At 40.9% G+C, this 230,686-nt stretch carries 213 protein-coding genes, 1 tRNA gene, 1 riboswitch and 2 other annotated features (1 of these 217 only partly in view); of the genes, 23 read left to right on the forward strand and 191 right to left on the reverse strand.

The genetic code is table 11. From position 1 onward, the window contains the following. Positions 1-125 precede the first annotated feature (125 nt). Positions 126-1,340 carry a S8 family peptidase gene (locus ACXAFV_RS16940; protein ID WP_475128207.1) on the forward strand — a complete coding sequence of 405 codons (1,215 nt, stop codon included), beginning with the start codon at positions 126-128 and terminating at the stop codon, positions 1,338-1,340. A 44-nt stretch (positions 1,341-1,384) separates the two neighbouring features. On the opposite strand, the gene ACXAFV_RS16945 is transcribed toward ACXAFV_RS16940, so the two are convergent. Beyond that, complete coding sequence (locus tag ACXAFV_RS16945) at positions 1,385-1,714, reverse strand: HIT domain-containing protein (RefSeq protein ID WP_475128208.1); 330 nt, start codon at positions 1,712-1,714, stop codon at positions 1,385-1,387. Between the two features lie 244 nt (positions 1,715-1,958). Here ACXAFV_RS16945 and ACXAFV_RS16950 point away from each other — a divergent pair, with 244 nt between their 5' ends. Continuing rightward, positions 1,959-3,587, forward strand: coding sequence for a M4 family metallopeptidase (locus tag ACXAFV_RS16950; protein WP_475128209.1), 1,629 nt, complete (start codon positions 1,959-1,961; stop codon positions 3,585-3,587). Positions 3,588-3,654: 67 nt separating this feature from the next. Here the strand turns inward: ACXAFV_RS16950 and ACXAFV_RS16955 are convergent, their stop codons facing one another. Further along, positions 3,655-5,136, reverse strand: coding sequence for a SulP family inorganic anion transporter (locus ACXAFV_RS16955; protein ID WP_475128210.1), 1,482 nt, complete (start codon positions 5,134-5,136; stop codon positions 3,655-3,657). Between the two features lie 264 nt (positions 5,137-5,400). Here ACXAFV_RS16955 and ACXAFV_RS16960 point away from each other — a divergent pair, with 264 nt between their 5' ends. Continuing rightward, positions 5,401-5,817, forward strand: a complete 417-nt coding sequence (locus tag ACXAFV_RS16960; protein ID WP_475128211.1) for a universal stress protein — start codon at positions 5,401-5,403, stop codon at positions 5,815-5,817. 64 nt (positions 5,818-5,881) lie between these two features. Here ACXAFV_RS16960 and ACXAFV_RS16965 read toward each other — a convergent pair whose 3' ends face one another. After that, positions 5,882-6,649, reverse strand: a complete 768-nt coding sequence (locus ACXAFV_RS16965) for an alpha/beta hydrolase (RefSeq protein WP_475128213.1) — start codon at positions 6,647-6,649, stop codon at positions 5,882-5,884. A gap of 209 nt (positions 6,650-6,858) precedes the next feature. Here ACXAFV_RS16965 and ACXAFV_RS16970 point away from each other — a divergent pair, with 209 nt between their 5' ends. Then, entirely contained in the window at positions 6,859-7,179 is a 321-nt protein-coding gene (locus tag ACXAFV_RS16970) for an SGNH/GDSL hydrolase family protein (RefSeq protein WP_475128214.1), read from the forward strand. Then, entirely contained in the window at positions 7,176-7,535 is a 360-nt protein-coding gene (locus tag ACXAFV_RS16975) for a hypothetical protein (RefSeq protein WP_475128215.1), read from the forward strand. The genes ACXAFV_RS16970 and ACXAFV_RS16975 overlap by 4 nt, the downstream gene beginning before the upstream one ends. Positions 7,536-7,578: 43 nt before the next feature. Here ACXAFV_RS16975 and ACXAFV_RS16980 read toward each other — a convergent pair whose 3' ends face one another. Next, positions 7,579-8,628 (reverse strand): M14 family metallopeptidase, encoded by a 1,050-nt coding sequence (locus ACXAFV_RS16980; RefSeq protein WP_475128217.1) that lies wholly within the window; start codon positions 8,626-8,628, stop codon positions 7,579-7,581. Positions 8,629-8,950: 322 nt separating this feature from the next. Further along, positions 8,951-10,429, reverse strand: coding sequence for an esterase/lipase family protein (locus tag ACXAFV_RS16985; RefSeq protein ID WP_475128218.1), 1,479 nt, complete (start codon positions 10,427-10,429; stop codon positions 8,951-8,953). A 233-nt stretch (positions 10,430-10,662) separates the two neighbouring features. Here ACXAFV_RS16985 and ACXAFV_RS16990 point away from each other — a divergent pair, with 233 nt between their 5' ends. After that, on the forward strand, positions 10,663-11,130 hold the full coding sequence (locus ACXAFV_RS16990) for a hypothetical protein (protein ID WP_475128219.1): 468 nt from the start codon (positions 10,663-10,665) through the stop codon (positions 11,128-11,130). Between the two features lie 35 nt (positions 11,131-11,165). Here ACXAFV_RS16990 and pssA read toward each other — a convergent pair whose 3' ends face one another. Next, on the reverse strand, positions 11,166-11,852 hold the full coding sequence (gene pssA / locus ACXAFV_RS16995) for a CDP-diacylglycerol--serine O-phosphatidyltransferase (protein ID WP_475128220.1): 687 nt from the start codon (positions 11,850-11,852) through the stop codon (positions 11,166-11,168). Positions 11,853-12,186: 334 nt separating this feature from the next. Here pssA and ACXAFV_RS17000 point away from each other — a divergent pair, with 334 nt between their 5' ends. Continuing rightward, positions 12,187-12,411 (forward strand): hypothetical protein, encoded by a 225-nt coding sequence (locus tag ACXAFV_RS17000; RefSeq protein WP_475128222.1) that lies wholly within the window; start codon positions 12,187-12,189, stop codon positions 12,409-12,411. Positions 12,412-12,458: 47 nt separating this feature from the next. Here the strand turns inward: ACXAFV_RS17000 and thrS are convergent, their stop codons facing one another. Further along, on the reverse strand, positions 12,459-13,661 hold the full coding sequence (gene thrS, locus ACXAFV_RS17005) for a threonine--tRNA ligase (RefSeq protein WP_475128223.1): 1,203 nt from the start codon (positions 13,659-13,661) through the stop codon (positions 12,459-12,461). Positions 13,662-13,713: 52 nt separating this feature from the next. Further along, positions 13,714-13,928: a binding site (T-box leader), on the reverse strand. 521 nt (positions 13,929-14,449) lie between these two features. On the opposite strand from thrS, the gene ACXAFV_RS17010 reads away from it, so the two are divergent. Then, positions 14,450-14,779 carry an NIPSNAP family protein gene (locus tag ACXAFV_RS17010; RefSeq protein WP_475128224.1) on the forward strand — a complete coding sequence of 110 codons (330 nt, stop codon included), beginning with the start codon at positions 14,450-14,452 and terminating at the stop codon, positions 14,777-14,779. Beyond that, positions 14,776-15,429, forward strand: coding sequence for a YdcF family protein (locus tag ACXAFV_RS17015; protein WP_475128226.1), 654 nt, complete (start codon positions 14,776-14,778; stop codon positions 15,427-15,429). Before ACXAFV_RS17010 ends, ACXAFV_RS17015 begins: the two co-directional genes overlap by 4 nt. Positions 15,430-15,542: 113 nt before the next feature. Here ACXAFV_RS17015 and ACXAFV_RS17020 read toward each other — a convergent pair whose 3' ends face one another. Beyond that, positions 15,543-16,400, reverse strand: a complete 858-nt coding sequence (locus tag ACXAFV_RS17020) for a YitT family protein (protein WP_475128516.1) — start codon at positions 16,398-16,400, stop codon at positions 15,543-15,545. 230 nt (positions 16,401-16,630) lie between these two features. Between ACXAFV_RS17020 and ACXAFV_RS17025 the strand changes: the two genes are divergently transcribed. Continuing rightward, complete coding sequence (locus ACXAFV_RS17025; RefSeq protein WP_475128227.1) at positions 16,631-17,641, forward strand: DMT family transporter; 1,011 nt, start codon at positions 16,631-16,633, stop codon at positions 17,639-17,641. Between the two features lie 137 nt (positions 17,642-17,778). Further along, complete coding sequence (locus tag ACXAFV_RS17030; RefSeq protein WP_475128229.1) at positions 17,779-19,035, forward strand: ATP-binding protein; 1,257 nt, start codon at positions 17,779-17,781, stop codon at positions 19,033-19,035. A 91-nt stretch (positions 19,036-19,126) separates the two neighbouring features. On the opposite strand, the gene ACXAFV_RS17035 is transcribed toward ACXAFV_RS17030, so the two are convergent. The 8 genes from ACXAFV_RS17035 to ACXAFV_RS17070 form a co-directional block, all read right to left on the reverse strand. Beyond that, positions 19,127-20,980, reverse strand: coding sequence for an LTA synthase family protein (locus tag ACXAFV_RS17035; RefSeq protein WP_475128231.1), 1,854 nt, complete (start codon positions 20,978-20,980; stop codon positions 19,127-19,129). Beyond that, entirely contained in the window at positions 20,981-22,594 is a 1,614-nt protein-coding gene (locus ACXAFV_RS17040) for an aminotransferase class V-fold PLP-dependent enzyme (protein ID WP_475128233.1), read from the reverse strand. It abuts the gene before it with no gap. Positions 22,595-22,653: 59 nt separating this feature from the next. After that, on the reverse strand, positions 22,654-23,211 hold the full coding sequence (locus ACXAFV_RS17045; RefSeq protein ID WP_475128235.1) for a glycerol-3-phosphate acyltransferase: 558 nt from the start codon (positions 23,209-23,211) through the stop codon (positions 22,654-22,656). Positions 23,212-23,321: 110 nt separating this feature from the next. Further along, entirely contained in the window at positions 23,322-24,035 is a 714-nt protein-coding gene (locus ACXAFV_RS17050; protein ID WP_475128237.1) for a YwaF family protein, read from the reverse strand. A 132-nt stretch (positions 24,036-24,167) separates the two neighbouring features. Beyond that, positions 24,168-24,965 carry an alpha/beta fold hydrolase gene (locus ACXAFV_RS17055; protein WP_475128239.1) on the reverse strand — a complete coding sequence of 266 codons (798 nt, stop codon included), beginning with the start codon at positions 24,963-24,965 and terminating at the stop codon, positions 24,168-24,170. 440 nt (positions 24,966-25,405) lie between these two features. Further along, positions 25,406-26,407, reverse strand: a complete 1,002-nt coding sequence (locus ACXAFV_RS17060; RefSeq protein ID WP_475128241.1) for a DUF3231 family protein — start codon at positions 26,405-26,407, stop codon at positions 25,406-25,408. Positions 26,408-26,513: 106 nt separating this feature from the next. Beyond that, positions 26,514-26,816, reverse strand: coding sequence for a TIGR04104 family putative zinc finger protein (locus ACXAFV_RS17065; protein WP_475128242.1), 303 nt, complete (start codon positions 26,814-26,816; stop codon positions 26,514-26,516). A gap of 154 nt (positions 26,817-26,970) precedes the next feature. Then, positions 26,971-27,795 (reverse strand): STAS domain-containing protein, encoded by an 825-nt coding sequence (locus tag ACXAFV_RS17070; protein WP_475128243.1) that lies wholly within the window; start codon positions 27,793-27,795, stop codon positions 26,971-26,973. Between the two features lie 226 nt (positions 27,796-28,021). Here ACXAFV_RS17070 and ACXAFV_RS17075 point away from each other — a divergent pair, with 226 nt between their 5' ends. Further along, the gene (locus tag ACXAFV_RS17075) at positions 28,022-28,816 is read left to right on the forward strand and encodes an MBL fold metallo-hydrolase (RefSeq protein ID WP_475128245.1); all 795 of its coding nucleotides are present in this window, start codon (positions 28,022-28,024) and stop codon (positions 28,814-28,816) included. Between the two features lie 18 nt (positions 28,817-28,834). On the opposite strand, the gene ACXAFV_RS17080 is transcribed toward ACXAFV_RS17075, so the two are convergent. Then, positions 28,835-29,446 carry a YitT family protein gene (locus ACXAFV_RS17080; protein WP_475128247.1) on the reverse strand — a complete coding sequence of 204 codons (612 nt, stop codon included), beginning with the start codon at positions 29,444-29,446 and terminating at the stop codon, positions 28,835-28,837. A 156-nt stretch (positions 29,447-29,602) separates the two neighbouring features. After that, positions 29,603-30,145, reverse strand: a complete 543-nt coding sequence (locus ACXAFV_RS17085; protein WP_475128248.1) for a hypothetical protein — start codon at positions 30,143-30,145, stop codon at positions 29,603-29,605. 368 nt (positions 30,146-30,513) lie between these two features. Between ACXAFV_RS17085 and ACXAFV_RS17090 the strand changes: the two genes are divergently transcribed. Together ACXAFV_RS17090 and ACXAFV_RS17095 are read left to right on the forward strand one after the other, a co-directional pair. Next, positions 30,514-31,434 (forward strand): hypothetical protein, encoded by a 921-nt coding sequence (locus tag ACXAFV_RS17090; protein WP_475128250.1) that lies wholly within the window; start codon positions 30,514-30,516, stop codon positions 31,432-31,434. A 42-nt stretch (positions 31,435-31,476) separates the two neighbouring features. Then, positions 31,477-31,929: a GNAT family N-acetyltransferase gene (locus tag ACXAFV_RS17095; protein WP_475128252.1), complete on the forward strand. Its 453-nt coding sequence runs from the start codon at positions 31,477-31,479 to the stop codon at positions 31,927-31,929. A 46-nt stretch (positions 31,930-31,975) separates the two neighbouring features. On the opposite strand, the gene ACXAFV_RS17100 is transcribed toward ACXAFV_RS17095, so the two are convergent. The 4 genes from ACXAFV_RS17100 to ACXAFV_RS17115 form a co-directional block, all read right to left on the reverse strand. After that, positions 31,976-32,590, reverse strand: a complete 615-nt coding sequence (locus tag ACXAFV_RS17100) for an alpha/beta hydrolase (protein WP_475128253.1) — start codon at positions 32,588-32,590, stop codon at positions 31,976-31,978. 17 nt (positions 32,591-32,607) lie between these two features. Next, positions 32,608-33,588 (reverse strand): ring-cleaving dioxygenase, encoded by a 981-nt coding sequence (locus ACXAFV_RS17105; RefSeq protein ID WP_475128254.1) that lies wholly within the window; start codon positions 33,586-33,588, stop codon positions 32,608-32,610. 149 nt (positions 33,589-33,737) lie between these two features. Next, a complete protein-coding gene (locus tag ACXAFV_RS17110) occupies positions 33,738-34,580 on the reverse strand; it encodes an STAS domain-containing protein (protein WP_475128256.1) in 843 nt (280 codons plus the stop codon). Between the two features lie 486 nt (positions 34,581-35,066). After that, on the reverse strand, positions 35,067-36,116 hold the full coding sequence (locus tag ACXAFV_RS17115) for an alpha/beta hydrolase (protein ID WP_475128257.1): 1,050 nt from the start codon (positions 36,114-36,116) through the stop codon (positions 35,067-35,069). 538 nt (positions 36,117-36,654) lie between these two features. On the opposite strand from ACXAFV_RS17115, the gene ACXAFV_RS17120 reads away from it, so the two are divergent. Beyond that, positions 36,655-36,855, forward strand: a complete 201-nt coding sequence (locus ACXAFV_RS17120; RefSeq protein ID WP_475128258.1) for a hypothetical protein — start codon at positions 36,655-36,657, stop codon at positions 36,853-36,855. Positions 36,856-37,101: 246 nt separating this feature from the next. Here the strand turns inward: ACXAFV_RS17120 and metH are convergent, their stop codons facing one another. The 20 genes from metH to ACXAFV_RS17220 all read right to left on the reverse strand — a co-directional run bounded on the left by metH (position 37,102) and on the right by ACXAFV_RS17220 (position 62,973). Then, on the reverse strand, positions 37,102-40,551 hold the full coding sequence (metH, locus tag ACXAFV_RS17125; RefSeq protein WP_475128259.1) for a methionine synthase: 3,450 nt from the start codon (positions 40,549-40,551) through the stop codon (positions 37,102-37,104). Then, positions 40,532-42,382: a bifunctional homocysteine S-methyltransferase/methylenetetrahydrofolate reductase gene (locus ACXAFV_RS17130; RefSeq protein WP_475128260.1), complete on the reverse strand. Its 1,851-nt coding sequence runs from the start codon at positions 42,380-42,382 to the stop codon at positions 40,532-40,534. Before ACXAFV_RS17130 ends, metH begins: the two co-directional genes overlap by 20 nt. 29 nt (positions 42,383-42,411) lie before the next feature. Then, positions 42,412-43,596 carry a cystathionine beta-lyase gene (gene metC / locus ACXAFV_RS17135; protein WP_475128261.1) on the reverse strand — a complete coding sequence of 395 codons (1,185 nt, stop codon included), beginning with the start codon at positions 43,594-43,596 and terminating at the stop codon, positions 42,412-42,414. Continuing rightward, positions 43,589-44,710: a methionine biosynthesis PLP-dependent protein gene (locus ACXAFV_RS17140; RefSeq protein WP_475128263.1), complete on the reverse strand. Its 1,122-nt coding sequence runs from the start codon at positions 44,708-44,710 to the stop codon at positions 43,589-43,591. Before ACXAFV_RS17140 ends, metC begins: the two co-directional genes overlap by 8 nt. Before the next feature lie 91 nt (positions 44,711-44,801). Then, positions 44,802-44,904: riboswitch (SAM riboswitch) on the reverse strand. Between the two features lie 128 nt (positions 44,905-45,032). Continuing rightward, complete coding sequence (locus ACXAFV_RS17145; RefSeq protein ID WP_475128265.1) at positions 45,033-46,028, reverse strand: tryptophan--tRNA ligase; 996 nt, start codon at positions 46,026-46,028, stop codon at positions 45,033-45,035. Between the two features lie 50 nt (positions 46,029-46,078). Continuing rightward, positions 46,079-46,323 (reverse strand) — a binding site (T-box leader). A gap of 54 nt (positions 46,324-46,377) precedes the next feature. After that, complete coding sequence (locus tag ACXAFV_RS17150) at positions 46,378-47,004, reverse strand: metal-dependent hydrolase (RefSeq protein ID WP_475128267.1); 627 nt, start codon at positions 47,002-47,004, stop codon at positions 46,378-46,380. Between the two features lie 81 nt (positions 47,005-47,085). After that, on the reverse strand, positions 47,086-47,721 hold the full coding sequence (locus tag ACXAFV_RS17155; RefSeq protein ID WP_475128268.1) for an NUDIX hydrolase: 636 nt from the start codon (positions 47,719-47,721) through the stop codon (positions 47,086-47,088). 50 nt (positions 47,722-47,771) lie between these two features. After that, entirely contained in the window at positions 47,772-48,698 is a 927-nt protein-coding gene (locus tag ACXAFV_RS17160) for a GNAT family N-acetyltransferase (RefSeq protein ID WP_475128517.1), read from the reverse strand. Positions 48,699-48,921: 223 nt separating this feature from the next. Further along, the gene (locus ACXAFV_RS17165; protein ID WP_475128269.1) at positions 48,922-49,494 is read right to left on the reverse strand and encodes a VanZ family protein; all 573 of its coding nucleotides are present in this window, start codon (positions 49,492-49,494) and stop codon (positions 48,922-48,924) included. 102 nt (positions 49,495-49,596) lie between these two features. Continuing rightward, complete coding sequence (gene selB, locus ACXAFV_RS17170) at positions 49,597-51,477, reverse strand: selenocysteine-specific translation elongation factor (protein ID WP_475128271.1); 1,881 nt, start codon at positions 51,475-51,477, stop codon at positions 49,597-49,599. 333 nt (positions 51,478-51,810) lie between these two features. Next, positions 51,811-52,407, reverse strand: a complete 597-nt coding sequence (locus tag ACXAFV_RS17175) for an SCO family protein (RefSeq protein WP_475128272.1) — start codon at positions 52,405-52,407, stop codon at positions 51,811-51,813. 89 nt (positions 52,408-52,496) lie between these two features. Continuing rightward, a complete protein-coding gene (gene coaW / locus ACXAFV_RS17180; protein WP_475128274.1) occupies positions 52,497-53,318 on the reverse strand; it encodes a type II pantothenate kinase in 822 nt (273 codons plus the stop codon). Next, positions 53,315-53,611, reverse strand: coding sequence for a hypothetical protein (locus tag ACXAFV_RS17185; protein ID WP_475128276.1), 297 nt, complete (start codon positions 53,609-53,611; stop codon positions 53,315-53,317). Before ACXAFV_RS17185 ends, coaW begins: the two co-directional genes overlap by 4 nt. 211 nt (positions 53,612-53,822) lie before the next feature. Continuing rightward, the gene (locus ACXAFV_RS17190; protein WP_475128278.1) at positions 53,823-54,974 is read right to left on the reverse strand and encodes a Ger(x)C family spore germination protein; all 1,152 of its coding nucleotides are present in this window, start codon (positions 54,972-54,974) and stop codon (positions 53,823-53,825) included. Continuing rightward, on the reverse strand, positions 54,971-56,431 hold the full coding sequence (locus ACXAFV_RS17195) for a spore germination protein (protein WP_475128279.1): 1,461 nt from the start codon (positions 56,429-56,431) through the stop codon (positions 54,971-54,973). The genes ACXAFV_RS17190 and ACXAFV_RS17195 overlap by 4 nt, the downstream gene beginning before the upstream one ends. Positions 56,432-56,512: 81 nt before the next feature. After that, complete coding sequence (locus ACXAFV_RS17200; protein ID WP_475128281.1) at positions 56,513-57,607, reverse strand: endospore germination permease; 1,095 nt, start codon at positions 57,605-57,607, stop codon at positions 56,513-56,515. A 132-nt stretch (positions 57,608-57,739) separates the two neighbouring features. Continuing rightward, positions 57,740-60,874, reverse strand: a complete 3,135-nt coding sequence (locus ACXAFV_RS17205; RefSeq protein WP_475128282.1) for an AAA family ATPase — start codon at positions 60,872-60,874, stop codon at positions 57,740-57,742. After that, positions 60,871-62,016 (reverse strand): exonuclease SbcCD subunit D, encoded by a 1,146-nt coding sequence (locus tag ACXAFV_RS17210; RefSeq protein WP_475128284.1) that lies wholly within the window; start codon positions 62,014-62,016, stop codon positions 60,871-60,873. The genes ACXAFV_RS17205 and ACXAFV_RS17210 overlap by 4 nt, the downstream gene beginning before the upstream one ends. 165 nt (positions 62,017-62,181) lie before the next feature. After that, the gene (locus ACXAFV_RS17215; RefSeq protein WP_334217614.1) at positions 62,182-62,319 is read right to left on the reverse strand and encodes a YvrJ family protein; all 138 of its coding nucleotides are present in this window, start codon (positions 62,317-62,319) and stop codon (positions 62,182-62,184) included. Positions 62,320-62,445: 126 nt separating this feature from the next. Then, positions 62,446-62,973 carry a hypothetical protein gene (locus tag ACXAFV_RS17220; protein WP_475128285.1) on the reverse strand — a complete coding sequence of 176 codons (528 nt, stop codon included), beginning with the start codon at positions 62,971-62,973 and terminating at the stop codon, positions 62,446-62,448. A 311-nt stretch (positions 62,974-63,284) separates the two neighbouring features. Here ACXAFV_RS17220 and ACXAFV_RS17225 point away from each other — a divergent pair. Next, a tRNA-Sec gene (locus tag ACXAFV_RS17225) sits at positions 63,285-63,381 on the forward strand. Between the two features lie 87 nt (positions 63,382-63,468). Here the strand turns inward: ACXAFV_RS17225 and ACXAFV_RS17230 are convergent. Continuing rightward, positions 63,469-64,797: an ATP-binding protein gene (locus ACXAFV_RS17230; protein ID WP_475128286.1), complete on the reverse strand. Its 1,329-nt coding sequence runs from the start codon at positions 64,795-64,797 to the stop codon at positions 63,469-63,471. Positions 64,798-65,124: 327 nt separating this feature from the next. On the opposite strand from ACXAFV_RS17230, the gene ACXAFV_RS17235 reads away from it, so the two are divergent. Further along, positions 65,125-65,553, forward strand: a complete 429-nt coding sequence (locus ACXAFV_RS17235) for a DUF2621 domain-containing protein (RefSeq protein WP_475128287.1) — start codon at positions 65,125-65,127, stop codon at positions 65,551-65,553. A gap of 350 nt (positions 65,554-65,903) precedes the next feature. On the opposite strand, the gene ACXAFV_RS17240 is transcribed toward ACXAFV_RS17235, so the two are convergent. From ACXAFV_RS17240 to ACXAFV_RS17255, 4 genes are all read right to left on the reverse strand, one after another. After that, the gene (locus tag ACXAFV_RS17240) at positions 65,904-66,383 is read right to left on the reverse strand and encodes a site-2 protease family protein (protein WP_475128288.1); all 480 of its coding nucleotides are present in this window, start codon (positions 66,381-66,383) and stop codon (positions 65,904-65,906) included. 191 nt (positions 66,384-66,574) lie between these two features. Beyond that, on the reverse strand, positions 66,575-67,054 hold the full coding sequence (locus ACXAFV_RS17245; protein ID WP_475128289.1) for a CcdC family protein: 480 nt from the start codon (positions 67,052-67,054) through the stop codon (positions 66,575-66,577). Between the two features lie 212 nt (positions 67,055-67,266). Then, positions 67,267-67,629, reverse strand: a complete 363-nt coding sequence (locus ACXAFV_RS17250) for a response regulator (protein ID WP_475128291.1) — start codon at positions 67,627-67,629, stop codon at positions 67,267-67,269. 122 nt (positions 67,630-67,751) lie between these two features. Continuing rightward, positions 67,752-68,459, reverse strand: coding sequence for a cytochrome c biogenesis CcdA family protein (locus tag ACXAFV_RS17255; protein ID WP_475128292.1), 708 nt, complete (start codon positions 68,457-68,459; stop codon positions 67,752-67,754). A gap of 256 nt (positions 68,460-68,715) precedes the next feature. Between ACXAFV_RS17255 and ACXAFV_RS17260 the strand changes: the two genes are divergently transcribed. Further along, a complete protein-coding gene (locus ACXAFV_RS17260; protein WP_475128293.1) occupies positions 68,716-68,892 on the forward strand; it encodes a Spo0E family sporulation regulatory protein-aspartic acid phosphatase in 177 nt (58 codons plus the stop codon). Positions 68,893-68,946: 54 nt separating this feature from the next. Here ACXAFV_RS17260 and ACXAFV_RS17265 read toward each other — a convergent pair whose 3' ends face one another. The 9 genes from ACXAFV_RS17265 to yneA all read right to left on the reverse strand — a co-directional run bounded on the left by ACXAFV_RS17265 (position 68,947) and on the right by yneA (position 78,871). Next, positions 68,947-70,758: an ABC transporter ATP-binding protein gene (locus tag ACXAFV_RS17265; protein ID WP_475128295.1), complete on the reverse strand. Its 1,812-nt coding sequence runs from the start codon at positions 70,756-70,758 to the stop codon at positions 68,947-68,949. A gap of 4 nt (positions 70,759-70,762) precedes the next feature. Further along, positions 70,763-72,511, reverse strand: coding sequence for an ABC transporter transmembrane domain-containing protein (locus ACXAFV_RS17270; protein WP_475128296.1), 1,749 nt, complete (start codon positions 72,509-72,511; stop codon positions 70,763-70,765). A 150-nt stretch (positions 72,512-72,661) separates the two neighbouring features. Continuing rightward, the gene (locus ACXAFV_RS17275; protein WP_475128297.1) at positions 72,662-73,789 is read right to left on the reverse strand and encodes a CamS family sex pheromone protein; all 1,128 of its coding nucleotides are present in this window, start codon (positions 73,787-73,789) and stop codon (positions 72,662-72,664) included. A 202-nt stretch (positions 73,790-73,991) separates the two neighbouring features. After that, positions 73,992-74,213 carry a YneF family protein gene (locus tag ACXAFV_RS17280; protein WP_064093594.1) on the reverse strand — a complete coding sequence of 74 codons (222 nt, stop codon included), beginning with the start codon at positions 74,211-74,213 and terminating at the stop codon, positions 73,992-73,994. 84 nt (positions 74,214-74,297) lie between these two features. Beyond that, positions 74,298-74,735: a sporulation inhibitor of replication protein SirA gene (gene sirA / locus ACXAFV_RS17285; protein ID WP_475128298.1), complete on the reverse strand. Its 438-nt coding sequence runs from the start codon at positions 74,733-74,735 to the stop codon at positions 74,298-74,300. A 276-nt stretch (positions 74,736-75,011) separates the two neighbouring features. Continuing rightward, positions 75,012-77,015: a transketolase gene (gene tkt / locus ACXAFV_RS17290; protein ID WP_475128300.1), complete on the reverse strand. Its 2,004-nt coding sequence runs from the start codon at positions 77,013-77,015 to the stop codon at positions 75,012-75,014. Positions 77,016-77,554: 539 nt separating this feature from the next. Next, positions 77,555-77,788 carry a DUF896 domain-containing protein gene (locus ACXAFV_RS17295; protein ID WP_475128301.1) on the reverse strand — a complete coding sequence of 78 codons (234 nt, stop codon included), beginning with the start codon at positions 77,786-77,788 and terminating at the stop codon, positions 77,555-77,557. Positions 77,789-77,868: 80 nt separating this feature from the next. Beyond that, positions 77,869-78,531, reverse strand: a complete 663-nt coding sequence (locus ACXAFV_RS17300; protein ID WP_475128302.1) for a YneB family resolvase-like protein — start codon at positions 78,529-78,531, stop codon at positions 77,869-77,871. A gap of 13 nt (positions 78,532-78,544) precedes the next feature. Next, positions 78,545-78,871, reverse strand: a complete 327-nt coding sequence (yneA, locus tag ACXAFV_RS17305) for a cell division suppressor protein YneA (protein WP_475128303.1) — start codon at positions 78,869-78,871, stop codon at positions 78,545-78,547. A gap of 159 nt (positions 78,872-79,030) precedes the next feature. Between yneA and lexA the strand changes: the two genes are divergently transcribed. Further along, a complete protein-coding gene (gene lexA, locus ACXAFV_RS17310; protein ID WP_175989117.1) occupies positions 79,031-79,651 on the forward strand; it encodes a transcriptional repressor LexA in 621 nt (206 codons plus the stop codon). 105 nt (positions 79,652-79,756) lie between these two features. Here lexA and glnA read toward each other — a convergent pair whose 3' ends face one another. The 4 genes from glnA to hflX all read right to left on the reverse strand — a co-directional run bounded on the left by glnA (position 79,757) and on the right by hflX (position 84,232). After that, positions 79,757-81,091, reverse strand: coding sequence for a type I glutamate--ammonia ligase (glnA, locus tag ACXAFV_RS17315; protein WP_475128305.1), 1,335 nt, complete (start codon positions 81,089-81,091; stop codon positions 79,757-79,759). A 39-nt stretch (positions 81,092-81,130) separates the two neighbouring features. Continuing rightward, on the reverse strand, positions 81,131-81,547 hold the full coding sequence (locus ACXAFV_RS17320) for a MerR family transcriptional regulator (protein ID WP_475128306.1): 417 nt from the start codon (positions 81,545-81,547) through the stop codon (positions 81,131-81,133). A gap of 136 nt (positions 81,548-81,683) precedes the next feature. Then, complete coding sequence (locus tag ACXAFV_RS17325; RefSeq protein WP_475128307.1) at positions 81,684-82,964, reverse strand: methionine gamma-lyase family protein; 1,281 nt, start codon at positions 82,962-82,964, stop codon at positions 81,684-81,686. Then, positions 82,964-84,232, reverse strand: a complete 1,269-nt coding sequence (gene hflX / locus ACXAFV_RS17330; protein WP_475128309.1) for a GTPase HflX — start codon at positions 84,230-84,232, stop codon at positions 82,964-82,966. Before hflX ends, ACXAFV_RS17325 begins: the two co-directional genes overlap by 1 nt. A gap of 189 nt (positions 84,233-84,421) precedes the next feature. On the opposite strand from hflX, the gene ACXAFV_RS17335 reads away from it, so the two are divergent. Beyond that, positions 84,422-85,030 (forward strand): trimeric intracellular cation channel family protein, encoded by a 609-nt coding sequence (locus ACXAFV_RS17335; RefSeq protein WP_475128310.1) that lies wholly within the window; start codon positions 84,422-84,424, stop codon positions 85,028-85,030. A gap of 65 nt (positions 85,031-85,095) precedes the next feature. Here ACXAFV_RS17335 and spoVK read toward each other — a convergent pair whose 3' ends face one another. From spoVK to ACXAFV_RS17385, 10 genes are all read right to left on the reverse strand, one after another. Next, a complete protein-coding gene (gene spoVK / locus ACXAFV_RS17340) occupies positions 85,096-86,037 on the reverse strand; it encodes a stage V sporulation protein K (RefSeq protein WP_475128518.1) in 942 nt (313 codons plus the stop codon). Between the two features lie 411 nt (positions 86,038-86,448). Next, positions 86,449-86,682, reverse strand: coding sequence for an RNA chaperone Hfq (gene hfq, locus ACXAFV_RS17345; protein ID WP_446246414.1), 234 nt, complete (start codon positions 86,680-86,682; stop codon positions 86,449-86,451). A 29-nt stretch (positions 86,683-86,711) separates the two neighbouring features. Next, positions 86,712-87,668 carry a tRNA (adenosine(37)-N6)-dimethylallyltransferase MiaA gene (gene miaA, locus ACXAFV_RS17350; protein ID WP_475128312.1) on the reverse strand — a complete coding sequence of 319 codons (957 nt, stop codon included), beginning with the start codon at positions 87,666-87,668 and terminating at the stop codon, positions 86,712-86,714. A gap of 175 nt (positions 87,669-87,843) precedes the next feature. Then, complete coding sequence (locus ACXAFV_RS17355; RefSeq protein WP_475128313.1) at positions 87,844-90,231, reverse strand: penicillin acylase family protein; 2,388 nt, start codon at positions 90,229-90,231, stop codon at positions 87,844-87,846. 121 nt (positions 90,232-90,352) lie between these two features. Continuing rightward, entirely contained in the window at positions 90,353-90,928 is a 576-nt protein-coding gene (locus tag ACXAFV_RS17360; protein ID WP_475128314.1) for an MFS transporter, read from the reverse strand. Then, entirely contained in the window at positions 90,925-92,376 is a 1,452-nt protein-coding gene (locus tag ACXAFV_RS17365) for an FAD-binding oxidoreductase (protein ID WP_475128315.1), read from the reverse strand. The genes ACXAFV_RS17360 and ACXAFV_RS17365 overlap by 4 nt, the downstream gene beginning before the upstream one ends. 165 nt (positions 92,377-92,541) lie before the next feature. Then, complete coding sequence (mutL, locus tag ACXAFV_RS17370; RefSeq protein WP_475128317.1) at positions 92,542-94,428, reverse strand: DNA mismatch repair endonuclease MutL; 1,887 nt, start codon at positions 94,426-94,428, stop codon at positions 92,542-92,544. A 13-nt stretch (positions 94,429-94,441) separates the two neighbouring features. Then, positions 94,442-97,063, reverse strand: coding sequence for a DNA mismatch repair protein MutS (gene mutS / locus ACXAFV_RS17375; RefSeq protein WP_475128520.1), 2,622 nt, complete (start codon positions 97,061-97,063; stop codon positions 94,442-94,444). Between the two features lie 402 nt (positions 97,064-97,465). Continuing rightward, entirely contained in the window at positions 97,466-98,107 is a 642-nt protein-coding gene (locus ACXAFV_RS17380; RefSeq protein WP_475128318.1) for a DedA family protein, read from the reverse strand. Between the two features lie 117 nt (positions 98,108-98,224). Continuing rightward, positions 98,225-99,082 carry a hypothetical protein gene (locus ACXAFV_RS17385; RefSeq protein WP_475128319.1) on the reverse strand — a complete coding sequence of 286 codons (858 nt, stop codon included), beginning with the start codon at positions 99,080-99,082 and terminating at the stop codon, positions 98,225-98,227. Between the two features lie 141 nt (positions 99,083-99,223). Between ACXAFV_RS17385 and ACXAFV_RS17390 the strand changes: the two genes are divergently transcribed. Beyond that, complete coding sequence (locus ACXAFV_RS17390; RefSeq protein ID WP_475128321.1) at positions 99,224-100,153, forward strand: VanW family protein; 930 nt, start codon at positions 99,224-99,226, stop codon at positions 100,151-100,153. Positions 100,154-100,199: 46 nt separating this feature from the next. On the opposite strand, the gene ACXAFV_RS17395 is transcribed toward ACXAFV_RS17390, so the two are convergent. The 14 genes from ACXAFV_RS17395 to ACXAFV_RS17460 form a co-directional block, all read right to left on the reverse strand. Next, on the reverse strand, positions 100,200-100,568 hold the full coding sequence (locus ACXAFV_RS17395) for a VOC family protein (RefSeq protein WP_475128322.1): 369 nt from the start codon (positions 100,566-100,568) through the stop codon (positions 100,200-100,202). 111 nt (positions 100,569-100,679) lie between these two features. Beyond that, positions 100,680-102,029: an aminotransferase gene (locus ACXAFV_RS17400; RefSeq protein ID WP_475128323.1), complete on the reverse strand. Its 1,350-nt coding sequence runs from the start codon at positions 102,027-102,029 to the stop codon at positions 100,680-100,682. A 23-nt stretch (positions 102,030-102,052) separates the two neighbouring features. Further along, positions 102,053-103,519, reverse strand: coding sequence for a CoA-acylating methylmalonate-semialdehyde dehydrogenase (locus ACXAFV_RS17405; RefSeq protein WP_475128325.1), 1,467 nt, complete (start codon positions 103,517-103,519; stop codon positions 102,053-102,055). 203 nt (positions 103,520-103,722) lie between these two features. Further along, a complete protein-coding gene (locus ACXAFV_RS17410; protein ID WP_475128326.1) occupies positions 103,723-105,318 on the reverse strand; it encodes a PucR family transcriptional regulator in 1,596 nt (531 codons plus the stop codon). 77 nt (positions 105,319-105,395) lie between these two features. Further along, positions 105,396-105,590, reverse strand: a complete 195-nt coding sequence (locus ACXAFV_RS17415) for a hypothetical protein (RefSeq protein WP_475128327.1) — start codon at positions 105,588-105,590, stop codon at positions 105,396-105,398. Positions 105,591-105,608: 18 nt separating this feature from the next. Further along, positions 105,609-105,812, reverse strand: coding sequence for a hypothetical protein (locus ACXAFV_RS17420; protein WP_475128329.1), 204 nt, complete (start codon positions 105,810-105,812; stop codon positions 105,609-105,611). A 211-nt stretch (positions 105,813-106,023) separates the two neighbouring features. Further along, the gene (locus tag ACXAFV_RS17425) at positions 106,024-107,496 is read right to left on the reverse strand and encodes an NCS1 family transporter (protein ID WP_475128330.1); all 1,473 of its coding nucleotides are present in this window, start codon (positions 107,494-107,496) and stop codon (positions 106,024-106,026) included. A 141-nt stretch (positions 107,497-107,637) separates the two neighbouring features. Then, positions 107,638-109,065, reverse strand: coding sequence for a dihydropyrimidinase (gene hydA / locus ACXAFV_RS17430; RefSeq protein ID WP_475128332.1), 1,428 nt, complete (start codon positions 109,063-109,065; stop codon positions 107,638-107,640). Between the two features lie 15 nt (positions 109,066-109,080). After that, a complete protein-coding gene (gene preA, locus ACXAFV_RS17435) occupies positions 109,081-110,367 on the reverse strand; it encodes an NAD-dependent dihydropyrimidine dehydrogenase subunit PreA (protein WP_475128333.1) in 1,287 nt (428 codons plus the stop codon). Between the two features lie 23 nt (positions 110,368-110,390). Beyond that, a complete protein-coding gene (locus tag ACXAFV_RS17440; RefSeq protein ID WP_475128334.1) occupies positions 110,391-111,746 on the reverse strand; it encodes an NAD(P)-dependent oxidoreductase in 1,356 nt (451 codons plus the stop codon). A gap of 118 nt (positions 111,747-111,864) precedes the next feature. Next, positions 111,865-112,755: a nitrilase-related carbon-nitrogen hydrolase gene (locus ACXAFV_RS17445; RefSeq protein ID WP_475128335.1), complete on the reverse strand. Its 891-nt coding sequence runs from the start codon at positions 112,753-112,755 to the stop codon at positions 111,865-111,867. Between the two features lie 397 nt (positions 112,756-113,152). Beyond that, positions 113,153-114,601, reverse strand: coding sequence for a carbon starvation CstA family protein (locus ACXAFV_RS17450; protein ID WP_475128336.1), 1,449 nt, complete (start codon positions 114,599-114,601; stop codon positions 113,153-113,155). A gap of 273 nt (positions 114,602-114,874) precedes the next feature. Continuing rightward, on the reverse strand, positions 114,875-115,390 hold the full coding sequence (locus ACXAFV_RS17455) for an ankyrin repeat domain-containing protein (protein WP_475128337.1): 516 nt from the start codon (positions 115,388-115,390) through the stop codon (positions 114,875-114,877). A 90-nt stretch (positions 115,391-115,480) separates the two neighbouring features. Further along, positions 115,481-117,646 carry a DNA topoisomerase III gene (locus ACXAFV_RS17460; protein WP_475128338.1) on the reverse strand — a complete coding sequence of 722 codons (2,166 nt, stop codon included), beginning with the start codon at positions 117,644-117,646 and terminating at the stop codon, positions 115,481-115,483. A gap of 134 nt (positions 117,647-117,780) precedes the next feature. Between ACXAFV_RS17460 and ACXAFV_RS17465 the strand changes: the two genes are divergently transcribed. Then, positions 117,781-118,764 carry a YeiH family protein gene (locus ACXAFV_RS17465; protein WP_475128339.1) on the forward strand — a complete coding sequence of 328 codons (984 nt, stop codon included), beginning with the start codon at positions 117,781-117,783 and terminating at the stop codon, positions 118,762-118,764. Between the two features lie 210 nt (positions 118,765-118,974). On the opposite strand, the gene ACXAFV_RS17470 is transcribed toward ACXAFV_RS17465, so the two are convergent. The 3 genes from ACXAFV_RS17470 to miaB form a co-directional block, all read right to left on the reverse strand. Then, entirely contained in the window at positions 118,975-119,511 is a 537-nt protein-coding gene (locus ACXAFV_RS17470; RefSeq protein ID WP_475128340.1) for an outer spore coat protein CotE, read from the reverse strand. Between the two features lie 425 nt (positions 119,512-119,936). Next, positions 119,937-120,368: a YlbF/YmcA family competence regulator gene (locus tag ACXAFV_RS17475; protein WP_446246389.1), complete on the reverse strand. Its 432-nt coding sequence runs from the start codon at positions 120,366-120,368 to the stop codon at positions 119,937-119,939. Position 120,369: 1 nt separating this feature from the next. Continuing rightward, complete coding sequence (miaB, locus tag ACXAFV_RS17480) at positions 120,370-121,938, reverse strand: tRNA (N6-isopentenyl adenosine(37)-C2)-methylthiotransferase MiaB (protein ID WP_475128341.1); 1,569 nt, start codon at positions 121,936-121,938, stop codon at positions 120,370-120,372. A 291-nt stretch (positions 121,939-122,229) separates the two neighbouring features. Between miaB and ACXAFV_RS17485 the strand changes: the two genes are divergently transcribed. Then, complete coding sequence (locus tag ACXAFV_RS17485; RefSeq protein ID WP_475128343.1) at positions 122,230-123,279, forward strand: hypothetical protein; 1,050 nt, start codon at positions 122,230-122,232, stop codon at positions 123,277-123,279. Between the two features lie 54 nt (positions 123,280-123,333). On the opposite strand, the gene ACXAFV_RS17490 is transcribed toward ACXAFV_RS17485, so the two are convergent. From ACXAFV_RS17490 to rimM, 104 genes are all read right to left on the reverse strand, one after another. Further along, positions 123,334-124,200: a 2-oxoacid:ferredoxin oxidoreductase subunit beta gene (locus ACXAFV_RS17490; RefSeq protein WP_475128344.1), complete on the reverse strand. Its 867-nt coding sequence runs from the start codon at positions 124,198-124,200 to the stop codon at positions 123,334-123,336. Positions 124,201-124,203: 3 nt separating this feature from the next. After that, on the reverse strand, positions 124,204-125,946 hold the full coding sequence (locus ACXAFV_RS17495) for a 2-oxoacid:acceptor oxidoreductase subunit alpha (protein WP_475128346.1): 1,743 nt from the start codon (positions 125,944-125,946) through the stop codon (positions 124,204-124,206). Positions 125,947-126,147: 201 nt separating this feature from the next. Beyond that, positions 126,148-127,071, reverse strand: coding sequence for a dipeptidase (locus tag ACXAFV_RS17500; protein ID WP_475128347.1), 924 nt, complete (start codon positions 127,069-127,071; stop codon positions 126,148-126,150). A 195-nt stretch (positions 127,072-127,266) separates the two neighbouring features. Further along, positions 127,267-127,527, reverse strand: a complete 261-nt coding sequence (spoVS, locus tag ACXAFV_RS17505) for a stage V sporulation protein SpoVS (protein ID WP_032088761.1) — start codon at positions 127,525-127,527, stop codon at positions 127,267-127,269. 136 nt (positions 127,528-127,663) lie between these two features. Continuing rightward, positions 127,664-128,467: a TIGR00282 family metallophosphoesterase gene (locus ACXAFV_RS17510; RefSeq protein WP_475128349.1), complete on the reverse strand. Its 804-nt coding sequence runs from the start codon at positions 128,465-128,467 to the stop codon at positions 127,664-127,666. Between the two features lie 160 nt (positions 128,468-128,627). Next, positions 128,628-130,163 carry a ribonuclease Y gene (rny, locus tag ACXAFV_RS17515; RefSeq protein ID WP_475128350.1) on the reverse strand — a complete coding sequence of 512 codons (1,536 nt, stop codon included), beginning with the start codon at positions 130,161-130,163 and terminating at the stop codon, positions 128,628-128,630. Positions 130,164-130,527: 364 nt separating this feature from the next. After that, positions 130,528-131,565 carry a recombinase RecA gene (gene recA, locus ACXAFV_RS17520; RefSeq protein ID WP_475128352.1) on the reverse strand — a complete coding sequence of 346 codons (1,038 nt, stop codon included), beginning with the start codon at positions 131,563-131,565 and terminating at the stop codon, positions 130,528-130,530. Between the two features lie 274 nt (positions 131,566-131,839). Next, positions 131,840-133,075 (reverse strand): competence/damage-inducible protein A, encoded by a 1,236-nt coding sequence (locus ACXAFV_RS17525; protein ID WP_475128353.1) that lies wholly within the window; start codon positions 133,073-133,075, stop codon positions 131,840-131,842. A gap of 121 nt (positions 133,076-133,196) precedes the next feature. Continuing rightward, on the reverse strand, positions 133,197-133,775 hold the full coding sequence (pgsA, locus tag ACXAFV_RS17530; RefSeq protein ID WP_475128355.1) for a CDP-diacylglycerol--glycerol-3-phosphate 3-phosphatidyltransferase: 579 nt from the start codon (positions 133,773-133,775) through the stop codon (positions 133,197-133,199). Between the two features lie 80 nt (positions 133,776-133,855). Then, entirely contained in the window at positions 133,856-134,752 is an 897-nt protein-coding gene (locus tag ACXAFV_RS17535) for a helix-turn-helix domain-containing protein (RefSeq protein ID WP_475128356.1), read from the reverse strand. Between the two features lie 19 nt (positions 134,753-134,771). After that, a complete protein-coding gene (locus tag ACXAFV_RS17540) occupies positions 134,772-135,563 on the reverse strand; it encodes a DUF3388 domain-containing protein (RefSeq protein WP_475128357.1) in 792 nt (263 codons plus the stop codon). 275 nt (positions 135,564-135,838) lie between these two features. Then, positions 135,839-136,096, reverse strand: a complete 258-nt coding sequence (locus ACXAFV_RS17545) for a DUF3243 family protein (protein WP_475128358.1) — start codon at positions 136,094-136,096, stop codon at positions 135,839-135,841. Positions 136,097-136,176: 80 nt separating this feature from the next. Continuing rightward, the gene (ymfI, locus tag ACXAFV_RS17550; protein WP_475128360.1) at positions 136,177-136,893 is read right to left on the reverse strand and encodes an elongation factor P 5-aminopentanone reductase; all 717 of its coding nucleotides are present in this window, start codon (positions 136,891-136,893) and stop codon (positions 136,177-136,179) included. A 60-nt stretch (positions 136,894-136,953) separates the two neighbouring features. Beyond that, positions 136,954-138,243, reverse strand: a complete 1,290-nt coding sequence (gene yfmH / locus ACXAFV_RS17555) for an EF-P 5-aminopentanol modification-associated protein YfmH (RefSeq protein ID WP_475128362.1) — start codon at positions 138,241-138,243, stop codon at positions 136,954-136,956. A 2-nt stretch (positions 138,244-138,245) separates the two neighbouring features. Next, positions 138,246-139,520, reverse strand: a complete 1,275-nt coding sequence (gene yfmF, locus ACXAFV_RS17560) for an EF-P 5-aminopentanol modification-associated protein YfmF (RefSeq protein WP_475128363.1) — start codon at positions 139,518-139,520, stop codon at positions 138,246-138,248. Between the two features lie 577 nt (positions 139,521-140,097). Then, positions 140,098-141,057: an ABC transporter permease gene (locus ACXAFV_RS17565; RefSeq protein ID WP_475128365.1), complete on the reverse strand. Its 960-nt coding sequence runs from the start codon at positions 141,055-141,057 to the stop codon at positions 140,098-140,100. Beyond that, positions 141,058-142,107 (reverse strand): ABC transporter permease, encoded by a 1,050-nt coding sequence (locus ACXAFV_RS17570; RefSeq protein ID WP_475128367.1) that lies wholly within the window; start codon positions 142,105-142,107, stop codon positions 141,058-141,060. After that, positions 142,100-143,635 (reverse strand): ABC transporter ATP-binding protein, encoded by a 1,536-nt coding sequence (locus ACXAFV_RS17575; protein WP_475128368.1) that lies wholly within the window; start codon positions 143,633-143,635, stop codon positions 142,100-142,102. The genes ACXAFV_RS17570 and ACXAFV_RS17575 overlap by 8 nt, the downstream gene beginning before the upstream one ends. Before the next feature lie 275 nt (positions 143,636-143,910). Next, positions 143,911-145,008: a BMP family lipoprotein gene (locus ACXAFV_RS17580; protein ID WP_475128369.1), complete on the reverse strand. Its 1,098-nt coding sequence runs from the start codon at positions 145,006-145,008 to the stop codon at positions 143,911-143,913. A 51-nt stretch (positions 145,009-145,059) separates the two neighbouring features. After that, positions 145,060-145,785 (reverse strand): GntR family transcriptional regulator, encoded by a 726-nt coding sequence (locus ACXAFV_RS17585; protein ID WP_475128371.1) that lies wholly within the window; start codon positions 145,783-145,785, stop codon positions 145,060-145,062. A 560-nt stretch (positions 145,786-146,345) separates the two neighbouring features. Next, a complete protein-coding gene (locus ACXAFV_RS17590; protein WP_475128372.1) occupies positions 146,346-148,712 on the reverse strand; it encodes an FtsK/SpoIIIE family DNA translocase in 2,367 nt (788 codons plus the stop codon). Positions 148,713-148,902: 190 nt separating this feature from the next. Continuing rightward, complete coding sequence (locus ACXAFV_RS17595; protein WP_475128373.1) at positions 148,903-149,109, reverse strand: YlzJ-like family protein; 207 nt, start codon at positions 149,107-149,109, stop codon at positions 148,903-148,905. Next, positions 149,106-149,867, reverse strand: a complete 762-nt coding sequence (locus ACXAFV_RS17600; protein ID WP_475128374.1) for a ClpP family protease — start codon at positions 149,865-149,867, stop codon at positions 149,106-149,108. Before ACXAFV_RS17600 ends, ACXAFV_RS17595 begins: the two co-directional genes overlap by 4 nt. Before the next feature lie 170 nt (positions 149,868-150,037). Continuing rightward, the gene (locus tag ACXAFV_RS17605) at positions 150,038-151,705 is read right to left on the reverse strand and encodes a ribonuclease J (RefSeq protein WP_475128375.1); all 1,668 of its coding nucleotides are present in this window, start codon (positions 151,703-151,705) and stop codon (positions 150,038-150,040) included. Between the two features lie 673 nt (positions 151,706-152,378). Then, positions 152,379-153,248, reverse strand: a complete 870-nt coding sequence (gene dapA / locus ACXAFV_RS17610) for a 4-hydroxy-tetrahydrodipicolinate synthase (RefSeq protein ID WP_475128376.1) — start codon at positions 153,246-153,248, stop codon at positions 152,379-152,381. Between the two features lie 24 nt (positions 153,249-153,272). Then, complete coding sequence (gene dapG / locus ACXAFV_RS17615) at positions 153,273-154,511, reverse strand: aspartate kinase (protein ID WP_475128377.1); 1,239 nt, start codon at positions 154,509-154,511, stop codon at positions 153,273-153,275. An 87-nt stretch (positions 154,512-154,598) separates the two neighbouring features. Then, positions 154,599-155,645, reverse strand: a complete 1,047-nt coding sequence (gene asd / locus ACXAFV_RS17620; protein WP_475128378.1) for an aspartate-semialdehyde dehydrogenase — start codon at positions 155,643-155,645, stop codon at positions 154,599-154,601. 180 nt (positions 155,646-155,825) lie between these two features. Further along, a complete protein-coding gene (locus ACXAFV_RS17625) occupies positions 155,826-156,419 on the reverse strand; it encodes a dipicolinate synthase subunit B (RefSeq protein ID WP_475128379.1) in 594 nt (197 codons plus the stop codon). Continuing rightward, positions 156,416-157,318, reverse strand: coding sequence for a dipicolinic acid synthetase subunit A (dpaA, locus tag ACXAFV_RS17630; protein WP_475128521.1), 903 nt, complete (start codon positions 157,316-157,318; stop codon positions 156,416-156,418). Before dpaA ends, ACXAFV_RS17625 begins: the two co-directional genes overlap by 4 nt. Before the next feature lie 562 nt (positions 157,319-157,880). Then, positions 157,881-158,114 (reverse strand): YlmC/YmxH family sporulation protein, encoded by a 234-nt coding sequence (locus ACXAFV_RS17635; RefSeq protein ID WP_475128381.1) that lies wholly within the window; start codon positions 158,112-158,114, stop codon positions 157,881-157,883. Between the two features lie 121 nt (positions 158,115-158,235). After that, the gene (locus ACXAFV_RS17640; protein ID WP_475128383.1) at positions 158,236-159,477 is read right to left on the reverse strand and encodes a M16 family metallopeptidase; all 1,242 of its coding nucleotides are present in this window, start codon (positions 159,475-159,477) and stop codon (positions 158,236-158,238) included. A 31-nt stretch (positions 159,478-159,508) separates the two neighbouring features. After that, positions 159,509-160,546, reverse strand: a complete 1,038-nt coding sequence (locus tag ACXAFV_RS17645) for a polysaccharide deacetylase family protein (protein ID WP_475128385.1) — start codon at positions 160,544-160,546, stop codon at positions 159,509-159,511. Positions 160,547-160,666: 120 nt separating this feature from the next. Next, positions 160,667-162,787 (reverse strand): polyribonucleotide nucleotidyltransferase, encoded by a 2,121-nt coding sequence (gene pnp / locus ACXAFV_RS17650; RefSeq protein WP_475128387.1) that lies wholly within the window; start codon positions 162,785-162,787, stop codon positions 160,667-160,669. Between the two features lie 385 nt (positions 162,788-163,172). Next, positions 163,173-163,442, reverse strand: coding sequence for a 30S ribosomal protein S15 (gene rpsO / locus ACXAFV_RS17655; RefSeq protein ID WP_032088789.1), 270 nt, complete (start codon positions 163,440-163,442; stop codon positions 163,173-163,175). 135 nt (positions 163,443-163,577) lie between these two features. Beyond that, positions 163,578-164,522 carry a bifunctional riboflavin kinase/FAD synthetase gene (ribF, locus tag ACXAFV_RS17660; RefSeq protein ID WP_475128389.1) on the reverse strand — a complete coding sequence of 315 codons (945 nt, stop codon included), beginning with the start codon at positions 164,520-164,522 and terminating at the stop codon, positions 163,578-163,580. A gap of 18 nt (positions 164,523-164,540) precedes the next feature. Then, on the reverse strand, positions 164,541-165,449 hold the full coding sequence (gene truB, locus ACXAFV_RS17665) for a tRNA pseudouridine(55) synthase TruB (RefSeq protein ID WP_475128391.1): 909 nt from the start codon (positions 165,447-165,449) through the stop codon (positions 164,541-164,543). An 87-nt stretch (positions 165,450-165,536) separates the two neighbouring features. Then, positions 165,537-165,908: a 30S ribosome-binding factor RbfA gene (gene rbfA / locus ACXAFV_RS17670; RefSeq protein ID WP_475128392.1), complete on the reverse strand. Its 372-nt coding sequence runs from the start codon at positions 165,906-165,908 to the stop codon at positions 165,537-165,539. A 57-nt stretch (positions 165,909-165,965) separates the two neighbouring features. Beyond that, on the reverse strand, positions 165,966-166,244 hold the full coding sequence (locus ACXAFV_RS17675; protein ID WP_475128394.1) for a DUF503 domain-containing protein: 279 nt from the start codon (positions 166,242-166,244) through the stop codon (positions 165,966-165,968). Further along, positions 166,241-168,433, reverse strand: a complete 2,193-nt coding sequence (infB, locus tag ACXAFV_RS17680; protein ID WP_475128396.1) for a translation initiation factor IF-2 — start codon at positions 168,431-168,433, stop codon at positions 166,241-166,243. The genes ACXAFV_RS17675 and infB overlap by 4 nt, the downstream gene beginning before the upstream one ends. 20 nt (positions 168,434-168,453) lie before the next feature. Beyond that, positions 168,454-168,756 carry a YlxQ family RNA-binding protein gene (locus tag ACXAFV_RS17685; RefSeq protein ID WP_475128398.1) on the reverse strand — a complete coding sequence of 101 codons (303 nt, stop codon included), beginning with the start codon at positions 168,754-168,756 and terminating at the stop codon, positions 168,454-168,456. Between the two features lie 10 nt (positions 168,757-168,766). After that, positions 168,767-169,033, reverse strand: coding sequence for an RNase P modulator RnpM (rnpM, locus tag ACXAFV_RS17690; RefSeq protein ID WP_475128400.1), 267 nt, complete (start codon positions 169,031-169,033; stop codon positions 168,767-168,769). 12 nt (positions 169,034-169,045) lie between these two features. Beyond that, on the reverse strand, positions 169,046-170,179 hold the full coding sequence (gene nusA, locus ACXAFV_RS17695; protein WP_475128401.1) for a transcription termination factor NusA: 1,134 nt from the start codon (positions 170,177-170,179) through the stop codon (positions 169,046-169,048). Positions 170,180-170,218: 39 nt separating this feature from the next. Beyond that, positions 170,219-170,686: a ribosome maturation factor RimP gene (gene rimP / locus ACXAFV_RS17700; protein WP_475128402.1), complete on the reverse strand. Its 468-nt coding sequence runs from the start codon at positions 170,684-170,686 to the stop codon at positions 170,219-170,221. A gap of 183 nt (positions 170,687-170,869) precedes the next feature. Further along, entirely contained in the window at positions 170,870-175,189 is a 4,320-nt protein-coding gene (locus ACXAFV_RS17705; RefSeq protein WP_475128404.1) for a PolC-type DNA polymerase III, read from the reverse strand. Positions 175,190-175,292: 103 nt separating this feature from the next. Further along, positions 175,293-177,002, reverse strand: coding sequence for a proline--tRNA ligase (locus tag ACXAFV_RS17710; RefSeq protein WP_475128406.1), 1,710 nt, complete (start codon positions 177,000-177,002; stop codon positions 175,293-175,295). A 201-nt stretch (positions 177,003-177,203) separates the two neighbouring features. Next, a complete protein-coding gene (rseP, locus tag ACXAFV_RS17715) occupies positions 177,204-178,463 on the reverse strand; it encodes an RIP metalloprotease RseP (RefSeq protein WP_475128407.1) in 1,260 nt (419 codons plus the stop codon). Positions 178,464-178,583: 120 nt separating this feature from the next. After that, on the reverse strand, positions 178,584-179,729 hold the full coding sequence (dxr, locus tag ACXAFV_RS17720; protein ID WP_475128409.1) for a 1-deoxy-D-xylulose-5-phosphate reductoisomerase: 1,146 nt from the start codon (positions 179,727-179,729) through the stop codon (positions 178,584-178,586). Positions 179,730-179,765: 36 nt separating this feature from the next. Continuing rightward, positions 179,766-180,551 (reverse strand): phosphatidate cytidylyltransferase, encoded by a 786-nt coding sequence (locus tag ACXAFV_RS17725; RefSeq protein ID WP_475128411.1) that lies wholly within the window; start codon positions 180,549-180,551, stop codon positions 179,766-179,768. Then, complete coding sequence (locus ACXAFV_RS17730) at positions 180,551-181,342, reverse strand: isoprenyl transferase (protein WP_475128412.1); 792 nt, start codon at positions 181,340-181,342, stop codon at positions 180,551-180,553. Before ACXAFV_RS17730 ends, ACXAFV_RS17725 begins: the two co-directional genes overlap by 1 nt. 236 nt (positions 181,343-181,578) lie before the next feature. After that, positions 181,579-182,136, reverse strand: coding sequence for a ribosome recycling factor (gene frr / locus ACXAFV_RS17735; RefSeq protein WP_475128414.1), 558 nt, complete (start codon positions 182,134-182,136; stop codon positions 181,579-181,581). Beyond that, a complete protein-coding gene (gene pyrH / locus ACXAFV_RS17740; protein ID WP_475128416.1) occupies positions 182,136-182,861 on the reverse strand; it encodes a UMP kinase in 726 nt (241 codons plus the stop codon). The genes frr and pyrH overlap by 1 nt, the downstream gene beginning before the upstream one ends. A 91-nt stretch (positions 182,862-182,952) precedes the next feature. After that, positions 182,953-183,834: a translation elongation factor Ts gene (gene tsf, locus ACXAFV_RS17745; RefSeq protein ID WP_446246345.1), complete on the reverse strand. Its 882-nt coding sequence runs from the start codon at positions 183,832-183,834 to the stop codon at positions 182,953-182,955. Positions 183,835-184,035: 201 nt separating this feature from the next. Further along, positions 184,036-184,743 carry a 30S ribosomal protein S2 gene (gene rpsB, locus ACXAFV_RS17750; RefSeq protein ID WP_224873962.1) on the reverse strand — a complete coding sequence of 236 codons (708 nt, stop codon included), beginning with the start codon at positions 184,741-184,743 and terminating at the stop codon, positions 184,036-184,038. A gap of 157 nt (positions 184,744-184,900) precedes the next feature. Further along, positions 184,901-185,437: a DUF6115 domain-containing protein gene (locus ACXAFV_RS17755; RefSeq protein WP_475128417.1), complete on the reverse strand. Its 537-nt coding sequence runs from the start codon at positions 185,435-185,437 to the stop codon at positions 184,901-184,903. A gap of 40 nt (positions 185,438-185,477) precedes the next feature. Continuing rightward, on the reverse strand, positions 185,478-185,786 hold the full coding sequence (locus tag ACXAFV_RS17760; protein ID WP_475128419.1) for a hypothetical protein: 309 nt from the start codon (positions 185,784-185,786) through the stop codon (positions 185,478-185,480). A 25-nt stretch (positions 185,787-185,811) separates the two neighbouring features. Then, positions 185,812-186,570, reverse strand: coding sequence for a FliA/WhiG family RNA polymerase sigma factor (locus ACXAFV_RS17765; protein ID WP_475128420.1), 759 nt, complete (start codon positions 186,568-186,570; stop codon positions 185,812-185,814). Between the two features lie 38 nt (positions 186,571-186,608). After that, positions 186,609-187,106, reverse strand: a complete 498-nt coding sequence (locus ACXAFV_RS17770; RefSeq protein ID WP_475128421.1) for a chemotaxis protein CheD — start codon at positions 187,104-187,106, stop codon at positions 186,609-186,611. After that, entirely contained in the window at positions 187,103-187,735 is a 633-nt protein-coding gene (locus tag ACXAFV_RS17775; RefSeq protein ID WP_475128423.1) for a chemotaxis protein CheC, read from the reverse strand. Before ACXAFV_RS17775 ends, ACXAFV_RS17770 begins: the two co-directional genes overlap by 4 nt. Before the next feature lie 10 nt (positions 187,736-187,745). Beyond that, positions 187,746-188,192: a chemotaxis protein CheW gene (locus ACXAFV_RS17780; RefSeq protein WP_475128424.1), complete on the reverse strand. Its 447-nt coding sequence runs from the start codon at positions 188,190-188,192 to the stop codon at positions 187,746-187,748. Positions 188,193-188,204: 12 nt separating this feature from the next. Beyond that, positions 188,205-190,247, reverse strand: a complete 2,043-nt coding sequence (locus ACXAFV_RS17785; protein WP_475128425.1) for a chemotaxis protein CheW — start codon at positions 190,245-190,247, stop codon at positions 188,205-188,207. Positions 190,248-190,262: 15 nt separating this feature from the next. After that, positions 190,263-191,375, reverse strand: a complete 1,113-nt coding sequence (locus ACXAFV_RS17790; protein ID WP_475128427.1) for a protein-glutamate methylesterase/protein-glutamine glutaminase — start codon at positions 191,373-191,375, stop codon at positions 190,263-190,265. Between the two features lie 4 nt (positions 191,376-191,379). Next, positions 191,380-192,246, reverse strand: a complete 867-nt coding sequence (locus ACXAFV_RS17795; RefSeq protein ID WP_475128428.1) for a MinD/ParA family protein — start codon at positions 192,244-192,246, stop codon at positions 191,380-191,382. Further along, a complete protein-coding gene (gene flhF / locus ACXAFV_RS17800) occupies positions 192,227-193,396 on the reverse strand; it encodes a flagellar biosynthesis protein FlhF (protein WP_475128430.1) in 1,170 nt (389 codons plus the stop codon). Before flhF ends, ACXAFV_RS17795 begins: the two co-directional genes overlap by 20 nt. Further along, the gene (flhA, locus tag ACXAFV_RS17805) at positions 193,393-195,429 is read right to left on the reverse strand and encodes a flagellar biosynthesis protein FlhA (RefSeq protein ID WP_475128431.1); all 2,037 of its coding nucleotides are present in this window, start codon (positions 195,427-195,429) and stop codon (positions 193,393-193,395) included. The genes flhF and flhA overlap by 4 nt, the downstream gene beginning before the upstream one ends. A gap of 21 nt (positions 195,430-195,450) precedes the next feature. Next, positions 195,451-196,533 (reverse strand): flagellar biosynthesis protein FlhB, encoded by a 1,083-nt coding sequence (flhB, locus tag ACXAFV_RS17810; RefSeq protein ID WP_475128432.1) that lies wholly within the window; start codon positions 196,531-196,533, stop codon positions 195,451-195,453. Position 196,534: 1 nt separating this feature from the next. Then, the gene (gene fliR, locus ACXAFV_RS17815) at positions 196,535-197,311 is read right to left on the reverse strand and encodes a flagellar biosynthetic protein FliR (RefSeq protein ID WP_475128433.1); all 777 of its coding nucleotides are present in this window, start codon (positions 197,309-197,311) and stop codon (positions 196,535-196,537) included. 4 nt (positions 197,312-197,315) lie between these two features. Beyond that, positions 197,316-197,585 carry a flagellar biosynthesis protein FliQ gene (gene fliQ / locus ACXAFV_RS17820; protein WP_475128435.1) on the reverse strand — a complete coding sequence of 90 codons (270 nt, stop codon included), beginning with the start codon at positions 197,583-197,585 and terminating at the stop codon, positions 197,316-197,318. A 13-nt stretch (positions 197,586-197,598) separates the two neighbouring features. Then, positions 197,599-198,264, reverse strand: coding sequence for a flagellar type III secretion system pore protein FliP (gene fliP / locus ACXAFV_RS17825; protein WP_475128436.1), 666 nt, complete (start codon positions 198,262-198,264; stop codon positions 197,599-197,601). Then, positions 198,257-198,913 (reverse strand): flagellar biosynthetic protein FliO, encoded by a 657-nt coding sequence (locus ACXAFV_RS17830; RefSeq protein ID WP_475128439.1) that lies wholly within the window; start codon positions 198,911-198,913, stop codon positions 198,257-198,259. The genes fliP and ACXAFV_RS17830 overlap by 8 nt, the downstream gene beginning before the upstream one ends. Before the next feature lie 23 nt (positions 198,914-198,936). Continuing rightward, positions 198,937-199,299: a response regulator gene (locus tag ACXAFV_RS17835; protein WP_032088822.1), complete on the reverse strand. Its 363-nt coding sequence runs from the start codon at positions 199,297-199,299 to the stop codon at positions 198,937-198,939. Positions 199,300-199,367: 68 nt separating this feature from the next. After that, positions 199,368-200,576: a flagellar motor switch phosphatase FliY gene (gene fliY, locus ACXAFV_RS17840; RefSeq protein ID WP_475128440.1), complete on the reverse strand. Its 1,209-nt coding sequence runs from the start codon at positions 200,574-200,576 to the stop codon at positions 199,368-199,370. Beyond that, positions 200,566-201,561, reverse strand: coding sequence for a flagellar motor switch protein FliM (fliM, locus tag ACXAFV_RS17845; RefSeq protein ID WP_475128441.1), 996 nt, complete (start codon positions 201,559-201,561; stop codon positions 200,566-200,568). The genes fliY and fliM overlap by 11 nt, the downstream gene beginning before the upstream one ends. A gap of 33 nt (positions 201,562-201,594) precedes the next feature. Continuing rightward, positions 201,595-202,020, reverse strand: a complete 426-nt coding sequence (fliL, locus tag ACXAFV_RS17850; protein ID WP_475128442.1) for a flagellar basal body-associated protein FliL — start codon at positions 202,018-202,020, stop codon at positions 201,595-201,597. Beyond that, on the reverse strand, positions 202,017-202,232 hold the full coding sequence (locus ACXAFV_RS17855; protein WP_475128443.1) for a flagellar FlbD family protein: 216 nt from the start codon (positions 202,230-202,232) through the stop codon (positions 202,017-202,019). The genes fliL and ACXAFV_RS17855 overlap by 4 nt, the downstream gene beginning before the upstream one ends. A 79-nt stretch (positions 202,233-202,311) precedes the next feature. Beyond that, positions 202,312-203,535, reverse strand: coding sequence for a flagellar hook protein FlgE (locus tag ACXAFV_RS17860; RefSeq protein ID WP_475128444.1), 1,224 nt, complete (start codon positions 203,533-203,535; stop codon positions 202,312-202,314). 70 nt (positions 203,536-203,605) lie between these two features. Beyond that, positions 203,606-203,998, reverse strand: a complete 393-nt coding sequence (locus tag ACXAFV_RS17865) for a TIGR02530 family flagellar biosynthesis protein (protein ID WP_475128445.1) — start codon at positions 203,996-203,998, stop codon at positions 203,606-203,608. Between the two features lie 14 nt (positions 203,999-204,012). Then, positions 204,013-204,645 (reverse strand): flagellar hook assembly protein FlgD, encoded by a 633-nt coding sequence (gene flgD, locus ACXAFV_RS17870; protein ID WP_475128447.1) that lies wholly within the window; start codon positions 204,643-204,645, stop codon positions 204,013-204,015. 8 nt (positions 204,646-204,653) lie between these two features. Then, a complete protein-coding gene (locus tag ACXAFV_RS17875) occupies positions 204,654-205,874 on the reverse strand; it encodes a flagellar hook-length control protein FliK (protein WP_475128449.1) in 1,221 nt (406 codons plus the stop codon). Positions 205,875-205,904: 30 nt separating this feature from the next. Next, entirely contained in the window at positions 205,905-206,489 is a 585-nt protein-coding gene (locus tag ACXAFV_RS17880; RefSeq protein ID WP_475128450.1) for a MotE family protein, read from the reverse strand. A gap of 4 nt (positions 206,490-206,493) precedes the next feature. Continuing rightward, the gene (gene fliJ, locus ACXAFV_RS17885; RefSeq protein ID WP_475128451.1) at positions 206,494-206,940 is read right to left on the reverse strand and encodes a flagellar export protein FliJ; all 447 of its coding nucleotides are present in this window, start codon (positions 206,938-206,940) and stop codon (positions 206,494-206,496) included. After that, positions 206,937-208,265, reverse strand: coding sequence for a flagellar protein export ATPase FliI (fliI, locus tag ACXAFV_RS17890; protein WP_475128453.1), 1,329 nt, complete (start codon positions 208,263-208,265; stop codon positions 206,937-206,939). Before fliI ends, fliJ begins: the two co-directional genes overlap by 4 nt. Beyond that, positions 208,262-209,041 carry a flagellar assembly protein FliH gene (gene fliH, locus ACXAFV_RS17895; RefSeq protein ID WP_475128454.1) on the reverse strand — a complete coding sequence of 260 codons (780 nt, stop codon included), beginning with the start codon at positions 209,039-209,041 and terminating at the stop codon, positions 208,262-208,264. The genes fliI and fliH overlap by 4 nt, the downstream gene beginning before the upstream one ends. Then, a complete protein-coding gene (gene fliG, locus ACXAFV_RS17900) occupies positions 209,034-210,047 on the reverse strand; it encodes a flagellar motor switch protein FliG (RefSeq protein ID WP_175988982.1) in 1,014 nt (337 codons plus the stop codon). Before fliG ends, fliH begins: the two co-directional genes overlap by 8 nt. A gap of 12 nt (positions 210,048-210,059) precedes the next feature. Beyond that, on the reverse strand, positions 210,060-211,649 hold the full coding sequence (gene fliF / locus ACXAFV_RS17905) for a flagellar basal-body MS-ring/collar protein FliF (protein WP_475128455.1): 1,590 nt from the start codon (positions 211,647-211,649) through the stop codon (positions 210,060-210,062). Between the two features lie 33 nt (positions 211,650-211,682). Next, positions 211,683-211,988: a flagellar hook-basal body complex protein FliE gene (gene fliE, locus ACXAFV_RS17910; RefSeq protein ID WP_475128457.1), complete on the reverse strand. Its 306-nt coding sequence runs from the start codon at positions 211,986-211,988 to the stop codon at positions 211,683-211,685. Positions 211,989-212,002: 14 nt separating this feature from the next. Then, positions 212,003-212,467, reverse strand: coding sequence for a flagellar basal body rod protein FlgC (gene flgC, locus ACXAFV_RS17915; protein WP_475128458.1), 465 nt, complete (start codon positions 212,465-212,467; stop codon positions 212,003-212,005). A gap of 2 nt (positions 212,468-212,469) precedes the next feature. Continuing rightward, positions 212,470-212,859, reverse strand: a complete 390-nt coding sequence (flgB, locus tag ACXAFV_RS17920; RefSeq protein ID WP_475128460.1) for a flagellar basal body rod protein FlgB — start codon at positions 212,857-212,859, stop codon at positions 212,470-212,472. A gap of 603 nt (positions 212,860-213,462) precedes the next feature. Continuing rightward, positions 213,463-214,242: a GTP-sensing pleiotropic transcriptional regulator CodY gene (codY, locus tag ACXAFV_RS17925; protein ID WP_175988973.1), complete on the reverse strand. Its 780-nt coding sequence runs from the start codon at positions 214,240-214,242 to the stop codon at positions 213,463-213,465. A 105-nt stretch (positions 214,243-214,347) separates the two neighbouring features. Next, positions 214,348-215,763, reverse strand: coding sequence for an HslU--HslV peptidase ATPase subunit (gene hslU, locus ACXAFV_RS17930; RefSeq protein WP_475128461.1), 1,416 nt, complete (start codon positions 215,761-215,763; stop codon positions 214,348-214,350). 51 nt (positions 215,764-215,814) lie between these two features. Continuing rightward, positions 215,815-216,357: an ATP-dependent protease subunit HslV gene (hslV, locus tag ACXAFV_RS17935; protein WP_475128462.1), complete on the reverse strand. Its 543-nt coding sequence runs from the start codon at positions 216,355-216,357 to the stop codon at positions 215,815-215,817. A 16-nt stretch (positions 216,358-216,373) separates the two neighbouring features. Further along, positions 216,374-217,273 carry a tyrosine recombinase XerC gene (gene xerC / locus ACXAFV_RS17940; protein WP_475128463.1) on the reverse strand — a complete coding sequence of 300 codons (900 nt, stop codon included), beginning with the start codon at positions 217,271-217,273 and terminating at the stop codon, positions 216,374-216,376. A 63-nt stretch (positions 217,274-217,336) separates the two neighbouring features. After that, positions 217,337-218,638, reverse strand: a complete 1,302-nt coding sequence (gene trmFO, locus ACXAFV_RS17945; RefSeq protein ID WP_475128465.1) for an FADH(2)-oxidizing methylenetetrahydrofolate--tRNA-(uracil(54)-C(5))-methyltransferase TrmFO — start codon at positions 218,636-218,638, stop codon at positions 217,337-217,339. 309 nt (positions 218,639-218,947) lie between these two features. Then, on the reverse strand, positions 218,948-221,023 hold the full coding sequence (gene topA / locus ACXAFV_RS17950) for a type I DNA topoisomerase (protein ID WP_475128466.1): 2,076 nt from the start codon (positions 221,021-221,023) through the stop codon (positions 218,948-218,950). Between the two features lie 297 nt (positions 221,024-221,320). Further along, positions 221,321-222,196: a DNA-processing protein DprA gene (gene dprA, locus ACXAFV_RS17955; protein ID WP_475128468.1), complete on the reverse strand. Its 876-nt coding sequence runs from the start codon at positions 222,194-222,196 to the stop codon at positions 221,321-221,323. Positions 222,197-222,278: 82 nt separating this feature from the next. Beyond that, a complete protein-coding gene (gene sucD, locus ACXAFV_RS17960; RefSeq protein ID WP_475128469.1) occupies positions 222,279-223,181 on the reverse strand; it encodes a succinate--CoA ligase subunit alpha in 903 nt (300 codons plus the stop codon). Positions 223,182-223,197: 16 nt separating this feature from the next. Continuing rightward, positions 223,198-224,358, reverse strand: a complete 1,161-nt coding sequence (sucC, locus tag ACXAFV_RS17965) for an ADP-forming succinate--CoA ligase subunit beta (protein ID WP_475128471.1) — start codon at positions 224,356-224,358, stop codon at positions 223,198-223,200. 221 nt (positions 224,359-224,579) lie between these two features. Continuing rightward, positions 224,580-224,864: an EscU/YscU/HrcU family type III secretion system export apparatus switch protein gene (locus ACXAFV_RS17970; protein ID WP_475128472.1), complete on the reverse strand. Its 285-nt coding sequence runs from the start codon at positions 224,862-224,864 to the stop codon at positions 224,580-224,582. Then, on the reverse strand, positions 224,861-226,666 hold the full coding sequence (locus tag ACXAFV_RS17975; RefSeq protein WP_475128473.1) for a hypothetical protein: 1,806 nt from the start codon (positions 226,664-226,666) through the stop codon (positions 224,861-224,863). Before ACXAFV_RS17975 ends, ACXAFV_RS17970 begins: the two co-directional genes overlap by 4 nt. A gap of 17 nt (positions 226,667-226,683) precedes the next feature. Beyond that, a complete protein-coding gene (locus ACXAFV_RS17980; RefSeq protein ID WP_475128523.1) occupies positions 226,684-227,454 on the reverse strand; it encodes a ribonuclease HII in 771 nt (256 codons plus the stop codon). Between the two features lie 104 nt (positions 227,455-227,558). Further along, complete coding sequence (gene ylqF, locus ACXAFV_RS17985) at positions 227,559-228,425, reverse strand: ribosome biogenesis GTPase YlqF (RefSeq protein ID WP_475128475.1); 867 nt, start codon at positions 228,423-228,425, stop codon at positions 227,559-227,561. Between the two features lie 191 nt (positions 228,426-228,616). Further along, positions 228,617-229,156: a signal peptidase I gene (gene lepB, locus ACXAFV_RS17990; RefSeq protein WP_475128477.1), complete on the reverse strand. Its 540-nt coding sequence runs from the start codon at positions 229,154-229,156 to the stop codon at positions 228,617-228,619. Positions 229,157-229,458: 302 nt separating this feature from the next. Next, the gene (gene rplS, locus ACXAFV_RS17995) at positions 229,459-229,803 is read right to left on the reverse strand and encodes a 50S ribosomal protein L19 (protein ID WP_175988950.1); all 345 of its coding nucleotides are present in this window, start codon (positions 229,801-229,803) and stop codon (positions 229,459-229,461) included. Between the two features lie 135 nt (positions 229,804-229,938). Further along, positions 229,939-230,673 carry a tRNA (guanosine(37)-N1)-methyltransferase TrmD gene (gene trmD / locus ACXAFV_RS18000; RefSeq protein ID WP_475128525.1) on the reverse strand — a complete coding sequence of 245 codons (735 nt, stop codon included), beginning with the start codon at positions 230,671-230,673 and terminating at the stop codon, positions 229,939-229,941. Then, positions 230,673-230,686, reverse strand: the 3' portion of a protein-coding gene (gene rimM / locus ACXAFV_RS18005; protein ID WP_475128478.1) for a ribosome maturation factor RimM. Its footprint extends 505 nt past the window's final position; 14 of the gene's 519 nt are visible here — the last part of the coding sequence; its start codon lies off the right edge, out of view — the gene reads right to left on this strand; its stop codon occupies positions 230,673-230,675. The genes trmD and rimM overlap by 1 nt, the downstream gene beginning before the upstream one ends.

Raw genomic sequence — 230,686 nt, forward strand, 5'->3', positions numbered from 1 at the left:
ATACCAGGACACTTCTTCAACAGCATCTCCAAACTTAATGGAAAGGAGAAAAAATAAGGCAAGCAAATTCATTTGTCGTTGTGAAATCGGAACACTCTAAAAAAAGAAAATGGAGGAATACATTTATGAAGTTTAAGAAAATAGCCGCTTTATCATTAGCTGCATCACTCACGATCTTCCCAAGCTTTGGCGGGAGTGCTTTTGCGAAGGATTCCACTTCTTTGGACACCGCAACAAAAAATACATCCGTAAATAAAAGTCTTGATCAAAATGAATATGTTAACGGTGAAGTGATTGTAAAGTTTAAGGATTCTGCTTCGACTTCAGCAAAAGGAAATGTGCTTAAAAGTTTGAAGGTCTCTGAGGTCGAAGACACAGATGCAGTTAAATCTCCTTTCAAAGTTCTTAAGGTTGGTAATGTTGAAGCAGTTGTTAAAGCATTGAACAACAATCCGAATGTTGAATACGCAGAGCCTAATTACAAATTCTCCGGAACATGGACACCTAATGATACGTACTATCAAGGCTATCAATACGGTCCTCAAAATACCTACACTAATTACGCATGGGATTATACCCGCGGCAGCAGCGGACAGGAAATCGCGGTTCTTGATACAGGCGTAGATTATAACCACCCTGACCTGGACGGTAAAACGATCCGCGGCTATGACTTCGTAGATAATGATTATTACCCTATGGATCTGAATGGACATGGTACTCACGTTGCCGGTACAGCTGCAGCTGAAACGAATAACAGCACAGGTATCGCAGGCATGGCCCCTAATACTAAAATCCTTGCCGTTCGTGTGCTGGATGCAAACGGAAACGGATCATTAGCAGATATCGCTGATGGTATCCGTTATGCCGCAGACCAAGGTGCTGAAGTCATCAACCTTTCTTTAGGCTGTGATTGTTCCACTCCTACCCTTGAAAACGCAGTTAACTATGCATGGAATAAAGGCAGTGTGGTGATCGCCGCTGCAGGAAACGACGGAGTATCCACTACATTTGAACCTGCTTCTTATACAAATGTCATCGCAGTTGGCGCTGTAGACAGTTCTGACCGTAAAGCTTCATTCTCAAATTATGGCACATGGGTAGATGTAACAGCACCGGGTGTCAACATTGCTGCAACAATCCCTAATAACGGGTACGCATACATGTCAGGTACATCAATGGCTTCCCCGCATGTGGCTGGTCTTGCCGGACTTCTTGCATCACAGGGACGTAACAACGTTCAAATCCGCCAGGCGATCGAACAAACTGCGGATCCGATCAGCGGCACTGGTTCCTACTTCAAGCATGGCCGCATCAACTCTTATGATGCTGTAAGATACTAATCTATCAAAAAACCCTCTGTTCCTAACCGGAACAGAGGGTTTTTTTAGTTAATGACTTCTCCCGAAACAATATGAAAATGAAGGTGTTTGGAATCCTGATATTTTCCCAGGTTTGTTATCACTCTGCATGCCTCATATTCCTTTTCTACATCATCTGCCACCATTCTGACAGTATCCATTAATTCCAAGAATAAATGATGATCTTCTTCCTTTATCTCAGTTAAGGAAGGAATGTGTTTCTTAGGGATTGCTACAATATGCAGCTTGTAATAAGGCTTAGTATGATAATATGCCAGTGTGTTTTCCGTTTCATACACTTTTTTCACAACAGTCTTTCCACTCAAAACCTCTTCACAATAAAAATCATCCGTCAATTCAAACACCTCTTTTTATTGGTATTGTTCTTATATCACAATAACATAATTATCCAATTTTGACATATAAACAATTCTTCATCCATTTAACCGTCAATTACATGAAAATTTTCCTGAATCATCAGAAAAACACTCTATTTTTTCTACTAAAATAGTCCCTGTTTTTCTCAATACCAAAAGATATGATAGAATGTTAACCTTTTATTGACAGAATTTTTAGAAATGAAAAACAGGAGGAGATTATGTGAAAAAGAGAAAGTTAGCAGGTGTTGGTTTGTCGGTAGGTTTGATAACGGGAATGCTTGCAACAGGAAGTGCCGGTGCACAGTCCCAAGCAAATGTTCAATGGAATGAAAAAGCTGGTACGCCTGAATTTGTTTCAGGAGTCCTGTCCGCCCCTTCAAATGCAAATGCAGAATCCATCGTTCTTTCTTATTTAGAAAAGAACAAACAAACATTCAAGTTAACGGATAAAGGTGCAAAAGAACAGTTCAAGGTTTTATCTGTGGAAAAAGATGAGCTCGGCTACACCGTCGTCCGCTTTCAGCAAATGTTCAAAGGTGTCCCGGTCTGGGGCTCCACTCAATCAGCTGTTGTGAATGAAGATGGTATCATCAAAGCCTTCTCAGGCGCAGTGGCTGCCGATCTGAATAAGAAAAGCTTGAAGGCAAGTAAAAAGGTGAATGCGAATAAAGCACTAAAAATCGCCAAAAAAGATTTAGGAATCGATCCAAAGCTCGAAAAGAAAGCAAATCCAGAGCTTGTTATTTATACAGATGGTGATTCTCCCAGATACGCATACTTCATCAACTTGAATTTCCTATACCCCGAGCCGGGGAACTGGAACTATTTCATCGATACAAAAACCGGGGAAATCCTCAACAAATACAATGATATGCACGAAGTCAGCGGGACGAATCAAGTCGGTACAGGCACAGGTGTACTTGGCGGAACGAAACAGCTGAATACTACACTTTCCGGAAGCACTTATTATCTGCAGGACAATACCCGTGGAGGAGGAGTTTATACATACGACATGGATAACATGACCTTCTTCCCTCAGTTCTTCCTGCCGGGATCGCTGTGGGCAGATAGTGATAATGTGTTCAACGACTCTTATGATGCAGCTGCGGTTGATGCTCACTACTTCGCGGGACAAACATATGATTTCTACAAAGAAAACTATAATCGGAATTCCTATGACAACAATGGAGCGGAACTTGTTTCTTCTGTCCATTACAGCAGCGGTTATAACAATGCATTCTGGAACGGTTCACAGATGGTTTATGGTGATGGGGACGGAACCACATTCGCACCGCTTTCCGGCGGAATCGATGTTGTCGCGCATGAGCTCACACATGCCGTTACTAACTTCACCTCCGACCTCGTTTATCAGAACGAATCTGGTGCATTGAACGAAGCGATTTCCGATATATTTGGAACACTTGTAGAATTTGAAAAAGGTTCAAATCCTGATTTTGAAATCGGTGAAGACATTTACACTCCTGGTACAAGCGGGGATGCCCTCAGATCCATGAGCGACCCGAGCAAATACGGTGACCCTGACCATTACTCCGTCCGTTACACTGGAACTCAGGATAACGGCGGCGTTCACATCAACTCTGGAATCATCAACAAGCAAGCTTATCTATTAAGCGAAGGCGGTACGTTCTACGGTGTAACCGTACCGGGCATCGGACGTGAGAAGCTTGGTGACATCTATTATCGCATGAATACTGTATACCTCACTTCATCCTCTACATTCAGTCAGGCAAGAGCGGCAGCAGTACAGGCGGCAACGGACCTATATGGCAGCGGTTCAGCAGAAGTCAATGCGGTAAACCTTTCATTTGATGCAGTTGGAATCTATTAATCTATAGAAAGAAGAATAAAAAAACCAGCAGATTACCTCTGCTGGTTTTTTCTATGCGGTCTAACCACTAATGGTTTACAACCTTATCAAGACCACCAGGCTTATTATGAACAGCCAGTTTATCCATTAAATTATTACTTTCGGCATTAAGGCCTGCCAAGTTGACCTTAACCCCGTTCTGGTGGTATTTCAACACGATTTTATCAATCGCTCCAACGGCTGAATCATCCCATAAATGAGCATTCGTCAGGTCCAATGTAACTTCCTTCACATCTTCAGTGAAATCAAAGCTTTCAACGAAATCTGTAACGGAAGCAAAGAATAGTTGTCCTGACACCCGGTATACTTTCTTATGAGTTTGTTCCGATGCCATTGTCGTAATCTTCACTTTTGAAATCTTGGAAGCAAAGAAAACTGCACTTAAAATGATTCCTACCAGGACTCCTTTTGATAAGTCATGCGTGAATAACACTGTAATTACTGTAGCCAGCATGACAATTGTATCCGTGATTGGCGTTTTGTGGAGGTTCATTACGGATCCCCAATCAAATGTTCCAATCGATACCATGATCATGACTCCTACGAGAGCTGCCATTGGTATTTGAACTAAGAAATCATTTAAGAGCAGAATCAGGATCATTAAGAATGTTCCTGCTACAAAAGCAGATAGTCTTCCTCGGCCGCCGGATTTAACATTGATGACAGATTGTCCGATCATTGCACATCCTGCCATACCTCCGAAAAATCCTGATACGATGTTGGCCATACCCTGTCCTTTTGCTTCTTTATTCTTATCACTTGTCGTATCCGTCATATCATCCACAATAGAAGCAGTCAGCAATGATTCAACCAAGCCGACAATGGCAATCGATAATGAATAAGGGAAGATGATTTGAAGCGTCTCGAAGGTAAATGGAATGTCCGGAATCAAGAAAACAGGCAGTGTTTGGGTTAGCTGACCCATATCTCCTACTGTCCTTACCCCTGTACCTGCCATAACAGAAAAAATCGATACAGCAATGATTGCCACAAGCGGTGAAGGAACTGCCTTCGTAAAACGCGGGAGAATATAGATAATGGCCAAAGCCGCAGCCACCATCACATACATGATCCATTCTTCTCCAACAAAATGCGGCAATTGGGCTGCAAAAATCAAGATTGCCAATGCGTTAACGAATCCAATCATGACAGAACGTGGAACAAATTTCATTAAGCGGCCTAATTTAAGGACACCCATGAGAATTTGAATCACACCTGTCAGGATAGTAGCAGCAAGTAAATATTTTAGTCCGTGTTCAGCCACCAATGTTGTCATCAATAAAGCTGTTGCACCCGTAGCTGCAGAAATCATTCCTGGTCGTCCACCGACAAACGCAATGACAACTGCAATACAGAATGAAGCATACAAACCGACCATTGGATCGACACCGGCAATAATCGAAAATGCAATCGCTTCAGGAATCAATGCCATCGCTACGACCATCCCTGCAAGGATGTCCCCGCGGATATTTCCAAACCATTCATATTTAATTTTTGAAGATAAATTCATAATGCACCTCTTTTAATTTTTTGTCTTGACTTTCAACTCTCATGAAAGTCGGGGCCGTTTTACACAAGGCACATTATATAATGGATATATCTTTTTGTGAACCTCTTATGAAAGCGTCGTCACCTATGATTATCACTTGTTTATTCCGTTTTCCTTATGTTTTCTGCTAAATTGAATAAATGTAAAAAAAGATGCATTTTATTATGTGAAAAAAGGTGTAAAATAGAATATATTTAGAAAGTTCAATCATTGAGGGGGATTTCTATGTTTAAAAAAATATTGCTTGCCACTGACGGATCTGAGCATTCAATCAGAGCTGCTGATAAAGCAATTGCACTTGCTTCCTTACAGACCGGAGCGGAAATTAACATTGTTTATGTGATTGACGCCAAACAATCTAAAGATGATGTGCTTCAGCATTGGGGCACCGATACCTCAGATAAAAGAAGATATAAACTTCAATTGATTGAACAAAAAGCGAAACATGCTGAAGTGAAATACCAAACAATCATTTTGCACGGAGAACCCGGACCCACGATAGTTGAATTCGCAAACAAGTATACATATGATGCGCTAGTGATCGGAAGCCGCGGCCTCAATACGTTTCAGGAAATGGTGCTCGGAAGCGTTAGCCATAAAGTTGCAAAACGGGCGAAATGCCCTGTCATGATCGTGAAATAGAAAGAGCTTGAGGATTATCCCTCAAGCTCTTTTCATCCTTTTTTTCTTAAGTAAAATTGTGAATTCATTTATATAAATAACTGAATATCAGTGGCACGCGCTCTCTCCATGCCAACTCATTATGCACAGCACCTTCCACAACTTCAAATCGGCAATCCTGAACCTTTTCCCGAAGCAAATGATATATGTCCCTGCTTGAGTTTATGTATGTAAGATCGTCAATGCTTTCTGAATTTTCTTTCGTTCCTATATCCAAATAGAACCGTTTGATATTTGATAAGTCACTTTCTTTTATCAGGTCCTCGATCTCCTTCTGATTGAACCAATAAGCTGATGAAAGAGAAGCTATCTTTTTAAAAATATGAGGATAGACACATGCTGCATAAGTTGAAATAAGTCCACCCATTGAACTGCCAGCCATGCTTGTTTCATCTGTCAGTGTCCTATATTTCTCATCGATCATCGGCTTTAATTCATGAACAATATAATCGATATACTCCTTTCCTTCCCCTCCGATTGACTGGCAATCAGAAGAAAATACATCGGTCATTTCATTACTTGGCCACGGCCCGTACTCATCCAATCTTTTTGAACCCTCATTACAGTCAATCCCCACTACAATCAGATCCAGATCACTTTTATCAAGATAATCCCCGATTCTCCAAGCCATTCCGTACCCTGCATCTTCATCCCTATAAAGGTTCTGTCCGTCATGCATATATAAGACAGGGTAGTGTTCCGCCCCATTTCCATAATATGTATTAGGTAGGTAGACACGAACCTGTCTCTTCCTATTAAAAGGTGTAATGTTCACTTCAAAATTCTCGTACATCCTTAGACCTCCCCTTCCACATATACTAATAGTTTACCATGGTTTGTTAACCCATATCTCATATAAATACAACCTCTCAAAGGCCCGTCCCGCATTTATTTAAAGTGTTAAAGTGATTGTCCGACATATGTCAGTTTTTCAACAGATGTCAACATTAACAACCTACCATTAGGTAAATATTGTATACTGCAATAAAAGGGGGCATTTTTATGAAAATAGGTCTGTTTGGAGATAGCTTGACTGAAGGAATACCGGGTGTGTCATTTGTTAAGTTATTGAAAGAAAGATTTCCCCATCATGATTTTGATAATCAGGGTAAACCTGGTGAAACGATCAAAAGTTTGTATGAAAGATTGGCGAAAGATCCAATTACCACAAGCTATGACCTGTCTTTTTTATGGATAGGTGTTAATGACGTTTACTCCAAACTAATGAAAGTTCAAGCCCAGCCTCCTGTCAGTGATCACGAGGAATTCAGGGAATTGTTTGAAAAACATTTGTCTGTTTATCCCTCCACTCCAAACACGTGATTGTTGTAACCCCGGCATTGATCGGTGAACAAACCGATAGTGAACCCAACAGGGAATTACATGAGCTGTCCATTGTCATTCAATTTATTACAAGCAAACATAATACCGTTGAATTACTCAATATGTATGAAGTATTTAAAGAACATCTTTCTGACGGTTCAAGCAGTGACTTTATCAATACCAATGTATTCAGTATCATGAAAGACGCCCTTTTCTATAAAAACCCCTATAAAATTGATCAACTCTCTGCCAAAAGGGGATTGAGATATACGCTCGATGGTGTCCATTTGAATAGTAAGGGTGCACTAATTGCCGCGGATGAATATGCTAAATTCATTGATCAATACTCTTCTTAAAAAAGTGCGATCCCCTCAAGGGATCGCACTTTCATTTTACAAGTTATTCATGCTCACTGTGATTATAGGAACTCTCAGGTAAAGTATCCCAGAAAGAAGTATCTGCTTCATTGATCGAGCCATCTGCAATGGCTTTCGCAGTCGCTTCCATTCCGATAACGGCTTGCTTGATCAAATATCCGTTGCTCTTTTGACCAAGAATATAGTCTTCACGGTAGTGATCCGCCATACCTCTCATTTCAAAAAGCAGTGTAGCGATTCCATATTCCGCAGCCAAGCCGTTACGGGAAATGGTTTGAGCAGAACCCCCGATATATTTCGACAGTGTCCCGAAACCTCTGCTTTCTACAGTATTGTATAGGACTGCCCCAAGCTGCTTGGACTTTTCTACGACTTGAGGATCTACTTCTTCGTTAGTTGGATATAAAATCGAACCCGATACTAGCTCATCTGTATCCCCAAGGGTTGTCTCCGCTCCCTGGTGGTGAAGGTCGATCATGTAATCAGGAGAATACTTCTGCAGGACATTTTCATGGAGTGCCTGAGTCTCTGGCTGCTCACGGTCAATATGATCGCGGTTTAGGTCCACTTCATTTGCATTGTAGCGGGTATGCGTGCCTGACACATAATCTTCCAAAGAAAAGTTCACGTCTCCTTCCGCTCCATCAACATTTAAGCGTGGTGCCACTAAAATATTCACCTTGTCCAGCATTTCTTTTACTTCTTTTGAATTAGAAGTAAGATGTTGAATGAATTTTAATGCTCCTTCAGTCGTAAGTGCCTCGTTCCCATGCTGCTGAGTTAAATATAAAATCGTAGGATTGTTTTCGTCTGTTCCAAATTTTGCGAGATATAAATCGCGTTCTTTTACGGATTGCCCATATACTTCAAGTGAAAGTGCTTCTGACTTAGCATCAAGTCGTTCTAGCAGTTTAACCATTTCTTCGTAACTGTGTAAACGTTCATTCTTAATCGTTTCATTACCATTATACTCTGGTCCGTCAGCTGAGACAGGTGAGGTTGGAACAGTCATTGCGATTCCTGATGCCATCAATACCCCGGATACTGTGCCTTTAATCCATTTGTTCTTCATATGTATTCCTCCTTTTTGTTTCAGTACACTAAACTTATTTGATTCGTTCGACAATAAACCCTTTTCTATTCGAAAAAACGAAACGAAAGGACCAAGTTACGGAAGGGCGGATGGTGAAAAATGACTATTATTGATGTCGAAAAGTCAAGTAAAATGATTCCTTGTGCCAAGGACTAAATATACGGTTGGTTAGCAATAGATAAAAAAGGTGTCCAATGATTGTCAAAGAAAACAACTCCCTTTTCATATGAGATATTCTCTTGTCTCACAAAAAAAGGAAGCCCCATTACATGAGCTTCCAACTGATTTTGAAGTTTACGATTTACTGGTAATGCATTTTCCCTTCATCATTCACATAAATGGACTTTATCATCGTCCTCTTAAACGTATCGTTACCCTTCTTCCCCGCCACATCCAGGGTTATACTGTAGACCCCTTCACCAAGTTTAGGCAGTTTAAATGCGGTATCTTTCATTATTATCTTTCCTGTTTTAAGTTTCCCGTTTTTGTAATAGTCGTTGGTTATTTCCGTTTTCAATTTAACCTCGCTGCTTTTCTCCTTCACTTTTATAGTGTCTGAGCTGATGTGCATATTCACTGAGTCGTTCAATTCACTGGCGTATGTGACATTCATCAAATAGTGTTCTTCTTCGGGGGTGTTTGCATGTAAAATCCATTCCCCTGCTTTTGGATCAGGAATGGTCACACTGTGGTGATATGCACCTTCGAATAATCCACTTTCATCTGCGGTTGTATTAACTATATTCGTATTCTTTCCAACAGAATCTTCAAGGGTCAACGACGTATCTTTACGGTTGCTGATCCAGTCAATCGTAATTTCTTCAGTTCCCTCCTCAACAAGAATTTTTTCATGTCTATTTCCTTTATACACCCCTCCCCGGATATAAGACGAAGCAGATTCAACTAAAGAATCAATACTTTGAACACCAGAACCAGAACTCGATGGAGAGCTTTCGTTCAAATAGTTTTTAAACTGATTGAATGTGGAAGACCCTTCTTTGATCGTTGAGTGATTCCAGGTACTTGTGCCAAGATGTGCTGCATAGGGCAGGCGAGAACTGTTCACTGTAACCGCACCATCATTACTGCCATATGTGCTAAGATATAAACCGCCCCAATAAAGTGAACTACCAAAGCTCCCCCACTTCGTCCCGGCAAAAGTATAGAAAGGGACTCTTCCTACGTTACTGTGTGTATCCGTTTGGTCACGAAAATAATTCATATAACCTGTCTGAAGAGAGTAAGTTGCGTCACTTTTACTTCCAAGTATCCCTGCAAGCCAGCCAGCCCAGCTGCTATATGCAAGGTCGGCAAGCTCTGACCCCTTGTGAGGTGAAGAAAGTGTAATCACCCGTGCTACATAAGGATAAGCCCCATAATGAACAAGTGCAGATTGTGCATCTATGCCGCCTTTACTATGAGCTACAATGACCACTTTTTCTCCGAAATAATTATATATATCACGGATTCTACCTGCTAATAGAGCACCATTATCCCACATTGTTTTCGTCGGGTAGAGATCGATAAATGCTGTCTCATAGCCATTTTGATAAGCTGTATCATACATGTTATTTTCGTTCCACCATGTATTGGAAGACGAATTCAAACCATGTACAAATAAAACCGGGTGTTTAGAAGGTGCCACATATGATGGAGTCGTACCAACATACCATTGTCCCGGTACCCCAGAAGGATCGTCTTTTCCGAAATCCCCGGCCATACTCCAGGATGGAAACATCAAAAAAAACGCAGCAGCCAGCAGCCAAACTTTCTTTAACATAGCATCGCTCCTTATCAATCAAAGTAAAACCTATAAAGTATATCAATAAATAGCCAATGTTATTACGCGATATACTTTATTTGATTAAAAAGAACTAAATGGTGTAATGGATATCGAAGGGAGAGATTGTTGCTGGATTTCGTTTATCAAACATAAAGCCACATCAATTTATATGTATATCCTTCTCCTTTAACGTAAGAATAGATAGTAACTACGTAAATGGGAGTTTTTATATGACAGCAAAAATTCTACTCTTTATAGGATTTCTTCTCCCCTGGTTCTCCCTCTTCTTTGCCAAACCTGATACTATCAGAAGGTTCATTCCGGTCACAATCTTTACTTGTTTATTGATGACCATTGTCTTTCAAATCGCATATACGTATGACTGGTGGGAGATACATGAATATATTGTGCCTTGGGGATATATGATTGATGTGAGCTTTGCATATGGGTTATTTGCCGTAGGCACGTTTTGGATATTCCGTTTCACTCATCATCGATTCGGTCTTTATTTGCTTATCAATATCATCATGGATGTTTTTATGTGCTATGCAGCTCTGCCTTTATTAGATACACTGGGAATTGCAAATTACAAAAATATCACACCATGGCAGTATCTGCTGGTGATTGTCAGTATCTCAATTATCATTTATTTCTATCATAAGTGGCAGGAAAAAGTGTTCGTACCTTCTGTGAATTAAAAAAAGCATTGGAGTCTCCAATGCTTTTTTGTATGTTATTCATGTTTTCCTCTTTTAATAAAACGATAGGTAACATACGCGAAGTATAACGGGGCAGCAATATAAATCAAATAAGGGAACTGCTCATACGTTCCTTTATAAATGACGTATAATAGTGCACCGATAAATATGGTCACAATCGTTCCATACTTTGGGAGCGGTATTTCCTTGAAACTTGGAATACGGATCCTGCTTACCATTAAAAAACACATGGCGGTAAAAATGACAGATGTCACGATATTCGGGATACGGTCTCCGAATAAAGTCAAAATGGCCAGTATTCCTCCTGCTGCTGTGATCGGGACACCTATAAAATACTGAAGTGAGGTTTTAGGCGGACTCGTATTGAAGCGTGCCAGGCGGTATGCGCCGAACAATGGCAGCAGTCCTGCAACAAAAAAACCAAGTAATCCAAATTGATAAAAGGAAGTATAGTAAACCAGGAACGATGGGGCTACCCCGAATGTAACGATATCTGCCAGCGAGTCGAGCTCTTTCCCGAGGGTACTGTCAGCATCAAGCATCCTCGCTAACCGACCATCCATACTGTCAAGCATCATTCCAATAATAATCAATATAGCAGCATTCTTGAACTGACCATTAGCTGCAAACCCAATCGATAAAAAACCGCAATATAAATTGCCCAATGTCAGCGTATTAGGTATTTTCTTTGTGAATCGCATATGTAATCTCCAGTCTAAATCTAATCATACTTATAGAATACCATTTTTTCATAGAACATAAAGGTATTAGTCCAAATTTCTTCCTTTTCCCCTATTTCCACAAGGTATATGTAAAATGTATTGCAGGTCCGTTATAGCTTCAATATTCATCTGTTTCGTGCCCACTCTTTTAAAAAGCTAGCTTTATGAAAACTTAACATTGTAATTACCAGCGGGTTTTAATTGTTCCAAAGATTAAGTAAAGGATCTTATATACGAGCCCTTCTATATTTGTTATAATTTTACTATCAAGTATGAAAAATGAAGGGTTTTCAATGAGACAAGGAGGTAAAAAATGACTGGGACCATTGCAGTTATCATGATTTTTTCCATTCCTATCATTGCTATTTTCACAGATCATATGCAAAAGCAGTCAAAGATCAAGCAAAAAATGCTTGAAGATCAACTCAAGCTTGAACAATTAAAACATGAAAACTTTGTCATTGAAACAGAAAAAATGAAACTTGAACTTGAGCAAATGACACTTGATGAGCCGAAAAAGAACAGCAATGTATTTTAATGAAAACCCGCCTATATAGGCGGGTTTTCATTTATCTATTCAATTTTCTACTTTTCCAATTCATTCATCACAAATTGAATCGCTTTTTCCAGATTTACAACCTCGGATTTACCTTCACGATTCCTCAACGACACATTCCCATCTTCAATTTCTTTGTTTCCGACCACCATTACATGAGGGACTTTGGCCATTTGAGCCTCCCTGATTTTATAACCGATTTTCTCACTTCGATCATCTATTTCCACTCTGATTCCTTCATCCTCGAGGTGCCGTTTCAACTTGAGAGCGTATTCGAATTGTTCCTGAGATATCGGCAGCACTTTTACCTGCACCGGAGCAAGCCACATCGGGAAATTCCCTTCATAATGTTCTATGAGTATGGCCATAAAGCGCTCGATTGATCCATAAATGGCTCGGTGAATCAGGATTGGCCTGTGTACTTTATTATCTTCCCCTATATATTCGCAATTGAATTTTTCGGGCATCTGGAAATCGAGTTGCACAGTACCGCACTGCCAGCTTCGTCCGATGGAGTCCACAAGATGAAAATCGATCTTCGGTCCGTAAAATGAGCCGTCTCCTTCATTGATTTGATAATCTGCATTCCTCTCCAGCAAAACTCTTTCCAAATCATCTTCCGCTTTATTCCACATCTCGATCGACCCCATGTACTCCTCAGGGCGAGTGGAAAGCTCAATCTTATATTGAAAACCAAACTTGGAATAAAAAAGATCTATCAAATCGAGAACGTTATTCAGCTCCGACTGGACCTGATCCTCAAGAACGAATAAATGTGCGTCATCTTGTGTGAAAGACCTGACCCTGAGCAACCCGCTTAATGAACCAGAAAGCTCGTGACGATGAACTAACCCTAACTCTCCATACCGAATTGGCAGCTCACGGTAGCTCCTTCTCTTGCTTTTATAAATCAATACCGCACCCGGACAATTCATCGGCTTGATCGCATACGATTGGTCATCAACATTCGAGAAATACATATTTTCATGATAATGCTGCCAGTGGCCAGACTGTTCCCACAACTCCTGTTTCATCATGACAGGAGTCTTTATTTCCTCATAACCTGCTTTTCGATGCTCTTCCTTCCAAAACTTCTCAAGTTCATTTCTGATAGTCATACCCTTCGGCAGGAAGAAGGGCATTCCCGGTGCTTCTTCCATCGCCATAAATAATTCAAGTTGTGCACCAAGCTTACGATGATTCCTTTTTTCTGCTTCAAATTGAACTGACATGATCATTCCTCCCAATAATTAATTAAATAAAAATAACCACACTCATCCCCATGCAAGGGACGTGTGCGGTCGTGGTTCCACCCTAATTCCGAAGCGGTATCGCTTCGCTCAAAAAAGATAACGGTCTTACCCGATTATGGTTACTGTACTTTCACCATAATTGCTCAAAGGCGGTAAATCATTCTCTATTCTTCAGGGCTCTCAGCCGGTGACCCTGTTCTCTGGAAAGAAATTGAGAACCATTCATGTCCTCTTCATTGCTTTTTATTCTTTTTATAATGGTTTGTGTTTTATATAGTCTGTTGTGAAATCAACCACTCCTCTCAATTGTCTGATCTCAGCTTACGAAAACGATCTATAAAAAAAGACCACACTCATCCCTGTACAAGTGACGCGTGCGGTCGTGGTTCCACCCTAATTCCGAAGCGGTCTCGCTTCGCTCAAAAAAGATAACGGTCTTACCCGATTATGGTTACTGTACTTTCCCCATAATTGCTCCGAGGTGGTAAATCATTCTCTATTCTTCAGGGCTCTCAGCCAGTGACCCTGTTCTCTGAAAAGAAAATCAAAAATGATTCATGTCCCCATCATTGCTTATAAATAGTATATTCCAAACTCTTTCAAATGGTTAAAAAGATTATATGGCAGTATTTTCTAATTGTCAATATGACATCGGAATAAATTTTCACTCCCTAAAACTAATAAACACTAACAAAACAGAAGTATTTAATAATAAATATTGAACAAAACAGAATAAACATGTAACATTATTAAAAAGGAGGAATATCATGGTATACAGAATAAGAACATATCTTATTGACCCAGGCAAATTTGAACTTTTCACAGAGTTTTTTCATCACTACTTACTGCCTAACCAGCTTGAATTTGGTTCCAAGTTGGTGGGGAGGTGGGTAAATTCTGATAAAACCTCGATCATGGCCATTTGGGAATATCAAGATCATGAGCAATACAAGAATATTGAGGAAAACATCAAATTAACAGCACTGCATAAACGCGCACAAACCCGTAAAGGTGAGCTGGGGAATCTTTTTCTTTCGACGAACCAAGAATTCTGGACGATGACCGGTGATTACAAATATATAGGAGGATTAAAATGAAACCGATTATACCTAAAGAAACTGAAATGCCCCCGTTGAGTAAAATACAATTGGAACAAGTTACTGAGCTTACCTTTTTCCAGAGCATTAAGCGTAAAAAGTGTGATGCAATTTTTGTCTTTAGCGGCACCCATCCAGGTCATTGGGAAAAAGCAATCGAGGCTTATAAACTGAACCTTGCTCCTGAAATCATAGTGACAGGAGGAAGAAGTTTGACTGGCATATCCCATCCAGAATGGGAAGGAAAGGGGTTCCGATCTATCACAGAAGCATCCGTGATAATTTCCAATCTCCTTCAAGCAGGTATACCAGAAGACAAAATCATCTATGAAGAGCACTCGACTAATTCTCTTGAAAATGTACTATATGCAAAGGAAATCATTGATTTTACCAGGTTAAATTCAATGCTGGTCATCTGTAAGAGCCATGCAGCAGGCCGCCAGATCAGGACTCTAATGAAACATTTCCCTTCTGGTTTAGACTATATTCCATTTACTTTCAATGCGACTTACCGGAATGAAGAAATCACCCGTGAAAATTGGTTAAACACAGAAATCGGGAGAAAAAGAGTCTGGGGAGAATATAGGAGAATTATTCATTATGGTCAATTAGGTCATATCGTCCCGCCTGGTGAAGAAATGATTCTATAACAATATTAAAAAAAGATAAAAACGCCAGCGACTGCAGTCTTTGCGTTTTTATCCTTTTTTAAAATCGGGGAAACCTTGGAGCAATTATACTTTTAAGAAAAATCTGCTAAGGTTTAGTGAATATCAACTTTCTTAAACCTGCCCCCTCTAACTTCGGCTATATCCGCTATCGCCAGGAAGGCAGATGGATCGTGTTCAGCTACAATATCTTTCAGCTTCGCTTCTTCCAGTCTGGTGATCACACAAAAGATGACTTTTTTATCATCTCCTGAAAAAGCTCCTTCTCCCTTAAGATATGTAACTCCCCTGCCTAATCGATGCAAGAGGGCATCACCGATCTTTTCGTAATTATCGCTGATGATCCAGACAGATTTAGATTCATCCAGACCCTTGATTGTAATATCGATCATTTTGAAGGCAACATAATAAGCAAGCAATGAGTACATGGCTCGATCCCAGCTAAATACAAAACCGGCGCTTGATAATATGAACAGGTTTACAATCATGATGATTTCCCCGACAGAAAAAGGGAGTTTTTTACTTGAAAGAATGGCGAGTATTTCTGTACCGTCAAGTGATCCCCCGTAGCGAATGACCATCCCGACCCCTATCCCAAGAACGATTCCCCCAAATAAGGATGCGAGCAGAATATCTTGAGTAAAAGCAGGGACCGGATGTAGAAAGATGGTAGTAACCGAGAGGATGATGATACCGTACAGAGTGGAAAATGCAAACGTCTTTCCTATCTGCTTATAACCTATGAAAAAGAATGGAATGTTTAAAATAAATATATATAGTCCGAGTTTAAGGCCTGTTAAATGGGAGAGAATGATCGAAATACCTACTATACCTCCGTCTATTACATTGTTGGGGACAAGAAATATTTCAAGCCCCACCCCCATAATGATGGCGCCCATTGTAATCAGGATCACCCTTTTCGCCAATTCCTTTCGTGGGATCTTTCTATGCATGACTTGAGGACGCTCAAGGATTTCCGCTTCACTCAACCTTATCCCCCCCTAAATAAACTGTCCATGAATGGCTTCATAATCAGACTTGTTTCACTTATATAGTATATATTCTAGATAGCATGGAAAATACCTGCTGTAGTAAATAGGGGACACCATCCATGAAAGAGTATACTATTTTAGTGTAAAAGTTTAATATATTATACAATATATGTCTGAAAAGGATGATTAATATGAAAGAAATGATGCTGGGTACTTTGGCTTCTATGTTTTTTGCAGTGACGTTCATATTGAACAGATCGATGGAGCTTTCTGGGGGAAGCTGGCTTTGGAGCTCATCATTACGTTTTTTATTCATGGTTCCATTTCTTGTTTTGATTGTACTTTCAAGGAAAAACATGAAGCAGGTGCTTTTGGAGATGGTAAAAAACCCACTCCCATGGCTTGGATGGAGTTTTGTCGGTTTTGTCTTGTTTTATGCACCGATTACCTATGCGGCAGCATATGGTCCAGGTTGGCTTACAGCGGGAACCTGGCAGCTTACCATTGTGGCTGGGACGCTCCTCGGGCCGTTATTCACTCAAAAAGTAAATACACTGTCAGGAACGGAGACAGTACGTCAAAAAATACCCCTTGGTTCCCTAATTATTTCAATCTTCATTTTATGCGGGGTTATTCTTATCCAGATCCCAAACGCTCAAGGACTTTCTTTGAAAATGATGATGAGCGGTTTCATACCAGTGGTTTTGGCTGCATTCTCTTATCCCCTGGGCAACAGAAAGATGATGGAAGTCTGCGACGGAAGATTGGATACTTTCCAACGTGTATTCGGCATGACAATAGCCACAGTCCCATTTTGGGTTTTGATTGCCTCAGCAGGTTATATGCACGTTGGTCTCCCTACAGCCAGCCAGGTCCTTCAATCCTTGATTGTTTCAGTGTGTTCGGGAATCGTTGCCACTATTCTCTTTTTCATTGCAACCGACATGGTTAGAAATCATCATGGAAAACTCGCTTCCGTAGAAGCGACACAATCAACGCAGGTTTTATTCGTCATGGCTGGTGAAGTATTGTTATTCTCTGCCCCTCTTCCAGATGGAATTGCATTAACAGGGATCGGAATCATTGTCATCGGAATGGTCCTTCACAGCTTGAAACAGGCAAGGATGGTTAAAAAAACGCATACGACTATTGCTCCCATATCCAAACAAAAACAACCGCAAGAAGTTCCTTTAGAAAAGTAGTGAGAGGCTCTTCTTACCTTTGATTATTTTCATCACCAAGAAAAAAGGTACTTTTTTACTTGTAATATTGTCCGTAATTTGGTATCTTATGTTGGTTTAAACCTACAATGTGGTTAAAATTTTCTGGAGGCTTTCATTTGATAACACTTATCAAGACATTATTGATTAATATCACGATTCTTTTTTCGTTAACGTACAATGCTAATATTTTTTTTCCATTCAAAGTTAAACAAATGCTGTTTTTAAAGCATAAAATCACCTATGGTCTCATTGGTGCATTCGGAGCTTTTTTATGTATGCTTTATCCTATCGAAAAGCTTGGGCACACACATTTTGACTTAAGAATGATTGCGATTTTGGTTGTCACACTTTATGCAGGATGGATTTCCGGTTCTCTTGTACTCCTGCTTGTTTTGATTTACAGAACCATAATCGGAGGCCCTTTTGTGACCATAGGTTTAATTGTCTCCATTCTGGCATTCCTGGTAGCTGTCGCATTTCGTACTATTTTTCTTGCTTCAACTTCCAAACTTATGTGGAGCTCGATTATTTTCACAATCTATTCTTCTATTTATTTTGTATATATTTTCCTTTACATTCCTATTTTGTATACTGAATTTTATTTTATCTACTTTACTGTATTCTATCTTACATTCATTTCAATGGTGTTCATCATAGAGCACCTGATCAGGACGAATAAACAGATAGAAGAAATGATGTATCTTGATAAGTTGAATATGGCAGGGCAGATGGCTGCCTCCATCGCTCACGAGATCCGCAATCCCCTTGCTACTGTCAGGGGGTTCATTCAGCATCTTGCTGAGCATACTCAAGATAATCAATTTAAAAAATATTCACCTCTTATACTCGATGAATTGGATCGCACGAATAAAATCATTACTGACTACCTAAACGTTGCCAGACCAGGTAAGTTTCAGTTGACCACACTGAATGTAGACAAAGTCCTGCATGATTGTGTAGAGCTTTTAAGACCATTCGCCTCGTATTCAAACGTATCGATCTCTTATCATAGATCTGGGCAGTTTTGGATCAAAGGGGACGAACAATACTTGAAACAGGCGATCATGAATGTAATAAAGAATGGAATTGAAGCAGTTGAGGGGCAAGGAGAAGTGCATATAGAAACGAAAGAAATCCCATCCTCCGATCGAATCGTGGTTACGATTTCGGATGATGGGAAAGGTATGACCCATGATGAACTAAAAAAAATCGGGCTCCCCTTCTATACAACTAAATCAAAGGGAACCGGACTCGGCAGCATGGTCACGAATAAAATCATACGGGAAATGGACGGGATGATTGAATACGAAAGTGAACTGGACAGAGGAACAAAAGTCAACATTTGCTTTCCTTTGGCACAACAGCAGCAATAAAAATAAGCTCAGGTATAAGCTGTAAATGCCTGAGCTTTCTATTTTAAAGTGATTATTTACATAATATTGTTATAGTTAAATTTACTTCAACCTATTCGAGAAACCTCAACAAATCTCCATAAATGATATCGTCTGACATCCCCAATTCTTTTCTGGCGATTTCTTTATATGGTTTGCACTGATTATCAAGTACAGGCTGGCCATTCTTCCGGCTGTAACAGACATTATCTTTATAAACGTATTTTTCTGTCACAAATCCTCCATCCCTAAAAATGACTGGATGATTCTTGACTCTCGTAAACAAGTTGTGACCGAAAGAAAGATTTTCTTTCGATTCTATACCAAGTAAATGCAGAATGGTCGGACGGATATCAATTTCCCCGCCAATTGATGATATGGTCTTCCCTTCTGTTCCAGGCACATGAATGATAAGAGGAACCTGCTGAAGCTTCATGTGATTCAGTGGAGTGTCTTCCATATTCATTAGTTCCAACACTCCCGTCTCATATTTCTCAGAAATACCATAATGATCTCCATACAACACGAAAATCGATTTTTCATATATTCCCTTTTCCTTCAATTGATCGAAAAATCGTTTGATAGCCTCATCTTCATACCTAACTGTAGTTACATACCGGTTGACGACATCTACTTCAGTTGATGCCTGAGGAATAAACTGATCTTCTTCTTCCAATAGAAACGGAAAGTGATTGGTTAACGTAATAAAGCGAGTATAGAATGGCCTGGGAAGATCTTGAATGTAAGAAATTGACTGATTAAAAAATGGTATGTCCTTTATCCCATAATTAACCGAATTTTCTTCTGTCACCTCATAATCTTTCTTAGAGTAAAAACGATCGTATCCAAGAGACTCATACATGATATGCCTGTTCCAAAAGGTAGCATCGTTTCCATGAAACACTGCTGAGTAGTAGCCAGCATGATCATTTAGGATATGAGGCATACTCTTAAATTTATTCTCAGGATTTCTCACAAATACTGAACCGCTCGCAAGCGGATAAAGTCCTGTATCGATCATAAACTCCGAATCCGACGTTTTTCCTTGTGCAGTCTGATCATAGATTTGGTTAAAGTAATAGCTGTCTTTCACCAGGTAATTCAAAAATGGAGTAATCTCTTTTCCCTCTAATTCCTTGTTGATGACAAAGTTTTGTGTCGACTCCATACTGATCAAGATGACATTTTTCCCTTCTGCTATACCGAACAGATCAGACTGGTCATTTTTCTTTGACTTTGTATAGTTTAGCGGGGAATTTGTGTCAGTTTGAGACGCGACTAATGGATTGAGATTAACGCCAAGAGCATAGCATGTATCGTAGACATGATAATTATAAGGACCAATGGCTGTAACCATCTGTTCCCGATCATACGCTTCCTGAAATAAAAAAGGGCTTTTGATTAGACCAAGAGCTACTGTCAATATGACAATTACAAAGCTTACCGATAAATAGTTCAGTTTCTCTTTTGAAGTAATCGAAGGCATACGCCTGCTTTTTTTGTTCAAGTACCATCCGGCAGCGATGATATCTACGAAAAGCAGTAAATCCCAAGCACTCATCAATTCAAATGTACTTGGACCGATTCCTCCGACATTCTTAAATTGAAACAGAATCGGGAGAGTTACATAATCCGTATAAAAACGAAAATACAGTAAATCGGCATATAGAATCCCGGTGGTTATTACAATCGTCAGGAATAACGTAAATGCATGAACCTTCTTACTGAAATAAAAGCTGAAACCTATTGCAATCATTAAAGAGCCAATTGAATTTATAAGAAGAAGACATAATTCAAGAAAAGAATGCACAGCGATATTAAAGCCTGAAAACATGACAATTATCGTCTTGACCCAAAGCAAAAGTAATATGATTGCTATCAGTTTGAATTTTTTCATTTTAATAAGTAATTTTTTTAATTTTTCCATTTACACATACCTGATTTCCTTCATGGGCGCCAGTGCATCTTTAAGAATGGTAAGTGCCTTCATAACTTCTTCTTCCTGCTGATATCCCATCAGTGCAAGCTGAACCCAGTTCCTTTTCAGAAGATAATCACTTTCATAGCTGAGTAATACTCCTTTTTGCTTACATTCATCCCCGATTATTCTGCTTGATAACCCTGGGGGGATATCAACTGTGATGACTCCCGGTGAATAGTTTTCATCTCCGACCATTCGAACATTCCATTCTCTTAATGTCTCCCTCACTGTATGGGACAACCGGGTATTCTCAAACAAATTGATGTTCTTTAAGGCTTCTTTCAATGCTTCAGTCAGGTTTGAAGAATGAGTGAAGGGTATGCTCCCTTTTTCTGCATACAAGCCTACATCCAAGTATCTTGGTATCGATGGATTTGAAGAAATCTCATCCCTGTGAAAAACAATTCCTAGTCCGGGATAAGATCCGATCCCCTTCCCGCTAACTGAAGTTGCGATATAGACATCTTGAAAATCCACCGGAACGACACCAACAGAACTGCATGCATCCACACATAATTCAGCATGATATTCCTTTGACAATGAAAGAATGCCTTCCAGGTCGTATAAATAGCCAGTTGAAGTCTCACAGTGAACGGTCCAGATCCATTTAGGCGAATAAGCACTTAAAATCGACTCAATATCTGAAAGTGAGATAACTTCTCCCCATTGTTTTTCAATTGTCCTAAAAGATAACCCGCTTCTGTAAGCATGATCGATCAGTCTATATCCAAACTCCCCGTTTGCCAGAATCAGGCCCTCTCCGTTTAACAGCTTTAGCTGCTGAGCAACCATGTCATTGGTCAAGGTGCCTGTTCCCACCACTACTTCAGCATGATTCGCTTTAGTTGACTGGCATAAAGCTGATTGAATTCCTTTTAATTCCTGGATAAATGGGGTGCTTCGATGTGAAACGGATGCTTTCCTGAAAGCCTTTTCCACCCCGGGGTGAAGAGGGACTGGTCCTGGAAGGAAGGAATGTGTCAACGTACTTCTGCCATCATTGGAAACTGCCTGCATCAATTTTTGGAAAGCCTTTGTCGAATGCTCAAAGCTCTCCTTTGTTAAGTACATAGGTTGAAACCGTGCATCCTCCTCTCCCACCAGTGATGCAAAAGGCTTGAAGCCGATTCTCCTATACAGTTTAAGCTGACGGACAGTCCCTGAAATAAGAGCTAGATTATACCCTTTCTCTAAACAGAATTGAACAAGTTTCTCACACAACCCATAAAAAACACGTGTACTTCTATACTCTTCTTTAACGGATAAAAGGCGTACTTCACAAGGTAAACTGCCAGAAGGGATATATTCGTCCAGATTATGAAGCTTATGGTCAAGGGAAAAAGGACGATTGGCACGAACGGCAATCATCCCGATGATTTGTTCATGGTTTTTCGCAATGATATATGTATTCTCATCATGAAATTTATCTATGAGCTGTTCTTTGTCATTCTCCTCATGCTGCGGGATTTCTTTCACAAAGGTTTGATAATTCAATTGATTGATCTGTTGGAATTCGTATGGATCGGTTGCAATCTTATATATAAAGGAATGCTGCCTCATACATGTACCTCCTCTTGATGAAGTGAATTTCATGATTTTAATTAACTGTGAAACGAAAATTATTTAAAATGAGACATTACCACTATGACGAACAAAAAAAGAAGACCGCTTGGTAAGATGAATGAATCTTCAATCAAAAATACTGTAAAAGGAATGGAAGCCATTGAGAGAAAACCTGCAGTTTTATAACGCCGCAACAGCCCATAGGATATTCCCATGACACCTGCGGCGGCACCTATGGAAATGGGTGATAAAAACAAGGCAGAAGCCAGATATACAACTACACCTTTGCCTCCATGAAAACCCAGCTGCATAGGAAATAAATGACCGATGCACAGGAAAAGTGAACTTATGACCAAGGTAATGTCACTGTCAACAAGCCATTCCTGTACAATAAACAAAGTAAAGAACACTTTGCCGGCATCGATCAACAAGGTGAGTAGAAATCCCTTTTTGCCGACTATACGCCCTGCATTTGTGGCTCCGACATTCCCGCTCTCCAATTCCCTGATATCCTCACCAGTGAACAGCTTCACAACATAGTAAGCACCCGTCAAACTTCCAGCTATATAAGAAATTGCCATGGTAATAACAAACATACTAACTACATTATCCAAAGCTCTGCACCTTACTTTTCTATAAGAATCCTTTTCTTCATTGTGAAGATGTTCATTTTTTAACAGAAAAGTGCTTAATTAATAGACGAACGCAATTTGAAAAAGTTTCATTATTTTACAATTTTTCTAATATAAAAGGGAATATACAACAAATAAAAAATCAAAAAGGAAATAGCTTCCAACGACAATAAATACCAGGGGTACTCACCTAAATAATCAATCGGACTAGGATTGAAAGGTTTATGAGTGAGAAACATATAATTAGCGTCTAGAAGTGTATTCAGGCCATACACTCCCGAAGCGATTATATTCAATGCCAGAAACGACTTTAATGGTGAATAAATGGTTACTGTGAATCTCTCAACCCAAACCATATAAAAGCAGGAAAGCACAATTGCAGCATGGACGGTAAAAAACTGAAAATATCTTATATGAGGATAACCAAAAAACAATTCAGGAGTGATCATGGCAATAAAGGCCCCCGTCATGCTTGCAAAAAAAGCAATCTCGAATAGCAATCTGTTTCTAGTCAAAAGCATGATGATACATAAATAAAGAGAAATCGAACATAATTGAAATGGAAGGTTAATTGCAAGAGACCATACATCATTCACTGCATACCATATATGAAACAATATCTCGCCTGCCACCATCAGTGATATGAGCAGCCACCTTATTACCTTCTCCCCAACAGCATTTAATCTGTGTCTATACATATATAAAAGAAAAATAAGGACAAACATAAGAATAATCGCGTTTATATGTGAAAACGAAAATAATTCAAATGGATATTCCTCGTAACGAAAATTCAACAAATCCTTCATTCATATCCTCCTCACTTCTAATATTCTTGTTTCGTGCCCCTTTTTCCTTTTTTTAGTCATTAGCCTGTATTTGAAGAAGTTTTCAAATGAATAGAAAAAACCCATTTTACGGTTCGTAAAATGGGTTGGGTTTCATTGTACTTTTCGAAGTGGAATTCTTTGTTGACGGGAAAGAAACTCCAAAGCATAATAATTAAACTCTTTGGGTTTCTCCACATTGCATACATGACCACAGTCGTCTAAGAAAATTTTCTCTGCTGAGGGATCTCCCTGTACATCCCTATCAAGAGCTTTAACGAATAAATGATCCTCTTTCCCGGAAATATACAGTTTGGGAATATGTGATGCTATTTTTTGAACGCGCTGATAGGTAGACTTTACATATGGAGTCAGTCTGTACCAGCTCAGAAAGTCATGTCGATTCATTTTCTTGGCTTCTCTGATGAACAACTTTCGTGAAATGGCATGATTTTTCTTCGGCATCATAATATACGCAAATATCTTATACAACCATATAAAGGGAATGAACGATTTGATTGCATCCCCCAGCTTTAAAAGTATAGAAGCAAACAGTGTAAAGCGTGTAATGCAGCCGGCTAATACAGCACTCTTCACACGATGAGGGTACCGCTGTAACAATGCATGAATGAAGATGGAGCCAAGTGATACCCCTACGAAGTGAGCTTGTTCAATTTTCAGATGATCCAGAACCTTTAACACTTCACGAAGGTTCAATTCAATTGAAAATTTTTCGCCATAGCTTTTCACACTTGGCGACTGTCCATGACCAGGCAAGTGAATGGTAATCACATTATAGTGTTTTTTAAATGCATGGAGCTGTTTGCCGAAAATATTTGAATTACCTCCAATACCATGAAGGAATACAACATATTCCTCGAAATCTCCTTGATGAACTCTATATTCCAGCATGTGTTCTCTCCTTCAAATGCACGAAACTTAAAACAATTTTCCCTTTAGTGTAATTGGTTCCAAAACACCAAATGATAGCTTTCAATATATATATAATCTTTATTGTATCTTAATACTTCATGCATTGACATAGTGGAAGTGCAGAAAATTCGACTATTTTGTGAGGATATAGCTGGCATCACCTTGCATCTGGAAGACTCTTACATATTTTGGTGGAAAGCCCATTAAAAAAGGTTACCCAGCAGGCAACCTTAATGATATATCTTATCTAATTGTATACAGAAACGAACGGAAGTTTAGATATATGGAATTCATCCAATATTTAAGCCTCTTCCTTAAAACTGCTGCTTTAAATAAGCTGAAAATCAATAGCAATAAGACACCAAATATGTTAGAAAGAATGATTTCACCTTTATTCATTTTAACCCCCTATATTTGATTTACTTATATAAATTCTTTTGATCAATTGCTTGAGGCGGCTGCTCCATCCATCCCCTTTTGATCAGTAAAGTTAATCCATCTGTTGAATATTTCATGATTTCTGTGATAAATAATCCGTAATGCACTGCAAGATCCTTTCTCATTGACATCGTTGCTGCATGAGTTAATGTTGTCAGACCTACAGTGTTTGAAGCAGAAATAAAGAATAGCATGAGTTTCTCAGAAAAAGGGGGGGCAACGGTATTTTTCACTTCCATTGAGACAGGATAAGTCGGAAAGAACTCGTCTTTCATCAATACTTTATTAAAAGTGAAAATCTGCTTCTCGCTTAATTTCTTACCATGACGTAAATATTCTTTTACATCTTTGTCTTTTGATACTTGTAGAAAACCCTTCAGCATGACAAGACCGATACAGTTTCTCTCGATTGCAAAAAAAAGTTCACTCAGTTCGAACGCGTTTAACGGTCTGGATTCGCCTAACCAGGTTTCCATCAAGGATGGCTGATGCTTAATGAAATTGACGGAATCTGGATATTCCATTTTTGGTGGACGGTCATATATCCCTTTCGATATCATTAAATTCAATGATTCTTTGTATAAATCGCTGGTATCCTTCAGCTTTTCATGAAAGAATGCTGAAATATCTTCCCTGGCCACTTTTCCTAGATAAGTTGCATAATGGGATATGATGATTTGCCCGGCCCGATAGATAAAACTTAGAGAGAATAAATTCGTGAATAACGGGGGGACCGTGAGATCAATATCCTTGTCTGAAAAACCTTGAGGCACCGGAAAGTCCTCTTCCTCAAATATGTTTTTAATCTTTTCGATTGTATCATTGCATGAAGTCAATACATCCTCTAATAATCCCTTTATATCTTGGTCATCGAGATGATGAAGGAAATACTTATAAAAACAAATAGTTGCTGAGCAATTCATGTAACTTACCCATAATGCTGTTATCTCGGCTGTCGTTAAAGGAATTTTTTGTTTCGCCATTCGTCCGCTCCTTTAGATAATTATTACTGATTAGTGTTTTCATAATTGGTAGGCTTATTCCAAAAAAATTTTAGGGACTGCCAGTACTGGCAGTCCCTAACAATTACTATTTAGACTTTGATTTCACTTCATACTTAACAAAGAATGGCAGCAGCAGTGAAATGGCAAATGCAATCATAACAATGATCCCGAATGTCACAGCTTTGGTCAAACCCATATCAGGAGCGATCAACAATCCAAAAATAACGGCAGGAACAATGATCAGAAATGACACAAAAAACTTTGAAGCAAAACTGATTGTATGCTTCTTTCCACAGCTTTTGCATTCAACAGGCTTATACGAACTCCATATCGAAAATAATAGTTCTTTCCATTTGAATTTACTCTTACAAACTTCACATCTCTGCAAAACATTTCCTCCTAGGCATCACATCTGAATCTCCCTCTATCTTACCATAAAGTTTCTTGAAGAACGCTTAATTTGAGAGATGTTCCTAATTCATGCACAAAGGAAAAAGCCATGGACAGTTTGATTCCATGACATTCAGGATTAAGGTATAAAATCAAATACGTTGTGCCAGAGCTTGTTTTAAAGAACCAAGAATTTTAATTTCTTTAAAGTCTATCCCAAGACTTACGACAGCATGAGCTATTTCAGGCCGCAGCCCAGTAAAGATTGGCTGTACCCCTATTAGTTTCAATGATTTAGCAAGGACAAAAAATTCATTGGCCACCATCGTATCCACAATCGGTACACCGGATACATCGACAATTAATTCTGAGTTCCCCAATTCCCCGCATCGTTCCAATGCAGTTTGCATTAATATCTTCGCCCGATGAGTGTCCAGGTCCCCAACAAGTGGAAGAATCGCGATATCATCAGATAAAGAAACGACCGGTGTTGATACCTCCAGCATTGTATCTTTTGCCAGGCGGATCGTCTTCTTATGGTAATCTACAAATGTGACACTATACACATAGGCCGTTTGATCGAGCAATGAATCAATAATCTCATTGATTCTCAATAATGTTTCTATCTTCATCATGGGTTTATCCATATTATCCTGGATGAAAAGCCATATTTCTTTACGGTATATTTTATTCATACTGAGCAGTTCGTCGATGGCTATACCATGATCTACCGCTGTCTGGCCAGTCTTTTGAGACCAGGCGTTCAAATCATCCCACACGGCTTCTGCCTCGAATGCGATTAACGCCCTGCCAGTCATTTCAATCAATTGTGAACGCCAATCCATCATTTCTTGAAGATGAAACTTATTCCTTTTTAAAAACTGCTTGTAGTTGTCATTTAAGGATTCGCTAATTTTCTCAGAGATTTGCATTTTATTCGTAACGATTAATTCACCTAAAACTCTTGCCTTTTCCAACGAAATGCCCCCTCAAGCCTTTTGTTAAGTCATTTCTGCTTAACTCTTTAGTTTGATATATAAAACATCCTTATTTTATACCCTTTCTTTTTTACTTTAAAACCTTTTAAAAAATATTTTAAGGTGAATTTTAAAAAACACAAAACATGAATAAAAAATTAAAGGACTTTTACCATTAAATTTAGAATATAATCACTAATCTATTTATAAGAAAGGGAATCCTGTCTTGATAAAAACATTCAAGTTAGTCAGAAAAATCGCTGGTCTTAGAATGCCCGTCTATATCACACTTGTCGATGACACACTAGTTGATTCGGGTCCATATAGTTTACATAGGCAAGTGCGAGGAATCATTAAGGAACATCATATACAGAGTGTCATCCACACTCACCATCATGAGGACCATACTGGAAACAGTCCCTGGATCGAAAAGCACATGAAGATTCCTCAATGGATCCATTCAAATGGTGCGGCAAAATGTCTGGAGGATACAAAGCTTCCCTTTTATCGTTCAGTGTTTTGGAATAACCGAAAGGCGTTTAAGCCAATGGAATTCGAAGGTGATGTGTTCAAAACAAGAAGACATGTATTTAAGATTATTCATACTCCCGGTCATGCTGATGATCACATTATTTTCATTGACGAGGAAAATGAAATCTGTCTTTCAGGTGATTTATACCTGTATCACTCACCAACCTCCCATTTTTCATTTGAATCTGTGCCAGAATTAATCCGCTCACTAGATAAAGCGCTGCACTACTCTTTCAAGGAAGTTTACTGTTCACACAGCGGGTATCTCCCTAATGGCAGGAGATTAATGGAACGAAAACGTGATTTTCTACTGAACCTTCAGGAGAGTGTTTTGAACCACTACCGGGACGGACGGACCCCTGCTGAAATAAGGAAGTTGTTATTACCCAAAGATAAACCTTTTCAATACCTTTCATTTTTCGAAAACTCACCCATTCACACAGTGAATTCAATCATCAAAATAAGTGAAGGCCCTCCCTCAGTGCTTTAAATCACTGGTGGAGAGCCTTCACTTTGCCGTTTTTCCAACCCAGGAAGATTCCTGCCTGATTTCAATCTTATAAATGAAATCAAGGATTTTTGTTCCGATGAATTGACAGATGAGTGCATAAAGGATGACTTTTAGATCAATGACAATCCCAGTTAATAATAACAAGCCGCCGTTGATGACAAAAAGGGTTTTTCCGGGAGAATACCCCTGTAATTTGGATATGATAAGTGCAAGGATATCCATTCCGCCTGAAGACGCACCCATTCTGAAAAGAATCCCGATCCCGATTCCGAACAAAACTGCCCCGATTATCATATCTACCACAACATTTGATAATGGTGCTTCCATATGTGGACTAATGTAGTTGACGGTGACAGATGTAACTGTCACACAGAACATTGTCCAAACGGCATTCGCCTTTCCGAGCCATTTAACAGCGGCAATCAACAATCCTGCGTTCAATACCCAAAGAGTAATCGAGAAGGGTATATGGAAGAAGAAATTCAGCAGTACACTGGCACTTGCAGCCCCGCCTGATGGAATGAAGTGCGGAAACAGAAAGACTGCCATTGCCGAACCCTGAATTCCTGATGCTATTGTGAGGATGACTGATTTAAGCATGTTATTCATTTCTTGTATTACCCCAGCTTCCCGGTGTATTTTATATACTAGTTTAGTAGTCTTTTACGTAGTCTGCAATGTGAAATTGTGCTTAATCCTCATACAATCAGGAACTTGCTTATATTAAAATCCTTGGGGTTATTTGGAAAGCAAATGAATTCTGTTTCACTCTACTCTAATAACAATATTGCCTGCATCATCACCGTTGCTTTCTACTTCTATTTTCCACAGGCCATTTTCTTCAAAATATAAGGATATTGGTGCACTATATGCCCAGGTATTAAAAGGAGTGAAGTTGGCGCTAACTGCCTTTTGAAACCCTTGTTTTTCTTCTCCTTTTTTACTGAGTTTCAGATTTATATTTTCATGATTTCCCCATACCAGTATAGAAGTCCGATATTCCCTGCCCGCTTTCGGAGTCTCCTCAAAAGCAATTGCTGCTTCTCCCTCATTTCCTTGGAACAAATGAATGTCACCATGTGAATTTTCCACTTGAATGATGGCGGCTTCCCTCCATTCTTCTGCTTTGATAACAAATGAATCCACTACAAAAGCGGCAGCTGCCGCCGCGGCTAAACCAATCATTGTATTTCTGAATGAATGGCGCCTCTTGAAGGCATTCAATAACTCGGATTGTGGTGCGAATCGTCTCGCAAAAAGAAATACTGCTAAAATTGAAACCAATATACACCCGATCACAAAAAACATAAAAATCCCTCCTAATCTTCAAATTTCATTCCCTTGTATACGCTTTGCAAGCAAGAAAAGTTTCACGCAAACCACAGCCCTCCATCATATTGCAGTTGATTACAGCCCTTCAATATATTGAGAAGTTGCCTGAAAAGCAGGAATATTAAAAGCGAACAGCTAATTTAGTATAGTGCACATTTTTAAAAGAACACTTTTCAAAGTCTATTTTTTTTGATATATGAAAATCTTGAAACCCGGCTTTCTACGGCTTTCCATTTTAAGTAGATTTGCAAAGAACACGCGACACACTTTTCATTCAACTGCTAACACCACTTAAGAAAAGCAACAATCATAACTAAACACTATCAGTAAAGGGGTTATGTACTATGATGCTTACCAAGGTAAATTGGGATTCAGCAAGGTCTTTTTTATTTTCGCATGCCCGTCCCCTGGAACAAAAACTATTCACCTATCATTTTGAAAATGGAAGCAAAGAAGATGCAGTAGAAGAACTGGCCTTCTTTCAAAATAGCGATGGCGGCTTTGGGAACTGCCTCGAACCGGATTTCAGGTTAGGGGTTTCGTCTCCTCTGGCTACGACAGTAGGTTTACAGATTGCCAAGGATCTTAAACTGGAGATGGACCACCCTGTGGTTGTGAAAGCAATGAGTTACCTGGAATCAACATACGATGTACAGAAGGAAACATGGCATGCTGTACCTCCCGAAGTAAATGACGTTCCACATGCTCCCTGGTGGCATTTCGATAAGGAACAAGGGTTCTGTGGAGTACAGACAACATGGGCTAATCCAAATGCTGAGATTGTCGGATATTTTCACTTATACCAAAAAGAAAACCCGTCATTAAAAAAATGGACAAGAAAAGCTATTGAGGAACTAACCAAGCTCCCCAACCCTATTGGACAACATGATTTTCTTTGTTATTCAAGGCTGCTTCAAAACCTCACTGATCATGAAGAAGCTAAACAAGATATATATTTATCATTATCTCAATCAGTTCATGAAACAGTCTGCAAAGATCCTGCCAAGTGGAATGAATATGTAGCGAAACCTTTAGATATCACACCGTTTCCTTCCTCTCCATTTCAAGAACAACTTAAAAAGGAAGTGGGGATGCAATTAGATGCCGAAATCAATTCTCAGAATGAAAATGGCAATTGGCAGCCATCTTGGTCTTGGTTCGGTCAATACGAAGAAACGTGGAAAAAGGCAGAAATCGAATGGCAGGGTATCTTGACGCTGTCCACACTCCGGTCCCTTGATGCCTTCGGGAAAATTGAACGGTAAGTCACTCATTGAAACTCATGAACTGCTTAAGGAGGAAAATACATGAAAGTCACTCCAATGACTTCCGAAGAATTTGAGATATTTCTAGAAAAATCGATCATAAGCTATGCAAAAGAAAAAACACGCTCCGGCAACTGGACCGAAGAGGAATCCATTGACAGGGCGAAATCAGATTATAAGAGATTTCTCCCGAAAGGTGAAAAAACGGAAGACAATTATCTTTATTCGCTGCAAAAAGACAATTCGCATATCGGCTCCTTTTGGCTTGCCGTTATGCCCAACAACACAGGATATATTTATAATATCGAAATTGAAGAAGACTATCGTGGACAAGGTTTAGGTAAATTAGCAATGAAAGAAATCGAAATTAAGGCTAAGGAATTAAAGTTGAATAAAATAGAACTGCATGTGTTTGCCCATAATACGACAGCCAGACGCCTTTATGAAAATATCGGCTATGAAGTCACAAATGTAATCATGGCAAAATCAATCTAAATTAAATAACCCGGGAGACTCTCAGCACTTCCCGGGTTTCTTTCATCTATCCATTATTAAAATTCATTTCAAACCATTCTTTCGCTGCATCAACTTCTTCTCTTCTTAATTCATGACCGCCTTCAGTCCAATACTCGGTAACAGGTGATTTCGCATCGATCAGGTTCTTGATCAGTTCCTTCGTTTCAGCCATTGGGATCAATGGATCTCTCTTGCCCGCTCCAATGAATACAGGGGAATCACTTAATTCCGGAAGTGTGACCCCTCTGCGGGGAACCATTGCATGAAAAAGCATCCCGCCTTTAAGTGCATGTTCATGATGATATAAGAGATTCGCCGCAATATTGGCTCCGTTTGAATAGCCTATGGCCACCACATTTTCACGGTCAAATTCATATTTCTTGGCACTTTCATCAATGAAATCATTTAATTCTTTTGTACGGAATAATAAATCTTTCTCATCAAAGACCCCTTCACGCAAACGTGCAAAGAAACGAGCCATCCCATTCTCGTCCACGTTTCCTTTTACGCTCAATACAGACGCGTCCGGAGCAATCATTTCAGCAAGCGGCAATAAATCCCTTTCGTCTCCACCGGTGCCATGCAAAAGTAATAAGGTAGGCAGTTTATCATTTTTACCTTTATTAAAAATATGCTTCAACTTCATCCCTCCATTGTTTATTCTTTCGTATCCAGCGGTTTTAATTTTGCCTCAATGGATTCACGCTGGTTTTCAAAGTATGGCGGCAAGGAAAGATTCTCACCCAAGCTTTCAAAGTTCTCATCTGTTTCAAAGCCGGGTCCGTCCGTAGCTAGTTCAAATAGGATGCCGTTTGGTTCGCGGAAATAAAGTGAACGGAAATAATAACGTTCTACAAATCCCGAGTTGGGCAGTCGTGTCTGGGTAATCCAGTCCACCCATTTACGTAATTCCTTTTCGTCTTCAACACGGAACGCAACGTGATGGACACTTCCTCTTCCTGGTCTTTCCTGGGGCAGATCATTTCTCTCTTCGAGGTGAACCTCTGCCCCTGTTCCGCCTTCTCCAGTTTCAAATACACGAATGTCAGGCTGCCCTTTTTCATAAGCAGAGAAGCTTCTCGTTTCACGATAGCCCAATACTTCCTTCAATATTCTAGCGGTAAGTTCCCCTCTTTCTACAGTAAGAGTAACCGGACCCAGACCCACTATTCCATATTCGAATGGTATCGGGCTCTTCTCCCAAGGCTTCCCTCCTCGAACTCCATCATTGTTCTCATCGGAAACGAGCATCAATCGTTGTCCTTCAAAATCCCGAAACCCTAATGCAGCTCTTCCTGTATGATGAGAAACCTCATCATGTTCAACCCCTGATTCTTCAAAGCGGGTCTTCCAGAATTTCAACGCTTCATCGTTTTTGACTCTCAGCGAGGTCAAAGTGATGCTGTTATTTCCCTTGTACGTATGACCGGCATGAGGGATTTCAAAAAAAGTAAGATCTGTCCCCGGATTCCCTCGTTCATCCGCATAAAAGAGGTGATAGACAGAGGTATCATCCTGGTTGATGGATTTTTTCACTAACCTAAGACCTAGTGTCTTTGTATAGAATTCATAGTTTTTCTTAGCGTTAGCCGTTATGGCAGAAACATGATGCTGCCCTTTCAATGGTTTTAAATCCATTCAAACTCACTCCCAATCAAAAATGGTTCTATTCAGTATTTACAAATAGCTTACACTATATTTATCTTTAATTCAAGATTTTTAATTTCAAAACATTTTTCTGATGAACAAAAAAAGCACCCGTCATACAGACGAATGCTTTCTACTTATCAGTGAGCCTTACTGTTAATCGTTATCGCCTGAGCCAATGTAGACGTGATTGTCAATCTGTCAAAATTCAGACCAAGCTGAACCGCCGTCTGGGCGATTTCAGGACGCAACCCGGAAAGAATCGGCTTCACTCCGATTAACTCCAGGGCATCTATTTGCTGAAATAGCTGATGTGCAACCATTGTATCAATCATGACCACACCTGAAAGATCGATAAATAAATAGGAAACCTCTTTTTGAACACATTGCTCTAACGTGTTTTCAAGTATTAATTTGGCGCGTGTCGGGTCGATATTTCCGATTAGAGGCACTAATGCTGTATCATCATTTAAGGAGATGAGTGGAGTGCTCAATTCATGAATGATTTGCTGTTGTGAATGAAGCTGTTTTTCTACAACTTGATTTTGAAGTTCCATGAACCTCAACATTGCTCTGTCAAATGATTCAATCACAACATCCTCCCACATTCTCATCTGGTCAAATATATTATCATCCTCATAATTTTGGGCAAATTCATTCACAAAATCAAGATATTGATTACGGACGCGCATGAATTCTTGAATGATATTGTGGGTAGGGGTTTCAAGATGCTGTTTATCTTCAGCAATGGTCAGTACCCAATCATCCAGCCGTTTATTAAATGTTTCTTTATCAATGATGAATACTTCACAAAATAATTGATGGAATTCAAAATTTTGATTTTTTAGATTTTCAATTACCTTTGGATCACTAGAGGAATACACTCCGGATGTTTTACTCTTATCGATTGTATTATACCAAGCCTCCGTTAATTGGCGGGCTCTGCTTAATAAATAGGTATGTAAATCTTTGTTTCTATGCATATATAGCACGTTCCTCCCCAGATAATTATAAAGCAATTTTGGATTATTATTCATTTGAAAGTTATCTTCATTCCATTATAGTATAGGCATTTATCATTAGCCAATTATTATGGGCTGTGGTAAACGTAAATGTACAAAAAGAGGCTGAGACAAAACTAAAAGCCACCATTTGTACATAAAAAATAATTTAAAAACCCGAACTAATTTGCTGTTTAGAATGCAAATTAGTTCGGGTTTTACTTAGACAAAAACACTTATGTCCCAGCCTCTTCGCGTTTTTCAATTATCTGAATCATACTTCCGGCTTTCTTTTATTTTTCATGAGAGAGATTTCAACAGAAGCCTCTATGTAACCTTAAGTTTGAGCTGCACCGGGAGCAATTCGAAATGGTGGACAGTAAATCTACCTCATTGGAAGAATGTCTGTTATGAAACTGTGCATAATCTTGGACCCATTCGTTCTTTTTCCTCTATATTTAGTCCAGCCTAGGCACTTGGTTCTATCGTTTCAAAATGCTCCTTTTCCTCAATCAGCAATTGTTTTATCTTCAAGGTATCAATCGGGTGGAATAGATGAGATGAATTCTCAAGTTGGATCAGCTTTTTCCCTTTTTCAGCAATGAGGGATTCAACGTATTCTTCGACTAATGAACCGAATACATGAACATCCTTCATACCATGTATAAAGGTTACCGGTACTTGCAGAGTTGATACTGATTTTCTGCAATCAATGTTGGGCAGATCTTTAATGAAAGTATCAGTGTATGTAAGTTTAAAACCTTTATACAGGGTATTATAGACATCAAATAATGAATAATCTTGTGATGAAAGCATATTCCACATGATTTTTGCCAAACCAGGATGTTTTATATGTTCATCCGTATATATTAGAGAATTGAATTTTGCCTGCCATTTTCTCAGAACCGACCATTGTTTATAACTTTCTGTGAATGGAGGCTCCCCTATGTCATTTAATTCGTTGATTGCTTGTATATTTTCCCTTTTTTCTGCTTCACGTTTAGCCCACTGCAAAGCAAGTCGATCATTATCTGTCCAGCTGACTATTTGTGAAATCCCGACGTAAGAATGGAATTCCTCAGGAAACCTTCGCACCAGATGAATGCCGATAAGACTTCCAAACGAATGAGCGGCCAGGAAAACTTTTTTTCTATTAAACTTTTTCTTTAAATACTGGGTTAAATCATATGCATCCCGGATGAATTGCTCGAGATGGATAGATTCTGAAGAAACATCTGATGAATAAGACTTTCCGGTTCCCCGCTGGTCCCAAAATACTAAAATGTAGTGTTTCACCAATTCTTTTGTATTTGTTGCAATTGTGTAGTCCTGCCCTCTGCTTGACACACCTGGGAGGGGCATCGAAGGTCCTCCATGGATGAATAATAATATTGGATTGTTAATGTTTTCACCTTGAATCAGAATTGTCTGGGATACCCCACCAATGATCATCGTTTCAATACGGTCTATCCCCTGCTCTTCAATTGAAAAATCCCTCTTCTTTAACCACACAGCCATGTATGTTTCCCCATTTCTCCCCAAAATGATCAGTCAGAAAAAATTCAGTCAAAAGAGATTTCCTTGTTGTTTTTGACCACTTTAATTGTATTAAATATAGTGTTCAGTTTACTGCCATTAATTGAATAAAGTACTTGATATTCAATATTCTTTACAAAATCTGATTCAGATTTTCCCGAATACTCAATCCATAATATCTGGTCTTTCAACATTCATATTGTACCATTTTCATCCAAAAATGTTACGATAATTTAAATAAAATACAGTGAATATACATTATTGTTAAATTATACATACTATTGCATATTAATTTAAAATTATTCTCATTATTCAACTGATTTCTCTCGCCTACACACCTGTAAGGGTATATAATGTAAGAAAGACTAGTTGAATTTTATGTCGATTCAACCATAACGTTGCAGAATGATAAACTCTTCCAAGCGATTTCACAATTATGAGCCAAAAAGGGTAACAATTCAAAATAGGTTTCATTGTAACTTTTTCAGCCGATGGCCAATTAATTGGGGAGTTGATGAAGGTGAAAAGAAAACTGTCAAGAGTATCTATCGAAATCCTTTCCATAAAAAGTGCTTGTGAATTCTGCAAAAACATGGGAATGGTACCGAACATAACAAATATTTCCATGATCACCGGGTTTTCAGAAGAAAAAATCCTGGAAAGAATCGATCTTGATTTTCCCGCTTATACCCGGCCTGGAAGCGAAAAAAGCATGATATAAGGATACCCACAATGAAATGCTGTAGTATGGATAGTCTAACTGCCCACCATGTTGGAGCTTACGCTAATAGCATAGAGCTTAATTCGATGGGATGTTACTAATATACTCAAATAAAAGATCAGTTGATCGTCCACACCTCCAACCTCATGAAAATCATATAGAATCAAACAAATAAAGCACCCGGTCAGTTCACAAGTTGACAGGGTGCTTTATTTGTTAATCATCGTTTTCTTTATGCCTAATTTACTAAAATACATTAAAGTACCGGGCTTCAGGATGGGCAAATACCATTGCTGTTACAGATGCTTCCGGCTCCATCATACATCCATCCGTCAATTCGATGCCGATACGTTCAGGATTGAGGAGCCTGAAGAGTTTTTGCTGATCTTCAAGGTCTGGACAAGCAGGGTAACCAAATGAAAAGCGCTGCCCTTGATACTTAGTACGGAAACGGTCCTGCATCGTAACATCAACAGGATCGGGAAAACCCCAGCGGCTTCTCATCATTTCATGCACTCTTTCTGCAAGACCTTCAGCAGTCTCAAGTGCCAATGCCTGAATAGCATGGCTTTCCAGGAATCTCCCTTCCTCCTTCAATGCCGCAGCCCATTCTCTGATCCTGCGGCCGGCTGTAACAGCAAAGAAACCGACATAATCCATCTCTCCGCTATCTACCGAGCGAAGATAATCCGCTAAACAAAGATGCTGGTTTCGAATTTGCCGTGGAAAATGAAATCGTTCAATTTCTTTCGTTACGTTATCAGGATCATAAATGATGACATCGTCCCCTTCTGCCTGAGCAGGGAAAAATTGATAAAGAGCTGAAGCATGAATAAGACCCTCATTTTTTGCTTTATTAAATAAATCATCCGTAATTTCCTTGATCCTGAGTGTCCGTTCATCTTCTTCTTCCAGAAGCCTTGTAATCTTCCCTTTGATTCCAAGATGATGACCAAGAAGCATCTGCTGATTAATATAAGGATGAATTTGATTCAACGAAAAATCTTTAATGGTATGGGGCCTTAGATCAGGTGGAACATGTACCTGTACATCTTTTGATACCGTTGAACGGACCTTGACTGCAACCGACGATTGATTTACAGGTTCTTTTTCAACACTGTTACTGCCTTCCGAAATCTTCTGTCTGCTTTCTTCTTCCCACTTCTTTCTCGTCCCTTCATCTTGGACCCCATTGATGATGCTTAATCCATCCATGGCGTCTTTTGCATAGAGAACAAGCCCTTCATATTCTTTCGCTATTTTGGTTGTGGTGAATTTCCTTGTCAGTGCCGCGCCTCCTACGATGATTGGCACAGAGATGTTTGATTGCCTCAAATCTTGTGCTGTTACGACCATCTGCTGTGCGGATTTCACCAACAGCCCTGATAGTCCGACAATATCAGGCTTTTCTTTTCTAATCACTTCAATTAATTCCTGGGGCGTGACTTTAATGCCCAAGTCTTTCACTTCATAACCGTTATTGCTAAGGATGATGTCCACCAGATTCTTACCAATATCATGAACATCGCCCTTTACTGTCGCAAGTATCACTTTCCCTTTCGAAGAAGATGAAGCTTCATTCTGTTCCATATGCGGCTCCAAAAAAGCGACAGATGCTTTCATGACTTCGGCACTTTGCAGTACTTCTGCCACGATAAGCTGATTGTCATTGAATAAGCGTCCCACTTCACTCATTCCATCCATTAAAGGACCATTGATGATATCCAGCGGTGCACTATAATGTTTTAGAGACAGTTCAAGGTCAGGAATCAATCCTTCTTTCGTCCCTTCGACAATATAGTGAGCAAGTCGTTCTTCAAGTGTCATCGTATTGACGGGTATTTTTACTTCTTTTTTCTTTCCGCGATAAAATTCAGTGAAAGATGCAAGTGTCGCATCCGTTGTTTCAAACAAGAGCTTTTCTGCCTGTTCCACCTCTTCCGCCGGAATGGAAGCGAACCGTTCGAGTTTCTCTGTGTTCACAATCGCGTAATCCAGTCCTGCTTTCGTACAATGATATAAATAAACGGCATTAAGCACTTCCCTGCCGACCGGGGGCAGACCGAAAGAGACGTTGCTTATCCCGAGTATGTGCGGACACTCAGGGAGCAGCTCTTTAATTTTCTTGATTCCTTCAACGGTGGCATTCGCAGATCCTATATATTGTGCATCCCCTGTCCCTACAGGAAATACAAGCGAATCGAAGATGATGTCCTGTGAAGCGAGTCCGTATTTCCCGGTCAACAGTTTATGGGATCTTAGTGCGATTTCGACCTTTCGCTCTGCCGTCACTCCCATTCCCTTTTCATCAATGGTGCCTACTACAACTGCAGCTCCGTACTTCTTAATGAGCGGAGAAATTTTTTCAAATCGTTCTTCCCCGTCCTCCAGGTTGATGGAATTGATGATCACTTTACCTTGTGAGTATCTCAAAGCCGTTTCCAGGACTTGTTCATCTGTAGAATCTATCACTAGGGGAACCTTCACCTTTTTCACGACTTCCTGGATAAAGGTATTCATATCTTCCACTTCATCCCGGTCCGGATCGGCCACACAAATGTCGATGACCTGGGCTCCGTTTTTCACCTGTGCCCTTGCGATTTCTGAAGCTTCTTCAATTTTATTCTCGGCTATCAATCGCTTGAATTTCCTTGATCCAATTACATTCGTCCGTTCACCCACCAGAATGGGGCGGTTGTCCTTGTCCTCATATAAAAATGGTTCGATGCCTGATACGGCATGGGCATGTGATTCGTTCGGTATCCTTGGCTGAAATTCTTTTGCCAAGTGAGATAAAGCACGAATGTGCTCAGGAGTGGTCCCGCAGCATCCCCCCACAAGGTTCAGCCAGCCTTTCTCAAGAAACCCCCTCATCTTTATGCTAAGCGATTCTGGAGTTTCATTATAATTCCCTTCCTCATCAGGCAGGCCTGCGTTTGGATAACAGCTCACATAAGTCGTCGCTAAATTTGATAGAGACCTAAGATGGTCCCTCATAAATTCAGGACCTGTCGCACAGTTCAATCCGACCACCAGAGGATTCAGATGTTCCAGCGACAAATAAAAAGCTTCTATATTTTGACCTGCCAATGTCGTACCCATCGGTTCAATGGTTCCAGATAAAAGAATAGGGACTTCCCTTCCGCTTTCTTCGTATGCTGCCTGTATACCCAGGTTAGCTGCTTTCACATTCATCGCATCCTGGCTTGTCTCGAGTAAAAGAACATCGACTCCGCCATCCAGAAGTCCCTTAGCCTGTATGCGGTAATTCTCAATTAATTCATCGAAACTGATTCCCCCGGTTACCGATAACGTTTTTGTTGTCGGCCCCATTGATCCTGCTACAAACCTAGGCCACTCGTCAGTCGAGAGGGAATTTGCCGCTTTTCTTGCTATTTCAGCTGCTGTTTTATTTATTTCATATGCTTTGGAACCTATTTCATATTCATCCAGTACAACGGGAGTACCCCCGAATGTATTCGTTTCAATCACATCCGCTCCTGCCCGCAGATATTCCCTGTGAATATTGTAAATGACTTCCGGAGAAGTGAGGACAAGGTGTTCGTTACACCCGTCCAATTCCTCACCACCGAAATCTTCCGGAGTTAAACCGGCTTCCTGAAGCATCGTTCCCATAGCCCCGTCGAGGACGAGTATCTTCTTTCTAAGCTGCTCTTCAAATAATGTGCTGGCCATAAGGAACCTCCTTTTCTATGGCGGCTTTTTCTTTCATATGACGAAGCAATTCAATACTCATATCATAACGTACAAATGGAGTAATCAGATAAATTCCATTAAACAACGTAAGTGCAGTGTCCAACAGTTCCTTTGCAATTTCCATTCCCACTGCCCTTGTATGGACGGGGTCTGTGCCTGCATCCTTCATTCTCTTTCTTGTTTCCTCAGGCACCTTGATGCCGGGAACTTCATGGTGAAGGAACTCTGCATTCCTCGAACTCAATAAAGGCATGATCCCAATGAAAATCGGCGTATCTAAATGCTTGGTAGCTTCATAGATTTGGAACATTTCTTCGACTCCAAATACCGGCTGAGAAATGAAGTAATCGGCTCCCGCATTTATTTTTCTCTCGAGACGTTTCACAGACGCTTCCAAGTGTCTGAAATTAGGATTGAAAGCAGCACCGACAGAAAATTGTGTCTTTTGCCTGAGTGACTTGCCGGAAAATGATATTCCTTCATTATTTTGTTTGATTAATTCAATCAGTTCCAAACTTGATAGATCGTAAACGGATGCTGCTCCCGGGAAATCCCCTATCTTTGCAGGATCACCTGTAATGGCTAATATATTATGGATCCCCAAGGTGTGAAGACCCATTAAATGGGATTGAAGACCAATCAAATTTCGGTCACGGCAAGTGATATGAACCAATGGTGTAAGATCATATCGTTCCTTTACCATGGTCCCGATTGCATCATTACTGACTCGCGGAGATGCCAATGGGTTATCTGCAAGGGTCAATGCATCAATCTCCTCATCCTTTAAAGCTTGAGCACCCTTAAAGAACAAATCTGTATCAAGGTGCTTCGGCGGGTCCAGTTCGACAATTACCGTCTTCTTTTCTTTTACTCTATGATGCAGGAGCTTTTCTTTTAAAGGCTGAGATGACAGTTGTACTGATTTTTTTGTCTTCACTTTCTTTTCAGTCACAGGCACCCTGCTTTTTAATTTCTTTGAGACAGACCGGATATGCTCAGGTGTCGTCCCGCAGCACCCCCCTATGATCCTGGCACCTTGTTCCCGGAGTTCATTGCTGATATTCCCAAAATACTCCGGCTCAGCAGAATAATAGAATCTTCCCTCTTCATAATTCGGCAGACTTGCATTTGGATAAACGGATAGAAAAGATCTCTTAGGAATCGGCACTTCTTCTAGGGAAGAAACCATATGATAGGGACCCATCCTGCAATTTATCCCTACAACATCTGCACCGAGCAATTCCAGCTGATGAAGAGCATCTTTTATCTTCATTCCATTTTGAAGAACTCCCGCTTCATGCAGCGATACCTGAGCAATGATGGGAAGATCTGTTTCACGCTTTGCAATTTTAAGGACTGTCGTCAATTCCTCAAAGTCATAGTACGTTTCAAGGAGGATGCCATCAACCCCTTCAAGAAGCAAACAGTACAGCTGTTCCCGGAAGCTTCTTTTGATTTCCTCAATGGAAATATTTTGCTTGATCGCTCTGATTCCACCAATGGTCCCTACAACATAGGTGTGGTCCCCTGCCGCCTTTTTAGAAAGTCTGGCGGCTGCTGTATTGATGTCTTTAACAGAATCCTCCAAACCGTAACGTGAAAGTTTTTCGTAATTGGCTCCATAGGTGTTGGTCTGAATGATATCTGCTCCTGCTTCAATATAATCTCTGTGGACCTTCATGACTTCATCAGGGTGTGAAAGATTCAACTCTTCAAAGCATCGATCCACCCCGTATGAATACAAGAGAGTCCCCATGGCTCCGTCTGCTATCAATATCCTATCTTTCAAAGATTGTATGAGCGGTTTCACACGATCCCTCCTTTTCAATAATAACCCTGTTATAAATTGATGACTTTTATTATTGGATCATCTTTAAGTGCATTCAAACCGTGTTCAAGGTCCTGAATAAGTTCATCAGCGTTCTCCAACCCTACTGATAACCTCAGCAGACCGTCTGTGATTCCGCGTCTTTCTCTTTCCTTTTCCGGCATGGAGGCATGAGACATTTTTGCCGGGTATGAAAGAATGGATTCAACTGCACCTAAGCTCACTGCAAACACCGGAATATCTACCTGCTTAGTCAATTTCCTGACTTCTTCTTCACCTTTTAAGCGAAAGGATAAGACAGCACCAGGTCCTTTTGCCTGCCGAACATGGATTTCATGCCCTTTATGATAGCTCAGTCCTGGGTAGAACACTTCTTCCACTTCATCTCTCGTTTCAAGAAAGCGGGCAATCTTAGAGGCGCTTTCCGATGACTGCTTAAGTCGGACATGCAATGTTTTGAGGCCTCTTATCAAGAGCCAGCTGTCTTGCGGTCCCAAAACAGCACCAAATGAATTTTGCAAGAAGGAAAGCCTCTGGGCAATTCTCTCGTTACCGGTCACTGCGAGTCCGGCAAGTACATCACTGTGACCTGCAAGAAACTTGGTTGCACTATGCAAAACTACATCTATGCCAAGTGATAAAGGCTTTTGCAGAAGAGGGGTCATGAATGTATTATCGAGAAAAGTCAGGCACTCATTGGCTTTTGCCAATTTTACGATCCCTTCAATATCTGTAATGTTCAGTAATGGATTTGAAGGGGTTTCAATGTAAATCACTTTTGTATTTGGTCTGATCGAACGGGCCACCTCATGAAGATCCCTCATGTCCACAAAAGAATACTGAATACCAAATCGGTTCAATACCTCTGTGATTAATCGATAGGTGCCCCCATACACTTCTTCCGAAATGAGAACATGTTCCCCCTGGGAAAGCAACAGGAAACTCGTAGAAATGGCTGCCATGCCTGAAGAAAACGCAAATCCTTTTACACCGCCTTCAAGTTCTGCAATCGTGTCTTCCAATGCTTCCCTGGTTGGGTTTCCAGACCGGCTGTAATCATATGATCCAAACCGGTCAAAATCACTCTGATGAAAAGTGGTGGCGTGATAGAGGGGGGTAGAAACCGCTCCAGTTTGTGCATCGTATCCGTGAGAATGAAGCAGGGAAGTTTGCTGTGAGTATGTTTTTTTACTCATCTATAAGCACCTCTCCTTTTAATTGATTGAAAACATTCTCCAAATCTGAAATGATATCTTCCACATTTTCAATACCGACCGAAAATCGCAAAAGACGATTACATATGCCGAGTTTATTCCTTTCACATTCAGGAATATCTGCATGAGTCTGGGTTGCAGGATACGTAATAAAACTCTCAACACCGCCAAGACTTTCAGCAAACGTAATGACCTCTAAATTCTCAAGAAAAGTTCCGACCCATTCCTCCTTTGAAATCCGAAAAGACAGCATCCCGCCTCTGCCGGTATAAAGGACATCAGTAACGCAATCATGATTCGTCAGATACTCTGCAATTTCAATTGCATTTTTTTCGTGCTGGGCCATACGTATGCTAAGTGTTTTCATGCCGCGGAGTAACAGCCAGCAATCAAAAGGTGAAAGTACGGCACCGATCGAATTCTGAATGGTATAGAGCCTCTCTCCCAATACTTCGTTACTGACGATGACCACTCCGGCGAGCACGTCATTGTGACCGCCTAAATATTTTGTAGCACTGTGAACGACTATATCAGCACCTTCTGCAATTGGCTTTTGCAGGATTGGTGTGTAAAAAGTGTTATCAACGATCATCCATAACTCGTTATCCTTAGCGATGGAGGAGACTGTTGAAATACTGGTTTCATTCATTAATGGATTGGTTGGCGTTTCAAGGAATATCGCTCTGGTATTTTCATTTATCTTTTCTACAATGCGACTTTCTTCATGAGTATTCACGAAATGAAACCTGATACCGTATTGATTTTCATACTGCGAGAATAATCGATAGCTGCCTCCATATAAATCCTGTGAAACTATCAATTCGTCTCCCGAAGAGAATAAACTAAGAACTGCTTGAATAGCTGCCATTCCTGAACTGAAGGCAAAAGCTCTTTTTCCCTCTTCTAACAGAGCGAGTGTCTCTTCTAAAATGGACCTTGTTGGATTTCCAGTCCGCGAATAATCAAATCCCGTCGATTGACCGATGCCCTTGTGCTGATAAGCTGTTGACAAGTGAATGGCAGGGCTTATGGCTCCTGTCCCCACATCCGTACGATTTCCTGATTGAACGAGAATTGTATCGATATGTTTTTTCAATTTTGTCTCTCCTCTTCTTTTTATTACACGAAAAGGGTATAAAAGAAAAAACCTTCTTATTGAAATAAGAAGGTTTCATCGATCATTCTCCCTCTTATCGTCCAAGTTGAATTCAACTTGCTGGAATTAGCACCATGCCAAGGCTGGTTGCTGAGGTGTCATAGGGCCAGTCCCTCTACCTCTCTTGATAAGAATCTATTTGGTTATATAGAAATCATTGATCACTTTACTAAAATAACTTTCCCATAACTTACATCATACTTTATTAAATGTCAATGAAAATTATGAATACTTTTAAAAATACATTAACTTTTCTATTGGGTTATCGTATGCCGATTTTTATTTTCACTTCTTCCAAAAACGGTCTGGTTTTCTTTCTTGCTTTTTCCGCCCCTGCCATTAAAATTTCATTCAGTTTGGCAGGGGATGCCATTAGTTCATTATACAGTTCACGCGGCTCTTCCAACCGGGAATTCATGGCTTCAAAAAGCTCTTTCTTCGCTTCGCCCCATCCGATCCCGGCTAGGAAACGATTTCTCATTTCTTCTGTTTGAACTTCTGTTGCAAACTCTTTATATAACGAAAAAATGATGGATTCATTCGGATCTTTCGGTGCCTCAGGCGGGGTGGAGTCCGTCTTGATCTTATTGATCAACTTTTGCAGCTTTTTCGGCTCCTCGAATAACGGAATGGTATTGTTATAGCTTTTACTCATCTTGCGTCCATCCAACCCAGGAAGCACGGAGGTTTTTTTTTCAATGGCATATTGAGGCATCGTGAATGTTTCGCCATAAGTATGATTGAAACTTTCAGCGATATCCCTTGCGATTTCAACATGCTGTATTTGATCCTTTCCGACAGGGACAATCTCGGTTTTGAAAAGAAGAATATCCGCAGCCATCAAAATCGGATACGTATATAACCCCATATTTACGCCTGTGTCCGCTTCTCTTCCTGTGTGGCCATTTTCCTCGACAATGGATTTATAGGCATGAGCCCGGTTCATCAATCCTTTGGGAGAAAAACATGCTAAAATCCAGCTTAATTCAAAAATCTCTGGAACATCTGATTGCCTGTAGAAGATTGCTTTTTCCGAATCGAGCCCCAACGCTAACCATGTTGCTGCAATTCCCCGGCTGAGCTGGTTCATTTCTTCATTGTCGTGTATTTTCGTAAGTCCATGATAATCCGCTACAAAATAAGCAGGCTGATAGGTTTCGTTTCCAGCCAGTTCAAGTGCTGGTTTTATCGCACCGATATAATTCCCCAGGTGCACCCTGCCTGTGGGTTTGATCCCTGTTAATACTTGCTTTTTCATCACTTTCATTCCTCCCATTTTCTTTAAACACAAAAAGGGCTTCCAGTCCAAAAAAGGACGGGAAACCCGTGGTGCCACCTTCATTCGTTCACAGCCGTGAACGCACTTAGCTGTACAGAGGATCCTTCCTCGATACATTGTCCCTTGTATCGGTGAGACTTTCCGCCAAAACCTACTTTCACTTTCAGTCTGGATGCTCAGAAGCCCATTCAACTATTTTCACACACTGATTCTCACCGGCCATCAGCTCTCTGAGGTGTTTCAACAGCTTACTTTTCTTCATCATTGCACATGTTATTTGTTTGTTTCCAATATTTTATAGCAGAAGAAAAATTTGGTCAATGTATTTTTAGATTTCTTTTGAAGTTATAGGGAGAAATAATTTAACTCCTCTTTTGTTAAAAGGAAGGAATTTCATATCTCCGACTAAGTGACTGACATATCCTAGCATACATGCTTCAAAAATACCTTCAATCATCAGCGAAGATTCGAAGTATTTTGCTATGAATCCGAAAAAAATCAATCCAAGCAGGGAATGGGTATAACTCCGATGTGAAACGATTGAAGCGATTACTATGTAAATTCCGAGCAGCCATAACCATATTTCATTAAGATGCCAGCCAGCTGCAATCACCCCGATTCCTGTAAAGGTCAGCATCCTTCTCTGGGTAATCACCGTTGAAAGCAGTAAGATACCGATGCCGTACCCCATACCTATCCATTGTTTCCTTCCTTGCTCTTCCAGAAAACTGTACACCATCATCATAAAACCAATTACTTGAGCCACGGCCCGAATCATCTTCGGTGAAAAGGTAACCTTATTACTGAGCTTGCCATCGATATCCATGTCCGGCATCAACCCGGAAATTCCACCGACTGTCACAAGTACGGCTGTCGTGCTCAGGTCCGATCCCATTGAGTTGGCTGTGATAAATCCTGCAGCTGCCCCCGCTGCCATATGTGCTGTTCCGTTCACAACTCTCCTCCTAATTCTATATACAATACTGAATTTACTATGATAGAGGATTTAATGTGAAATGAACATGGGAAACTTGAATTATTTTTCCAGAAGCTCCATTTTTACTCTATATATAATTTCATGAAAATATGAAATTGGATGGGCTACAAAATCCTTTAATGAAATGTTTCTCTTGATGTATTCCTTTTCTGAATGTTCATTAATAGTAAATCCTTCTGAACTGACTTCAGCTGTTTCATTGAATATTAGCTGTTCAAAGTTTCGCAGAGTCGTACGAAAGATTCCTGATAATTCATCCACTTGAAGAGTAAAACTTTCAAAAGTGACTGGCTTTGTAAATAAATATACATTCGCTAGCTCACGATCTAAAATACCTCCGCCTTTCAACTCTTCTTTAATGACGCCAACAAAAGTGAGGTCATTGAATCCAATGTCCAGCCCCAATTCTTCTTGAATCTCCCTTACACCATCTTCAATCCATTCATGTGACAAAATATGGCCAGCAGCTGTGATATCCAAAAGGCCGGGGTAATCTTTCTTTCGATCACTCCTCATTTGAAAATAAATATAGTCTTCCCCTCTGTTTTCATCATGATGAGCCAGCCAGCAGTGGAACGTTTCATGCCAGTACCCTTTTTCATGGACTTTAGATCTCGTACTCTCTCCTAATCTATTGTAATCTCTATCAAAGATAGATAATTTTTCTTCGTTCATTTACCCGTCTCCTTCTACATGGTAATCGATAACTTTGAAACTCTGACACACTATGTATTACGAAGCCTCCAATATGCATCTATGAGTTCTTCCACAGGAATATTATCAATCTTCATCCCAGATACGTCACTGCCCTGAATAGAAACACCCTTCAAATTGCAGTTAGAGAACCTGGTCCCTTGAAGTTCACACCTTTCAAAGCTCAAGGAATTTCCTCCTTTACCCAAATCAGTATCACAAAAGTGAACGGCACCAAGTGTCACATGGGCAAATTGGCTATTTGAAAGATTTAAATCTGCGAATAAAGAATGAGTAAAATTGATATTTTGAAATTTCCCTTCACTCACATTACAATTATTCACGTGACTACCCATCAGATTACTATTACTGATCGAACTTTCTTCAAAGCTCACCCCATAGCACTCAGAGTGACTCAAATCACATTGTTCGTAAAGCCTTCCGGAAAGGTCCTTTTCCATTAAGAGGCTCTTGTCTTCTACGTTCATTTCTATCCTCTTCTCGTAGCAATATTCGTCTTCAGATTTAAATGTTGTCTGATAGCCGGCTTTTTCGTAAAAGCGGTGATTGTTTTTTTGCCTCACAGATGTTTCAAGATTCCATATTCTCACGTCCGGAAATTCTGTCTCAATCAATTCAATCACCCTGGTTCCAATGCCTTTCCCCTGAAAGTCAGGGTGTATGAAAATGCGATCTATTCTTCCGTAAGATGTACCTGAAAGGGTGACGATGATTCCCCCAGCTATCTGTTCCTCAACTAAAATCTTGTAAACTTCCAATTCACGTATCATATACTTGTTCTTTTCGACAGAAGCGTATCCAGGCGGCTGTATGTTGTAATCCACTGCGTACTTTTCATTATCCAGCCATCTAACAGCCTCTTCATCAAACGATATTCTCTTTATTTCAGTTAATAATGAAGCATCTCCAAGGGATGCCTTCTCTATTGTTATTTCCATGTATGTTCTCCTTTGAACTGATATCCTTTCAATATTAACATAATTTTCTAACAACACATACAAGGCTCTTTTCTAAATCGACCATGTAAGTCCCACCGATTACAGGAATGAAACACCTTTGTACTTGAATTTCATGAATAAAGAACAAGAAAACATAGGAAAAGTGAATAAAAAAGAGAGCATAAACCCAACCCTCCGTTAGGTATATGCTCTCTGACTTCTATCATCTATTTAATTTACCATTTAACTTCAACACTCTGTACATGAAGCCCCCTATGATGAATAAAATGCCGCCTAGAAGCGATCCCAATGTATTCATCAGCCAATCATCAATATCTGTTGACCTTCCTAAAGGAAGAAAATATTGAGTCAATTCGATAAAGAATGAAAAGAGTGCCCCAAGAAACGTCACCTTCAAAAGGATCGCTCTTTGGTGGCGCATCCACCAGCTTGAAAAGAAAGCGAATGGCACAAATAGAAAAACATTGGCTAATAAGTTACGGATCGGCACTTCTAAATGATTCCGATAGAGAAGGTTCAGTTTCAGATTGGAGAAAGGCTCCATGTTGGTATGGCCTTTAACCCCGCCGTTCATTCCTCCGTCACCAATAAATGGTGTGAGGGTGATCAAGCATATACCGCCAATGGAAATCGAAAGCAATAAAACAGGAAGGAGGTTCATCCACCTTCCCTTACCTCTTTTCTTTTTCCATATGGAGACGGCTAGGATAGAAGTAATGGTAACCAGTGCAAGTATGGGGATCACCCATCCAAATGCGCTCCATAATTCCTGCATCGTACGTCTCCTACTTTCTTACCTCGTATACTAAGATATACAATTGTATGAGTACATTTATACCACAATTCCCGGAAAGAAAACATATCCCTGTTATTCTTCTTAAAAAATCCATTTCCTCTCTTCTTTAATTCTGACTGTATATCCTTCTTTATCCAGTCTTTCTAAAAAAGGAATCATGTATTTTCGCGATAAGCCCAGGGCCTTTTTCGCTTGTGCTATGTTAAAAGTGTGGTCCGTATGGTTCATCAACAGTTCGATTGCTTGCACGTAGTTTTCATGAGTATAAGCGTATTTACCATCCAACGCTACGATCCACTTCTCCTGTACAAAGAAATGATAGAAGTTTTGCCTTAATGATTCATGTATACCAGCCTCTTGAAAATAGTCTTCCATCGTTTTTACATTCAGCCCATCTCGCCCCATCGAATGAAGAAGCTGCAAACATCTTTTTTCCCATTGAGGAGGAAGGCTCGGTGCAAACTCCTCCATACGAAGGACTCCGTTCTCCTTTGATATTTCTTTCTGTTGTAGTAACCTGTCGATACTATACTGAATGACAATATCAGTAAAAGGATGAAGCAAGGGCTCCATTTCCCCCTTGTTGATTCCTTTTTCGAGGGAATGACTTTCATGATAAGAACGAAGAACATTCATAATCATCTTTTTACAGCCCTCAACAATACTGCTGTGGGTTATACTGTTTGAGCGTAACTCTATCCACTCTTGCTGCTTCAACATTTCGTTAAGTTCGTTCAGGCTGACGGATGCTTCTTTAAGAATGCATTCTTTGGACAGGCTCTTATTCTTTTGAAGAAGCTTTAGGATTCTATCTTCCGGTGTCCCTTCCTTTAACGATTGCAGCTTTGAAATCGTCTCGCTGCCGAACCTGTATCTTCCTCCGTTTGGATTAATGATCCACCCTCCGCCTAAAGTTTCTACAGGTGTTGGTCTCCTTATAATTAATCGATCACCGCGTTTTACAACGATCTTATCGTTTAATCGAATCTGACAAAGGATGGATTCTTCTTTTTGTTCTACGCTATTGCGGTCGAAGAATATAAGTTTACCCATTACCTCTGAAGTTCCTGTATGCACCTTGACTTCCATTCGCTGTTTAAGAGCGTGCTCGATTCCACCAAGGATGTCCAGTGAAACATCGACCGTGTCCGTTACAGAAAAGTTGGAAGTGGAAACCAATGCGTTCCCGCGCTCCACATGTTGATAATTAACCCCTGCTAAATTGATGGCTGTCCGTTGTCCTGCAAATCCTTGCCTGGTATTCAATCCATGGACTTGGATTTGTCTTGCTTTCGCTTGAATCCCTTGTGGAAGAATGGTAACGTCTGTTCCTGTCGAGATCGTCCCCTCGTATATTGTACCCCTTACAATCGTGCCTTGCCCTTTCAAGGTAAAAACTTGATCGATCGGCAAACGGAATTCGCCTTCTGCACTCCTGACCGGTATATCTTCTATATAACGTATGATTAATTCCTTTAATTCTTGGGTACCTTCCCCTGATACACTATCAACCATCATTAATGGTGCGTTTTCAAAAGGTGAACCTTTAAGTTCTTCAACTACTTCCTCTTTTGCAAGCTCTCTCAAGTCAGCATCCACATTTGAAAGTTTTGTAAGTGCCACAATACCATGTGAGATACCAAGGAGAGAAAGGATATCCACATGCTCACGGGTTTGCGGCATTATCCCTTCGTCTGCCGCTACAACCAGTACAACAAGATCTATCCCCCCTACTCCAGCAATCATTTTTCTGATAAAACGCTCATGCCCAGGTACATCAATGATGGAAATCTGAATGTCCTCTTCTTGGTATAGAGGGGCAAATCCGAGTTCTATTGAAATCTGCCTTTCCTTTTCCTCTTTTAGCCGATCAGTGTCGATATTGGTGAGCGCTTTAGTAAGCGTAGTCTTACCATGATCAATATGGCCGGCCATACCGACCGTATAAAACCGTTTATGCATCCTTCTCACCTGCTTCCGCTACGAGTTCCTTCGTTTATAGTGTGTAAACAATACTCCCGTCATCAAGGCAAAACATGCTATGAACAGCATGGCTTTCACGTTTTCCCCTTCTGAGAAAGACTTTATTGTCCAAATCAGTATGACAACGGTGATTACACAATCAAAGATAAAGATTCCTTTTGTTTTTCGAATTTTTTTCACCTACTTAAATAATTGAATTACTATTCTAACTTTACCATATTCCTAATTTAGAATAAAAAATAGCCAAGAGAATCAAGCTGTTTTGGATTTTCCTGAAGCTTGATTCATCTCGACCATTCTCGATTTCCAATATTAATTTGAACCTTCTTTAATTAGTGTCTTCATGTCTGCCGTGATTTCATCGTAAGGAACATCGCTGTTACCGCTGTAATTCTTAACTACCACACCTTCTTGATTGACCAGGAAAAAGCTCGTTTGATGGATGACTTGATCGGAATTGGGATCTTTCGCAACGATCGTTTTGAACGAATGTTCCGCAAATTCTTTGATTTCATCAAATTGATAACCGGTCAATAATTCCCACTTGCTTGTATCTGCTTCATAATTTGAAAGATAGTCTTTTAAGACCTGTGGCTTATCATTTTCAGGGTCTACACTGAAGGACACAATCTTGTAATCCTCTACCCCTTCTTTCTTAAGCTCTTCTTGAAGCTTGGTCAGGTTGAACGTCATCGGGGGACAGACAGTTTCACAGTTCGTAAAGATAAAATCTGCAATCCACACTTTTCCCTCTAAATCCTTCAAACTCACTTTTTCATTGTTTTGGTTGGTATAAGTGAAGTCTGATATTTCATAATTCGTTTCTGCTTGGAAGTCACTATTGCTGCAACCCGCAAGGAGAATACCGACAAGAGTCATCACTACTGTCAGTGTTTTCAATTTAGACACTTCAATCTCCTCCGCTTTCACTACTATTCTCATTCTATGTTAGTAGAAAGATAAGGAAAAGACAATGAGCTTCTCTTGGATTTCCATGACTATTCTGTGACTTCACCCTGATCGTTCAACCCAAGGCTCAATGCCCCTAGACTGCCTGAAAAAGCTCCATTTTCAATAAAGATGGGATGAAAATCAAGCAGCATCTTGAATTGTGACAAATCTTCTTTTAGAGGTGTGTTTCCACTGAGGGTACTGCCGATAAACACAATTGATTTTGTATTATGTGTCAGTGAAAGCTGATGCGCCAGTAAAACGATCGTTTCAGCCATCATATTGGTCAATGATCGCAATACATCCTCTTTACCGGTCTTACCATCTGGGTATTTGGCAAAATTAGCAGCTGTCAAATATTCAGGAACAGGTGTCTCCTGACCTTCATAAATCTCGTTCACCATCAAGTCTACAGATTCCCGCCGGCCGTTTGCAGATAACTCCACCAATTCAGTAAACTCCTTCACACCTGTCAAGTTGGCACCAAGTCCCATGAACATCCCTCCGCCTATGCCGCTTCCAAGTACACGAGTGAAATCACTATGGTCGACTTTAAAAAAAGAGGTCCCTGTTCCGATGTTCACTAGAATAAATCGGTCTAACTTTTGTTTTTTGTCTTTTAGAAGCCGTCTTGTCCCTTCTTCAACTGCTTTAAACTCAGGGTACACAGTACAATCTGGACGCAGTGATTTGATTTTCCCGGCCTTGCCTCCAGTTACAAACAATACCGCATGAGGTGCAGTGAATTCCAGCCATTTTATCACAGAAAGTAAATCATTACTGTTATACGATTTATAATGAAATCTTCCATTCTCTTCATACACAACCTTAGTGAGTGTTCCTCCTGCATCGATACCGATAGACTTCATTCTGCTTCTTCTTTCAACTTCTTTTTCGAGAATAGATAGTGAAGTATATACCCATGGATCACCATGATGATCAGGAATGCTATAAGATAATAAAATACACCCATGATTCCCTTTGAAAAATCCTCAGTTAACAGCCACCATATGGAGGCTAAAAGCAGGAAGAAAAATTGAAGCGCAACCCCTTCTAAGAAAGGCTTTTTGTAACTATTGAAATCCAATAGCCTCTTCCAGCTCCATCCGATTGCGACTGCAGCTGAAATTAATAATAGTAAAATGTAGATACTTATTTTCATGGATATCACCCGCTTTGCTTAAGTCTTGGTGTCTTTATCATAATAAATCCGATTGGAATTTTAAAGTGAAAATAGAAAAGTCAGGTAATTTCAATATTACTATATGGATGACAAGAAAAACATTCATGATCTAATACGGTTTTTCGTATTGAAGTAAGAGTGAAGAAAAATTTGCCTATCAACTGCGAAAAAATAATTACATGACATGGGATTATCTAATGTCTTTTTCAAACCGGTAAGCGTTATAATGGGAAATACTCACGTTAACATTGATCTTTTCTAAAGAATCTTTACTAAGATAAAATGAATCCCCTTCCTTGAGTTCCTTGTATTGACCAGACTTGAACCTGTAGTATTTCTCCCCGACATTCAGTAAATCCACCTTCTTTTCAATCCCGATATTATATACAGATTGAATTTCCTTTTTGATTGAATCCTCCAATGAGCTTTTCACCTTCTCATAAGGAGCATCCTTTACCTTTTCCAAGAGCTCCGCTTCTACATTCACATCAAGAGTGAAGGCGGGTTTAGAGGAGCCCTTGCTGTATTTCACTTTCGGTTTTTGTGAGGTTAATTTAAACGTAGCGTTTAATTCATCTTCCATATAAAGACCATAGTCTATTTGGTTCCTTTTATGGAGGAGCCAGTCAACCAATATTGACTCCTTGGATGGAAGAGTTCCTTTGTATGAAGAATTCTGAAACAAGCTGAAACCATTTAGCAGAAGTGAAGGGTTTGGGGCATCCGTTTCCCATGCATCATGATTGATTGTCAGTATAGGAATGGTTGCAGATCCCATCGGCTCATAATAACTTCTTAAGAAAGACATCAAGCTGACTGGACCTATATCATCCAGACTGGCTTCAATATGTTCTTCAGTCAACAAAACCGTATAAACAGGTGGATAACCAAATAAGCCTTTGGTTTGCATGATTTCCTTTATATTTTGATCGGTCGTGAATAGTAAAAGGTTGGGTCTCAACGAGCGGTTTCTCCCTACTTCCTCCAGTACTTCCTTGAATTTATATTCCATCACATTTTTTGATAACACGAGCGCTTTTGTATGCCCAAAGAATAAAGGCGGCCTGGAAAGCCTGTACAACTTTTTTACAGCCAGATTCATCGTTTTACCAGTTGCCGTACCAACCAATGTCGGTACTGTTTCCGTAGGTCTGGTTTCTTGTTTAGCCACATTAATAAAGTTCAAGCCTTGCAGATAAACTGTGTACTCATCATCATCAGGATCATAGTCCATACCGATCGTCACAATATATGTCAAGTCCTGAATATTTTTGATTCCCGAACAGCCTGACAAAAAAAGTAATGAAAAAATGATACAGATCTTGATTGTGCTATAGGTCACGATTTTTCATTCCCCTTTCTTGTAGAGTCTGACGGACTGGTCGATTTCGTACGCTCCTTATAAAATTTAAGTGGTAACTTGATAAATGCACGAAGTGATTCCGTTATACTTATTGGGGCGATACTACCGAGGTATGGTACACCGAATGAAGATTTTGTTGCTAAATAAAGAATGGTGATTACAAATGATAACACCACACCAAATAATCCTAAAAATGTGCTTAACAGTAAGACGATGAATCTTAAAATTGTAATCCCATTCTTTAAAGATTGATTTACGAGTGTAAAAGATGAGATATACGTTATGGCACCTACAACGAGCATGGTAGGGGAAGTTAATCCCGCCCGAATGGCAGCATCCCCGACAATGAGGCCGCCAAGCACCGAAACAGTCTGTCCGATGGCTCGTGGCAGGCGTATGCCTGCTTCATTAAAAAATTCAAATAAAAACAGCACAATGAACATTTCAACAGGGGCAGAAAGCGGCAAGCCGAATCTCGACATTGAAATCGTAGCGACAAGCAAATATGGGATCTGTTCAATGTTATAAGCAGAAAGAGCGACCCAAATACCCGGTAGAAACCCAGATATAATTACCCCGCTCATCCTAATTATTCTTTCAATCGAGACGTAAAAATAATTAATGCTTGCATCTTCAGGTGATTTTGTTTGTAAAAGCAAATTGACAGGTGCAAACGACACAGTCGGACATCCATCTACCATAATGGCAAATCTGCCCTGGTTTAAACTCTCCACGATAAAATCAGGTCTTCCGGTATAATCAAAATCTGGAAATATCGAATAAGGAGAATCAGAAATAAGGGACTCCAGTTCTTCATTAGAGATTAAGACATCAATTTCAATGTTTTCCAGCCTTTTATGAAGTTCAATCAGCACCCTCTTATCAAGTACATCATCCAAATATAAGACCGCAACTTTTGTATTACTTCTGCTGCCCAGGGTATATTTCTCTACACATAATGATGGTGAATAGAGTCTTCTCCTCACTAAAGAGATATTCGTATTTAAATCCTCTACAAACCCGTCTTTCGGTCCTCTGATTGATGTTTCCAGTGCAGATTCTTCCGGATCCCTCTTTGGAAGATTCCCGGCCTGAATACCAAATATTACATCCTCTACTAAAAAGAGCACATTGCCTGAAAATAACGATGTTGACAATTGTTCTCGATTCCGATCCGACAGATTATCTATTTGAAAATATGCCTGCAGCTTTTGAAGAACTGATTTTTCTGTAAATAGATCCAGCCTGGGCAAAATGAATTTATCAAGGTATTGGGTGTCGATGAGGCTCTCAAAAAACACCATTGTTACCTTTCCCTGTTCAAATTGATGTTCTTTAAAAAGCAAATCCTGACTATTACAAAAAAAGGATTTTAAGTCATCTATCTTTTCTATTGCTGTAATCGTTTTACCTGTATGCTTATATTCATATTTCATATAAAACAACATCCTTTTTGTGTCTGAAGCATATTTTATAAGGCTCATTTCATAAGGATTGTTGCCCCATACCCCATCTCCTTATTTTGAGCCGGTGAAGGAGAAGATTTTCACAATCAAAGCACTTACTATGATCTGAAACAGAAAAAATACAACGGTGAATGGAAAGAAAAATTCATATAAAAAATGATAAAAAAAGAACGCATCAATATCGACCAGCAGTAATATCATGAATACAACATACAGTGGCACTATAACTCTCAGTTTCATTCTGTAATTGTTCTTGGAATTTGTAATCAAAAAGCTCACCAAAAATATAAACAACCCGATTCTGATGAGGGCACCGCATAACCATTGATAAAGTGCAAAAAAGTCAAGATGAGTGATAAACTCCCCAATACCTAATATCCTCCACTGTTCATAAGCTGGATACCTCATTTTCGAAGCTTCCACATGTCCGAACTCCATGATAGAGGCAGTTAAAGGTCCCATGATCAATCCAAGAAAAATAAGTCCTAAAATAATGAGATGATGCAATTTTATTTTCCCTTTACTGAAAGGCTGAAGTAAAATGATTATATATATTTCCAATAATCCACTCAGTACATAAATCACGCCTTTATAAACAGGATAAAAGCCATCGCTGAGAATAGGAAAAAGCAGACTGGGATCTTTCATATTTGTGTTGGTGAAGGCAATGAAAAACCCAAAAATCATGACCAGCGGTAATAAAAAACCGCTCGCGATGGCCATATATTTCACTCCCGACCATGTAATCAAAAAACAAGAAAATATCATAATGGTGACAATCAATAGTTTGGGAACATCAGCTAAAAAATATGCCTTTAACCATATTATTAAATCAACGAACGTGATATATGCGCTTGCTAGCAAAAATAAACAGATTGGCAGCCCAAATAGCCAAACGAATGCTTTGTTCCATTTGGTTCTCAAGAGGTGAAAGAAACCTTCCGGCGGAGAATTTTTTATTATGTAGTAGATCAAAAATGTAGCTATTATTAAGACTGGATAGGAGATGATCGCACTTATCCAGCCTTCCCTGCCGGAAGCATGTAAAATACTCGGGATGATCATCACGTGGTTTAAGAGTCCTGTAGAAAGGATTAGTAGTAATGTCAGTTGCCTGGGAATCAGGACTGGCTGTAAATTCTTCATTTCATAACTCCTCAAGTATAATGTATCTCTATTTATTTCCTCTGACCACCGAATCTAACCTGCTAAAAAACAAAAAAGTCAGGGCATCCCCCTGACTTTTTTTAATAAGACATAACGCTCATCTATAATATGCTAAACCATGAACTGGAATTGTGTTCTGCTTCCATTTTGAGAAGATATGACCTCCAGTCGTGCATCGATCCTCTCTTTCAATTCAGGTACATGAGAAATTAACCCAACCAGTCTCCCGCTGCTTTGAATGTCCATCAAGGCTTCGATTGCATGATCAAGAGATTCAGGATCCAGGGTACCAAACCCTTCATCGATGAACATTGTTTCAAGGGATACTCCTCCTGCATATTGCTGGACAACATCCGCAAGCCCAAGCGCCAATGCCAGGGACGCTTTAAAACTTTCGCCGCCTGATAAGGTCTTGACATGTCTCTCCTGCCCGGTGTATTGATCAAAAACAAGGAGCTCCAGCCCGCTTTGTATATTCCCTTTACTTCGGTCTGCCTTCCGAATCAGATTATACCTGCCCGCTGTCATCTTGATTAATCGTTCATTTGCGACGCCTAGAATATCTTCAAGGAATGATGCTAATACATACCTCTCGAATGTTAGACGGTTTGCATTTTGTCCCCGCGCAATGTCTGCAAGATGTCCGACCGTTTGATAAGCCTCCTCCATCTCTTTAATGTCATCATTGATCTCAACAACCCTCGAATGGATATTTTTATTTTCCTGCGTATGTGAAATCATTTGGTTAAGTTCTTCGTTGATACACTTCATTTCTTCAGAAACAGATTTCAACAAATCTTCAATTACGTGAATTTCGGGCTTTTCCTTATTTTCAAGATGCTTGCTGACATCAGATAGACGATCAGTGACAGAACGTAAATCTTCACCATATTTCCTTACCTTACCTTCAAGTGCAGCAATCTCTTCGTCCGACCTTTTTGCTTCTTGAAAGGCCCTATAGTGTGGAAAACCTTCCTCTGCCAATAGAGAAAGAAAAGCTTCCCTCTCCTGTTTCATGTCAGCATCGGCCTTCTCAACCTGAGCCTTTTTATCATTTATTTGAGAGTCTTTGACACTATACTCGTTTTCACATGCAAAAAAATGTGATTGAGCTTTTTCAAAATCAACCCTCATTTTTCCAAGCGTATCTTTCGTCTTTTTTAACACAGAATCATAGTCTTTTCTTGAATTCAGTTCTGAAGGAATCGACTCTTTGACCTTCTCTAAAGCCGTATTCTTTGTTAAGAAAGTCATCTGCAGCTCTCGCTGCTTTCCCTCTTGAACCTTACTGGCTTCTTCAAGTTCGGCAAGTTTCTCTCTCCCCTTCTTAACTTGTTCCCTCATCTCCTTCAGATGCTCCACTTCTTTTTTCTTTTCTTGAATTTTCATTTTAAGGCTTCGCACTTCAGAGTGGATTTCTTCGGTGACTTCCATGTAATTCTCAAATGTAAGGTTGTCTTCATTTTTCCCTGCCCTTTTGATGAGTAAATGAATTTGCTCTTCGGTGCCCTGAATTTTCGTTTCTTCCTGGGCTAGGGCAAGACTTATTTGTTTTTCTTCTGATTGAAGAGATTGAAGTGTTACCTTCGCACTATTCATGTCTTCTTCTGAAGGCAAATGATGTTCGCCCCTGGCGAGAGTTGGGTGATGAAGCGACCCGCATACAGGGCAAGGTGATTCTTCCTTGAGATCACGGGCCAGGATGGCAGATTGTGCCGAACGCCATGCACTTTCGAGATAAGCGACAGAATCAGACGCATCTTTTACCCGATCACCAATGTTGCTGTTCTCCTCATTCAATCTTCTATATTTTGTTTTAAATTCAGCAAGACGTGAAGATAACGTTTCGATTTCCTTAAGTGATTCTACTAAAGACTCTTTTTCCTGAAGCGATTTTTCATATTGATACAATATGCTTTGGCTGTCTTCAAGTTTCTCAAGACGACCTTCTCTTTCCTTTATTCCATTTCTTAATTGAGTGATCAGTTCAGATTTTTTATTGATCTGTTGCTGCTGTTTTGTACTTTTCTCCTGCAGCTCATTCAATTCCGATTGTAAGGAATCGAGCGAATAAACATCTTTTTGGATACTTTCCAGGTGATTGATCTTTTTAACCAGATCATCTCTGACTGATTCCTTACCGGCTTCTTCTTTATATTGTTTCTTTGCCGACTCAAGTTTCCCGGATACTATTTCTTTCTCTTTTGCCAACTGCTCAAGTTCATGCTTCAGACCTTTAAGAATTTGATTCAGTTTATGGCAGTATTCATCCTGTTTCATTAACCTGGATGCTTTGTGAGCAAGAGTGATTTCTTGAGTAATATTTTCCATCTCAGTCTTTTTCTGCTCCAGACTGCTCAATTCATCTGCTAATTTTCCCTGCAGTTCAAATTGCTGTAAAAGGGTATTTGCTTCTACAAGCTGCTTATTGATGTTATCTCTTTTATTTTGGATCGTTTGATACGTATTTTGCACTTCGGCAAGCTGCTGCTCCATTTTTTCAATATGATCAGGCAGGATCCCTAGTATCTTGCTGTCATTTATAGGTTCTTCCAGCAATAAGTCATTTAATTCTTCATTGTCATCAGCATATATCTTCAGTAATTCCCTTGTGCGTGTTTCAACAGAAGCTCCAACCGTCTTTCTTAAGTCATCGGCTTCTGCCTTCAATCCTTCCTGAATTACTTTATAAAGTTGAGTATGGAACAATCTCTGAAGGATGACTTCTTTATCTTTACTATCAGAGGTTAATAGTTTACGAAACTCCCCTTGTGGAATCATGAGAATCTGACGGAACTGATTGGCGTCCAACTGAATAAGTGATTTTACCTTTTCATCAACATCCCTGACATTCGCAGCAAGCAGCTGTTCTGTGCCGTCTATATCATATGAGAATAATTCCGCTCTGGCATTGATTGTCGTAAATCCGTTTCCTCTAGCTTTCTTTTTATCCTGCTGGGGGGACCTCCAGATCCGATACGTCTTCCCCCTTAAACTGAATAGAAGCTCCACTTCAGTCACATCTTGATCTTTGGCAAATTGACTTCTCATTTCAGTCGGCGTGCGATCCTCACCACTTGCCTTGCCATAAATCGCATAGGAGATCCCGTCAAAAATAGTCGTCTTACCCGATCCTGTTTTACCTGAAATGACAAACATCGTACGGTTGTCCAACTGACGGAAATCAATTTCTTCCCTCTCGGCATATGGTCCGAATGCCTGCAATGTCAATTTAAGAGGTTTCATCCTTCAAACACCTCCTGCCTGGCTTTTTGGATGACCTTTTCTAAAACATCTTCCTTTGATTGAGAAAAGTCCCCCGTCGTCATGTCCGAATAAAATTCTTTAAACAATTCCAGTTCTGACTTCTTTTTATCCTCTATCACTTTGAAACTGTTTTTCTTTTTTGCATCCGTCAATTCCAGTTTACGTTCAAGATGCAATACATTCGGGTAAACCTGGCGCAGCTTGTTAATCGGGTCAATCAGGGTTCCTTCATCATGCAGGGTGACTTTTAAATAATCATCCACTTTTTGAGATTGATAGAAATCGGGATCAATCAGTTCTTCCAAGTGTCCTTGCAGCTCTCTCATGTCCTGCTTGGGACGGAGAATACGTTCTCTGAGTTCAAACGAACCGTTCTCTTTCATCTCGACAATCGTCACTGATTTCCGTTGACTTGATTCCGAGAATGAATATTTTAGGAGCGAGCCTGAATAGCGAATCTTATCATGTTTAATTGCATCAGGGCTGTGCAGATGCCCCAATGCCGTATAATGAAACGGCTCGAACAAGTCGCTGCCAACACATCCTGATCCGCCTACAGACAGGGTTCTTTCTGAATCCGTCGTTTTACCGCCGAGGACAAAAGCATGTCCCACGAAAACATGGGTCTCCTCAGGATTCATTTCCTCTTCAATCCTGTTTACAATAGCTTTCATGGCATCGTGATGGGAATGAATCGAATCATCTTGAAGCAGTAGACGCACCGTTAAAGGTTCTGCATAAGGAACGCAGTGAAAATTCACCCCGCCTACTTTAACCGGTGTAAAATCGGCTGTAAGTTTCCCCTTTAAGTAAAAGTGGCTATGCTTGTACCATGATGAGCCAAACGATAGCCGTTCTGCACTGTCATGATTACCTGAAACAGCGACAATTGGGGTATTTAATTCGACATTGATTCTGTAAAGAACCTCATCCAATAATTCCACCGCTTCAGTCGGAGGTACGGAACGGTCGTATAAGTCACCTGCAATCACGACTGCATCAGGCTTTTCTTCCTCTACCAACTTAATGAACTGCTCTAATATGTATCTCTGCTCTTCGGTCATGTAAATACCATGAACCAATTTCCCTAAATGCCAATCAGCCGTATGGATAAATTTCAACTTTCTTACTCCTCTCTTTACCTGTATTTCTATCTTGAATTATATCAAACTCTGAAAACTCCCGGAAAAGGAATTGTTGCCAAATAAGAACATCTGTTCTAATTATATTACAATGTACTATATTTTTCCACTAGCAGGAAAAGAGAGGCCATGGGCCTCCCTTACCTATTCTTTCATTCTTTGTGGAAGAGTCTGAATGGATGTCACAACTGCATCAAGCTTCGTTTCTATACGATAAAGCAGATACATCGTAACCACAATCGGAAATCCAACCTCAGAAATAAAAGGAATAATCGACTCCATGAACTTTACCTCCTTTCATTTCTTATATAGGAGTATCAATCGTTTTAGGACACCCTGATAAACAAGAAAAAACGAACCCTTGAATTGAAGGATTCGTTTTTTTAATTTCTATATGCTGCATGCATATTAGCCGTTTAAGTCGTTCACTAAGCTGGAGCTTACTAATCCAGCTTTTTCAAGGATCCCTTTAATCTGATTTTCAGCTTCGATCATCTTTTCGTCAGCTGCTGTAAGATCTGCTTCTCCCTCTTTTTTCAGAGCCTCGGCTTTCATCGTATAAGACTCTGCCAATGTTGCTTTAAACTCTTCTATGTCTTTTTTATAGTCATCAAGTCCTGATGGGATTTCTGTATTTTCAACAGCTTTAGCAGATTCTTCAGCAGAAACTGCAGCTGCCTCTTCTAACTTTGCAAGTTCATCGCCAGTCGGAGGTGTTTCCCCGCCAACTGCTGCCTCGTAGCCATTCAAGTCAATATCTGTACCATTTACTGTAGTAGTTAAATTGAGATAAAAATCCATTAATTCTCCAGCTGCGTCTGTACTTTCCTCACTTGTTTCTGCAGATTCCTCTTTTTGTCCTTCTTCGGAACCAGCATCAGAACAACCAACCAAGAATAAAGATAAACCTAAACCTAAGAACCATAATTTTTTCATAGTTCATTACCCCTTTCTGTCTCTCTAGCATGAATTGTGCGGGAGGTAAAGCGAACAAAAGTAATCGCTTTCTTCTTCCAATTATTAGCCGGCAACATGTATCTTATCACGGGCATGAAGAGTTGGTAAAGAAATAGTTTCTACTTTCACCAAAGTTCTAATTTTACAAATAGTTGAAATAAACAGCTAATTAATAATGTGTGTTCATCTTAATAGAAAACCCATTTACATAGAGCTGTGCTGCTGTAATATGGGTATATTCGTTGAACAGAAACCCGGAAAGTGATATAACTGATTTAGAGTAAAAACCCGGGGCTGATTGTAGAGCTGGTGCTTGCCTAGGTCTTCAAAACCTCTTGGGAGGCGCGTGCCGTCTCCGCTGGGTTCGATTCCCAGGCAGTCCCGCCATACTTCCCATCCTTCTATACCTCCTGCAAATTTTATCTCCTACAAAAAAAGAAGCTTCAGGATCATCCCCTAAAACTTCTTGACCATTCAAACATTCTGTACTTGTTCCCTCTTTTTCCTTTCTTGCTGCTGGACAGCTTCGAATCGTATTGAAAATGTCGTTCCTTCACCCTGTTCACTTTGAACGTTTATATCCGCTGAATGATCCCTTAAGATACGCAAACAGATCGTCAGCCCAAGACCAGTGCCCTTGGTTTTAGTCGTAAAGAACGGTTCTCCCAGTTTATCGAGGACTTGTTTTTTCATGCCAATCCCTTCGTCTTTAAAGATAAGTTCCACTTTATTGTATTCAGATAACCCAGCTTGGATCATAATTTCGCCTCCATGGGGCATTGCCTCAATGGCGTTTTTTACGAGGTTGATAAAAACCTGTTTCAGCTGATTTTCGTCTCCTTTTATGTATAATTCCTGCTGCTGAAAAGCGGTTTGTATTTCAATATTGTAAAGGATTGCGTTGGTATTGAGCAGCTTTGCGACATGATCGAGTGTTTCAACTATATTAATGCGTTTATATGTAACGGATTGAGGTTTAGCCAGGATCAATAACTCACTTAGTACCAGCTCGATTCTCTTAATTTCAGAAAATACGATTTCGAGATATTCCTTCGTCTTTTCATCTGCATCATCCCTTAAAAGCTGCAGAAAACCATTTATGGACGTAAGAGGATTTCTCACTTCATGTGCAATGCCCGCTGCTAGTTGTCCTGCAACTGAAAGTTTCTGGGATTCAATGGCGAGGGTTTCATTCATTTCCAGTAACTCTTCTTCATTATGTATTCTCTCGGTTATATCAGATATCGTTCCGACTGTACCGGCAAGTTCACCCTTTTCATTATAATTCAGCTTGATATTTACTTCTCCCCATCGAAACTGTCCATTCCTCATCTGAAATGAAAAATCCAGTTTCGCTTTTTCTTTTTTCTCACTGATGCTTCTTCTCAGAACACGCAGGAATTCATGCCGTTCATGAAGTGAAATAAAGTGGAGTGCATTTTTATGTAAACTTTCTTTCAGGCTGTACCCCGTGAAGTCTTCCCAGGATTGATTCAGAAATTGAAATTCTCCTTTTGAATTTGTGTGAAACACCACTTCTGAAATATTTTGCAGGACGAGCTGCAGTTCTTCGTTTAACCTTTTAATTTTCTCTTCACTTTTACTAAGTGCTGAGACGGTTTCATGGCTATCATCGTAATTTTTACCAGCGTAATATCCGATAAACAAAATGAGCGTCCCAAAAAGCAAATCAACTTGCAAATTGATGGAATAGCGAAGTACAAAATAGTAAATGAAATCCCAAATAATAATTAATAGAGCTCCTGCTAAAACAAACAAGATTCTGCCTTTATACTTTGACATTTGACTTCCCCTTCCTTCCAAAACCAGCTAAAAATAGATGACTATCGAAAAAGAAAGAATTTTCACGATATTTGTTATTTATTAGTATATCATTTCTTATTAAGAACAGTATAGGTATCTTTTAGATTTATGATGATATTCTTGTCACATCCATTTACGTTGTCTATAATGAAAGACGATACATACGCTTTTATTGAGATACTGTACTTATTCATTATGAACTGATTCAATAGAAAAGTTCTGGATTTTTTTCTACCACTGCCAGAAATAGAATAGGTGAATTCTATCAGTTTTCGACGAAAGCGCTTAGAAAAATGAGGTGAAAGCATGCAGCTTGACGGATGGTTTTTATACTTTATCCTTTTTTGGGTGGTTTTCCTAATGGCTTCCTTTGCCATCGGCGGCTTCTTTATGTTTCGAAAATTTTTAAAAAGATTCCCTAAAGAAGATGGAAAATCCGACATGGACTGGGAAGAATATTATGTAAATAAAACGATTCACTTGTGGGATGATCAAGAAAAGAAAATGTTGAATGAATTAGTTACTCCCGTTCCTGAGTTATTCAGAGATGTAGCGAAACATAAAATCGCAGGGAAAATCGGGGAATTGGCTATCAGGGAGAAAGCTCCTGCCATTTCACAGGAACTGGTGATCAGAGGTTACATCATGGCCACTCCGAAACGTGATCATAAATTCCTCCGAAAAAAACTCGATGATATGAAGATTGACGTATCTCCTTATGAACACTTATTTTAAACTATTGAAAAGGAATGAAAAATATGGGGTCTATTCTCGTGATTCCAATTGTTCTATATATTATTTTTACAGTGGCGGCTATTTTCCTTTATAGAAAATGGAAGAAAGCTAACAAAAAAAGGTAAGCGATTCCTATCGTTTACCTTTTTTTGTTAGCTTTTTATCACAATAATTGTTATCTATAGGTTTATTTTTGAATCTGAACGAGCCGCCTCCGCTTTTGTCTCATCCAGCTCCAGCGGCTAGAGGCTCGAGGTCATAAGGCAATCCTGCCAAGAAGGCAAAGAACGCCTTCCAGGCAGGCTCGTCTTATGCTTGTCGCCTCTGAACGAGCCGCCTCCGCTTTTGTTTTAATCTATAGGGTCTGCAGCTTTTCCGTATTTGATGACGTCGTAGATGGCTTGTCCATCGCTTGGTTTTCCGTTTCCGTTGCGATAAGGGAAGAGGGAAAAAAAGATGAAATACACTGAGAAGTAAACAAATTGATAGAAAAAGATGTGAACTGGAAAAACACCTTGATAGATGAGAAAATTAATCATTAAAATGACAACAAGGTTAAATAGGCTGCCGGATAAATAGATCAGCACATGCGACCACACTTTATTGTATTTTAATTCAGTGTATTGACACCATCCTTCCATGAAATACATCCTATTGACTTCAAGAGGTCCTATATTAAATAATTTTTTTCCTGTCCCGATTGCAAATTTTATCTTTGCTCCAAATATTCTCGCCACTAATACATGACCTGCTTCATGTACAATTGTCACAAGCGGTAGTGTTAAGAAAAACGCCAAAAAAAACGTCCATATATCATGCAAAGTGAACAACGTGAAAACCCCTTTTATATGTATGTTTCTCTCCCTCTTCCCCTGAAGTAAATACATTACTCATACTTTTTGGGATTGTAAGAAAAACGTAACAAGCTTTTTACTATCAAAAAAGTTTATAAGGCATTCAATTTCAACCGAAAGAAAACGGGACAAAATGAAATCATTTTGTCCCGTTTTTTTAGACTCATTCATATGGAATTTGTAGTAAGGTCGCGATTCTCCTGATAAATTTTTCGATACTGAATATACATGGCTATCCGCCAAGGTACGATCATTCCAAATGCGAGAATCCAGAACATCCCGCTAAGTGCACCATAATCGATTGTGGTGCTCAAGATCGATTTGGCGACAATCCGGATAATAAGAAGACCAATTAGTATAAACGCAAATGCTTTGGATCGCTTTAAATAAATATCATTATCCCGTATTTCAAATTTAGATGTTTTTATCAATAGAATGGAAAACAACATTCCCACAGTGAGTGCTTCTAAAAGTTCCGGAAGCGTCACGCGAAAAAAAGGAAAAACAAACATTAAAGCGCCTGTACTCATAAAAAGCGGGGGTAAAATAATCTTTTTACCGCTTACCGGCTTTTTCTGTGCCTTCATTCGAATAAACAAAACAAGAAATCCCATACATATTGCCGCAATGGATGAAGCAATCATCATAAACGATCATCCTTTAACTCTCTACTTATTTACTTTTATATTATAGCTTATTTCGGATGAAAACGAAAACAACAAAGAAAAGCGCAATCGACTTGTTCAGCCCCGATAAGTGTTTGAGGGTAGTCCCGTGAAGTCGGGCATACAGAAACGCCTCGATGGGCTATGAGCTGGACAACAAAAAAGAGAGGTTAAAACACAACCTCCCTCCCCATTTAAGTACCTAAAACTCTTTTTATTGCGTCTACTACCCTTACCTCATCAAAGGGTTTTACGATAAAATCCTTAGCGCCGCTTTCAATCGCTTCTACTACGATTCTTTGCTGCCCCATGGCAGAGCACATGATGATTTTGGCTTTCGGGTACTTAGTCAGGATTTTCTTCACTGCTTCTATCCCGTCCATCTCCGGCATCGTAATATCCATCGTTACCAGGTCTGGCTTTAGTGCCTCATACATTTCCACAGCTTCTACTCCATTTTCCGCTTCCCCTACTACAGTGTGTCCGCTGGATGTCAGCATATTACCAAGTGTCATTCTCATAAACTTTGCATCATCCACTACAAGTATTGTTGCCACAGGTGTTCCTCCTCGTAAAAGCTTTCGCTGCATCCATTTTATCATACTATAGTCCTATTTATGTCCTTACTATATCATTAATCATAAGAATGTTCCAATTAAAATACTCAACAGAATAATTCTTAAAATCCTTTGAAGCCCCCGAAAATAGAAGTGAAATAGGATAGAATGACAGTCATCCAATCAAAGAAAAGCATGATCCCGACTGCGATCATGATATAGCCGCCGATCTTGACGATTTTTGCACTGTTTCTTCTGATCCACTGCATTCTCCCGATGAAGAAAGAAAGAAGGAGAAACGGAATTGCAAATCCAAGCACATATGCCGTCATATACAATACCCCTGACCCCGGGTTTGTTGCTGCAAGTGCAAGGACCGAGGCAAGGATGGGACCGGTACAAGGTGTCCACCCTGCTGCAAATGCCATCCCGATCAATGTGGAACCAATAAATCCCGAAGGTTTGTTCTTAAATTCGATCTTGCGTTCTTTCATCAACATTTCAGGTGTAAATACACCTATGACAACCAATCCGAACACAACAATAAAAATTGCACCGAGCTGGCGGATCAAATCTTTATAGTCAAGAAAGAATTCCCCGATTAACGATGTACCGAAACCTATCGCGATGAAGATGACAGAAAAGCCTACAAGAAAGAAAATAGTATGTAAAAGGCTCCTTCTTTGCAGCATGGCATTGTCCGCTTTCAGTTCACTGACACTCATCCCTGTAATATAAGATAGGAAAGCCGGATATAAAGGCAGGCAGCATGGAGAAATAAAACTTAAAAACCCCGCACCGAAAGCCAGAAATAAATTGATGTCAGCCATAATTACAACTCCTGTATTTAATAATATATCTCTATTCTATCAAACAATCGCTCGTACTATGAGAATCTATTCTGTGAACGATTTGTGACCATTTAATTACAAAAAGATTCACCTCTTTCCAATCATATTTCAACGTCTTTAAATATATATTTTAGCTTTGAAAATTTATCCCTTTTTCGTTATACTAATAAAAAGTTACAGTTATTACTAGTTTTGTATTCCTTATGTAAGGAAATACAAAAGAAAGGAAACAGCCGTGTCTAAACAAGAGCTTCTGGAACGTATTGAAAAAAAGCGTGCTCAATTAATTGATATAGTTGCCAAAAATGGACTATCGTCACCTCAAGCCATTCAATACAGTCAAGAATTGGATTTACTATTGAACAGTTACAATACAACCTACATAAAAAAATATTCAACTCAAGTAAGCTGAATAGTCAACATGCAACCATATAGTAAAAAGCAGACCTGTATCAGGTCTGCTTTTTCATGAAATCCCTTTTGAAACCGCATCTTCCATTCCTTCAACAAGTCCATTTTGTAATAAAAACATTTTATGATAGATTCCTTTTTTCAAGAGCAATTCCTGATGTGTGCCTCTTTCCGCTACCTCACCTTGGTGCAGTACCAGAATGAGATCTGCATCCTGTATCGTTGACAAGCGATGAGCAATTGCGATGGTGGTCCTGCCCTTCCTCATCTTGGATAGCGCTGTCTGTATTGCTTCCTCTGTCTCCGTATCAATATTCGCCGTCGCTTCATCAAGGATCAAAATCTTTGGTTTGGTCGCAATCGTCCTCGCAAAAGCAATCAGCTGCCGCTGCCCGCTCGATAAAGTAGCACCTCTTTCTACTACTTTGCTGGTATATCCGTCTTCGAGATCCTCTATAAATGCGTTTGCCTGAACAAATCTGGCTGCTTCCAAAATATCTTCATCGTTCATGGCTTCGTTATGAAGCTTGATGTTATCCTTGATTGTTCCGTAGAAGAGAAATGGATCTTGAAGCACCAGCCCCATCTTTTCCCTCAACTCCTGCATTGGATAGGATTTAATGGACTTTCCGTCGATCAAAATCTCACCTGTAGAGTATTCATAAAATCTCATCAGGAGATTAATAATCGAACTCTTTCCGCTTCCTGTATGACCCACGAGTGCAACCGTCTCACCAGGCTTGGCAGTAAAAGTGATGTTTTTCAACACCTCTTTCTGTCCATCATATGAGAATGATACATCTTTAAATGTTATTTGCCCCTTTTCAATTTCATTGTGAACATCTTTTCCCGATGATTGAGAAGGGGAAACTTCTTCCTCATCCAATAAGGTAAAAACCCTTGACGAAGCCACAATTGCCTGCTGAAACATGGAAAGTCGCATCATGATTTGATTGACCGGTTCAAAAAAGCGGTCGAGGTAATTAACAAATGCGTATAGGACCCCTATTTCAATCGGCTGATTAAATGATGTAATTCCAAAAAAACTTAGAACCACAATCAACGCGGCGACGTAAACAAGATCAATCGCGGGCCTTAATAGCAGTCCGTCCACTTTAATATTTTTCATTCCGGCTAAATAATGTTTCTCGTTGATGTCTCCAAACTCCTCCCGCAGCCTATGTTCCTGCCTAAAGACTTGAATAATCGACATCCCTTGCAACGACTCACTCAATTTTGCGTTTAATTGGCTTAACCTCTCTCTCAAATCGAGATAAAATCTTGAGCTATATTTACGGTAAAGGAGCATGATATAGAAAATGAGAGGTAAGATAAATAAACAAAAAAGTGCGAGCTTCGGATTAAGAGCGAACATCGCGATAAAGATTCCTGTCAGTAAAAATGCTCCTTGAATGAAGGAAACCAATACACTTACAAACATATCTTTGATTGCCTCGGTATCGTTTGTCACACGAGATACGATACTCCCCGCTGGAGTTTTATCAAAATATTTCATCCCAAGGCTTTGAACCTTTGTAAAAACATCTAACCGAAGCTGCTGAATGATCTTTAATGCAATTTCCTGAAACTTTAATAATTGAAAGTAAGAAATCAGGACATTCCCTATTTGAATGATTACATATGCCGACCCGAGAGCGACAAGCGGTCCATAAGGAAACTCTCTCGGTGTCAAGTAATCGTCAATGAAGACTTTTATAATGATCGGACCGAGCACATCACCGATGGTCGTTAACAATAATAGTAAAAAAGCCGTGAAGATTTTCTTTTTGTGAGGTATTGTATATCTCATCAGACGAAAGAAAATGTCACGCTGCCTGGCTGTTTTCATTGTCGGAAATTTTTCCATTCTCCTACCCCCCATGCTCCACGAGTTCTTCTAACTGCTGCCTAATATACATTTCCCTATATTTCCCTTTATGACCCATCAATTCAGCATGAGTGCCCCGCTCATCGATTCTTCCTCCATCGAACACAATAATGAGGTCTGCATGTTGAATTGCACTGAGTCTATGAGCAGTGATGATGGTCGTCTTACCAGATCTATTTTTCCTTAAAGAAGATAAAATGGCTTCTTCCGTCTTGGCATCCACCGCTGACAGAGAATCATCAAGTAGCAAAACTTCAGGGTCCATAAGGAGTGCTCTTGCGATTGAAATTCGCTGTTTCTGCCCGCCTGATAATGAAACTCCCCTTTCCCCTACTACGGTATCGTAGCCATGAGTGAAATCCAAGATATCTTCATGAATTTGGGCTAGCTTCGCAGCCTCTTCCACATGGCGGCGATCAACGAGTGGATCCGTGAAGGCGATGTTTTCAAAAATGGTTGAAGAAAACAAGAAATGATCCTGTGGCACGTAACCGATCGCTTCCCGCAATGTTGAAAGTTTATAGTCCTTTATCGAGTGGTCACCAAAGAGTATTTCTCCTTGATAGCCTTCAAATTCCCTTAAGAGCATGCGTAATACAGTGGTTTTACCTGCACCCGTTTTTCCGACGATGCCGATCGTGCTGCCCTTCTCGACTTTAAAATGAATTTCCTCTAATGCATTCTTTTCTTCATTCGGATAAGAAAATGAATCCACCCGATATTCAATATCACCAGAAGGACATACCTCAAGTGCATCTTCTTTATCTTTAATTTCTATTTCCTCGCTTAGCAGATCCGATACCCTGTCGTAGGAAGCCCTCCCTCTTTCCACAATATTAAAGAGCCAGCCGAAAGCAAGCATCGGCCATATTAACAATCCCAAATAGGTGGTGAAAGAAATCAATTCACCTATCGTCAACTCTCCACTCACAACCAAACGGGACCCAAATACAATGGATAAGAAGAAGGAGATTCCTACAATAATGGAAATGGTCGGATCGAATAAGGAATCCACTTTCGCAACGGCAACATTTTTCTCTACCACATCGCGTGATTGTTCATTGAATGCATCAATATCTTCTTTTTCCTGTCCAAATGTTTTGATCACCTTTATTCCAGATACACTTTCCTGGGTCTTGTCATTTAAAGCGGAAAACGCTTCTTGGGCTTTATGAAAACGTTTATGCAAAAGTGTACCGTAGTAATTGGTCAAGAGGGCCATAAACGGCATCGGGATGAGCGCAATCAGAGTCAGCTTCCAACTGATTGTAAATGCCATCGCAATTATCACAAATCCTCCTGTAGCCAGTGAATCAACCAAGGTCAGGACACCGGAACCGGCCGTCTGCTGAATCGCCTGTAAATCATTCGTAGCATGAGCCATAAGATCCCCGACCCTTCTTTTTTGATAAAAAGAAGGAGACATTTTCGTGAAATGTTGATATAAGCGATTTCTCAGTAAACGGGATAGCTTTGTGGCTGAACCGAATATCATGATCCGCCATACGAAACGAAGACCATACATAGAAATCGCTGTCCCTGAAAGAATGAGCATCCATTTCGTCAACTGAGAGGGAGTCAGTTGATTGTTTTTGACACTATCAACGACAATCCCTACAATTTTCGGAGGAATCAACTGTAGTAAAGCTACACATAAGAGGATGATAACCCCCGTTACATACGATTTTTTTTCCTGAATAAAAAACCACTTTAAATCTAAAAAGACCTTCATATAAAAATCCTCCGCAGGTATAATAAATGACTCTTTATTTTACCAAATTTTCTAAAATTGAGAAATCTTTATTTTTATCGGGATCAGCGTAAAACCTCAAATAAAAAAAGCAGCCTTATCAAAAAGGCTGCTCTTTTCGTATTGTTCCTGTTATTCATGAATTTCAACAAATGGTTCTTGATCGACTTCTTTTACGATCGTGGCTTTTAGTCCCTTTGGGGTTTTCACATAGAGATATACGGGCATATGTGGGAAATAGTCGACAATTTCCGGTCCGATTGCCTGGGCAAATCCTACAAGCTCGGTTTCTTTGACCATCCCCGTATGTACATCGATGACCAATTGGTTTAAGTTATCTTTTTTGTAAAGTGCTTTACCCACAAATTCAATATCCTGATGAGAGAAAAATTTGGAGACATAATCTTCTAAATCCCTGATGCGGTTTTGAAGATCACGGTCCTTTTCTTCTCCTTCCTTACTTGGAAAATAATAATATTTTTCTTTGATGTCTTCCCATTTTTTAATCTTTTTGTCTTTATCATCGACAAAACTGCTCGTGAAATAAGTACCAGGAACCACACTATTGATTGGCTGCAATTTATAGATAGAAATAAAAATTGGTACATTTTTTAATTCTTTCATTGAGCGAATTCTGCTGACTACTTTCTGGGCAGCTTCTTTTCCGTATTCTTCCAATACCTTATCATCGATTACTTTTTCATCGAAATGCATTAATCCTTTGGAATCTTTTACACGTATGTAATCAATCTTATTCATTGCAAACCCCAATGAAATCCCTTGTATTTCCCCTTTCGAATCAACGTAATTCTGCTCGTGTATATAGGCAAGATACATAGGGTCCTTCTTTTCACGTTCGATTCTTTCTTCCCAGCCCATTCCTTCTGTAATCTTAATGGACGGATTGAGACCTTCCTCATTCTCCTTCGATTCTCTGCCTAACCAGGAGTTGATTTTATTCAAATACTGACCCTCTTGAAAAACATAATCTTCAGGAGAAAAATGATCAGTTGATAGAGACATAAGACCCGTCTCAATTTCATCCATATCACTGCGGTTATTGATCATCATAGTGATTAAACCCCTGTTTACGGATTTCTTTTCCTTGCTGATTTTATAGGTTAAATATTCACGGGCATCGCCGGCCGCACTATCTTGTATTTCAAGTGTTTCTTCATCCATCACTTCTTGAGTTTTATTATTATTACAGCCTGACAATATAACTATAAGTGAAAGTGAAGCAATCATCCATTTTTTCATATGTCTCCCTCCGCACCTTATTCTATCATAAATTCTTTTTTATGCTGAACAATTAAGACGAAGTTTTATCTTTCGATTACTTCCAGTTTTTCATATCAAATTAGTGCCACTCGTATCATTCATTTCCTCATGATCATAGCCGTGCAACGAGAGAGGCTAATAAAAAGAAAAAGCACTCAAAAAATGTGAGTGCTCTTCCCTATTACTTCATATTTTTGTTCATTGCATTCATCATTTGATTGATTTTCTTCTGTGACGGTTTCTGTCCCATCTGCATCATCATCATGCGAAGCATTTGTTCGTTAATAGGTGGATTTTTCTTTAAGTAGCTCATCATGTATTTACGAGCAATGAAAAATCCTAGTGCAATTCCGGCAAGTAATGCTAGAACTCCAACTAGAATAAGTAGCCAAGTCGTTGACATGTTCTTACTTCCTCCTTCTTGTTGTCCTTATAAAAGTGTACTAAACCAAGGAACATTATACAATATTTCTGTCATAATTTCTTATTAATATATAAATTTTCTTTGTTTTATAGGCTTCAACCAGCCATACCGCTCGTTTTCCAGGTCGATGGCGAGTAATTGACCCATATTCTTTCTTAAGATTTCAAAAAATATATACTCGCAGTCATGGGGACCCCATGCTTCTATCGACATGCATTTTTCATTTAATAAAAGGGTTGCTCCCGAATCTTTTCTTTCAATCTTTGCAGTCGTATCTATCCACTTTGATCCTTCAACCTTTACCAATTCATGCTGCAGGATTCTTTGGGTAGGAAGGTAAGGAATGGGCTTAGTTATGAATTCTACTTGTTTAGCAATGATTCGATTCAGTTCTCCATTGCTTGCTTCCCAATCTGAAAAAAGTCCAAAGAACATTCTTTCTCGTCCATAGTAGTGGTTGGCAAATGTTTCTTCAATCCAATAGATTTGATAACTTCTCACCTTTTTATCCCCCCTACATTTCCTTCTATCTAGTATAAAGGAAGATAGAATACGACCATGTCAGAAATTGTAGAGAAATTACACTAGTTTTGTCGAAGCTCAGCTAATCCACTTCATCATTTAAATACAATCACTACTATTTGCATGGGATATTGAAGGAGGAAGTCCGTTTATAATCTATATAACATCGCCATCGCCGCATTTTTAAGATCAATCAAAAAGGCTAACTCCCTTTAGAAGTATTCCTAAGGAGTTAGCCCAAACGTTGATCAAAACTTATTGAAGTAATGCTTTGATTCTTGATACAACATTATCTGCTGTAAAACCGTATTCTTCAAGTACTCTTTCTCCTGGTGCAGAAGCGCCATAACCATTGATGGCAAGAATGTCACCTTCTATGCCAACATAACGGTCCCATCCAAGTGGTGATCCCATTTCAATGGCAAGTCGTTTTGTTACACTCTTAGGCAGGATGGAATCTTTATATTCCTTGGACTGCTTTTCAAATCGGTCCCAAGAAGGCATACTTACAACAGAAACACTGATGCCATCTTTCTCCAACGCATTTTGTGCCTCTACTGCCAGGCTTACTTCTGAACCTGTAGCAAGCAATAATGCATCCGGCTGTTCCTTACCTGCTGGTGAAACCACATATGCACCTTTTTCTACTCCATTATATGCTTTATCTGCAGTTCCCTTTAATGTAGGAAGATTTTGACGGGATAACACAAGCAATGTCGGCTGATCTGTACATTCCATAGAAAGCTTCCATGCCGCAGCTACTTCATTTCCGTCAGCTGGTCTGATTACACACAGGTTAGGCATCGCGCGAAGGGAAGCAAGTTGTTCAACCGGTTCATGTGTTGGACCATCTTCCCCTACAGCAATACTGTCATGCGTGAACACATATGTTACAGGAAGACCCATAAGGGCAGCCAGGCGAATTGCCGGTCTTAGATAGTCACTGAATACAAAGAATGTTCCGCCAAAGACTTTCAGGCCGCCATGTAAAGCCATTCCATTCATGGCTGCACCCATTCCGAATTCGCGGACACCAAACCAAATGTTTTTCCCTTCATATGATTCAGGAGTGAAGTCTGCCTCTCCCTTGATCATTGTTTTGTTAGAACCTGCTAAATCGGCAGATCCCCCGATGAACGACGGAAGTTTTTTGGCAATGGCATTTAACACCTCTCCAGAAGAAGCACGGCTTGCCAATGATGAACCTTCTTCATACACAGGAATCTCGCTGTCCCATCCTTCAGGAAGCTCCCCTTTAATTGCAGCTTCTAACTGGACAGCCAACTCAGGATATTCTTCTTTGTATTTGACGAACAGATTCGCCCACTCCTCTTCTTTTTGAGAACCGGTGTGTTGAATCTTTTCTTCAAAACGGCTGTATACCTCAACCGGCACATGGAAATCTTGTTCGAATGTCCATTTGTAAGCTTCTTTAGTAAGCTTCATTTCTTCTTCGCCAAGCGGGGCACCATGAACATCGGACTTACCTGACTTATTTGGTGCACCGTATCCGATAACAGTCTTAACTTCAATCATCGTCGGGCGGGAAGTGTCAGATTGAGCCTCTTCAATCGCTTTTGAAATTTCCTCAAGATCATTACCGTCTTCCACCCTGATATATTGCCAGCCATATGACTCAAATCGGCCTTTAACACTTTCAGAGAAAGATTTATCCAAATCTCCATCCAAAGAAATATCATTTGAATCATAAAGAACAACCAAGCGTCCAAGTTTTAGATGAGCGGCTAAAGATGCTGCCTCAGAAGAGACACCTTCCATTAAATCTCCATCACCGCAAATCGAGTATGTATAATGGTCAACGAGATTGTAATTATCTTTATTGTAGGTTGCAGCCAAATGCCTTTCTGCAAGCGCCATTCCCACAGCCATCGCAATCCCTTGGCCAAGAGGTCCAGTAGTGGCTTCTACACCTGGTGTGTGACCATACTCAGGGTGTCCAGGCGTTCTGCTTCCCCATTGGCGGAACTCTTTAAGGTCATCCATTGATACATCATAACCAGATAAATGGAGAAGGCTGTACAGGAGCATGGAACCATGTCCGGCAGATAAAACAAAACGGTCTCTGTTAAACCACTCAGGATTTTTAGGGTTGTGGTTCATGAAGCGTGTCCATAAGGCATACGCCATAGGTGCTGCACCCATAGGCATACCCGGGTGCCCTGAACCTGCTTTTTCAATTGCATCGATAGATAATGTTCGCATTGTATTAATTGCTAATTGATCTGTATTATCAAACATAAGTCAGACATCCTTCCTTTTCATACTTCCTTATTAATATTAATCTTCTTTGGTAGTTTATACAACTAACTTGAATGATAACATGACTTTGTTATGTTGAGAAATAAAAACCCCTTCTAAAGTTCATTTAATAGAGCAAACCTTTCCTATGTTGATTTACTTTGGCAAATACCCCCATTAAATAAAGCTTATTGACTTAAAATACACCACTTTACGCCGCTTTTGATTTCCGTGTAAGACTTCGCTTTCCGCGGGCGGCCGGTGAGCCTGGCTGAAGAGACTTTATGGGCTTTCAACTGTCCAGCTACAGGGCTTAGAGGCACATGTCATAAGGCAATCGACCAAGAAGGCAAAGAGCGCCTTCATGACTGACTTGGCTTATGCCACCCGCCTCTGATCAAAGCTCTTCCGCTTTTCTGATAGGAGTCTTCGTCTTGCACTCCAATCAACCGCTGGAATGTTTCCTAATCAAAAAATACTTTTAAAAAAATCCAATCAAAAAAGTCATCATGGAATGACCACCCATGATGACTTGCAATTTAATGCATTTTTCGTTTGTTTTGTATTTCTTTGACTTTCTTAGGGGTCACTTCGTTGCCCTCTGAGTCGAATATGCGTGTGTTTTCAATCGTACCTTTCATTGATTGACGAAATGTCTCCAGGTATTCTTTTCTTAACTTAGTTTGTTCCTTTGCTTCATTTTCGGTTAAACCACTTGCTTTTGACTTCTTGGCCAGTTCATTTATTCTATTCATCTTTTTCTTTGAAAGCATTTATGAAAACTCCTTTACAGCTATTATCCATTTACCTGCAGCTCTTTGAAATATAACGATATGTTACTAGATAATAGCCTTTATGACAAGGGTCTTGTTTCTTGCTGGGCTTCAGTATACTCTTTAAATCTTCTATGCACTGTCGCTTTTGATATGTTATACCCAAACCCTCTCAACGTAGCAGCGATTTCGGCAAACGTCAGCTCATTCCTTCTCAGTCGTACAATTTCTTCAACCGGCACTTCAATCCGCTCTCTGCCTTCCAAATTCCCTTTGTTTTTTAAGTTTTTGTGAGGACGGAAACCATTTTCAACCGCTCTTTTCATTCCTCGTTTAATCTTTAAATTATGGAGCTTTCTTTGGTACTCTTCTACCATACTGACAATATTGATGACCATTGAATCTGATTCAGATAAATGCAGTTCCCCACTATGGGTCTGACTAATAATTTTTACATTTTCCTTCAAAATGCAATGGATTAAGGCAATCTTTGCATTCCCTCTTCCTATTCTCGTTTCATCTTGAATCAGCACTGTATCAATGGACCCATCCTTTATTAAATCCAATAAGGTCAGAACACCTGGACGGTCTAGTTCAAAACCGCTTGCCTGATCCTTAATAATCGCTCGAACGTCAAATTGGTGTTCCTCTGCAAGCTTCACCAATTCTGCTTCCTGTCTTTCCAGGGAAGTTTCCTGTGTGTCTTTCTTTGTACTTACCCTGCAGTATATCGCAGCATTCATAGAATCTCACCCTCTATTCGTTATTCATGGCAAGCTGTATATCGGAGTGGGTAGAATAAGTGGAAGTTTCTACAGGCAAAACCAGGGACATTCCCGGTTCAATTGAGAAAGAAATAAGATTATTTTCTTTTCCCACCCATTTTATAAACTCTTCTCTAGTCATGGAATATTCTCCTTCAAACTTTTCTGCAATCGTCCAGAGAGTATCACCCTTACTTACAGTAACAGTTTCATAGGAAGGCTCGCTCCCTGCGGTTAAAAATAAATAGCCTGCTGATAAAAAAGATAATACAAAAAGAATGATTATGTAAGAGAAACGGTTCCAGATTTGTGTTAACATACAAAATTACCCCCATGCGAATATTTGTTCTGTTTTTTGTAATTTGATTGTAATACGAACATTCGTTTGGTGTCAACCAAAAATTCGAACTTATGTTTGTATCAATTGGAAAGACATGCTATAATGGGAACATAAGATCGATAATAGAGGTGCGTGAACATGACTAAATTGTCTAAACGACAGCAAGACATACTTCAATACATTAAAGTATCTGTGAAAGAAAAGGGTTATCCGCCTTCAGTCCGGGAAATTGGTGAAGCTGTGGGATTGGCTTCCAGTTCCACGGTCCACGGCCATCTGGCAAGACTCGAAAGCAAAGGACTTATCCGCCGGGATCCAACCAAGCCAAGGGCAATTGAGATCCTCGATTTAGAAGAAGACACGATCCCTCGTCAAAAAGTTGTAAATGTACCGTTAATTGGTAAAGTAACGGCAGGTCAGCCTATTACGGCTGTTGAAAATGTCGAGGAATTCTTTCCGCTGCCTGAGCGTCTCGCTCCTTCAGATGAACAGGTCTTCATGCTTGAAATCATGGGGGACAGTATGATCGAAGCCGGTATTCTAGATGGGGACTTCGTCATCGTAAGACAACAGCAGACTGCTAACAACGGGGATATCGTAGTCGCAATGACAGAAGAGGACGAAGCAACAGTCAAACGTTTTTTCAAAGAGAAAGATTTCGTAAGACTACAGCCTGAGAACTCAACGATGAGTCCGATTATTTTACGAAATGTATCTATTTTAGGAAAAGTCATTGGTGTCTATCGACAAGTCCATTAATTCAAAAAAACGCTATTAAATAGCGTTTTTTTGTTTGGCCAACACGCATAAAAAGCCAGCGCTCTAATCAGCGCTGGCTTTTTTGTCGATTCTAAATCATGATTTTTAGTACATTTGGATATACTGCTCTCTCTCCCAAGGATGCACTTGTGTACGGAACATATCCCATTCGATTTCCTTCGCTTCCACGAAGTGTTCAAAGATATGGCCTCCAAGAGATTTAACAATAACCTCATCTTTTTTCAGTTCTTCTAAGGCAGCGTATAAAGTTGCTGGTAAATCAACGATACCTGCTTCTTCACGTTCCTTTTTATCCATTACATAGATGTTTCGGTCGATTGGTTTAGGCGCATCAAGATTGTTTTTGATGCCGTCGAGACCTGCTGCAAGAAGGACAGACATAGCCAGGTAAGGGTTAGCTGCTGGGTCCACACTTCTTACTTCTACACGTGTACTGATACCACGGGAAGCAGGAATACGGATTAATGGGCTTCGGTTTTGAGCTGACCACGCAACATAACATGGAGCCTCATAACCAGGAACCAGACGTTTATACGAGTTGACTGTAGGGTTGGTGATTGCAGTGAATGCAGTTGCATGCTTAATTGTTCCTGCAAGGAACTGGCGTGCAGTGTCACTTAATTGCAAGTCTCCTTTTTCATCGAAGAAAGCATTTTTACCATCTTTGAATAGTGACATGTTACAATGCATCCCTGAACCATTCACTCCGAATAATGGTTTCGGCATGAATGTTGCATGAAGCCCGTGCTTACGTGCAATTGTTTTTACAACAAGTTTAAACGTTTGAATATCGTCACAAGCTTTTAGTGCACTTGCATATTTAAAGTCGATTTCATGCTGACCAGGAGCAACCTCATGGTGTGATGCTTCGATTTCAAAGCCCATTTCTTCTAATTCAAGGGCGATATCACGACGGCAATTTTCGCCTAAGTCTGTAGGTGCAAGGTCAAAATAACCGCCATTATCATTCAATTCAAGAGTAGGTTCACCATTTACATCTAATTTGAAGAGGAAGAATTCCGGTTCAGGCCCTAGATTGAAATCAGAAAATCCAAGCTCTTCCATTTCTTTTAGCACTCGTTTAAGGTTGTTACGCGGATCACCTTCAAAAGGAGTCCCATCCGGATTATAGATATCACAGATTAAGCGTGCAACTTTTCCTTTTTCCGCTGTCCACGGGAATACAAGCCATGTGTCAAGATCCGGGAAAAGATACATATCCGACTCTTCAATACGCACGAATCCTTCGATTGAAGATCCATCAAACATCATTTTATTATCTAATGCTTTTTCTAACTGACTGAATGGGATCTCTACATTCTTAATCGTCCCTAGAATGTCAGTGAATTGCAGACGAATGAACTTAACACCCTCTTCATTCGCTAATCTAATCACATCTTCACGAGTATACTTTGCCATTTACGTAATTCCTCCTCAGATTTAATTAAAGGTTATTTATTAATGAAAAAAGCGTGACATATCTCCCTGGCGTAAGGAAGCCCGATTAAACTTTCCGGAATGCATCAATTCATTTCGGAGTAATTTTCTCAGCTGTTTGTCGGAAAGATCCTGTCGTGCTTTTTCTTCCTCCTCATTACTTGTTTCAGATACTACTTTCTTTTCGTCCATGGCAGACACCGAGAATATCTTCTTTATACCCGCCATATTCACCCCTTGATCTAACAAATCCTTAACTTCTAATAGTTTATCAATGTCATTCAAGGAAAAGAGTCTACGATTTCCCTCTGTTCTTGCAGGAGTAATCAACTCATGTTCTTCATAGTATCGAATCTGACGAGCTGTTAAGTCCGTGAGCTGCATGACAATACTTATAGGGAATAGTGCCATCGTTCGACGAATTTCACTTCCACTCATCTCGATTCCTCCTTTTCTTTTCCTTCATGTTTTCATTATATGTAATGTCAGAAGTTCTGTCAATGAAATGTTAGAAATTCTTACACGAAAACTCAAATGAAAAGGATAGTCGATTTTAGACTATCCAATTACTGTTTTAATATCCGGTATAAATGGTTATTAAACCTTTTTCGATTAAATTATCTATGGCCGTACACACAGCTATTTTCACATGTGCATACGTCAATCCCCCTTGTACATATGCGGTATATGGAGGTCTGATCGGTCCGTCTGCTGATAATTCTATACTTGATCCCTGGATGAAAGTACCCGCAGCCATGATGACATCATCTTCATATCCGGGCATATAATTCGGATAAGGCGTAAAATGCGAATTGATTGGAGATGCAAATTGAATCGCCTGGCAGAAAGCGACCATCTTATCCTTGTCGTCAAATTGAACAGATTGTATGAGGTCTGTACGTTTGTCCACGGGAGCGGGATTTGTATTCATCCCTAACTCTGTCAGCATGGCAGAAGTAAAGACAGCTCCTTTCAAGGACTGTGCGACAACATGCGGTGCAAGGAAAAATCCTTGGTACATCTCCTGCAGGCTATAGAGGGAAGCCCCTGCTTCTGCTCCGATGCCCGGAGACGTCATTCTGTATGAGCAGGCTTCCACCAAATCCTCTTTCCCTACAATATAACCGCCTGTCTTTGCAAGGCCTCCACCCGGATTTTTAATTAACGATCCGGCCATGAGATCCGCCCCGACATGACACGGCTCAAGTTCCTCCACAAATTCACCGTAACAATTATCTACAAAGACAACAATCTTGGGATCGATCTCTTTGACAAAGCGAATCATTTCTTTAATTTCTTCGATTGTAAAAGAAGGACGGTTGGCATATCCTTTCGAACGTTGAATCCCTATCATTTTAGTCTTTGTGGAGATCGTTTCCTGAACTCTTGCAAAGTCCACTTTTCCGGACCCATCAAGATCCACACATGCATACGAAATGCCGAAATCTTTCAGCGATCCGGTTCCTTCCCCTCTTATTCCTACTATTTCTTCAAGGGTATCATAAGGTTTACCAGTTATATACACTAATTCATCACCGGGTCTTAACACACCAAATAATGCAATGGAAATGGCATGCGTCCCTGAAATGATCTGCGGTCTAACCAATCCGGCTTCACCGCCGAATACATCTGCGTAAATACTTTCAAGCGTGTCCCGGCCTATATCGTCGTACCCATAACCGGTAGACGGGATGAAGTGAGAGTCACTTACTTTATGCTTCTGAAACGAACTGAGCACTTTAAACTGATTCTTCTCAGCACGTTCATCAATTTCTTTATGGATTGAGTGAATTGAATTTTCCACTTTATTTACTAGAGGTTTTAAAACCTGTCCATGCACTAATTGTTCAAACATCACTTGCTTCCCTTCTGCTTTTGAAATTTCTTGATGCTTCCTCTTATTTGATGATCTTCAAGATGATACCCGATTATTTCGTAAGATTGAGATTCCTCCAGGAATTCGAGTTTTTTTAAGATGGTTTCATTCTTAAGCTGAGAGAGGATCTTCCCTTCACTTGCAGGAATCAATACATGATATGGAGCCATTTGATTCTTAACCATCTCTTCGATCTTTAACAAAAGCTTTTTGCGATCTTCACTGTCTATGGCACTGACTATTATCTGATCTGCACCACTCATCGGCACAAACTCAGGATGACTAATATCCCGCTTATTGTAAACCGTCAGCATAGGCAACCCTTCCATTCCCAGGTCTTTTAGCAGTGTTTGAACGGTTTCTTCATGCTGGTGATAATCCGGATTCGAACTATCCACTACATGTAAAAGGAGATCCGCTTCTTTCACTTCTTCAAGTGTGGAGCGAAAGGCTGCTATCAAAGAGGTTGGCAGATCTTGAATGAATCCTACGGTATCCGTCAGTAAGGTATAATAACCGCTGGGTAAAACCATTTTCCTTGTCATCGGATCCAATGTGGCAAAGAGCTGGTTTTCTTCATAGGAATCAGCTATTGAAAGCCGATTGAATAAGGTGGACTTACCTGCGTTCGTATAACCGACGAGGGCTGTCTGAAAGGCTTTATTTTTCTTTCTTCGTTCACGATATCTCTCCCTATGTTCAACAATTGTTTGAAGCTGTTTTTTGATATCATCGATTCTGCGATGAATATGTCTTCTATCGCTTTCGAGCTTTGTTTCACCGGGGCCTCTAGTACCGATGCCCCCACCCAGCCTCGATAAGGATGTACCTTGTCCGATTAAGCGGGGAAGCAAATACTGAAGCTGTGCTAATTCTACCTGCAGCTTCCCTTCACGGGACCTGGCCCGCTGAGCGAAAATATCCAAAATAAGCTGAGTCCGGTCGATGACCCTTGCATCCAGCTCTTTGGATAGATTACGTATCTGGCTGGGGGAAAGCTCATCGTTGAAAATGATGATATCAGGTTCAAATTGTTCTTCCAGCGCAGCAAGTTCTTCTACCTTTCCTTTTCCTATATATGTACTCGGATGAATCCTGTCCCTCTTTTGAGATAATACCGCCAGCACTTCACCCTGAGCCGTCTCAGTCAATTCTTCAAGCTCTTTCATGCTATATTGAAAGCGGAGGTCATCTTCTTCCAACTGACAACCCACTAACAGGGTTTTTTCCTTCACATCTTTTTTCAATAAGCACCCTTCTCTCAATTGGTATCGTTGTATAAATCCCATCTTATCAAAAGTAATTCACAAACTCTATGTTTAAAGTCATGAAAAATGGTTGCAAATGAATTTTTTCGTGATAAAATCAGTATGTTTGAATAGAAGAGATTAGTAATTTATCTACATAGATTACGGATAAGGTTAGGAGGCATGGGTATGACCTGGGAAGTATTGAGTATCATCGGAACCATTGCATTTGCTGTATCTGGTGCCATCATCGCTATGGAAGAAGAATATGACATTCTTGGCGTTTATATATTGGGGATTGTCACCGCCTTTGGAGGAGGGGCCATCAGGAATTTACTCATCGGTGTTCCGGTCTCTGCTCTATGGGAACAGGGAATGTTGTTTCAAATTGCCCTTCTGGCCATTACTGCTGTTTTTATATTTCCTAATAACCTGTTAAAACATTGGAGGCGTTGGGGGAATTTCTTTGATGCTGTAGGTCTTTCAGCCTTTGCGATACAGGGAGCTTTATATGCGTCTGAAATGAGCCACCCCCTTTCAGCAGTCATCGTGGCTGCCGTTCTGACCGGAAGCGGCGGAGGGATCATCCGTGATCTTCTAGCAGGAAGAAAGCCCCTTGTTCTACGCTCTGAAATATATGCTGTCTGGGCAGTCATGTGCGGAGCTGCTGTTGGACTCGGGATAACAAGTTCATCATTTGAATTATATACTTTATTCATTCTGACGACATCGTTACGTGTCCTATCTTACTTGTATAAATGGCGCTTACCCAATAGAAGTCTACGGGCACATGGTTGATCAAATATAAAAAAGCATTCTGCGAAAGAATGCTTTTTTTATATTTCAAAAAAAATTTGTCATTATCAATCAGCAGTACCCTTTGTAAATATTAAATCATTGCTCCTGATCGTGATTAAGTCATTTCTACTGTAACAATTCTCCAAGAGAAGTCTCATCGCTTGGGCCCGTATCGATTTTTCCAGTATGTTTCTAACGTACCTCCCATTTGAAAATGCCATGGGTGACAGAGAATTTTTTGCCGAGTGCAAATGGTCCCGTATTTTTCTTTCGGCATCAGAACTTAATAAGTATTGCTTTTCATCCAGCATCCTCTTTCCGATTTCCATCAATTGATCGACAGTATAATCCGGAAAATGAAACACGAGCGGAAACCTGGACTGAAGCCCTGGATTCAACGTAAGGAAATGATCCATCTCCTTTGAATAACCCGCAAGTATAAGGATGAACTCATGTTGTTTATCTTCCATGTGTTTAACAAGTGTATCAATCGCTTCCTTCCCGAAATCCTTCTCTCCCCCTCTCCCCAATGAATAGGCTTCATCGATGAATAATATCCCGCCTAAAGATTTTTTGATCAAGTCCCTTGTTTTTTGCGCAGTATGACCGATATACTCCCCGACCAAGTCAGCTCTTTCAGCTTCGATCAGATGGCCTTTGGATAACACATTCATCTTCAAAAATAATTTACCTATAATTCTTGCTACAGTCGTTTTCCCTGTACCCGGGTTACCTTTAAACATCATATGAAGAGCTTGCTTTCCTGCTTTCAACCCCATCGCTTCACGTTTTTTATTTACATATATCCATGCATAAATTTCTTTTACCATCTTTTTCATTTCTTCCATTCCGACAAGAGACCCTAGCTCTTCTTCGATCTCCTTTAAAGCCACATGCTCTTGAGGGAATGATTGGGGCAGAGTATCGGGCTTAAGTGTATCCCGTACTGAATTACGTTTCTGTGAATTTAGTACAATACTGATTTGCCCATTATTTTTCATTCTCATTGGTTGCTGTTCCAAAAATTTCACCTCACCATTCTACAGACAATATACGCTTAGAGGCCTTTTGGGTGACAAACGCCTATTTTTTCTTCTCTATTTCGACACACATACTAAATTTAAGAATACGAAATGAAAAAAACGCAGAATCCTGTCATATCTTGCGCTTTCCCGAGAAATATACAGAAACCTGAACGTATTTAGAACGATTCCCAACTTAGATCCCGGTCACCTCTTCAACAGCAAAGTAAAAAAAGGAGATGAACTGAGATTCTCATATCATTCTATTCAAACGTTCCCCTTTTCATTATTTAAAAGTATAAATTTACGAGGAATATCGGTTAAAAAATAAAAAAGCTGCCCGATATTATCAGGCAGCCTTGTCAGTTACAATTGATTAGAACCAGAACTAAACGTTTAATTACTTTCTTCAAAATTTATTTGAACATTTCGCTGAGGTGCGAATGTTGAAATGGCATGCTTATAAACAAGCTGCTGTTTCCCTTCACATTCAAAAAGAACGGTAAAATTATCAAATCCCTTTACATGACCTCGGATTTGAAAGCCATTTAAAAGGAATACCGTACACATTGAATTATCTTTACGCAGTTGGTTGAGAAATTGATCTTGAATATTAATGGATTGTTTCATGTTTAGTCCTCCTCCTCTATCTCTACTTACTAATTCGACTTTAGTTCAAGCTTTCCTGCAATGAATTCAGAAATCTGCTTGATAATTTCAGGGTGGTGCTGCTCATCGGTCATGTCAAACCAGGATACATCCATCTTATTGCGGAACCAGGTTAACTGCCTCTTTGCGTATCTCCGGGAATTCTGCTTGAGGTTTTCGGTTGCACGCTCCAGACTTACATTCCCTTCCAGGTAATCATATATCTCTTTATAACCGATGGCTTGAACGGATTGAACATCACGCACTCCACGATCAAAAAGGGTTTTCACCTCTTCTATGAGCCCTTCATCGATCATGAGATCAACTCTCATATTGATCCGGTTATAAAGCTTTTCCCTGTCCATGGTCAAGCCGACCAAAGCGATGTCATAAAGCAAATCATCCGATTGATCTTCCTGATAATCCGTCATCGTCTTCCCGGTACAATGATAGATTTCCAAAGCGCGAATGACCCTTCGTGTATTGTTTGGGTGGATATTTACTGCAGCTTCGGGATCAATGCTCTGGAGATGATCATAAAGGGGTGCAATTCCGTTTTCCTTCACACTTTCTTCAAGTTTCGTTCGATACTCAGCATCACCGGGTACATCCGTAAACTGGTAATCAAAAATGACAGATTGTATATATAAACCTGTCCCGCCTACAATCATAGGCGTTTTTCCCCGTGAATGGATTTCCGTGATCTTTTCTCTGACAAGCTGTTGAAACTCTGCAGCAGAAAAGGGCTCCAGTGGATCTTTAATATCAATCAGGTGATGCGGAACCCCTTCCATCTCTTTTTCGGTTATTTTCGCTGTACCGATGTCCATACCTTTATAAATTTGCATGGAATCCCCGCTTATTATTTCTGCATCAAACGATTTGGCAAGATGAATGCTTGTTTTGGTTTTCCCTACAGCAGTCGGGCCGATGAGTACGATCAGTTTTTGTTTGGTGGTGTGATCCATGCTTTCACTGCTTTCTATGTATATCTTCCTTTACATATTATCGTACCATAATAGTTTATAAAATCACATCTTGATAGTATAACCTTTTTCTATTTTTTTAATCATATTTTGTACCTAAATGAAAAAATCCGTCTTATACCCTTAAAAAACTCATTCAAAGGTATAAGACGGCAATTCATTCAGCCTTCAACACTAATTTATGTTCACCCGTTACATCACCCAATGACGTTTTATGATACTCCCCCTGCACCCATGCGTCTATTTGATTATCGTACCAATCACTCTTGAAGTGGCCTGCCTGACCTGGCCCTAGAATATGATATCCTTCTGAAAGATTTGCGGTGTCTATAACAAATCTCCATGAGGCACCGTGGTTGACAATCCCTTCTTGATTATAACTCGCTGCCTGGACAGTCACCCTGCTTCCTCCGACAGGAACGGCGTCTTTACTATTGAAGAAGCGTTCTAAAAGTGGCGAAGCACTTGAAATGGGATGCTCAAAGTAAACCCTATGATAATCCCCCCATTTCCATTCACCCATGGAAGAACCATACCGATCCTCCAGTTCCTGTATGGTATGATCTAAAGACTCCTGAAGGTATGCTTGATATCCTCCGAAAGGTTCAAACCACGGGGATACTTCCCCTTTATGTGCTTTTCTCAGCATTTCATCTACAATACTCTGCCGCCCTTCAAATAAATCCATCATTTCCTCAGGTATCTCTTTTTTAAACATATCCATTGATAAAGCGTTCATCCAACTGTGAAACAACAGTGGTGCTGCATCGGATTTATCATCTTTAAAGTCCCACTCTTCAAGTATTTTTAAAGCTTGTTTTTGTTCAGATGTTAATTCTTTATCTTTCAAATCGCTTACTAATACCGGCACAAACTCGGCAGCATGTAAATTGATTTGATCCATTTGGAGATCTTTCATATCCTGTATCGTTAAGTCATTCTTTTGTCCCAAATACTGAGCGATTCTCATGTACCTGTATGGCTGAGCCCAGTGATGACTGATATGATATGGATAGCTGTCGTCTATGACTTTATTATTTGCAGTAGCTATAAACCCATTCTCAGGATTTACAGCAGAAGGCAGTTCATCAAATGGAATAAATCCTTTCCATTCATAATCTGGATCCCATCCCGGAGCCGGCATCAGTCCGTCTCCTTTTTTACGAATTGGTATTTTACCATTCGCTTTATATGCGATTGTTCCATCCTTTGCGGCAAACACAAAGTTTTGGGTAGGGGTATGAAAATCCTCCAATGCCTTCTCGAATTCTTCCCAATTACTTGCTTTATTAATATTAATGATCGCCTGAAGTTCGAGACCGGGATCTAAAGCGGTCCACCTGAGTGAAAGCGCATGCTCCTTATCCTTTTGATGGGCAAAATCTGAAATAATGGGACCGTGTCTTGTGATGACCACTTCATAGGGAATCACTTCCTGCCCCTTTACGTAGATCGGTTCCTGAATAACAGTCGCTTCTTCCCATCGATTATCATATAGAAAAAGTGATGAGTCCTGTTTATGTTTTTTTTCTATATATAAATCTTGCACGTCCGGGCCTGTATTTGTTACTCCCCAAGCGATTTTTTCATTATGACCCAATATGATTCCCGGAATTCCAGCGAAGATCACTCCACTTACATTCATTTCGGGGGCCTTTAAATGCATCTGATACCAAATGGAAGGCGTCCCGAGCGATAAATGCGGATCATCTGCCAATAAAGGCTTTCCACTTGCCGTTTTTTTCCCGCTCACTACCCAGTTATTGCTGCCGTTAAATTCTGGTGGGATGACCGCTCCCGCAAAAGAGTCTTCAATATCGATTGAAAGATCTCCGATGGAGGAAAGGATCTCAGGTGCATCTTCCGGATAAGAAGGAAACAAATCGTATGCCTTTTCTTCAGAAAGGTTCTTCAATGCCCAATATCTGAATGCCTGGCCGTGCCAATGCCCCCCCAAATCAAATGCCATGTATTTTCCGATGGTCAATGAATCTATCGGTGTCCATTTTTCCGGCTTGTACCCCAAGAGAGTAAATTCAACAGGCAGCCTGCCCTCATCTTCTGCTTCCTTTATGTATGCATTGACGCCTTCTGCATACCATTCCAGGATCTGCTTTGCTTCATCGGGATAGGCTGTATAGGATACTTCAGCAGCCCTCTTGAGTCCCAAAGTGCGGAAAAACTTGTCCCGGTCCACTGTTTTTTCCCCTATGATTTCACTTAATCTTCCTGATGCCTGTCTTCTGCTTAAATCCATTTGAAACAAACGGTCTTGAGCCTGAACATACCCCTGTGCAATGAACAAATCCTTTTCGTTGTTTGCAGATATATGAGGAATGCCCTGTTTGTCCCTGATAACTTCCACATTTTGAGACAATCCGCTTAGCGATACCGTTCCGGTAGTCAAAGGTAATGATCTCTCCACATAAAAGTTTATCCCAATGATTCCTCCTCCCAAGACAAACACCAATATCCCGAGCGTCCATAGTAAAATAGCAGACCGCTTTTTCTTTTTTAACGGTTGAAGCTCTACTCCTCCATTCATTTTACTCCCCCTGTGTATTTATATTGAAAATTCAGAAATATATCCTCTATTTATTATTTGCTTTTTATTTTCTATATCCTTCTTATTTCAAAAAATGGAAGAGTAAAAGAACGAAAGGGATTCAGCCCCCTTTCGTTCTTTTTATTAGCAGTTTATGGGTTTGTATATAATCTGCGTGACCAATGATGAGACTTATCCCGCTTATCAGGAAAAACATAGAGCACCCAAAAAAAATATAGTGGATTGTAAAGTAATTCAATAATAGTCCGGTACCCATGACGGCAAAACTTGAGCTTAATGAAGTCCAAAAATGATAGTTGCCAATCATTTTCCCCCTGCTTCCATCATGTGGAATGTCACTGAGGACAAGTTTTTCACTCGTCTTTTGTACAGCTCCCAGAATTCCGAGAATAATTTGTATGATATAGACCATCTCTATTGAAGTGACCGAAGGGATGATGAGGAAGACAAAACTCATTCCAACAGCATAAAAGATTAAAAGTCTCAAACCACCTGATCGATCTGCCAACTTCCCGATGAGGCGGTGACTGAGTGCTGCACTCAGCGTGAATAATCCATATGCAAATCCAAACGAAGAAAACGACCGGCCAATATTCTGAATAAACAACAAGTAGAAAGGAAACGAAACACTGGCTGCGGTCATGGCAAAACTTTGGGAAAATATGAACCACTTCATAAGCCATATTCCTCATAAAATTCATTCATGAAACGTTCCTCCGGGTCCAACAATCTTTTCTTTTGAAAGAATTCCTCACTATTCGGGTAGGCTTCTTGCATCTGATCTTTTGTCGGATATTCATAATAAGGTAAATAATAACTGCCCCCGTGATTTAAAGTAATGTCGATCATCCCCCTGACTGTTTCCTTTGTCTCTGCCATATCATCTTGATTCATCCCTTGATTGATGAGCAGCACCAGCGCAAACATATCCTCTTTAGCAAAAGACATGATAGCTTCATTGTTCCGGTCAACATAGCGAATAGTAATGTTGATCAGGTTTAAATCTTTTTTATGCAGGTACTTCCTTAAGTCGTCGATATATTTTTCATATTCATCTACAGGCACGAAATACTCCTGTAAAATATCAGTATCATTCTTTGCCTCATATTCAAGAAATTCAGATTCGGAACGCATAACGTTGTTTCTCGTCACCAATTTATCTTTTCGGTTATGAAAAAATGCTTTCTGCATGTCCCAGAAGGCATCTTTACCCCAATCAAAATCACGGGATAATCCAAGGAGGAACTTTGTTAAAAAAGTGAACCTTTCCTCTTTAAGTTCATTGTACATACTATATTCACTTTGGTTTTCACTAGAATAATAGTCTGTTACATACATCTCTTGCAAAAAAGAGTCAGGTGCTGTCGAGATCCTGGCCAGATGCATTTTCACTTTATCATCAGCCAGTACATGCTTCTTAAAATATTGCGTGTACTCTTCATAAGACATTTCTTTGGTTCTCATCGTATATAATTCATCTTCCGTTAGCTGAAGTTCCACATCAAGGATGACCCCGAATAGGCCATATCCACCTATCACCAATGGGAAATATTCACTGTTTTCAGTTCTTGATACCTTTATAATCTTCCCATCCGGTTTCAATAATCTGAACCAGTTGACTGTCTCGATTAAGGAGCCGTTACGAATATCCCTTCCATGAACATTTACAGAGAGAGACCCTCCGATTGTAAATATGTTTTGTGATTGCATCACTTTTACAGCTAAACCATAAGGATTTACTGCCTGTTGAATATCATCCCATGTTGCCCCGCTTTGTACGTGTACGGTCTTATTTTCAGGATCAACATGAAGAATTTCTTTATATTCCGTCATATCCAAGACGACCCCACCAGGATAATACGTATGCCCCCCTTGGCTGTGCCGTTTGCCCGCTATCGATATCTTTAAATCATTTTCATTCGCATCATGGATTGTTTCAATTATACTGTTCTCTTCCTTGCCTTTTACCACTTTTTTGATTTTAGTCGGCATCAATCGTCCCACGTCTGTTATGACATTTTCCTCTTTTTTATCTAAAGCAGTAATAGTAAAAGCTGAAGAGTAAGCGAGTAAAAGAATAAGAATGATAAATAACCTCTTTTTCTTTACAGGATTTAAAAACATTTCCAACTCCCCCAATACGTTCCTTTTAGTGTAATTTTACACTTAAATTGAAATTATTCAACATATTGTTCAAAATAATATTTTTAAGTTAACATAATTATATTATTGTTTTATTAATATGCATAAAAAAACGAAGCCCGGTTCTCCCGGACTTCGTTTTTTTATTTACATTATTCGCTTGAACATTTTTTCCATTTCATAGGTCGAGTAATGAATGATGATAGGGCGTCCGTGTGGGCATGTGAAAGGATCGGCCGTTCTTCTCAATTCATCCAATAATGCAAGGATTTCATCATTTCGAAGATGATGATTGGCCTTGATCGAACCTTTGCAGCTCATCATGATTGCTGCTTCCTCCCGCAGTTTCCTGATATCCACCCGGTTCATCTTAAGCACTTGCTGAATCATGTCTTCGATCGTTTCTTTTTCTTCCCCTGGCGGAAACCATTGTGGATGAGCACGTACAATATAGCTGTTATAGCCGAAATCTTCAAGGAATACCCCGACCTCTTCAAGGGCAGACCTGTTTTCATTGATTTTTATATACTCATCAGTGGCATACTCCAAAGTCATCGGTACTAGCAGCTCTTGAAGTTCCTTCGCCACCTGTCCTACCTTTTCTTTGAAGAATTCATACTTGATACGTTCTTGGGCAGCATGTTGATCGATGATATAAAGACCTTGGTCATTTTGAGCAAAAATATATGTGCCGTGCATCTGTCCTACTGGATAGAGAGGGGGAACCCTCGGTGATTCAATGATTTCTTCATCCAGTCTGGTCTCTTCTGCATGATGAATTACCGTTTCATCGATCATGCTTTCTTTTGTGTCATTATCTGCTGTCGTCATGTCACTGTCCAAAGGTAATTTCTCTTCTTTCACCAATTGGTGTGCATCATAGACCTCTTTCTCTTTAACATCCGCCTTCGGAAGGTGTTTTTCGTTAACAGACCATGAAGAACGTGTTTCTTTGTTTACGGATACATCGCTGTGGTCCAGGTCCATAAATGTTTGTTCAGACTTAGCTTTTACGGTTCTCGGAACAGGGGCTCCAGAAGGAATAAGTTCTTTCCGTTTAAAGATAGCCTTGATCCCATCTGTCACAAGCGCATTCAATTCACTTTCCTTGCTTAAGCGCACTTCCATTTTGGAAGGATGGACATTCACATCCACGAGAACAGGATCCATTTCAATATTCAGTAAGACAATCGGATGCCTACCGATTGGAAGCAGTGTGTGATATCCCTCGCCTATGGCTTTAGCCAAAGCATAATTCTTAATGAACCTCCCGTTGATCATCGTGGAAATATAATTTCTTGATGCACGGGTCACCTCAGGGAGAGAGACATAGCCATTTATGCGGAAATCAAGCGTATTCACATTGATAGGGACCATTTTCTTTGCAATTCCTACTCCGTAAATGGCCGCCAATACTTGAAGAACATCACCGTTTCCATTCGTGTGAAGAAGAGATTTGCCATTGTGCAGCAGTTTAATAGATACTTCCGGATGAGCCAGTGCAATACGATTCACCACATCACTTATGTTTCCCAGCTCTGTATGAATGGTCTTTAGGTACTTTAACCTGGCGGGAGTATTATAGAAGATCTGTGACACCGTAATATCTGTGCCTTTTCTTGAAGAAGTATTCTCCAACTTTTGGATTTCTCCTCCATGAAGCTCTATGAATGTACCAGGGCCATCCCCTGTACTGGTCCTCATCGTAAAGTGAGAAACTGAAGCGATACTTGGCAGGGCTTCCCCTCTAAATCCCAGGGTACGGATCCGGAAAAGATCATTTTCATCTTTAATCTTAGAGGTTGCATGGCGGCTAAAAGCTGTCTCAACATCTTCTTCTTCGATTCCATCTCCATTATCGATGATCCGGATTGAATTTAGACCCGCTTCTTCAATGTGGATTTCTATTACGCTTCCATTTGCATCAATACTATTCTCCAAGAGCTCTTTTACGACCGAAGCGGGCCTTTCAACAACCTCGCCTGCGGCAATTTTGTTTGAAAGCGAGTCGTTCAGTTGAAAGATTTTTGCCACGTTTACACCGCCTTTAGTTTTTTAGCTTCTTTTGAATTCCATATAAAGTGTTCATCGCATCCAATGGGGTCATTTCAAGGATGTCGAGTTTTTTTAGTTCATCCAGTAATTTCTTTTCTTTCGATGTAATGGCTGAATCCTTTGATTCCTTCTTCTCTGTCTGGAAGAAGGATAGCTGAGCGTCATTGATCACAGAGCCTTCAGACTCTCTCTCTTTCGTGACCGCTGCTTCCTGATTTGATAAAGTCAGCCCATCTTCCTTTTGCTCAAGCTGCAATAAGATCTGGTTCGCTCGCTGGATCAGTTCCTTCGGCAGATCGGCAAGTTCCGCCACATGAATACCGTAACTTTTATCGGCAGCCCCATCTTTGATCTTGTGAAGGAATACAAGTTTTCCGTTTTGTTCCATTGCACTTACATGTACATTTTTCACTTTGCTTAATTCTTCTTCAAGGATGGTCAATTCATGATAATGAGTAGAAAACAGCGTTTTTGCACCGATGTTTTCATGAATATATTCAATGATTGCCTGTGCAAGTGCCATCCCGTCATATGTGGATGTTCCTCGGCCTATTTCATCGAATAGGATCAGACTCTGCTGCGTCGCATTGACGATTGCATTTTTTGCCTCAAGCATTTCAACCATGAATGTACTCTGGCCGGAGATCAAGTCATCCGCTGCACCGATACGCGTGAATACCTGATCAAAAATCGGAAGATCAGCTTTCTCTGCAGGTACATAACAACCGATTTGGGCAAGGATGGATGTCAGCGCGATTTGACGCATGTACGTACTTTTACCAGACATATTGGGTCCTGTGATTAACAGCATTTCCCGCTCTGAATCCATAGAGCAGTCGTTTGGCACATATTCCTGTGCACCCATGACTTTTTCAACAACAGGATGACGGCCATCCTTAAGAATGATTTTTCGTTCATTATTAAATACTGGCTTATTGTAGTGCCTTTTCTCACTTACCGTTGCAAAACATTGAAGAACATCCAGTTCACTTACAAGTCTCGCCAGTTTCTGAAGACGTGGAATATATTCTTTCACCGTTTCGCGGATCCCGAGAAACAGTTCATACTCCAGCTCAACGGACTTTTCATCTGCCTGAAGAATGAGAGACTCTTTTTCCTTTAATTCAGGAGTGATGAAACGTTCAGCATTTGTTAATGTTTGTTTTCTTTCGTACCGTCCCTCTTCTAAATGCTGCAGGTTGGCTTTTGTCACTTCAATGTAATAACCGAATACACGATTGAAACCGACTTTCAGTGAACGGATTCCCGTACGCTCTCTCTCTTTACGCTCGAGCTCTGCAATCCAGCTTTTCCCGTTTTTGCTTGCATCACGGTACTGATCCAGATCGTCATGGTAACCATCCCTTATGATGCTGCCTTCTTTTATTGAAAGAGGAGGATTGTCCACAAGTGCCAGTTCCAATATATCAGTCAGGTCTTCACACGGATCCAACTCTGAAACGAGTTGATCTGTTGCTTCATTACCCATAGTCTCAACAAGATGCCTTAAAACAGGGACTTGCTGAAGTGATTTTTTCAATTGGATCAAATCACGTGCATTTACGTTTCCGAAGGCTACCCTTCCTGCCAACCGCTCCAAATCATATACTTCTTTAAGACGTTCCCTCAGATCCTGTCTTTCAAAGAATCTTTCAAGGAGGACTTCCACTACTGTCTGACGTTTTTGGATGTCCTTTAATTGGATAAGTGGACGATCTATCCATTGCTTAAGGAGACGTGCCCCCATTGCGGTCATCGTTTCATCCAGCAGCCAGAGGAGTGAACCTTTCTTTCCTTTGGAACGGATTGTTTCGGTCAATTCAAGGTTCCTTTTTGAATAATAATCCATCTTCATATATTGATAGATATTGTACGTCTCTACCTCCTGCAAATGATCCAGGCTTCTCTTCTGGGTACGGAACAAATACTGGAAAAGTCTGGAGGCAGCCTCTTTCAGTTTATCCTGTTCAAGGGATGAAAGAAGATGAGAGAATGAAGGATCCAGTCCCGTTTCCCCTTCAAAGGAAAGTGTAAGCTCATTTCTTTCATTGATCTTTCTTTGCGTCTCCTCATCCATATCAGGTGGAAGAACAACTTCTTTTGCCCCGATCGTCGATAGTTCATTTAATAATGTTTGGATCCCTTCTGTTACAAGGGTCACTTTCGATTCACCTGTAGTGAGATCACTATACGAAAGCCCAAAAGTAAGGTCGTCAAAAGGTGTCACGGAAGCAATATAATTGTTTTCCTTGTCATTCAATCCCTTGCCGTCCATTACCGTACCAGGAGTGATAAGCTGTACCACTTCCCTCTTTACGACTCCCTTTGCCTGCTTCGGATCCTCTGTCTGTTCGCATATGGCAACTTTGTACCCTTTATCAATCAACTGTTCTATGTAATTAGGTGCAGAATGATAAGGGACCCCGCACATGGGGATTCTTTCCTCGCCGCCGCCATCACGGCTTGTCAGCGTTATCTCAAGTTCTTGGGATGCAGATATCGCATCATCAAAGAACATTTCATAAAAATCTCCAAGACGAAAAAATAAAAAGGCATCCTGATAATCTGCCTTCACCTGTAAATATTGCCTAATCATCGGCGTATATTGAGTCATGGTTCGAATCAAACCTTTCATGCTAATTCTACTAATCTCGACTATTCATTATATCATACTGACCAAAAAAGGAGCACGTAGCAGATTGAGGAAATGCGAAAAGCGGAAGGGCTTTGAAGAGAGGCGGGTGGCATAAGACGAATCGGACATGAAGGCGTTCTTTGCCTTCTTGGTCGATTTGGCTTATGACATGTGCTTCTAAGCCCTGCAGCTGGACAATAGAAAAGCGGAGGCGGCTTGCTCAGAGGCGACAAGCATAAGGCGAAAACACCGGAAAGAAAGCGGAGGCGGCGTGCTCATTCATAAGCTGATGCGCCAACCTAAAAACCCACATACAAAAAAAATCCCTCTTTATAAGGAGGGACGCTTCATTAAAGATTTTTTCTACATAAACTGCTTGATCTATGAATCACCTTGCTTTGCCATTTTGGGAGAAAGCTTATTCTGAGAGGAGTCTTCGTTTTTCTTCTTTTTGGCTGAATACATGAATTTGTATGCAATATAAAGGATGAGCAATACGGCTCCGCCAATGAAGATATAGTTCTGAACACTGCTCATCAATGCCTGAACCGACTCCAAATGACCGTTTTTCCCTACAATGAGCATGATGAAGGTAACAGGAAAAATCCCCACAAACGTAAGAGTGCCAAACTTTATCTTGTTCACTTTACTTATCCCGGAGGCGTAGGAAATATAATTCCCTATCCCGAGTGGACGGGAAAGAGCGATGCTCCATACCCCGTACTTCCTGAACCACTTCTGTGCTTTTTCAACTTTTCTTGTATTTTTTTCATTTGTTTTATCTTTGATTGTATGTTTTATTTTAAATCCAATCACATACGGGATGTAGCTGAATACGGTATAAATCAGACTGCTGAAAACTGCAAGACTGATCAGCTTTCCCCATGACGGGTCAAGCAGATAACCATATGTCAGTGTGACTAATACGCCTGGAAAAGGGAGAGAAGAAGCTTCGATTGCATTTCCTGCAAACAAACCCCACATCCCCAGTTCTTTAATGACATTTATTATAAACTCCAGCATGAGTTCCTACCCTCCACAATTTGTTTAATTCCCTTTTCCCTTATTGGAGAGAGAAAAAACTCAACTGCATAAATTTTTACATACATTATTAGAAATAAATGTAAAACATTCTATACCTTAATGCACCAATTGAGTGAGTGCTTCACCATCTATGGTCCATTGATCTTCAGGACTATTTTTACGTATGATCACTTCACCTCTTTTCATCATTAGTGTTTGATCACTCGATATCCATTTCAGGTTCGCTTTCACGATCAGACCGAAAAGAGGATGTAAATCCTCGGCTGGGAGCAATGAAAGTTCTGCAATGTCGATGTGTTCAATCTCATTTATTAGTTTTTTTGCAGTTCCCTTCTTCCCTTCCGTCAGGACAAGTGAAAGCAGATTGTCATCATGCTGATTGATTGCTATTTCCATGATATGAAGGCTCTCATATGGGTCCATATTGTATAAATACCTATGGAGTTCTCCCCCAGCTTTTAGAATCATCAATTTATGGGCTAGATCGGGTATCGGGGTCTTGTGTGTGGTACTGCCATAAAAATGAACACAAAAATGTCCCGGAAATCCGTTCTGGAGTGCTCCAGCTCCATGGGGCATTCCGTTCATTGAAGCAGGGATTAAACGGTCGTTGGATTGAACCAGAATAGCTCTCCTGTCCCAGCTCCATTTACCGCCATATATGCTTTTCATGATTTTAGTATCTTCTCTTGTAAGGGGCTGAACATCAGCATGTTTACTACCTGCCCTCCGCTGCACATTGAAACTACGGCCTGTTTCCACATCAATGATCGTGAAGAATGATTTATTCGGAATCATTTCATTTACAGTATCCCATGGCAGAAGCTCAATTGAAAAAGAAGGACGCGGGTCAACCATGGTACCTTCCTTATCTTCAATCATCCCGGCTTCCGCTTTTCCAGTCACAATAAAAAGGATAAGAAGATAAACGACGATTGTCCTTGCAAAATACATATTGAACCATACCTTTTTTTATATAGTTTCTGAATGAACCAAAAATGAATAAGCTGTAATTATTGGAAATCATTATCTCTCTCATTTTCTACATGAAAGTAAATAACTCACCAATACTACTTGAGAAGGGAATGATGTCCGATGATGCAGCTATTGACAAAACTAACTTTAATCAGTCTTCTTTCATTTCCTGTTATGAAAGAAACCACAACCGGTCAAATTGATATTATCTTTCAAGAAAGCCACCTTTCGTCTTATCAAAAAAACGATTTATCATATAAAGAAATTGATGAACCACTTCTCAATCCCGACGTAATTGAAAAAATCATGGAAGACATCAATAAGAAAGTATCAGTCCCTCCTCGTGATGCATACATGGATGAGAACAATCACATTATCCAGCATGAAAACGGATATAGATTACATCAAGGAAAGTTCAAAAACTTACTGTTGGAAGCTCTATTCTCGAAAGGCACAGCTTCAATTGAAGTACCATTACAAGTTATATATCCCAGAGTGGATAGTGAACTGCTTTCTACGATTCGGACTCAGCAAATCGGACATTATGTCACTTATTTCAATCGACGTAATATGGAGCGCTCTCACAATATTGAACTTGCAGCACACGCTATCAACAATACGGTTGTATTTCCCGGTGAAGTATTCTCATTTAATAAAGTAGTGGGGAAACGTACAAAGGAGAAAGGGTATAAGAAGGCTCCCGTCATTGTAAGAGGGGAACTTTCAGAAGATATCGGGGGAGGTATTTGCCAGGTCTCGTCCACTTTATACAATGCAGTCGACCTTGCGGGAGTTAACATAGTCGAACTTTATCATCATAGTAAAAGGGTTCCTTATGTCCCTCATGGCAGAGATGCTACTGTAAGTTGGTATGGTCCTGATTTTATTTTTCGGAACATTTATAATCAGCCCCTCCTGATCCGATCAAAAGTATACGGGGGACAGCTGATTGTAACAATCCATTCTTCCGATACAATCAATGTTAAAAGAAGAAATGTGCCGCCTTCATCCAAGGATTTATCACACGAATTTCGAAAGTCGACTTTTTAAAACATGCATCTCAAATATTGGAGATGCATGAAATTGAACAGTGATATCAATGATATTCCAAAAACTCTATCCGATTTCCAAATGGGTCTGAAACAAAGAAGCGGCTTCTTCCATTGATCGGCGCATCTTTTTTTACTTCAATACCTTTCTCGGCCAAGGCGTTGCGAAAGCTATCCAGCCCTTCTACCAGCAACCCAGGGTGAGCTTTTGTTGCTGGTACAAAATCTTTCTGAATGCCTACATGAATTTCCTGTGAGCCAAACTGGAACCAGCAGCCGCCTCTTCCCCGAAAGTTTTCAGGTTTTGGAATTTCCTTCAACCCAATTATTTCTCCATAAAACCTTCTTGCTTGTGTTTCACAATTTTCAGGTGCAGCCAATTGAATATGATCAATCCCTTTAAATGATACGGACATTGACAATCTCCTCTTTCTATATTTTGGATGATTTAATTTTATCACTATTTTCTGAAAAGTAGTATGAAATGGAAAAAATAGCAGCTGCAAAAGTTTGCAGCTGCTATTTTTTCATTGTACATTATTTATGCCTTCGATGACTGTAGTGACTAATAATTCAAGATCTTCCACTTCAATATTGAGCGGTGGAGAAAGAGTCAGGACATTATTATATCCGGCGACTGTCGCTCCATTCTTTCCGATGATGACACCGTTTTGCTTGCAGTAGGAGATGACTCCATTCACTTTTTCTACTTCCAAAGGTTCTTTCGTTTGTTTATCTTTGACCATCTCGATACCAATCAGCAGTCCTTTACCTCTGATATCACCAACAAATTTATGCTGCTGCAGCTGATTTTTGAGCGTATTGAGCGCCGTTTCACCCAGCTCGGCTGATCTGGTGAAGAGGTCTTCACTTTCCATGATTTCGAGATTTTTCAACGCAAGCGCACAAGCTGCAGGATTCCCTCCGAATGTGTTGATATGGCGGAAATAATCATACTCTTCAGTACCTTTAAAGGCCTCATATATCTCACGTTTGACTGCCGTAGCGGATAATGGCAGATACGCGGATGTGATCCCTTTAGCCATCGTGATGATATCAGGCTTCACGTCATAATTCATGAAGCCAAACGGCTTGCCTGTTCGGCCGAAACCGCATATCACTTCATCTACAATCATCAATGCCCCGTGTTTCTCACACACTTCTTTGGCTGCTTTCATGTATTCTTCCTGAGGAATTAATATACCTCCACCCGTTATAATCGGCTCCATGATGAGGGCAGCTACGGTTTCACTGAGCTCCCAAGTCATTGCCTGGTCAATCGCTTTTACACCAGGTAATTCATGTGGGGATTTCCCTGATGCTTCATCACGGTATGAGTCCGGTGGGGCAACATGGATGAACCCTGGAGCCAATGGTTCGTATTTATACTTTCTTTGTGCCTGCCCTGTAGCAGCCAATGCTCCCATTGAGTTTCCGTGATAGGCTCTATACCTTGAAACAATCTTATAGCGCTCTCCTTCACCTTTCTGCTGATGATATTGACGGGCTATTTTGAACGCAGTCTCATTTGCTTCCGAGCCGCTGTTAGAGAAAAATATTACATATTCATCCCCCAGTAAATCGTTCAGTTTCTCCGCCAGCTGGATTGCCGGCTGATGACTTTGTGTCAGAGGGAAGTAGGCCATTTTTTTCAGCTGCTCATATGCAGCTTCTGCCAGTTCCTGCCTCCCATAACCAACGTTTACACACCATAACCCGGCCATTCCATCCAAGTATTTTTTTCCTTCATGATCGGTTACCCATGAACCCTTTGACTCCGTCACAACCATCGTCCCTGAAGGATTATACGGCTTCATGGAATGCCATATGAATTGTTCATCTTGTTTCAGCCACATATCCTGACCAGTTTTCACCATTGGGAACCCCTCCTTATTTCTTTCTAGAAATCGAATCTTGAGGTGATCATTTTCTTCCTTGTAAAGAAATTTACTCCATCTTTCCCGTTTACATGCATGTCTCCATAGAAAGAATCCTTCCACCCGGAAAATGGGAAGAATGCCATGGTCGCAGGAACTCCAACATTGATACCCAACATGCCCGCATCAGCCTCTTCCCGGAACTGTCTTACCGCTTTAGCATCTTTTGTATAGAGGGTTGCTCCATTTCCGAAGCGGGATTTACGAATATATTCAAGCGCGTCATCTAAATCATCGGCACGCAGAAGGCTCAATACCGGGGCAAACATTTCTTCTTTTGCGATGGTCATCTCTGGGGTCACATGATCGAATATCGTTGCCCCCAAAAAGTTTCCTTCTTTTAACTCATCCATTTCCTTTCTTCCGTCACGAATAAGGGAAGCGCCTTCCTGCAGGCCTTTTTCAATATAATTCAGTGTCCGATCGCGATGTTCACTTCTGATTACCGGGGTCAGCAGCACTTCATCGTCCATTCCATTACCGATACAAAGTTCATCTGCTTTCTTCTTAAGTGCATTGACGAACGGTTCATTCTCCCCTACTACAACGACAGCACTGCATGCCATGCACCTCTGTCCTGCACTCCCAAATGCAGAGCTGATGATATGGTCTGCCGCTTTATCAAAATCTGCATCAGGCATTACCACATGGTGATTTTTCGCTCCAGAAAGTGCCTGGACACGTTTCCCTTTAGAAGCGGATTTTTCATAAACATATTTGGCTACAGGCTGTGAACCCACAAAAGATATCGCTGCAATATCTTGATGTTCAATCAGCCCATTAACCACATCATGCGCCCCGTGCACCACATTCAGCACTCCTTGAGGAATTCCGGCTTCGGTAAATAATTCTGCAAGTCTGTTTGCAAGGATAGGGGTTCTTTCCGAAGGTTTCAGTACAAATGTATTCCCGCATGCAACAGCAAGGGGGAACATCCAGAGCGGCACCATCATCGGAAAGTTAAAAGGTGTAATACCAGCGACTACTCCCAGCGGATAACGGAACATCTCTGAATCGATTTCCTCTGCAATGCCGCTTAGGGTTTCACCCATCATCAACGTAGGCGCTCCGCATGCAAACTCCACACATTCCAGCCCCCGCTGCACTTCACCATATGCTTCTTTATATGACTTTCCGTTTTCCTGCACGACGAGCTTTGCTAATTCTTCATGATTATCAGATAAAAGTGTATGGTACTTATAAAGGATCCTCGCCCTTTTCGGAACAGGGGTTTTCTTCCATGTTTTCGAAGCTGCTTTAGCTGCCTGAACCGCACGGTCAACATCTTCTTTAGTCGAAATAGGAACGCTTGCCAGTTCTTCATTTGTGGCAGGATTTAAAACATTCATAGTCTGTGAACTTAGTGACTCGACCCATTTCCCATCAATGTAGTTTTTTAGAACAGCTACTTCTTTTTTAATAACCGACATATAAACTCCTCCTTGATTACGTTTCTGATAGCACTGATATTCACGTGATTTATGCTTTACGAAGTGTATAAATACATTATGAAAGATAAAGTAAAGGCTTTCATTAGACAAAATGTAAAGTAACCGGTTCTCAACATTTGTCAATTCGTTTTTAACATCAGGCTCTAATTAGGAAAGAGCACCTAAATAAATCACTGACCCTCTCATCTTGATGCTGAACGTCTCATTACGGTCTTTAATGGGGCTAGATAATCATGAGATGCCAATAAAAACTCAATCGCTAATCTTTTATCGGAACTCATATAATCTTCACCAAGCAGTTCTTCTATTTTTTTCAAGCGATGATACAGTGTTTGCCTGACGATAAATAATTTCTTTGCCGTCTCTTGTTTTGAACCTTGACAGCTTAAGAAAACTTTTAGCGTCAACAATAAACTTCCGTCATTTTCTTCATCATAAGAAATGAGTGGATTCAGATATTCTTCAATCATCTCCCATAGATTCACATTGTTGTTGACGATGGAGATCAGTCTGTAAAGGTGCAAGTCATCAAAGAAAAAGAATCGTTGATGCCCTTTGACTTTCGAACGGAACAATAAGCTTTCTCTTGCTGTTCTGAAACTCAAATGAATATTCATCATTTCTTCTTGATATTTACCTATGGAGATGACCGTGTCTTTGCCTTTTGAAAGGAAATGTGATTTCTCTATCTTTTCCAGTGCTGTCTTCATCCGGTTCTTCCAATCATGCTGCTTACGAGTATCAAGAAGGATGAATAATAAATCATTCCCATTTTTCTCAGGTAAAGCATGAAATCCTTGCTGCTCAAATATACTTCTTGCGACCAGATTGAAATACGTGCAATCCTGTATTTCCTGTTCTTTCATGTCACTAAAGATACAAACGACACCGCCATGAAAATTCGTCTTTAATCCTCTTAAATAGGATTCAAGTCTTTCACTGGACTGCTCCCCTTTTAACCAGGACATGATCCATTTTGATTCTTCGATTCTCTTTTTCTCATTAAAATAGAGTTCCCTCATTAAAAATTGAGCCAATGCAGTGGAAGTCCTGTCCAAGAGAAGCGTCTCATATTCACTAAATGGGTGATCGTTCCTGAAAATAAAGAGCTCTGCGTATTCCCGATCGAACAGGATGACTTTTGCAGATGTAAAATCTTTTCTGGCAGTTTTCAGATGTTCTTCGTAATTCATACGCACTTTCATTTCCTCCGAACGCCGCATTGAGGGATGAAAAAGCGGTTCTTGTTCCTTTAGTTGAAAAATGATTGGGACGTCCAATTCTTTATGTAAAACATTTAGTATTTCATGGGACTGATTGACAGTAAGCAATCTTTTATTAAGTACTTGAGCAAAATCATCTAATTTTTTCATCATTTCATATTGCTGATTGATAAGGACGGAATGAATATCCTGTGTAATACTGACGAACGGCACCTCTTTGTCGAATACGATAATGGGAAAATCGTGCTGTTCAGCCAATTCTATGACTGAGTGGGGAATGGCTGAAATATTCGTGTCAAGTTCGATGCATAGGGCGGCTGCTTCACTTTGTATGAGCTGATTCAGCAAGCAAATGAAAGAAGACTCTTCCTTTAATGCAAGCCCTGTAGTAAGGATCAATTCATTCCCGTTGAGTAAGTTCTTTATAGAGGTAACTTCAACTACATGGACCCATTTCACTTGGCGCTGAAGCCCTTTTTGACCGGCTATGACCCTTGAATGTTCAAAGTATCTTCTGGAAAGAATCGATTCCACTGAATGATAATAAAGACTCATCAACATATTCTCCTTCTTATAGGGTGATACGTTCTATAGACATAAATAGATAAAAAGGGTTGGAATAACCCAACCCTTTACTCAACTGCAGGGATCAAAATGTGAACCTCTGAATGGTAAAACTTCATCCACTCTTCTTCCGACATTTCATTTGAAGACAGGAAGGATAACATCCATTCCACTAGTTCCTCTGATGTGTCCATGACTGTGAACAATTGAAGTTTTTTCATTTCATTAAACTTATCTATGTTCATTTCAGGCAGGTTCTCCATTTATATCCCCCTCACGTCTTAAGAATGGATCAAAAGATTTGAAAAGTACTTTCTTGCATTTGCCGTTTGTATATGAAGTGTTGCACTTCTCTTATTCTCTAAATGCTTAAAGACGACGAATGCCCCGCTTAAATTTTCTGTTACTTTCTCGATTTTAAATCCCTTTTGAATGAGGAAATCAATTTTATCCCGCTCATTTAAGAACTCTTGATATTCAGACATGTTCAAACCCCCAAATAAACTGTATTTAGTCAACAAGTCGCTGCAGATCAAAGACTTACGATAAAAAAAGGGAGGCTGACCTCAGACGGCGAGGGGGATACAGAGTCTTATCCAATTGCCGATGCTCTTCTCCACATGGGACGGATTCAATCCGCTCCAAACAACTCTCCCAATGTTCTACATCGAGCTTTGATATTACATGGCGCGCAAATTAAATGGTGGCACTTGTACCAGTCGGCGCTTTTTCCAATGACTTGTCAGCTTCAACATCTATTTCCCAATCCCGTCCTGCTGAAATCCCTAAATACTTATTGTCATCCGGGTCGAGTAATTCCGCCTGTTCGTATTTTTGGAACCACCAATACTTGGCAAGGACATAGTAACAAATCGCACCTGCACTAAAGCCTACCAGGAATGAAAAGCTTGGAACAAAATAAGATGCAACCGCGCCGATCACCCAAGAGATAAAACCTGCAAGGTTGACACCATTCATATATTTGTATTGGCCATGGTCTTCATATAGTGCAGGAACATTCACTCTTCGCTTTCTGATTAAATAATAATCTGCTACGAGTATGCCGACAATGGCGGATAAAATCCCCCCTACAAACAGTAGAACCGGAATGATGACTCCAAATAAGTTCCAAGGCTGTACAAGTGTACCGACGATACCCGCGGTAAATACACCGGCCCAGAAAGGAAACTTCGGTCCTCCGACATTAGAGAAAATAGTCGCTGCGGGGACAACATTGGCTGCAATGTTTGTCGACCATTGTGCAAGGACAATCATGAGCAGCAGTATCCCAAGTACCAGACCGCCGGCTGCTTCCTGCAGTGCAATGACAGGATCATAATTTAAGACGGCTATATAGGATACAGCACCGATTAATACCATAAATGTCTGAGTAATCGGCAAAGTGATCAAATTTCCGATTAAAGAGCTCCTATTGCGTTTGAACCAATTCTTCTCATTTCGAGGTGCTTTCATATAACGTGAAATCGAAGGGATATCGGCTGCCAGGGTCGCCCAGAATCCCATATTACTGAAAATGACAACAAGAAATGCCGTAACAGCGGCTCCTCCTGTGACAGGGCTTTCCACCCAGTTCCAGATATCTCTTCCTTGTGCTGCTGCAGTATCGGATAAAGAAGAATACATCCATACAGATATAAGAATAATGACGGGAGCTGCGAGGTCGGCAAATCTTTCTACCGCTTTGATCCCCAGGGCTGTATTGACTAATTGCAATAGCGCAAAAATCATAAAACATACAAACCAGTTATCAAAACCATAAAGGAGATTCAAGATCCCATTCATTGCAGTGGCTCCGAAATAGGTATTGATACCAAACCACATAGAGGCTGCCACACCTCTTACAATTGAAGGAATATGAGTCCCTAACGTTCCGAATGGGGCCCGCATGTATACAGGAAAAGATAAGCCGTGTTCGACTCCGATATCACCTGTCAAGGTGATAAAAAGTCCAATTCCTATAGATCCTATCAGAGTGGCCAGGAGCACAAGGGGAAGCGGTAAAGACATCACTCCTGCTCCTCCGATAGCGAAGGTGGCAAGTACGACGACCATCCCTACCCACATGAATGAATATCCTAATTTCGTAATTTTTCTATCTTTCTCTTTTACCGGCAGTAAATCAGGTGACTTCAAATAGCTTGTTTTCAACATGAACACTCCTTTTTGTTTGCTTCAAATGGCAAAACCAAACGAATGAAAAGAGAGGCATGGGAGCAGAAAGAATCTTCTTTCCACTCTCTCATGCAGGAGCTGTTCTACTATTAAGCAAGAATCATAAGTCGTGTGATACTAGGATTTAGAAGGTTGTAAGGCTTCGCTCTCTTCTTGTGAAAGATGTTTACCGTATCTCGCTCTCTTAACATACTTTCCTTTCCCCAATTTGCCGACGAATTCTTTATCTTTAATGACATATTCGCCTCTTGATAAGACTGAAACAGGCTCACCTTTTATCTTCATGCCCTCAAACGGGTTATAGTCAGCTGCCATATGATGGTTTTCTGCGGATATGACACGTTCCGCGTTCGGATCGAAAATCACCACATCAGCATCGGAGCCTGCCGCAATGGTTCCTTTTTGCGGGTAAAGACCAAAAAGCTTCGCACTCCGTGTGGACATGATATCAACGAACTGATTCAGGGAAATCCTTCCTTTCTCAACTCCTTCTGAGAATAATATTGATACACGGTCCTCAATGATCGGTCCGCCATTTGGAATTTTTGTGAAGTCTCCCAGACCAAGATCTTTCTGTCCCTTAAAGTCGAAAGAACATTGATCTGAACCCAGCGTTTGGAGCTCTCCGCTTTTCAATGCATTCCATAATACTTCCTGATTCCACTTTTCACGCAGAGGCGGGGACCATACATACTTGGCACCCTCGAAATTCGGACGTTCCAAGTAAGATTGATCAAGGACTAAATATTGAGGGCAGGTTTCCCCCCATACATTAAGTCCCTTGCTTCTGGCTTCAGCGATTTGCTTTACAGCTTCAGAACAGGATACATGAACGACATACAATTGAGAATCAGCCAGCCCTGTTAACTTCGCAGCTCTTCCCGTTGCTTCTCCTTCAAGCTCAGGAGGTCTGGTCAACGCATGGTAAATAGGGTCTGTTTTTCCTTCAGCCAGAGCTTTCTCAGTTAAATACTCGATGACATCTCCATTTTCCGCATGCACCATCACCAGGGCACCAAGCTCCTTTGCTGCCACTAAGGTACGGAACAAGGTTTCATCATCGGCCTGAAAGACATTTTTATAAGCCATGAATACCTTGAAAGAAGTAATACCTTCTTTTTCAATCACCTCGGGAAGCTGACTTAATACTTCCTGGTTGATTTCACCGATCATTAAATGAAAACTGTAATCAATCACAGCCTTATCCTTTGACTTCGCATGCCATGTATCGATTGCATTTTGCAAAGGTTCACCTTTATTGGTCAAACAGAAATCGATAAGTGTCGTCGTTCCCCCAAATGCTGCTGCAATGGTCCCTGTTTCGAAATCATCTTTGGAGACTGTACCCCCGAACGGCATCTCCAAGTGGGTATGCGGATCGATTCCGCCTGGGAAAATATACTTCCCTTCCGCGTCAATGACTTCTACATCACTGACGTCAAAGCCTTTTCCTATACTGATGATTTTTTCATTTTCAATGAGAATATCGGCTTTATAAGTGTCCGCTGCTGTAACAATTGTTCCGTTTTGGATTATCTTTTTCATTGCTCACCCTCCTGATTATTTCACCGCATTCGTTTCACATTGTGCCAATTTACCGACTGCAGCCTGACGTTCATTCCACGTCATCGGCATATGTCCGCTCGGTACTTCCACCATATCGATCGCTCCGTCCACCGGACAGACGATCGAACATAGATTACATCCGACGCAGTCTTCTTCACGGACCTTTAAATAACTGTTTCCTTTCTGGTCTTTAAGCATGTCGATACATTGGTGGGAAGTGTCCTCGCAGGCAATATGGCATTTATTGCAATTGATGCACACATCGGTGTTTATTTTTGCTACCACACTATAGTTGAGGTCCAAATTACCCCAATCGGAATATTTCGGTACTGATTTACCAACCAGTTCCTGAACGGATGCAATGCCTTTTTCATCAAGATAATTATTTAAGCCGTCCAGCATGTCTTCGACAATTCTGAACCCATGATGCATGGCCGCTGTACAAACCTGTACTCCCGATGCACCCATCAGCATATATTCAACGGCATCCTGCCAGTTTGAAACTCCCCCCATTCCCGAAATAGGGACATTGATACGCGGGTTGCGTGCACATTCAGCCACCATGTTCAGTGCAATTGGTTTAACCGCAGGTCCGCAATACCCTCCGTGAGCACCTTTACCTGCTACATGGGGAATGGTGTTCCAGTTGTCAAGATCGACACCTGCGAGGCTATTGATTGTATTGATCATACTTACTGCATCAGCCCCGCCTTTTACGGCTGATTCTGCTGTGACAGTGATATCTGTAATATTAGGAGTCAGTTTGACGATGACAGGCGTTTTGGCCACTTCCTTTGCCCAGTACGTCTGTTTTTCCACCAATTCCGGCACCTGGCCGGATGCGGCTCCCATTCCCCTTTCGGCCATACCATGAGGACAGCCGAAATTCAGCTCTAATCCATCGACCCCCACATCTTCCACTTTTTTGACGATCTCATGCCATTTCTCCTGCTTAGGCTCCACCATTAATGATGCAATGATCGCATGATTCGGAAATCGTTTTTTCGTTTCATAAATTTCCTTAAGATTCACTTCCAATGGCCGATCCGTTATGAGTTCGATGTTATTAAAGCCTGCTACCCGCTGTCCGTTAAAGCTAACTGCAGCAAACCTTGACGATACGTTGATGATCGGTTCCCCCAGCGTTTTCCAGACAGCGCCTCCCCAACCTGCTTCAAACGCTCTCTGTACTTGATAACCCGAATTGGTCGGTGGAGCTGATGCCAGCCAAAATGGATTTGGTGATTTAATTCCTGCTAAGTCGATATTTAAATTTGCCATGTGTTTCCCCCCTAGAACAAATCTTAATTCACCTGAAGCGACGTCAATTTTCTGTGAAGGTGATAGGCTGCCTGCTTACCTTGTTCAGCAGCTGTCACTACCATCGCTTCCCCGATTCCTTTACCGAAAATCACATCCCCGCAAGCCAGCACTTTCGGGTTGGACGTTTGAAGTGTATCCTTATCAACTTGAACGACTCCGTTTTTATGTTCTAATTGGAATTGATCGATCAATGACCGGTGCCTTGTTTGGCCGATCGCTTTAATGACAGCATCAACGGGTAAGGTGAATTCGGACCCTTCTACCGGGACCGGACGGCGTCTTCCATCTTCGCCTTGTTCACCGAGCTCCATTTTCAAGCATTCAATTCCGATTACCTTACCATCTTCATTCCCCAGGATTCTCTTGGGAGCTGTAAGCCAGCGGAATTCAACTCCGTCCTGTTTAGCAAATTCATATTCAAAATCATAGGCCGTCATTTCTTCCAAAGTGCGGCGGTACAAGATCTTCACATTTTCAGCTCCTAACCGAACTGAACATGTCGCACCATCAATGGCTGTATTACCCGCTCCGATGACAACCACTTTCTTACCAACGTACTCTTTTGATATTTCACCGCTTTTCGTGGACTTTACAAACTCAATGGCATCATGAACACCTTCAAGGTGTTCACCTTCAATATTCAATGGAGGTACATGTGACATGCCTGCAGCCAGGATGACAAAGTCATGGCTATCGAGGATTTCTTCTGCAGAGATATCTTCGCCGACCTTCGTATTTGTCCGGATCTCTACGTTCAGCTTCTTGACTTGTTCTACTTCCCAATAGGAAATGCTTTGTGGAAGCCGGAAGGAAACAATTCCATATGTGTTCAATCCTCCAGCTTCCTTCGCCGCTTCGAAAATGGTTACTTCATAACCAAAACGTGCTAATTCCCTTGCTGCTGACAAGCCTGCAGGCCCTCCGCCGACAATCCCCACTTTTTTGCCGTTAGATTCACCTGCTTCAAATAATACCGCGTCATTATGACGTGCCCAATCGGTAGCATACCGCTGGAGATCACCAATCATGATCGGTTTCGTCGAATGATTAAGCACACAGGCACCTTCACACAATTCCTCTGTCGGACATACCCTTGAACAACTGGCACCGACCGGATTTGAACTCATGATCGTCTTTGCTGAACCTTTTAGGTTTCCTGATGCTATCTTCTTTATGAAGGAAGGAATGTCTATACCAGTGGGACATGCCTGAATGCAAGGTGCATCATAACAATACAAACATCGATTCGCTTCTTCCAAAGCATCTCTGTTGGATAATCCTTTATGGGCTTCCTGAAAATTCTCCTCAAGATGGAGTAGTGATAGTGTCTTGGACAAAATGGTTTCCCCCTTTTTCCCCAGTTAATAAATTCATAGAATCAAAGGCCGACAAAGAATGCATCCAAAGATCATTTCGATGTCAGCCCCTTTTATTCACACACCAGCGCTAAATGACTCAAGGCAGAAGCGCTGTCATCTCGTTGTATGTTTCGGGTCTCCTGTCACGATAGAACTGCCATGTATCCCTTACTTCACGGATCAATTTCTTGTCCATTTCCCCAAGGATCACTTCATCATTGTCTCTGCTGCCGATAGAGACAAAACCTCCGCGTGGATCTACCAGATAGGACTGCCCGTAAAATTCCCCCATGTTCCAAGGGCCCTCATAACCGACCCGGTTAATCGCTCCCAGATAATAACCGTTTGCCACCGCATGGGCCGGCTGTTCCAGCTTCCATAAATATTCAGAGAGCCCCGCCACGGTAGCAGAAGGATTAAATACGACTTCCGCTCCCTTCAATCCTAATAATCTTGCCCCTTCAGGGAAGTGTCGGTCATAACAGATGTACACCCCGACTTTTGCATAGGCCGTATCGAATACCGGATAACCAAGGTTACCTGGTTTAAAGTAATATTTCTCCCAGAAACCATACCCTTCACTTCCAACTGCGACATGAGGAATATGCTGCTTCCGGTATTTACCGAGATACGATCCATCTGCATCGATCACAGCCGCAGTATTGTAATAAGTGGCTATGCCTTCTCTTTCATAGATCGGGAGAACGATTACGACATTCAGCTCTTTAGCTAATTCCTGAAACCGCTTCGTTGTCGGGCCATTAGGTATTTCTTCTGCAGAATCATACCACTTAGGATTTTGTTCCGAGCAAAAATAGGGGCCGTAGAAAATCTCCTGTAAACAAATGATTTGAGCACCCTTCTTTGCCGCATCCCGTACCAATTCAATGTGTTTTTTAATGGATTGTTCTTTATGCACCTCTACCGGTTCGCTTCCATCCACATCGTGAGAAGCTTGAATAAGACCAATTTTCACCTTGTCTGACATCCCTATTCCTCCTAGACTAATAGATTCATTCAAATAGTAAGCGCTTTCATGTTTTTTTGCACTTATTGAACACTTACTAAGTTTCACGGATTCAATGATGTCTGAATATTTTGTCTTTTCAACTCATTTTAACTTGTACAATATTAAATTGCACTATACACTATGTAAAATCAGCTCCTTTGACTTTTGGTCATTATGTATATTCTAAAATAGAATAGACTATTTATAGGAGTTGAGTTAACGTTAGCATATGTATTCTGCGAAATTTGTAAAATAATTAGAGTAATTCTTTAGAATAGCTCGTTTTTTATCGACAAAATATTCAGAACTTTCACGATTGAAACTCAGCCTGATTCAAAACTTAAAAGACCCTCCAAACGAAGGGCCTTTTAAGTTCTTATGAATTAACTGATTTTACATTTAGTGATTTTTGCCTTACAGGCTTATATTTCAGGATTTGTCGTATGAACCAGATCAGCACGGCTGTCCAGATGACAGCTCCAATGATCATGGATTCTGTGTATGGAAGGTGAAATCCTTCGGGAGCATAAAAGATATAAGAACTGACTACCGCTGTCATGAATAAAGCCGGAACACTGCAGATCCAATGGAATTTCCGGTTTTGCAGCAGATAAACAGCAGCAGTCCAAAGCATGACAGTAGCTACTACCTGATTGGACCAGCCTACATATCTCCAAAGGAAAGTATAATCTATCTGAGTCAGCAGGAATGTCGGAAGTGCTACAGGGATAACTAAAAGCGCAGGCAGCCATTTCCCTTTCGGCTCTTCTTTTCTCCAATCAGCCAATAAGTCAACGAGCATCATTCTCGAAGAGCGTAAAGCAGTGTCTCCGGTTGTGACTGGCAGGATGATGACACCGAGTACGGCAAGGATGCCTCCAAGAGTTCCGAGTGTCGTTTTGCTGATTTCATTTACCACTCCTGCAGGACCTCCAGCAGCCAATGCTTCCTGAAGCCCTCCGGTACCATTGAAAAATGCCATACCTGCAGCAGCCCAGATTAATGCGATGATACCTTCAGCCACCATCGCTCCATAGAACACTTTCCTGCCCTCACTTTCCTTTTTTAACGTTCTGGCAAGAATCGGGCTTTGTGTAGAATGGAAGCCTGATATCGCTCCGCATGAAACAGTAACCATCAGTAACGGCCATAAAGGAAGCTCTTGAGGATGTAAATTGGCAAATGTAAGGTTAGGTACAGGATGTTCGAAGAAGAACAATCCTATTCCAATCGCGACTGCCATAAATACCAGTACTGCACCGAAAATCGGATAAACCTTACCTATGATTTTGTTGATGGGTAAGATAGTGGCAAGAATAAAATATGTAAAAATAATCAACAATGATGCCATGAAGGATAATGGCGTCACTTCGGCCATCAATTGAGCAGGTCCTGAAGTAAACGCTGCCGCCACCAATATCATCAGGATGATAGAAAGAACATTCATTACAGATCTGACATGTCTTCCCAAGTATCTTCCTACTAATGAGGGAAATTGTGCGCCATTATGCCGGAGTGACAACATTCCAGAAAAATAATCATGTACAGCTCCTGCGAAAAGTGTTCCGACAACGATCCATATGAATGCAACCGGTCCGTATAATGCGCCTAAAATGGCTCCAAAGATTGGACCGAGTCCAGCAATATTCAATAATTGAACTAAGCTCGCTTTCCACCAGCTCATTGGCATGAAATCAAAATCGTCTTTGCTTGCATATGCAGGTGTTACATTTGAGTCATCAATGCCAAAAATCTTCTCGACCACCTTAGAATAAATCATGTAACCCGCTACTAAAATACAGACTGATGCAAGAAATGTCAGCATCAAGATGTCCTCCCTTCAGATGAAATTAAGATTCATTTTAATACGTTATACGACAAATAACAACAGAATTTTCTAAAAAGATTATTTTTTCTGATAATAAAAACAGAATTTTCATAACTATATTCCAATAATACCAATGATGTAAGGGTTTACATTCAACTTGAAAACTTTCCTTTACTCTTGCACAATCAGGAATACTTCATTTATGTGCAATATAAAAAAAAGAAGCTATCCCTTGATAATTGAGATAAACTTCCTTCCCCTAAACGGTTATCATTTGGTTGAATATCGTTCACATGCGCCTATAAAGTCCATATTCCCTCTATCTTCCGCAATATCGTAAGGTGTTTTTTGATTGGAAGCATTTCTGAACTGAGGGTCAGCGCTGAATTCCAGCAGCAGGGTGACAAGGTCTTCATCCCCTTCAAAAGCAGCGATATGAAGTGGTGTATAACCTGCTGAATCAATAGAGTGAATGTCTGCTCCTTCTGTTAATAAGAATTCAACCAATTCTTTTGGAGCTTTACCTGCTATGGCGGCATGCAATGCGCTATTGGATGGTATATAAGATATTTTTGAGCTGGATACCGAATTGATATCCGCTCCATAATTCAATAGAAGCTGGACAATCCCCATTTGTCCATAATGTGCTGCTACCCCGAGTGCAATCAATCCGTTTTCATCCTCGGCATTACATAAATTTGTATCCGCCTGTAATGACTGTTCCACCACTTCTATATTTCCGTTTTGTATGGCCCCGAAAAACCCTTTTACAGTGACCGGCGTCATTCCTCTCACCTCATTTACATGATTATTAAGAATATTCTATCAATATATATTCAAAAAAGATAGGGAAGCAATCCCTATCTTTTGGTTATATTACTGATCAAGTTTAAATTTTGCCAGCGCATCAGCCAAAGCTGTGTTCACTGGTTCATCTTTTTCCTGGGTCTTTAAGTATTTATTCACATCACGCTTACTCGCCTTATTGTGTTTCTCTTTTTTCCTTCGATCATTGAAGGTGGATAGTTTCTCTTTATGTCCACAAACGCAGACGAACAGCTGTCCCTCGCCTTCTCCCCGCAAATCTAAGCGCTTATGGCAGTTCGGGCATCGTGCATTTGTTTTCTTGCTGACATTTTTACGATGTCCGCATTCGCGGTCCTGACAAACTAATTTCTTCCCATTTTTATTCTTGATCTCTAACATCAGGTTCCCGCAATCTGGACATTTTGTTCCAGTGAGGTTATCGTGGGAAAACTTTTTATCTGAATTCTTTATTTCGTGAACCGATTTTGTAGTATAATCTTTAATTTCCTCGATAAAATCACGCTTCTCCAGTAAGCCTTTCGCAATTTTATCAAGCTTCAGCTCCCACTCGGCCGTAAGGGAAGGGGAACGTAATTCATCCGGGGCGAGATCCAATAATTGTTTTCCTTTGGAAGTAAGATGTATTTCTTTGCCTTTCTGCTCCATGGCCCCTGAGTTGAATAGCTTCTCAATGATGTCAGCCCTTGTCGCAACGGTTCCGAGCCCGCCTGTCTCACCAATGGTTTCAAGAAGCTTCTTGCTGCTTTCTTTCATATATTTTACAGGATTTTCCATAGCGGCCAATAGAGTCCCTTCATTAAAACGGCTTGGCGGGGCGGTCACACCTTCCGTCTCTGCTATAGAAAGGACGTTTAGTTCAGTACCAGCATCCATTTTATCCAATAACTGATCTTCATCATGATCAAATCCGTATACTTCTTTCCAACCGTTGTCTTTAACCCGTTTGCCTTTTGTATGGAAATGTTCCTTACCTACCGTCATTTCAACTTTCGTCTGCTCATATTGGTAAGGAGGCAAAAATATGGCCAGAAAACGTTTCACAATCAGGTCATATATCTTTGCTTCCCTGTCCTGTAAACGTTGAAGAAAAGGCGTCTCCTCTGTCGGGATTATCGCATGGTGATCACTGACTTTGCGATCGTCGACATATGCATTAGACAGTGAAATTGAACTTTTCAAAGCTTTATTTACAGAAGGGCGGTAAGGCTGCACATTAATTGCCTTTAGACGGTCTTTTAACGTATCGGTGATATCAGAGGACAGATGCTTACTGTCAGTACGCGGATACGTTACAAGCTTATGCTGTTCATATAGCTTTTGCATGATTGAAAGTGTCTCTTTGGCACTAAAGCCATAAATTTTATGTGCATCTCTCTGTAATTCAGTAAGATCATAGAGGGACGGGGCATGTTGTTTTTTCAAAGTGGTTTTCACAGACTTGACGGTACCGGCTATTTCTTTCTTTATTAAGGTCAAGATTCCGTTGACCTCTTCTTTGGAAAATGTTTTCGTATCACCATTAGAATTAGTCCAGATAAAGGTTCCATTATCGGTTACTGCTTTAATACCATAATAAGCTTTGGGTTTGAATTGCTTTATGTCCTCTTCCCTCTTCGCGATTATACTCAACGTTGGAGTTTGGACCCTTCCACACGACAACTGGGCATTATGCTTGGTCGTTAATGCTCTTGTGGCATTCATTCCTACATACCAGTCTGCTTCAGACCTTGCTTGGGCCGCTTCGTATAAATTCTCATATTTCTTCGCATCTTTCAGATTATTGAAGCCTTCTTTAATGGCTTTATCCGTCACAGAAGAAATCCAAAGCCGTTTAAGCGGCTTATTGACTCTTGATTTTTTGATGATCCAGCGTGCAACGAGTTCACCTTCACGCCCCGCATCAGTAGCGATTACAATGGTACCGACATCGGGACGGTTCATCAGGGACTTCACTGCATTAAACTGCTTTCCGGTCTTCTTGATAACGACCAGCTTTAAAGTTGGAGGCATCATCGGGAGATCTTCCAGCTTCCATGATTTATACTTCTCATCATAGGATTCAGGATCTGCAAGTGTGACAAGATGACCGAGTGCCCAGGTCACAATATATTCTTTCCCTTCCAAAAATCCATTTCCCTTTTTTGTGCATTGAAGCACTCTTGCAATATCTCTGCCGACAGAAGGTTTTTCTGCCAGCACTAATGTCTTTTTCATAAAAAAATCCTTTCACAAAAGTCTTAGAGTATCTTTCTATTTTAACATAGAATTGAATTTGGTAAGGGGTCCCCATTACTCTTATAATATATTATACTTGGAAATAGATTGTTTAAAGAAGGAGCTACATCACTGTGCATCAATATACAAAGAATATCCTCCCCAAAGAAACCATCGGATTGGTTTTCATCTTATTGATCAGCGTAGTCGCAAAAGGGTTGGGCTCTTGGTTCCCATTAGCCGGCAGCCTTTTGTTTGCCATTTTGATAGGTATCATTCTCCGGAATGCAACTGATTTGCCAAACTCTTGGCAGCCTGGCATTCAATTCACTATAAAAAAGCTGCTAAAAGTGGCGATTGTCTTTTTAGGAGTGGGTTTAAGCCTTCTAGAGATAATGAAAATCGGCCAATCTGCACTTTGGATCATTTTTATATCGGTGACGGTTGGCATCAGCGTTACTTATGTGGTTGGAAGACTACTTGGTATTCAAACAAGGCTGAGTTTATTGATTGGTATAGGAACAAGCATTTGCGGGGCTACAGCCATTTCTGCAGTGAAAGGGATTATCGGGGCAAAAGAGAACGAAACGGCATATGCATTGAGTACTATTGTTTTCTTCAATCTGATAGCATTTATTTCTTATCCCTTTATCGGACATTTGCTTGGATTATCACAGGTTTCGTTTGGTATTTGGGCAGGGACCGCTGTCCACGATACATCTTCGGCTGTTGCAGTCGGTTACAGTTATGGTGATCATTCGGGTGATGTGGCCACGACAGTAAAACTTGCCCGTACTCTCTTTCTGATCCCTGTCATGGTATTATTACCTTTCGTGTTAAAAAACGAGACGAAAAGCGCATCATCACTTAAGCAGGCATTTCCATGGTTTGTACTGATGTTCCTTGGGGTATCCGTCCTTCATACTTTCGGAGTGATACCCGGTATCATTGAAGGAATGCTAAAATCCCTTTCTAAATTTATGATCATCATGGTCATGGCAGCGGTTGGACTTGAGGTCCATCTGAAAGATCTTTCAAAGCTCGGTTTCAAACCCTTATTGACAGGTTTGATTGCTTCCATTACATGTGCGGTCATCAGTTTATTGTTCATAATGTAAACAAAAACATTAACAAAGGCAGCTTAAATCTTAAGCTGCCTTTCCCTTATTAGATAATACGATAAAAAAGAGCATCAAGGAGACGCTCTTGTAAGATATACATAAACTTGTTAACTCATGTATGGTTGCCGTTTTCTAAAATGAGCCATCTCTTTAATCCTTGATAGGCAGAAGAAAAAAACTAGGAAGAGGCCTTCTTCCTAGCACAGGCTATTCTTCTACTCCCTCTAAGAAGTCTGGGTCGAGCTCTTCGAATTCTTCATCATCTAAGTCGCAATCCCAGTCGTCATCATCGCAGCCTTCCGGATTTACAAGTACACATACTTTGGTTTCTCCGATAACTTCTACCAGGATTTCACGTTCAACATGAACAATGATTCTGTTACCGTTTGGTGAAATCACCGCTTCGCAGCAATTTGGCTGTTGGAGTACGCGTGCACATACTTCGATGTCATCCAAGACGTCCGGATCACGGTATTTGAGTTTAATTTCATCACAGTAATCGACTCTTTCAGTTACAACGGATGTTTTCGTATTGTCACTGTGAGAGTACCATACGTTTACCTCAAATGAACCGTGTATTTCCACCTTCTTGCCTACTTTGTGTGCTTCATACTTATGGTTGATGATCCAGCAGCCTAAAATGCTCGATGGATTATGCGGCGGGCTAATCGTATGATGAGACTGTGTGAATTTACGTCCCTTCGCTACGACCGCTTTCGTAATAATCTCTCTATATTCTGCCATTCGAGCGAACCTCCTCATTCATTTTCAATTCATCTTATGCGACTGTCTAGGTGTTTGTGCGAGAAAATTTTATTACATAATGGGATTGTTGCGAGATAATGTATTGTATGCGAATACCCATTGAATGTTCCCTAAAAGGTATTTTGGGGGATGAATTTATGGGGCGTATATGTGTAGTTTTTACACCGCTATTGATTTCCGTGCAAGACTTCGCTTTCCGCGGACGGTTGGTGAGCCTCCTCGGCTTTGCCTGTGGGCTCTCACCTAACACGCTTTTCCCGCAGGAGTCTTCGTCTTGCACTCCAATCAAACGCTGGATAGTACTAAAATTTCATCGCTAAATCAGCTAATAACAAAACAATGCCATGAAGATGATCATCTTCATGGCATTGGCATTATTATTAATAAAATTAGTTTTTTGTTTTTTATGAACAGCTACCCGGTGTGGAGTTTTTAACCTGGGAACCTGTTTCTCCGCGAAGGAGGTCTCCGCCTGTAGATTCGATAATGTGATCTGTTACGTTATTAGAAATAACAGATGCCACGATTTGGAGAAGATCATTTACGTCTGTTTGAGACTCTTTGAATTGCTGGACGACTGGAATTTCATCTATTTCCTTTTCAAGGTTTTCAATTTTCGCTTCCACCATTTTCAACGCCTCTGTTTTTCCATAATGCTGGAAGTTGACAGCTTGCTTTTGTAAACTCTTAATGCTTGCAATCATCTCACGAACTTTTTGATTTTCATGGATTTGTGCTTCAGCGCGCTTGAAGAAATCAACTTCTTCTGTTTCTGCGATCATTTCCGCCAATTCTTCTGCTCTTTTCATAATATCATCTTTTGTATATTTTGCCATTTCACTTCACCTCTGCCGCTTCTAAAAATTCTGAACCTAACTGGCCCTCTTCAACCAATTCACCGTCTAATGACCAGGACTTCGCATCCGTGATCTTCACTTTTACAATTTTACCAATCACTGTTTTTGGTGCTCTAAAATTCACCAATTTATTTCTGCGTGTATACCCTGCCAAAACATCAGGGTTTTTCTTACTTTCCCCATCAACAAGGACCTCTACTGTAGTACCTGCATACTTCTTAAGAGCTCTTGCAGAGTGTTCTTGAACGACTTCATTCAGACGTCTTAAACGCTCTTTCTTCACTTCCATCGGTACGTTATCTTTCATCTTCGCTGCAGGAGTGCCCTCTCGTGGAGAGTAAATGTAAGTGTAAGCAGATTCAAATCCTACTTCACGATAAAGTGAAAGTGTCTCTTCAAATTGCTCTTCTGTTTCATTCGGATATCCTACAATGATGTCAGTAGTCAAAGCGACATCAGGCATAGCTGTTTTAATTTTTCGAACCAATTCAAGGAACTGTTCCCGCGAATATTTACGAGCCATTATTTTCAATACTGGTGTGGAACCTGATTGTACCGGCAAGTGGATATGTTCTACAAGATTCCCCTTTTTAGCGAGGACTTCAATTAAATGATCGTCAAAGTCTCTTGGATGACTTGTTGTAAAACGAATGCGCGGAATATCAATTTTTCTCAGCTCATCCATCAGATCACCGAGACCATAATTCTCGAGATCTTCAATATCTTTTCCATATGCGTTTACATTCTGTCCGAGAAGCGTAATTTCTTGATACCCTTGTGCCGCCAAATGACGCACTTCAGCAATGATTTCTTCAGGGCGTCTGCTGCGTTCCTTACCACGGGTATAAGGCACGATACAATACGTACAGAACTTATCACAGCCGTACATAATATTTACCCAAGCTTTAATATTGCCTTTGCGCACTTTAGGGAGGTTCTCGATAACGTCTCCCTCTTTCGACCAAACTTCCACCACCATCGCTTTAGACATATAGGCATCGGATAGAATTTGAGGAAGACGGTGAATATTATGAGTTCCGAAAATCATATCAACCTGCTGATATGTTTTTAGAATCTTATTTACTACGGCTTCTTCCTGAGACATACAGCCGCAGACCCCGATTAAGAGGTCAGGCTTCTCGCGCTTCAAGTGTTTTAAATGACCTAACTCGCCGAATACCTTATTCTCGGCATTTTCACGGATGGCACATGTATTCAAGAGAATAACATCTGCATCTTCGGTTGAATGGGTCGCTTCGTAACCAAGGGCCATAAATATCCCTGCCATGACTTCAGTGTCATGCTCATTCATCTGACAGCCATAGGTGCGAATATAGAATTTTTTCCCGTTCCCCAATCCTCTATATTGATCATCAATTGTAAAGTCATTATGATATTTAACTTCTTCTTTTCCCCGTTTTTTTGCATCTTTCAATGATGGAGGAATATAGACGCTTTGGAAGTACTTACTGTAATCCTTTTCGGATTTTTTGTCCGCTGGAGTATCTGACTTCGCTTGCTGCCCATGTTTGCGTTGTTCTTCGTTCATGTAAATTCCCCTTTCTAACTCTATAACAAACGAATAATAAACCGATTTCTTCTATTATAAAATCCGTAATAGTAAAACTGACAATTACACTTGCACATTATAACAGTATAAAGGTTTTTAAAGGCTTATACAATAGAGAGGCATAACTGTCGAAATTTGTTCCAAACTTCATGTATCCATCTAAGAAATGGGCTTCCCCCCAGGAACTGGACGCTAATTTAATGCATAAGGTAAAGTAAGACATATACCCAAGAGGAGGGGGTTCTGATCGATAAACCAATGAAATCTCCCATGTATCATATTGAAAATCAGGAAAAGCATTATCTTCAATCTGAGATCAATCGATTGAAAAAAACAATCCAGAAAATAAAAGAAAGTCATTTATATGCCGAGGCCGATTATTATAAAGGAGTCATTCAGGAAAAGGAAGAGATAATCGAGGATCTTTACACTCAAATTAGGATGAATGAAACAACCGAACATGAACTGATTATGGAAAGAAACAAATTCAAGGAAGGAAAAGAAAAGCTGGAAGAAGAGGTGTTGTTCCTCCATCATGCTTTACATGACAAAGAATCGCATATTGAATCACAGGGTCAACATATTAAAACATTAGAAAAAGAGCTTCTTCAATTAGAAATAGAAAATAAAAATCAAATACGGGCTTTGTCTCAATTTGAAGTCCTCAATGGAAAGTTATCGTCTCAAAATGATCAGCTCTTGAGTGATAACAAAAACCTGCTAACCAAATCAGAAAGGTTGAGATCACAGACCAAAAGCCAGAAGCTTCATATTAACGATTTAAATAATGCCTTGATAAACTCTGAAGAAACCAAGAAAGAAGTATTCCTTGATCTATTATCTAAAACAGAAGAACTGGAAAAACTTATAGCCGAACGAAAACACACAATCCAATCTATAGAAGAGGCAAAAGAGCGACTGATTGAGGCAGAGAAGCAGAAGATGCAATTTATTAAAGACATGCTGCATCAATATCAGAAAACGATCGAAGAAAACGAATGGTGGTTCTCAGCACAATTTGCCGATATTGATACACGGACCAAAAAGCAAGACGAACGAATCGACTTGATCGAATATGAGCAAGAACTTCAATTCACAGAGCAAAATAAGAAAATCTTAGGACGTTTTCAGGATGTAGAAGATAATTTTATCAACTTTATTGGAGAAATTGATTCAATCAGGGACTCAAATAATAAAATGTCACAAAATTTATTTGACTTAAAGCGGCTTGTAGAGAATCAAAAGAGAATACAAACTCATATAATTCAAAACCGCCCTAAACAAACTCTTATTGAAAATAAAAATAATAACAACTCCTGATTTACAAAAATAGAAAAGCCGGCTCCCCATTTCTGTGGCGGCCGGCTATATTAATTACATAAATTCTTTTAACAATCCTTCAAACGTTTCATCATCCAGTTTTAAATCATGTGTATTCAGTGGTTCCTCGGAGTATCCCGCCACTAACTGTTGGTAAGATGGCTGCTCAGTGTTCTGATAAATCAATCCTGTAACAAGTCCGTCCTTTTCCATGAGCGTATTCATTGCCTGCTCACGGTTAGAAGGATCATACCCCTCCACATCTGCAAGCTTCGTCAGATTTTCTTTAAACCAGTCATACGTATTAATCTTATTATAGGTAACGCAAGGACTGAATACGTTTATCAAAGAAAATCCTTTATGATTCAATCCTGCTTCTATCAGTGCAGTCAGTTCCTTTAAATCAGAAGAGAAGCTCTGCGCCACAAAGGTTGCACCGGCTGTTAATGCCATTTCCATCGGTGCAAGTGCAGGTTCGATTGAACCTTGTGGTGTTGACTTCGTCTTGAATCCAGACGAAGAACGCGGAGATGTCTGTCCTTTGGTCAATCCATAAATTTGGTTATCCATGACAATATATGTGATATCAACATTTCGTCGAATCGCATGTATGGTATGCCCAAGGCCAATTGCAAATCCATCGCCGTCACCACCAGAAGCAATCACCGTCAAATCTTTGTTTGCCATTTTTAATCCTTGAGCGATCGGAAGAGAACGTCCATGAATTCCATGGAAACCGTATGAATTAATATATCCTGAAATACGTCCTGAACATCCTATTCCCGAAACAACAGCTAAATTTTCTGGATCGAGTCCCACGTTCGCTGCCGCACGCTGTATGGATGCTTGTACCGAGAAGTCACCGCACCCAGGACACCAGTTAGGCTTCACATTATTACGAAAATCTTTAAAGGTAGCCATGGATTAGCTCAACTCCTTACACTTAGAGTAAATTTCATGAGGCAGGAAAGGAGTACCATCATACTTCGTCATATTCTTGATTTTGTGTCCATATCCCGCGTTCATCTTGATAATATTTGATAACTGCCCAGTGGCGTTATGTTCGATCACCACTACTTTCTTCGCTTGCTCCATAAGCGGCTGGAGATGTTCCGAAGGGAAAGGATGAATCAATCGGATATGCGCATGATTTACTTTGACTCCGTCCTTTTCCAAACGGGTCATTGCTTCTTCGATTACTCCACGGGTAGAATTGAAGCCTACCAGAAGTAAATCAGCATCTTCATGAGGGGCTTCAACATGAATTGGGTTATTAAAATTGATATTTTCTATTTTTCGCATACGCTTGTCCATTTGAGCTTGGCGATTCACAGGCGATTCTGACGGTTTACCTGTTTCATCATGTTCCACACCAGTGACATGATGTATCCCATTCTTCATTCCTGGAGTTACACGAGGTGATACCCCGTCTTCTGTTACCTCAAATCGTTTGAAGTATTTTTTGGGTTCCAATTCTTCAAGCTGAGCTTCATCATTCACAAGTTTCCCTCTGCGAATCTCTACTTTGCTGTAATCAAGCGGTTCTACTGTTTGTTTACCTAAAGAAAGCTGCAGGTCAGAAAGAATAATGACCGGACATTGATATTCTTCTGCAAGATTGAATGCTTCAACAGTGTCATAAAAAGCTTCCTGAACTGTACTTGGAGCCATGACAATCTTAGGTATTTCACCATGTGTACCATAAATCATAGCCATTAAATCAGATTGTTCCTGTTTTGTAGGCAATCCTGTAGATGGACCTCCACGCTGGGTGTCGACTACGACAAGAGGCTGTTCAGTCATTCCCGATAGGCCGATCGCTTCCATCATAAGAGACAGACCAGGCCCTGCTGATGCAGTAAATGAACGGATACCCCCGTAATTCGCACCAATCGCCATTGTTGCTGCAGCAATCTCATCCTCTGTCTGGATAACCGTACCGCCTACCATTGGCAGCTTTTTAATTAAGTATTCCATGATTTCTGATGCTGGAGTGATGGGATAAGCAGCCATCAACCTTACCCCGCCTGCCAATGCACCAAGGGCAATCGCATCGTTACCGATCATGAACATACGTTTACGTCCGTCTGCTTCTTTCAACTGTAGGGAACCAGCTTTATCCCCAAGTTCAGCTTTCATAATGTCGTATCCTTGTCTGATCGCTTCCATATTCTTCTCTACAACCGTTTCACCTTTACGTCCAAAGATTTCATCTACTACCTCTTTAAAAACTTCAGGGTCCAGATTTAAAACAGCACAAGTTGCACCGACAGCGACCATATTTTTCATCAGTGATGTTCCAAGCTCGGCTGCTAATTCAGTAAACGGCACAATGTACAATGAAGCCTCAGTATCTTCGGGTTTCTCAGGCTTGAATTTGGCATCCGCGATGATGACACCTTCGTCATGAAGCTCTTTATAGTTCACATCGATCGTTTCCTGATCAAATGCTACTAAAATATCTAAGTCATCCGCAATTGCACGAACCTGAGTAGTGCTGACACGGATCTTATTGTTTGTATGCCCTCCCTTGATTCGAGAGGAGAAGTGGCGGTAACCGTATAAGTAATAGCCAAGGCGGTTCAATGCCATGGAGAAAATTTCCCCCGTACTTTCGATCCCTTCTCCTTGCTGACCGCCAACCTTCCATGAAAGCTGTTCTTTCATATATTAACACCCTTTCTTACAGGTCTCTGATTTCCATCATTTCACCATAAAATACCGGTGAAATCCATAGATAAAATATCTCATTTATCTTATCTCTATTAAACACGTACTATACAAGTTTATCACTTTTCAATACAAATCACTACTGTCTGAACCATTCGGCATAAAAAAACTGATCTCCTAAGAAGATCAGCCTGCATTCTAGAATTGAATTCGTTTATGGAAATTTTCAAACAAGAATTTCTTTATTTGTTTATCACTATAGTAGCGTTGCAGAGTCCCGATCAGATTGTCATATTGCTTATAAGAAGACAGCCCTTTAACCGTAAGATCAATTCCATCGAAATCAGATCCGAAACCAACATGATCTTCTCCGCCCAAGCTGCATATATGTTCAATATGCCTTACAATGTCCGTCAGTTCCGCACTTCCTTTTTTGTTTAAGAACGGAGGTACGAAGGTCACACCCATCACACTATCTTTTTTTATGAGTGCTTCTATTTGGTCATTATTTAAATTACGAGGATTAGGACAGATTGAATAGGCATTAGAATGTGATGCAATCGGATATTGAGCCGATTCGACTGCGTCCCAGAATGCTTTCTCACATAAATGGGAGACATCGGTCCACATATTCTTATTATTCAGGAAACCAACCATTTCAAACCCAAAGTTAGTTAATCCCCCTCCCCGCGGTTCCAGGGCCCCATCCGCTGCAGCATTAGCCCAATTCCATGTTAATCCTACAGAACGTACACCAAGGCGGTACAGCGTTTCGAGCTTTTCAAGATCTTCTTCGATTGCTTCTGCACCTTCAAGCGTCAGCATAGCACCTATGTCATTCTGTGAAAGATTATCGATATCCTCTTTAGAAGTAACGAATTTCACATCAGGATGCGGATCAATGATCTTCCTGTGAAATAGGTTTACCATTTTTAAAGCGGCTTGAAAGCGCTGCCCGGGCTTTAAGTATGAGGGGATATAAATAGCGAACAATTGCACTTTAGATCCGCATTCATTCAATTGAGGGTATGTAATATGCATATCTTCTTTTGATTGGAACGAAAGGTTATCGGGGTCGAGATAAAGTTTCATCAATACATCGCAATGTGCGTCAAAGATCATTTTTTCAAATCCTTCCCTTACATCATATATGTACTATAAATGAAAAATAAAAAGGCTGTCCACTAAAGAAAAATCTTTAACGAACAGCCCTTTTTCATAAACTGCCGGGTATGAGGCACAGATCATTCCTAACCAAATTCCGTGTAGAAATACGATCGTGAACATCCTCATACTACTTAAGTGTAGGCATTACGTTTATCTTGGTTCCACTATTAACTTTATAGCTGTACGTTCTTCTCCATCAATCTGTATATCTGTAAATGCCGGGATGCAAATTAAATCTAAACCACTAGGAGCAACAAATCCTCTGGCAATCGCAACTGCTTTCACAGCCTGGTTCAAAGCTCCTGCTCCAATTGCCTGAATCTCAGCTCCTCCTCTCTCACGAAGAACACCGGCGAGTGCACCAGCTACAGAATTAGGATTAGATTTTGCTGAAACTTTTAATATTTCCATTCCTTTTCCTCCTTGTCATTTCCCCCATACCGTATGTCCGTGGTAAAGAACAAACTTGGTATAAATGATTCCACTGCTACTATATTCAAGAAATGGACAATTCATTCCGGTATGACTGAAAAAGGAATGAAAAACATTAATATTCAGCTATGAAAGGATGGTCCTCATTGATCAGGATCCTCTCAATCTTTTTTGCTTTTCCGGTTTTATGATCAATATCTATCAGACACGCACTCAATATTTTCCGCCCCTCTTTCGGCACTTCAAATCGTACTGGCAGACTCGTTTGAAACCTCTTAAGCACTGACTCTTTGTTCATCCCTAACACTTCATCATAAGGACCTGTCATTCCTACATCACACATGAAGGCTGTCCCATTTGGAAGGACTCGATTATCCGCAGTCTGAACATGAGTATGCGTGCCGATCACCGCTGAAACCCGGCCATCCAGAAACCATCCCATTGCCTGCTTTTCACTCGTCGCTTCTGCATGAAAGTCAACGAAAATGATGGAGGTTTTCTTTTTGGCTTCATCCACTAGTGCATCAACTATTTTAAATGGATCATCAAGCGGGGGCATAAATGTTCTTCCTTGAACATTTATCACTGCCACTGTCTTTCCATAGACCTCTCCAAAAACTAAACCAGTACCCGGAGTTCCTTCAGGAAAATTAGCAGGGCGCACCATTTTTTTGGATGAATCAATAAAATCGAAGATATCTTTATTGTCCCAAGTATGGTTTCCCAAGGTCACCATATCAGCGCCATCCTGCAGAAACTTTTTATAGATTTTCTCGGTAATCCCTCTTCCAGATGCAGCATTCTCCCCATTTACGATGGTAAAATCGGGCGGATGTTTCTTTTTAAGCTTCGATAAATATTCTGTAATCATTTCACGGCCCATAGAGCCGACTACGTCTCCTACAAATAAAATTCTCATGAAATTTCCCTTCTCTATTATGTATTTATTACAATGAACAATCTGTTATGTAGTTTATTGTATCACATATAACCTTCACACTATGCATGAAGTAAGGTGTACAGATCCAAATAAAAAAGCTGACTCCGAAAGAAATCATTCCTTTCGAGAGTCAACCTTATTATTTCGCATATTCTACGGCCCTCGTTTCACGGATGACCGTTACTTTGATGTGGCCCGGGTAATCGAGTTCATCTTCGATCCTCTTACGGATATCCCTTGCCAATCGGTGGGATTCCAAATCGTCGATGGCTTCAGGTCTTACCATGATGCGCACTTCACGTCCCGCTTGAATCGCGAAGGATTTCTCTACTCCTTCATAGGATTCAGAGATCTCCTCGAGCTTCTCAAGACGGCGGATATAATTTTCGAGCGTCTCACTTCTTGCACCTGGACGTGCTGCAGATAAGGCATCGGCAGCTGCTACCAGAACCGCAATGATTGATGTCGGCTCTGTATCACCGTGGTGGGAAGCAATACTGTTGATGACAACAGGATGCTCTTTATACTTCGTTGCGAGTTCCACACCAATTTCAACATGGCTTCCTTCCACTTCATGGTCGATTGCTTTCCCGATGTCATGAAGTAAGCCGGCACGCTTGGCAAGTCTTTCGTCTTCTCCAAGCTCAGCAGCAAGTAAGCCGGAAAGATAGGCCACTTCCATTGAGTGTTTCAATACGTTCTGTCCGTAACTTGTTCGATACTTCAAACGGCCCAGAATCTTGATTAAATCCGGGTGAAGCCCGTGAACACCAACTTCAAAGGTTGTCTGCTCCCCGATTTCACGGATATATTCATCCACTTCACGACGGGATTTATCTACCATTTCTTCAATTCGTGCAGGGTGGATACGCCCATCCTGTACTAATTTCTCTAATGCAATTCGAGCCGTTTCTCTACGAATCGGATCGAAACCAGAAAGAATAACCGCTTCAGGAGTATCATCAATTATGAGATCAATTCCTGTTAATGTTTCCAGCGTACGAATGTTACGTCCTTCTCGTCCAATAATTCGACCTTTCATCTCATCATTTGGCAAGTTCACAACGCTAACTGTTGTCTCTGCCACGTGTTCAGCAGCACAACGTTGAATAGCAAGTGAAAGGACTTCTTTCGCACGTGTTTCATGTTCTCTGACCATGATCGCAATATCATGGGAGAGCTCATTTTCCACGCGGTCGAGAATGATTCCTTTCGCTTCATCACGAGTTAAGCTCGAGATACGTTCAAGTTCAGTTTGTTGTGATCGTACCATCTCGTCCACTTTGCTTTCCATCTCTTCAATATGTTGTTGTCTTTCGTTAAGAGCTGCCTCTTTTCTTTCCAATAAAGCCTCACGCTTATCAAGCGTATCATCTTTACGGTCGAGGTTTTCCTCTTTTTGCATTAAACGATTTTCTTGTTTTTGCAATTCATTTCTTCGTTCACGAAGTTCATTTTCCATTTCAGTGCGAAGTCTATGATTTTCGTCCTTTGCTTCAAGTAGTGCTTCTTTCTTCAGAGCATCTGCCTCGCGCTTAGCATCTTCTAAAATCTGCTCTGCTGAACCTCTGGCACCGGCAATTTTCGCTTCAGCAATGGACTTACGAATAAAGTATCCAACAACTACACCGACGATAAGGCCAAGCAAAATGGAGATGATTGTTATAGGTTGCATTATTTCACCTCCTCTTGCTATGAACTGTCATCATGTCTTTTACATGTCGGCTTGTACATTGCTCATTTGAACTCAATATACAGCGCTAGGCTTTCAAATATTCATTCGAAAAATTTGTAAAATATACATGTTAATTTTAAATCTCAGAAAATTTATTGTCAAGGGGTTGTCCCGTCTCTCACTAGATTTCTCAAGGATTTCTTGCTATTCGACAAAAATCGATAGTGATCCCCTCTCTAGTATACATAATATCATTATGGTAGTTCGATGGAGGGTCAATTAACTATCAACCATTGAGTCTATAGAAAGAAGTGAAAAATAAAGAGAAGCAAACATGAACATGCCTGCTTCTCCTCTGTCAATGTTAATCTTCTAATAGATTTAGTTCACCTTGATCTTCCGTATCCGCAGCTCCTGTATCCAATCCGTAATGTTCACGGATTTTCAACATGATTTCATTTCGGATTTCAGGATTCTCCTTCAAGAAGATTTTCGCGTTTTCACGGCCTTGTCCAAGACGCTCTTCGTTATATGAGTACCATGCACCACTCTTCTGCACGATATCAAGCTCGGATCCAAGATCGACGATTTCCCCTTCTTTGGAGATTCCTTGTCCGTACATAATATCTACTTCCGCTACACGGAAAGGAGGAGCGACTTTGTTTTTAACGACTTTGATTTTCGTTTTGTTACCAACCATTTCATTGCCTTGCTTAAGGGTTTCCGCACGACGTACTTCCAAACGTACAGAAGAATAGAATTTCAACGCGCGTCCACCAGGAGTCGTCTCTGGATTTCCAAACATGACTCCAACCTTTTCACGAATCTGGTTGATGAAGATCGCGATGGTCTTCGATTTGTTGATTGCACCTGATAATTTACGAAGGGCCTGGGACATCAAGCGGGCTTGAAGCCCTACGTGTGAATCTCCCATTTCCCCTTCAATTTCGGCTTTAGGTACAAGTGCTGCTACAGAGTCGATAACGATGGCGTCAACTGCACCGCTTCGTACCAATGCTTCAGCGATTTCCAGTGCCTGCTCACCTGTATCAGGCTGAGAAAGCAATAGTTCATCTATGTTTACTCCAAGCTTTTGCGCATATACAGGATCCAGTGCGTGCTCGGCATCGATGAATGCTGCCTGTCCGCCCTGTGCCTGCACTTCTGCAATTGCGTGAAGTGCTACTGTTGTCTTACCAGAGGATTCCGGACCATACACCTCAATAATTCTTCCGCGAGGATAACCGCCGACTCCAAGAGCCGCGTCAAGCGCAAGTGATCCACTCGGACAAGTCACTACTTTTCTGTCAGTTTGTTCCCCAAGCTTCATGATAGAGCCTTTTCCAAACTGTTTCTCTATTTGTTTCAACGCCATATCTAAGGCTGCTTTACGATCGCTCACTATTTTTCCTCCTTTGAATATAGAACTTAAAGACAACTTATAAGCTTGTCTCAAATCCAACCTATCTATACTATAAACCATGTATTAATAGAAAACAAGAAAAAAATCGAACATCCATTCGGTTTTTTGCATTTGTTGATTTCTAGGAAAAACCCAATCAAAAATGAGGCTGGGACAAAACTAAAAACCCAAACTATTTTGCCTCAAAGAATGCAAATTAGTTCGGGTTTTACTTAGACTAAAACACTTTTGTCCCAGCCTCTTTTTACTGAGTTCATGTTAATTCTTTTAATAGATAATGCCAGGCGTATTTTGCAGTCCTCTTTCGATTTGCATTTCTTCCACCGGCTAGATTCAAAAGGAATACTTTAGTACTCTGGCCTTTTATGGCCAGTCCGATCCATACTGTGCCAGCCTTTTTTCCATCAAGGTCGTCCGGTCCCGCTACCCCAGTGAAACTGATACCTATATCGGTAGAAAAGAGAGTTCGCACATTTTCAGCCAATTCTTTTGCACATTGTTCACTTACGGATGAATATTGTTCGAGTGTACTTTCCTGAACGGAAAGCACTTTTTTCTTTATTTCATCCTGGTAGCAGACCACGCCTCCCTTCAATACTGTGGAAGCACCAGGTATAGAGGTTATTTCCGATTGAAACAAACCTCCTGTCAGGCTTTCAGCGCATGATAGGGTAAACCCTTTTTCCTTCAATAACTTCATCCCTACTTCGACCAGGGAATCACGATCGTACCCGTAGAAATAATCTCCAGCCACGTTTATGATCTTTCCTTCCAAAGCATCAAGCAGATCAGCTGCCACTTCCCTTGACTCGTGCTTGGCAGTCAACCTCAGAGTGACCTCCCCATCCCCTGCGAGTGGTGCGATGGTGGGGTTCGTCTGTGTATCGATCAGTTCTTCCAAGTCTGTCTCCAGCTGAGCTTCACCGATTCCAAAGAAACGCAAAACCCGTGAATGAATGATTTCTTTCCTTTTTAAACTGGCTAAAATGGCAGGGATACCGTACTTGCTGAACATCGGCCGCATTTCAGATGGCGGGCCCGGGAGCAGCATATATGATATGCCTCCCTTTTTAAAGAACATACCTGGAGCCATTCCATTCTCATTTTTTAATGCCTTAGAGCCTTGAAGTATGAGAGCCTGCTTTTCATTATTTGGTGTCATTTGGCGTTTTGTTTTCTTAAAGTATGATTTAATTGAGTCCAAAGCTTCTTCATCCATTGATAGGCCTGTTCCCAAAGCTTGTGCTATCGTTTCTTTCGTCAGATCATCTTTAGTAGGTCCGAGCCCGCCGGTAAAGATGAGCAAATCGGCTCTTCCCTGTGCAACTTCAATAGCTTGAGTCAGGCGTAGGGGGTTATCCCCTACACTAGTGTGATAATAAACATTCACACCCGCTTCAGCAAGCTGTTCTGATATGTATTGAGCATTTGTGTTGGCTATCTGCCCTAATAGTAATTCCGATCCCACTGCAATGATTTCAGCATTCACTTGGTTTTCCCCCTTTAATAGACTCTTTCATATATAAAGAAAGAGATGATTCATTCAAGAATCATCCCTTATAGATTATAATGAGAGCGAACATACGTCCAGCTTCCCGCCTTAAGAAAGATCATTTAGAGTTAACAAACGCCTGCTTGTTATGTTTGAAATAATCCCATCCTGACCAAATCGTAAAGAACATGGCAACCCATAATGCGATTGTCGCAAATGGGAAATTGAATAGTTCAAAGATGGCATTATGAAGCAATAGAGCAGAAATAGCGATGATTTGTGCCCATGTCTTTATCTTCCCAAGCTGGCCCGCCGCTACTACTTCACCTTCCCCGGCAAGTACCAGACGAAGACCTGTTACGGCAAATTCACGGCTGATAATGATGATGACGATCCATGAAGGAGCAAGACCAAGCTCCACCAGGACAATCAAAGCGGCAGACACGAGAAGCTTATCTGCAAGCGGATCTAAAAATTTCCCTAAATTAGTTACCATATTATACTTTCTTGCATAATATCCGTCTATCCAATCAGTAGTCGAAGCGATGATAAAAATCAACGCGCCCACAAAATGCTTCACCGGCATCTCAGCACCCATGAAGATCATGTCTCCCCAGTTTAATGGTGCCAGCATAATGATTAAAAATAATGGAATCATAAAGATCCGCGAAATTGTAATCTTATTAGGTAAGTTCACCTTTCTACCTCCAATACTTAGAAAACAAAATGATTACAGCATTTCAAATGTGGAGTCCGTTTGCTCCAATCGTCTTATTGTTAAGATTCTGCAGGCTGGTATTGGATAATAACATCCTGTCTGACTGTATCCGTAGGAATCTTATACTGGAGCAGTTTACCATTCACATTGATATCAGTGTTAGCGGTGTTACCGATTATGAGGTATGCCTGCTGATCTGCAGTAAGATCAAACTCCTTCTTATCCCCATCGTACAACATCCCCTGGAACAATACTTCATCTTTGGAATTGTACACAGCAACCCAGGTGTCTCCTTTAGCAGCTAACCCCAGCTTGAACTGATCTGTGTTCTTGAGCTGATAGGTCGTTTTAGTACCTTCTGTCTTAACCGCCTCCAATGATTGATCAGCATTCTCTTCTTGTTCTTTGGTTTCTTCCTCTTCCTCAGACTGAGTTTCATCATTGGATTCTTTTTGATCCTTACCTTCCTCTTCAACAGGTTCTTCTTCATTAGGCAGATCCTGCTGATCGACAGCTACTGGTTCTTTGTTAGCTGTGTCTTCATTGCTGGCATTATCAGCCACTTTGGTTTGCACGAATACCCACAAGGCAATTAACACCGCTATAACGAATACAGCGATCAAAAGTTTAGGGATTATATCAAGTGCCTTGGACGAGCTGCCTGAAACTCCTTTTCTCGACTGTACACGGGAAAGGGAGACTGGAATCTCATCTTCATACGTTGTCGGGATTTCATCTTTATATTCCTCAAAAATCACTTCCGGCTGCAAGCCCACTGCTTCACAGTATTGCTTGATGAAAGCCCGGACGTAGAATTTCCCTGGCATTATATCATAAGACCCTTCTTCAATGCCGACTAGATAACGTTTTTGTATCTTCGTCACTCTTTGTAAGTCATCAAGACTGTAACCTTTGGCTTCACGAGCTTCTTTCAGACGTTTTCCTAATTCCGTCACTATTTAACACCTTCCAATATTAAAAATCAAAACCTCCAAAATCGGAATTTTGGAATAGGTTATTTTGTTCAACTAATTCATATGTAATTTCTTCATCAGGGTTGTTTCTCAGCTCGATAATATAATCAAAGTCATCTAATGAGTACTCTGAATTTTGAACAAACACATCCGGATGTTCGATGACTTTCACGGCTGACAGCCTCATGATTTCCCTTACCAGCTGCCAGTGCTTCTCGCTTGCCCGCCTGGTTGACACGATTCCATCAATGATGAATAGGTTGTCAGAAGAGTATTCATCTTCAATCAGCTTGCTTCTGATTGTCTGCTTTAATAAAGTAGATGAAACAAATAGCCATTTCTTATTAGCACACACACTTGAAGCGACAACTGATTCAGTTTTCCCCACTCGCGGCATACCCCTTATTCCTACAAGCTTATGACCTTCCTGCTTAAAAAGCTCGGCCATGAAATCCACCAGCAATCCGAGTTCATCACGAACAAATCTGAATGTCTTTTTATCATCTGCATCCCGCTGAATATACCGGCCATGCCTGACAGCGAGTCTGTCTCTTAGTTTAGGTTCCCTTAATTTCGTCACATTAATCGTATCCATTGTCTGCAGGATCGATTCCAGACGGGTTATTTGTTCTTCATTATTGGCAAGAAGAAGCATCCCTCTTCTTCCTTCGTCGACACCATTGATCGTCACAATATTTATAGAAAGCATCCCTAATAATGAGGAAATATCACCTAAGAGGCCAGGACGGTTTTTTTGAATTTCATATTCTAAATACCATTCTTTTCGTTCCATAGTTACCTCCTGAAATTCTATGCGACAACATAATCCGACAACATAGGGTTTTTTTCGATAAAACCTCTTGAAACATCTAGCTTTTATAATAAATGATTTTTATCTAATAGAAAAGGAAAACCTATAGAATTAATACAATTTCTGCATAATTAACACATAAACAGTTCTTTAGAATGATTAAAAGGATAAACTCGTTTATATTGCCGAGAGAAGAAGGCATCATAACGACTTTCCAGAAGCGTGAAATAAGAAAAGGAGAGGAAAATTCCCTCTCCTTAACGAGTTCCGTTATTGTTCACTAACTTTACCATCATGTTTGCAATAGCGTGCTGTTCTTCAGGAGAAGCTACAGACCATAAATCTGCTAACACTTTTTCCTGGTCGTTCTTAGGCTCGACTTGCTTAGCCAAATAATCACCAATTTGATAAGCTAAATCTGAAACCGTTTCGTTTTCCATCCCAGTATGCTGAGCTTGATTAAGGCGATCCCCTAAAAAGTTTTTCCAATCTGACCAGTTATCTAATACAGACATTGTAATGAACCTCCTCTTAATTGAAATACAATGTTAGTTTGTATCACGGAGGGAAAAATATGCGCATTCAGATAAAATTATTAAGTGTGCCAGCCTCCATTGACAGCTAGTGTCTGGCCGGTTATGTAGGATGAATCTTCGGATAACAGGAAATGAATGGATGAAGCGACTTCTTCACTTAACGCCAGTCTGCCCATTGGTATTTCTTCACTGACTTGCTGAATTTCTTCGCGGGAAAACGAATTCATCATATTCGTGGCCACCGCACCAGGAGCAACCGCATTGACCCTGACTCCATTTAACGCTGTTTCCTTTGCCAGAGCCTTTACAAAGGAAAGCTGAGCCCCTTTCACTGTCGAATAAACAACTTCGCAAGCACCGCCGATTTGTCCCCAAATTGAACTGACTATCACAATACTGCCTTTTTTATTCATCAGCTTAGGAAGCAGACCCTGTATCAGCATCATAGGGCTTTTTACATGAATATTGATCATTCGATCCATTTCCTGTTCAGTTTGATCCTGAAAAAGCCCCCAGCCCGCTACTCCGCTTGAATATACAATTGCATCAATACGAAAAATGGAGTCAATGATCTTCTGTGCCTGGTGAGGCTCGGTCAAATCAGCTTGTATGGGAAAGGCCTCTACTCCAGTCTTCCTTATTTCAATCATCAGGTCTTCGATACTATCCCGATCAGAGTGATAATGAAGATAAAGATTCCATCCCTTCTTCGCTAGAGTCAGGGCCGTGCATCTTCCAATACCTCCTGAAGCCCCTGTAATCAAAGCAAATTTCATACATTTTCCCCCAAACATAGACAAGAACTACCCTCGCTTCGAGGGCAGTTCCTTTATGAATTATGATTTTGGAACAACTTGACATACAGTGAACCGATCTTCACTGATAATGGAGTCCGCTACCTTCTGAATATCATCGTATGTCAAGGATTCCAAGGTAGGGACCACATCAAATAAATCCATTTCATTAAATGCGTAACGCGTGAATTGGTTGGCAATAAATTCAGGTGAATTCACCGCTCGAAGGAAAGCACCGATTTTTTTCTTTTTCGTTCTTTCAAGTCCTTCATCAGTAAACAGGGATTCTGCTTTTGCTTTCAACAAAAGGTTCTTCAGCTTCTCGGCAAGTAAGTCAGGCTTCTCGGTATCCCCTCCAACAGTTACAAACCCGAATCCGTTTTCCTGTGTATAATCATAATGGAAGGTCTCATCAATGAGCCCTTCATTATAAAGGTCGAAATAATGGGTGGAGCTCTTACCGAACAATAAATCCAGGAAAACGTTCATCGAGAGTTCCTGCCTCAGCATTTGTTTTCCTTGCTGAGTCGGTTCTGGCGCCTTTAACCCCACCAGACATTTCGGGGACTGCACGTTCATTTTGAGCACCTGTTTTGTTTCGGCAACCGTATCCGGCTCCTCATCGAATTGACGTTTGATCTCTGGCATTTTTTCATATGGCTTTTTTTCCTGGTTGGAACGGACTTGATTCATGATCTGTTCGGGATCGACCGGACCTACTACAAACAGAAGCATATTACTTGGGTGGTAGAAAGTATTGTAGCATTGATACAGCATGTCTTTCGTAATAGGAGTAATCGAGTCGACGGTCCCGGCAATATCAATTTTCACAGGATGATTTTTGTACATGTTCTGAATTACACCGAAGTACAAACGCCAATCCGGATTATCGTCGTACATCGTAATCTCCTGTCCGATGATGCCTTTTTCTTTTTCAACCGTTTTCTCGGTAAAATAAGGATCTTGAACAAAATCGATCAGTGTTTCAAGATTTCTTTCTACATTATTTGTACTTGAAAACAGATACGCCGTACGTGTGAACGAAGTAAAGGCATTAGCAGAAGCACCTTGACGGCTGAACTGCTGAAAAACGTCTCCATCCTCTTTTTCAAACAGCTTATGTTCGAGGAAGTGAGCAATGCCATCCGGCACTTTCACAAATTCCTCTTCGTTTAATGGAACAAAGTGATTATCGATGCTCCCGTATTTCGTTGTAAAGGTTGCATACGTCTTATTGAATCCTTTTTTCGGAAGAATGTAAACGTCCAGGCCGTTAGACATCTTCTCATAATATAAATTTTCTTGGATTTGATCGAAGGAAATTTTCTTCATCTTTATTCCTCCATTCCTGTTAAGAAATATATTGTATCAAGCTCAACTTTGTTCGCTGCTGCAATGATTTCTTCTTTGGTCGTTCTTTCCACTTCTTCGAGCCAAGTTCTGAGGTCGATTTGCTTATTGGATACAGCATTGTGATACAGGACTTCGATCAGTCCCCTTGAAGTGTCTACAGTTTCAAGCAGCTGATTTTTTATGACTGCTTTTGTCTGTTCAATTTCCCCATCCGTAAAATCACCATTTTTCATTGCTTCCAACTGCTCGTTTATGATACCGACAGCCTGATCATAATTCTTGAATTCAATACCCGACATCACCATCATGAGTCCTTTATGACTTTCCAGGCGGCTGGCTGCATAATAAGCAAGACTGGCCTTTTCCCTTACATTTATAAACAGTTTCGAATGAGAGAAGCCCCCGAATATCCCATTAAAGACCTGAAGTGCATAATAATCCTTATCACCGTATTGAGTGTTTGTCCGGTATCCCACATTCAGCTTTCCTTGCTTAACATCCTGCTTTTCTTTTACTACATTTTCCTTCTCTTTACGGTTTACTTCTGAAGATTGGATTTCTAGAGGTGATCGTTCCGGCAGCGAAAACAGCTTGTCACAGAAATTCTCGACTTGCTCTTCGTCGACATCCCCAATAACATAGAGGTCCATTTGATCTTCATTGATTACTTTTTGATAATAATCGTATAATTCACTTGCAGATATCGAATCGACGTTCTCTTTCATCCCATTTACATGGAGTGCAAACCTCTCATCTTTACACATTTCTTCCACCAATCTTGAGTTCGCATAACGCATTTTGTCGTCATACACTGCCTGAATTCTCACCTTTTGGTTCCGTTTCTCCTTCTCGACTGTACGCTCTTCAAATTGATTGTTCTCAATATTAGGGTTCAATAACACGTCTGAAAGAAATTCAAGCCCTTTCTCAAGGAGCGGTTCTGAATCCTTCAAGAATTTCTCGTTTGCTATTTCTACGGAGAAACTAACGATATGATACTCCCCTTTTTTAGCTAAGTCGGTAAAAAAGCTTGCACCATATAATTCATCTAAATAAGTACGGAGTTTTGTTGTATTCGGATACGTCTTTGTACTGCTTTGCATGACGTGCGGAAGTAGCCCGCGCAGCGTGACAGTTTCCTGATCTAAGGGGGCTTTCATTTTCATCACAAGGTTGTTTGTTTTATACTTATCCGTTTTCACGATATGTAATGTGTAGCCTTGCTTTTTCTTAACGACTTCATTAATGTCCGTCATTGTACCGTCCTCCTTGTCCATACTTGCATTTTTCTTATACATAAAACTGAAAAAGATATAAACACCTTTATTGTGCGGTATTTTATTTTAACTATACATGTTGTAATAGAAAGAATTCAAGCATCTTCCTCTGTTGGAAAAATCGACACATGATAATCATTATATGTTTAGAGATATTTGTTCAGACTATGGTTATTTGCTTTTGAACACCGCTTTTGATTTCCGTGCAAGACTTCGCTTTCCGCGGGCGGCCGGTGAGCCTCCTCGTCGCACTATCTTTAGAGGTGTCAAGTGTCCAGCTGCAGGGCATAGAGGCACATGTCATAAGCCAAACCGGCCAAGAAGGCAAAGAACTCCTTCATGGCCAATTCGTCTTATGCCACGCGCCTCTCTTCAAAGCCCTTCCGCTTTTCTATTAGGAGTCATCGTCTTGCAATCCAATCAAAAGCTGGAACCACTAAGACCAAGACCATCAAAGATTAAACATGAATTATTCTCTACTACGTATTCATATTAACTTTGTTTCAATATATAAAAAAGAGTGCCCATGTTATAACATAGACACTCTTTTCTGTAATTAACGGCTTCCTTTTACGTATGGTGTACCTAATGCTTTAGGTGCGTCGGCACGGCCGATGAAACCAGTCAGTGCCAGGATCGTCAGTACGTAAGGAGCGATTAATAAATAAACGCTAGGAATATTTTCGAATAATGGAATACTGCTTCCGATGATACTTAAGCTCTGTGCAAAGCCGAAGAATAACGCTGCGCCCATTGCACCAAGAGGATGCCATTTACCAAAAATCAATGCGGCTAGCGCCATAAACCCTTGTCCAGAGATTGTAGCATGGCTGAAATCAGAAGAAATGGACTGTGCATAAACTCCACCGCCGACACCGGCGAATGCACCGGATATAATAACCCCGATATAACGCATCTTCGTCACATTGATACCCATAGTATCAGCAGCCATCGGATGTTCACCTACAGAACGCAGTCTCAGCCCAAATGGCGTTTTAAACATGACATACCATACGATTACCGATACAAGGATGGCTACGAATGGCGGCCAATACGTATTTGAAAAGAAGATGTCACCGATCACGGGGATCCTGTGTAAAAGCGGAACATCCACTTTACCGAAGCCTTCAGAAATAATATCTGTTTGACCTTTACCATAGATTCGCTTAACAAGAAACAATGTTAAACCAATTGCAAGCAGGTTGATCGCTACACCAGATACTACCTGGTCGGCTCTGAATGTGATGGAAGCCACGGCATGCAGAACAGCCAGCAGTCCACCCATAACCATCGCGACAAGAAGCGCTACCCAAGGAGTTGCCGAGCCGAACGTCTCAGCAAACGTTATATTAAAGACGATACTCGAGAAAGCACCAATGACCATCAGACCTTCAAGTCCAATATTGACAATACCGGATCGTTCTGAAAACGCTCCGCCTAAAGCAGTGAAAATAAGTGGCGAAGCCCAAAGTAACGTAGACGGGATAAGTATTAATAAAATATCCATAAAGCCCACTTATTTCACCCCCTTTTTACTGAATCGTTGAATTAAATAACGGATCATGTAGCCTGAAGCCACAAAGAAAATGATCAAAGCGATGATGATATCTACAAGTTCATTCGGTATGCCTGCTTCAAGCGGCATATTTAAGGCCCCTACCTTTAGACCTCCGAACAAGAGTGCAGCAAATACTACACCGATAGCGACGTTACCGCCCAATAACGCAACAGCGATACCATCAAAACCTACACCTGTGAACCCGCCTTTGATCGATGCATATCCAAATGTCCCAAGTCCTTCCATTGCCCCCGCAAGACCGGCGAAAGCACCGGAAATGACCATTGAAAGAATGATGTTTCCATTGACGTTCATACCTGCATATTGAGATGCATGCTGGTTAAATCCTACAGAGCGAAGCTCGTATCCGCGAGACGTTTTCTCCAGTAAGAACCACATGATGAATACGCAGGCAAGTGCAACGAAGATTCCCCAGTGTAAGCGGGAATAGTCAGTAATACTTTCAAAGAATGGTGATGTTAATGATGCTGATTCAGCAATATAATCAGTTCGGTCCTTACGTTCCGTCAAAACATCACGAATGATGGAGTTTGTTACGTGTAAAGCGATATAGTTCATCATGATCGTAACGATAACCTCGTGCACCCGATACTTGGCTTTCAGTAAGCCAGGAATGAATCCCCAGATTGCACCTGCTAACGCAGCCGCGATGATGGCCATTGGCAAGTGAATGATTTTCGGCAGGTCATCAAACGCAATCCCCACCCAAACAGCTGCCATCCAGCCTACAATCAGTTGTCCCTCTACACCAATGTTGAACAGTCCCGTTCTGAATGCAAAGGCCACAGCCAGCCCGGCTAAAATATATGGTGTAACCTGTCTAACAGTTTCACCTACATAATAGATTTCACCAAATATCCCCTGCCACAATGCTGTATATCCCGCAACAGGGTCATAACCGCTCACAAGCATGATAATTGTTCCGACAATGATACCTAAAAGGACAGAAATAACCGGGATTAAAATATTTGTTAATCGATTAGACATTTGTGTTTTCCCCCGTTCCCTTTCCTTTTGAACCTGCCATCAACAGGCCAAGTTCTTGTTCGGTCGTTTCTTTTGGATCGACAATTGCGACGATCTGGCCTTCGTAAATGACCGCAATGCGATCGCTTACATTCATAATTTCATCTAATTCAAATGAAAGCAGCAATACAGCTTTCCCGTTGTCCCTTTGTTCAATCAGGCGTTTGTGGATAAATTCAATCGCACCCACATCCAGTCCGCGTGTTGGCTGAGCTGCAATCAATAAATCCGGATCACGGTCTATTTCCCTCCCGATAATCGCTTTTTGCTGATTACCGCCGGATAGTGCCCGTGCCAGAGTGTATTCAGATGGTGTTCTTACATCAAACTCAGATATTAGTTTTCTGGCTTGATCATAAATTTTTTTATAGTTTAAAATACCGTTGTTGGAATACGGCTTTTGGTAGTAGGTCTGAAGGACCATGTTTTCACCTATCGGAAAATCCAATACCAATCCGTGTTTATGACGGTCCTGAGGTATATGCCCCACTCCGTTTTCATAAATCTTACGAGGTTTCAAGTTTACTATTTCTTTGCCATTCAACTTGATAGAGCCGCTTTCAGCTTTATGAAGACCGGTGATTGCTTCGATCAGCTCAGTTTGTCCATTCCCATCGACACCGGCAATACCCAGGATTTCTCCTGCTCTTACCTCAAGGTTCAGACCCTTCACAACCGGTACGTTGCGGTTATCCTTTACATTCAAATCGCTGATTTCCAATACTTTCCCATCAGGTACAGCTTCTGTTTTATCAGTTTTGAATGTTACTTCACGACCGACCATCAGGCTGGCAAGGTGGTTTGGGTTTGTTTCCGAAACTTTTACGGTACCTATACCTTTCCCTTTCCTGATAACGGTTACATTATCACACACCTCCATAATCTCTTTGAGTTTATGAGTGATAAGAATGATCGATTTTCCTTCTTTGATAAGGGTTTTCATTATTTGTATGAGTTCTTTAATTTCTTGTGGGGTCAATACTGCGGTAGGTTCATCAAAAATCAGGATGTCCGCTCCGCGGTAAAGGGTTTTGAGAATCTCTACACGCTGCTGCATGCCCACTGAAATGTCTGATATCTTTGCGGATGGATCCACCTTCAACCCATATCTCTCGGAGATGTCCAAAATATCTTTTTCAGCTTTTTTAATATCTACAGATGCCCCGGATTTAGGTTCTCTGCCGAGAATGATATTCTCGGTGACGGTAAATGTATCAACAAGCATAAAATGCTGATGTACCATCCCGATTCCCAGATCATTTGCAATATTAGGGTTTGTAATGTTGACTTTCTTGCCCTTTACTCGAATTTCACCTTGCTCCGGCTGATAAAGTCCAAATAAGACGTTCATTAACGTTGACTTACCTGCACCGTTTTCACCAAGAAGCGCATGAATCTCACCTTGTTTTAGCTGGAGGGTGATATTGTCATTTGCCACGATGCCCGGGAATTCCTTTCGGATATTCAGCATCTCGATTACATAATCCATTGCTTTCACTCCTTGCTTAGGCTAGGGATAAATAGTTTAGTAGTTAGAGGTCAGACCTTCGTCTGCCAGAAAAAAGGGTTCCCCCTATTAAAACTCTAAATGAAAGATAGAAGGTATTATTTCTATACTTCAATTAAAGTTTTAAAACATAAAACCAGTTATTTTATACCAGACCAAAAACTTTGGTTAGTACTATATATCCAGTTATTTTTAAAGAAAAAGGGATAAGAGACCGGCATTCCATGGCCCGCTTATCCCTGTCATCATTGTGACTATTACTCTGCTGAGAATGACTCTGCATCTTTAAGAGACTCAGGTACTTTGATATCTCCGTTTGCGATTTTTTCTTTCCATTCGTTAACTTTCGTCATTACTTCATCTTTGTTTGATAGTTCATCGTTGAGTTCTGCAAGACCAACACCATCTTCATTAAGACCGTATGAAATCATTTCCCCACCAGGGAAGTTTCCTTCTTTCGCCTTGTTTGCAAGGTCAAGAACAGCATTATCAACACGCTTTAGAGAAGAAGTCAGAACGATGTTATGATCTCCTACTTTACCTTCGGCAGACTGATCAGAGTCAACACCGATTGCCCAGATTTCACGGGAAGGATCTTTTTCTTTCAAGTCACGTGCTTCTTTGAATAAACCATTACCTGTTCCACCAGCTGCATGGAAAACGACATCTGCGTTTTGAGAGTACATTTTAGAAGCGATCGTTTGCCCAAGTTCTGCCTTATCAAAAGCACCAGCATAATCGGCAACTACTTCAGCTTCAGGGTTAACCGCTTTTACACCAGCTAAGAAACCAGAGTGGAAACGCTCGATAACAGGGATTTCCATTCCACCGATGAAACCGATTTTATTTGTTTTTGTTGTTAAACCTGCTACAACGCCTGCAAGGAAAGAACCTTCTTGCTCTTTAAACGTGATACTTGCAACGTTTGGTTGATCAACTACTGCATCAACGATAGCAAAGTGAGAATCTTTCTGCTGTTGTGCAATATCATTGATTGCACCTTCCATAAGGAAGCCAATTCCGTATACTAAGTCAAAATCTTGACGAGCTAATGTGTTTAAGTTTGTAGCATAGTCCGCATCAGATTGAGATTGCAGGTAATCGTAACCGCTTTTACCTTTTTCCAATCCGTGTTCTTCACCGAACGCCTTTAGGCCTTCCCATGCAGATTGGTTGAATGATTTATCATCTACTCCACCAACATCCGTTACCATTGCTACTGTAAATTGATCTTCTTTACTCTTACCATCACCACTAGATGCACCTTCTTCTTTCTCGCTTGAACCACATGCACCTAAAATTGTACCTGCTGCAAGAACAAAAGACAGCGCTAAACCGAATTTACGCTTTTTCACCTAGAGTACCCCCCAAAATTTGTTGTAATCAATTAGTAGAAAGATTGTTTGCTAGACACGTTTTCTTAAAACATGGAAGCTGAATTTGTCTGATCTGAAATAGTTTACTGAGTACAGAATCGGCTCATCGTTCTCATCAAAGTGCATTTGTTTGAGTACGAGTAATGCCGTCTCAGGCTCGCAATTAAGAATAGGGGAAATTTTATCATGATATCCCATCGGTTCAATCTGGGCGACGGCATGAGTTATTCTTCTATTCTCCCTGTTTTCCAATACAGAGAATATTGAATTGTCTTCATGCGTAAAATTCCTTGTTAAGATCCTTTCAGGAATTTTGTCCACACAGTATACTACCGGTTCACCGTTAGCTGTCCGAACACGTTCGACCAGAATGATGTTCTCCTCTTCCTCACTTTGAAACCTTTTAACATCATCCTCAGTTGCTTCTTGAGTCGTTGAGCTTAAGAAAATGGTTCCTGGCTCCATTCCTGCCTGTTTAATCATGTTGGAAACACTGTTCAATTGCTCAATCCCTGAAGTGAATAAGGGTTTAGCGTTTACAAAGGTTCCTACACCATGCCGGCGTATAATGACACTTTCTTCCTCAAGGATCCTTAACGCTTCCCTGAGAGTCGCTCTAGAAACACCCAGTTGTTTGGAAAGATCAAATTCAGACGGAAGTTTTTCTTTTTCTTTATAAACTCCTGCATCAATATCCTTTTTCAAACGGTCAATAACTTGTAAGTATAAATGTCGATTGTCTGTTTTAATTGTCACTGGAACCACCACCAAATTTTCTCAAGACATCAGACCTCTGATGTATATCTTTCCTACTAATCGAAAATACTATAACACTTTTCTTTTAATAAATAAATAGCATTATGTGATTTTGTCGAAAAAAAAGACCAATAAGGCAATTCTGAAAATAATTATGGTAATTAATAGGAAAAATGACGGTATTTTTTCTTATTTACATGACAAATTTTACCCTTTTTTTACATATAACAACTAAACGCTACTTGTTATTACATTATTGAAATAATTATCTTCTTAATGTAAACGCTTTTAATAGTATATCACATTAGTGGATAAACTAGAATACAAGAAAATAAAGCGGTTTCATTTTGTCCATACGGTTAGTCATTCGTCTGTTATCTTCACATGCTTCATTAAATGTTACTGTTTATATATGGTTCTTATTTCACCTGTGATTTTCAATTTTCCAGTAGCAACCGGCCTTGCCTGCCCCCTTCAGAAGATCTGTTTTGAAAACCGCATTAAAAAAGTGAAGCTACCTCCTTGAAGGAAGCTTCACTCGATGATATTTAATCATTCCTTTATGCATTTTGTTCTTCAGAAGGTTTACCTACCAGCACAGTCCTTGGCTTGCTTCCTTCATATGGACCGACCACTCCTCTTACTTCCATTTCGTCTATTAAACGTGCAGCCCTTGTGTACCCTATTCTGAATCTGCGCTGAAGCATGGAAACTGAGGCAGTTTGCATTTCGGCAATCAATTGGACAGCATCGCTATACAATTCATCTTCAGCTTCACCGCTGCCTGCTTCCTCAGGTACATCATCAGGAATCATTTCTTCCTGATATTGCGCTTTTTGTTGGGATATCACGAAATCCACCACTTCCTCCACTTCTTCATCCGATAAGAAAGCGCCCTGGACCCTAGTCGGCTTGGAAGCGCCGACGGGCATGAACAACATATCTCCACGGCCTAATAACTTTTCAGCTCCACCTGAGTCCAATATGGTTCTGGAATCCGTTTGCGAAGATACAGCAAAGGCGATACGGGAAGGTATATTCGCTTTAATCACACCGGTAATGACATCCACAGATGGCCTCTGAGTGGCGATTATTAAGTGGATACCCGCTGCACGAGCCATTTGAGCAAGTCTGGTGATGGCATCCTCGACATCGTTCGAGGCTACCATCATCAAGTCAGCCAACTCATCTACAATAACCACAATATACGGAAGCAATGGCTGCTTTTCTTCATTTTCTATATTCTGCCTTTTTATATAGTCATTGTATCCTTCAATATTCCTTGTTCCTGTGTGAGAGAATAATTCATAACGACGTTCCATTTCACTGACAACCTTCTTTAATGCTTGTGAAGCTTTTTTCGCATCAGTGACGACCGGGGCAAGCAGATGTGGTACTCCATTGTACACATTTAATTCAACCATCTTCGGATCGATCATCATCAATTTTACTTCATGGGGTTTCGCGCGCATCAATATACTTGTAATGATCCCGTTGATGCATACACTCTTCCCGCTCCCTGTGGCACCTGCTACAAGCAAGTGAGGCATTTTATTAAGCTCCGCCAATACTGCTTCACCCGTTATGTCCCTTCCAAGCCCGATCTGCAGTTTTGAGTCAGGCTTATTATGCTGCTTAGACTCGAGTACCTCACGTAATGAAACCATGGCGACTTCAGAATTCGGTACTTCAATCCCGATAGCAGACTTCCCTGGGATCGGTGCCTCGATCCGAATGTCTTTAGCAGCCAATGCTAAAGCTAAGTCATCACTCAAGTTAACAATTCTGCTCACCTTGACCCCGACATCCGGATGAACTTCGTATTTGGTTACAGCTGGCCCGAGATGGACCTGGGTCACTTTGGCTTTAACACCGAAGCTTTGAAATGTTCTTTCCAGTTTGGCTGCATTTGCATGTATCAACTGATACTCATTGCTTTGATCGGTCTGTTTAGGGCTTTTTAATAAAGCGAGCGAAGGTAATTTGTAATCTTTATTTTCCACTTCTGTGAACGTGATAGGCGGAGAAGTATCAGATTCACCTTCTTCCACTTTTTTGTTCTGGGTTTGAGCTGTCTGTTTTTCAGTTTCTCCGATAGAGGCGTTGGCTTCCTCTTGATCTTTTACTGCAGGTGAGCCCCCATAAGCTCTTTCCGCGAAATTTGAAATGATAGGCTCAATTTTCTCTTCTTCCTGCTCATTTTCGTGATAAGAAGGAGCTTCTTTCTTTTTCTCTGCAGTTTTTGCTTTTTGTTGTTTTTCCGCTTTTTTCTTTCCTTTGGATTCCTTCCAATCATTCATGTCACTCTTGAAAGCCACCCATTGGCCGCTCAAAAATACACGAAAACGAGCTCCGATTTTTCCCAATACCTCGCCAAGTGATTTTCCTGTTACCAGAATGATCCCTATTAAAATGAAGGTTGCACTCACAATCCGGGCACCCTGTGAATCAAACAGGAAATACGACACGGCAAATAAGACACTGCCAATCATCCCTCCCCCGAGATCTGAGGTACTGGTCTCTCCATTTACATCCATCCAGAACAAGTCCCATGTATTCATGATCACACTCGGGTTTTCAAACATACCGTTATTAGATAACAAATCAAATAGTTTCACATGACTTAAAAGTAAAAAACTTGCGATAATAATATAAAGTCCGAGTAAACGTCTACTGAATAATAAGGGGACTTCCCGTTTGATCATCAGGTAACCTGCAAGATATATAACCCATAATAATGCAGCCATATACCATTCCCCAAGAAAAAACCGAAAGAAATACACGAATGCCTTTCCCACTGCTCCAAGCTCTATGATGGAGATTAAACTTAATGCCATCAGAGCCAGTCCGGTAATCTCATATTTGATCGTTTGTTTCAGAGAAGCACTTGTTGAAGAACGTTTCTTTCGTTTTTTTCGTTTTGCCAATATGTTTCACCTAAATTCTATAAATTCTTTGTTGTTATGTAATTGAAGAAAGGGCTGATCACTTGGGGCATATCATGTGCCTAGGTGTCAGACCCTTCCCGTTAAAATGGAGTATTATTTACGTTATGGATATTTCTCTTCCACATTTATTATAGCATATCCAATATTTTCAGAAAATCCTCTTTCGTTCTTAATTCGTGATATATTCACCTGGACATATTGTACCGTTCAAATAATGTGCGGGGTCGCTGCTCATGATCCTAATAATTCGGTATTTATTTTCCACTCGTTGTACAAGAAGCGGCACACCCTGATGCTCTACCATCATCTGACCTGAGAATTCCGCAGCATCGGTTGGATAGATCTGCTCCTGTGGAACGGTTGTATATAGAATCATTGTATCAACCCTTCTTTTTTATCACTTTGCTTTTTGATATCGATCAATTCATTGATTTTCCGAATGGCTTCACCTATGCCTCCGATACCATCTATCAATCCATAATCAACGGCATCATCCCCCACTACATTCGTACCTATATCACGTGTGAGATTCCCCTTGGCAAACATGAGGTCCTTAAATGCTTCTTCTGAAATATTACTGTGCTTTGTGACAAAACTGACGACGCGGTCCTGCATTTTATCAAGATACTCAAAGGTCTGCGGTACACCGATGACCAGTCCGGTTAAACGTACTGGATGGATCGTCATGGTTGCAGTGCTGGCAATATATGAATGGTCACAGGAAACAGCAATCGGCACCCCAATACTGTGTCCCCCTCCCAATACAACTGAAACAGTGGGTTTTGACAGTGAGGCAAGCATCTCTGAAATAGCCAGTCCCGCCTCCACATCACCGCCAACAGTATTCAGGATGACTACCACTCCCTCTATTTTCGGATTTTGCTCTATCGCCACTAATTGAGGAATCACATGTTCATATTTTGTTGTTTTGTTTTGCGGCGGCAGCTGCATATGACCTTCTATCTGACCTACGATTGTCAGGCAATGGATATTTGAGTCCTGTGAAAGCTGAGGTACATTGGTTTGGCCCAATTGCTGTATCTTTTCCATTAAGCCTGATGGCTTGTCTTTTCCATCTTCTTCCCCTTTATTCGGCTGCTGTCCTTGATTCATGTGTAAATCATTCTCTTTCATAATGACATCTCCTTTTTCAATACGCTTCTCTTGTTATTATTTTTATATGAGTGCCATTTCATACTAACTATCGTTAGACTGAATAATGATATATTGCTTTATACACAAAGAAAAGAGCTATCCGCTAATGTTTAGACGGATAGCTCTTTCCATTAAGAATTCACTCACTTTTACACTTCCATGATGATCGGAAGGATCATCGGTCGTCTTCTTGTTTTATTGAATAGATAGTAATTAAGTTGATCGCGGATGTCCTGTTTGATGGCAGACCATTCAAAAGAGCCTTTTTGGAGATACGTTTGAACGACATCATTGACTATCCCGGATGCCCCTTCGATTAACTCCTCAGATTCCCTTACATAAACAAATCCTCGCGAGATGATCTCGGGACCTGCCACGATTGTTTTGGATTTGCGGTTAATGGTCACCACAACTGTGAATACACCATCTTCTGAGAGCAGCTTGCGGTCACGAAGAACGATATTTCCTACATCACCGACTCCGCTTCCATCGATGAGGACATTTCCCGCCTGTACCCGGCCGCTCATTTTCATTTTGCCACCTTTGTATTCAAGAACATCACCTTTATCCAAGATAAAGATTTTTTTATATGGCAAACCTATATCATGAGCAACCTTGGAATGTGCAACCAGCATTTTATATTCACCCTGGATGGGTACAAAATGTTTTGGTTTCATGATATTCAGCATGAACTTTAAATCCTCTTGACTGCCGTGTCCGGAAACATGCACTCTTTTATTCGCAGTCAGCACCTCTGCTCCTGCCCTGAATAACATATCGACCGTCCGGCCGATGATTACTTCCATACCAGGAGACGGAGTAGCTGTGATTAGTACCGTATCACCAGATTCGATATTAACGAGTCGATGAGTTTTCTTTGCCATGCGCTGTAATGCTTCAAATGGCTCACCTTGATTTCCGGTAGCAATGATGACAATTTCATCGTTTGGATAATTTTCAATTTCATCGAGCGTTATCATGATTTCATCCCGGATATGCAAATAACCGAGTTTTAATGCAACATCATATACTCGTTTCAAGCTTTTTCCCACAACCGCAACTTTACGGTTATTTTGTTCCGCTGCATCAAAAACTTGCTGCAGACGAATCAGATTGGATGCAAAGCATGCGACAATAATTCTCCCTTTAGCAGTACGGAAAGTTTCAGTCAGCTGATTGGCAATGACAGCCTCCGAAGTAGTATAACCCGGTCTCTCTGCTTCAGTACTGTCCGATAATAGACATAGCACGCCTTTATCGCCAATAGCAGCCATCTTGCCTAAGTCTGGCCTGTATAGATGTTTTGCAGACTGATCGAATTTAAATTCTCCTGTATGTACGATTACACCTTCAGAGGTATGGATACAGACCCCAACCGAATCCGGGATGCTATGAGTGGTTCTAAAAAAAGAAACTTGAACTCCATCGAAATTCAACAAACTGTCTGAATGGACATTGAAAAATTTCACATCTTCTTCAACCTGCGCGTCTTTTAAACGTGCTTTGACTAAAGCATTCGTCAATTTCGTCCCATACACTGGCGCTTTGATTCTGTTCAATACATACGAAATAGCACCGATACTGTCTTCATGGCCATGAGTCAGGAAGATCCCTTTAACCCGATCTTTGTGTTCGATCAGATATTGGATATCGGGTATGACGATATCGATTCCAAGCATTTCATTTTCAGGGAACATCAGACCTGCATCAATGATGAAGATTTCATGGTCAACTTCCACAACGTACATATTCTTACCGATTTCTCCTACTCCACCTAATGGAATTATACGGATTACCTCATTTTTTGTCTTACTCACAATTTGTGTCCTCCTATGCTGTGCTTCCCCGATCTATAATCAGTCAGATTCATTATACTTGATAACTTTTTTTAAGTACAACCAATTTTACCCTGCAAAGGAACGTTCAGGTTCTGAAGTGTTCTACTGGATAAAGTCGAAGTATGCATCATTTTTCTACGTAACTATTTCGATATCAGTTTAATAAATCCTTTATTTTCATGATATATTTTTCACTCGTAAGATGAGCCAGAGACAAAACTTTAAACACAAAGACGAACATTTCTGTGTAGGATTTTAATACCGCTATTGATTTCCGTGCAAAACTTCGCTTTCCGCGGGCGGGTGGTGAGCCTCCTCGTCGCATTCGCTCCTGCGGGTTAGAAATGCGGAAGGGCTTTGGTCAGAGGCGGGTGGCATAAGGCGAATCGGCCACGAAGGCGTTCTTTGCCTTCTTGGCCGATTCGCCTTATGCTATGTGCCTCTAAGCCCTGGAGCTGGACAAGTCTCACCTAACTCGCTCTTCCCCGCAGGAGTCTTCGTCTTGCACTCCAATCAACCGCTGGAATACTAAAAACTCAACTCATTTTTGAACAATATTAAAAAACCCGAACTATTAATGAATCCTAGAATTCAAAGTATAGTTCGGGTTTTCCTTGGTCTAAAACACTTTTGTCCCAGCCTATTTACACACTTATATCGTATTGATCAACTGGCTGAGCTTTGTTCTTTCAGCTTCAGATAATGGGATTAATGGAAGACGCACGCTACCTACATCCAGACCTCTCAATTGCAATGCCGTCTTTACAGGGGTTGGACTCGGGCTGGTAAATAACCCTTTCATTATCGGCAATAGCTTTTGATGAGTCTTTGCTGCAGCAGATACATTGCCTTCCACAAACTCTTTGACCATTTCCTGCATCTCGTTCCCGATGATATGAGATGCCACAGAAACGATTCCATTTCCTCCAATTGATAGGATTGGAAGCGTAAGGCCATCATCTCCGCTGTAAAGTGCAAAGTCTTCAGCAGTTTTTGAGATGATTTCAGTCATTGCATCCAAATCACCGCTGGCTTCTTTGACCGCAACAATATTATCGATTTCAGACAATCTAATGATGGTTTCCGGTGCAATATTTACTGAAGATCTGCCAGGGATATTATATAGCATGACAGGTAAAGAGGTTGACTCAGCGATGACTTTAAAGTGCTGAAACAACCCTTCCTGACTTGGCTTGTTATAATAAGGCGCAACCAGCATCACAGCATCGACGCCTGCTTCTTCAGCTTTCTTTGTCAATTCGATTGATGCATGAGTGTTATTGCTGCCTGTTCCTGCAACCACAGGGATCCTGCCATTCACAACTTTAACCACATGACGAAATAAAGCAACCTTCTCCTCTTTGGTCAATGTCGGCGACTCTCCTGTAGTACCTGCAACCACAAGGGAATCGGTACCATTATCAATCAAGTAATTAATCAACTGAGTAGTTTTTGTAAAATCAATATTACCTTTATGGTCAAATGGTGTTACCATAGCTGTTGAAACACGGCCAAAATTCAAGACTTACACTCCCCTTTATTAAATCTATCCTGCTTTGAATGTACAATGAGCCTTCTCTAATTGAAATGTATCATGAAGAGCATTCACTGCACAGATTAATTCACTTTCTTTCACCAGCACCCAAATCGTCGTATGGCTGTCTGCCGATTGTAGAATCCGAATACCATTATCTGATAAGGAAGTGACAATTGCTGAAGTGACTCCAGGCACTCCGGTCATTCCGCCCCCTACAACTGAGATTTTAGCACAGTTTTCTTCTACAACAGGATCATGACCCTTTTTCTTCAATATCGTTATTGCTTTTTCAGCAAGTGTCGAAGCTACGGTGTAGGTGACTCCCCGGGGGGAAATATTGATGAAATCCACACTGATCCCTTCATTTGCCATCGCCTTGAACACTTCAGCCTGAAGATTATACTGATCCTTTTTTGCGAATACTTTTATCTGAGTCAGTTTACTTACGTGCGCAATCCCTGTTACAGGATGGTTTCTGAATTCTTTATGTGCCTTCGTATTTTCTGCTGTCGTCACAAGTGTTCCTTCACCCGTTGAGTAGGTGGATCGAATTCTGATCGGAATATTAGAGTTCATCGCGATTTCGACTGCTCTCGGGTGGATTACTTTCGCTCCCTGATATGCCATATTACATACTTCATTATAAGAAACAACAGAAATCGGCCTTGCTTTTGCCGAGATTCGAGGATCCGCAGTCATTACGCCTTCAACATCTGTAAAAATATCAATGAACTCTGCTTTCAGTGCGGCTCCAAGTGCAGAAGCAGAAGTATCACTTCCCCCTCTTCCAATCGTTGTGATATCTCCTTCTTTTGTAGCTCCTTGGAAACCTGCAACCACGACAGCATCATGAATATCGAGCTCTTTGTATAGACGGCTGCATCGCATCTCAATGATTTTTGCATTATTAAAATCGCTGTTTGTGATAAAACCTGCCTGCGCCCCCGTTAACGCTGTAGAACGAATGCCGTTTTCTAGCAGCATATTCGAAAAAACCAGGCTGGAGATGATTTCCCCGCAGGATAACAGTAAATCCTGTTCTCTTTTACTGACGAGGGCATTTGTGCCCCCGATCAACGATAATAAAGAGTCAGTGGCATAGGGTTCTCCCTTTCTACCCATTGCAGAGACCACTACTACCACCTTATACCCTTTATCGATCGCTCCTTTAATATGAACAAGAGCCTTTTTGCGACTTGCTTCATCACGTACAGATGTTCCACCAAATTTTTGAACGATCACTTTCATGACTACACCTCATTGTCATTGTTCAAGAGGCATGGAGGGAACGAATTAGTTGATCATAAGGAACGAATAGTAGAATAATCCTCTTATTTATTTCACCAATCCCAGTTTTACTAAGCTTTCAGCAATCTGTACTGAATTCCACGCAGCGCCTTTTAATAAATTGTCAGAGACAATCCACATGTGGAATCCTTTATCTTCATCTAAATCTTTACGAACTCTCCCTACGAATACATCAGGCTTTCCTACTGCGTAGGCAGGCATAGGATATACTTGTTCTTCAGGGATATCCTCAAGCGTTACACCTGGTGCATTTTTCAGCAAGGAGTGCAGCTCTTTAACTGAGACAGATTCCTTTTCTATTTCAATATATACACTTTCAGAGTGACCTGTTACAACAGGCAGCCTCACGCATGTTGCGGATACCTTAAGAGAAGGCATATGCATGATTTTCTTCGTTTCATTAATCATTTTCATCTCTTCGAATGTAAAACCATTGTCTTGGAACATATCAATTTGAGGAATGGCGTTAAAGGCAATCTGATAATGCTTCTTATCACCTTTCACAGGCAATACCGCAGGTTCGAATGATTCTCCATTTAATATCGCCTGTGATTGTTCGTGCATTTCATCTATTGCAGCAGCACCGGCTCCTGAAACTGCCTGATAAGTAGATACTATTACTTTCGTTAAACCATACTCTTTTCTGAGTGGTTCAAGAGCAGCTACCATTTGAATCGTTGAACAGTTTGGATTAGCAATGATACCATTATGAAGTTTGATGTCTTCTTCATTAACTTCCGGTACCACAAGCGGAACATTTGGATCCATACGATAGGCACTGGTATTGTCCACCACGATTGCACCGCGTTTAACAGCTTCGGGAGCAAGAAGTTTTGATACACTTCCCCCTGCACTAAATAACGCAATGTCAACACCTTCAAAGCTTTCTGGCTTAGCCTCTTCAACCGTCCATTCTTTCCCTCTGAAAGTTACGGTTGAACCGGCTGAACGGGCAGATGATAATAAAGTCAGCTTTTTTATCGGAAAATCCCTTTTATCTAATGTATGAAGCATCTGTTGTCCTACAGCACCTGTAGCACCCACGACTGCTACATGAAAACCACTTGTATTCAAAACTCTTCTCTCCTTCCAACCATTTATGTTTTCTCATAGTAGTATCAAACAATTTAGTCTTTTACTATAATAAAGGTTATTTTAACATAAACAATTATTTGACAATAGTGGTTTTTTGATGATTTATTAATCTGCATGAAAAGAAGGCCATCCAACTACAGATGATAGCCTTCAAATCGATTAATCTAAGAACTTTTCAATAATGACTGGCTGGAGCTGTTTTCCTTCAATAGCTGCTTCAATTGTTTCTTGTATGAGAGTCATTCTGGCAACCATTGACTTTGGTTTGCTTTCAGGAGCATCCTGACCAAATGGAATAAAATAGATATCTTTGGTTGATATCAGTCTCATGAGATTAATTCCGTTCAACCCTAATGCATCATTTGTAGAAATCCCCAAAACAACAGGACGATGATTACGGAGGGTAGCTTTTGCAGCCATAAGCACCGGTGAGTCCGTCATGGCATTTGCAAATTTACTCATCGAGTTGCCAGTTAAAGGAGCAATCACCATACAATCCAAAGGAATTTTAGGTCCTAATGGTTCTGCTTTCACGATTGAATCAATCACCCGATGCCCTGTTACATTCTCAATCCTCTTGATCCAGTCTTCTCCTTTTCCGAACCGCGTTTCTGTATTCATCACCGTAGAAGTCACAATGGGCATGACCTCCGCTCCGTTATTAACCAGCCTTTCGATCTCAGGGAATACAGCATCGTACGTACAATGTGAGCCCGTTAATCCAAATCCGATTCGTTTTCCTTTAATACTCAAGATAAGCTCTCCTTTCCAGAATCAAAATCTTCTTCAAGAAGCTGCGCCAATACATTGGCTAATATTTGACCGGCAGTTTTTGGAGCTACAATTCCTGGCAGCCCCGGTGCCAACAAAGCTTTAATCCCTCTTTTTTCTGCATAACGGAAGTCGGTGCCTCCCGGTTTTGATGCCAAATCAATGATCAAGGTGTGCGGGGGCATCTTAGCAATTACATTAGCTTTTACAATGGAAGTAGGAATAGTATTAATGCAAATATCACAGTTCTCCACCTCTTTTGTTAAATGATCAAGATGGAATGCTTCCAGCCCCATTTCAGTGATTCTGGCAAGGTGCTCGCTTTTACGTGCTCCCACTTTCACCTTTGCTCCTAAGTTATTGAATGTCCTCGCTACACTCATGCCCACTCTCCCCAAGCCCAATACGACGATTGAAGAGCCATGTATCGTAAAATCCGTATGTTGAATAGCCATCATAATTGTCCCCTCCACTGTGGGAATTGAATTATAGATGGCGACATCATCTCTCTCAAATAGCTGAACCAGTTTCCGGTTTGTTGAAATAACTACATTATCCAAGTATTTATTGCTTATTCCTGAATAGATCGTACAGTGCTCTGGCGTTTGCGATACGATAGCTTCACTCAGACATATTTTTTCATTCGAAAAGATCGTATCAATTTCTCCTTGTAGATTCGTGCCGGGTACAGGTAAGATGATGGCGTCTATAATTGAAAAGTCTACCTCATCTAACTTTTCCTTCGTAGCCCCTGTAAAGGCATGATCTAACTGTTCAAAACCAACCAGAGAAATCTTCGCATCCAGCTCTGTAAGCTTGCGTATGATCTCCAGCTGACGAGCATCTCCGCCTAGAACTGCGATCTGCATTCCGGTCAACATCACTGCTTTCACCTTCTTTTAACATAATCGCTATTCTAAATCCCTTTTCACTTCAACAGTGTATGTTATCGAGACCTAATGGGTGAAAAGAAAAGCGGAGGCGGCTTGTTTAGAGGCGACAAGCATAAGACAGGGCATCCATAAAGCCGCTCTTTGCCTTTTTGGATGGCATGGCTTATGTCTCGAGCCTCTAGCCGCCGGAGCTGGACAATAAGAAAAGCGGAGGGGCTTTGCTCAGAGGCGGGTGGCATAAGACGAACCAGCCACTAAGGTGTTCTTTGCTTTCTTGGCCGGTTTGGCTTATGGCATGTGCCTCTAAGCCCCGGAGCTGGACAATAAGAAAAGCGGGGGCGGCTCGCTCAGCCCCGACAAGCATAAGATAAATGGGCCGGGAAGGCGTTCTTTGCCTTCTTGGACTATTTATCTTATGACCTCGAGGGCTAGCCGCCGGAGCTGGACAGTGAAAAGCGGAGGCGGCTCCCTCAGAGGCCACAAGCTCGTATAAATAAAATAAAAAAAGAACGGGGCTTTTCCCCGTTCTTCCTTCAAGTCAATATATAGGTTAATCGGTTGATACCTCCAAGATGATCATATCCGTACCAATCGTCCTGATTTGATGCCAAGGGACCCTGATTTCTCCTCCTTGTTTACGCATCCACTTACCTGTAGGTATGACCAAAGCATGAATCTGGCCTGATTTGTCATTAAACTCTAAATCGGTTTGACCAAGAACGCCAAGCCTTTCAGCTTTTCGATAGTCCACAATTTCCTTTCCGCTCAGCTCACTCAACCTCACTGTAATCAATCCTCCTATTTTGCTCTGTAGTACAATGTATACATTGTCTTGTACGTTTAGAAGGACTTTCTGTCCGAGGAAAAATAAAAAGCAGGCTTTCACCTGCTTTCATTCAATGAATTTATTGTTTAAAGTTCTTTGGAAGATTCCCATCAGGACTGATCAGTGCAGCTGCATAGTCATCTGTAAAAATGTCCTTTGCGACACGATTGACCTTATCCATAGTAACTCCATCGATCTCTTCTACAATCTCATCCAGCGTCCGATGACGTTTTAATAACAATTCATTTTTCCCGTTTCTGCTCATACGGCTGTTTGTGCTTTCCAAGCTTAACATCAAGTTTCCTTTCAGTTGTTCTTTGCTGTTGGTCAACTCTTTGGAAGTGATGCCTTCTGCTTTTAAGTCTTCAAGCGTATGGTGGATTGTATCATATAATTGGTCTAATTGATTCGCCCCTGTTCCTCCATAGATGGTTACCATACCACTGTCTTGATAAGCGGAATGATAAGAGAATACGGAGTATGCCAATCCCCTTTGCTCCCTGACTTCCTGGAAAAGACGGGAAGACATGCTCCCACCGACGATATTATTTAATACGATCAGATTATAAATATCACTGTGGCCAATTTGAAGACCATCGAAGCCCAGGCATAGATGAGCTTGTTCCGTATCTTTCTTGCGGGCAAGTTTATTGTACTTGAATGAAGGCTGAGTTCTCTCCTCAGGTCCTTTTCCGCCTTGATATGAGCCAAATAGCTTTTCTACATCCTTTATGAAGCTCTCGTTTACATTTCCTGCTACCGAAACGACCACTTGATCGGGAGTATACATTTCATGCATATATTGCTTTAATTTATCCTGATCAAACGTACTCAGCGTTTCTTCGGTACCCAATATTGGATAACCCAGCGAGTGCTGTTCATAAATAGCCTTACTTAGTAAATCATGTACGATATCATCAGGGGTATCTTCATACATTTTTATTTCTTCGTAAACTACATTTTTCTCTTTTCCCATTTCTTCTTCATCAAATGCGGAATTGAAAAACATGTCAGACAATGTATGTAGTGCATATTCTGCATGATTATCAAGCACTTTCGCATAGTAGCACGTATATTCTTTAGAGGTAAAAGCGTTTACCTGCCCCCCGATACTATCAAATGATTCTGCGATTTCTCTGGCCGACTTGGTTTTTGTCCCTTTAAAGAACATATGCTCAAGAAAATGCGATATACCATTGTTATCGTGCACTTCATTCCTTGAACCGGCAGCGATCCAAATACCGATCGCGACCGATCGGACAGTAGGGATTTCTTCTAATACGATTCTTAGTCCATTTTGGCAAGTATGTTTCTTAATCAAAAAGTGTTCCTCCTATTCATGATGCAGCAAATTATAAGCTTGTATTTACATTCCCATCTTTAGAAGAATGATCGATCTCTTCCAGAATCCGTTCTTCTTTAAATAAACTTGAAATGGTACCCAGCCGCAGCTCTTTGTCTTTAATTTGAACAATTAAGCTGTTTAACGAGTTTGCTGTTGAAGCGGTTGGATGCATAAGGACGATGGCACCTTTATGCATCTTTGACATCACACGGTTGATTAGAACATCCGGCTGAGGTTTTTGCCAATCAATTGTATCAATACTCCACATGATGGTGCGCATATCCATTTGGTGAGCGATTTTGACTACTTCATCCCTGTAACTTCCGCTTGGCGGTGCAAACCATTTCACCTTCTCTCCGGTAGTCACTTCGATGATCTCATTTGTTTTTTTCAACTCATCGATTACTTTCGATGTTCCGAGTGTTTCCATATTCGGATGGGAATAGGAATGATTCCCTATTTCATGACCTGCATCCACTATCATCTTTGCTAAATCCGGATTATTCTTTACCCACCTGCCCTCTAGAAAAAAGGTAGCATAAACGTGATGCTTTTTCAAAGTAGCAAGCATATCGGGAATATGTTCATTACCCCATGCAACATTTATAATAAAGGAAACCATGGGCTTATCGGGATTTCCACGGTATACCGGGGAAGGGGGTAAATCCGACAAATGGATTTCCGGTGCAATTTGTTTATAAACAAGCTTCTCTTCAGAAAAACCGGGGTCCTTCTTCATATTATGCAACGATTTATCAATATCTATTTTTACTCCGTTATAACCTGGAGTCGCCTTCCACACAGGATCAATCTTGGCATTTTGAGCAGGAAAAGATTTGTTTTTTGCTGCTTCCTTGATTTTTTCTGTTAAATCTTCATTACTAATACTGCCGCTTACAGCTATAGAGTTTATACTTCCGTTTACAGCTGCTGATTGCTGTTTCAAACTGAGAACATATTGATCTGTTAATGGATTTTCCACAGCTAATATTGTCAGAATAGCAATAACACAAATTCCAATCAAGTATTTTTTTTCCACCTGCATACACCTTCCTTCCTTTTAAACATATGAGTTTAATGGACAAGGTAGAACGCAGTTTAAAATCAATAGAAAAAGGCTGCCTGTCGGAAGAATGATCTCCTTACAGGACAGCCAATCAGTGGATTATGCTTGATTTTGTTCTTCTTTTTCGCGTTGTTCTTTAAGTACGGCTTTTCGGGATAAGTTAACTCTTCCTTGGTTATCTACATCAAGGACTTTCACCAAGATTTCATCGCCGATCGAAACAACATCTTCTACTTTTCTGATTCGTTCTTCTGCAATTTCAGAAATGTGAACCAATCCGTCTTTTCCGGCAAAAATTTCTACAAATGCACCGAATTTTTCAATTCGTTTAACCTTACCAAGATACATTTGGCCAGCTTCAACTTCCCTTACGATATCTTCAATCGTTTTCTTAGCAACCTTATTCATTTCTTCATCAGTAGATGAGATGAAGATCGTTCCATCTTGTTCTATATCGATCTTTACACCTGTTTCATCAATGATCTTATTGATTTGCTTACCGCTTGGTCCAATAACATCACGAATTTTGTCAGGATTAATATGCATCGTAAGAATCTTTGGAGCATACTGAGAAAGGGATGATCTTGATTCACCCAATGTTGCAAGCATGCTGTCAAGGATTTGCATTCTTCCAATTTTAGCTTGCTGAAGCGCTTCTTCTAAGATCTCTCTTGATAACCCTTCAATTTTGATATCCATTTGAAGGGCAGTAACGCCTTTGGAAGTACCTGCTACCTTAAAGTCCATATCCCCTAAGAAATCTTCCATTCCTTGAATATCTGTAAGAATAGAATAATGTTCTCCGGATTTAACCAGACCCATTGCAATACCTGCTACTGGAGCTTTTATCGGTACACCTGCATCCATCATCGCAAGAGTACTTGCACAAATACTGGCTTGTGAAGTAGAGCCATTTGACTCAAGAACTTCGGATACAAGTCTGATTGTATAAGGGAAATCCTTTTCATTCGGAATGATCGGCTCAAGAGCACGTTCACCTAAAGCACCGTGTCCGATTTCACGACGGCCTGGTCCTCTGATCGGCCCTGTTTCCCCAACACTGAATTGTGGGAAATTGTAATGGTGCATAAAACGCTTGGATTCTTCGATTCCCAATCCATCAAGGATTTGAACATCGCCTAAGGCACCTAACGTACAAATACTGAGCGCCTGGGTTTGTCCACGTGTGAATAGTCCGGAACCATGCGTTCTAGGCAGGAGGCCTACTTCTGAAGAAAGTGGACGGATTTCATCAACTCTACGGCCATCAGGACGTACTTTCTCTTCAGTGATCAGACGACGCACTTCATTTTTAACGAGTTTGTCCAGAATCTTTTTCACATGCTTCAACGTGTCTTCTTCTGCTTCTTTATCTTCAAAAGCTGTCATTACTTGTTTTTTAACTGCAGTGATTGCTTCTTCACGTGCGTGCTTTTCCTGAACTTGAATAGCAGGGATCAATTCTTCTTCACATAGTGAACGTACTTCTGCTTCCAGTTCCTGATCAAGTTCGAAGAGTTGAATTTCCATTTTTTCTTTGCCGACTTTTGCAACAATTTCTTCTTGGAATGCCACTAATCGTTTGATTTCTTCATGACCGAACATAATGGCTTCCAGCATCGTTTCTTCGGGAACTTCATCTGCCCCTGCTTCAACCATGTTGATTGCATCTTTCGTTCCTGCCACTGAAAGATGAATTTCACTTTTCTCAAGCTGCTCAACTGACGGGTTAATGATGAACTCTCCATCAATCAGACCTACTATCACACCGGCAATCGGACCTTCGAAAGGAATATCAGATACCGACAGGGCAAGTGAAGATCCGAACATAGCCGCCATTTCAGACGAACAATTCTGGTCTACACTCATGACCATGCTGATGACCTGAACTTCGTTACGGAAGCCGTCTGCAAATAACGGGCGAATTGGACGGTCGATTAACCGGCTGGCTAAAATGGCTTTTTCACTTGGACGCCCTTCACGTTTGATAAATCCTCCAGGAATTTTACCAACTGCATATAATCTTTCTTCGTAATTAACTGTTAACGGAAAGAAATCCAGCGGTTTCGGTTCTTTAGACGCGGTTGCGCTGCTCAGAACTGCTGTATCTCCGTAGCGCACCAATACTGCACCGTTGGCTTGTTTAGCCAATTGGCCAACTTCCACCGTTAATTCTCTTCCAGCCCATTCGATGGAAAAGGTTTGTTTAGTTTGTTCCATATAGTGTACCCCTCTCTTTATACATCACTTAAAGGGTGTCGGTTTTACCTTACCCGTATTAAAAAATTCCAATAATCTATATCATGCACTAAAGTGCTGTTATATTCAAATAAGTATGGACCTTAATCTTCTGCCAAGAAGAGCATTTTAAACACAGCTTCCTTATCCTGCCACAGCATAAGTACACCGTTGTATGCTTGCCGCTTCTATCTGAAGCCTATCCGCTTTTCTTATTATGTATTGTAGACAAAAAGTCGCTATATGAATACTTTTGAGGTAAAATCTTTGAATGACTAGTTTAAAAAGTGCTGGTCAATCATACAAAGATTTCCACTTATAAAAACTAAAGAAAAAGCGGGAAATATTCCCGCTTCCTTGTCTCTGATTATCGACGTAAACCTAATTTGTTAATTAACTCACGGTAGCGTTGTACATCTTTCTTACGCAGGTAAGATAAAAGATTACGACGGTGACCTACCATTTTAAGAAGACCGCGACGAGAGTGGTGATCTTTCTTATGAACGCGTAAGTGATCGTTCAGATTGTTAATTTCTTCTGTTAGGACAGCAATTTGAACTTCTGGAGATCCAGTATCGTTCTCATGTGTTTTGTATTCACTGATAAGTTCGTTTTTACGCTCTTTAGTGATAGCCATCCTTTTCACCTCCTAATAATTTCTTTCAAATCCCCTGTTACCGAGCATACGTTGGTGAATCGTGATGCCAAGCAAAGGTTCATTTCATACGCTATTTAGAATACTACTTTTTTCTACAAAAATCAAGTGATAACATCAAATTCTTGAAAAGTAAGAGATGGCGGTTTCTTTATCCTTCTGAATTTGAGTGATCAACTCTTCAATACCTGAAAATTTCTGTTCATCCCTTATCCTTTCAAACCATTCAATATGTACCTCTTCCCCATAGATGGAGGAATGGAAATCAAACAAATGAACTTCGATTGATAATGAATATTCATCAGGGTTTTTAAATGTAGGCTTAAAACCTACATTGCATACTCCGTCATACCATTGGTCATAAATTCTCATGCGGACGGCATAAACCCCGTTTTTTGGAATCAGATAGGTATGGGCCATTTCTATATTCGCTGTCGGAAAACCGATTTTCCGGCCGCGCTTATCACCATGAATAACGGTACCCTTCATCCTGTAGGGTCTGCCCAAAAGCTTGGCAACTCTTGTTACGTTTCCTTCTTTCAGACTTTCACGGATCAAAGTGGAACTGATTTTGTCTTCTTCTTCGGTAAGCTTTGGAACGGTAGTGGAAGTAAATCTCTCCCTCGAGTGAAAGGGCAGCGTTTCCATCGTTCCCTTTCCCATTCTTCCATAAGAATAATCAAATCCCGCCACTACATGAGTTACGTTAAAATCGATGATATATTGATCGATAAATTCCTGTGGCAAAAGGCTGGCAAACTCTGAAGTGAAGCGCACCACAAATAAATAGTCCACCCCTAGGTCACTTATGATTTCCTTTTTATCTTCAAGGGGGGTAATGTAACTTATATGCTTGTGCTTATGCCCCAGCACTACAGAAGGATGAGGGTCAAACGTCATCACAGCACTATGTACATTTTGTTCTTTAGCTGTTTCAACAGCCGTTCTGATCACCCTCTGGTGCCCTTTATGAACGCCGTCAAAATAACCAAGCGCCAAGACCATCGGGGGGAATTCATCTTTACTAAACGAATGAGGATGATGTACAGTTATTAATTTCACAGTATTTCACCTTTTTCACTAGTCGTTGAATAGTACTTTTACAGGCTTAATGACCTCTGGTTTATCAGGATGGCACTTATAAATAGCGATGGCACGTCCGTCATGCTCCATTACCACTTCTGATTCATTTGGCCAATCCTCAGGCTCTTGTAAGCGTGCACCATTCTTCACTTTCTCTGCTAATGTATCACTAATTACCATTTTCGGCAAATGAGAAAGTCCCGATTCCAAAGGATCAAGAAGCTCTTCAGCTCTATCACTTTGGACGTACTCCGCGACTTGCTCCAAAGTGAAACAGTCAGCTTGTGTGAAACTTGCTGATTTTGTACGGGTAAGCGAAGACATATGGGCAGGATAGCCAAGCTGCTTCCCGATTTCGACAGCAAGGGTTCTTACGTATGTACCTTTACTGCATGACACTTTAAAGGAGAAATGAGGATGTTCCCCCTCCAATTCTGTCCAATCATCCAAAAGCTCCAACTCATGAATAAGGACCTTCCTCGATGGCCTTTCCACTTCAATCCCTTTGCGGGCATATTCATAAAGTCTTTTGCCATTCACTTTAACAGCGGAATACATCGGTGGCGTCTGAGTGATTTCACCAGTCAGGTTGTTTAGAATCTTTTGTACCATGTTTCTGTAAATAAGTTTCTCTACCGGTTTAGTTTCAACCACTTCCCCCCAGGCATCTTCGGTCGTAGTGCTTGAACCAAGTGTTACTTCGCCTTCGTATGTTTTTCCTGCGGAAGTAATATATTCAGCTATTTTCGTCGCCCTGCCGATACAGATTGGAAGGACTCCCGATACTTCAGGATCGAGAGTACCTGTATGGCCAACTTTCTTCGTCCGAAGCAATTTCCTTAATTTAAACACACAATCATGAGAAGTCATGCCCCTTGGTTTCCATAAAGGTAATATTCCGTTCATTACAGAACCTCCATTCGCTACAAAAAAATCAAAATAAAAAGACTGACCCTTACGAAAATGATTCCCGCTTGGATCAGCCCTTTCATGTTACTCGTCTTTATTCTTTGAATCTTCTTCCGGCTCATCTTGGACTTTACGTAGTAAAGTTTCAATATGATTACCATATTCGATCGATTCATCAAACTCAAAGATTATTTCCGGTGTTTTACGAAGACGGACCCTCTGTCCCACTTCCGAACGGATAAATCCTTTCGCCTTCGCCAGACCCTTTAATGTATTTTCTCTTTGGTCTTCTCCACCAAGAACAGTAATGTATACTTTTGCCTGCTGAAGATCCCCGGAAACCTGTACATCCGTAACTGTAACAAATCCAATACGCGGGTCTTTAATTTTTCGTCCGATAATATCGCTGAGCTCTTTCTTCATTTGCTCGCCAACTCGATTCGCACGATGGCTCATCAATATCACCCCATATTTCTATCATTATTGTGAGCATTGAAGCGTGAGTGTCATTCATTAAATCAATTCTCTTATCGTATCGGTTCTTTCCCATTCAGGGAAAGAGTCGATAAACTTTAATGCATTTTCCATTTCTTTTTCACTGGACGCCCTGGTAGAAGCGACGGTGACGATGGCTATTCTTGTTCTTTGCCATACATCCTGATGATCTATTTCAGAAACAGCTACATTATATTTCTGCTTTAATCGAGTAAGGACTCTCTGTAATACAGCTCTTTTCTCTTTTAAAGAGTGAGAATCATGAATCATGCACTCACATTCAACATATGTGATCATTTACGAGTGATTTCCTCCATAATATAGGCTTCGATAACATCGCCTTCTTTAACATCATTGAAGTTTTTGATCGTAATTCCACATTCATAGCCTTTCGCAACTTCTTTAGCATCATCCTTGAAACGTTTAAGAGCATCAAGCTCCCCTTCAAAGATTACGACGCCGTCACGAATCAGACGTACGCCTGAGTCGCGAGAGATTTTACCTTCTGTTACATAGCTTCCCGCAATCGTACCAACTTTAGACACTTTAAATGTTTGGCGAACCTCTGCTTGACCGATAATTTTTTCTTCAAACTCCGGATCAAGCATCCCTTTCATTGCTGCTTCAATTTCTTCCATGACTTTATAAATGATGCGATGTAAGCGGATTTCTACACCTTCTGCATCAGCAGCACGCTTTGCATTCACATCAGGACGCACATTGAATCCAATGACAATTGCATTCGATGCGGATGCAAGAGTGATATCAGACTCATTGATTGCCCCTACACCAGTGTGAATGATGTTAATCTTTACACCTTCTACTTCGATTTTCAACAATGAAGCAGCCAAAGCTTCTACAGAGCCTTGAACATCTGCCTTAAGTACAAGGTTAAGATCCTTCATTTCACCTTGTTTCATTTGTTCGAATAAAGTCTCAAGGCTTACTTTGGATTTTTCACCGCGCTGGGCTTGAAGAGCTTGTGAAGCACGCGCTTCACCAACGGAACGGGCCGTTTTCTCGTCTTCAAAGACTACAAAACGATCTCCTGCCTGAGGTACATCATTCAGACCTGTGATTTCTACCGGTGTAGATGGACCCACTTCTTTCACACGGCGACCAAGATCATTAACCATCGCACGTACACGACCAAATGTGTTACCTACTACAATCGGATCTCCGACTTTAAGTGATCCATTTTGCACCAATAAAGTAGCTACAGATCCACGGCCTTTATCCAGCTGAGCTTCGATGACTGTACCAAGAGCAAGACGATCCGGATTTGCTTTCAGCTCTTCTACTTCACTTACAAGGACAATCATCTCAAGAAGGTTATCAATACCTTCCCCCGATAGTGCTGATAGTGGAACAAAGATTGTGTCTCCGCCCCAAGCTTCAGGTACGAGTTCATATTCTGTAAGTTCCTGCATTACACGGTCAGGATTAGCTGCTTCCTTGTCCATTTTATTCACAGCAATGATGATTGGTACCTCAGCAGCCTTTGCGTGGTTGATCGCTTCCACAGTCTGCGGCATGACACCATCATCAGCTGCAACGACAATGATGGCGATATCCGTAACTTGAGCACCACGTGCACGCATTGTGGTGAAGGCAGCATGTCCAGGAGTATCAAGGAAAGTGATTTTCTTTCCTTCCACTTCTACTTGATAAGCACCGATATGCTGTGTAATCCCGCCTGCTTCGCCTGCAGTCACTTTCGTATTACGGATTGAATCAAGAAGTGTTGTTTTACCATGGTCAACGTGACCCATGATTGTTACAACAGAAGGGCGCTCCTTCAATTGACCTTCAACATCTTCAGTGAAGTACACACTAAGGTCTGTCGTATCGATTTTGATCTCTTCTTCAACTTCTACACCGTATTCACCGGCAATCAATTCAATTGAATCCTTATCAAGTTCCTGATTGATCGTTGCCATAACGCCAAGCATGAATAGCTTTTTGATGATTTCAGAAGGTTCTTTATGAAGTTTCTTGGCAAGTTCAGCAACCGACAATGATTCAGAGAAGGTGATCTTTGAAGGAAGTTCCTTCTTCTTGGCAGGCTGCTGTTGCTGTGGAGCCTGCTTGAAGTTTTTATTTGGCTTATTGTTTCTATTATTTTTATTTTTCTTGTTGTTATGGTTATTATTATTGAAAGCTTTTTTCTCCTTTGACTGGGACTGCTGATCATGTTTTTTCCCTTCACGGTTCTTAGGCGCAGACTTCACCTTTTCCTTGTTAGGGGAATTTCCTTCTTTAGCAGTGTTTTGTTTCTGGGTAGAATTTTTTTGAGCCGGTTTATTTCCCTGCTCTTTAGAATTTGAATTACCGGAAAACATCGAATCTAATTTCTTCACCGTGTCGTCTTCTATTGTTGCCATATGATTTGATACCTCAATATTCAATTGCTTTAATTTAGAAATAACATCTTTGCTTGAAACATTATATTTTTTTGCATATTCATAAACACGCATCTTGCTCATATGTTCACCCCCATTGAGATTCAATCGAGCATTTCAGATAATTTATCGGCAAATCCTTTATCGGATAAGGCTACGACCACCCTGGCTTCTTTTCCTATCGAATTGCCAAGGATATATCTGTCTTCCACAAACCTGACCGGCACGTGATAAGACTTGCATTTATCTGTGACCTTCTTTTGAGTGTTTGCGGAAGCATCTTTGGAAAGCAGTACTAGCTTTGCCCGTCCGCTCCGGACTTCCTTAATCACCAGTTCTTCACCAGAAATAATCTTACGTGCCCGATTTGCCAACCCTAAAAGTGACATCCAACGATCTTGTTTCATACGCTAAACGTTACTCCTTCTCTACAAGACTTATCAATTCTTCATAAATAGAATCATCTATCTTTGCTTGTAATTGATTGGCTAAAGTATTTTTCTTTTTTGCTTGTAAAATGACATCTTTATCCTTAGAAAGGTAAGCACCGCGACCGGATTTCTTACCGGTTGGATCAATCGATACTTCTCCTTCTTTTGAACGGACAATCCGTATCATTTCTTTCTTTGGTTTCATTTCTCCAGTTGCTACACATTTGCGCAATGGAATCTTTTTGCTGCCCATGATTTTCACCTCTTAATCTTGATCATCGAAATCAATATTTAAAGGTTCGTTATCATACTCTTCTTCTTCATCCTGAGGAAGGAATGCTTCTTCACGAGGATAGAGTCCAAGTTCCCGTGCATCTGTTTCACTCTTGATATCAATCTTCCAGTTTGTCAATTTAGCTGCGAGGCGCGCATTCTGCCCTCGTTTACCTATTGCAAGTGATAGTTGATAATCAGGCACGACCACTCTCGTAGCTTTATCTTCTTCATTCACTTGAACATCCAGCACTTTTGATGGGCTTAACGCGTTTGCGACAAATGTAACCGGATCTTCTGACCACTGTACAATATCAATTTTCTCGCCTTTTAATTCATTGACTATCGCTTGTACACGTGCTCCCTTTGTCCCTACACACGCTCCAACCGGATCAATCTCGGAATTTTCAGCATGGACGGAAATCTTGGACCGGTCGCCGGCTTCACGGGCTACCGATTTAATTTCTACCGTTCCATCAAAGATTTCAGGAACTTCAATCTCGAACAGTCGTTTTAATAAGCCTGGATGAGTACGGGAAACAAAGATTTGAGGACCTTTTGTCGTTTTCTCGACCTTTGTGATGAATACTTTGATCCGGTCATGCGGTTTATACGTTTCATTAGGCATTTGTTCACTCACAGGAAGGAGCGCTTCAATCTTGCCCAATGCTACATAAATGAATCGATTGTCTTGGCGCTGCACGATACCTGTCATAATATCTTCTTCACGATCGACGAATTCAGAATAAATGATTCCGCGTTCCGCTTCTCTGACACGTTGTGTAACAACTTGTTTGGCAGTTTGAGCAGCAATTCGTCCGAAGTCTTTAGGTGTAACCTCTAATTCCACAACATCGCCGACTTCATAACTTGGATTGATTTCTCCGGCATCTTCAACTGAAATTTCAAGACGGGAATCAAAGACTTCCTCAACAACTTCCTTACGGGCGAATACCCGCATAGTACCAGTTTCAAGGTTAAGGTCTACGCGTACATTCTGTGCTTGATTAAAGTTTCTCTTATAAGCCGAAACCAAAGCTGCTTCAATTGCTTCAATAATCACATCTCTTGCGATGCCTTTTTCTTTCTCTAAAACAGTTAGAGCATCTAATAACTGAGTGCTCATGGTGGTGTCATCCCCCTTTATTATACGGTTGTATCCTTTTTAGAAAGTAACAGCTAATCTTGCGATGGCAACTTTATCGGCAGGAATTTCAACCTTCTTTTTTCTTGTTTTGATTGTTACTTCAAGCGCAATTGTTTCAGAAGAATAGGAAAGCAAAGTTCCTTCAAATGCCTTTTCTCCATTAATCGGTTCATACGTTTTCACGTATACGTTCTTTCCGATTGATTTCTGAAAGTCCTTTTCATTTTTCAAAGGACGTTCTGCACCTGGTGAAGAGACTTCCAGGAAATAATTGTGAGGGATCGGATCGATTTCATCCAGTTTTTCACTCAATCGCTCGCTGACTATTCCGCATTCTTCAATGTCCACACCTGAATCCTTATCGATGAAGACACGCAGGAACCAATTGGATCCTTCTTTTACGTATTCCATGTCAATAAGTTCTAATGACATATCATCTAGGATAGGTGTGACAAGTTCTTCTACTAGTGTAATAATTTTGCTCATACTTACCTCCTGGTCTATATGAAAATCTTGCACCAAGACTAGAAATAATCGTTAAAAATCTCCATGTAATAACGAAAGAGTGGGGTGCGACCCCACTCTTCTGCTTTAGAGCTATCTTTAGTATTTCCAATAAAAATATACCATAATCCACATTTTTATGCAAACAATTCCCATGAGACAGGGCTAGAAGAGGGATAATTGGTTTTTATCCGGCAAGCTTTCCAGACATCCATGATTGTCAAGATACTCAATAATGGTCTTGGATACACGTCCCCTCTGCTGAAGATCCTCTTTTGATAGGAACTCACCGTCCTCACGTGCTTTGACAATATTGATCGCCGCGTTAGTGCCAAGACCCGGAATGGAGTTGAATGGAGGGATTAAAGAATCTCCGTCAATGATGAACTCCGATGCGTGGGAACGGTAAAGATCTACCTTTTGAAATTTATATCCCCTCTCACACATCTCGAGTGCAAGCTCCAGAACAGTAAGTGTGTTCTTTTCCTTAGGTGAAGCATCGAGACCCTTGCTGTTGATTTCCTCTATTTTTGCACGTACAGCCTGAGAACCCCTTACCATGGCTTCAATATCAAAATCCTCCGCCCTTACTGTAAAGTAAGCAGCATAATATAGGAGGGCATGATGAACCTTGAAATAAGCGATTCTGACTGCCATGAGTACATATGCTGCAGCATGGGCTTTCGGGAACATGTATTTAATTTTCAAGCAGGAGTCGATATACCAATCAGGTACTCCGTTGTTCTTCATTTCATCTACCCATTCATCCTGAAGACCTTTCCCTTTTCGTACGAATTCCATGATCTTAAACGCAAGGGATGGTTCAAGTCCCTGATAGATAAGGTAAACCATGATATCATCACGACAGCCGATTACTTCACTCAGGTTACAAATCTTGTTGTGAATCAGTTCTTGTGCATTTCCAAGCCACACGTCAGTCCCGTGGGAAAGCCCGGAAATCTGGACAAGCTCTGAGAAGGTAGTCGGCTTTGTATCTTCAAGCATCTGACGTACAAAGCGAGTACCGAATTCGGGAATCCCGAGTGTCCCCGTTTTACACATGATTTGTTCCTCTGTAACGCCAAGTGATTCCGTTCCGCTGAAAATCTTCATTACTTCAGGATCGTCTGTCGGAATCGTTTTTGGATCGATTCCTGATAAATCCTGAAGCATGCGGATCACAGTCGGGTCGTCGTGACCTAGTATATCAAGCTTCAACAAGTTATCATGGATCGAATGGAAGTCAAAGTGTGTCGTTCTCCATTCCGAGTTCTGGTCATCTGCAGGATATTGAATCGGGGAGAAATCAAAGATATCCATATAGTCCGGAACAACGATGATTCCACCTGGATGCTGACCTGTTGTACGCTTGACACCAGTACAGCCGCTGACCAGTCTATCGATTTCCGCTCCCCTGATTTGGAGTGCATTGTCATTTGCATATCCCTTTACATAACCATAGGCTGTTTTTTCTGCAACCGTACCAATCGTTCCTGCTCGATATACATTATCTTCCCCGAATAGTACTTTCGTGTAATTATGTGCCTTAGGCTGGTACTCACCTGAGAAGTTCAAATCGATATCGGGAACTTTATCCCCTTTAAAGCCAAGGAAGGTTTCGAAAGGAATGTCATGCCCATCTTTTTTGTATGCGTGACCGCAATCGGGACAGTCTTTATTGGGAAGATCAAAACCTGAGCCGACAGACCCGTCATCAAAGAACTCTGACTTCTTGCATGCCGGACAAACATAATGCGGCGGCAGCGGATTCACTTCGGTTATTTCTGTCATTGTTGCAACGAATGAAGACCCTACCGATCCACGTGAACCTACAAGGTATCCATCATCAAGGGATTTTTTAACAAGTTTATGAGAGATCAAGTAAATCACCGCAAACCCGTGACCGATGATACTCTTTAATTCTTTTTCGAGCCTTGCTTCCACGATTTCAGGGAGTTCCTCCCCGTAAATGCTTTTTGCCATCGCGTAGCTCATTCGACGCATTTCTTCGTCGGCACCTTCGATCTTAGGTGTATACAAATCGTCCTTGATCGGTTTGATGACTTCAACCATATCTGCGACCTTATTAGAATTTTCCACGACAATTTCTTTCGCTTTATCCTTACCCAAGAAGGAAAAACAATCAAGCATCTCATTGGTTGTCCTGAAATGCACGTCAGGCAGCGTATGGCGGTTTAAAGGATTGGCACCGCCCTGCGAACCAACAAGGATCTGCCTGTAGATTTTATCCGTTTCGTTTAAATAATGGACATTTCCTGTCGCCACAACGGGCTTGTTGATCTTTTCACCAAGCTCCACGATATTCTTGATGATGTCTTCAAGGTTCTTTTGGCTCTGCACAAGGTCAAGCTCGATTAAGTGCTGATAGACTTCTCTCGGATGAACCTCTAAATAATCATAGAAATGAGCCGTCTCCTCCACCTCTGCTATCCCTTTTTGCATCATGCCTTCAAAGACCTCACCCTTATCACATCCTGATCCCACCAAAATACCGGTACGGTACTTCTGGAGCTGTGAGCGGGGAATTCTCGGGACCCTGTAGAAGTAATGCATATGTGAAATGGATACCAATTTGTACAGGTTCTTAAGCCCTTCCTCATTTTGTGCTATCAACGTGCAGTGATATGGCCTTGAGCGTTTATAGGCATCCCCTTTCCCCATATAATCGTTTAATTGATTATGGTTGATTATGCCTTTTTCGAACGCATCTTTCAGCATTTTGAGCAGAAGATATCCGGTAGCTTCCGCATCATAGATCGCACGGTGATGCTGGGTTAATTCGACATCGAATTTCTTGGCCAGTGTGTTCAATCGATGGTTTTTAAACTGCGGATACAATAATCTTGCAAGTTCTAACGTATCGATTACTGGATTAGCCGCTTTCGGAATGCCCGCTTTTTTATAACCTGCATTCAGGAAGCCCATGTCAAAGGAAGCATTGTGAGCGACTAATACATCGTCCCCCACCCATTTATGATAATCGTGAAGAACATCATTAATTTCAGGTGCATTTTGGACCATATCATCCGTAATGCCTGTTAAATCGATTGTAGTGGCGGACAGCGGATGATGCGGATTAGCGAAAGATTCAAATCGATCTATGATTTCGCCATCTTTTATCTTAACGGCTGCGAGCTCGATGATGGTGTCATAAACTGCTGAAAGCCCCGTTGTTTCAACATCAAAGACTACATAAACCGCATCTTCCAATGGCCGGTCGGTTTCGTTGTAACCTATCGGGACCCCATCGTCCACCAGGTTTGCTTCGAGCCCATATAAAACCTTAATATCATTTTTCTTACTAGCATTATAAGCCTCTGGGAACGATTGAGCGACAGCATGGTCTGTAATCGCTATTGCTTTATGTCCCCATTTTTTCGCTTGTGCCACAAGACTTGAAACTGAGCTCACCGCATCCATTTGACTCATAGGGGAATGCATATGGAGTTCCACTCTTTTCTCCTCAGAGGGGGCTGTATCAAGTCGCAGGACAGGCTTAATTTCATTCACATCATTGGCAATCATGACCAAATCCCTGACAAAGGTATCGTTTTGGATACTTCCTCGGCAGCGGACCCACATTCCTTTTTTCATGTTATTCATGACAGCCGCATCCTCTTTATCCCTTGAAAACATCTTTACGAGGATCGAGCTGGTATAATCTGTCACTTTAAAGGTTAGTAGAGTTCTTCCGCTTCTGAGTTCCCTCGTTTCACAGTCGAATACGTACCCTTCAATTGCAATTCGTCTCTCTTCATCATAAATTTCTTCGATTTTCCTGAAGTCAGCGTCATCCTTAATTGAAAGACCCAGCATAAATGGTCCGCTCGGTGCATCAGATGCTTCTTCTTTTTCAGCTTTTTCCATTTCGATAAGAGCCTGCTTCGCTCTCTCTTGATCTTCTTTCATTTTTTCTTCAAGGAACTTTTCATAGTCATTATTTTGCTCATCGATTTGAGCAACCTCCGCATCGAGAACCAATTTTGGAAAACCAAAATTCTCGAACGCAGAAGAAATGATCTCGCCATATTTTCTCTTCAATTGTGACGCTTCAGTGTCGTTCGATGCTTTAACAATAATTTTGTTTCCGATTATTTCAGGTTTTTGAGTGTTGAGAAGTTTTAACAGGGGAGGAGAAATTCCCTGAATTTCTTTTACACATTCACCCCAATAATCAAGTATCGATTGTTCCGTTACATCCATATTGAGGACTTTAAGGCTGAAGCTGACATTGGCAATGTGCTTGAACGATGTTTGGAGAGCCATTGAAAAGCGGCTCCAAACTTTGCAAGGGATCATTTCTTCCAACGTAAAATAGAAGTGCCATTTTCTCTCACTTCGATAGACGGCAAGTTTTTCTATTTCTGCATTGTTAAAATACTTAACGAATGCATCTTCCGTCAGCCCTAATTGCTGCAGTAACAGTTGAAATCTCTCTTTTTTGCCGAGGGACTTTTCATCCATTTGTATCTTCCCCCATTTCTATATATTATTTGTACCATTTATAACCGAAGAAAAGGGCTGACGATAAGGATCATTGCTTCCCTAAAGGATCAGCCCTTTTTTATTAAGAAAGAGTTTCGAATAAACCTGTCAAGGTGGACATCAGCTCGTCTTTATGAACTTCTAGCATTTCACCTGTATTTCTTACTTTTACTTCTACGATGCCGTCCGATGCTTTCTTTCCGACTGTAATCCGGATAGGCAGGCCAATCAAGTCAGAATCAGCAAATTTCACTCCCGGACGTTCAGTACGATCATCCATAAGGACATCATAACGATTCTTTCTAAGCTCTTCATAAAGTTCATCAGCCAAAGCTGATTGATGCTCGTCCTTAAGATTGATCGGAATCAGATGCAGATCGTAAGGCGATAATTTAGAAGGCCATACGAGTCCATTATCATCGTTGAATTGCTCAGCCACGGCTGCAAGTGTACGAGAAACCCCGATACCATAGCAGCCCATGATGATTGATTGTGCACGGCCGTTTTCATCCAGGAACGTACTGTTCATGGCATCAGAATACCTTGTTCCCAGCTTGAAGACATGTCCTACTTCTATACCTTTTGCAAAGACGATCGTTCCTTCGCCATCAGGTGAAGGGTCTCCCTCTTGGATGAAACGCAAGTCTCCGTATTCGGTAACCTGAAAGTCACGGTCAGGGTTCACATTGATCAGGTGATACCCTTCCTCGTTCGCACCCGCTACACCATTGCGAATATATTTCACAGCCTGGTCAGCTACCACCTTCACCTTGTCTCCTAACGAACAAGGGCCGATTGAACCGACCTCGCATCCAAGGATTTCTTTGGTTTCTTCAGTTGAAGCCAGTTCTACTAGATTTGCATTCAAAAAGTTCTTTACTTTGATGTCATTTATTTCGTGATCACCCCGGGAAAGAACCAGCACAAATTCTTCGTCTACTTTAAATAACAGTGATTTAATACAGTTTTCTTTACCGGAATCAAGGAAGGATGCAACTTCCTCTATCGTTTTGACTTCTGGAGTAGATACTTTTTCAACATCTTTCATTTCTTCATTAGATAGTGAATATGAATCAATCACTTCAGCCATTTCGATATTTGCTGCATAAGTGGACTGATTCGAATAGGCAATAGTATCTTCACCGACTTCGGATAGAACCATGAATTCATGGGTGTCTTTTCCGCCCATTGCTCCGGAATCAGCAATAACCGCCCTGAAATTCAGGCCGCAACGATTGAATATATTCGTATATGCTTGAAATATTTGTTCATATGTCTCGTCCAAGCTTTCTGCAGAGGAGTGGAAAGAATAGGCATCTTTCATCACGAATTCCCTTCCTCGCAGCAAACCGAATCGCGGGCGTTTCTCATCCCGGTACTTCGTTTGGATTTGATAAAGAGTGAGCGGCAGTCGTTTGTATGATTTGATCTCATCTCTTACAATACTTGTAATCATCTCTTCATGCGTTGCGCCGAGGGCAAACTCCCGTTCATGACGATCATTCATACGCATCAACTCAGGGCCATACGTGCCCCATCTTCCTGATTCCTTCCATAGTTCAGAAGGCTGGAGAGCAGGCATTAATAGTTCAGCCGCACCGACCGCGTCCAATTCTTCCCGTACGATATCTTCTACTTTCTTCAATACCTTTTTTCCTAAAGGTAGAAAACTATATATCCCGCTTGCATTTTGTCTAATATAACCTGCACGCAGCAAAAGCTGATGACTTTTGATTTCCGCGTCTGCCGGTGTCTCTCTAAGGGTAGGGATCAAAGTGTTACGTTGCTTCATTTAATAGCACCTCAGTTACCAGATAATGTTTATTGTGAATGTGAAAAATATGTAACCCATAAGAAAAGAACGGAGAAAACACCCTCCATTCTCCTTTCTATTTTAGCGTAAATGAACAGGCAGTTCTACCCTCAGTTTTAGTTGTTTGAGGTAGAAACTGCCTGAACATCCTGCTATATCCTTTAAAATGAAAAATACATCTTATAAAAAGAATCGCTGAATATCGTTCCAAGTCACGACCAGCATCAGAACCATAAGAAGGGCAAATCCCACAAAATGGACCATTCCTTCCATTTGACGGTCGACCGGTTTACCACGAACTGCTTCTATGGCGAAGAATAAGAGCCTTCCCCCATCAAGAGCAGGTATAGGAAGCAAGTTCATAATCCCTAAATTGATACTCAAGATAGCTGCCCATCTCATTAAGTAAAAGATTCCGGATTTAGCAACCACATCTGTCGACTGATATATCCCTACCGGCCCTGACAGAGCATCAATCGAGAATTCACCTGATACCAGTTTTCCCAGAAGGACAAAAATCATCTTTGTCCACTCATACGTTTGTTCTGCACTATTCGTAACAACCTTCAACGGAGACTTTTCAACCGGGCTGTGAACCCCGATGATTCCAATTTCCTTGCCTTCCACTTCTTGAGGCTTAGGTGTAACAGAAATCTCCTGGGTCGTACCCCCTCGTTCAACAGTGAACTTAAGTTCATCTCCAGGATGTTTCTGAATGACAGTTACGATGTCTTCCCAAGTAGATATTTCCTTCCCATCAATACTTTGAACGACATCATTCTTTTGGAGTCCAGATTCTCTGGCTGCACCATCCTCAGTCAAGTTTCCGAGGACAGGATCATTGGTAGGCACACCTTGTAATAGCCCGACGAGTAAAAAGATAAAGAATGCCAGAATGAAGTTGAATAGCGGTCCGGCAAATATGGCCATTGCTCGCTTAGGGAGGGATTTCGAAGCAAATTGTCGATCCCACGGAGCTATCTGTGTTTCAACACCATCTTCAACAAATACCGCTTCACGTGAAATTTCAAATTTCTTAATTACTTCTTCCTCATCATCTTCATATCCGCGAATGTAAAGCCTGTGCTCCAAATCCGCATCTTCGACTTCGATCACACGTATATTCGGGTAGCGGTCTTTATTATTCAGGACGATCTTTTTAATCTTTTCATCCTGGTCCAGAATAAGACCTATTCTATGTCCAGCCTTCAGTTCGACCATTTCCGGGTCTTCCCCGGCCATCCGGACGAACCCGCCCAGCGGCAGAAGTCTAATTGTGTATGTCGTTTCGTCCTTTTTGAAAGAAAATACTTTAGGGCCGAAGCCTATCGCAAATTCACGGCATAATATCCCGGCACGCTTAGCGAAGATCAAGTGGCCCAGTTCATGAAAAAATACTAAAGCGCCAAAAATAACGATAAAGGCAATTACTGTTTGCAAATATAAAACCACCTTTTAATAACCTGGTATTCTCAGGCCTGATAAGTACAACTTTTACAGTAAAATAGATCTCTTATTAATACTACGTTGATGTACATGCAATCATGCACAAGCCCGTTATTAAATCCATTGGGAAACGGTTAATCTAGTCTTCCTATCGATTTCACGAATGGTCTCAAGATCAGGTTTCTGAATCACTTCATGATCATTCAATGCTCTTTCTATCAACTCTTCTATTCCCAGGAATGGAATTTTATTGTCCAGGAATAACGCAACCGCCGCTTCATTGGCAGCATTTAACACGGTTGTCATGCTGCCCCCTGTGCGGCCTGCTTCATAAGCAAAACCAAGGCACCTGAAGCGTTCAAAATCCATTTTCTCAAAATGCAGCTTACCTATCTCGGCCAAATCCAAGCGATTTCCTCCAGGGCGATCCAAGCGGTCAGGAAACGTCAATGCATATTGGATGGGCACACGCATATCCGGTGTTCCGAGCTGCGCCATTACGGATGTGTCATGAAATTGTATCATTGAATGGATAATACTCTCCCTGTGTTGCAAAACATCGATTTTATCATAAGGGATATCGAATAACCAATGTGCCTCTATCACTTCAAGCCCTTTATTCATCATTGATGCTGAATCAATTGTAATCTTCGCACCCATCGACCAATTTGGGTGATTAAGCGCTTCTTTGACAGTCACACCGACCAGATCATGTCTTTTGCGGTCTCTGAAGCTTCCCCCTGAAGCAGTTATGATCAGTTTTTCTATGTTCTTTTCCTGTTCACCTTGAAGTGCTTGAAAAATGGCAGAATGCTCGCTGTCGACAGGTAAAAGAGCTACACCCTTTTTCCTGGCTGCCTCCATTACAATGTGACCTGCAGTCACGAGCGTTTCTTTGTTGGCGATCGCTATTGTTTTTCCTGCTTCGATTGCCTGCAGTGTCGGGTAAAGTCCAACACTTCCAAGCACTGCGTTCACCAGGATATCTGCATCTTGATGGCAGGCTACTTGTACTAATCCTTCTTCACCGAAGAGAACCTTCACATTTGAAGGTATCTCCCTTCGAAGCATTTCGGCATCTTCTTCCCTTTGCACAGATACAAGTAATGGATTGAATTCCGAGATCATCTTTCTTGCACTATCTATATTCTTTCCAACTGATAATGCAGTCAGCTTAAACTCTTCAGGGTGCTCTTTGATTACATCGAGGGTTTGAGTTCCTATTGAACCCGTGGCTCCCATTAAACTAATTTTCTTCAAAACTTACACTCCTCCCAAGGGCGCCCTTCCACTTTTTTATAAAAGGAAATAAAGAAGGGGTAAAACAAATAAAAGACTGTCAAATCGATCCAGCATTCCCCCATGGCCCGGTAGTAAATGACCCGAATCCTTCACTTTATAATGACGTTTTAACGCGGATTCAACCAAATCACCCATTTGACCAAATATGGATAAAATAGCCGTCACAACGATAAGCTTAGGAATGGACATTTCCAGGTCGCTGATGAAGGTCATGATCACTCCTACAATGACTGCGCATACTACTCCACCGACAAACCCTTCAACCGTTTTATTGGGGCTGATATGAGGCCAAAGTTTTTTCTTTCCAATGGCTTTCCCGATGAAATAGGCACCTGAATCTGTCGCCCAGATTATGAACAGGGCATAAAATACAAACTGTACGCCCTCTTCCAAACGGATTTCCATAAAGTAAAAGTATCCAATACCGACATACAGTATACTCAATAACGAAAAAGCTACATCGTCAAATGTAAAACGATTCTTCGTAATCACCGTATAAGTTAAAAAAATCAAGACGGCAAAAAACGAAAGCTCAATCTTTGAATATCCGATATAGCTAATGACTCCTATGTAAATATCGGGTATTAAAAACACCCAAAGTATTGCCAAAGATAGTAAACCAGGTATGGAATAGATCTTGTGACCTCTCATCTTCAGCGCTTCATACAGACTCACTGAAGCGATCAAGTACATCAATATGATAAAAGGGGATTTACCATAAAGAATGATAGGTAGAAAAACAGCTGCTGCAACAATTGCAGTAATAATTCGTTGTTTCATTATGATTCCTCACTTTGTATCCCGCCGAATCTTCTTGAACGACCTTGATATGCTTCAATTGCATCAACTAATTGTTGTTTACCGAAATCCGGCCATAAACACTCTGTAAACCAGAATTCAGTATAAGCCAATTGCCATAGCATAAAATTGCTCAATCGGATCTCACCGCTGGTACGGATCAGCAGATCTGGATCTTTCAGTTCTTTCGTCATCAAATAATTTGAAAAAACTTCCTCATTTAATTGTTTTTCATCTAGTATACCATTTTGCACGTCTTTTAAGACATGTTTAATGGAATCGAGTATTTCTGCTCGACTCCCATAATTCAAGGCAAAATTCAAGATAAGCCCGTCGTTTTCTTTCGTCGCATCAATCGCTTTGTTCACTGCCCTCAATGTATGTGGAGGGATTGCTTCCTTCGTCCCCATCATCTTCACCTGAACATTTTCTTCAATCAATTCTGGCAGGAACGTACCCAGGAACTCTTCAGGAAGCTTCATTAGGAATTCGACCTCCATCTTCGGGCGTTTCCAGTTCTCGGTTGAAAATGCATATAATGTCAAAGCTTCTATACCTAACTCATTTGCCAGTTTAGTTATTCTGCGAACACACTTCATCCCTTCATGGTGCCCCGCCACTCTTGGAAGAGCTCTTTTCTGTGCCCAGCGTCCATTGCCATCCATGATGATAGCAATATGAGCTGGAACGGGATGCTTTAATAGTTCCTGGAAGCGTTCATCAACATCTTCATTATTTTGTTGTCGTTTCCATTGTTTAAGCTTGTTTAGCATAAAATTTCCTCCACCAACAATCCAAAAAATATTTACCTTTACTATCATATCAAAAAACAAGGAAGATATCTTCTAGAAAATCCTTTATGCTTTATTCTGGACTAGTGCTATATGGTTAAGTATTATGAAAGATCGATTTTCATAGAAAAAAGGAAGATATGTAAATTGAAAAAGGGCTGTCCCATAAGGAATATGAGTTCACTTATAGGACAGCCCCTTAAATTTTTATGGTCGTATTAAACTTCTAAGATTTCTTTCTCTTTATCCTTTGAAATACTATCAATTTTCGCAATGCTCTCGTCTGTAGCTTTTTGCACATCGTCAGAGAATCCACGAAGATCATCTTCCGTGATCTCTCCATTTTTCTCTTTCTTCTTTAAATCGTCATTAGCATCACGACGGATGTTTCTAATTGCAACTTTAGCATCTTCCGCTTCTTTCTTCACTAGTTTAACCAGATCTTTACGACGCTCTTCTGTCAATGCAGGGATAACGATGCGAAGGATATTACCGTCACTTGTCGGCGTAATTCCCAAGTCTGACTTTAGAATCGCTTTTTCGATATCACCTAAAGCGGATTTGTCATACGGTTGGATGACAAGCATTCTTGCTTCTGGTATAGAAATACCAGCCAGTTGATTAACCGGTGTTGGAGCACCGTAGTAATCCACTGTGATCTTATCAAGTAAAGATGCGTTGGCTCTACCCGCACGGATACTCGCCAATTCACGAGAAAATGTTTGAATGGCTTTCGTCATTCTTTCGTTGGCATTTGCAATAATCGTATTTGGCATTATGCTTTCCCCCTAACTATTGTACCGATATTTTCACCTGTAATAGCTCTTTTGATATTTCCATCTTCCATTATTGAGAATACAATAAGAGGAATATCATTGTCCATACATAGTGATGAGGCAGTGGAATCCATCACAGCTAAACCTTCCTTAAGAACGTCAAGGTAAGACAATTCTTCGTACTTAACTGCTGTCTCATCCTTTTTAGGATCCGCAGAATAAACCCCGTCGACATTGTTTTTCGCCATCAGGATCACTTCAGCCTCAATTTCAGCCGCACGCAGGGCTGCAGTAGTATCAGTAGAGAAGTACGGGTTACCCGTACCTGCAGCAAAGATCACAACACGCTTTTTCTCTAAATGACGAATCGCTCTTCTTCTGATATAAGGTTCTGCAACTTGGCGCATATCAATTGAAGTCTGAACTCTTGTTTCAATCCCGATTTGTTCAAGGCTGTCCTGCAGTGCAAGGGAATTCATGACGGTCGCAAGCATCCCCATATAGTCTGCTGATGCACGATCCATTCCCATTTCACTACCTATTTTACCACGCCAGATGTTACCTCCGCCAACAACAACGGCTACTTCCACGCCAAGCTCGGCGATTTCTTTCACTTCTTCTGCCACGTTTTTAATAACTGAAGGGTTGATTCCGAAGCCGTCATTTCCTGCCAAAGCTTCTCCACTCAGTTTAAGAACGACACGTTTGTATTTAGGAACGCTCATGGGAACCTCCATATGTAGTAGAATTTTTCTTGAAAAATAGGGAACACACTAGGTGTTCCCTACTAAAAATGTTATGACTTTCTTAATACGATTACTTCTTAACTTGGCTCATTACTTCTTCAGCGAAGTTATCTTGACGCTTTTCAAGACCTTCTCCTACTTCGTAACGGATGAAGTCAGTCAAAGTAGCTTTGTTAGACTCAAGATATTGACGTACCTTTTGATCTGGATTCTTAACGAACGCTTGATCAAGGATACAAACATCTTCAAAATACTTCCCTAGGCGGCCTTCGACCATTTTTTCAACGATATTTTCAGGCTTGCCTTCGTTAAGTGCTTGTTGTTTAAGGACTTCACGCTCACGCTCTACTTCTTCTGCAGATACTTGGTCACGTGAAACATATTTAGGGTTTAATGCAGCTGCGTGCATTGCAACGTCTTTTGCTACATTTGCATCCGTTGTACCTTCAACAACAGAAAGAACAGCGATGCGGCCGCCCATGTGCAGGTACTCACCAAATGCTGCATTATCGCCTTTTGTGCGGATTTCGAAACGGCGCAAAGTGATTTTTTCACCAATTTTTGCAATTGCAGTGTTAATGAACTCAGTAACTGTAGAACCGTTTTTCATCTTTTGATCCATCGCTTCTTCTACTGAAGCTGGTTTTTCAGCTAATAAATGCTCTGCAAGTTCGCTGACTAAGTTTTGGAAGTTTTCGTTCTTTGCAACGAAGTCAGTTTCCGCGTTCACTTCAAGGATGATTGCAGTGTTACCTTCACTTGTGATGAATGTAGTACCTTCAGCAGCGATTCGGTCAGCTTTTTTAGCTGCTTTCGCGATCCCTTTTTCACGAAGGAAATCAATTGCTTTGTCCATATCTCCGTCAGTTTCTGTTAACGCTTTTTTACAGTCCATCATTCCAGCGCCAGTTTTTTCACGAAGTTCTTTAACCATTTGTGCAGTAATTGCCATAGTGGGTTTCCTCCTTAGTTTAACTATGTAGACTTTATTCATCTCTGCTAGTCAGTATAAACGATATGACGCATGTTCATTCCATAGCCTTTGAAGATGATTTGTCAAAGACCGATATCCATGGTATAGAGGACATCGAATCGGCATACTCTTTAAAAAAAGGTGATAAGGGTAAGTCCCTCTTATCACCTTCTCTTTAAATTACTCAGCTGCTACAGCTGCTTCTTCACCTTGCTTAGCTTCTAAAATAGCATCTGCCATTTTACCTGTAAGAAGCTTAACCGCACGGATCGCATCGTCATTCGCAGGAATGACAACATCGATTTCATCCGGATCACAGTTCGTATCAACAATACCCACGATAGGGATATTTAATTTGCGAGCTTCTGCTACAGCAATACGCTCTTTACGAGGGTCAATGATGAATAATGCATCAGGCAGTGTGTTCATATCTTTGATTCCGCCTAGGAATTTAACCAAGCGTTCATGTTCTTTCTTAAGTTGAACTACTTCTTTCTTAGGAAGTACTTCAAAAGTTCCGTCTTCTTCCATCTTTTCGATTTCTTTAAGACGTGCAATACGCTTTTGGATTGTTTCGAAGTTAGTAAGTGTTCCACCTAACCAGCGTTGGTTGATGTAATACATACCCGCACGTTCTGCTTCTTCTTTAACAGATTCTTGTGCTTGCTTCTTAGTACCTACGAAAAGAACTTTACCGCCGTTACCAGCTAATTCTTTCACGAAGTTATAAGCTTCTTCTACCTTCTTAACAGTCTTTTGAAGGTCGATGATGTAGATGCCGTTACGCTCTGTGAAGATGTATCTCTTCATTTTTGGGTTCCAACGGCGAGTTTGGTGTCCGAAATGTACACCAGCTTCTAGTAATTGTTTCATAGAAATTACTGACATGTGTGTTTCCTCCTAATGGTTTTAATTTTTCTCCTCCGTTTCTGTCATCTTGCAGCAGAAACTATCCTGTTGAATAGCACCATCCACTCAATCGAGAAACGTGTGTAATCACACCATGAATACTATAGCATACCTCTTTTGCCCAAGCAAGAACTTCTTAAGATTTTTGATTAAATTTTAATAGAAGTTCAATTTCTGTTTTTCCTTTTCCTAGTCTTTTTGCAATTTCTTCAATAGAGAGCCCTTTTTGCTGTAAAGTGATAACTTGAGTGACCAATGATCCCTCCCAGGGATCACTGCTGTTATCAGGAACTAGCGGGGACCAGCCTCCATCATCATTCCTTTCGATTGATGCAGATGGCTTCTTATACGCTTTGGCAGCGTTAAGTCGCTTATTGGAAAGTGAGGCCGGTTCTTCCTTTTGAGTGGAATCCGTCGGCTGTGTGTAAACATTTGAATCTTTATTTTGGAATGAAGATTCTCCTTTACTTTGATGAAGGCTTTTAAAGAATGCTTCATTTTCTTCTTTCATTTCAATTAGGTAAGTTGAAATCGTCTCTTCCATCTCCTGAAGCATCTTCCCTTGCCTCTTCTCAAGATCGATGAATCTGTTCTGCCTTGTATAAAGGATTATGATGGCAAACAGGGATACGATGTTGAGCAGAAACGATACAAAGAATAAAAACGTGGTCATAGTATCACCTGTTCTTTGAAGTATTGCTGCATTTATGTAGTTAACCTGAGCAGTCAATCTTTTTCCCTTTATAAGGGTGGGGGTGGACCTTTTTTTCTACTGAACTTGAATCTCTTTGCTGTTTGTGTTCATCCGGGTCGCAGTTCCGATCATTGTCCCTCTGAAGACCGGCTTTTCCTTTTTGATCAATTTCCGTTGCGGTATGCCTTTTCTTGTGAAGTTCTTTTTCCATTTCAATTCCAGCGGCGCTCTGAGAGACATGATTGTGCACATTATTATGTTCCATCTGTTTTGCTGCTTCAAATGTCCTTGGAAGTGCGATTTGCATTTCAATCGCCTTTAAACTCATATCTCATACCTCATTCCAGAAAAGCTTAAGAGCTGAGCAGGTTACGTAATTTAAATATGGCTTTAGAATGTATTTGTGATATTCTGGACGTGGAAAGTTTCATGATTTCCCCGATTTCTGTAAGGGTCAATTCTTCTTTATAGAACAAACTTAACACAAGCTGTTCTTTTTCTGAAAGCTTCCTGATCGTTTCTTCCAATTCAATCAGATTCTCACCCTTCACCACTTCCTCTTCCGGAGAAATCGTCTTATCATCCTTCAAGGAGTAGGTCCCAGTATCATGGTCTTCATCCGTAAGCTGATCATCCATCGATAGGACATTTGCAAAGAAATGTTCATTTGTAGTTTGATAAACATCCTCTGCTGTCATCTCCAATTCCAGGGCTACTTCCTCAGCTGTGACGTGTCGAAGATGCCTCTGTTCAAGCTCAACCATCTTCGCTTCAATTCTTTTTGCTTTATCCCTGGTGGATCTAGGGAGCCAATCTTCTTTCCTTAAGCCATCAAGAATGGCCCCTCTTACCCGAAAAGAAGCATACGTATCAAATTTTAAATCTCTGGAAGGATCAAATTTTTGAAGGGCGTCGAGTAATCCCATCAACCCAAGACTTTTAATATCTTCTCTCGAGACGTTCTTCGGCAGTCCGACTGAAATTCGAGCAGCATGATATGATACCAAGGGCATATATTTCTTCACTAAAAGGTCACCCGCTTGTGTATCACGGTTCGATATCCATTTATCCCAATAGATTTGTTCTTCGGTTCTAGCGGGTTGCTGAGACATAAGACTCCTCCTCCTTCTTAAATCTTTATCCGTTGATCTTATAACCTTTTTGTTCCCTCATTCACGGTACGGACCTGAAGCGCACTATCTGAAACAAAAAATTCAATTGTTCTTCCTTTGTTGCCTCCAACATCCTCCCCAATGACCGGAATATTGTTTTTTTGCAATACTTCTCTCACAGCATCTACATTCCGGGGGCCTATTCTCATCAATTCACTCTTTGATGAGAGTTGAAACATTTGGGCTCCACCGGCCATTTTACATTTCAATCTTGGCAAAGCCGCTCCCATGTCCCTCAACCTGCGTATTAACTCTTCCACCCCTGAATCAGCATATTTGGCTGCATTCAGCGCTGTTCCTTTAGCAATCGTAGAACTTGGAAGCATCACATGCACCATGCCGGCTATTTTCATGTAATCGTCAAATAAAACGACACCCACACAAGAACCCAGTCCCGAAGTTCGAATTGACCCATTTTCTCTCACCGTATTCATATCAGCGATACCAACTTTTACGACAGACTGAAATTCGATCATCCTTGAACACCCAGGGATTGAAAGATGATGTCCAGGGAATCAGGATCAGGCAGGAGGAAGAAATGTCCATTCACACTTCCTGAATCTGCTTCCTCTTCTTTAATAGCAGTATCAATTACGATTGCATAATCACTAACCTGTGAGATTTCAATTAATCCGAAACCAATGATTGCCCCTGCCATATCAATTGACAACGAAGGTACAGACGGCGATAGATTGAGATTTGTAAAATCCGCTAAAGAAGACAAGTAAGAGCCAGAAAGAATATTCCCTAATTCCTGCATTGCTGATAGACCTAATTCGGATGGAGCCGAAGCTTGAAAAGAGAAGTTTTCGTCATGGGTCATGGATTTGATAAATGCAGAGGCTTGTTCAAGAGAAAGTATAAAAAACATGCTGCCCGGCGCATCTCCTTCAATCCGCAGAAAGACACTGACTACCACATTGTCAGCTCCCCCTGCCATTTCCATTATTTGATCAAAAGAAACGATCTTCACACGGGGAACTTTCATATCTATTTGTTTATCTAACAAAATCGAAAGGGCGGTCGCTGCGTGACCAGCCCCGATATTACCAATTTCTTTTAGAATATCAAGATGCATAGAGTTTATTTTTTGTTCATATCCCATAAGTTTTCCCCTACAATGTCTGAAGGATTTTGTCTAAATGAAGTAAGATAAGTAATCTTCTGTCTTTCTTCACTACTCCGCCTATATACTCAGCTTTCACAACCCCGACTACTTCAGGAGGAGGTTCAATGGCGTCTTTGGAAACATCCAGCACATCATTAGCCGCATCCACAATCAAACCGACTTCTTTATCCTGGAGTCCTGCGATGATGACCCTGGTACTATCCGAAGTTTCTGCAGGCGTTAATCCAAACTTGGATCTTAAATCGATGATCGGAGTCACTACACCCCGCAAGTTAATGACACCTTTCACATAGGCTGGGGTTTTAGGTACTCTGGTTATATACTGCAGTTTCTCAATTGACCGCACTTGATTGACAGGAATGGCATATTCTTTATCCATTAATTGAAACACGATCAGCTTAAGGTCTTCTGTTACTACTGTCATCTCACTCATTACCTCTACCTCCTATTTAATTAATGCATTACAATCAACGATCAACGCTACCTGTCCGTCACCAAGTATGGTGGCACCGGAAATGGCAAATACATCTGTCAGATAATTCCCTAATGATTTTAAGACAATTTCCTGCTGGCCGATAAAGGAATCGACAACCAGCCCGGCCATCTTTTCCCCTTTTCGTACAATTACTGTGGAATAGAATTCTTCGTCTTCAGTTTTGTCTTTTGGAACCTCAAAAACATCTTCAAGAAATACCAGCGGCACTACTTTCCCACGGAAATCAATTACTCTCTGATTATGCGCATTCATGATTTCTTCTTTTTTGACAATGGCTGTTTCAATAATTGATGATAAAGGTATTGCATATTTTTCCTTCTCGATTTCTACGAGCATCACCGAAATGATAGAGAGCGTTAATGGCAGCTGAATGGAGAAGAGTGATCTTTGCCCTTCCTTGGAATCAATGGTTATCGATCCTCCGAGCGATTCTATCGTTGCTTTCACTACATCCAGTCCGACTCCCCTTCCGGAAATATCGGAAATTTGTTCTGCCGTAGAGAAACCGGAAGCTAAAATCAATTCATAGATTTGACGATCTGTCAGCGTGTGCGCGGTTTCTTCACTGACAATCCCTTTTTGAACCGCTTTCTCCAGAACTCGTTGTGTGTTAATGCCAGCCCCGTCATCCTCAAGTTCAATGAATACGTGATTTCCGCTATGGTAAGCTTTAAGTTTGACTGTTCCTTCTTCAGGCTTACCGTTTTCCATGCGGATTTCCGGCTTTTCAATCCCATGGTCGATCGCATTACGGATCAAGTGCACCAATGGATCGCCAATTTCATCTATCACCGTACGATCCAATTCTGTTTCAGCTCCGACAATTTCAATATTGATCTTTTTATCTAAGTCTCTGGCAAGCTGCCGCACCATTCGTGGAAAACGATTAAATACGGTTTCTACCGGAACCATCCTCATATTCAGAATAATATTTTGTAAATCACCCGAAATGCGCGTCATTCTTTCTACCGTTTCGTTTAATTCAGGATTATCGAGATCCTTCGATATCTGTTCCAGCCTGCCTCGGTCTATAACCAGCTCTTCGAATAGATTCATCAAGATATCCAACCGTTCGATATTCACGCGAATCGTTTTACTAGAGGTGGTGGATTTTGGAGTATCTTTGGAAGAATCTTTCACAGGCATCGATTCTTTTACAGAAGTCGTCTCTGTCTTATTTACGGGCTTTTGTTCTTCTTTTGTATGTACTATATGGCTTTGCAGATTTTCAGGTGTTACTTCAGTTACTTCTACTTTTTCAACCTCTGAAACCTTCATTATTTTCTTTTCGAGGTCAAGGGAGCTTTCATTCGTTACGATTGTCACTGTAAAAGTTTGATCGAACTGTTCTTCTTCAAGTTTATCTACTGTAGGTTTTGACTTTATTACTTCCCCGATTTTCTCCATAACTTCAAAGACCATAAATACTCTCGCTGCTTTTAGTAGGCAATCTTCTCTTAACGACACAGCAAGTTCATAACAATGCATTCCCATTTCATAAGATTGTTCAATTACCGTCTGTTCGTATGCTTCATACTCTATTGAGGACTTTTCTTCTACCTTTGCAGACGCCGTTTCTTTAAGTGCCAGATCTTCGGAAGCAGATATTTTTTCCCCATTTTCAATTGCTTGCAGCATCGTCGTGACTTCTCTTACATCTTTTTTACCGTCCCCTCCATTTGAGATGGAAAGGACCATTTCCTCTAGATCATCCACAGATTTAAATACAACATCCAGAATTTCAGGGGAAACAAGGATTTTTTCATTTCTGATCCCATCAAGGACATTCTCCATTTTATGGGTAAGGGTTGCCAGATCTTCGTAACCCATCGTTGCAGACATTCCTTTTAATGTATGAGCTGCACGAAATATTTCATTTACGATCGATAGATTCTGAGGATTTTTTTCAAGTTCAAGCAGTTGTTCGTTACAGGTTTGCAAATTTTCTTTACTTTCTTCTATAAAGACTTCTAAATATTGACTCATTTCCATGTGCTCCACACCTCTCTACACCATGTACTTCTTTATTGATTGAGCAATTTCCTCGACATTCACAACTTCATCTGCAAGATTTGCTGCTATTACCGACTTAGGCATTCCATATACGATGCATGTTTCATGTGACTCTGCGATCGTCTTTACACCGCCGGACATCTTAAGCTTTTTTAACCCCTGTGTACCGTCTGAACCCATTCCTGTCATAATGACAGCAATTTTATTGCAATCACCGACTGTTACAGCTGATTCTAAAAGGACATCAACGGACGGGCGGTGTCCATTACGGGGTGGTTCTTCTTTGTTCAATTCGACCTTAAGCTTTGTTTCTGATTGAAGTATTTTCATATGAAACCCTCCGGGTGCTATATATGCAACACCATTTTGAAGCTGCTCCCCATGCTCTGCCTCTTTTACCCTGATACTTGACAGCGAGTCTAAACGATCAGCCAATGACTTAGTAAAACCTGGGGGCATATGCTGGACGATAAGCACCGGTGCATCAATAGTTGAAGGTAAGTCAGTCAACACCTGCTGCAATGCCCGTGGTCCACCTGTAGAGGTTCCTATAAGGATGATCCGTGTTTTGTGGTCATGGATATCAGAAGCAGTACTTCTTTTTGATACGAACTCCTCTTTCTCCATCACAGTTTCTTTATTTTTAAGAATGTTTGTTTTGTTTTGAAGAGAACCTGATGAAGTCCGATTGTTCAGTAGTTTAGTGACTGACACTTGACTGGCCGCCAGCACCTTTTGAACGATTTCGTCCTTAATTTTATGTAAGTCAAGTGAGATTGTACCTGATGGCTTTGCGATGAAGTCAACAGCACCAAGCTGTATCGCTTTGAATGTCTCCTCCGCTCCTATTTTTGTGGTAGAGGAGAGCATGACGACCGGGATTGGGCATTCATCCATTATTTTCTTTAATGCTTCAATACCGTTCATTTTGGGCATTTCGACATCCAGTGTGATAACATCAGGTGAAAGTTTTTTTATTTTCGCTATCGCATCTTCCCCATTACGGGCAATCCCCACCACTTCCAACTGTTCTGAGGTGGATAGAAAATCACTGATCAGCTTCCTCATAAATGCAGAATCATCCACAACCAGTACTTTTTTCTTCATCAAATTACCTCCTGAAAAATAAATTTTTAATATTTTTCAAGAACGATGGTTTCTCGTTTTGAATGTACATTTTGTCAGCTTCCGAAAGAAAATTGTCTGCAAGAGAATGTAAGCTGATAGAGATAGGTGCACGCGGAAAACTTTTGATCAGGGGCGTCTGCTGGCTTACTGCTTTTCTCACAGCAGGGTCTTCCGGCAAAACTCCCAATGAGATAATCTCTTTACTCAAAAACTTCCTGACAGTTTCCTGCAGCCTTGAGATGGTCAATACACCTTCCTGCTTGTTCTCTGCCCGATTACAGACAAGGTAAAATTCTTTTTCGGCATCCCTCAGATGAATATATTTCATCATTGAATACGCATCGGTAATTGAAGTCGGTTCGGGGGTCGTCACGACCAATATTTGTTCCATCGTCAATAGGAAATTGAGAGTTTCTTTAGTAGCGCCTGCTCCCATATCAAAAATAATATAGTCATACTTTAGGACCAGATGACCCATTGCTTCAAAAAAGCGTTCTTTCTGCTCTTTCTTCCACTCTACTATACTCTTAAGCCCATTCCCTCCACTAATATAGGAAATCCCATGAACATTTTCACATATTACATCATGTATCTCTAGATCTTTTTCCTCAATGTAGTTCATAATCGAATACCTGTGATGACTGCCCATCAGTATATGAATATTCCCCATACCGATATCCATATCAAATAAAAGAACCTTCTTATCCGCCTCCCCCAGCAATATTGAAAGATTGGTGGATATGTTAGATTTCCCCACTCCCCCTTTTCCACTTACAATCCCTATTGTTTTAGCAGGAGTGGATGAATTGTGTAGCATTTTTTGTCTTAAATTATAGGCTTGATCTTTCATAATTGAACCCTTTCAGAAGCAACTCACCAATTTCCTCAGCGTTTACTTCAGTTATATCTTCCGGAACATCCTGTCCAGTTGTTATATAGGCAATTCCGGTATTTGATTCAGTGATGATATTCACCATCGATCCATAGCTTGATGTTTCATCCAGCTTCGTGAAGATAAAGCGGTCGATATCAATGGAAGAAAACTGTTTAATGATTTCTTTCATATCACTTTCTTTACTTGTCAGGGATAACACAAGAAACGTTTCCATATCGCGCTTGAAGTCAATGACCGTCTCAAGATCCTCTACATACTTCTTTTCCCTGAAATTCCTTCCAGCCGTATCAATGAATACATGATCGAAATCCCTGAATTTTCCAATGGCTTTTTTGTAGTCATCAAGCTTATATACTACTTCTACCGGCACATTAAGCAGGCCGGCATATGTTTTTAATTGTTCGATGGCTGCTATTCTGTAAGTATCCGTGGTGATGAACCCGATTTTCATTCTCTTTTCAATCACTGCTTCTGCAGCCATTTTTGCAAGAGTGGTCGTTTTTCCGACCCCAGTCGGCCCGATTACATTGATATATTTCTTCTTATAACTTATACCGCTCATCGGAATATCACTAACTGTTCTCCTGATGAATTGTTTTGCATCCGAAAGTAATGACTCTCCCATCACTTGGGGGGTTTCTTTATCTGACTTCAATCCACCTTCCAGGTAATCACCTGCTTGCAATAACAAGGATTCATTAACGCCCTGCATTTGTAAATGGATCAATATTTCACGGATGGATGAGTCATATCTTTCGAATTGATTGTTTGATTTAAAAGAAGCAATCATTTGTTTTAGTTCTTTCAACTCTTGGTGTACTGAGCTTTCATCGATCGTTTGCTTTTCACTGGATTCTTCTTTTTTTATCGGGATTGACTTAGACATATCGGGCTGTGAACGCAGCCTTTTCATTTCTGCTTTTTCTTTTTCGATACCAGGGTCGACAGCTGCAATGACCTCGACCATTTTTTTCTTGAACAAACCAAAAACTCCGCCAGAATGGGTTACTTTTGAATTCAGAATTACCGCGTCTTCCCCAAGGTCGTTCCTAACCTTTTTCATGGCATCATTCATAGTAGGTGCCACGTATTTTATTACCTTCATTCCACATTCACCACCCCTACACTTTGTACTTCTACATTTGCTTCTAATTCGTTATATGACAGGATCGGCACTTGCGGGAAATACCTTTCTGTTAATTGTCTCACGTACATTCTAACAGCAGGAGAACATAAGATGATCGGTGATTCTTCCATCAATGATAATTGCTCGATCTGTGAAGCGACGGATTCAAGTATCCGTTGTGAATCATTGGGATCCATTGATAAATAATTTCCGTGTTCTGTCTGCTGGATGGAGTCTGCAATCATTTTTTCAGCCTTCCCGGACATGGTAACCACTTTGAGAGACCCGTTTTCCTGGACGTATTGATTTGTGATTTGACGTGCAAGGGCCTGTCTTGCGTACTCTGCAAGCAAATCTGTATCAGAACTCATCTTCGAAAAATCGGCCAATGTCTCAAAAATGATTGGAAGATTGCGAATCGACACATTCTCTTTCAAAAGCTTAGCCAGCACTTTCTGAACTTCCCCGACAGACAATGGATTGGGGGTGACCTCTTCTACCAAGATAGGATAAGACTCCTGTAGATGATCGATTAATTGTTTAGTCTCCTGCCTGCCAAGAAGTTCATGGGCGTTCGTCTTGATCACTTCAGTAATATGCGTAGAAACGACAGATGGGGGATCTACGACTGTATAACCGAATATTTCCGCCTGTTCTTTCATTTCCTCAGATATCCATTTTGCCGGCAGTCCGAATGATGGTTCGATTGTATCAATACCTTCAATTGAATCATCTTCCACTCCGGGGCTCATGGCTAAATAATGATCGAGTAATAATTCACCTCTGGCCATTTCATTTCCTTTGATCTTCAAGCGGTACTCATTTGGCTGGAGCTGTATATTATCCCTTATTCTGACCACGGGAATCACCAATCCCAACTCGATTGCCAACTGCCTTCTGATCATGACAATCCGATCAAGCAAATCCCCTCCCTGATTTGTATCAGCCAGAGGGATCAACCCATAGCCGAATTCAAACTCAATCGGGTCGACATTCAGAAGATTGACAACACTTTCCGGGCTCTTCATTTCATCCGTTTCTACCTCTTCTTCCATGGCAGCAATTTCTGTTTCGCTTTCAGCAGGGGTGCGAGAAAGCATATATCCTCCAATCGCCATTGCGGCGGCAATCGGTATGGTCAAAATATCGTCGATGGGTGTTGCCACTCCAAGCATGAAAATAGTAAACGCGGCAACATAGAGCATAAATGGATATGCTAGAAGCTGTTTCATGATATCCTGTCCAAGGTTGCCTTCTGAAGCGGCCCTTGTAACCACGATACCCGTGGCTGTGGAAATCAATAGGGCTGGAATTTGACTGACGATTCCATCTCCCACTGTCAGTAGGGAATAGCGCGTCGCTGCCTCCCCGATCGGAAGTCCCTGCTGGGTCATCCCGATAATGATGCCGAAGATCAAGTTGATCATGACGATGACAATACCTGCAATCGCATCGCCTTTTACAAATTTGGAAGCACCATCCATAGCACCATAAAAGTCTGCTTCCCTGCTGATTTTTTCTCTTCGGTGTCGGGCATCGTGTTCCGATATCATTCCCGCATTCAAATCGGCATCGATACTCATTTGCTTCCCCGGCATTGCATCGAGGGTAAACCTTGCCGCTACTTCCGAGACACGTTCAGATCCTTTCGTAATAACAATGAACTGTATGACGATCAGGATCACAAAGACGACGAGCCCCACTAAGACATTTCCGCCGACCACGAATGTTCCAAATGTTTCCACAACGCCCCCTGCTTCTCCTTTACTGAGAATCGATCTCGTTGTGGAAACATTTAGACCTAAGCGAAAAAGCGTTAGCAGCAGTAATAAAGACGGAAAAATAGAAAATTGAAGCGGTTCATTCATATTCATGGAGGTTAGGAGCACTAAAAGAGCAAGTGAAATATTAATGATGATCAGCACACTCAGCATCCATGACGGGAAAGGAATGATAAGCATGGCTACAATTAATATGACACTGGCTAATACTGATAAATCTCTAGCTGACATACTATTACTCTCCTAACATTCTTACAGTTTGTTTTTAATCCGATATACATAGGCCAAGATTTCAGCTACCGCTTTAAAAAATTCTTCCGGGACTGTATCTCCAATCTCGGCTGAATCGTATAAGGATCGTGCTAACGGACGGTTCTCAACCATCACCACATCATTTTCTTTGGCGATGTATTTTATCTTTTGCGCCAGATAATCCACTCCCTTTGCAACGACATAGGGAGCGTCTCGTTTGGATTCATCATACTTCAGGGCAATGGCAAAGTGAGTGGGGTTTGTAATCACCACATCTGCCTGCGGGACTTCTTGCATCATGCGGCGCATCGCCATTTCCCGCTGCCTTTGTTTTATCTTGGATTTGATCAGAGGGTCACCCTCGATATTCTTATGTTCATCCTTCAAATCCTGTTTTGACATCCGGATATTCTTTTCAAAATCGTATTTTTGATAAAGGTAATCAAAGACCGATAGAAATAACAACGCCAAAGAAGCGGCTATACCCATCTGAACGGCCAATTTTGCCATCACGGCCAAAGAATCTCCCACTGACTTGAAAGATAAACTCAGCACTTCTTCAATATTCGTCCAAAGAATGACGAAGGTGATGGCACCAATAAAAGAAATTTTCAAAATCGATTTTAACAGCTCGACTATGGCCCTTAACGAAAAAATACGCTTAAATCCCTTTATTGGGTCAATTTTTTCCAATTTCGGCTCCAGAGGCTTGGTGGTGAACATGACACCTACCTGAATATAGTTGGAAACAACACCTGCTGCAAGTGCAACCAGCATAATCGGTCCAAGCAGAAGCGCCAGTTCTTTCATAAGATCCATTGTGATGACCTGTACAGTATTTTCCGTTACCTCCATCAGCATATACTCCTGAAAGGAATGACGAAATAAATCAAATACAATATTTCCGATATATGAGGCACCAAAGGTTAAAAATAAGAAAACGGCCAGAAGGATGATTGCTGTATTTACATCCTGACTTTTCGCCGTTTGCCCTTTCTTTTTAGCATCTTCCCTTTTTTTAGGGGTGGCTTTTTCTGTCTTTTCACCACTGAAAAACTGTAAATCTAATGATAACCACTGCACCTTACGAGCCTCCAATTAACTTCATTAAATCCCTCATGGTCACCAACATCATTTCAAATAACTTCTGCATGACCTTAAAACTAACACCCATCACAATAAAAAGAACAATAAATGACACCGCTATTTTTATGGGGAAACCCACTACGAATACATTAAGCTGCGGCACGGTCCTTGCAACGATCCCTAAGGCGACATCGACCAGGAAGAGAGTGGCTACAACTGGAATGGACATTTGAAAAGCGATAATGAACATGGAATTAAATGCCTTGACTATATATTCAATCAACACTTCATCACCAAATGGTATCCATGGGCTGTCTATCGGTATGAGTTGATAGCTGTAAAAAATACCATCAAGAATTAAATGGTGGCCATTCAATGCGAGCAGTAATAAGAGTGCAAAAGTGTACAAATATTGACCCATCAAGGGGGACTGGGCACCCGTCTGGGGATCAATGACATTCGCTATGGCAAAGCCCATCTGAAAGTCGATAAACCCTCCGGCTATTTGAATCGCAGAAATTATCATATAAGCAACAAAACCGATCAAAAGCCCGACCATTGCTTCTTTCATCACTAGCAGAAAGTATTGCCCGTTGATTTCAAATGCCTTCGATTCAACCGTATAATACATTACCCATGAAAGCATCAGTGAGAAGGCAACGCGATGCTGAGCAGGTATATTCCGGTATGAAAATAAAGGCATGGTGACAAAAAATGCTGAAACCCTAACAAAAACCAGTAAGAATACCGATAATACAGGTACTAGCTCTGCCATTCTATTAACCTACAAACCTTGTCAGGTCGGAAAAGATCTGTGATGAATAGGTGACGATTTTCGTCAGCATCCATGGACCGAAAAACACAATCCCGATCAATACAGCGACAATCTTAGGAATAAACGCAAGCGTTTGTTCCTGGATCTGTGTCGTCGCCTGAAAAATACTTACGATCAAACCCACCACAAGGGCAAGTACCAATAATGGTCCTGAAACGACCAAGGTTACATAAATCCCTCGCTCGGCCAGTGCTATAACAGATTCGGCATTCATAAAACTCACCTACTTAAAAACTTTCTAAAAGAGATTTAACGACTAAGTACCAGCCATCCACCAGTACAAAGAGCAAAATTTTAAACGGTAATGATATCATAACCGGCGGAAGCATCATCATTCCCATAGACATTAAAACACTTGCCACCACCATATCAATGACAAGGAACGGGATGAAAATCATGAATCCGATCTGAAAAGCTGTTTTAATCTCACTTAAAGCAAATGCCGGTACGAGTGATGTCATCGGGATATCAGCAATCGACTCCGGTCTTTCTGCACCTGAGTAGTTTAAAAAAAGCTCCAGATCTTTCTGCCTGGTATGTTTACTCATAAATTCTTTAAAAGGGACAGCTGCTTTCTCATACGCTTCTTCAAGATTGATTTCTTCATTAAAGAGTGGTGTCAACGCCTGATCGTTAACCTCCTGGAATGTCGGTGCCATGATAAAGAAGGTAAGGAATAGGGAAAGTCCAATCAATACCTGGTTAGGCGGCATTTGCTGTGTCGCCAGTGAAGTCCTTACAAAGGAAAGGACAATCATGATCCGTGTAAAAGATGTCATAAGGATGAGTATACTCGGAGCCAGGGAAAGAACCGTAAATAAAAGTAAAAGCTTTACACTTGTGGAGACAGAATCCGCTGAGCTGCCATTAAAAAATTCCATAAATTCATTCATCTGAATGGTTCTCCTTATTCCTTAAATCCTTAAGCACCCTTTTTCTTCCTTTGCTCATTTCCTCCAGCTGTGTTTTCAGATGGGATTGGAAAGAGCTTGGAGAAGGATCTGATTGACTGCCCTTTACTTTCCTCAGCAGATTAGAAACCACTGCTTTTGAGTCTTTCAGCTGTTCAGTCCCAGTATGATAGAAAGCCAGAATCTCTTCTTTCTCTTTTTCGTCCTGTACCTCTTTTAAAAGCTGAATGTCTTCACCTACTCCTAATACCAGCACCTGATTCCCCACTTTCACAATCTGCACAGAGCGGTTGCCCCCAAGGGGTGCACCGCCTAAATGGTTGATCATTTTTGTCTGCTGAAATGATCTTCCTTTTTGATTGATGAATTTCAACAGGAAGTAAATTAGGGCTACAACAAAAATCAAGGCAAAGATCATTTTTACGTAATCAAAAAAACTGACCGTCGGGGTTTGCGTCTCTGCAGGGCCTAATTCTTTCGAGACAGGAGCATCTTGGTTTTGTTCACTCTCCCCTTTAGGTTCTTCGTACCAATCATTTACAGACTTCATTCCGGCAAGTGCCGTTGTCCCTCCGGTACTTGCCATTATTAAGATACATATTAGAGTCACTACTAGTTGAAGCTTTTTCAATCAATACACCTTCTTAAAAACTGTTAGCTTAAAGCCTTTTGGATCGCTTCAATTACCCGGTCCGCCTGAAATGGCTTAACGATGAAGTCCTTAGCTCCTGCTTGAATTGCATCGATTACCATTGCCTGCTGACCCATTGCAGAACACATGATGATTTTCGCACCGGGGTCCATGGCTTTAATATCCTTCAACGCTGCGATACCGTCTTTTTCAGGCATTGTGATATCCATTGTGACCAAGTCCGGCTGTACTTCTTTGTACTTTTCTACAGCCTGGGCTCCATCTGCAGCCTCACCCACTACTTCAAATCCGTTTTTTGTCAAAATATCTTTAATCATCATTCGCATAAATGCAGCGTCATCAACTATCAAAATTTTATTCGCCATCGCCGTCATCCTCCATCTTTTAAATTATTTATCTTAGCTTTTTTACATTCTTAGAAGTAAAACAGCCATTATCTAAGTTTATTCAACCGATCACTCGGACTGACGATATCGGTGATACGAACACCGAAATTCTCATCAATTACCACGACTTCCCCTTTTGCAATCAACCGGCTATTCACTAAAATATCGACAGGTTCCCCGGCTAACTTATCGAGCTCGATGATCGAGCCGGAAGACATCTCTAGAATATCCTTCACTGAACGATTTGTTCTTCCAAGCTCAACCGTTACCTGTAAAGGGATGTCGAGAAGCATATCCAGGTTTTTTGTTTCCTGCTGTCCCAATCCGGATGGTTCAAAATTTGAAAACGTCGCCGGCTGCACATTAACAGGCTGCTGGCTGGAATAACTTTGCCCTCCGAAATGCTGAGGCGCAGCATGCTGCTGGCTAAACTGTGCTGAAGCAGGACCCGCACCTGCAAATTCTTTGGACATGTCGTCTTGAATTTGACCACCGCGAGGCTGCAAATGGGATTCATGATTCACCTCAGGAGACTCTGAAGGAAGGTTTGTCTCTTCTGCTATTTCTTCGCTTCCTCCATTCATCAGCTCATCTACGAGACTTTTGGCAAAACTCAATGGAAGCAGCTGCATAATACTTGAATCGATGAGATTTCCGATCTTCAGTGAAAAGGATACCTTAACAAGCAAGTCCTGATCCGGGATGTTTTCCTGTCCTTCCCCTTGAGGGATATACATCAGATCCACAGATGGAGGAGAAATGTCAACTTTTTTACTGAAAACCGTCGACATTGATGTGGCCGCCGATCCCATCATTTGATTCATTGCTTCTTGAACTGCGCTTAACTGGATTTCCCCGAGTTCCCCGGACGGATTCATCCCGTCTCCACCCAGCATTAAATCAGCTATGATCGAAGCATCCGATTGTTTGATCACTAACAGGTTTGCACCTGAAAAACCTTCAGTATATTGAACTTCTATTGCAACGTATGGATGAGGAAATTCTTCCTCTAAGGAATTTTTATTCACAATGGAAACTTTAGGGGTTGTAATTTCAACTTTTTGATTAAGCAAAGTTGATAGAGCTGTTGCAGAACTTCCAAAAGAGATGTTCCCAATCTCCCCTAAAGCATCTTGTTCCATTGAATTGATATAATCTTCTATGTTCATCTCGCCGGCATCTTGCTCTTCAGGTTCTGCAGAACCTCTGAGAAGCGCATCGATTTCATCCTGTGATAACATATCATCACTCATCATCGTCGTCTCCCCCTTTCAATGATTCTAAAATTTGTATCGCCAGTCTGTTGTTGGATTTGCCAGGCTGGGCAGTGAATTTTGGAATCTCGCCGACTTTTATGGCTAGCGGGTCATCGATTCTTGTATTCAATTGAATGACATCCCCTTCATCGAGCATCAGGAAATCTTCGATCGAGATTTCAGAGTTTCCGAGCTCAGCGACCACAGGCACGTAAGCTTTCTTTATTCTTTTCTCGAGGTTTGCCGCTTCTTCAGGCTTGATATCTTTTTTCTTCGATTCCATCCAGTAGCTTCCAGACAGCTTAGGAAGTATAGGTTCCAATACAACATGCGGGATGCAAATATTGATCATTCCACTTGTTTCGCCTATCGTCGTATTTAATGAAATGACTACCACTGTTTCATTTGGTGACACCATCTGAAGGAATTGAGGGTTGACTTCAAACTCCGCAAGTACCGGATCAACATCCACTACAGTGCTCCATGCTTCGCTTAAGTTTTCAAAAGCACGCTCAAACAACTGGGACATGATGGTGGTTTCAATCTCTGTCAGATTCTCAACTTTATTTACACTGACACCCTTTCCTCCCATCACTCGGTCCATCATTGAATAAGCGATGTTCGGATTGATTTCCATAAGGATCCTCCCATCCAGAGGAGGAAGCTCATATACATTGAGAATCGTCATCTTTGGAACTGAACGAATAAACTCTTCATAAGGTATCTGGTCAGCAGAAGCAACATTAATTTGTACATATGTTCGAAGCTGCGCTGAAAAATACGTCGTAAGGATCCTTGCAAAATTCTCATGTATGCGGGTCAAGCTTCTAATTTGATCTTTAGAAAATCGTAAGGCCCGCTTAAAATCATATACTTTTACTTTTCTCTCTTCTTCTTCTTTTTTAAAATCATCCGCGCTCATCTCACCTGTGTTCAATGCCGATAACAGGGCATCGATTTCACTTTGCGATAAAACATCTGCCATTTCTTCACCCCCGGCCCTTGCATATTACGATCTTCACTGAATCATCATAGAGGTGATGTACACTTTTTCTACCATGCCTTCTTGCATCAGGGAGTTCACCTTTTCCTTGACCTTGTCTTCAATCAGTTCTTTGCCCTTTTTCCCCTGCAGGTCGTCTGCTTTCATTTCAGAAAGTTCTTCTATGATGATGTTTTTGACTTGGAAATCTCTTTTCTCTAACTCTTCTTTTGCTTTCTTGTTTTCCGTTTGAATCTTGAAAGATATACGTATAAAATCATTGCTTAATAGATTGGTTGTGATTTCCGGTATATCGACAGAGGCTTCAATAACCTCTTCAATGGAAGGCTCCTTCGCTTCTTCCTCATCTGAAAATTTCAAAATGACAACCAGTGCGATCACTCCTACCAGAGTGATCGTTACCAGTAAGATCATCATGATGGTTAAGAATTTGTTTTTCATTCTGAACCACCCCCTTTGAACGCAGGATCAAGCAGGTTTACTTTACGGAAAAAACCAAGAGTCTTCACAGTCACTTCGTCTACCGATTCTTTCACTACATATCTTCGCCCATTGGTTAATTGGATCGTCGTATCCGGAAACGCCTCAACCGTCTCTATGTAAAAAGCGTTAAGGGTAAAGGATTTACCGTTCAATCTAGTTAACGTAATCATATTATGTAGAACTGACTCATTCCTGAAGCTGAAACAGCTTCATGCTATGAGTCAGCCCCTTACCTCCCTTAGTAACGAATTATCGCTTTAAATTAACCAATTCCTGTAAAATTTCATCTGAGGTAGTGATGATTCTTGTGTTTGCCTGGAATCCGCGCTGAGCTGTGATCATTTCTGTGAATTCTTCAGATAGATCGACATTGGACATTTCGAGTGAACCTGATTGCAGTGAGCCTCTTCCTTCTCCGGCTAACCCCATGTTAGGGAGCCCTGAGTTATTGGATGCCTGGAATAAATTATTACCTGCTTTCGTCAGTCCGCCTGGATTGGAGAATGTTGCTAAAGCAAGCTGGCTTAAAACTCTCACTTCACCATTTGAAAATACCCCGTTCACTTCCCCTGAAGAACCTATATTGAAGCTCTCAAGGTATCCTTCCGAGTTACCGTTCACAGTATCTGTATTCGCGGATGAAGAGCTGTCGAATTGGGTGATGTTTGTGAAGTCCATTTCGATTTCCAAGTCGTTTGCCCCATTCGTGTTAGTCAGATTCAATGCATGCGGCATAGCAGTGGTCAATTTACCATCTGTATCAAAATTGAACGATAGGTTTGCGCCGCCAGCGACTGTTATTCCATCGGTCAAGCTGGTTATACCTGCTGTCCATGCGTTATTACCAGTACTTTTGGTCAGGGTAATTTTCAAACTGATATCGTTTCCTTGAGAATCCTTTACTTTTGTTTCAATATTTACTTCGGTACCTGCTTCAGCAGTGGCTTTTAAATTCCCATTGTATGCTGCCTTGGTTGTCGCTTGCGGTGCCATTGTCGTATCGGTATCTATTTTGATATCCGTTACTCCTGAGCGATTGACAACACCATCTGCATCAACAGGATAACCCTGCACAAGTGCGCCCCCGCCAGTCACAAGACTTCCGTTTGAATCTAAATAGAAGTTTCCGGCTCTTGTGTAAAGTTCATTATTACCCTGTCTGACCATGAAGAACCCATCACCTGAGACCGCAACATCCAGTGATCTTCCAGTGGTTTGTAGACTTCCCTGTGTCTGAATACTATCAATGGATGAAAGTGTAGAACCTAATCCTACTTGCATCGCATTTTGACCACCACGGTTCTCAGTTGCCCTGCTTGCTCCTGAAACTGTTTGGTTCATAAGATCCTGAAACGTTACACGGCCTTTCTTATAACCATAAGTATTGACATTTGCAATATTATTCCCAATGACGTCTAGTTTTGTTTGAAAGTTCTTCATTCCGCTGATACCTGAATACATTGAACGTAGCATGAATTTTTCCCCTTTCGTGTTAGCTGCTTCTATCATTCCACAGCTTTTAGGCTTCCTTTAAAGGTCCAGCCTATGAATCAATTAATATCGTACCGTTGATATTTGTGAAAATCTGCGAATTTGCTTCCTGCCTGTCCAGTGCCGTTATGACTGTCTGATTTTTTGCACTGACGATTAATGCAGCGTCTTTCAGGAGAACGAGTGATTCCTGAACTCCCTTGGATTTTGCTTCGTTTACTTTTTTTCCTATTTCTTCCCAAATCTGTGGGGAAATTGAAATTCCTCTCTGTTCCATCCTTGCCCTCGCATGCTTACTAATCTGCATTTCAGTTGAACGGGTTATTGCCTTATTCAACTCGTTTGCAAATGAGCGACCCCTATCAGTAATTGAATCAACTGCTTTCGGCTTGAAGCCTGGCGTCAGAGGCTGCGATGGAACTCGATGCAAGAAGGCTTTATCCATACAACCACTCCTTGTTAAGATTCGATTTTTAACAGATTATCGCTTAGGACTTTCTCACCTGTATCAGTATGGATCCAAATTCGGGAATCCTTTGATGACACGGACTTCACAATACCGCTGAATTCACCTTCTTCCCCTTCCCAAGTCACTTTCTTCCCTATTAACATCGATGCATTGACCAGGGAAACTTCTGAAGCTGTCCCATCATTCACTTGTGAGATATTGCCCGGTGTGAGAATGGTGCCATCTTCCATGACAAATTCAACGTTATCCGCTTTAAAACGGATCCCTTTGACAATCCCTTGCCCTTCTGAAATTTCCGGCGCTTCATTTGAATCCGATTCTGTTACCTTATGCCAGGTCACCTGTTTACCGACGAATTGATTGTAAGCAATCAATTGGGATTGATTTTGATTCTCTACAAACTTCTCCATTGTCTTTGTCAGGTTCGTCATCTGCTCCAATGATGAAAAGGTAGCCATTTGAGCAATAAAGTCCTTATCCTGCATGGGGTTCATCGGGTCCTGATTCTGAAGCTGGGTCATCAGGATTTTCAGGAAATCGTCTTTACCTAAAATATCATTTCCACCTTCACGCTTGTTCGTCTGCAAGGTTGAATAAAGTAAATTTGGATCTATCTTTGTCATATCATCACCTATACTTCGCTGTTTACTAGATATTCTTTAAAAGATGCTGCATCCTGTTCCTCATCATTATTCGAGGTTTCCTGATGGCTTTGTTTTGATTGACCATTAGGCTGCTGCTGCGATTGACCTTTGGATTGTCTTTCCGGATCTGTGAGTGCCTGTGAGATTTCAATCTTCTCAACCTGTAAATTTTGTGAAGTAAATGCCTGCTTTAATCCTTGAAGCTGCGAATCTAGTAAATCTTTCACATTTGCTGTCGTAGCCAGGATCTTTGCTGTCATGATCCCATTTTGCTGAAGCAGCTCGATACGCAATGAACCCAATTGTTCCGGATATAACTTAATCAAAAGCTTACTCATATTTGGCTGGTTCTGCATGTGCGACCTGCTTAATATGGTTTGGAGATCTTTTACAAATTGTTCATATTGTATCTGTCCCTTTGCCTGTGACAAAGTCATCGTAAATTGTTCTGTTCTGGGAAGTACAATATGAATATTATTTCCTGATACTGCCTGCACGTTCTTGTTCTGGTCCGTTTGCACCCCTTCCCTAATCATCTCGGTTGGCATATGACGGTTATATGCACCCTTCATGACTTCATTCCAGCTCTTCGGCCGATCCGTATAACCAGTCATCGCAGTATCTACTTTGTGATGAAGCTGTTTCAACAGATCCTTGATTTCAAATGCTTTTTGAACATCTGGGATAGGAAGTTCTTTTTGATTGGCAAGTAATTCAATTACTTTAGACAGCTTAACGAGCTGCTCCACCCCTTGAAGATTCTTTGATTGATTCGTACTAAAAGACAACTGAACAAGGTGTAAAACTGCTGCCAGAGATTCCAAGGAAATCTCTCCATCAACCTCTTCCTCATTAAGGGAAGATATCACATCTTGAAGCTCTGAATGCAGCTTGTTGATTTCAGTAAGGTCGAATCCCAAAATGTCTGCGATTATCCCAATATCCAATTCACCCATCTGTTCCAAGGTCATTAATTGTTCTTCGGATAGCCCCATCCCTTCCAATCCTTCTGTACCAAGCAATTGACTTATCACAGATAAATCTGCGGAAACTTCATGATCTGTCAAAGCATTTTGGGGGCTTGTGCCATTCAAACTTCCAAGCAAATGATGAGAAAATGATTCATTCACAGGCTTAGATTTCAAAGAATTCAATCCCTGTACGGCTGTCCCTTTATGCTGTACAGATTTCATTATGCCTATATCCACTGTTTCACCTCCTCTAAAGCGGTTAATTATCTAGCTTTCATCCGCAGACAATAACCCCGTATATCTTGCAGCATCCTCAGGCGGCATTTTCTCCAATATGTCAGCCAGATCATCGGGTTTGATACTGGAAAGGATTTTTATTGCCTCTTGATCCTCCATTTTCAAAAGCACCGGTGCCGCGCTTTTGGCAGACATTGATTCAAATGTACTTACGACTTCTTTAAATGCCCGCTTATTTTCTTCACCAATCTGTCTTAGTTCTTCCAGCTCTAGCTTTTGCTGTTCAATGGTTGCCTGGAGCTTCTCATTTTCATTTTCTTTGCCGCCGATCTCACTTTGAAGCTGGGAGATTTTTGCCTCTTTGTCTTCAATGGATGCTTGCAATGAGACGATCCGGCTCTTAAGCTGCTCCTGATCTTGCTCAATTTCAGATGGGAGTATTTTTGATACGAAAGGAACGGACTGTGCTTTTTCAAATACATTTATTCCTGCCACCGTCATGACAACCAAAGCGATGGTAATGGCAAATAAGAGAGGAATGAATACAACAAAAACAATCCATTGAAAGCGACTATTTGACTTGGTTTCTTTCTCTTCTTCGATCACTTTTGGCATTCTATCACCTAATTCCCCGATTCATATATTGAACAACGGACACTTCATCCAACTGTTTATTCTCATTTTCTTTCAACCTTCGCAAAAAAAGACTCAAATCTTTTTCTTTAATCTTTTCATATTTCTTTACTTCTACATTCATTTCGACCAGCTTTTCTTCATACCAATTCATACGGTTGCGCGCTTGAATCACAAGGTCCTGGTAATAAGAAATGGTCTTTTCCAAATTTGTTATGAATTGTTGATGATGACGAATGTCTTGTACAGATAGACCAAATTGAAGTTTATCGGCCTGGTGGAGTTCCAACTCTTCTTTCTTTTTAAGAAATTCATAAAGCTTTTCTGCTACTTTTTCAAACTTTGAAATGGCACCTTTGTATTGCTCATTTACTTCATCTTTCTCTTTTTCCTTGAGGGTTAAGATCCGTTCAAACCGATATTGATAACTCATTGTCCCCCATCACCTTTTTCTGCCAGCTGTATCAGCTGGTTTATGCTGTCTGCCTGTGTAATTTGTTCATACGTGCCTTGTTTGAGGAAAGAAATAATTTTCGGATAGAAGTGTATCGCTTCATCTATTTCTCTGGAAGATCCTTTCTTATATGCTCCGATTTGAATGAGGTCTTCTGAGTTGAGGTAGGTACTGAGCAATTCCCTGATCTTCACTGATGCTTGCAAATGCTGTACAGAAGCAAGATGATTCATAAGGCGGCTGACGCTTTTTAATACATTGATTGCCGGGTATTGTCCCCTGTTGGCTATTTGTCGATCCAATACAATATGACCGTCCAATATTCCCCTGACTGTATCGGATATCGGTTCATTAAGATCATCACCATCCACCAGCACAGTATAAAATGCAGTGATGCTGCCTTTTAAGTTGGTTCCCGTTCTTTCAAGCAGCTTTGGAAGAATCGTAAACACGGAAGGAGTATATCCTTTTGTCGTCGGCGGTTCGCCGACAGCCAGGCCGATTTCCCGCTGAGCCATTGCTACGCGGGTTGCGGAATCCATCATCAACATCACATTCAAGCCTTTATCGCGAAAATATTCCGCTATGGCAGTTGCTGTAAAAGCACCCTTTATTCTCATGAGGGCCGGCTGATCCGATGTAGCCGCAACGACAATCGTCCTTTTCAATCCATCTTCCCCTAAGTCCCTCTCTATGAACTCCCTGACTTCCCTGCCGCGTTCCCCTATTAAAGCAATGACATTCAAATCAGCTTTTGTATTACGGGCTATCATACCAAGCAAAGTGCTTTTTCCTACTCCGCTTCCCGCGAAAATCCCCACCCGCTGGCCTTTACCTACGGTCAACATACTGTCGATCGCTTTCACTCCCACTTCCATGGGTTCATTTATCGGAGGCCTAGAGAGAGGGTTTGGCGGTTCTTGGTCGGTATAAGCGGCAGTCATTCCACCAGGCAGCATACTGCCGTCCATTGGATTTCCCAATGAATCCACGACTTTTCCGATCAAGGCCGGACCAATCTTAATTTCAAGCGGTTTTGAAGTAGCTTCGACAAGACTCCCCGGTGAAATATCCTGCATATTTGAGTAGGGCATAAGGATGACCAGTTGACCATTAAAACCCACCACTTCAGCCGGGATGATTTTCGGAACCCCGCGGCTGAAAATATGAATATGGCAAACCTCGCCGACAGAGCTTTCAGGACCTTGAGACTCAATCATCAGTCCGACTGCCCGTTTAACTTTCCCATATTTTTTAAACGTAGGGATCTGAGTTATATGCGGTAGTAGGTCTCTTGCTTTCATGTCGCATCCTCCTGCAGAATTTCCAGCAGTCTGTGTTTTAATTCTTTTAGCTGGGAATCGATACTGACGATAATTCTCCCTTGGTTTGTTTCTATGTAGCTTTGCTCCGGGTTCAACTCATCGTTCGCATAAATAAAACATTGTACATTTGCTGGAAATATCACTTCTAATTCCTCTTTATTCTCCATTAGAAGGGTGTATCTCGAAGGATGGCAATGAATTTGCACTTCAGGTAATTCCCTTACTTGATTCAATCCCCGTTTGATAATTGAGATAAATGTCTCCGGATCCTCATCTATCTTTTGTCCGATGATTTTTTCTGCACTTGCAATAGCAAGGGAAACGATCACTTTTTCGGCATTTTCCAAATACACATAATATTGTTGTTTATTGGCTTCGACAATATTTTCTGCTTCCTTGAGACGTTGGGTGTAATCCTGGTACCCCTTTTTCATGCCTTCTTCTTCACCTTGCTGAAAACCGACATTATAGGCTTCTTGAATGTACTGCTCGCGTTCTTTCACCCAGTTTTCTTTTTCCTGTTGAATTTGGATACGGATACGCTTTTGCTCCTCAAAAGCCTCTTCAAGCATCTTGTCCGCTTTACCTTGTGCTTCTGAAATCAATTTCTCCAATTCTCTATTTTGAAGCTGCTGATTCTTTTTATCATTTTCATGAGAAAACTTTGTCTTTGAAGAACGGATTTCTTTGAGCGCTATGACCTTTTCTTTCTTCTCCCGAGTATGAGCCACAGAAGATTTGATGATCCTAGACAATGATATCGTCCCCTCCACCACGGGCAATGATGATCTCCCCGGCTTCTTCTAATCTCCTGATGATTGCTACAATCCTTGACTGTGCTTCCTCAACATCACGAAGTCTGACAGGACCCATAAACTCCATCTCTTCTTTCAACGTTTCCACCATACGGTTAGACATATTCTTAAATACGATTTCCTTCACTTCATCACTGGAAACTTTAAGTGATAGAAGGAGATCCTCATTGTCACAATCCCTGATGACACGTTGAATGGAACGGCCATCGAGGGTAACGATATCTTCAAATACAAACATTCTTTTCTTAATTTCTTCAGCCAATTCAGGATCCTGTATCTCAAGCGCATCGAGAATGGTTTTCTCTGTAGATCGGTCTACTCCATTCAGGACTTCGACTACCGCCTCTACCCCGCCGGTTTGAGTATAATCCTGTGTAACAGTCGCTGATAGCTTTCTTTCAAGGATCGCTTCAACTTCACTGATTACTTCCGGTGATGTACCATCCATGATGGCAATTCTCCTTGCAATATCTGCCTGAACTTCTTGAGGAAGCTCAGAAAGGATCTGCCCCGACTGCTGGGGATCCAAATAAGATAGAATGAGAGCAATCGTTTGCGGGTGCTCATTCTGAATGAAGTTCAGGATTTGTGCTGCATCCGCTTTTCGAGCAAAGTCGAAAGGCTTTACCTGTAACGATGATGTCAAACGATTGATTATTGCTGCCGCCTGGTCTGATCCAAGTGCCTTCTCTAACACTGTTTTCGCATAGCCGATCCCGCCTTGAGATATATAGTCCTGAGCAATTGCGATATTATGAAATTCTTCTAAAATATCTTCTTTAGCTTCAGTCTCTACCTTTCTTACTCCTGATATCTCCAAAGTCAGCTTCTCGATTTCTTCTTCCGATAAATGTTTATAGACTGATGCGGACACATCGGGACCAAGTGAGATCAAGAGGATGGCCGCTTTCTGTTTGCCTGATAATTCTTTCTCTCTTCTAACCATGTGCTCACCCTCCTAATCTTCCGCTAACCAAGTTCGAAGTAATTTAGCGAACTCTTCCGGTTTTTCTTTAGCCATTCTTTCAAGCTGCTTGCGTCTGATTGATCCCTCTGTCTCTTCTTTTGGTTCGATATCAGGTATTTCTTCAGGAATACGTGCCTCTTCATAGAACAATTCTTCTTCCTCTTTCTTTTTACGAGCTCTCAGAAGGAAGAATACAAGTAATAGAATGATAACTAGCAAAATACCGCCGACCACGTAAACCCACCAAGGCAACGCCTGCTTAGAGCCTTCTTCAAATTCCATCTTACCGTTGAATTCCTGAACGGAGACGACCACTTTATCTTCTACTGCTTCATCTGTCAGCTCAGGTGCAGCTTCTTTATCAATGGAAGTTCTCACGATAGTGGATAATATTTGCTGTATATCATCGATGCGATTTTGAGGAAGTGAATTCTCATCTTCAGGATTCGGAGGTTCAACCATAACCTGGATTCCTAAATCACGAATTTTATAAGGGCTCTCCACGATCTCGGATCTTATTCGATTCACTTCATTATTGATGGTTTCTTCAATTCTTTCATAATCTCCGCCCGATTCTGTTCCTTCTTGATACGAATCAAGAGTATCATCAGTATCTCCCCCTGATGGTACCCCGCCAGGACCGGCACCTTCACCGGAAAACGTTTCTGTAATCCGCTGTGCACTAACTGCAATCCCTTCCATATTTTCTTCGTCAACAGGGGTCACCAGGTTTTTTTCATGGTTTGCCTGGGTAAAGTCAATATCAGTCGATACCGAAACGACCACTTTATTGAAACCGATCAATGTCCCTAGCATATTTTGAACCTGGCGTTGAATATCACGCTCAATTTCTTTCTTTACATCCATTTGCTGTGTGATATTTCCGCTCCCCATGGAATTATTTTGAGATTCCAAGTCAAAGTACTCAAAAAATTGGTTCATGATGACGATATTCTCTGTAGGAAGGCTTGGAACGCTTTTAGATACTAAATGATAAAGCGATTTGATTTGCCGCTGGTCCATATTAAAACCAGGGTTTGTGTTCAGGACGATCGATGCAGTTGCTTTCTGAACATCATCATTCAGAAAAACCTGCTCTTCAGGCAGATTGATCATGACCTTCGCATCTTTAACACCATCAATTCCTTTTATCAGATCTACTAGCTCTGTCTGCATAGCATCAAGCTTCATTACATTGAACTCATTATCTGTCATTCCAAAACCGGCATTTTTACTGAAGAAAGAGTAATCGATGCTTCCGGAGTTCGGGATTCCTTCAGCTGCCAACTCTACTTTTAACGTGTCTACCTGTTCAGTTGGAACCAAAATGGCGGTCCCGCCTTCAGTAATTTGAGAAGGAATTCCCCTCCCATCCAGATTTTCCTTTATGGTGCCTGTTTCTGAAGGAGACAGATTTTTATAAAGCGGTGCCATCGGGGTTCTTGTTGTAAGAAAGACTGCAATACTTATAAGAATAATGAAAGAAAGCAAGATTGCTACCATGCTGATTTTTTGTTTTTTTGTTCGGCTTGTCCAATACGTCTTTATCTGTTCTGTATAGTTCTTAAACGATTCATTCATTACAATCCTCCGGTACTCGACTGCATGTATCCATTACATTGGCATTCTCATTATTTCCTGATACGCTTCGACAACCTTATTGCGCACTTCCATGGTTGTTTGAAGAGTGATGCTTGCTTTCTGCGAGGCAATCATCACTTGGTGAAGGTCAACGTTTTCACCCCGTACCATTTTTTCTGTCATTCGGTCAGAATTTATCTGTGTTTGGTTTACTTCTTCGATTGTCTTCTTAAGCAATTGACCGAAGTTTTCTGTAGCATCTGAAGGTGAAACTTGTTTTTTTGAAAATGACGGACTTAAAACTCCGGGATTCACCGAACTTATATTGTGAATGCTCATAAGTATGTGCCTCCTTATTTACCTATTTCTAATGATTTCATTAAAATCGATTTATTTGCGTTGAAAACGGTGACGTTTGCTTCATAAGAACGTGTCGCCGATATAAGGTCGACCATTTCACGCAGGGGATCGACGTTAGGCAGTTGTACATACCCCTCATCATTGGCATCAGGGTGTTCGGGGTCATAAACCATTTTAAAAGGAGTCTTTTCATCTTCCTGTATTTTCGAGACTTTGACTCCCTGCCCTACTGCATGATTTTCTCTATTATTCATCGCTGCATTCAGGAACGAAGAAAAACCTGCTTCCTTTGGTTCCATCACGATCGATTTTCTTCTATATGGCTCCCATTCTCCGTTTTCATTCACTTTCGCTCTTGTGGTATCTACATTGGCCATATTGGAAGAAATGATATCCATCCGTAACCTTTGAGCTGTCAAAGCTGAAGAGGTAGTGTTCATACTATTGAAGATTGACAATGCTATTTCCCTCCTCTGACTACTGACTGCAACGAGTTAAATTTCCCATTAATCCGGTCTGTCAATGCATTGAAATAGATTTGGTTCGATGCCATTTCAGACATTTCGCTATCTAAATCAACACCATTCCCGTTATGGTTATATTGAAACGCGCTTTTTGTTTCTATAGCTGGATGCTGATTAGATGACTGAAATGTAAAATGCCTGGAATCGGTTCTTTTCGCATCTAATTGATTCATCGTATGTTGTAAGACTTTCTTAAATTCTACTTCTTTCGCTCTATAGTTTGGGGTATCTACATTGGCAATGTTTTGAGAGATCACTTTCTGATTTAAAGAGGCATAATCCAGGCCTCTTTCTAAATTCGTAAAAGTGCTGGAAAATAATTTCACATAAAACACCTCTATCCATTTATTTAGCAAGATACGGGTTTTTTTACAAATATAACTTCTATCCGTCCTTATTGTAATGTTTAGGTCGAATAGTGTCTATGAATATTCAGTATTTTTTAAAGAAAAACGTCGAAAAATGGAGAATTCATGACTTTAAACCTATATCAAGCCCTGTTTTTGGAAATTTATTTTAAAATATTTACCGTAGTATTTCATTTATATTTTTATATCATTACAAAGTTTTACACAGTTAATTTTATCAACGTCGTGTAATTTCCACTAGCTGTATATATTTCCAATTTAATTAATAGATAGGAAATCATTTCAAACAATTATTTTCTTTTATTTGTATTCACTAACGGTTTTAACCAATTATCCTCTGATTTTGTAATATTGTCGAAAAAAGTCGTAACAATAATGTAACAACTTAATTTTACTATCCATATAATAGAAGACAAGACCCAGCTTATGTCTATTAATAGTCCTTTTGACTTATTTACCGACCAGTTATTGTCTAAATATACTACCTTCTCAGCGGATTTTTGTTTGTACAAAAAAATCCGTTATTTCTTAAAAGAAATAACGGATTTATATAAAGAATTATTAATTTGTGCGAAGTTTTTCAAGTTCAAGCAGGAATTTATTGTTTAGTACTTTGATGTATGTTCCTTTCATTCCAAGTGAACGGGATTCAATTACTCCTGCACTCTCCAATTTACGAAGAGCGTTCACGATGACGGAACGGGTGATACCCACTCTGTCAGCGATTTTAGAAGCTACTAACAAACCTTCGTTTCCATTCAATTCTTCGAAGATGTGTTCAATCGCTTCTAGTTCACTGTATGACAGGGAACTGATCGCCATTTGTACCACTGCCTTACTTCTGGCTTCCACTTCGATTTCTTCTGCTTTTTCACGTAAGATCTCCATACCTACTACTGTAGCACCGTATTCAGCCAGAATCAGATCATCATCTTCAAAGCTTGCTTGCAGACGTGCAAGGATTAAAGTACCAAGGCGCTCACCACCGCCGATGATCGGCACGATTGTCGTTAAACCGTTCTTGAATAACTCTCTGTTTTCAACTGGGAATGCTGTATATTCACTTTCAACATCCAGATTTGGAGATGTTTCCTGGATATTGAACAGATTTTGCGTATATTCTTCAGGGAACTGACGATCTTCAAGCATTTGTTTCATTCTTTCATTCTCGATTTGCTGGTTAATCGCAAATCCTAGCAGTTTTCCTCGGCGGCTTACTACAAATACATTTGCTTCAATTACACTGCTGAGAGTCTCAGACATTTCTTTAAAGTTTACCGGTTTGCCGGCCGCCTTTTGGAGCATGGCGTTAATCGTTCTTGTTTTACCTAATAAATTCATTTTCATTTCCTCCTAGTACAACTAAATTGCATCTAATATTTTATTTTTTATTTTATCAAATTCACTAATCTTTTCTTCTATACCCAAATGAGCTATAGAAAAAACTTATAGGATGAATTGGCTTAAATCCTTGTCTTTTGAAATGGCCCCTAATTTATCATCGACATACTGCGGAGTTATTTTAATGGTTTCCAACGTAATCTCAGGTGCTTCAAAAGATAAGTCTTCAAGCAGCTTCTCCATAATCGTATGAAGTCTGCGAGCCCCAATGTTATCGGTATTCTGGTTAACGTCATATGCAATTTCTGCCAGCCTACGAATAGCATCGTCAGAAAATTCAATTTGTATACCCTCTGTATCCATTAATGCTATATATTGCTTAACGATCGCATTATCAGGTTCAATTAAGATACGGACAAAATCCTCTGTCGAAAGCTTTTGAAGCTCCACCCTGATCGGGAAGCGGCCTTGTAATTCCGGTATCAAATCAGACGGCTTAGACATATGGAATGCTCCTGCCCCGATGAACAACATATAATCGGTTTTGACCGATCCATATTTCGTCACAATGGTCGATCCTTCCACGATCGGTAAAATATCGCGCTGAACACCTTCCCTGGATACATCTGCTGATGATTGACCAGAGCCTTTACTTGCAATCTTATCAATCTCATCAATGAAGATGATCCCGGACTGTTCAGCCCTGACGATGGCATCCTGTGTTACTTCATCCATATCGATCAGCTTCTGTGCTTCTTCATTTATGAGTAATGTTCGTGCTTCCTTTACTTTCAGCTTTCTCTTTTTCTTTTTCTTCGGCATGAAGTTACTAAGTGCATCCTGCATGTTCATGCCCATTTGTTCCATCCCGGAACCTTGAAGCATATCAAACATCGATGCTTGCTGTTCTTCCACTTCAATGGTAATGAACTCTTCTTCAAGCTCTCCGTTTTGTAATCGCTGCTCTGCCCTTCTTCTTTGTTCTCTTAAAGACAGCTCTTCTTGTTTTTCTTCATCCTCATCCTGACTTTGGCCAGTGCCATTCCCGCCAAAGATCATTTCAAAAGGATTCTTATATGATGACGATTTCTTCTTCGAAGGAACCAGCAGCTCGACAAGTCGCATTTCTGCATTTTCGGCCGCACGCTCTCGTACACCTGCCATTTTTTCCTCTTTCACAAGTCTGACAGAGGTTTCCACAAGATCCCGGACCATCGATTCAACGTCACGACCTACATAGCCGACTTCTGTGAACTTTGTTGCTTCCACCTTGACGAACGGAGCACGTACCAATTTCGCAATCCTTCTTGCGATTTCCGTTTTCCCTACCCCGGTAGGACCAAGCATCAAAATATTCTTAGGTATCACTTCTTCTTTCATTCCTTCAGGAAGCTGGCTTCTGCGGTATCGATTTCTCAATGCCACTGCAACTGCTCTTTTCGCATCCTTTTGCCCGACAATATATTGATCTAACCTTTCAACTATCTGTCTTGGGGTTAATTGCTCAGCATTTTTTTTCAAATGACACACTCCTAACTTTTCTATAGTGTGAGAAAATCATATAATGAGCTATTACAATTCTTCTACAATGATCTGTTCATTGGTGTAGACGCAAATATCAGCAGCAATTTGCAATGAAGCTTTAGCAATTTCTTTAGCTGACAGATGTTCGCCGGAATACTGCTTTAAAGCACGACCGGCAGATAAAGCATAATTCCCGCCTGAACCAATGGCTAAAATTCCATCATCAGGTTCAATCACTTCTCCTGTGCCAGATACAAGAAGCAAATGATTTTCATCCATGACGATAAGCATTGCTTCAAGCTTTCTTAACACTTTATCACTTCGCCACTCCTTCGCAAGCTCCACGGCTGCACGCTGCAGGTTTCCATTAAACTCATGAAGTTTCCCTTCAAACTTCTCAGACAATGTAAAGGCATCCGCAACCGAACCTGCAAAGCCTGCCAGTACTTTACCATTGAATAGTTTCCGTACTTTTTTTGCAGTATGTTTCATAACGACTGCATTTCCAAATGTCACCTGTCCATCTCCGGACATGGCGCACTCCCCTTTATGTTGCACAGCAAAAATAGTGGTAGCATGGAATTGATCCATTGTATGACCTCCAATATTAAGCACGCGGATGATGTGCCAGGTATATTTTTCTTAACTGATCTTTTGTCACATGTGTGTATACTTGGGTTGCAGACAAATCAGAATGTCCCAACAATTCTTGCACCGTCCTCAAGTCTGCCCCATTATTCAACAAATGTGTTGCAAAAGTATGTCTTAACTTATGCGGGTTTATCTTTCCTGTCAATGAGGCCTTCTCAACTATCTTATTCAGGATAAGACGAATGCCCCGAGTTGTTAGGGCTCCGCCACGATGATTGACGAATACGGCAGAGTGACTTTGGTCTTTAATAAGCGACGGCCTTGATTGATTTATGTATGCGGTCAATGCATCATGAGCAAAGCTTCCGAAAGGGACATACCTTTCTTTGTTCCCCTTCCCTCTTACAAGGATTGTTGATAAAGCCATATCTACATCTTTCAACTGCAGGCCAGCACATTCACTTACACGAATCCCCGTACCGTAGAGAAGCTCAAAGATCGCCTTATTTCGTATATCCACCAAAGAATCTCCATCACAAGCATCCAGCAGATTCTGTATTTCTTCCTCATAAAAGAACTTGGGAAGCCGTTGTTCCTTTTTAGGAAGGTTTACAAAAGAAAATGGGTTTGTGTCCAGTTGTTCTTCTCGATTTAAAAATCGGTAAAAACTTCTTAAGCTTGAGATTTTTTTGGAAATGGATGCTCTCATTAACTTCTTTTCGTGAAGAACCGTTAAGAAGAGCCTCGCATCAGAATATTCCACTTCCTCTAATGAATGCAGGCCTTGTTCTTTCATAAATACGTAGAAATCTTGGATATCATGACGATATTGTTCAAAAGTATAAGTGGAATACTGCTTTTCTATTTGTAAATATTCTATAAATGAATGTAATTGTTCTGATAGTGTATTTGACATATCGTTAACACCTCACAAGGGCTACTAAATAGTAACACAACCTTGCGGCCCATGCAATTAATTTTACATTTTTTTCACAAAGTTCTGAATTGTTTCTAATGCCCGGTTAGCATGCTGTTCATTTCGTTCTTTTTTCCCTCTTATTTTTTCATGAAGGTCCGGGAATAGACCAAAATTGGCATTCATAGGCTGGAAATTCTTTTGGTTGGCTTTCGTGATATATCTTGCCATACTTCCAATTGCAGTTTCATGAGGAAAGACTACCGGGTCTGTATCTGCCGCAAGCCTTGCAGCATTGATGCCGGCAATCAGTCCGCTTGCAGCAGATTCAACATACCCTTCCACCCCAGTCATTTGTCCTGCAAAGAACAGGTTCTCTCTTCCCTTTATCTGATATGTATCTTTTAATACATTGGGTGAGTTTATGAAGGTGTTTCTGTGCATGACTCCGTAACGCACAATTTCGGCATTCTCAAGTCCCGGAATCAATCGGAGCACTTCCTTTTGAGGGCCCCATTTCAGATGAGTCTGGAATCCTACAATATTATATAACGTACCGGCTGCATCGTCTTGCCTTAATTGCACCACTGCATAAGGGCGTTTTCCTGTCTTGGGATCTTCTAACCCAACAGGTTTCAGAGGTCCGAACAACATCGTTTTCTTTCCTCTCGAAGCCATCACTTCAATCGGCATACAGCCTTCAAAGAATACTTCCTTTTCAAATTCCTTTAAAGGAACAGTTTCCGCAGAGATAAGTGCTTCATAGAAAGTATTGAATTCTTCCTCGGTCATTGGGCAGTTAAGATATGCAGCTTCTCCCTTATCATATCGGGACTTAAGATATACCTTGTCCATATCAATCGAATCTTTTTCAATAATTGGGGCTGCTGCATCATAAAAGTACAAGTGATCTTCTCCGGTCATACTCTTAATCTTCTCTGAGAGGCTTTCACTGGTTAAAGGACCTGTAGAGATAATGGTGATACCTTCCGGGATATCAGTGACCTCTTCATTGTATACAGTCACATTTGGATGGTTTTTCACATTTTTCGTAACATGTTCCGCAAATTCATGGCGGTCCACTGCCAAGGCTCCACCTGCAGGTACCGAACATGCATCAGCAGCTGAAATGATAATGGAATCCAAATGTCTCATTTCCTCTTTTAATACACCCACAGCATTCGTTAACGTATTGGCTCTTAGGGAGTTGCTGCAAACCAGCTCCGCAAATTTATCTGTATGATGTGCAGGCGTTTGACGGACTGGTCTCATTTCATACAGATTTACTTTTATACCCCTTTTTGCTATTTGCCAGGCGGCCTCGCTTCCGGCTAACCCGGCACCGATTACATTTACAACTGTCATCTATAAAAGTCCTCCTACTATACCCTATAATCTTCATTTTATCCATTTTGCATTGTACAACAACGGATATTATTTAAAAAGTATTAAGCATTTCGTCATTTTGTTTGGCATTCCACAAACTATACTCTATATAGCGCTGGCAGCATGCTCAATATTGTATAAATTCTACATAATTGAAAAATGTTTTACAATATTTCAAAAACAGAAAAGAACTGACCCGGCAGGTAATAGAATTATCACCTTTTGGGACAGTCCCTCGTTACATTGTATAAGTACTCCAGCGAAGAAGCAATCGTTTTTTTCTCACTCTTATTTCTGCGGTTCTTCTTTATAATCACAGTTCGTACACTGTACCTGGTTACCTTTTTTAAGCTTTTTCTCTACCAGCAATTCAGAACACTTCGGACATTTTCTTTCGATCGGTTTATCCCACGATAAGAAATCACATTCCGGATATTGATCACAACCGTAAAAGATTCGTTTCTTCTTACTTTTTCTTTCTATTATATTCCCTTTTTCGCATTTAGGGCATTTTACTCCAATTTCTTTAACGATTGGCTTTGTGTTCCGGCAGTCAGGGAAATTACTGCATGCCATAAACTTTCCATAGCGGCCCATCTTGAATACCATTGGATGACCGCACTGTTCGCAATCTTCACCTGCCGGTTCATCACGAATTTCGATTTTTTCCATTTCATTCTCTGCTATGACTAAACGCTTTTCGAAATCCCGATAGAATTCATCAATGATTCTTTCCCATTTCATTTTACCATCTTCAATATCATCAAGACTTCTTTCCATCGTGGCGGTGAATTCTACATCGATGATTTCGGGGAAGAACTCTCTGACCAGTTCTAGGACAATCTCTCCCAGTTCGGTCGGAATGAATCTTTTATTATCAAGGGAGACATATCCTCTTCTTTGAATCGTATCAAGTGTCGGCGCGTATGTAGATGGACGGCCGATACCCAGTTCCTCAAGCGTCTTAACAAGTCTCGCCTCCGTATATCTTGGAGGAGGTTGGGTGAAGTGTTGTTTAGGATCAATCAATTCACTTTTTACTATATCATTTTCCTTAAGCTCAGGGAGAAGGTTGTCTTTTTCTTCCTTCTGGTCATCAGACCCTTCTACATATACCTTCATAAAACCTGGGAACTTGACTTTCGAGCCGTTCGCTCTGAAATAGACCGGACCATTTACTAGATCCACACTCATCGTGTCCATTATGGCAGGTGCCATCTGGCTGGCCACAAAACGTTCCCAGACTAGTTTGTAAAGTCGGTATTGGTCCCTTGAAAGGAACTCTTTTACCGAACCGGGGTCTCGTAAGGTACTTGTCGGACGGATTGCTTCGTGCGCATCCTGGGCTTTCTGCTGTTTCTTTTCTTTTCTTTCCGATTGTCTTACAAAATTATCACCATATTTTGTTGTGATATATTCGTTCGCTTCTTTTTGAGCTACTTCCGAAGTACGCGTGGAATCGGTTCTCATATAGGTGATCAAACCGACTGTGCCTTCTTTACCTATCGCGATACCTTCATATAATTGCTGCGCAAGCATCATCGTCTTCTTAGCACGGAAGTTCAATTTCCTGGCAGCTTCCTGCTGTAAAGATGAAGTTGTAAAAGGAGACGCAGGGTTCCGCTTTCTTTCCTTCTTCGTCACTTTGTTCACTTCAAAGGATTTACCTTTTACTTTTTCAAGAACTGCTTTTACTTCCTCTTCCGTTTTTAAGTCTACTTTTTTTCCATCAAGCCCATAAAAAGAAGCTTGAAAGTTTTCTTTATCCTTCTTGAATTCCGCTTCTATGGACCAGTATTCTTCAGGGTTGAAATTCTTTATTTCGTTTTCACGGTCAATGATCAGTCTTACCGCCACGGACTGCACCCTGCCGGCACTTAGACCCTTTTTGACTTTTTTCCAAAGCAGCGGGCTTATGTTATAACCGACCAGCCTGTCTAATATTCTTCGAGCCTGCTGAGCATCGACAAGATCCATATTTATCGGACGAGGATGTTTAAAGGACTCTTTAATCGCGTCTTTTGTGATTTCATTGAATACTACCCGGCACTGGGAGTCTGTGTCCATATCCAAGCTGTGAGCCAGATGCCACGCAATCGCTTCCCCTTCCCTGTCGGGGTCGGCTGCGAGAAAGATTTTCTTCGCTTTTTTCGCTGCCGTTTTGAGCTCCTTCAACACAGGCCCTTTACCGCGTATTGTTATATACTTAGGTTCGAATTCCTTTTCCACATCGACACCCATTTGGCTTTTAGGTAAATCTCTTACGTGCCCCATGGAGGCCCGTACTTTATATTTTTTTCCTAAATAACGTTCAATTGTTTTCGCCTTAGCCGGCGACTCCACTATTACTAAATAATCTGCCATCCAATATGCCTCCTTGAAGAGGATAATAATCACTGTTTATTTTTACAATCTGTATTAAGTGAACCGTGGTAAACGGTTTCACATCATTCTATACAGTATAAATTTATTTCATTCAGTGCGGAGCTTTTACCCCATTTATCTTGTTAATTTCTCTTCTATTGTTTTCGATACCTGTTGCAAAATGTATAACAGTTTACAAAGAATTGCAACCTTTTTGTATAAAATACTGCTATAAAATCTCTATTTGATGGGAAAAAAGCTGCTTTATTACATGATTTTATATAATTTTCTGGAACTTTATACATGGAGCTCAGAAAAAATATCTTCTATAGATAATACCATTTTAGCCCCTTCTTTTATCAAGATATTAGTTCCTTCAGAAAGTTTATGATGGACAGCTCCTGGAATACAAAGGATTTCCCTTCCTTCATTCAACGCATAGTCCGCCGTAATAAATGTACCGCTCTGTTTCTGCGCTTCTGTGACAAATATTGCAGATGATAAACCGCTTATGATCCTGTTTCTGAAAGGGAATTGCCATTTTTGAGGTTTTGTTTGGGGGGGATATTCAGATATGAGCAGCTGATGCTTCATCATATATTCGGCAAGCTGAATATTTTCAGGAGGATAGATATGCTGAAATCCACCCGCTATTACACCAATGGTATGCCCATTGCAGCGGATAGCCATTTTGTGCGCCATCGTATCTGCTCCTCGAGCAAGCCCGCTGACAATAACAATCTCCTTATCCGCCAGCCCGGGCATCATGTTACAGAGATTATCTTCAGTATAAGAGGTAGCTTTCCTAGACCCGACAACTGCCAGCTTTCTAGGAGACTGAATGAGCTCTTTTTTTCCTTTCAGAAAAATGATAAATGGGGGATCATACACGTTTTTAAGAAGTTCTGGGTACTCTTCATCATATAATGATAACCAATGAATGTCATTCCTGCGATAACGTTCTTCATACACATGGAATGGTATCGTATGGAGGTCGTTGTGGAACATTTCAGCATTTCTTGCTGTGGATTGCGATATTTGCTGTATCGAAGCTGGAGATAAATCATAGATCACCGAGGGGTTTGACAACCGGGATAATAGCAGCTTAGTCCCTTTGAGCCCAAGACCTCTGCAATGCTGCATCTGAAAAAGCAGGCGGGTTATTTCCTTCATTCGAGCCTCCTGTAGATAGTTTAATAGGGAACATATGTAAAGAGGCTGAAAGCGATATGCCCAGCCTCTTACATCTCATTGATTAATGTGTTTTACATTTATCGAAGATTCCTTCTTCTTTTAGAACCTTAATTAATGTTTCTCCCATATCAGAAGGAGTTGGGGCTACTTGAATTCCGCATTCATTCATAACGCGGATCTTCTCATCAGCCGTTCCTTTACCTCCTGAAATGATTGCACCGGCATGTCCCATGCGTTTTCCTGGAGGTGCAGTGCGTCCTCCGATGAAGCCGACAACAGGTTTTGTCATGTTCGCTTTAACCCATTCAGCTGCTTCTTCCTCAGCCGTGCCTCCAATTTCACCGATCATGATGACTGCATACGTATCTTCGTCTTCATTGAACGCTTTTAGTACATCAATGAAGTCCGTACCATTTACAGGGTCTCCACCGATACCTACAGCAGTTGACTGACCGATTCCAGCTTGGGAAAGCTGATGCACTGCTTCATATGTCAATGTCCCGGAACGGGATACAACGCCAACATGACCTTTCGTATGAATGTAACCCGGCATGATACCGATCTTACATTCTTCAGGCGTGATGACTCCAGGACAGTTCGGTCCTACTAAACGAGTTTTCTTGCCTTCCATATAACGTTTCACTTTGACCATATCGAGTACCGGGATATGCTCTGTGATACAAATAGCTAGATCAAGTTCAGCATCAACCGCTTCCAGGATTGCATCCGCTGCAAATGGAGCTGGAACATAAATGACTGAAGCGTTGACTCCAGTAGCTTTCTTAGCTTCTTCTACCGTATTGAAGACAGGAACGCCTTCAACCTCAGTTCCACCTTTACCAGGTGTAACACCTGCCACGATTTGTGTGCCGTATTCAAGCATTTGCTTTGTATGGAAAAGAGCTGTTGATCCAGTGATCCCTTGCACAACAACCTTTGTATCCTTATTAATAAATACGCTCATTTGTCCCCCGCCTTTCTTAGCCTACTTGCTCAACGATTTTTTGTGCGCCGTCTGCCATTGATTCAGCTGCAATAATATTCAATCCGGACTGATTCAGGATTTCTTTACCAAGGTCCACATTCGTACCTTCAAGACGTACAACCAATGGCACTTCAAGACCGATTTGCTTAGCTGCTTCTACCACACCTGTTGCGATGACGTCACATTTCATGATTCCGCCAAAGATATTGACAAAGATCCCTTTCACATTTTCATCTGAAAGGATGATCTTGAATGCTTCCGTTACTTTCTCAGCAGTAGCACCGCCCCCTACATCAAGGAAGTTAGCCGGATCTCCGCCGTAATGTTTGACGATATCCATCGTCGCCATTGCAAGTCCAGCACCATTGACCATGCAGCCGATGTTGCCGTCTAATGAGATATAGCTTAAATCGTACTTAGAAGCTTCGATTTCTTTTGCATCTTCTTCTTCAAGGTCACGTAATTCCATAACATTCTTTTGACGGTATAATGCGTTTGAATCGAAGTTGAACTTCGCATCCAAAGCCATTACGTCTCCATCACCCGTCACAACCAAAGGATTGATTTCAACGATTGAAGCATCCTTTTGGATATACACGTTGTAAAGTCCCAGCATGAACTTTGCCGCTTTATTCACAAGCTCTTTCGGGATATTGATATTGAATGCGATACGGCGTGCCTGGAATCCAGTAAGGCCTACCACTGGATCAATGTACTCTTTAAAGATTTTTTCTGGAGTCGCTTCCGCCACTTCTTCAATTTCAGTTCCGCCTTCTTCAGAAGCCATCAGGACAACCTGGGAAGTTGCACGATCCAATACTAGTCCAACATAGTATTCTTTCTTGATATCACAGCCCTCTTCGATAAGTAAGCGCTTTACTTCCTTACCTTCCGGACCAGTTTGATGCGTTACCAGTGTCTTCCCCAGTAACTCTTCTGCATATGTACGCACCTCGTCAATGCTCTTAGCGATCTTGACACCGCCCGCTTTACCGCGGCCGCCTGCGTGAATTTGTGCTTTTACTACATAAACGCTTGAATCCAGCGTCTTCGCCGCTTCTACAGCTTCGTCAGCTGTGAAAGCCACTTTACCATTTGGTACGGACACCCCGTTATTTCTGAGGATTTCTTTACCTTGATATTCATGGATATTCATTTTCCATCCTCCTATCAAACTCTTCAAAAAATAGACTGCGCTTTCATTGTATAAAATGACAGTTTATCTGTCTACCATTATGCTAAAAATATTATATTAATTTAAAAATTCTGAACAGTCCACACACTATTTCACAATATTTAGCCGGTTAACAACTCTTTTTCAACTGCAATTTATTATTCTTATAAAATTATTTTTACCTATATTCAAACTTCTTCAACTTATCGTCGCTTACTTTTTTCCATCTCCTTATCCAGTCTGTATACAAAGGCAAAAACTTCCGCTACAGCCCCATACAGCTCTTCCGGAATGGACTCCCCGATATCGAGCTTGCCAAGCAGTGATAAAAGACTTTTATCCTCCTGAATTGCAACCCCGTGTTCATTCGCTTTAGAAATGATATTTTCAGCAATGATTCCTTTTCCTTTAGCCAGAACTCTGGGTGCTGATTCCCCGGACTGATCGTAGCCAAGGGCGATTGCTTCTTTTCTTGGATGTGATGTCATATTTTCAAATCCACTCCTGTATAAGAGAGATTCTGCATCTCCTGCATCCGTGTCAAGTCGTTTTGATTATCCGGTTTTTTCACTTTCACTGAAGAGAGCTGGTAATTCATCCTTTGGAGTGATTCTTTAAGGGCTGGAATGAATAATTGGGAATATTCATTCACTGATTCTTGTTCGTTCCAGATTGATAGCGAAATGACCCTGTTTTGCACATGCATATCCACAAGCGTTTCTTTAAGGCTGTCCAATTGGAGATAAAACAAGATTCTGCAGTGATCACTGTCGATTTTCCCCTTTTCTTTTTCTTTTCCCATCCACTGCACCGTTATGTCTGAATGACGTCCGAATAAATACAGCGGGAATTGCTGGACGATATTCATAATGGAGGATTGCTCCCATGATATTAGAGCTGGGTGGTTCATTTTCATTACAAGCTTTTCTGCAAGATCCCTTATTTCCGTCATAGGGTGGTGAAGCAATAACTGTGTCAGCTTCTCTTTCAGTGTTGTGGAAGCAGCAGTGTTTTGCGGCTGGCTGTGAAGCTGGGATTCTAAGTTGAAGCCGAAAGTGCACATCATTTTTTTCAAGGCCAGTCCCAAGTCTTCGCCTCTCAGATTGGACATCAGCTCTGCATCTATACCAGCACTTAACAAGTTGAAAATTTTCCCTTCATTTGAAAGCGGAAGTCTGGAATCCCATTTGGAAAGGAGGGTGGAGTAGTTCCTTTCGAGCTGCTGCTTTCTGTTTTCACCCATCAGGTCGATCAAACTCCCCCCTATTCTCGAGAAGGCCCCCTGCTTTACTTCTGATGAATGGTCAAAGATGAATTTCACGACTTGATCAATATTTTTTTTATTTGCAGTCCCTCCTTTGCTACCTTCAGCAGCTAAATTAAAAATGATTTGATCCATTTCCTGTAAGCCTTTGGAACCCTGAGGGACCATTATTTCTTTTAAATTGCCCATTAAAGTAAGGAGTTGCTTGATTGTGATATTGTTTTCAGCCAGCGCACTGGAAAACGAACTCTTCAACCCTTCAGTCAACCCTTGAAAGGTAAGATCTTTTGGAAGGATGCCCAAAGACTTCAACAGTTCAAAATTCCCCAGTCGTTTTGAAAAGGGTTCTGACTGATTCATGGCATTTTCTACCGCTTTTAGCCCCAACTGCTTTGTCGTATGGAAGTGAAGAGGGTCTTGAACCTTTTTAATGAGATTCAGCGTATCAAGATCGGATCCGGATGCTGATAAACGGTCTTTAAGGCTGTTTAGCAATCCGCTGAATGTATCCTGTCCCTTCCCTGCTTCCAAAGATAACAGCACCTTCTCTGACAAAGGCAGATGAGCTTTCAGCATGTCAATCAAAACCGGAAGGCGTGTTTTTAGGTTCCCGCTATTAATCTGTTCTGAGGCAAATTGAATAAGCTCTCGGGTGACAGGGATTTTATTGTCGATCAATTCTCTCACGACATTGAGCAGTACCTTGTCGGCAGGCTGACTATGTAACTGGTTGATCAAAGCCTGCGCCACATTTTTGCTATTTTTTTCTCCGGAAATTTTTTGAATGAGACTGAGACTTAACATGTCTTCCTTCTGGTTTACCCTCACCAAATAGTGTCTGCCTGTCTCCAAAGGCACATCAAGCTTTGCAATGAACTTTTGACCTGCGGAGGATACCTCAGCCATACCATCTCCAATGAGCTTATGGATAGTAACATGAAGCACCCTTCCGTTCTGCAGGGAGTACGGTTTGCTTTTCAAATGGGATGAGGCTTGTGAATTGTATGCTCCTTGAATGTCATTCATCTCTTATTACTCCCCTATCATATCAGGTCACAGTCTTTTACCGGAGCGAAACTCCTTCTGTGTATCGGTGTTACCCCTTTTTCTCTTAACCCGTCTAAATGCTCTTTGGTCCCGTAACCGGCGTTTTGATCAAATCCATATCCAGGGTATTTTACAGCATATTCTTTCATCAGTTTATCACGTGTCACTTTGGCAATGATTGAAGCTGCAGCAATGGAAATACTTTTTGAATCTCCTTTTATGATTGATTCCTGCGGATATGGAGCTTGAAGCTTCATTGCATCGATCAACAGATAATCCGGGTGGCAGTCTAGATTTGCAATGGCATGGAGCATTGCTTTCTTTGTCGCTTCATAAATATTTATCGAATCGATTTCTTCTGCTTCAATCATCCCGATTCCTATGGAATGAGCTTTTTCACGGATCACATCAAAATATGCATTTCGTTTTGATTCAGAGAGCTTCTTACTGTCATTCAGGCCTGCCAGGTAAAAGTCTTGAGGTAATATGACCGCGGCAGCTACGACCGGTCCTGCCAATGGTCCCCTCCCGACTTCGTCTATTCCTGCAATCAGTGTAAAACCTTCCCCGTATACTTTCTTTTCATAGACAGTCAGGTTCGCGAAGTCTTCCTTCTCTTTTTCGAGCCTTTGCTGATTCCGGTTATAGTTCTCTATGATTTTTTGTACACCTTTTCTCTTGTCTTTATGTAATTGTTCCAAAAGGGGATCATCTTTTGACATCTTTTCTACAAGCGACTTGACTTCCTTGATCGTCATGTTTTTCAGTTCCAATGAATTGTTCTCCTTTTCTATATATCGGATCATTCTCATAAAAATAAAGAGGCATCCATAAAGGGCGTTTACCTCTTTAAAGTGCCTCAATCATTATATTATTCCTCTTCGCTTTCCATCTCTTCGATCATATCAAAAGTCATCGGCCCAAGCTGGACACTCCTGATATCACGTATGATCACTTCTGAAGTCTTATCGTAATCGACTTGGCCTCCACCCATCAAGCATCCCCGCTTCTTACCGACTGCATCGAATTTAGCAAGGATTTCTTCGGGAATCTCATCAAGGCTGTAGCGTTCCTTTAACCGTTCAGGATAATGTGCCTCGAGAAACTTCAATCCGTATAAAGCGATATCCTGTAGGTTCAAGATGGTATCTTTTATCGCTCCGGTAAGAGCAAGTTTATAGCCGACTTGTTCATCTTCGAATTTGGGCCAAAGGATCCCAGGGGTATCAAGAAGTTCAAGTTCCTTGCCCACTTTGATCCATTGCTGGGCTTTCGTTACACCTGGTGTATTTCCAGTCTTGGCAATATTCTTTTTTGCAAGTCGATTGATTAATGTAGATTTCCCAACATTGGGTATCCCCACAATCATCGCTCTTATGGCACGGGGTCTCATTCCACGGGATTTCATCCGGTCAAATTTCTCTTTAAGGATTTCTTTTGCTGATTGAACAATTGTGTGGAGCCCTTTTCCACCCTGAGCATTGACAGCAAGTGCTGTGATACCCTGCTCTTCAAAATAAGAGATCCACTGATCGGTTTTCACCGGATCTGCCATATCTGCTTTGTTAAGCAGGACTAGCCGGGGCTTCTGTCCGATGATTTCTTCAATCATGGGATTTCTCGAGGATACCGGAATACGGGCATCCACCAGTTCAATGACAATATCAACGAGCTTTAATTTTTCTGTTACCTGCCTGCGGGCTTTAGCCATATGTCCCGGAAACCACTGTATCGTCATATGACCACCTCCAAACTGCTTTTTTCTAGGCTCTTTTCGCAAACATTGTTGTTGTATACACAAGGTATCTTCGGGTTTGATGTCCATATCCGTTCTAGGCTTGATTCCGAAAAGAGCACGTGGACATGCGACAATCAGTATACTGGGTATGTACGAAAGTCAACAGTTTTTTTGAAAAGAGCTTCTTACTATTATTCCACTAGACCCATATCTTTAACAGGCCAATAAATGAATTTGGTATCACCGATTACTTCTTCAAAAGGAACCGTTCCGATATGACGGCTGTCCTTACTGAATCGCCGGTTGTCACCCATTACAAAAATTTCGCCTTCCGGTACGGTTTCTCTGTCTATGATATCTTTCAAGGTGAAATCTTCTGTTAAAGGACCTTCACTCACTTGATCTTTATACTCTTGTAAATACGGCTCTTCAAATGCCTTTCCGTTTACGTATAATGTATCATTCTTATATTCTATCTTATCTCCAGGCAGGCCTATCACACGTTTTATATAATCTTTTTGCTCTGGAGCATGAAATACAACGATATCGAATCGGTCCGGATTGCCAAGCTTATTAACGATCATACGATCGCCATTTTCTAAAGTTGGTGTCATAGATAAGCCGTCAACCACGATCGGTGCAAATAAAAAATATCTAATAATAGCCGCCAGACCCACCGCGATCAGCAGGGCTTTCATCCACTCCCACCATTCGTTTTTCTCTTTCGCCAACACATCCACCACCCTATGTAATTTCCTATCTTTTTCTATTCTACTAGAAAACCCTTTTTTTCTCATTAAAAAAAGGTGGAATTACTCCAATAGCCCCAACCTCTTTACCATAGTAATTGTGGGGAGTCCGCTCTCTTTAATAATGTTTTCGCAAGCCGATCTTACCTAAGGGATTTACTGATTCCTTCATTATTATGAACAGGGTGATTCAGGGCCGGCAATCAGCGGCGAACATACATTAAGTACAAATTAAACAAGAAGAAAAGGAGCTTGTCTCCAAGCTCCTTTTCAAACGTTCTTGATTATCGAATTTCTTTAATACGAGCCGCTTTACCGCGAAGGTTACGCAGGTAGTAAAGTTTCGCACGACGTACTTTACCGCGACGTACTACTTCTAATTTAGCGATTTTAGGTGTGTGTACTGGGAAAGTACGCTCAACACCTACACCGTAAGAAATTTTACGAACAGTGAATGTTTCGCTGATTCCGCCTCCACGGCGTTTGATTACTACACCTTCGTATACCTGAATACGTTCACGAGTACCCTCAACGATGTTAACGTGTACACGTACAGTATCACCAGGACGGAAAGATGGTAGATCAGAGCGAAGCTGTTCTTTAGTAATATCTTCGATTAATTTGTGCATCTTTTTCAACTCCTTCCAACAGATGTTCTTACAAAAGCGATAGATTGCAGCGGAACATCGGGATCAGTGGTAATAAGGATATCTCCTCAAGCCACAAAGAATATATTAACATACTGAATGTCAGGATGCAATAGATTATCTGGATTTTCCCCATTCCTCTATCCATTGTTTCTGTTTATGGGATAAATCGACGTTTTCGAGTAAATCCGGCCTTCTTTCGAACGTTCTTCTAAAGCTTTCTTTCTCTCTCCATTCCTCTATTAAACGATGGTTGCCTGAGATAAGTTCAGCTGGCACTTTCATCCCTCTGAAGTCAGCTGGACGAGTGTAATGTGGATGTTCAAGTAGTCCGGAAGAAAACGAATCCAGTATCGGTGAATCTTCATTACCAAGGACGCCCGGAAGGAGCCTTACAACACTGTCGATGACGACCATCGCTCCAAGTTCGCCGCCTGTCAATACGTAGTCCCCGATTGAAATTTCATCTGTCACCACATGTTCCCTGATCCTCTCATCATACCCTTCATAATGACCGCAGACGAAAATCAAGTGTTCTTCCTTCGCTAACTCCTCAGCCTTGGCTTGGGTATAACGTTCTCCCTGTGGACACATCAAGATGACACGGGGCTTTGCTTCATTCTCATTAGTAAGACTTTCTACAGCATCAAAGATCGGCTGAGGTTTGAGGACCATACCCGCTCCGCCGCCGTAAGGATAATCATCCACTTGACCATGTTTGTTGTCAGCATACTCGCGGAAATTAACTACATTATAAGTAACAGCCTGCTTTTCATATGCTTTCTTTAAGATTGACTCTCCAAAAACCCCATGAAACATAGAAGGGAACAAAGACAATACATCGATCTTCATCATGTAAGCAGCC

Source organism: Rossellomorea sp. ABR4_012 (genome assembly GCF_056159545.1).

Bases quoted from the DNA above. Each gene is read 5' to 3' on its own strand.
- ACXAFV_RS16940 (WP_475128207.1), top strand. From the start codon at position 126: ATGAAGTTTAAGAAAATAGCCGCTTTATCATTAGCTGCATCACTCACG.
- ACXAFV_RS16955 (WP_475128210.1), bottom strand. From the start codon at position 5,136: ATGAATTTATCTTCAAAAATTAAATATGAATGGTTTGGAAATATCCGC.
- ACXAFV_RS16960 (WP_475128211.1), top strand. From the start codon at position 5,401: ATGTTTAAAAAAATATTGCTTGCCACTGACGGATCTGAGCATTCAATC.
- ACXAFV_RS16965 (WP_475128213.1), bottom strand. From the start codon at position 6,649: ATGTACGAGAATTTTGAAGTGAACATTACACCTTTTAATAGGAAGAGA.
- ACXAFV_RS16970 (WP_475128214.1), top strand. From the start codon at position 6,859: ATGAAAATAGGTCTGTTTGGAGATAGCTTGACTGAAGGAATACCGGGT.
- ACXAFV_RS16980 (WP_475128217.1), bottom strand. From the start codon at position 8,628: ATGAAGAACAAATGGATTAAAGGCACAGTATCCGGGGTATTGATGGCA.
- ACXAFV_RS16985 (WP_475128218.1), bottom strand. From the start codon at position 10,429: ATGTTAAAGAAAGTTTGGCTGCTGGCTGCTGCGTTTTTTTTGATGTTT.
- ACXAFV_RS16990 (WP_475128219.1), top strand. From the start codon at position 10,663: ATGACAGCAAAAATTCTACTCTTTATAGGATTTCTTCTCCCCTGGTTC.
- pssA (WP_475128220.1), bottom strand. From the start codon at position 11,852: ATGCGATTCACAAAGAAAATACCTAATACGCTGACATTGGGCAATTTA.
- ACXAFV_RS17000 (WP_475128222.1), top strand. From the start codon at position 12,187: ATGACTGGGACCATTGCAGTTATCATGATTTTTTCCATTCCTATCATT.
- thrS (WP_475128223.1), bottom strand. From the start codon at position 13,661: ATGTCAGTTCAATTTGAAGCAGAAAAAAGGAATCATCGTAAGCTTGGT.
- ACXAFV_RS17010 (WP_475128224.1), top strand. From the start codon at position 14,450: ATGGTATACAGAATAAGAACATATCTTATTGACCCAGGCAAATTTGAA.
- ACXAFV_RS17015 (WP_475128226.1), top strand. From the start codon at position 14,776: ATGAAACCGATTATACCTAAAGAAACTGAAATGCCCCCGTTGAGTAAA.
- ACXAFV_RS17020 (WP_475128516.1), bottom strand. From the start codon at position 16,400: ATGCATAGAAAGATCCCACGAAAGGAATTGGCGAAAAGGGTGATCCTG.
- ACXAFV_RS17025 (WP_475128227.1), top strand. From the start codon at position 16,631: ATGAAAGAAATGATGCTGGGTACTTTGGCTTCTATGTTTTTTGCAGTG.
- ACXAFV_RS17035 (WP_475128231.1), bottom strand. From the start codon at position 20,980: ATGGAAAAATTAAAAAAATTACTTATTAAAATGAAAAAATTCAAACTG.
- ACXAFV_RS17040 (WP_475128233.1), bottom strand. From the start codon at position 22,594: ATGAGGCAGCATTCCTTTATATATAAGATTGCAACCGATCCATACGAA.
- ACXAFV_RS17050 (WP_475128237.1), bottom strand. From the start codon at position 24,035: ATGAAGGATTTGTTGAATTTTCGTTACGAGGAATATCCATTTGAATTA.
- ACXAFV_RS17055 (WP_475128239.1), bottom strand. From the start codon at position 24,965: ATGCTGGAATATAGAGTTCATCAAGGAGATTTCGAGGAATATGTTGTA.
- ACXAFV_RS17060 (WP_475128241.1), bottom strand. From the start codon at position 26,407: ATGGCGAAACAAAAAATTCCTTTAACGACAGCCGAGATAACAGCATTA.
- ACXAFV_RS17080 (WP_475128247.1), bottom strand. From the start codon at position 29,446: ATGAATAACATGCTTAAATCAGTCATCCTCACAATAGCATCAGGAATT.
- ACXAFV_RS17085 (WP_475128248.1), bottom strand. From the start codon at position 30,145: ATGTTTTTTGTGATCGGGTGTATATTGGTTTCAATTTTAGCAGTATTT.
- ACXAFV_RS17090 (WP_475128250.1), top strand. From the start codon at position 30,514: ATGATGCTTACCAAGGTAAATTGGGATTCAGCAAGGTCTTTTTTATTT.
- ACXAFV_RS17095 (WP_475128252.1), top strand. From the start codon at position 31,477: ATGAAAGTCACTCCAATGACTTCCGAAGAATTTGAGATATTTCTAGAA.
- ACXAFV_RS17105 (WP_475128254.1), bottom strand. From the start codon at position 33,588: ATGGATTTAAAACCATTGAAAGGGCAGCATCATGTTTCTGCCATAACG.
- ACXAFV_RS17110 (WP_475128256.1), bottom strand. From the start codon at position 34,580: ATGCATAGAAACAAAGATTTACATACCTATTTATTAAGCAGAGCCCGC.
- ACXAFV_RS17115 (WP_475128257.1), bottom strand. From the start codon at position 36,116: ATGGCTGTGTGGTTAAAGAAGAGGGATTTTTCAATTGAAGAGCAGGGG.
- metH (WP_475128259.1), bottom strand. From the start codon at position 40,551: ATGGCCAGCACATTATTTGAAGAGCAGCTTAGAAAGAAGATACTCGTC.
- metC (WP_475128261.1), bottom strand. From the start codon at position 43,596: ATGAGTAAAAAAACATACTCACAGCAAACTTCCCTGCTTCATTCTCAC.
- ACXAFV_RS17145 (WP_475128265.1), bottom strand. From the start codon at position 46,028: ATGAAAAAGCAAGTATTAACAGGGATCAAACCCACAGGCAGGGTGCAC.
- ACXAFV_RS17155 (WP_475128268.1), bottom strand. From the start codon at position 47,721: ATGAACGAAGAAAAATTATCTATCTTTGATAGAGATTACAATAGATTA.
- ACXAFV_RS17160 (WP_475128517.1), bottom strand. From the start codon at position 48,698: ATGGAAATAACAATAGAGAAGGCATCCCTTGGAGATGCTTCATTATTA.
- ACXAFV_RS17165 (WP_475128269.1), bottom strand. From the start codon at position 49,494: ATGCAGGAATTATGGAGCGCATTTGGATGGGTGATCCCCATACTTGCA.
- selB (WP_475128271.1), bottom strand. From the start codon at position 51,477: ATGCATAAACGGTTTTATACGGTCGGTATGGCCGGCCATATTGATCAT.
- coaW (WP_475128274.1), bottom strand. From the start codon at position 53,318: ATGAAGTCTATCGGTATCGATGCAGGAGGAACACTCACTAAGGTTGTG.
- ACXAFV_RS17185 (WP_475128276.1), bottom strand. From the start codon at position 53,611: ATGAAAATAAGTATCTACATTTTACTATTATTAATTTCAGCTGCAGTC.
- ACXAFV_RS17195 (WP_475128279.1), bottom strand. From the start codon at position 56,431: ATGAAATATGAATATAAGCATACAGGTAAAACGATTACAGCAATAGAA.
- ACXAFV_RS17200 (WP_475128281.1), bottom strand. From the start codon at position 57,607: ATGAAGAATTTACAGCCAGTCCTGATTCCCAGGCAACTGACATTACTA.
- ACXAFV_RS17205 (WP_475128282.1), bottom strand. From the start codon at position 60,874: ATGAAACCTCTTAAATTGACATTGCAGGCATTCGGACCATATGCCGAG.
- ACXAFV_RS17215 (WP_334217614.1), bottom strand. From the start codon at position 62,319: ATGGAGTCGATTATTCCTTTTATTTCTGAGGTTGGATTTCCGATTGTG.
- ACXAFV_RS17220 (WP_475128285.1), bottom strand. From the start codon at position 62,973: ATGAAAAAATTATGGTTCTTAGGTTTAGGTTTATCTTTATTCTTGGTT.
- ACXAFV_RS17230 (WP_475128286.1), bottom strand. From the start codon at position 64,797: ATGTCAAAGTATAAAGGCAGAATCTTGTTTGTTTTAGCAGGAGCTCTA.
- ACXAFV_RS17235 (WP_475128287.1), top strand. From the start codon at position 65,125: ATGCAGCTTGACGGATGGTTTTTATACTTTATCCTTTTTTGGGTGGTT.
- ACXAFV_RS17245 (WP_475128289.1), bottom strand. From the start codon at position 67,054: ATGATGATTGCTTCATCCATTGCGGCAATATGTATGGGATTTCTTGTT.
- ACXAFV_RS17255 (WP_475128292.1), bottom strand. From the start codon at position 68,459: ATGGCTGACATCAATTTATTTCTGGCTTTCGGTGCGGGGTTTTTAAGT.
- ACXAFV_RS17265 (WP_475128295.1), bottom strand. From the start codon at position 70,758: ATGGAAAAATTTCCGACAATGAAAACAGCCAGGCAGCGTGACATTTTC.
- ACXAFV_RS17270 (WP_475128296.1), bottom strand. From the start codon at position 72,511: ATGAAGGTCTTTTTAGATTTAAAGTGGTTTTTTATTCAGGAAAAAAAA.
- ACXAFV_RS17275 (WP_475128297.1), bottom strand. From the start codon at position 73,789: ATGAAAAAATGGATGATTGCTTCACTTTCACTTATAGTTATATTGTCA.
- ACXAFV_RS17280 (WP_064093594.1), bottom strand. From the start codon at position 74,213: ATGTCAACGACTTGGCTACTTATTCTAGTTGGAGTTCTAGCATTACTT.
- tkt (WP_475128300.1), bottom strand. From the start codon at position 77,015: ATGTTTGATAATACAGATCAATTAGCAATTAATACAATGCGAACATTA.
- ACXAFV_RS17295 (WP_475128301.1), bottom strand. From the start codon at position 77,788: ATGCTTTCAAAGAAAAAGATGAATAGAATAAATGAACTGGCCAAGAAG.
- ACXAFV_RS17300 (WP_475128302.1), bottom strand. From the start codon at position 78,531: ATGAATGCTGCGATATACTGCAGGGTAAGTACAAAGAAAGACACACAG.
- yneA (WP_475128303.1), bottom strand. From the start codon at position 78,871: ATGTTAACACAAATCTGGAACCGTTTCTCTTACATAATCATTCTTTTT.
- lexA (WP_175989117.1), top strand. From the start codon at position 79,031: ATGACTAAATTGTCTAAACGACAGCAAGACATACTTCAATACATTAAA.
- glnA (WP_475128305.1), bottom strand. From the start codon at position 81,091: ATGGCAAAGTATACTCGTGAAGATGTGATTAGATTAGCGAATGAAGAG.
- ACXAFV_RS17320 (WP_475128306.1), bottom strand. From the start codon at position 81,547: ATGAGTGGAAGTGAAATTCGTCGAACGATGGCACTATTCCCTATAAGT.
- ACXAFV_RS17325 (WP_475128307.1), bottom strand. From the start codon at position 82,964: ATGTTTGAACAATTAGTGCATGGACAGGTTTTAAAACCTCTAGTAAAT.
- ACXAFV_RS17335 (WP_475128310.1), top strand. From the start codon at position 84,422: ATGACCTGGGAAGTATTGAGTATCATCGGAACCATTGCATTTGCTGTA.
- spoVK (WP_475128518.1), bottom strand. From the start codon at position 86,037: ATGAGAATGAAAAATAATGGGCAAATCAGTATTGTACTAAATTCACAG.
- hfq (WP_446246414.1), bottom strand. From the start codon at position 86,682: ATGAAACAATCCATTAATATTCAAGATCAATTTCTCAACCAACTGCGT.
- miaA (WP_475128312.1), bottom strand. From the start codon at position 87,668: ATGGATCACACCACCAAACAAAAACTGATCGTACTCATCGGCCCGACT.
- ACXAFV_RS17355 (WP_475128313.1), bottom strand. From the start codon at position 90,231: ATGAATGGAGGAGTAGAGCTTCAACCGTTAAAAAAGAAAAAGCGGTCT.
- ACXAFV_RS17360 (WP_475128314.1), bottom strand. From the start codon at position 90,928: ATGAAGTGGTTCATATTTTCCCAAAGTTTTGCCATGACCGCAGCCAGT.
- ACXAFV_RS17365 (WP_475128315.1), bottom strand. From the start codon at position 92,376: ATGTTTTTAAATCCTGTAAAGAAAAAGAGGTTATTTATCATTCTTATT.
- mutS (WP_475128520.1), bottom strand. From the start codon at position 97,063: ATGACTCAATATACGCCGATGATTAGGCAATATTTACAGGTGAAGGCA.
- ACXAFV_RS17380 (WP_475128318.1), bottom strand. From the start codon at position 98,107: ATGCTGGAGTTTATAATAAATGTCATTAAAGAACTGGGGATGTGGGGT.
- ACXAFV_RS17385 (WP_475128319.1), bottom strand. From the start codon at position 99,082: ATGTATTTTGCAAGGACAATCGTCGTTTATCTTCTTATCCTTTTTATT.
- ACXAFV_RS17390 (WP_475128321.1), top strand. From the start codon at position 99,224: ATGATGCAGCTATTGACAAAACTAACTTTAATCAGTCTTCTTTCATTT.
- ACXAFV_RS17395 (WP_475128322.1), bottom strand. From the start codon at position 100,568: ATGTCCGTATCATTTAAAGGGATTGATCATATTCAATTGGCTGCACCT.
- ACXAFV_RS17400 (WP_475128323.1), bottom strand. From the start codon at position 102,029: ATGGTGAAAACTGGTCAGGATATGTGGCTGAAACAAGATGAACAATTC.
- ACXAFV_RS17405 (WP_475128325.1), bottom strand. From the start codon at position 103,519: ATGTCGGTTATTAAAAAAGAAGTAGCTGTTCTAAAAAACTACATTGAT.
- ACXAFV_RS17410 (WP_475128326.1), bottom strand. From the start codon at position 105,318: ATGAGTCTTTATTATCATTCAGTGGAATCGATTCTTTCCAGAAGATAC.
- ACXAFV_RS17415 (WP_475128327.1), bottom strand. From the start codon at position 105,590: ATGGAGAACCTGCCTGAAATGAACATAGATAAGTTTAATGAAATGAAA.
- ACXAFV_RS17420 (WP_475128329.1), bottom strand. From the start codon at position 105,812: ATGTCTGAATATCAAGAGTTCTTAAATGAGCGGGATAAAATTGATTTC.
- hydA (WP_475128332.1), bottom strand. From the start codon at position 109,065: ATGAAAAAGATAATCCAAAACGGAACAATTGTTACAGCAGCGGACACT.
- preA (WP_475128333.1), bottom strand. From the start codon at position 110,367: ATGGCAAATTTAAATATCGACTTAGCAGGAATTAAATCACCAAATCCA.
- ACXAFV_RS17445 (WP_475128335.1), bottom strand. From the start codon at position 112,755: ATGTCAGACAAGGTGAAAATTGGTCTTATTCAAGCTTCTCACGATGTG.
- ACXAFV_RS17450 (WP_475128336.1), bottom strand. From the start codon at position 114,601: ATGCTGACATTTCTTGCATCAGTCTGTATTTTAGTAGCGGGTTACATG.
- ACXAFV_RS17455 (WP_475128337.1), bottom strand. From the start codon at position 115,390: ATGACGCCGGTCACTGTAAAAGGGTTTTTCGGGGCCATACAAAACGGA.
- ACXAFV_RS17460 (WP_475128338.1), bottom strand. From the start codon at position 117,646: ATGAAAAAGACATTAGTGCTGGCAGAAAAACCTTCTGTCGGCAGAGAT.
- ACXAFV_RS17470 (WP_475128340.1), bottom strand. From the start codon at position 119,511: ATGGCAGAATATAGAGAGATTATTACGAAAGCGGTCGTAGCGAAGGGA.
- ACXAFV_RS17475 (WP_446246389.1), bottom strand. From the start codon at position 120,368: ATGGCAAAATATACAAAAGATGATATTATGAAAAGAGCAGAAGAATTG.
- miaB (WP_475128341.1), bottom strand. From the start codon at position 121,938: ATGAACGAAGAACAACGCAAACATGGGCAGCAAGCGAAGTCAGATACT.
- ACXAFV_RS17485 (WP_475128343.1), top strand. From the start codon at position 122,230: ATGTATCATATTGAAAATCAGGAAAAGCATTATCTTCAATCTGAGATC.
- ACXAFV_RS17490 (WP_475128344.1), bottom strand. From the start codon at position 124,200: ATGGCTACCTTTAAAGATTTTCGTAATAATGTGAAGCCTAACTGGTGT.
- ACXAFV_RS17495 (WP_475128346.1), bottom strand. From the start codon at position 125,946: ATGAAAGAACAGCTTTCATGGAAGGTTGGCGGTCAGCAAGGAGAAGGG.
- ACXAFV_RS17500 (WP_475128347.1), bottom strand. From the start codon at position 127,071: ATGATCTTTGACGCACATTGCGATGTATTGATGAAACTTTATCTCGAC.
- spoVS (WP_032088761.1), bottom strand. From the start codon at position 127,527: ATGGAAATATTAAAAGTTTCAGCAAAATCTAATCCTAATTCTGTAGCT.
- ACXAFV_RS17510 (WP_475128349.1), bottom strand. From the start codon at position 128,467: ATGAGAATTTTATTTGTAGGAGACGTAGTCGGCTCTATGGGCCGTGAA.
- rny (WP_475128350.1), bottom strand. From the start codon at position 130,163: ATGCAACCTATAACAATCATCTCCATTTTGCTTGGCCTTATCGTCGGT.
- ACXAFV_RS17540 (WP_475128357.1), bottom strand. From the start codon at position 135,563: ATGGAACGAAAAGAATGGTATTTAGAATATGAAATTCAAAAAAACCGT.
- ACXAFV_RS17545 (WP_475128358.1), bottom strand. From the start codon at position 136,096: ATGTCTGTATTAGATAACTGGTCAGATTGGAAAAACTTTTTAGGGGAT.
- ymfI (WP_475128360.1), bottom strand. From the start codon at position 136,893: ATGAAATTTGCTTTGATTACAGGGGCTTCAGGAGGTATTGGAAGATGC.
- yfmH (WP_475128362.1), bottom strand. From the start codon at position 138,243: ATGAAGAAAATTTCCTTCGATCAAATCCAAGAAAATTTATATTATGAG.
- yfmF (WP_475128363.1), bottom strand. From the start codon at position 139,520: ATGACGGACATTAATGAAGTCGTTAAGAAAAAGCAAGGCTACACATTA.
- ACXAFV_RS17570 (WP_475128367.1), bottom strand. From the start codon at position 142,107: ATGTCTAATCGATTAACAAATATTTTAATCCCGGTTATTTCTGTCCTT.
- ACXAFV_RS17575 (WP_475128368.1), bottom strand. From the start codon at position 143,635: ATGGATTATGTAATCGAGATGCTGAATATCCGAAAGGAATTCCCGGGC.
- ACXAFV_RS17595 (WP_475128373.1), bottom strand. From the start codon at position 149,109: ATGATTCTATATACAACCGTTCCACAGGAGCAGATCTATCCAACCGAT.
- ACXAFV_RS17600 (WP_475128374.1), bottom strand. From the start codon at position 149,867: ATGAAAGAGAATGATTTACACATGAATCAAGGACAGCAGCCGAATAAA.
- dapG (WP_475128377.1), bottom strand. From the start codon at position 154,511: ATGAAAGTGATCGTTCAAAAATTTGGTGGAACATCTGTACGTGATGAA.
- dpaA (WP_475128521.1), bottom strand. From the start codon at position 157,318: ATGTTGACCGGAATGCAGATCGCAGTTCTAGGCGGAGATGCTCGTCAG.
- ACXAFV_RS17645 (WP_475128385.1), bottom strand. From the start codon at position 160,546: ATGCAGGTGGAAAAAAAATACTTGATTGGAATTTGTGTTATTGCTATT.
- pnp (WP_475128387.1), bottom strand. From the start codon at position 162,787: ATGGAACAAACTAAACAAACCTTTTCCATCGAATGGGCTGGAAGAGAA.
- rpsO (WP_032088789.1), bottom strand. From the start codon at position 163,442: ATGGCTATCACTAAAGAGCGTAAAAACGAACTTATCAGTGAATACAAA.
- truB (WP_475128391.1), bottom strand. From the start codon at position 165,449: ATGAACGGAATATTACCTTTATGGAAACCAAGGGGCATGACTTCTCAT.
- rbfA (WP_475128392.1), bottom strand. From the start codon at position 165,908: ATGAGCCATCGTGCGAATCGAGTTGGCGAGCAAATGAAGAAAGAGCTC.
- ACXAFV_RS17675 (WP_475128394.1), bottom strand. From the start codon at position 166,244: ATGATCACATATGTTGAATGTGAGTGCATGATTCATGATTCTCACTCT.
- infB (WP_475128396.1), bottom strand. From the start codon at position 168,433: ATGAGCAAGATGCGTGTTTATGAATATGCAAAAAAATATAATGTTTCA.
- ACXAFV_RS17685 (WP_475128398.1), bottom strand. From the start codon at position 168,756: ATGAAACAAGATCGTTGGATGTCACTTTTAGGGTTGGCAAATCGGGCA.
- rnpM (WP_475128400.1), bottom strand. From the start codon at position 169,033: ATGGGCAGCAAAAAGATTCCATTGCGCAAATGTGTAGCAACTGGAGAA.
- nusA (WP_475128401.1), bottom strand. From the start codon at position 170,179: ATGAGCACTCAGTTATTAGATGCTCTAACTGTTTTAGAGAAAGAAAAA.
- rimP (WP_475128402.1), bottom strand. From the start codon at position 170,686: ATGAGCAAAATTATTACACTAGTAGAAGAACTTGTCACACCTATCCTA.
- ACXAFV_RS17705 (WP_475128404.1), bottom strand. From the start codon at position 175,189: ATGGATGAAAAGTCCCTCGGCAAAAAAGAGAGATTTCAACTGTTACTG.
- ACXAFV_RS17710 (WP_475128406.1), bottom strand. From the start codon at position 177,002: ATGAAGCAACGTAACACTTTGATCCCTACCCTTAGAGAGACACCGGCA.
- ACXAFV_RS17725 (WP_475128411.1), bottom strand. From the start codon at position 180,551: ATGAAACAACGAATTATTACTGCAATTGTTGCAGCAGCTGTTTTTCTA.
- ACXAFV_RS17730 (WP_475128412.1), bottom strand. From the start codon at position 181,342: ATGCTAAACAAGCTTAAACAATGGAAACGACAACAAAATAATGAAGAT.
- frr (WP_475128414.1), bottom strand. From the start codon at position 182,136: ATGCCAAATACGATTATTGCAAATGCCAACGAAAGAATGACGAAAGCC.
- pyrH (WP_475128416.1), bottom strand. From the start codon at position 182,861: ATGAGCGTTCCTAAATACAAACGTGTCGTTCTTAAACTGAGTGGAGAA.
- tsf (WP_446246345.1), bottom strand. From the start codon at position 183,834: ATGGCAATTACTGCACAAATGGTTAAAGAACTTCGTGAAAAAACTGGC.
- rpsB (WP_224873962.1), bottom strand. From the start codon at position 184,743: ATGTCAGTAATTTCTATGAAACAATTACTAGAAGCTGGTGTACATTTC.
- ACXAFV_RS17755 (WP_475128417.1), bottom strand. From the start codon at position 185,437: ATGACCACGTTTTTATTCTTTGTATCGTTTCTGCTCAACATCGTATCC.
- ACXAFV_RS17760 (WP_475128419.1), bottom strand. From the start codon at position 185,786: ATGAGTTTAAAGGCGATTGAAATGCAAATCGCACTTCCAAGGACATTT.
- ACXAFV_RS17765 (WP_475128420.1), bottom strand. From the start codon at position 186,570: ATGTCTCAGCAACCCGCTAGAACCGAAGAACAAATCTATTGGGATAAA.
- ACXAFV_RS17770 (WP_475128421.1), bottom strand. From the start codon at position 187,106: ATGATCGAATTTCAGTCTGTCGTAAAAGTTGGTATCGCTGATATGAAT.
- ACXAFV_RS17775 (WP_475128423.1), bottom strand. From the start codon at position 187,735: ATGGGATATGAACAAAAAATAAACTCTATGCATCTTGATATTCTAAAA.
- ACXAFV_RS17780 (WP_475128424.1), bottom strand. From the start codon at position 188,192: ATGAGTGAGATGACAGTAGTAACAGAAGACCTTAAGCTGATCGTGTTT.
- ACXAFV_RS17785 (WP_475128425.1), bottom strand. From the start codon at position 190,247: ATGGAAATGAGTCAATATTTAGAAGTCTTTATAGAAGAAAGTAAAGAA.
- ACXAFV_RS17790 (WP_475128427.1), bottom strand. From the start codon at position 191,375: ATGAAGAAAAAAGTACTGGTTGTGGATGATTCTGCATTTATGAGGAAG.
- ACXAFV_RS17795 (WP_475128428.1), bottom strand. From the start codon at position 192,246: ATGAAAGATCAAGCCTATAATTTAAGACAAAAAATGCTACACAATTCA.
- flhF (WP_475128430.1), bottom strand. From the start codon at position 193,396: ATGAAGGTAATAAAATACGTGGCACCTACTATGAATGATGCCATGAAA.
- flhA (WP_475128431.1), bottom strand. From the start codon at position 195,429: ATGTCAGCTAGAGATTTATCAGTATTAGCCAGTGTCATATTAATTGTA.
- fliR (WP_475128433.1), bottom strand. From the start codon at position 197,311: ATGGCAGAGCTAGTACCTGTATTATCGGTATTCTTACTGGTTTTTGTT.
- fliQ (WP_475128435.1), bottom strand. From the start codon at position 197,585: ATGAATGCCGAATCTGTTATAGCACTGGCCGAGCGAGGGATTTATGTA.
- fliP (WP_475128436.1), bottom strand. From the start codon at position 198,264: ATGAATGAATTTATGGAATTTTTTAATGGCAGCTCAGCGGATTCTGTC.
- ACXAFV_RS17835 (WP_032088822.1), bottom strand. From the start codon at position 199,299: ATGGCGAATAAAATTTTGATAGTTGATGACGCTGCATTTATGCGAATG.
- fliY (WP_475128440.1), bottom strand. From the start codon at position 200,576: ATGATGAGTGATGATATGTTATCACAGGATGAAATCGATGCGCTTCTC.
- fliM (WP_475128441.1), bottom strand. From the start codon at position 201,561: ATGGCAGATGTTTTATCGCAAAGTGAAATCGATGCCCTGTTATCGGCA.
- fliL (WP_475128442.1), bottom strand. From the start codon at position 202,020: ATGAAAAACAAATTCTTAACCATCATGATGATCTTACTGGTAACGATC.
- ACXAFV_RS17855 (WP_475128443.1), bottom strand. From the start codon at position 202,232: ATGATTACGTTAACTAGATTGAACGGTAAATCCTTTACCCTTAACGCT.
- ACXAFV_RS17860 (WP_475128444.1), bottom strand. From the start codon at position 203,535: ATGCTACGTTCAATGTATTCAGGTATCAGCGGAATGAAGAACTTTCAA.
- ACXAFV_RS17865 (WP_475128445.1), bottom strand. From the start codon at position 203,998: ATGGATAAAGCCTTCTTGCATCGAGTTCCATCGCAGCCTCTGACGCCA.
- flgD (WP_475128447.1), bottom strand. From the start codon at position 204,645: ATGACAAAGATAGATCCAAATTTACTTTATTCAACCTTGCAGACGAAC.
- ACXAFV_RS17880 (WP_475128450.1), bottom strand. From the start codon at position 206,489: ATGCCAAAAGTGATCGAAGAAGAGAAAGAAACCAAGTCAAATAGTCGC.
- fliJ (WP_475128451.1), bottom strand. From the start codon at position 206,940: ATGAGTTATCAATATCGGTTTGAACGGATCTTAACCCTCAAGGAAAAA.
- fliI (WP_475128453.1), bottom strand. From the start codon at position 208,265: ATGAAAGCAAGAGACCTACTACCGCATATAACTCAGATCCCTACGTTT.
- fliG (WP_175988982.1), bottom strand. From the start codon at position 210,047: ATGGTTAGAAGAGAGAAAGAATTATCAGGCAAACAGAAAGCGGCCATC.
- fliF (WP_475128455.1), bottom strand. From the start codon at position 211,649: ATGAATGAATCGTTTAAGAACTATACAGAACAGATAAAGACGTATTGG.
- fliE (WP_475128457.1), bottom strand. From the start codon at position 211,988: ATGAGCATTCACAATATAAGTTCGGTGAATCCCGGAGTTTTAAGTCCG.
- codY (WP_175988973.1), bottom strand. From the start codon at position 214,242: ATGAATTTATTAGGTAAAACAAGAACGATTAACGCCATGCTCCAAAAG.
- hslV (WP_475128462.1), bottom strand. From the start codon at position 216,357: ATGGATCAATTCCATGCTACCACTATTTTTGCTGTGCAACATAAAGGG.
- xerC (WP_475128463.1), bottom strand. From the start codon at position 217,273: ATGTCAAATACACTATCAGAACAATTACATTCATTTATAGAATATTTA.
- trmFO (WP_475128465.1), bottom strand. From the start codon at position 218,638: ATGACAGTTGTAAATGTAATCGGTGCCGGGTTAGCCGGAAGCGAGGCC.
- topA (WP_475128466.1), bottom strand. From the start codon at position 221,023: ATGGCAGATTATTTAGTAATAGTGGAGTCGCCGGCTAAGGCGAAAACA.
- dprA (WP_475128468.1), bottom strand. From the start codon at position 222,196: ATGAAGGAAATAACCCGCCTGCTTTTTCAGATGCAGCATTGCAGAGGT.
- sucD (WP_475128469.1), bottom strand. From the start codon at position 223,181: ATGAGCGTATTTATTAATAAGGATACAAAGGTTGTTGTGCAAGGGATC.
- sucC (WP_475128471.1), bottom strand. From the start codon at position 224,358: ATGAATATCCATGAATATCAAGGTAAAGAAATCCTCAGAAATAACGGG.
- ACXAFV_RS17970 (WP_475128472.1), bottom strand. From the start codon at position 224,864: ATGACATCACATCCAAGAAAAGAAGCAATCGCCCTTGGCTACGATCAG.
- ACXAFV_RS17975 (WP_475128473.1), bottom strand. From the start codon at position 226,666: ATGAATGACATTCAAGGAGCATACAATTCACAAGCCTCATCCCATTTG.
- ylqF (WP_475128475.1), bottom strand. From the start codon at position 228,425: ATGACGATACAGTGGTTTCCGGGACATATGGCTAAAGCCCGCAGGCAG.
- rplS (WP_175988950.1), bottom strand. From the start codon at position 229,803: ATGCACAAATTAATCGAAGATATTACTAAAGAACAGCTTCGCTCTGAT.
- trmD (WP_475128525.1), bottom strand. From the start codon at position 230,673: ATGAAGATCGATGTATTGTCTTTGTTCCCTTCTATGTTTCATGGGGTT.